The organism is Solibacillus sp. FSL K6-1523 (assembly GCF_038005225.1).
Lineage (GTDB): Bacteria > Bacillota > Bacilli > Bacillales_A > Planococcaceae > Solibacillus.
This window is the reverse complement of sequence record NZ_JBBOSU010000001.1, coordinates 1,724,805-1,955,490: the sequence shown is the minus strand read 5'-3', so window position 1 is coordinate 1,955,490 and position 230,686 is coordinate 1,724,805. Positions and strand designations below refer to the sequence as shown.

234 protein-coding genes, 1 tRNA gene, 4 pseudogenes, 1 riboswitch and 2 other annotated features (1 of these 242 running past the window's edge) are annotated in these 230,686 nt (G+C 36.6%); of the genes and pseudogenes, 54 read left to right on the top strand and 185 right to left on the bottom strand.

The window, feature by feature from the left end; genetic code table 11:
• Positions 1-85: 85 nt before the first annotated feature.
• The 3 genes from MHI10_RS09275 to MHI10_RS09265 form a co-directional block, all read right to left on the bottom strand.
• Positions 86-604 (bottom strand): hypothetical protein, encoded by a 519-nt coding sequence (locus MHI10_RS09275; RefSeq protein ID WP_340784862.1) that lies wholly within the window; start codon positions 602-604, stop codon positions 86-88.
• 241 nt (positions 605-845) lie between these two features.
• Positions 846-1,553, bottom strand: coding sequence for a purine-nucleoside phosphorylase (gene deoD, locus MHI10_RS09270; RefSeq protein ID WP_340784861.1), 708 nt, complete (start codon positions 1,551-1,553; stop codon positions 846-848).
• 157 nt (positions 1,554-1,710) lie between these two features.
• On the bottom strand, positions 1,711-1,935 hold the full coding sequence (locus MHI10_RS09265; RefSeq protein WP_340784859.1) for a YozE family protein: 225 nt from the start codon (positions 1,933-1,935) through the stop codon (positions 1,711-1,713).
• Between the two features lie 103 nt (positions 1,936-2,038).
• On the opposite strand from MHI10_RS09265, the gene MHI10_RS09260 reads away from it, so the two are divergent.
• Complete coding sequence (locus MHI10_RS09260) at positions 2,039-3,817, top strand: methyl-accepting chemotaxis protein (protein ID WP_340784858.1); 1,779 nt, start codon at positions 2,039-2,041, stop codon at positions 3,815-3,817.
• A 364-nt stretch (positions 3,818-4,181) separates the two neighbouring features.
• Here the strand turns inward: MHI10_RS09260 and msrB are convergent, their stop codons facing one another.
• The 7 genes from msrB to MHI10_RS09225 form a co-directional block, all read right to left on the bottom strand.
• Positions 4,182-4,610: a peptide-methionine (R)-S-oxide reductase MsrB gene (gene msrB, locus MHI10_RS09255; protein ID WP_340784856.1), complete on the bottom strand. Its 429-nt coding sequence runs from the start codon at positions 4,608-4,610 to the stop codon at positions 4,182-4,184.
• Positions 4,603-5,139: a peptide-methionine (S)-S-oxide reductase MsrA gene (gene msrA / locus MHI10_RS09250; protein ID WP_340784855.1), complete on the bottom strand. Its 537-nt coding sequence runs from the start codon at positions 5,137-5,139 to the stop codon at positions 4,603-4,605. Before msrA ends, msrB begins: the two co-directional genes overlap by 8 nt.
• A 15-nt stretch (positions 5,140-5,154) precedes the next feature.
• Positions 5,155-5,727: a YpmS family protein gene (locus tag MHI10_RS09245; protein WP_340784852.1), complete on the bottom strand. Its 573-nt coding sequence runs from the start codon at positions 5,725-5,727 to the stop codon at positions 5,155-5,157.
• On the bottom strand, positions 5,720-6,664 hold the full coding sequence (locus MHI10_RS09240; RefSeq protein ID WP_340784851.1) for a GDSL-type esterase/lipase family protein: 945 nt from the start codon (positions 6,662-6,664) through the stop codon (positions 5,720-5,722). Before MHI10_RS09240 ends, MHI10_RS09245 begins: the two co-directional genes overlap by 8 nt.
• A gap of 165 nt (positions 6,665-6,829) precedes the next feature.
• Positions 6,830-7,027: a hypothetical protein gene (locus MHI10_RS09235; RefSeq protein ID WP_340784613.1), complete on the bottom strand. Its 198-nt coding sequence runs from the start codon at positions 7,025-7,027 to the stop codon at positions 6,830-6,832.
• A 42-nt stretch (positions 7,028-7,069) separates the two neighbouring features.
• Positions 7,070-8,413 carry a transposase gene (locus MHI10_RS09230; RefSeq protein ID WP_340784849.1) on the bottom strand — a complete coding sequence of 448 codons (1,344 nt, stop codon included), beginning with the start codon at positions 8,411-8,413 and terminating at the stop codon, positions 7,070-7,072.
• Between the two features lie 265 nt (positions 8,414-8,678).
• Positions 8,679-9,524 (bottom strand): DegV family protein, encoded by an 846-nt coding sequence (locus tag MHI10_RS09225; RefSeq protein ID WP_340784848.1) that lies wholly within the window; start codon positions 9,522-9,524, stop codon positions 8,679-8,681.
• Between the two features lie 249 nt (positions 9,525-9,773).
• Between MHI10_RS09225 and trhA the strand changes: the two genes are divergently transcribed.
• Complete coding sequence (gene trhA / locus MHI10_RS09220) at positions 9,774-10,415, top strand: PAQR family membrane homeostasis protein TrhA (RefSeq protein WP_340784847.1); 642 nt, start codon at positions 9,774-9,776, stop codon at positions 10,413-10,415.
• A 322-nt stretch (positions 10,416-10,737) separates the two neighbouring features.
• Positions 10,738-11,703, top strand: coding sequence for an LCP family glycopolymer transferase (locus MHI10_RS09215; protein ID WP_340784845.1), 966 nt, complete (start codon positions 10,738-10,740; stop codon positions 11,701-11,703).
• Positions 11,704-11,769: 66 nt separating this feature from the next.
• Here MHI10_RS09215 and folA read toward each other — a convergent pair whose 3' ends face one another.
• The 11 genes from folA to MHI10_RS09160 all read right to left on the bottom strand — a co-directional run bounded on the left by folA (position 11,770) and on the right by MHI10_RS09160 (position 23,722).
• Positions 11,770-12,240 (bottom strand): type 3 dihydrofolate reductase, encoded by a 471-nt coding sequence (folA, locus tag MHI10_RS09210; protein WP_340784843.1) that lies wholly within the window; start codon positions 12,238-12,240, stop codon positions 11,770-11,772.
• A 97-nt stretch (positions 12,241-12,337) separates the two neighbouring features.
• Entirely contained in the window at positions 12,338-13,597 is a 1,260-nt protein-coding gene (locus tag MHI10_RS09205; protein WP_340784841.1) for a DUF4179 domain-containing protein, read from the bottom strand.
• On the bottom strand, positions 13,594-14,094 hold the full coding sequence (locus tag MHI10_RS09200; protein ID WP_340784839.1) for a sigma-70 family RNA polymerase sigma factor: 501 nt from the start codon (positions 14,092-14,094) through the stop codon (positions 13,594-13,596). Before MHI10_RS09200 ends, MHI10_RS09205 begins: the two co-directional genes overlap by 4 nt.
• 243 nt (positions 14,095-14,337) lie before the next feature.
• Positions 14,338-15,711 (bottom strand): argininosuccinate lyase, encoded by a 1,374-nt coding sequence (gene argH / locus MHI10_RS09195; protein WP_340784838.1) that lies wholly within the window; start codon positions 15,709-15,711, stop codon positions 14,338-14,340.
• Between the two features lie 242 nt (positions 15,712-15,953).
• Positions 15,954-17,150 (bottom strand): argininosuccinate synthase, encoded by a 1,197-nt coding sequence (locus tag MHI10_RS09190; RefSeq protein ID WP_340784837.1) that lies wholly within the window; start codon positions 17,148-17,150, stop codon positions 15,954-15,956.
• A gap of 214 nt (positions 17,151-17,364) precedes the next feature.
• Positions 17,365-18,027: an ABC transporter ATP-binding protein gene (locus tag MHI10_RS09185; protein ID WP_340789194.1), complete on the bottom strand. Its 663-nt coding sequence runs from the start codon at positions 18,025-18,027 to the stop codon at positions 17,365-17,367.
• 1 nt (position 18,028) lies between these two features.
• Entirely contained in the window at positions 18,029-19,153 is a 1,125-nt protein-coding gene (locus MHI10_RS09180; protein ID WP_340784835.1) for an ABC transporter permease, read from the bottom strand.
• On the bottom strand, positions 19,150-20,364 hold the full coding sequence (locus MHI10_RS09175; RefSeq protein ID WP_340784833.1) for an ABC transporter permease: 1,215 nt from the start codon (positions 20,362-20,364) through the stop codon (positions 19,150-19,152). The genes MHI10_RS09180 and MHI10_RS09175 overlap by 4 nt, the downstream gene beginning before the upstream one ends.
• A 269-nt stretch (positions 20,365-20,633) precedes the next feature.
• Positions 20,634-22,136, bottom strand: coding sequence for a DUF6583 family protein (locus tag MHI10_RS09170; RefSeq protein WP_340784831.1), 1,503 nt, complete (start codon positions 22,134-22,136; stop codon positions 20,634-20,636).
• Positions 22,137-22,317: 181 nt separating this feature from the next.
• Positions 22,318-23,064 carry an SDR family NAD(P)-dependent oxidoreductase gene (locus MHI10_RS09165; protein WP_340784829.1) on the bottom strand — a complete coding sequence of 249 codons (747 nt, stop codon included), beginning with the start codon at positions 23,062-23,064 and terminating at the stop codon, positions 22,318-22,320.
• Positions 23,065-23,278: 214 nt separating this feature from the next.
• The gene (locus tag MHI10_RS09160; RefSeq protein WP_340784825.1) at positions 23,279-23,722 is read right to left on the bottom strand and encodes an RrF2 family transcriptional regulator; all 444 of its coding nucleotides are present in this window, start codon (positions 23,720-23,722) and stop codon (positions 23,279-23,281) included.
• A 220-nt stretch (positions 23,723-23,942) separates the two neighbouring features.
• On the opposite strand from MHI10_RS09160, the gene hmpA reads away from it, so the two are divergent.
• Positions 23,943-25,103, top strand: a complete 1,161-nt coding sequence (gene hmpA / locus MHI10_RS09155) for an NO-inducible flavohemoprotein (RefSeq protein WP_340784822.1) — start codon at positions 23,943-23,945, stop codon at positions 25,101-25,103.
• Between the two features lie 63 nt (positions 25,104-25,166).
• On the opposite strand, the gene MHI10_RS09150 is transcribed toward hmpA, so the two are convergent.
• Together MHI10_RS09150 and MHI10_RS09145 are read right to left on the bottom strand one after the other, a co-directional pair.
• Positions 25,167-25,715, bottom strand: a complete 549-nt coding sequence (locus tag MHI10_RS09150) for a GNAT family N-acetyltransferase (RefSeq protein ID WP_340784820.1) — start codon at positions 25,713-25,715, stop codon at positions 25,167-25,169.
• 432 nt (positions 25,716-26,147) lie between these two features.
• Positions 26,148-26,468, bottom strand: a complete 321-nt coding sequence (locus MHI10_RS09145; RefSeq protein ID WP_340784819.1) for a winged helix-turn-helix transcriptional regulator — start codon at positions 26,466-26,468, stop codon at positions 26,148-26,150.
• Positions 26,469-26,930: 462 nt separating this feature from the next.
• Between MHI10_RS09145 and MHI10_RS09140 the strand changes: the two genes are divergently transcribed.
• The gene (locus tag MHI10_RS09140) at positions 26,931-28,196 is read left to right on the top strand and encodes an MFS transporter (RefSeq protein ID WP_340784817.1); all 1,266 of its coding nucleotides are present in this window, start codon (positions 26,931-26,933) and stop codon (positions 28,194-28,196) included.
• Positions 28,197-28,531: 335 nt separating this feature from the next.
• On the opposite strand, the gene MHI10_RS09135 is transcribed toward MHI10_RS09140, so the two are convergent.
• From MHI10_RS09135 to MHI10_RS09100, 8 genes and pseudogenes are all read right to left on the bottom strand, one after another.
• Positions 28,532-30,598 (bottom strand): catalase, encoded by a 2,067-nt coding sequence (locus tag MHI10_RS09135; RefSeq protein ID WP_340784815.1) that lies wholly within the window; start codon positions 30,596-30,598, stop codon positions 28,532-28,534.
• Positions 30,599-31,229: 631 nt separating this feature from the next.
• A complete protein-coding gene (locus tag MHI10_RS09130) occupies positions 31,230-32,438 on the bottom strand; it encodes an MFS transporter (RefSeq protein ID WP_340784814.1) in 1,209 nt (402 codons plus the stop codon).
• A 231-nt stretch (positions 32,439-32,669) separates the two neighbouring features.
• A complete protein-coding gene (locus MHI10_RS09125) occupies positions 32,670-33,104 on the bottom strand; it encodes a hypothetical protein (RefSeq protein ID WP_340784811.1) in 435 nt (144 codons plus the stop codon).
• A gap of 1 nt (position 33,105) precedes the next feature.
• Positions 33,106-34,740 carry a methionine--tRNA ligase gene (gene metG, locus MHI10_RS09120; protein WP_340784809.1) on the bottom strand — a complete coding sequence of 545 codons (1,635 nt, stop codon included), beginning with the start codon at positions 34,738-34,740 and terminating at the stop codon, positions 33,106-33,108.
• A 95-nt stretch (positions 34,741-34,835) separates the two neighbouring features.
• Positions 34,836-35,100: a binding site (T-box leader), on the bottom strand.
• Positions 35,101-35,313: 213 nt separating this feature from the next.
• Positions 35,314-35,793: a hypothetical protein gene (locus MHI10_RS09115; protein ID WP_340784807.1), complete on the bottom strand. Its 480-nt coding sequence runs from the start codon at positions 35,791-35,793 to the stop codon at positions 35,314-35,316.
• A 148-nt stretch (positions 35,794-35,941) separates the two neighbouring features.
• A complete protein-coding gene (locus MHI10_RS09110) occupies positions 35,942-36,223 on the bottom strand; it encodes a hypothetical protein (RefSeq protein ID WP_340784805.1) in 282 nt (93 codons plus the stop codon).
• Between the two features lie 301 nt (positions 36,224-36,524).
• A pseudogene (locus MHI10_RS09105) lies at positions 36,525-36,977 on the bottom strand (DNA/RNA non-specific endonuclease); the annotation flags it as partial.
• A 432-nt stretch (positions 36,978-37,409) separates the two neighbouring features.
• Complete coding sequence (locus MHI10_RS09100; RefSeq protein WP_340784803.1) at positions 37,410-38,276, bottom strand: LysR family transcriptional regulator; 867 nt, start codon at positions 38,274-38,276, stop codon at positions 37,410-37,412.
• Between the two features lie 100 nt (positions 38,277-38,376).
• Here MHI10_RS09100 and MHI10_RS09095 point away from each other — a divergent pair, with 100 nt between their 5' ends.
• Entirely contained in the window at positions 38,377-39,504 is a 1,128-nt protein-coding gene (locus MHI10_RS09095) for a YbfB/YjiJ family MFS transporter (RefSeq protein WP_340784801.1), read from the top strand.
• On the top strand, positions 39,497-40,510 hold the full coding sequence (locus MHI10_RS09090) for an NAD(P)H-dependent flavin oxidoreductase (RefSeq protein ID WP_340784800.1): 1,014 nt from the start codon (positions 39,497-39,499) through the stop codon (positions 40,508-40,510). Before MHI10_RS09095 ends, MHI10_RS09090 begins: the two co-directional genes overlap by 8 nt.
• Positions 40,511-41,190: 680 nt before the next feature.
• Here the strand turns inward: MHI10_RS09090 and MHI10_RS09085 are convergent.
• On the bottom strand, positions 41,191-42,102 hold the full coding sequence (locus MHI10_RS09085) for a DNA/RNA non-specific endonuclease (protein ID WP_340784798.1): 912 nt from the start codon (positions 42,100-42,102) through the stop codon (positions 41,191-41,193).
• A 272-nt stretch (positions 42,103-42,374) separates the two neighbouring features.
• Between MHI10_RS09085 and MHI10_RS09080 the strand changes: the two genes are divergently transcribed.
• Entirely contained in the window at positions 42,375-42,794 is a 420-nt protein-coding gene (locus tag MHI10_RS09080; protein WP_340784797.1) for a hypothetical protein, read from the top strand.
• A 162-nt stretch (positions 42,795-42,956) separates the two neighbouring features.
• On the opposite strand, the gene MHI10_RS09075 is transcribed toward MHI10_RS09080, so the two are convergent.
• From MHI10_RS09075 to MHI10_RS09065, 3 genes are all read right to left on the bottom strand, one after another.
• Positions 42,957-44,255, bottom strand: coding sequence for a transglutaminase domain-containing protein (locus MHI10_RS09075; RefSeq protein ID WP_340784796.1), 1,299 nt, complete (start codon positions 44,253-44,255; stop codon positions 42,957-42,959).
• A gap of 173 nt (positions 44,256-44,428) precedes the next feature.
• Positions 44,429-44,905 (bottom strand): Fe-S oxidoreductase, encoded by a 477-nt coding sequence (locus tag MHI10_RS09070; RefSeq protein WP_340784795.1) that lies wholly within the window; start codon positions 44,903-44,905, stop codon positions 44,429-44,431.
• A gap of 197 nt (positions 44,906-45,102) precedes the next feature.
• Positions 45,103-46,044 carry an MBL fold metallo-hydrolase gene (locus MHI10_RS09065; protein ID WP_445683215.1) on the bottom strand — a complete coding sequence of 314 codons (942 nt, stop codon included), beginning with the start codon at positions 46,042-46,044 and terminating at the stop codon, positions 45,103-45,105.
• 130 nt (positions 46,045-46,174) lie between these two features.
• Positions 46,175-46,388: a binding site (T-box leader), on the top strand.
• Positions 46,389-46,522: 134 nt separating this feature from the next.
• Between MHI10_RS09065 and proC the strand changes: the two genes are divergently transcribed.
• Positions 46,523-47,329, top strand: coding sequence for a pyrroline-5-carboxylate reductase (gene proC, locus MHI10_RS09060; protein ID WP_340784793.1), 807 nt, complete (start codon positions 46,523-46,525; stop codon positions 47,327-47,329).
• A 1,158-nt stretch (positions 47,330-48,487) separates the two neighbouring features.
• Here proC and MHI10_RS09055 read toward each other — a convergent pair.
• From MHI10_RS09055 to MHI10_RS09035, 5 genes and pseudogenes are all read right to left on the bottom strand, one after another.
• On the bottom strand, positions 48,488-49,132 hold the full coding sequence (locus MHI10_RS09055) for a hypothetical protein (RefSeq protein WP_340784791.1): 645 nt from the start codon (positions 49,130-49,132) through the stop codon (positions 48,488-48,490).
• 70 nt (positions 49,133-49,202) lie between these two features.
• A complete protein-coding gene (locus tag MHI10_RS09050) occupies positions 49,203-49,709 on the bottom strand; it encodes a PadR family transcriptional regulator (protein ID WP_340784789.1) in 507 nt (168 codons plus the stop codon).
• Positions 49,710-49,715: 6 nt separating this feature from the next.
• On the bottom strand, positions 49,716-52,181 hold the full coding sequence (locus MHI10_RS09045) for an ABC transporter permease (protein WP_340784788.1): 2,466 nt from the start codon (positions 52,179-52,181) through the stop codon (positions 49,716-49,718).
• Positions 52,150-52,869: an ABC transporter ATP-binding protein gene (locus tag MHI10_RS09040; RefSeq protein WP_340784787.1), complete on the bottom strand. Its 720-nt coding sequence runs from the start codon at positions 52,867-52,869 to the stop codon at positions 52,150-52,152. Before MHI10_RS09040 ends, MHI10_RS09045 begins: the two co-directional genes overlap by 32 nt.
• Positions 52,870-53,169: 300 nt before the next feature.
• Positions 53,170-53,563: pseudogene (locus tag MHI10_RS09035) on the bottom strand (DNA topoisomerase III); the annotation flags it as partial.
• 274 nt (positions 53,564-53,837) lie between these two features.
• Between MHI10_RS09035 and MHI10_RS09030 the strand changes: the two are divergent.
• Positions 53,838-55,055: pseudogene (locus MHI10_RS09030) on the top strand (IS110 family transposase).
• 399 nt (positions 55,056-55,454) lie between these two features.
• Here the strand turns inward: MHI10_RS09030 and MHI10_RS09025 are convergent.
• Together MHI10_RS09025 and MHI10_RS09020 are read right to left on the bottom strand one after the other, a co-directional pair.
• The gene (locus MHI10_RS09025; protein WP_340784786.1) at positions 55,455-56,135 is read right to left on the bottom strand and encodes a DUF3169 family protein; all 681 of its coding nucleotides are present in this window, start codon (positions 56,133-56,135) and stop codon (positions 55,455-55,457) included.
• Positions 56,132-56,338, bottom strand: a complete 207-nt coding sequence (locus MHI10_RS09020; RefSeq protein ID WP_340784785.1) for a helix-turn-helix transcriptional regulator — start codon at positions 56,336-56,338, stop codon at positions 56,132-56,134. The genes MHI10_RS09025 and MHI10_RS09020 overlap by 4 nt, the downstream gene beginning before the upstream one ends.
• Before the next feature lie 408 nt (positions 56,339-56,746).
• Here MHI10_RS09020 and MHI10_RS09015 point away from each other — a divergent pair, with 408 nt between their 5' ends.
• A complete protein-coding gene (locus tag MHI10_RS09015) occupies positions 56,747-57,517 on the top strand; it encodes a hypothetical protein (RefSeq protein ID WP_340784784.1) in 771 nt (256 codons plus the stop codon).
• Positions 57,518-57,942: 425 nt separating this feature from the next.
• On the opposite strand, the gene MHI10_RS09010 is transcribed toward MHI10_RS09015, so the two are convergent.
• The 11 genes from MHI10_RS09010 to MHI10_RS08960 form a co-directional block, all read right to left on the bottom strand.
• Positions 57,943-58,335 (bottom strand): DUF5412 domain-containing protein, encoded by a 393-nt coding sequence (locus MHI10_RS09010; protein WP_340784783.1) that lies wholly within the window; start codon positions 58,333-58,335, stop codon positions 57,943-57,945.
• Positions 58,336-58,729: 394 nt separating this feature from the next.
• The gene (locus MHI10_RS09005) at positions 58,730-59,089 is read right to left on the bottom strand and encodes a nuclear transport factor 2 family protein (RefSeq protein WP_340784780.1); all 360 of its coding nucleotides are present in this window, start codon (positions 59,087-59,089) and stop codon (positions 58,730-58,732) included.
• 192 nt (positions 59,090-59,281) lie between these two features.
• The gene (locus MHI10_RS09000; protein WP_340784779.1) at positions 59,282-59,665 is read right to left on the bottom strand and encodes an S-layer homology domain-containing protein; all 384 of its coding nucleotides are present in this window, start codon (positions 59,663-59,665) and stop codon (positions 59,282-59,284) included.
• A gap of 96 nt (positions 59,666-59,761) precedes the next feature.
• The gene (locus MHI10_RS08995; RefSeq protein WP_340784778.1) at positions 59,762-60,292 is read right to left on the bottom strand and encodes a GNAT family N-acetyltransferase; all 531 of its coding nucleotides are present in this window, start codon (positions 60,290-60,292) and stop codon (positions 59,762-59,764) included.
• Positions 60,293-60,327: 35 nt separating this feature from the next.
• The gene (locus MHI10_RS08990) at positions 60,328-61,794 is read right to left on the bottom strand and encodes an amidase family protein (protein ID WP_340784777.1); all 1,467 of its coding nucleotides are present in this window, start codon (positions 61,792-61,794) and stop codon (positions 60,328-60,330) included.
• A 90-nt stretch (positions 61,795-61,884) separates the two neighbouring features.
• Complete coding sequence (locus MHI10_RS08985) at positions 61,885-62,892, bottom strand: serine hydrolase domain-containing protein (protein ID WP_340784776.1); 1,008 nt, start codon at positions 62,890-62,892, stop codon at positions 61,885-61,887.
• 133 nt (positions 62,893-63,025) lie between these two features.
• Positions 63,026-63,523, bottom strand: a complete 498-nt coding sequence (locus tag MHI10_RS08980; RefSeq protein WP_340784775.1) for a kinase — start codon at positions 63,521-63,523, stop codon at positions 63,026-63,028.
• Positions 63,524-63,596: 73 nt separating this feature from the next.
• Positions 63,597-63,893 (bottom strand): hypothetical protein, encoded by a 297-nt coding sequence (locus MHI10_RS08975; RefSeq protein ID WP_340784774.1) that lies wholly within the window; start codon positions 63,891-63,893, stop codon positions 63,597-63,599.
• 86 nt (positions 63,894-63,979) lie between these two features.
• Positions 63,980-65,020, bottom strand: a complete 1,041-nt coding sequence (locus MHI10_RS08970; RefSeq protein ID WP_340784773.1) for a DUF1835 domain-containing protein — start codon at positions 65,018-65,020, stop codon at positions 63,980-63,982.
• Positions 65,021-65,171: 151 nt separating this feature from the next.
• Entirely contained in the window at positions 65,172-65,582 is a 411-nt protein-coding gene (locus MHI10_RS08965; RefSeq protein WP_340784771.1) for a VOC family protein, read from the bottom strand.
• 147 nt (positions 65,583-65,729) lie between these two features.
• Positions 65,730-66,998 carry a M48 family metallopeptidase gene (locus tag MHI10_RS08960; RefSeq protein WP_340789192.1) on the bottom strand — a complete coding sequence of 423 codons (1,269 nt, stop codon included), beginning with the start codon at positions 66,996-66,998 and terminating at the stop codon, positions 65,730-65,732.
• A gap of 172 nt (positions 66,999-67,170) precedes the next feature.
• Between MHI10_RS08960 and MHI10_RS08955 the strand changes: the two genes are divergently transcribed.
• From MHI10_RS08955 to MHI10_RS08945, 3 genes are all read left to right on the top strand, one after another.
• A complete protein-coding gene (locus MHI10_RS08955; RefSeq protein WP_340784770.1) occupies positions 67,171-67,389 on the top strand; it encodes a hypothetical protein in 219 nt (72 codons plus the stop codon).
• Positions 67,390-67,518: 129 nt separating this feature from the next.
• Positions 67,519-67,591 (top strand) — tRNA-Val (locus MHI10_RS08950).
• Positions 67,592-68,232: 641 nt separating this feature from the next.
• Positions 68,233-70,008, top strand: coding sequence for an LVIVD repeat-containing protein (locus MHI10_RS08945; protein ID WP_340784768.1), 1,776 nt, complete (start codon positions 68,233-68,235; stop codon positions 70,006-70,008).
• Positions 70,009-70,204: 196 nt separating this feature from the next.
• On the opposite strand, the gene MHI10_RS08940 is transcribed toward MHI10_RS08945, so the two are convergent.
• The 5 genes from MHI10_RS08940 to MHI10_RS08920 form a co-directional block, all read right to left on the bottom strand.
• On the bottom strand, positions 70,205-70,351 hold the full coding sequence (locus tag MHI10_RS08940; protein WP_340784767.1) for a transposase: 147 nt from the start codon (positions 70,349-70,351) through the stop codon (positions 70,205-70,207).
• A gap of 211 nt (positions 70,352-70,562) precedes the next feature.
• A complete protein-coding gene (locus tag MHI10_RS08935; RefSeq protein WP_340784766.1) occupies positions 70,563-71,516 on the bottom strand; it encodes a transposase in 954 nt (317 codons plus the stop codon).
• Positions 71,517-71,975: 459 nt separating this feature from the next.
• Entirely contained in the window at positions 71,976-74,204 is a 2,229-nt protein-coding gene (locus MHI10_RS08930) for a YcdB/YcdC domain-containing protein (RefSeq protein ID WP_340784765.1), read from the bottom strand.
• A gap of 314 nt (positions 74,205-74,518) precedes the next feature.
• Entirely contained in the window at positions 74,519-76,264 is a 1,746-nt protein-coding gene (locus MHI10_RS08925; RefSeq protein ID WP_340784764.1) for an amidohydrolase, read from the bottom strand.
• Between the two features lie 847 nt (positions 76,265-77,111).
• The gene (locus tag MHI10_RS08920; protein ID WP_340784762.1) at positions 77,112-78,005 is read right to left on the bottom strand and encodes an SDR family oxidoreductase; all 894 of its coding nucleotides are present in this window, start codon (positions 78,003-78,005) and stop codon (positions 77,112-77,114) included.
• A 301-nt stretch (positions 78,006-78,306) separates the two neighbouring features.
• Here MHI10_RS08920 and MHI10_RS08915 point away from each other — a divergent pair, with 301 nt between their 5' ends.
• Positions 78,307-79,551 (top strand): erythromycin esterase family protein, encoded by a 1,245-nt coding sequence (locus MHI10_RS08915; RefSeq protein WP_340784760.1) that lies wholly within the window; start codon positions 78,307-78,309, stop codon positions 79,549-79,551.
• A 118-nt stretch (positions 79,552-79,669) separates the two neighbouring features.
• Here the strand turns inward: MHI10_RS08915 and MHI10_RS08910 are convergent, their stop codons facing one another.
• From MHI10_RS08910 to MHI10_RS08890, 5 genes are all read right to left on the bottom strand, one after another.
• On the bottom strand, positions 79,670-80,203 hold the full coding sequence (locus tag MHI10_RS08910; RefSeq protein ID WP_340784759.1) for a hypothetical protein: 534 nt from the start codon (positions 80,201-80,203) through the stop codon (positions 79,670-79,672).
• A gap of 752 nt (positions 80,204-80,955) precedes the next feature.
• A complete protein-coding gene (locus MHI10_RS08905) occupies positions 80,956-81,387 on the bottom strand; it encodes a cytidine deaminase (protein WP_340784758.1) in 432 nt (143 codons plus the stop codon).
• A 157-nt stretch (positions 81,388-81,544) separates the two neighbouring features.
• On the bottom strand, positions 81,545-82,222 hold the full coding sequence (locus tag MHI10_RS08900; RefSeq protein ID WP_340784757.1) for a VOC family protein: 678 nt from the start codon (positions 82,220-82,222) through the stop codon (positions 81,545-81,547).
• 435 nt (positions 82,223-82,657) lie between these two features.
• The gene (locus MHI10_RS08895; RefSeq protein WP_340784756.1) at positions 82,658-83,044 is read right to left on the bottom strand and encodes a hypothetical protein; all 387 of its coding nucleotides are present in this window, start codon (positions 83,042-83,044) and stop codon (positions 82,658-82,660) included.
• A gap of 106 nt (positions 83,045-83,150) precedes the next feature.
• Positions 83,151-83,621, bottom strand: coding sequence for a DinB family protein (locus MHI10_RS08890; RefSeq protein ID WP_340784755.1), 471 nt, complete (start codon positions 83,619-83,621; stop codon positions 83,151-83,153).
• Between the two features lie 67 nt (positions 83,622-83,688).
• Here MHI10_RS08890 and MHI10_RS08885 point away from each other — a divergent pair, with 67 nt between their 5' ends.
• On the top strand, positions 83,689-84,462 hold the full coding sequence (locus tag MHI10_RS08885) for a Cof-type HAD-IIB family hydrolase (protein WP_340784754.1): 774 nt from the start codon (positions 83,689-83,691) through the stop codon (positions 84,460-84,462).
• A gap of 559 nt (positions 84,463-85,021) precedes the next feature.
• Here MHI10_RS08885 and MHI10_RS08880 read toward each other — a convergent pair.
• From MHI10_RS08880 to MHI10_RS08825, 12 genes are all read right to left on the bottom strand, one after another.
• Positions 85,022-85,252 (bottom strand): acyl-phosphate glycerol 3-phosphate acyltransferase, encoded by a 231-nt coding sequence (locus MHI10_RS08880; RefSeq protein WP_340784752.1) that lies wholly within the window; start codon positions 85,250-85,252, stop codon positions 85,022-85,024.
• A 102-nt stretch (positions 85,253-85,354) separates the two neighbouring features.
• Positions 85,355-86,296: a ribonuclease Z gene (gene rnz / locus MHI10_RS08875; protein WP_340784750.1), complete on the bottom strand. Its 942-nt coding sequence runs from the start codon at positions 86,294-86,296 to the stop codon at positions 85,355-85,357.
• A gap of 15 nt (positions 86,297-86,311) precedes the next feature.
• Positions 86,312-86,989, bottom strand: coding sequence for a hypothetical protein (locus tag MHI10_RS08870; RefSeq protein ID WP_340784749.1), 678 nt, complete (start codon positions 86,987-86,989; stop codon positions 86,312-86,314).
• Positions 86,990-87,306: 317 nt separating this feature from the next.
• A complete protein-coding gene (locus MHI10_RS08865) occupies positions 87,307-87,909 on the bottom strand; it encodes an alpha/beta hydrolase (protein ID WP_340784747.1) in 603 nt (200 codons plus the stop codon).
• A gap of 257 nt (positions 87,910-88,166) precedes the next feature.
• Complete coding sequence (locus MHI10_RS08860) at positions 88,167-88,703, bottom strand: NADPH-dependent FMN reductase (RefSeq protein WP_340784745.1); 537 nt, start codon at positions 88,701-88,703, stop codon at positions 88,167-88,169.
• Positions 88,704-88,791: 88 nt separating this feature from the next.
• Positions 88,792-89,775 (bottom strand): ring-cleaving dioxygenase, encoded by a 984-nt coding sequence (locus MHI10_RS08855; protein ID WP_340784743.1) that lies wholly within the window; start codon positions 89,773-89,775, stop codon positions 88,792-88,794.
• A gap of 158 nt (positions 89,776-89,933) precedes the next feature.
• A complete protein-coding gene (locus MHI10_RS08850) occupies positions 89,934-90,368 on the bottom strand; it encodes a MarR family winged helix-turn-helix transcriptional regulator (RefSeq protein WP_340784742.1) in 435 nt (144 codons plus the stop codon).
• 220 nt (positions 90,369-90,588) lie between these two features.
• Entirely contained in the window at positions 90,589-91,521 is a 933-nt protein-coding gene (locus MHI10_RS08845; protein WP_340784741.1) for a TRM11 family SAM-dependent methyltransferase, read from the bottom strand.
• Positions 91,522-91,523: 2 nt separating this feature from the next.
• Positions 91,524-91,970, bottom strand: coding sequence for a protoporphyrinogen oxidase (locus MHI10_RS08840; protein ID WP_340784739.1), 447 nt, complete (start codon positions 91,968-91,970; stop codon positions 91,524-91,526).
• An 86-nt stretch (positions 91,971-92,056) separates the two neighbouring features.
• Positions 92,057-93,532, bottom strand: a complete 1,476-nt coding sequence (locus MHI10_RS08835; protein ID WP_340784737.1) for an MFS transporter — start codon at positions 93,530-93,532, stop codon at positions 92,057-92,059.
• Positions 93,533-93,658: 126 nt separating this feature from the next.
• Positions 93,659-94,897, bottom strand: a complete 1,239-nt coding sequence (locus MHI10_RS08830; protein WP_340789189.1) for a DNA polymerase IV — start codon at positions 94,895-94,897, stop codon at positions 93,659-93,661.
• A gap of 90 nt (positions 94,898-94,987) precedes the next feature.
• Positions 94,988-96,325 (bottom strand): amino acid permease, encoded by a 1,338-nt coding sequence (locus MHI10_RS08825; protein ID WP_340784735.1) that lies wholly within the window; start codon positions 96,323-96,325, stop codon positions 94,988-94,990.
• Positions 96,326-96,509: 184 nt separating this feature from the next.
• Positions 96,510-96,588: riboswitch (glycine riboswitch) on the bottom strand.
• A 383-nt stretch (positions 96,589-96,971) separates the two neighbouring features.
• Here MHI10_RS08825 and MHI10_RS08820 point away from each other — a divergent pair.
• Complete coding sequence (locus MHI10_RS08820; protein WP_340784733.1) at positions 96,972-97,421, top strand: AraC family transcriptional regulator; 450 nt, start codon at positions 96,972-96,974, stop codon at positions 97,419-97,421.
• Between the two features lie 48 nt (positions 97,422-97,469).
• Here the strand turns inward: MHI10_RS08820 and MHI10_RS08815 are convergent, their stop codons facing one another.
• The 9 genes from MHI10_RS08815 to MHI10_RS08775 form a co-directional block, all read right to left on the bottom strand.
• Positions 97,470-98,039, bottom strand: a complete 570-nt coding sequence (locus MHI10_RS08815; protein ID WP_340784732.1) for a GNAT family N-acetyltransferase — start codon at positions 98,037-98,039, stop codon at positions 97,470-97,472.
• 42 nt (positions 98,040-98,081) lie between these two features.
• The gene (locus MHI10_RS08810; RefSeq protein ID WP_340784731.1) at positions 98,082-98,558 is read right to left on the bottom strand and encodes a nucleoside 2-deoxyribosyltransferase; all 477 of its coding nucleotides are present in this window, start codon (positions 98,556-98,558) and stop codon (positions 98,082-98,084) included.
• 19 nt (positions 98,559-98,577) lie between these two features.
• A complete protein-coding gene (locus MHI10_RS08805) occupies positions 98,578-99,078 on the bottom strand; it encodes a DUF1648 domain-containing protein (RefSeq protein WP_340784730.1) in 501 nt (166 codons plus the stop codon).
• A gap of 120 nt (positions 99,079-99,198) precedes the next feature.
• Positions 99,199-99,687 carry a chemotaxis protein CheW gene (locus MHI10_RS08800; protein WP_340784729.1) on the bottom strand — a complete coding sequence of 163 codons (489 nt, stop codon included), beginning with the start codon at positions 99,685-99,687 and terminating at the stop codon, positions 99,199-99,201.
• 11 nt (positions 99,688-99,698) lie between these two features.
• Entirely contained in the window at positions 99,699-100,811 is a 1,113-nt protein-coding gene (locus MHI10_RS08795) for a M20/M25/M40 family metallo-hydrolase (RefSeq protein ID WP_340784728.1), read from the bottom strand.
• Between the two features lie 49 nt (positions 100,812-100,860).
• A complete protein-coding gene (locus MHI10_RS08790) occupies positions 100,861-101,841 on the bottom strand; it encodes a hypothetical protein (protein ID WP_340784727.1) in 981 nt (326 codons plus the stop codon).
• 140 nt (positions 101,842-101,981) lie between these two features.
• Entirely contained in the window at positions 101,982-102,767 is a 786-nt protein-coding gene (locus MHI10_RS08785) for a class I SAM-dependent methyltransferase (protein WP_340784725.1), read from the bottom strand.
• Positions 102,755-103,189, bottom strand: coding sequence for a BrxA/BrxB family bacilliredoxin (locus MHI10_RS08780; protein ID WP_340784724.1), 435 nt, complete (start codon positions 103,187-103,189; stop codon positions 102,755-102,757). Before MHI10_RS08780 ends, MHI10_RS08785 begins: the two co-directional genes overlap by 13 nt.
• A 350-nt stretch (positions 103,190-103,539) precedes the next feature.
• Positions 103,540-104,118 (bottom strand): hypothetical protein, encoded by a 579-nt coding sequence (locus MHI10_RS08775; protein ID WP_340784723.1) that lies wholly within the window; start codon positions 104,116-104,118, stop codon positions 103,540-103,542.
• Between the two features lie 963 nt (positions 104,119-105,081).
• On the opposite strand from MHI10_RS08775, the gene MHI10_RS08770 reads away from it, so the two are divergent.
• The 6 genes from MHI10_RS08770 (at position 105,082) to MHI10_RS08745 (ending at position 109,243) form a co-directional block, all read left to right on the top strand.
• Entirely contained in the window at positions 105,082-106,137 is a 1,056-nt protein-coding gene (locus MHI10_RS08770; protein WP_340784722.1) for a DUF4236 domain-containing protein, read from the top strand.
• Positions 106,134-106,757 (top strand): excalibur calcium-binding domain-containing protein, encoded by a 624-nt coding sequence (locus tag MHI10_RS08765; RefSeq protein WP_340784721.1) that lies wholly within the window; start codon positions 106,134-106,136, stop codon positions 106,755-106,757. Before MHI10_RS08770 ends, MHI10_RS08765 begins: the two co-directional genes overlap by 4 nt.
• A 165-nt stretch (positions 106,758-106,922) precedes the next feature.
• Positions 106,923-107,804 (top strand): hypothetical protein, encoded by an 882-nt coding sequence (locus MHI10_RS08760; RefSeq protein ID WP_340784720.1) that lies wholly within the window; start codon positions 106,923-106,925, stop codon positions 107,802-107,804.
• A 3-nt stretch (positions 107,805-107,807) separates the two neighbouring features.
• Positions 107,808-108,344: a hypothetical protein gene (locus tag MHI10_RS08755; RefSeq protein WP_340784719.1), complete on the top strand. Its 537-nt coding sequence runs from the start codon at positions 107,808-107,810 to the stop codon at positions 108,342-108,344.
• Positions 108,345-108,417: 73 nt separating this feature from the next.
• Complete coding sequence (locus MHI10_RS08750) at positions 108,418-108,717, top strand: ImmA/IrrE family metallo-endopeptidase (protein WP_340784718.1); 300 nt, start codon at positions 108,418-108,420, stop codon at positions 108,715-108,717.
• 256 nt (positions 108,718-108,973) lie between these two features.
• Positions 108,974-109,243: an Arm DNA-binding domain-containing protein gene (locus MHI10_RS08745; protein WP_340784717.1), complete on the top strand. Its 270-nt coding sequence runs from the start codon at positions 108,974-108,976 to the stop codon at positions 109,241-109,243.
• A 312-nt stretch (positions 109,244-109,555) separates the two neighbouring features.
• On the opposite strand, the gene MHI10_RS08740 is transcribed toward MHI10_RS08745, so the two are convergent.
• Both MHI10_RS08740 and MHI10_RS08735 read right to left on the bottom strand, forming a co-directional pair.
• Entirely contained in the window at positions 109,556-109,786 is a 231-nt protein-coding gene (locus MHI10_RS08740; RefSeq protein WP_340784715.1) for a hypothetical protein, read from the bottom strand.
• Positions 109,787-109,989: 203 nt separating this feature from the next.
• Positions 109,990-110,352 carry a VOC family protein gene (locus MHI10_RS08735; protein ID WP_340784714.1) on the bottom strand — a complete coding sequence of 121 codons (363 nt, stop codon included), beginning with the start codon at positions 110,350-110,352 and terminating at the stop codon, positions 109,990-109,992.
• Between the two features lie 570 nt (positions 110,353-110,922).
• Between MHI10_RS08735 and MHI10_RS08730 the strand changes: the two genes are divergently transcribed.
• Positions 110,923-111,162 (top strand): hypothetical protein, encoded by a 240-nt coding sequence (locus MHI10_RS08730; protein ID WP_340784713.1) that lies wholly within the window; start codon positions 110,923-110,925, stop codon positions 111,160-111,162.
• Positions 111,163-111,215: 53 nt separating this feature from the next.
• Here MHI10_RS08730 and MHI10_RS08725 read toward each other — a convergent pair whose 3' ends face one another.
• The 9 genes from MHI10_RS08725 to MHI10_RS08685 form a co-directional block, all read right to left on the bottom strand.
• A complete protein-coding gene (locus MHI10_RS08725; protein WP_340784711.1) occupies positions 111,216-111,719 on the bottom strand; it encodes a hypothetical protein in 504 nt (167 codons plus the stop codon).
• A gap of 464 nt (positions 111,720-112,183) precedes the next feature.
• Positions 112,184-113,221, bottom strand: coding sequence for an NAD(P)/FAD-dependent oxidoreductase (locus MHI10_RS08720; protein ID WP_340784710.1), 1,038 nt, complete (start codon positions 113,219-113,221; stop codon positions 112,184-112,186).
• Complete coding sequence (locus tag MHI10_RS08715) at positions 113,218-114,009, bottom strand: ABC transporter ATP-binding protein (protein ID WP_340784708.1); 792 nt, start codon at positions 114,007-114,009, stop codon at positions 113,218-113,220. Before MHI10_RS08715 ends, MHI10_RS08720 begins: the two co-directional genes overlap by 4 nt.
• 23 nt (positions 114,010-114,032) lie before the next feature.
• Positions 114,033-114,827, bottom strand: coding sequence for an alpha/beta hydrolase (locus MHI10_RS08710; protein WP_340784706.1), 795 nt, complete (start codon positions 114,825-114,827; stop codon positions 114,033-114,035).
• Between the two features lie 19 nt (positions 114,828-114,846).
• Positions 114,847-115,881, bottom strand: coding sequence for a FecCD family ABC transporter permease (locus MHI10_RS08705; RefSeq protein WP_340784705.1), 1,035 nt, complete (start codon positions 115,879-115,881; stop codon positions 114,847-114,849).
• Positions 115,874-116,875 carry a FecCD family ABC transporter permease gene (locus MHI10_RS08700; protein WP_340789187.1) on the bottom strand — a complete coding sequence of 334 codons (1,002 nt, stop codon included), beginning with the start codon at positions 116,873-116,875 and terminating at the stop codon, positions 115,874-115,876. Before MHI10_RS08700 ends, MHI10_RS08705 begins: the two co-directional genes overlap by 8 nt.
• Before the next feature lie 17 nt (positions 116,876-116,892).
• Complete coding sequence (locus tag MHI10_RS08695; protein ID WP_340784704.1) at positions 116,893-117,885, bottom strand: ABC transporter substrate-binding protein; 993 nt, start codon at positions 117,883-117,885, stop codon at positions 116,893-116,895.
• A complete protein-coding gene (locus MHI10_RS08690) occupies positions 117,882-119,195 on the bottom strand; it encodes an NtaA/DmoA family FMN-dependent monooxygenase (protein WP_340784703.1) in 1,314 nt (437 codons plus the stop codon). The genes MHI10_RS08695 and MHI10_RS08690 overlap by 4 nt, the downstream gene beginning before the upstream one ends.
• 630 nt (positions 119,196-119,825) lie before the next feature.
• Positions 119,826-120,224 carry a hypothetical protein gene (locus MHI10_RS08685; RefSeq protein ID WP_340784701.1) on the bottom strand — a complete coding sequence of 133 codons (399 nt, stop codon included), beginning with the start codon at positions 120,222-120,224 and terminating at the stop codon, positions 119,826-119,828.
• Positions 120,225-120,371: 147 nt separating this feature from the next.
• Between MHI10_RS08685 and MHI10_RS08680 the strand changes: the two genes are divergently transcribed.
• A complete protein-coding gene (locus tag MHI10_RS08680; RefSeq protein ID WP_340784700.1) occupies positions 120,372-120,914 on the top strand; it encodes a DUF1572 family protein in 543 nt (180 codons plus the stop codon).
• A 108-nt stretch (positions 120,915-121,022) separates the two neighbouring features.
• A complete protein-coding gene (locus tag MHI10_RS08675) occupies positions 121,023-121,178 on the top strand; it encodes a uroporphyrinogen-III decarboxylase (RefSeq protein ID WP_340784699.1) in 156 nt (51 codons plus the stop codon).
• Between the two features lie 73 nt (positions 121,179-121,251).
• Here the strand turns inward: MHI10_RS08675 and MHI10_RS08670 are convergent, their stop codons facing one another.
• Positions 121,252-121,518 carry a translation initiation factor 2 gene (locus MHI10_RS08670; protein ID WP_340784698.1) on the bottom strand — a complete coding sequence of 89 codons (267 nt, stop codon included), beginning with the start codon at positions 121,516-121,518 and terminating at the stop codon, positions 121,252-121,254.
• 201 nt (positions 121,519-121,719) lie between these two features.
• Between MHI10_RS08670 and MHI10_RS08665 the strand changes: the two genes are divergently transcribed.
• Positions 121,720-121,944 carry a hypothetical protein gene (locus MHI10_RS08665; protein ID WP_340784697.1) on the top strand — a complete coding sequence of 75 codons (225 nt, stop codon included), beginning with the start codon at positions 121,720-121,722 and terminating at the stop codon, positions 121,942-121,944.
• 270 nt (positions 121,945-122,214) lie between these two features.
• Here MHI10_RS08665 and fba read toward each other — a convergent pair whose 3' ends face one another.
• From fba to MHI10_RS08630, 7 genes are read right to left on the bottom strand one after another with little or no spacing between them, the layout of a single operon-like run.
• A complete protein-coding gene (gene fba, locus MHI10_RS08660; RefSeq protein WP_340784696.1) occupies positions 122,215-123,078 on the bottom strand; it encodes a class II fructose-1,6-bisphosphate aldolase in 864 nt (287 codons plus the stop codon).
• 43 nt (positions 123,079-123,121) lie between these two features.
• The gene (locus tag MHI10_RS08655; protein WP_340784694.1) at positions 123,122-123,631 is read right to left on the bottom strand and encodes a type 1 glutamine amidotransferase domain-containing protein; all 510 of its coding nucleotides are present in this window, start codon (positions 123,629-123,631) and stop codon (positions 123,122-123,124) included.
• Positions 123,632-123,691: 60 nt separating this feature from the next.
• The gene (gene lsrF, locus MHI10_RS08650) at positions 123,692-124,585 is read right to left on the bottom strand and encodes a 3-hydroxy-5-phosphonooxypentane-2,4-dione thiolase (protein ID WP_340784692.1); all 894 of its coding nucleotides are present in this window, start codon (positions 124,583-124,585) and stop codon (positions 123,692-123,694) included.
• Positions 124,586-124,612: 27 nt separating this feature from the next.
• Entirely contained in the window at positions 124,613-125,692 is a 1,080-nt protein-coding gene (lsrB, locus tag MHI10_RS08645) for an autoinducer 2 ABC transporter substrate-binding protein LsrB (protein ID WP_340784691.1), read from the bottom strand.
• Complete coding sequence (locus MHI10_RS08640) at positions 125,692-126,699, bottom strand: ABC transporter permease (protein WP_340784690.1); 1,008 nt, start codon at positions 126,697-126,699, stop codon at positions 125,692-125,694. Before MHI10_RS08640 ends, lsrB begins: the two co-directional genes overlap by 1 nt.
• Positions 126,689-127,726, bottom strand: coding sequence for an ABC transporter permease (locus MHI10_RS08635; RefSeq protein WP_340784689.1), 1,038 nt, complete (start codon positions 127,724-127,726; stop codon positions 126,689-126,691). The genes MHI10_RS08640 and MHI10_RS08635 overlap by 11 nt, the downstream gene beginning before the upstream one ends.
• Positions 127,713-129,224 carry a sugar ABC transporter ATP-binding protein gene (locus MHI10_RS08630; RefSeq protein ID WP_340784687.1) on the bottom strand — a complete coding sequence of 504 codons (1,512 nt, stop codon included), beginning with the start codon at positions 129,222-129,224 and terminating at the stop codon, positions 127,713-127,715. The genes MHI10_RS08635 and MHI10_RS08630 overlap by 14 nt, the downstream gene beginning before the upstream one ends.
• Positions 129,225-129,558: 334 nt before the next feature.
• Here MHI10_RS08630 and MHI10_RS08625 point away from each other — a divergent pair, with 334 nt between their 5' ends.
• The 3 genes from MHI10_RS08625 to MHI10_RS08615 are packed head-to-tail and all read left to right on the top strand — an operon-like array spanning position 129,559 to position 132,440.
• Positions 129,559-130,479, top strand: coding sequence for a sugar-binding transcriptional regulator (locus tag MHI10_RS08625; RefSeq protein WP_340784686.1), 921 nt, complete (start codon positions 129,559-129,561; stop codon positions 130,477-130,479).
• 21 nt (positions 130,480-130,500) lie between these two features.
• A complete protein-coding gene (lsrK, locus tag MHI10_RS08620) occupies positions 130,501-132,090 on the top strand; it encodes an autoinducer-2 kinase (RefSeq protein ID WP_340784685.1) in 1,590 nt (529 codons plus the stop codon).
• On the top strand, positions 132,087-132,440 hold the full coding sequence (locus MHI10_RS08615) for a cupin domain-containing protein (RefSeq protein WP_340784684.1): 354 nt from the start codon (positions 132,087-132,089) through the stop codon (positions 132,438-132,440). Before lsrK ends, MHI10_RS08615 begins: the two co-directional genes overlap by 4 nt.
• Before the next feature lie 145 nt (positions 132,441-132,585).
• Here MHI10_RS08615 and MHI10_RS08610 read toward each other — a convergent pair whose 3' ends face one another.
• The 4 genes from MHI10_RS08610 to MHI10_RS08595 form a co-directional block, all read right to left on the bottom strand.
• The gene (locus MHI10_RS08610) at positions 132,586-133,233 is read right to left on the bottom strand and encodes an L-fuculose-phosphate aldolase (protein ID WP_340784682.1); all 648 of its coding nucleotides are present in this window, start codon (positions 133,231-133,233) and stop codon (positions 132,586-132,588) included.
• 83 nt (positions 133,234-133,316) lie between these two features.
• A complete protein-coding gene (locus MHI10_RS08605) occupies positions 133,317-133,940 on the bottom strand; it encodes a hypothetical protein (protein WP_340784680.1) in 624 nt (207 codons plus the stop codon).
• Between the two features lie 174 nt (positions 133,941-134,114).
• Positions 134,115-134,450, bottom strand: a complete 336-nt coding sequence (locus MHI10_RS08600; protein ID WP_340784679.1) for a hypothetical protein — start codon at positions 134,448-134,450, stop codon at positions 134,115-134,117.
• Positions 134,451-134,721: 271 nt separating this feature from the next.
• Positions 134,722-135,405, bottom strand: a complete 684-nt coding sequence (locus MHI10_RS08595) for a DUF421 domain-containing protein (RefSeq protein ID WP_340784678.1) — start codon at positions 135,403-135,405, stop codon at positions 134,722-134,724.
• A 261-nt stretch (positions 135,406-135,666) separates the two neighbouring features.
• On the opposite strand from MHI10_RS08595, the gene MHI10_RS08590 reads away from it, so the two are divergent.
• Both MHI10_RS08590 and MHI10_RS08585 read left to right on the top strand, forming a co-directional pair.
• Positions 135,667-136,170 (top strand): GyrI-like domain-containing protein, encoded by a 504-nt coding sequence (locus tag MHI10_RS08590; protein WP_340784676.1) that lies wholly within the window; start codon positions 135,667-135,669, stop codon positions 136,168-136,170.
• Positions 136,171-136,293: 123 nt separating this feature from the next.
• Complete coding sequence (locus tag MHI10_RS08585; RefSeq protein WP_340784675.1) at positions 136,294-136,581, top strand: transposase; 288 nt, start codon at positions 136,294-136,296, stop codon at positions 136,579-136,581.
• A 34-nt stretch (positions 136,582-136,615) separates the two neighbouring features.
• Here the strand turns inward: MHI10_RS08585 and MHI10_RS08580 are convergent, their stop codons facing one another.
• Entirely contained in the window at positions 136,616-136,786 is a 171-nt protein-coding gene (locus MHI10_RS08580) for a hypothetical protein (protein WP_340784674.1), read from the bottom strand.
• 703 nt (positions 136,787-137,489) lie between these two features.
• Between MHI10_RS08580 and MHI10_RS08575 the strand changes: the two genes are divergently transcribed.
• The 3 genes from MHI10_RS08575 (at position 137,490) to MHI10_RS08565 (ending at position 140,597) form a co-directional block, all read left to right on the top strand.
• Entirely contained in the window at positions 137,490-138,299 is an 810-nt protein-coding gene (locus MHI10_RS08575) for a hypothetical protein (RefSeq protein ID WP_340784673.1), read from the top strand.
• 53 nt (positions 138,300-138,352) lie between these two features.
• Positions 138,353-138,886 carry a hypothetical protein gene (locus MHI10_RS08570; RefSeq protein ID WP_340784671.1) on the top strand — a complete coding sequence of 178 codons (534 nt, stop codon included), beginning with the start codon at positions 138,353-138,355 and terminating at the stop codon, positions 138,884-138,886.
• A gap of 137 nt (positions 138,887-139,023) precedes the next feature.
• Positions 139,024-140,597, top strand: a protein-coding gene (locus MHI10_RS08565; protein WP_340784669.1) for an IS3 family transposase whose coding sequence is annotated in 2 segments (ribosomal slippage) — positions 139,024-139,663 and positions 139,663-140,597 — 1,575 coding nt in all. Because the reading frame shifts where the segments join, the coding sequence is not laid out codon by codon here.
• Positions 140,598-140,669: 72 nt separating this feature from the next.
• Here the strand turns inward: MHI10_RS08565 and MHI10_RS08560 are convergent.
• The 3 genes from MHI10_RS08560 to MHI10_RS08550 all read right to left on the bottom strand — a co-directional run bounded on the left by MHI10_RS08560 (position 140,670) and on the right by MHI10_RS08550 (position 142,208).
• Positions 140,670-141,416 (bottom strand): N-acetylmuramoyl-L-alanine amidase, encoded by a 747-nt coding sequence (locus MHI10_RS08560; protein ID WP_340784668.1) that lies wholly within the window; start codon positions 141,414-141,416, stop codon positions 140,670-140,672.
• A complete protein-coding gene (locus MHI10_RS08555) occupies positions 141,413-141,817 on the bottom strand; it encodes a phage holin family protein (RefSeq protein WP_340784666.1) in 405 nt (134 codons plus the stop codon). Before MHI10_RS08555 ends, MHI10_RS08560 begins: the two co-directional genes overlap by 4 nt.
• Positions 141,818-142,019: 202 nt before the next feature.
• Positions 142,020-142,208, bottom strand: a complete 189-nt coding sequence (locus tag MHI10_RS08550; RefSeq protein ID WP_340784665.1) for a hypothetical protein — start codon at positions 142,206-142,208, stop codon at positions 142,020-142,022.
• 245 nt (positions 142,209-142,453) lie between these two features.
• On the opposite strand from MHI10_RS08550, the gene MHI10_RS08545 reads away from it, so the two are divergent.
• The gene (locus MHI10_RS08545) at positions 142,454-143,461 is read left to right on the top strand and encodes an acyltransferase family protein (protein WP_340784663.1); all 1,008 of its coding nucleotides are present in this window, start codon (positions 142,454-142,456) and stop codon (positions 143,459-143,461) included.
• A gap of 58 nt (positions 143,462-143,519) precedes the next feature.
• Here MHI10_RS08545 and MHI10_RS08540 read toward each other — a convergent pair whose 3' ends face one another.
• The 35 genes from MHI10_RS08540 to MHI10_RS08370 all read right to left on the bottom strand — a co-directional run bounded on the left by MHI10_RS08540 (position 143,520) and on the right by MHI10_RS08370 (position 170,844).
• Positions 143,520-145,511, bottom strand: a complete 1,992-nt coding sequence (locus tag MHI10_RS08540) for a glycerophosphodiester phosphodiesterase family protein (protein ID WP_340784662.1) — start codon at positions 145,509-145,511, stop codon at positions 143,520-143,522.
• Between the two features lie 11 nt (positions 145,512-145,522).
• Positions 145,523-146,341 (bottom strand): distal tail protein Dit, encoded by an 819-nt coding sequence (locus tag MHI10_RS08535; RefSeq protein WP_340784661.1) that lies wholly within the window; start codon positions 146,339-146,341, stop codon positions 145,523-145,525.
• Positions 146,342-146,548: 207 nt separating this feature from the next.
• Positions 146,549-148,606, bottom strand: a complete 2,058-nt coding sequence (locus tag MHI10_RS08530; RefSeq protein ID WP_340784660.1) for a phage tail protein — start codon at positions 148,604-148,606, stop codon at positions 146,549-146,551.
• 1 nt (position 148,607) lies between these two features.
• Complete coding sequence (locus MHI10_RS08525) at positions 148,608-152,876, bottom strand: hypothetical protein (RefSeq protein WP_340784659.1); 4,269 nt, start codon at positions 152,874-152,876, stop codon at positions 148,608-148,610.
• A gap of 268 nt (positions 152,877-153,144) precedes the next feature.
• A complete protein-coding gene (locus MHI10_RS08520) occupies positions 153,145-153,498 on the bottom strand; it encodes a hypothetical protein (RefSeq protein ID WP_340784658.1) in 354 nt (117 codons plus the stop codon).
• An 80-nt stretch (positions 153,499-153,578) separates the two neighbouring features.
• Positions 153,579-154,154, bottom strand: coding sequence for a major tail protein (locus tag MHI10_RS08515; RefSeq protein ID WP_340784657.1), 576 nt, complete (start codon positions 154,152-154,154; stop codon positions 153,579-153,581).
• Between the two features lie 16 nt (positions 154,155-154,170).
• Positions 154,171-154,497, bottom strand: a complete 327-nt coding sequence (locus MHI10_RS08510; RefSeq protein ID WP_340784656.1) for a hypothetical protein — start codon at positions 154,495-154,497, stop codon at positions 154,171-154,173.
• Positions 154,494-154,859 carry an HK97 gp10 family phage protein gene (locus tag MHI10_RS08505; protein WP_340784655.1) on the bottom strand — a complete coding sequence of 122 codons (366 nt, stop codon included), beginning with the start codon at positions 154,857-154,859 and terminating at the stop codon, positions 154,494-154,496. The genes MHI10_RS08510 and MHI10_RS08505 overlap by 4 nt, the downstream gene beginning before the upstream one ends.
• The gene (locus MHI10_RS08500; RefSeq protein ID WP_340784653.1) at positions 154,849-155,193 is read right to left on the bottom strand and encodes a hypothetical protein; all 345 of its coding nucleotides are present in this window, start codon (positions 155,191-155,193) and stop codon (positions 154,849-154,851) included. Before MHI10_RS08500 ends, MHI10_RS08505 begins: the two co-directional genes overlap by 11 nt.
• Complete coding sequence (locus MHI10_RS08495) at positions 155,180-155,473, bottom strand: hypothetical protein (protein WP_340784652.1); 294 nt, start codon at positions 155,471-155,473, stop codon at positions 155,180-155,182. Before MHI10_RS08495 ends, MHI10_RS08500 begins: the two co-directional genes overlap by 14 nt.
• Complete coding sequence (locus tag MHI10_RS08490) at positions 155,473-155,646, bottom strand: hypothetical protein (RefSeq protein ID WP_340784650.1); 174 nt, start codon at positions 155,644-155,646, stop codon at positions 155,473-155,475. The genes MHI10_RS08495 and MHI10_RS08490 overlap by 1 nt, the downstream gene beginning before the upstream one ends.
• A gap of 22 nt (positions 155,647-155,668) precedes the next feature.
• Positions 155,669-156,946, bottom strand: a complete 1,278-nt coding sequence (locus MHI10_RS08485) for a phage major capsid protein (RefSeq protein ID WP_340784648.1) — start codon at positions 156,944-156,946, stop codon at positions 155,669-155,671.
• Positions 156,943-157,524 carry an HK97 family phage prohead protease gene (locus MHI10_RS08480; RefSeq protein ID WP_340784645.1) on the bottom strand — a complete coding sequence of 194 codons (582 nt, stop codon included), beginning with the start codon at positions 157,522-157,524 and terminating at the stop codon, positions 156,943-156,945. Before MHI10_RS08480 ends, MHI10_RS08485 begins: the two co-directional genes overlap by 4 nt.
• Complete coding sequence (locus MHI10_RS08475; RefSeq protein WP_340784644.1) at positions 157,517-158,716, bottom strand: phage portal protein; 1,200 nt, start codon at positions 158,714-158,716, stop codon at positions 157,517-157,519. Before MHI10_RS08475 ends, MHI10_RS08480 begins: the two co-directional genes overlap by 8 nt.
• A 4-nt stretch (positions 158,717-158,720) precedes the next feature.
• Positions 158,721-158,894: a hypothetical protein gene (locus tag MHI10_RS08470; RefSeq protein WP_340784643.1), complete on the bottom strand. Its 174-nt coding sequence runs from the start codon at positions 158,892-158,894 to the stop codon at positions 158,721-158,723.
• 5 nt (positions 158,895-158,899) lie between these two features.
• Positions 158,900-160,654, bottom strand: coding sequence for a terminase large subunit (locus MHI10_RS08465; protein WP_340784642.1), 1,755 nt, complete (start codon positions 160,652-160,654; stop codon positions 158,900-158,902).
• A 5-nt stretch (positions 160,655-160,659) separates the two neighbouring features.
• Positions 160,660-161,040 carry a P27 family phage terminase small subunit gene (locus MHI10_RS08460; protein ID WP_340784641.1) on the bottom strand — a complete coding sequence of 127 codons (381 nt, stop codon included), beginning with the start codon at positions 161,038-161,040 and terminating at the stop codon, positions 160,660-160,662.
• Positions 161,041-161,144: 104 nt separating this feature from the next.
• Positions 161,145-161,432 (bottom strand): HNH endonuclease, encoded by a 288-nt coding sequence (locus tag MHI10_RS08455; protein ID WP_340784640.1) that lies wholly within the window; start codon positions 161,430-161,432, stop codon positions 161,145-161,147.
• Positions 161,432-161,701 (bottom strand): hypothetical protein, encoded by a 270-nt coding sequence (locus MHI10_RS08450; RefSeq protein ID WP_340784637.1) that lies wholly within the window; start codon positions 161,699-161,701, stop codon positions 161,432-161,434. The genes MHI10_RS08455 and MHI10_RS08450 overlap by 1 nt, the downstream gene beginning before the upstream one ends.
• An 18-nt stretch (positions 161,702-161,719) precedes the next feature.
• Complete coding sequence (locus MHI10_RS08445) at positions 161,720-161,890, bottom strand: hypothetical protein (protein WP_340784636.1); 171 nt, start codon at positions 161,888-161,890, stop codon at positions 161,720-161,722.
• A gap of 222 nt (positions 161,891-162,112) precedes the next feature.
• Positions 162,113-162,397, bottom strand: a complete 285-nt coding sequence (locus MHI10_RS08440; RefSeq protein WP_340784635.1) for a hypothetical protein — start codon at positions 162,395-162,397, stop codon at positions 162,113-162,115.
• 93 nt (positions 162,398-162,490) lie between these two features.
• Positions 162,491-163,303, bottom strand: a complete 813-nt coding sequence (locus MHI10_RS08435; RefSeq protein WP_340784634.1) for a hypothetical protein — start codon at positions 163,301-163,303, stop codon at positions 162,491-162,493.
• Positions 163,304-163,682: 379 nt separating this feature from the next.
• Positions 163,683-163,949: a hypothetical protein gene (locus tag MHI10_RS08430; protein WP_340784633.1), complete on the bottom strand. Its 267-nt coding sequence runs from the start codon at positions 163,947-163,949 to the stop codon at positions 163,683-163,685.
• A gap of 210 nt (positions 163,950-164,159) precedes the next feature.
• Entirely contained in the window at positions 164,160-164,558 is a 399-nt protein-coding gene (locus tag MHI10_RS08425; RefSeq protein WP_340784632.1) for a hypothetical protein, read from the bottom strand.
• Between the two features lie 15 nt (positions 164,559-164,573).
• Positions 164,574-164,843, bottom strand: a complete 270-nt coding sequence (locus MHI10_RS08420; protein ID WP_340784631.1) for a hypothetical protein — start codon at positions 164,841-164,843, stop codon at positions 164,574-164,576.
• A 16-nt stretch (positions 164,844-164,859) separates the two neighbouring features.
• A complete protein-coding gene (locus tag MHI10_RS08415; protein ID WP_340784630.1) occupies positions 164,860-165,219 on the bottom strand; it encodes a hypothetical protein in 360 nt (119 codons plus the stop codon).
• 16 nt (positions 165,220-165,235) lie between these two features.
• Entirely contained in the window at positions 165,236-165,415 is a 180-nt protein-coding gene (locus tag MHI10_RS08410; protein ID WP_340784628.1) for a hypothetical protein, read from the bottom strand.
• A gap of 1 nt (position 165,416) precedes the next feature.
• Positions 165,417-165,944 carry a Holliday junction resolvase RecU gene (locus MHI10_RS08405; RefSeq protein ID WP_340784627.1) on the bottom strand — a complete coding sequence of 176 codons (528 nt, stop codon included), beginning with the start codon at positions 165,942-165,944 and terminating at the stop codon, positions 165,417-165,419.
• Positions 165,944-166,807, bottom strand: a complete 864-nt coding sequence (locus MHI10_RS08400; protein ID WP_340784626.1) for a DUF3102 domain-containing protein — start codon at positions 166,805-166,807, stop codon at positions 165,944-165,946. Before MHI10_RS08400 ends, MHI10_RS08405 begins: the two co-directional genes overlap by 1 nt.
• Positions 166,804-168,318, bottom strand: a complete 1,515-nt coding sequence (locus tag MHI10_RS08395; RefSeq protein ID WP_340789184.1) for a PcfJ domain-containing protein — start codon at positions 168,316-168,318, stop codon at positions 166,804-166,806. Before MHI10_RS08395 ends, MHI10_RS08400 begins: the two co-directional genes overlap by 4 nt.
• A 19-nt stretch (positions 168,319-168,337) precedes the next feature.
• Positions 168,338-168,916, bottom strand: a complete 579-nt coding sequence (locus tag MHI10_RS08390; RefSeq protein ID WP_340784625.1) for a Cas9 inhibitor AcrIIA9 family protein — start codon at positions 168,914-168,916, stop codon at positions 168,338-168,340.
• Positions 168,909-169,814: a rolling circle replication-associated protein gene (locus MHI10_RS08385; protein ID WP_340784624.1), complete on the bottom strand. Its 906-nt coding sequence runs from the start codon at positions 169,812-169,814 to the stop codon at positions 168,909-168,911. Before MHI10_RS08385 ends, MHI10_RS08390 begins: the two co-directional genes overlap by 8 nt.
• A 288-nt stretch (positions 169,815-170,102) precedes the next feature.
• A complete protein-coding gene (locus tag MHI10_RS08380; protein ID WP_340784623.1) occupies positions 170,103-170,360 on the bottom strand; it encodes an AbrB/MazE/SpoVT family DNA-binding domain-containing protein in 258 nt (85 codons plus the stop codon).
• Complete coding sequence (locus MHI10_RS08375; protein ID WP_340784622.1) at positions 170,361-170,567, bottom strand: hypothetical protein; 207 nt, start codon at positions 170,565-170,567, stop codon at positions 170,361-170,363.
• Between the two features lie 124 nt (positions 170,568-170,691).
• A complete protein-coding gene (locus MHI10_RS08370; RefSeq protein WP_340784621.1) occupies positions 170,692-170,844 on the bottom strand; it encodes a hypothetical protein in 153 nt (50 codons plus the stop codon).
• 81 nt (positions 170,845-170,925) lie between these two features.
• On the opposite strand from MHI10_RS08370, the gene MHI10_RS08365 reads away from it, so the two are divergent.
• Complete coding sequence (locus MHI10_RS08365) at positions 170,926-171,432, top strand: hypothetical protein (RefSeq protein WP_340784620.1); 507 nt, start codon at positions 170,926-170,928, stop codon at positions 171,430-171,432.
• Here MHI10_RS08365 and MHI10_RS08360 read toward each other — a convergent pair whose 3' ends face one another.
• Both MHI10_RS08360 and MHI10_RS08355 read right to left on the bottom strand, forming a co-directional pair.
• Positions 171,433-171,672 carry a hypothetical protein gene (locus MHI10_RS08360; RefSeq protein ID WP_340784619.1) on the bottom strand — a complete coding sequence of 80 codons (240 nt, stop codon included), beginning with the start codon at positions 171,670-171,672 and terminating at the stop codon, positions 171,433-171,435.
• 124 nt (positions 171,673-171,796) lie between these two features.
• Positions 171,797-171,967 carry a hypothetical protein gene (locus MHI10_RS08355; protein ID WP_340784617.1) on the bottom strand — a complete coding sequence of 57 codons (171 nt, stop codon included), beginning with the start codon at positions 171,965-171,967 and terminating at the stop codon, positions 171,797-171,799.
• 141 nt (positions 171,968-172,108) lie between these two features.
• Between MHI10_RS08355 and MHI10_RS08350 the strand changes: the two genes are divergently transcribed.
• Positions 172,109-172,591, top strand: a complete 483-nt coding sequence (locus MHI10_RS08350) for a helix-turn-helix domain-containing protein (RefSeq protein ID WP_340784616.1) — start codon at positions 172,109-172,111, stop codon at positions 172,589-172,591.
• A 128-nt stretch (positions 172,592-172,719) separates the two neighbouring features.
• Positions 172,720-174,141 carry a recombinase family protein gene (locus tag MHI10_RS08345; RefSeq protein ID WP_340784615.1) on the top strand — a complete coding sequence of 474 codons (1,422 nt, stop codon included), beginning with the start codon at positions 172,720-172,722 and terminating at the stop codon, positions 174,139-174,141.
• Positions 174,142-175,105: 964 nt separating this feature from the next.
• On the opposite strand, the gene MHI10_RS08340 is transcribed toward MHI10_RS08345, so the two are convergent.
• On the bottom strand, positions 175,106-175,303 hold the full coding sequence (locus tag MHI10_RS08340; RefSeq protein ID WP_340784613.1) for a hypothetical protein: 198 nt from the start codon (positions 175,301-175,303) through the stop codon (positions 175,106-175,108).
• A 42-nt stretch (positions 175,304-175,345) separates the two neighbouring features.
• Positions 175,346-176,689 (bottom strand): annotated as a pseudogene (locus MHI10_RS08335) (RNA-guided endonuclease InsQ/TnpB family protein).
• 726 nt (positions 176,690-177,415) lie between these two features.
• Between MHI10_RS08335 and MHI10_RS08330 the strand changes: the two are divergent.
• Positions 177,416-180,331, top strand: coding sequence for a hypothetical protein (locus tag MHI10_RS08330; RefSeq protein ID WP_340784610.1), 2,916 nt, complete (start codon positions 177,416-177,418; stop codon positions 180,329-180,331).
• A gap of 26 nt (positions 180,332-180,357) precedes the next feature.
• Positions 180,358-180,699: a hypothetical protein gene (locus MHI10_RS08325; protein WP_340784609.1), complete on the top strand. Its 342-nt coding sequence runs from the start codon at positions 180,358-180,360 to the stop codon at positions 180,697-180,699.
• A 235-nt stretch (positions 180,700-180,934) separates the two neighbouring features.
• Here the strand turns inward: MHI10_RS08325 and MHI10_RS08320 are convergent, their stop codons facing one another.
• The 21 genes from MHI10_RS08320 to MHI10_RS08220 all read right to left on the bottom strand — a co-directional run bounded on the left by MHI10_RS08320 (position 180,935) and on the right by MHI10_RS08220 (position 202,587).
• Entirely contained in the window at positions 180,935-183,346 is a 2,412-nt protein-coding gene (locus tag MHI10_RS08320) for a heavy metal translocating P-type ATPase (protein ID WP_340784608.1), read from the bottom strand.
• A 76-nt stretch (positions 183,347-183,422) separates the two neighbouring features.
• Positions 183,423-183,629: a copper chaperone CopZ gene (gene copZ / locus MHI10_RS08315; RefSeq protein WP_340784607.1), complete on the bottom strand. Its 207-nt coding sequence runs from the start codon at positions 183,627-183,629 to the stop codon at positions 183,423-183,425.
• A gap of 93 nt (positions 183,630-183,722) precedes the next feature.
• On the bottom strand, positions 183,723-184,055 hold the full coding sequence (locus MHI10_RS08310) for a metal-sensitive transcriptional regulator (RefSeq protein ID WP_340784604.1): 333 nt from the start codon (positions 184,053-184,055) through the stop codon (positions 183,723-183,725).
• Positions 184,056-184,186: 131 nt separating this feature from the next.
• Positions 184,187-184,504 (bottom strand): ArsR/SmtB family transcription factor, encoded by a 318-nt coding sequence (locus tag MHI10_RS08305; RefSeq protein ID WP_340784603.1) that lies wholly within the window; start codon positions 184,502-184,504, stop codon positions 184,187-184,189.
• 188 nt (positions 184,505-184,692) lie between these two features.
• Complete coding sequence (locus MHI10_RS08300) at positions 184,693-185,013, bottom strand: metal-sensitive transcriptional regulator (protein ID WP_340789183.1); 321 nt, start codon at positions 185,011-185,013, stop codon at positions 184,693-184,695.
• A 113-nt stretch (positions 185,014-185,126) separates the two neighbouring features.
• On the bottom strand, positions 185,127-186,083 hold the full coding sequence (locus MHI10_RS08295; protein WP_340784601.1) for a cation diffusion facilitator family transporter: 957 nt from the start codon (positions 186,081-186,083) through the stop codon (positions 185,127-185,129).
• Positions 186,084-186,545: 462 nt separating this feature from the next.
• Complete coding sequence (gene cobT / locus MHI10_RS08290) at positions 186,546-187,574, bottom strand: nicotinate-nucleotide--dimethylbenzimidazole phosphoribosyltransferase (protein WP_340784600.1); 1,029 nt, start codon at positions 187,572-187,574, stop codon at positions 186,546-186,548.
• A 538-nt stretch (positions 187,575-188,112) separates the two neighbouring features.
• Positions 188,113-188,847: a 3-oxoacyl-ACP reductase FabG gene (gene fabG / locus MHI10_RS08285; RefSeq protein WP_340784598.1), complete on the bottom strand. Its 735-nt coding sequence runs from the start codon at positions 188,845-188,847 to the stop codon at positions 188,113-188,115.
• A gap of 9 nt (positions 188,848-188,856) precedes the next feature.
• On the bottom strand, positions 188,857-190,455 hold the full coding sequence (locus MHI10_RS08280; RefSeq protein ID WP_340784597.1) for a long-chain-fatty-acid--CoA ligase: 1,599 nt from the start codon (positions 190,453-190,455) through the stop codon (positions 188,857-188,859).
• 60 nt (positions 190,456-190,515) lie between these two features.
• On the bottom strand, positions 190,516-192,057 hold the full coding sequence (locus MHI10_RS08275) for a sodium:solute symporter family protein (protein ID WP_340784596.1): 1,542 nt from the start codon (positions 192,055-192,057) through the stop codon (positions 190,516-190,518).
• The gene (locus MHI10_RS08270; RefSeq protein ID WP_340784595.1) at positions 192,054-192,230 is read right to left on the bottom strand and encodes a hypothetical protein; all 177 of its coding nucleotides are present in this window, start codon (positions 192,228-192,230) and stop codon (positions 192,054-192,056) included. Before MHI10_RS08270 ends, MHI10_RS08275 begins: the two co-directional genes overlap by 4 nt.
• A 29-nt stretch (positions 192,231-192,259) precedes the next feature.
• Complete coding sequence (locus MHI10_RS08265; RefSeq protein ID WP_340784592.1) at positions 192,260-193,027, bottom strand: SDR family NAD(P)-dependent oxidoreductase; 768 nt, start codon at positions 193,025-193,027, stop codon at positions 192,260-192,262.
• A gap of 12 nt (positions 193,028-193,039) precedes the next feature.
• Positions 193,040-194,173, bottom strand: a complete 1,134-nt coding sequence (locus MHI10_RS08260) for an acyl-CoA dehydrogenase family protein (RefSeq protein ID WP_340784590.1) — start codon at positions 194,171-194,173, stop codon at positions 193,040-193,042.
• Positions 194,173-195,033: a 3-hydroxyacyl-CoA dehydrogenase family protein gene (locus tag MHI10_RS08255; RefSeq protein WP_340784589.1), complete on the bottom strand. Its 861-nt coding sequence runs from the start codon at positions 195,031-195,033 to the stop codon at positions 194,173-194,175. The genes MHI10_RS08260 and MHI10_RS08255 overlap by 1 nt, the downstream gene beginning before the upstream one ends.
• The gene (locus MHI10_RS08250) at positions 195,005-196,180 is read right to left on the bottom strand and encodes a thiolase family protein (RefSeq protein ID WP_340784587.1); all 1,176 of its coding nucleotides are present in this window, start codon (positions 196,178-196,180) and stop codon (positions 195,005-195,007) included. The genes MHI10_RS08255 and MHI10_RS08250 overlap by 29 nt, the downstream gene beginning before the upstream one ends.
• Before the next feature lie 9 nt (positions 196,181-196,189).
• The gene (locus MHI10_RS08245) at positions 196,190-196,972 is read right to left on the bottom strand and encodes an enoyl-CoA hydratase/isomerase family protein (protein WP_340784585.1); all 783 of its coding nucleotides are present in this window, start codon (positions 196,970-196,972) and stop codon (positions 196,190-196,192) included.
• Positions 196,973-197,170: 198 nt separating this feature from the next.
• The gene (locus tag MHI10_RS08240; RefSeq protein WP_340784582.1) at positions 197,171-198,511 is read right to left on the bottom strand and encodes a sigma-54 interaction domain-containing protein; all 1,341 of its coding nucleotides are present in this window, start codon (positions 198,509-198,511) and stop codon (positions 197,171-197,173) included.
• Between the two features lie 330 nt (positions 198,512-198,841).
• A complete protein-coding gene (locus MHI10_RS08235; protein ID WP_340784580.1) occupies positions 198,842-199,849 on the bottom strand; it encodes a FecCD family ABC transporter permease in 1,008 nt (335 codons plus the stop codon).
• Complete coding sequence (locus MHI10_RS08230) at positions 199,842-200,843, bottom strand: FecCD family ABC transporter permease (protein WP_340784578.1); 1,002 nt, start codon at positions 200,841-200,843, stop codon at positions 199,842-199,844. Before MHI10_RS08230 ends, MHI10_RS08235 begins: the two co-directional genes overlap by 8 nt.
• A 23-nt stretch (positions 200,844-200,866) precedes the next feature.
• Positions 200,867-201,781 carry an iron-hydroxamate ABC transporter substrate-binding protein gene (locus tag MHI10_RS08225; RefSeq protein ID WP_340784576.1) on the bottom strand — a complete coding sequence of 305 codons (915 nt, stop codon included), beginning with the start codon at positions 201,779-201,781 and terminating at the stop codon, positions 200,867-200,869.
• A gap of 14 nt (positions 201,782-201,795) precedes the next feature.
• On the bottom strand, positions 201,796-202,587 hold the full coding sequence (locus MHI10_RS08220; RefSeq protein WP_340789180.1) for an ABC transporter ATP-binding protein: 792 nt from the start codon (positions 202,585-202,587) through the stop codon (positions 201,796-201,798).
• 145 nt (positions 202,588-202,732) lie between these two features.
• On the opposite strand from MHI10_RS08220, the gene MHI10_RS08215 reads away from it, so the two are divergent.
• On the top strand, positions 202,733-203,782 hold the full coding sequence (locus tag MHI10_RS08215; RefSeq protein WP_340784574.1) for an NAD(P)/FAD-dependent oxidoreductase: 1,050 nt from the start codon (positions 202,733-202,735) through the stop codon (positions 203,780-203,782).
• 247 nt (positions 203,783-204,029) lie between these two features.
• Positions 204,030-204,788 (top strand): methyltransferase domain-containing protein, encoded by a 759-nt coding sequence (locus tag MHI10_RS08210; protein WP_340784572.1) that lies wholly within the window; start codon positions 204,030-204,032, stop codon positions 204,786-204,788.
• Between the two features lie 55 nt (positions 204,789-204,843).
• Here MHI10_RS08210 and MHI10_RS08205 read toward each other — a convergent pair whose 3' ends face one another.
• The 3 genes from MHI10_RS08205 to MHI10_RS08195 are packed head-to-tail and all read right to left on the bottom strand — an operon-like array spanning position 204,844 to position 206,749.
• Positions 204,844-205,224 (bottom strand): hypothetical protein, encoded by a 381-nt coding sequence (locus MHI10_RS08205; protein WP_340784570.1) that lies wholly within the window; start codon positions 205,222-205,224, stop codon positions 204,844-204,846.
• 37 nt (positions 205,225-205,261) lie between these two features.
• Positions 205,262-205,870 (bottom strand): transglutaminase-like domain-containing protein, encoded by a 609-nt coding sequence (locus tag MHI10_RS08200; protein ID WP_340784568.1) that lies wholly within the window; start codon positions 205,868-205,870, stop codon positions 205,262-205,264.
• 21 nt (positions 205,871-205,891) lie between these two features.
• Positions 205,892-206,749: a LysR family transcriptional regulator gene (locus tag MHI10_RS08195; protein WP_340784567.1), complete on the bottom strand. Its 858-nt coding sequence runs from the start codon at positions 206,747-206,749 to the stop codon at positions 205,892-205,894.
• 299 nt (positions 206,750-207,048) lie between these two features.
• Between MHI10_RS08195 and MHI10_RS08190 the strand changes: the two genes are divergently transcribed.
• A complete protein-coding gene (locus MHI10_RS08190; protein WP_340784565.1) occupies positions 207,049-208,551 on the top strand; it encodes a glycosyl hydrolase family 18 protein in 1,503 nt (500 codons plus the stop codon).
• A 100-nt stretch (positions 208,552-208,651) separates the two neighbouring features.
• Here the strand turns inward: MHI10_RS08190 and MHI10_RS08185 are convergent, their stop codons facing one another.
• The 3 genes from MHI10_RS08185 to tnpB form a co-directional block, all read right to left on the bottom strand.
• Positions 208,652-209,674 (bottom strand): 5-methylcytosine restriction system specificity protein McrC, encoded by a 1,023-nt coding sequence (locus MHI10_RS08185; protein ID WP_340784564.1) that lies wholly within the window; start codon positions 209,672-209,674, stop codon positions 208,652-208,654.
• A 2-nt stretch (positions 209,675-209,676) separates the two neighbouring features.
• Positions 209,677-210,969: an AAA family ATPase gene (locus MHI10_RS08180; RefSeq protein ID WP_340784562.1), complete on the bottom strand. Its 1,293-nt coding sequence runs from the start codon at positions 210,967-210,969 to the stop codon at positions 209,677-209,679.
• Positions 210,970-211,644: 675 nt separating this feature from the next.
• On the bottom strand, positions 211,645-212,820 hold the full coding sequence (gene tnpB / locus MHI10_RS08175; RefSeq protein WP_340784560.1) for an IS200/IS605 family element RNA-guided endonuclease TnpB: 1,176 nt from the start codon (positions 212,818-212,820) through the stop codon (positions 211,645-211,647).
• Positions 212,821-212,988: 168 nt separating this feature from the next.
• On the opposite strand from tnpB, the gene MHI10_RS08170 reads away from it, so the two are divergent.
• The 4 genes from MHI10_RS08170 (at position 212,989) to MHI10_RS08155 (ending at position 216,459) form a co-directional block, all read left to right on the top strand.
• The gene (locus MHI10_RS08170; RefSeq protein WP_340784559.1) at positions 212,989-213,345 is read left to right on the top strand and encodes a glyoxalase superfamily protein; all 357 of its coding nucleotides are present in this window, start codon (positions 212,989-212,991) and stop codon (positions 213,343-213,345) included.
• A gap of 251 nt (positions 213,346-213,596) precedes the next feature.
• Positions 213,597-214,724, top strand: coding sequence for a DUF418 domain-containing protein (locus MHI10_RS08165; RefSeq protein ID WP_340789178.1), 1,128 nt, complete (start codon positions 213,597-213,599; stop codon positions 214,722-214,724).
• Between the two features lie 209 nt (positions 214,725-214,933).
• Positions 214,934-215,857 (top strand): sensor histidine kinase, encoded by a 924-nt coding sequence (locus tag MHI10_RS08160; protein ID WP_340784557.1) that lies wholly within the window; start codon positions 214,934-214,936, stop codon positions 215,855-215,857.
• On the top strand, positions 215,854-216,459 hold the full coding sequence (locus tag MHI10_RS08155; protein ID WP_340784556.1) for a response regulator transcription factor: 606 nt from the start codon (positions 215,854-215,856) through the stop codon (positions 216,457-216,459). Before MHI10_RS08160 ends, MHI10_RS08155 begins: the two co-directional genes overlap by 4 nt.
• Positions 216,460-216,517: 58 nt before the next feature.
• On the opposite strand, the gene MHI10_RS08150 is transcribed toward MHI10_RS08155, so the two are convergent.
• The 5 genes from MHI10_RS08150 to MHI10_RS08130 form a co-directional block, all read right to left on the bottom strand.
• Positions 216,518-218,212 carry a methyl-accepting chemotaxis protein gene (locus MHI10_RS08150; RefSeq protein ID WP_340784554.1) on the bottom strand — a complete coding sequence of 565 codons (1,695 nt, stop codon included), beginning with the start codon at positions 218,210-218,212 and terminating at the stop codon, positions 216,518-216,520.
• Positions 218,213-218,356: 144 nt separating this feature from the next.
• Positions 218,357-219,097 (bottom strand): methyl-accepting chemotaxis protein, encoded by a 741-nt coding sequence (locus tag MHI10_RS08145; RefSeq protein ID WP_340784553.1) that lies wholly within the window; start codon positions 219,095-219,097, stop codon positions 218,357-218,359.
• Between the two features lie 711 nt (positions 219,098-219,808).
• The gene (locus MHI10_RS08140; protein WP_340784550.1) at positions 219,809-221,503 is read right to left on the bottom strand and encodes a methyl-accepting chemotaxis protein; all 1,695 of its coding nucleotides are present in this window, start codon (positions 221,501-221,503) and stop codon (positions 219,809-219,811) included.
• A 367-nt stretch (positions 221,504-221,870) separates the two neighbouring features.
• Positions 221,871-222,107 (bottom strand): indolepyruvate ferredoxin oxidoreductase subunit alpha, encoded by a 237-nt coding sequence (locus MHI10_RS08135; protein WP_340784548.1) that lies wholly within the window; start codon positions 222,105-222,107, stop codon positions 221,871-221,873.
• Positions 222,107-222,628, bottom strand: coding sequence for a YwhD family protein (locus MHI10_RS08130; RefSeq protein WP_340784545.1), 522 nt, complete (start codon positions 222,626-222,628; stop codon positions 222,107-222,109). Before MHI10_RS08130 ends, MHI10_RS08135 begins: the two co-directional genes overlap by 1 nt.
• Before the next feature lie 638 nt (positions 222,629-223,266).
• Here MHI10_RS08130 and MHI10_RS08125 point away from each other — a divergent pair.
• A complete protein-coding gene (locus MHI10_RS08125; protein ID WP_340784542.1) occupies positions 223,267-223,776 on the top strand; it encodes a sigma-70 family RNA polymerase sigma factor in 510 nt (169 codons plus the stop codon).
• 2 nt (positions 223,777-223,778) lie between these two features.
• A complete protein-coding gene (locus tag MHI10_RS08120; RefSeq protein WP_340784540.1) occupies positions 223,779-224,762 on the top strand; it encodes a DUF4179 domain-containing protein in 984 nt (327 codons plus the stop codon).
• Between the two features lie 64 nt (positions 224,763-224,826).
• On the opposite strand, the gene MHI10_RS08115 is transcribed toward MHI10_RS08120, so the two are convergent.
• On the bottom strand, positions 224,827-226,266 hold the full coding sequence (locus MHI10_RS08115) for a GGDEF domain-containing protein (RefSeq protein ID WP_340784539.1): 1,440 nt from the start codon (positions 226,264-226,266) through the stop codon (positions 224,827-224,829).
• 797 nt (positions 226,267-227,063) lie between these two features.
• The gene (locus MHI10_RS08110; protein WP_340784538.1) at positions 227,064-227,216 is read right to left on the bottom strand and encodes a YpzG family protein; all 153 of its coding nucleotides are present in this window, start codon (positions 227,214-227,216) and stop codon (positions 227,064-227,066) included.
• 283 nt (positions 227,217-227,499) lie between these two features.
• On the opposite strand from MHI10_RS08110, the gene MHI10_RS08105 reads away from it, so the two are divergent.
• A complete protein-coding gene (locus MHI10_RS08105; RefSeq protein ID WP_340784537.1) occupies positions 227,500-227,805 on the top strand; it encodes a DUF3243 domain-containing protein in 306 nt (101 codons plus the stop codon).
• A gap of 644 nt (positions 227,806-228,449) precedes the next feature.
• On the opposite strand, the gene MHI10_RS08100 is transcribed toward MHI10_RS08105, so the two are convergent.
• Positions 228,450-228,842 (bottom strand): carboxymuconolactone decarboxylase family protein, encoded by a 393-nt coding sequence (locus MHI10_RS08100; RefSeq protein ID WP_340784535.1) that lies wholly within the window; start codon positions 228,840-228,842, stop codon positions 228,450-228,452.
• Between the two features lie 209 nt (positions 228,843-229,051).
• On the opposite strand from MHI10_RS08100, the gene MHI10_RS08095 reads away from it, so the two are divergent.
• The 3 genes in view from MHI10_RS08095 to MHI10_RS08085 are tightly spaced (each overlapping or abutting the next) and all read left to right on the top strand, a layout consistent with a single transcriptional unit that may run on beyond the window.
• Positions 229,052-229,372 (top strand): PadR family transcriptional regulator, encoded by a 321-nt coding sequence (locus MHI10_RS08095; protein WP_340784534.1) that lies wholly within the window; start codon positions 229,052-229,054, stop codon positions 229,370-229,372.
• Positions 229,365-229,967, top strand: coding sequence for a DUF1700 domain-containing protein (locus tag MHI10_RS08090; protein WP_340784532.1), 603 nt, complete (start codon positions 229,365-229,367; stop codon positions 229,965-229,967). Before MHI10_RS08095 ends, MHI10_RS08090 begins: the two co-directional genes overlap by 8 nt.
• Positions 229,964-230,686: the 5' portion of a DUF4097 family beta strand repeat-containing protein gene (locus MHI10_RS08085; protein ID WP_340784530.1), read on the top strand. 111 nt of this gene lie beyond the right edge of the window; the window shows 723 of its 834 coding nt (coding positions 1-723); it begins with the start codon at positions 229,964-229,966; its stop codon lies off the right edge, out of view. The genes MHI10_RS08090 and MHI10_RS08085 overlap by 4 nt, the downstream gene beginning before the upstream one ends.

Here is a 230,686-nt window from a genome sequence, read left to right as displayed (position 1 = left end):
TATATGTTAACACAATTCCAATATTTGAGATAGGGGGAGGTTCAATAAAAAAAACACACCACAAATTAGTGATGTGCTAAAATTCTTAAACAGGTAAGTTTTTTTCATTTCCTAATTCATTTATAATTTTATCCATAACTCGGTCTGCCCCACTAGCACTGCCCGCCGCAAGAGAATATAATTGCTGAAGCTCTTGCTCATACTTTTCTTCCAATGAGTTAAACAATAGCAAAGTAGATTCAAAATCAAAATCAATAGCTTCAATAATCGATTTATCTCTTACATCATATGGATAGATTCGTAATTCAAACATTTCTTCAACATCATATAAGATATGTTTATTATCATTAGATTTGTTCTTCTTTTTCTTTCGTTTTTTAGACTTTACATCGATACATAATAGTAAAAATAATAATCCTTCATATGCCACTTCGAATCCTGAATCAAAAGACATTTTAAATTTTCTATCATCATATTTAAATTTTCTATCATAACAAGCTTCAATATTGTCATAGTAACCATCTGAAAGGTATTCCCAAGTAATTTTATAATCCTTTGTTCCTTTAATAATCGCTTGTAAAGTAGACTTAAACTTTTCTTCCACCACTTACCCCTCCTAAACTTACAATATTATAACACTTTATCGTCTTCTTGGGGACGTAGGCTAAACATTAAAGCCATTCAAGAACAGCTTGGTCATGTTAACATTTGTGAAGCAATAAACACCTATTCAAACATTGATAGAGAGCAAAAAAGCGAGCGACCTTTTCGATAACCTGTGAAAAATCACTTTGGTCTCTTTTGGTCTCTCGCCAATATCTACAACTCATAAATCCTTGGTATTATTAGTCTTGAATAGCTGCTTCTAAAGCTACCACCATCATGTCATTGAAAGTCGTTTGACGTTCTTCTGAAGTTGTTACTTCACCTGTAAGGATGTGGTCTGATACAGTTAAAATTCCTAATGCTTGACGGCCGAATTTTGCAGCTAATGTGTAAAGTGCTGTAATTTCCATTTCAATAGCTAATACGCCATATTTTGCTAATTTCTCATTTTGTTCTTCATCTGAGTAGAACATGTCCGCTGTGAAAGTATTGCCGACTCTTAAGTTTAAGCCTGCATCTTTACCAGCGTTATAAGCTTTTAACAATAAGTCAAAGTCCGCTGTTGGTGCGAAGTCGATATTGCCGCCAAAAATAACACGGTTCATGTTTGAATCTGAAGAGGAGCTTTGCGAAATAATAACGTCACGTACTTTTACGTCTTTTTGGATGGCACCACAAGTACCTACACGAATTAGTTTTTTTACGCCATATTCTTGCATTAATTCTGTTGCATAGATTGAGAAAGATGGAACACCCATCCCAGTTCCTTGAACAGATACGCGTTTCCCTTTGTATGTACCTGTATAACCTAAAATATTTCGAACTTCATTATATTGAACAACATCCTCTAAAAATGTTTCTGCAATATATTTTGCGCGAAGTGGATCTCCTGGTAGTAAAACGATTTCTGCAATTTCACCTTGTTTTGCATTAATATGAATGCTCATTAACATTACCTCTTTTCTTTAGTTACTCATTATAAATTATACTTTTTTTCGCATAGGTATTCAATCGTTAGACGTCTTTCTTTACTAAATTATTTATCAAATCTACTCCTTCCCTCCCTTTATATACCCATCTCTTTTATTAACTATGCACAACTCGTTATACATCATACTTTTGCGCATATAAATCCCAGAGTTCATCGAATGCAGATATTGTCAAATACTCATTAGACTGCAATTCGATATAGGTCGAAAGTTCTTCAAAACTTTCAGAGTATTTCGGAAATCCAGGTTCAATGAACATCCCTTCCGAAAATCTAGTCTTTTCGTCAGACCATTCTCCCCCTCGAAACGTTAAAACATAGTGATAAAATGATTTACCCAATAATATTCCTCCAAGTTTACATTTATTACAATAAAACGTATTAATTGTGAAGCTTATATAGTAAGATAGTAAAATATTGATTTTTCAGAAAGTGGTGAGTTTTTTGCTTAAGAGAAGGAAAATTAAGCATCAAGGTGGAAAAAGCAAGAAAGCATCTAAAAAAACGAATGTAAAGTTTTTTTTCTTTCATTCCATTCGTGGTAGGATTATTTTAAGTTTCTCCACATTATTGGCAATCATTATCGCCATGCAAATTTTATCGTATATTAATATTACAAATTTGCAAAATAGTCTAAGGGATTTTGCCGATGAAAACTTAAAAGAACAAATGCAAATCAACAGTTTAGCTAGTGATATTGCAAAGCTTACCAGTCATGAACAAACATTTTTAATTACAGGTGACGAAAAATATTTACAAGCATTTGAAAATACAAAATCACTAATTGATACGAATTTAGAAGCAATTATTACTTCCCTTGAAAATCGAGAAGAGGAATCCAAGGCAGCAAGCGCAATTCAACAATTCTATGCGAACTATATTTCCTATTCTAATACGACGATTGAAGTGCGTCAAAAATATGGGTATGAAAATGCGGCAAGTATTTTTAAAAATAGCGGAAGTCAAAATTTCAAAAATTATATCGATGAAAATACAGAAAAGCTAATCCATTTATTACAGCAAAATAATGAGAAAACGATTTTAAATTTGGAAGCGTTTGCGCTTGCATCGAAAATATCATTTTTCATTTTATCCGCAATTGCCATGTTCATTACGATCTCATTAAGTATCGTTCTATCTAAATCGATTCGCCGGAATACATATGCCATCAATCATTCGATTTTAGATATTGCGCAAGCTGGTGGTGATTTAACACGCCGTGTACAAGTCAAAACAAAAGACGAATTTGCGCAAATAGCGGATTCAACAAATATTTTAATTGATTCGATTTCGACGTTAGTGAAACGTGTATCAAACTTAGCAGAAAATGTGTCGGGTAGTTCTCAGGAGCTGATGGCTTTAGCCGATGTAAACTCACACACAATTGATTCCATTGCCAATTCGACACAGGATATCGCCAATGATAGTACAGAGATTATGACGAGTATTGGTGTGGCAGCAAACGAAATGAACAAGCTCGAACATTCGATGCACGAGTTAACGAAAAAAGCACAAGAAGTACAGCAAGCATCGATTGAGATGAAAAATGCAGCATACATTGGCAGTCAATCCGTTACACAATCGTCCAATGTCATGCAAGATATAGAAGAAACAATGGCTACTACATCGGCTACTGTTGAAGCTTTAGGTCGCAAGTCAGCGGACATCACATCGATTATTGGTACAATAACAGCCATTGCAGAACAAACGAATTTACTAGCATTAAATGCAGCGATTGAGGCGGCAAGAGCTGGTGAGCATGGGCGTGGATTTGCAGTGGTAGCAGATGAGGTTCGGAAATTAGCCGAGCAATCGCAACTGGCTGCGAGCAAAGTTACAACGATTGTCGGCTCGATTCAAAGTGAAGTTAGTTCGATTATCGAGCAAAATGTTACTGGCGTGCAAACCGTTATTCGTGGTGTCGAGGTAACAAATGAAACGACAGATTCTCTTCAAAATATTTTGAAACAAACAGAAACAACATCGACGATTTTAAGCCATATGGTTCAGCAAATTGAGCATACCCTATTAAATAGTCATGATGTAACAGCTTCTTTCGTTCACGTTACAGCGATTGCAGAAAATACTGCGTCGAATACGGAAAGAAGTGCCTCTGCAGCGATACAAGGGTCTGCTTCTATGCAGCAAATTAACGCCTCAGCAGTGGAACTTGCATCACAGGCAGATGATTTAAGAAGTGTTGTGAATGAATTTAAAATCTAACTTAATTCAGCATTCATCCCCTACTTCTATAAGTGGGGATGAATGCCAAAAAGGCAAGTCTATTCAGCGGGGTTCAAACCCCGGCTGAATTAAGTGAAGCCCCGGCGGATGTCACAGATTTTTAAGGAGGCCTGCGTGATGCAGGTCAGTTAGCCGTTGTCGCATGGACGCGACGAACTTAGGCTAACATCCCTAGTGAGCGAGCTCGAAAAAATCTGGACGCAATTACGCCAAGGTGTAATTGATTGTATTCACTGGATAAATTCAATATGCTCTTCACATCAAAAAACTTACGAAATGGCGCCATTTCGTAAGTTTTTTTCTATTCCTCCGCAGTAAAATCCCCACAGATAGAAGTTTTATATTATTTAAAATAAGCTACATACTCCCCATAACCTTCAGCTTGCAATTTTGATACTGGAATAAAGCGTAAGGCTGCCGAGTTAATACAATAACGTAGGCCCCCATATTGTTGTGGTCCATCTGGGAAAACATGTCCTAAATGCGAATCAGCCGTTTTACTGCGCACTTCTACTCGGCGCATGCCATGTGAACTATCTACATGTTCCGATACTTCAGGTGCATCTAATGGCTTTGTGAAAGCGGGCCAACCGCAGCCTGCATCATACTTGTCCTTTGAGCTAAATAATGGCTTCCCGGATACGATGTCTACGTAAATGCCCTCTTCAAAATGCTGATCAAACTCATTTTGATAGGGTGGCTCTGTTCCTTGCTGCTGTGTTACATAATATTGCATTTGTGTTAATTCTTTTAAGCGTTGATCTTTATTCATGTTCATTTTGCCCCCAATGCTTTTCGATAAATGCTACGCGGCCTGAGCCGACTGAATATCGGTTGTAATGTGCTGGATTTTTCTTATAATAATGCTGATGGTATTCTTCCGCCTCATAAAATGTTTTTGCTGGAAGGATTTTCACAGCGATCGGTGCACGAAATTTCCCACTCGCTTCAAGACGAGCTTTTGACGCCTCTGCAATGTCCTTTTGCTGTTCATTTTCATAAAAAATCGCTGTGGAATACGATTGCCCGCGGTCAAAAAATTGTCCGCCTGCATCTGTTGGATCAATTAATGTCCAGTACAATTCTACGAGCTGCTCATATGGATAAATTTCCGGATCAAAAGCAATTTGCACTGCCTCTAAATGACCCGTTGTTTCGCTACAAACTTGCTCATATGTAGGGTTTACAACATGTCCCCCTGTATAACCAGATAATACGCTCTTAATGCCAGGCTGCTCATCAAAAGGCTTCACCATACACCAAAAACACCCTCCTGCAAATGTTGCTAACTGAGTTGTCATTGTTATACTTCCTCCCTACTTTTTATCATTCGGAATGATTACTTCTAATAAGATTTTATCATTCGCTAAATCAATTTCTTTTGCACGTACTCTTGAACCCGACGCAATATTAATCAGTGATAAATCCACATAAATTTGCTCATCATTTGGTTGAACCGTAATCCAAGGGGGGAATTCGACATTGTCTTTCATTAGCTTCAACACCGTTTTTGGCGAAATATTTGCTTTCCCTACATGGATAGCCGTCTGCTTTAAAACAATATTGCCGTTTTTCACTTCCGGATCATAATCCATTTGAATCGCCAAATCCACATTAAACACCTTCAATGTGCTATATAAATAAATTTTATCCTCAATCGCCATTTCCAATTGAATCGGCGTTTTTTTCAATTCTTCCCCTAAATACTTTTTAACAATCGATTCAAATTCGTTTACAGTCGTTTCAACTGTTAGCACATTGCCTTCTGGAAACACAGGATCCTTTATGATCGCCTGCTCAACGTCTGCCGTAGCATAATAAAAAAGTCCAGCTGCAGCGAAAATGATTGCTCCAGCTAGGATTAAAAATGCAATTTTCCACTTATTCATTCCCATTCTCCCACTCCTCAAAACCAAATAAACCATCCGACATTTCTTTAATATTACATTGTTGCATCGTTTCAATAATTCGTCTTGTCATTCGATCATATCCAGCACTGTTCGGATGAAAGAAATCTACATGATATACCATGTCCTCATTTGATGTAAATAAATCTTCAATCGAAACAAAACATGCATTTTCATCCTGTTGCGCCATTTTTTCAATTTCTATATTCCATTCATGGATAATTGGATCGAATGGTGTAGTTTCGTCAACAATGATAGAGAAGGGATTATAAAAACCAACTAAAATAATCGGGACTTCCGGATTTCTCATACGAATTTCTGACATAATTTCTTCATAATTGACCATAAATTTCGGTAACTGTTTATCAAACATTGATTTTTGCATTGAAAATAAATGCTTTTTTACTACTTTCATGACATCATTACCACCGAGTGTCAGCGTAATCAAGTCTGCCTCCGCTATTTCTTCATCATAATGCCCCTTTTGCAAGAGCCCTAATAATTGATCACTGCGTCGGCCATTTTTCCCACGATTATCGAGTTCAACTTGTTTAACAGCTGGCCATTTTTCCAGTTCCTTTTGAAGCCTGATTGTGTATCCGAATTCCTGCGTTTCATCCCCTACACCTCTCGTTAAGGAATCGCCCAACGCTAAATACCTTACATCTCTCGCCTCTATATCAACCCTAGTGGACCAGTCTATATTAAATACATTTTCAAGTAAATCAATAAATCCATTGGAATCCTGATTTTGTTCACTGTCTTGCTCAGCAACGGAGTCAGTCCCGTTCGTTTCGTCTTTTTGTTGCTGTTCTTGACTTAGCTCATCACTATTAGATTCACTATTTTTTGAATCAATCGTTACCGAGCATCCCGCAAGACTTAACACAAAGATGATGATGAAAAAAAATCGCCACATACTAACTTCCCCTTCAATTCTTTATAATTCAATTATAAGTTATTTTGCTGCGATTGGAACAACGAACTGCCTCAATTTCTTAATATTTCTTTTCGTTTAGCATAAGCCCCCCTCGGTCAACATACCCCCACTGAGATGAAGCTTTTCAGTGGGGGCTTGAGTTTATCACACAGGTCTTCCTTGCCCAATTTGACGTTCTGTGTGACAAGCATCCAAAAGACGCTCCCCAAATACTGTTTTTGGTTGGGCTTGGCGATGAATGATCGCTTGCCCACTTGCACCACCCTTCCGAAAAAGAGCAGTTCTTTCCTGCGAAAGAAGCCACCACTCAGCGTTGCTGGCGTGTGCTACAAGCCCCGACAAGTCGAGTACACAAGGATGGTTGACGCACCCACTAGACCGTGCCTAAGCAACGGTTTTACGTTTTTGAACTTCGAGTACGAACGGATTTCTGACTTCTAGATGCTCGTCCAGGTCCACGATGTCTGATTTCCTCAAAATATTGAATGCTGCGTTGATGTCGGCATGGATACATTCTCCTGATAGCGCTTGGTATTGCCCACGGTTCACTCGTTTTCCACTAAATACATACTTTCTCTTGTCGTCAGAGGACCAGACAGGCAGCTCATCCTTATCAAGGAAGCTTGACTTCGATGTGTAGCTTTCTTCCTGTTTGACAAAGCAGATGCCTTCTTTTAAGCACTTGTTTTCGATGGCGCTCATCAATTTGTTGAACGGTATTTGAACAAAGTGTTGGTTATTCTTTTTACCTAGATTGCTATTTTGCTTCCACCCTTCGTTATACCCGACAATAATCGTATCAACATTCAACTCTTTGACTTTCTTGAATAGTAAGCCAACAGCTTGGGAAATGTACCCGTTTATCTGATTGTTTCGCTTCATCCATAGTTTAGCTATTTGATTTGTGACAACCCGCTTAGAAATACCGTTTTCAATATTCCGCTGTTGAAGTTCACTAATCGCCTTGTTGAAGTATTGGTTAATGGATTTCAACTTCTTCCCATTAATTAGGAATGTATCGCCAGCATTCGTTACACAGCTTATCAATCGATTTACACCTAAATCGCAACTTAATGCATTTTTCGTTGTCGTAGGTTGCTTTTTCATTTGAGCTGCTTGCACTTCATACGTGTAATGCACCTCAAAGAACCGACCATTTTGCTTCGGTACGATTTCAATGTAAGAGACTTTTTTGTGTAACAAGTTTTTAGGCATTCGAATTTTCATCGAGCTAAAGCGTTTTCGAAATGCAACATTCATCGGAATCGACCAATAACCATCTTTGTCTATTTTCGGAACTTGGTAGATTTCAATGATTCGCTTTTCCGTAGATCTTGAATAGTTTGGGAACTGTGGTCGACCCGTAAACTTACTCGATTCTTTTTTCCATGCTTCGAGTGCTTTGAAAAAGCTTTTGGTTTCGCTTAGTAATGTCCTGCGAATCGCCTGCACAGAGTTCGATTGAATGCCCCAATAGTTGATGTCCTGTTTCATGGCAGCATCTATTTCCCTCGTAGTTGCCATCCGATTCTCATTTAAGTAGCTTTGCTTGATTGTATATAACCCAACATTTCTCAATGCTTTCGAGCTGTGCGTCATCCGCTGGAGCAAACGAAAATCTTTCGCTGTCAATTGAGACCTTCCGATGTTTTGTTTTTGCGTGAAACGTTGAATGTTGTCGAGTTTCTTCTTTTTGCGTAACACTTTAATGGCTTTCTTCTTTGACATATTGTTCACCTCCTCTTCTTTTATTTCACCAATCAGAATGTACGTTCGCAAGTTTGAGTGAGAAACTTAGGCTACCGCCAACCGACATTCATCTCCCACTTACTTATTGGGCTATGCCCTGCACATTCCTTGAAGTGGGAGTCTTCTGTCGGAAAACGATAAAAAAAAATGAACATGAATTTCACTTAAATTCCATTGATTCATTCGAATAAAAAATACTCTAACCCATTGATCGGATTAGAGTACTTTAAATCATGATGAATAATTATTCCGCGTAATACATAAAACCAATTGCGCCTTCACCTGTATGTGTACTAATGACAGGTGATGTATAAGCAATTTCAATTTCTTTATCATAGCCTGTCGCTTTAATTTGCTCGATTAATGGATTGACTAATGTTTCAATCGCATTGGCATGAGAAATTCCGATTGATTTGACCGTTTTTCCTGCCGTATCTTTTTCAAACTCACTCATTAAAAATTTGATTACTTGCTTATAGCTACGTGGTTTTGCGCAAATTGTTACTTCTCCCGTATCTAGGTGTGCAACAGGTTTAATATTTAATAACGAACTGACTGCTGCTTTCCCTTTCCCAATACGTCCGCCTTTTACCATGTTATCAAGTGTATTCAATACAACGAATAAACGAGAATTTTCACGTAACTGATTTATAGCTGCAACAATTTCTTCAACCGTTGCTCCTGCATCACGTAGACGAACCGCTTCACGTAATTGGAAGGCTAAAGCAAATGCGATATAACGCGAGTCAATAACGGTAACATCCGAATCAGACATTTCCGATGCTTGACGAGCTGATTGGACTGTTCCACTTAGTCCACCCGTCATATGTATCGAAATAATTTGATCGCCGTCTTTCCCTAACTCATCATAAATTTCTTTAAAAACACCTGGGGCTGGCTGCGAGCTTTTTGGTAGTTCGTCTGCATTTTTCATTAAATCTATAAATGTTTCTGGTTGTAAATCAATGCGGTCTTTATATGTTTCCCCATTAATTTGTACTGTTAATGGAACGATATGGATTCCATGTTGCTTAATTTCCTCATTCGTTAAATCACAAGTTGAATCCGTTACGAAATGAATTTGTCCCAATTTTTACACATCCTTTTTATTTCTTCACTTAATTATAATTAATAATCAATTATTTACCAATATGACATTTGTCACTCAATAAACCCATGATTTATCATAAGTTACGTCATGACATATTCTAGTATAACAATATGACAAATTACAATATTTACTCCCTGTTTATTATATTACAATAAAATCAACATGAGCAAACGGGGAATGCCTCCCGATTATGAATACTGATTGAATGAAAAGGGAGCGTGAAAGAAAATGCACTATGAAAATGCATTTGATTATAAAAATTTTAAAGAAGAGCTTTGGAATGCTATTACACATGGATTTGGGTTCATTTTAAGTATTCCGGCATGTGTTTTATTAATTATATATGCGGTCCAAAACGGCACAACTATGCATGTAGTTTCTTATTCTATTTTTGGTGCAACATTAATCATCCTATTTTTAATGTCTACCCTTTTACATAGTGCACCACAAAAGTACAAACGTTTTTTCTCAATATTGGATCATTCCTCTATTTATTTATTAATTGCGGGGACATATACACCCTTTTTATTAATTGCGATTGGCGGCACATTGGGCATCGTACTGCTTTGTATTATTTGGGGGCTCGCGATTTTTGGCGTTGTGTTTAAATGTTTATTTATCCATCGTTTTGAACGTGTCTCGCTGCTGTTGTATTTAGTAATGGGCTGGCTCATCATTTTTGCTGTAAAACCGATTTATGCCTATTTACAATGGGATGGCTTTTTAATGCTCCTTGCAGGCGGACTATTTTTTACATTCGGTGCTATTTTTTACGCATGGACGCGCTTGCCGTATAATCATGCAATTTGGCATCTATTCGTCATTATGGGCTGTGGTTGCATGGTCAGCTGTATTTATTTTTACTTGTAGAAAGCAACTATTTTCAAGTAAATTTCAATAAAATGCCCTGTATCAATGTGTATCACTTTCCAATTTAAATAATTTATCGGATAATCAATGCAACGGTGTCGTAAGTGGGCTGAAATAAGTATGCAACCGAAACCGAATAAATTTCGTCTTATACAGGATCAATAACGCCTCGGCGTTATTGCGTCCAGATTTTTTCGAGCTCGCTCGAAAAACTTCCCTTAAAAATCTGTGACATCCGCTGGGGCTTCACTTGATTCAGCCGGGGGACCCCCGACTGAATCAAGTGAAAATTTATTTCAACGTAGAAAGGTTTTGTCCGATAATGACTGAAAAGCAATTACGCAGTACAAAAAATAAAAAATCGACCATTAAAAAAGTGATTTTATGGACTTTGTTAATAATCGCGCTGTTACTAGGTGGCATCGGCTTTTATTATTACAATTCATTTCAAAAAGCGTTTTCAAAAATGAATAACACAGAGGAAAATGTACCTGATGCCATTCCAGACATCTTGCCACATATCGATCCATTCTCTGTTTTATTGCTTGGCATTGATGAACGTGAACATGACACAGGTCGAACAGATACAATGATTGTCGTAACGGTGAATCCTGATTTAGGTACGATGAAAATGCTGAGTATTCCTCGTGATTCTCGCGTGGAAATCGTTGGGAACGACACAACAGAAAAGATCAATCATGCCTATGCGCGTGGCGGTATTCCGATGTCCATTGCGACAGTAGAAGAAGCACTTGATGTTCCAATCGATTTTTATGTAGCGGTCAATATGGAAGGCTTCTTATCGCTCATCGACGTCCTTGGGAATATCGAGGTTAATAACGATATGGAATTAATCCGTAATGAATATACCTTCCCCAAAGGAAATATATCGCTTAACGGTGATGAAGCGTTAATTTTCTCTCGTATTCGCTACGAGGATCCGCGCGGTGATTTCGGTCGCCAGCTTCGTCAAAAGCAATTGTTGGAGGCACTTTTTGCAAAAGCGAAAAATCCATCTATTCTCTTGAAGCTTGACGATATATTCGAAGTAATGGGCGAAAATGTTACGATGAATTTCTCTCAAAAACAAATTTTAAATTTACAAAAGCTTTATGGCAAGCTTGATAAAAACATTGAGCAACTTCAATTCGAAAAAGGCGACGGCGTTCGAAAAAAAGATGGCTTATGGTACTATATTTTCGATGAGGAAGAACTGCACGATATTAGTACAAAATTAAATGACCATCTTGAAGGAAAGCCACCTGTGGAACCTTCACTGAATGAATAAAATATCCAAATGATTGATTTTCAAAAACAGCTGTTACTCTTATTAGGTCGAGTAACAGCTGTTTTATTATTTTTCAAAAATACAGTATTGGAATGTAAAACCTTCTTTTGCGGTAATCGGCTCCTGACAAGACGTACGGTGCCAAGCTTCATATTTTGGGAAATACGTATCCCCGTTAAATTCGTGATGAATTTCTGTAATGTATAATTTATCTGCGATTTCCATCGATTGCTCGAATATTTGCGCACCGCCAATAATCATAATTTCCTCTACATCTTTTACAAGTGCGAGTGCCGCATCTAAACTCCCTACTACTTCAATACCTTCTGCTGCGTACTGCGCATTGCGCGAAATAACGATATTGCGGCGACCTGGTAATGGACGACCGATCGATTCAAATGTCTTTCTTCCCATAATAATCGGCTTGCCCATCGTCATGTCCTTAAAATATTTCAAATCTCCTGGTAAGTGCCACGGCATCGCGTTTTCATAACCAATTACATAGTTTTTATCATGTGCTACAATTAATGAAATCATTATTTTCCTCATTTCCAATCAAGTATTACACTAACCTTAATGTGTTTTTTGGAATAGTTCAAGTGCGGGCATGTTTTTGAACCGGGAATTTGCATAACTATTCATCTAGTGGTATCGGAATTTCTATTAACTCTCCAATAATATTTGAGTAAAAATTAATATCAATCTTTGTTAATCCTTCTGCTTCTTCATACGTTACAAATAAATCAGATCCCTGATCCCCATATTCCCATTTTACTTTAGACGGTTCAATAACTTTTTCGTTACTTAACGCTTTATATAACAATATTCTCCCACGATCCGCCCATATATCGGTATGGATCGATACATCTTTCCCTTGAACATCGATTTGCCACTCTAAATAATCTGGCTTTGACACCACTTCCTGCTTCGAAAAATCAACTTCAATAAAATCTTGCCCTTTCGGAATGGCATATACAGAACTAATCTCAAGTGTTAACTGTTTCGGTCGTTCAAAATAATTACTTTGCAAATACAATGTAAAGTGACCATCTCGAATATCTCCTGAAGTACTAATTCCGTTTACAATCGCCCCCCATTTTTCTCCATTCTCATCGATTAATTTTAAATGCTCTAATTTTAATAACTGCATCGTGTTAGACGGATCAACGCTAATATCTAATGCGATGCGCAATGGAGAAGTCCGTACTTTTTCGATTGTAAATTTTTGTCCATTTACGTCTACTTCTTTATTGTAAGTAATAACCTTTTCAGACTGGATGTCATTTTTTAATGTAAACGGAATTTGAATTTTCGTATTCTTTTTATCATCAAAATGGAGAATAAGTTCGAATTCTTTAGATTCATAAGAAATACCTGAATTTTTCGCAAGCTCGATTACCCCTTCCACATGCTGTGTTGGTTCATCGTCAATATAACCAAAAGTCATGCTTGCCAATACATCCTCTCCGCCTTGTAAAAGCTGCACTTCATTGAATCTCAGCTTCGAAATATCAAACGGTGCATCTATTTCATAAGAAAAGACCATCCCTGACTGATCCGCAAAAACGTCTACAACTGTCACCGTTAAACCATTCGCACTGGCTATTGCCTGTACTTCTTCAAAATAGTCGTTATCTAGAATTGCCTTGACTCCTTTATCATATGAAACCATCTTCGTCACAATGGGGTCCAAACCTGGGATTTTCGCAACATAGCTCGCAATCGTTGGTGACATACGTATGCTTAACACGAAGCTAAACAACACAACAAATAACAAGGTAGATGACAGGAATCTTTGCCGACGCTTTTTCTCTTTTTTTACTTTTTGAAGCATTTCCTGTCTCATTTGATGAAGTTGCGCTTTCGGCACTTGAATATCATGCTGCTCACTCATAGCCAATCCTCCCTTTCTCCTGCGTGTTTGCGAAGTTTTAATAAAATATGGTGAATTTTCGATTTCACTGTACCTTCTGGAATTTGTTGAATTTCCGCAATTTCTTTATTTTTCCGTTGTTCATAATACTTTAAATACATAATTTGTTGCTCATTTAATGTTAAATTAGTAAGCATCCTTTCCACATCATAGTGCACAGCATTTTCAATAAGATGCTGTTCTTCTAACGGCATCGTTTGTGGTCGCTTCCTTAAAAAATCGATGCAACTATGTATTAACACGCGTACAAGCCATGTTCTTGCATAGTCTGGATTTTTGACGGTATGCATCTTTTTTAACACCTTATATGTGAAATCTTGCATCACATCAAGTGCATCGTGTTCATTTTTCACATACGTAAAAGCCATACGGTAGAAGATTTCTTCATCCTTTTCAATGAGCTGTAAAATCGCTTCTTGATTACCTCGTATGGCTCTTTTCACCAGATCCTGCTCCATATTTTCGCCCCCTTACTCATTAGACGTGGATTTTTTCCATTTCGTTCAAATAGATTTTAAACTTTTTTATATGCCTTATGTACGCGCACCGATTTTTCGGCTATCCGTCACATTTGTTGTTCTATCCAACACTTTCTCATTTCTATCCGTCACTTTTGCGTTTTTATCCACCACTTCCCCATTTCTATCCACCAAACAAAAAAAATCCCGCTCTGCTAACATTTACAGAACGGGATTTCATCATTAACCTAATAGGTCTGATGCTTTTTGTAATTGAATTTTCACTTGCGCAAAACCTGTACCGCCAAGTGAATTACGACGACTTACCGCTGCTACTGGTGCCAGCACATCGTAAATATCTGCCTCGATTAATGCCGACTCTTTTTGCATTTCCTCAAGCGGCAGATCCAGTAAATATATACCTTGCTGTATACATGTAAATACTAATTTCCCCGTTACTTCATGGGCTTCGCGGAATGGCATACCTTTTGTTGCTAAATAATCCGCAAGTTCTGTCGCATTGGAGAAGTCCGAATGTACCGCGCTATGTAAACGCGCCGTATTGACCGTCATCGTGCGCACCATACCTTCGAAAATCTTCAGTGAACCGAGCACCGTTTCCATCGTATCGAACATGCCCTCTTTGTCCTCTTGCATATCTTTGTTGTACGTAAGCGGTGTCCCTTTTAAAACCGTTAGTAAACCGACTAAATTACCAAATGCACGACCCGCTTTCCCACGAATTAACTCCGCCATATCCGGATTTTTCTTTTGTGGCATAATCGACGAACCGGTAGAAAAGGCATCATCTAATTCGATAAATTTAAATTCATCGGTAGACCAAATGATGATCTCTTCCGCAAAACGTGATAAATGCGTCATTAACAGCGCTGAATTCGATAAAAACTCTACGATAAAGTCACGATCACTTACCGCATCCATAGAATTCGCATACACTTCACTAAAGCCAAGTAATTCCGCAGATTTTAGGCGATCAATCGGGAATGTAGTGCCCGCCATTGCACCCGCACCTAATGGTAAAATATCAATACGCTTCATCGATTCACCAAAACGCTCTTTATCGCGCTGTAACTGCCAGAAGTACACCATTAAATGATGCGCAAATGAAATCGGCTGTGCACGTTGCAAGTGCGTATAGCCTGGTGCAATCGTTTCAACATGTTGTTGCGCTTGCTCAAGTATCGTTTTTTGAAAGTTTTCGATTAAACCAATCACTTCCGGTACGCGTTTCTTTAAGAATAAATGCATATCCGTTGCGACTTGGTCATTTCGAGAACGCCCTGTATGTAATTTGCCACCGACTGGACCAATCAGATCAATTAACATTTTTTCTAAGTTTAAATGGATATCTTCATTGGCAACAGAAAATTCAAGCTCCCCTGCTTCTGCCTTCACTTTTAATTGCGCTAATCCCGCTAAAATTTTCTCAACATCTTCTTGCGGTAAAATTTCCTGTGCACCAAGCATTGTTACGTGTGCAACAGAACCTTCAAGATCTTCCAGCACTAATTGTTGATCAAAGCCAATTGACGCTCCAAATTCATCTACCCAAGCTTCAGCCGATTTTTGGAAACGCCCGCCCCATAATTTTGCCATCTTCAACACTCCTATTTAAAAGTAAGAGCGACTCGACATGCGAATCGCTCACTCATTTAATCAATTACGCCTCGGCGTAATTGTGTCCAGATTTTTTTCGTGCTCGCTCGAAAAACTCCTTTAAAAATCTGTGACATCCGCCGGGGCATAATTTGATTCAGCTAGGGATGGAACCTCACTGATTTTAGGTCATTTTTGGTACACATCCCATCCTTATTCATAAGGATTTATGCTGAATCAAATTATTTATTTTTCGCTACTTCTGATGCGACAACTGTTGGCATACCCCATAATTCGATGAAGCCTACTGCTGATGCGTGATTGAACTTGTCATGTTTTGAGTATGTTGCTAATTCTTCAGAGTATAAAGAATTTGGTGATTTACGACCTTCAACAATCGCATGACCTTTGAATAATTTCACGCGCACTGTCCCATTTACATACTTTTGCGTTTCTTTTAGGAAAGCTTCTATAGCAGTACGGATTGGGTTGAACCATAAACCATTGTAAATGATTTCAGATAATTTATGCTCGATCATCGGCTTGAAGTGTGCAAGCTCTTTAACTAATGTAATATCTTCTAATTCTTTATGTGCCGTTAATAACACTTGTGCACCTGGAATTTCGTAAACTTCACGCGATTTAATACCAACTAAACGGTTTTCTACGTGATCAATACGTCCAATACCGTGCGCACCAGCTACTTCATTTAATTTTTCAATTAAATCTGCTAGTTTCATCGCTTCACCATTTAATGAAACTGGTTTACCTGCTACAAATTCGATTTCTACGATTTCCGCTTGATCAGGTGTGTTTTCAAGTGCAACCGTTAAGCCATACGCTTCTTCTGGTGGTGCTACCCATGGATCTTCCATTACGCCCGCTTCATTCGCACGGCCCCATAAGTTTTGGTCAATAGAGAATGGTGAGTCAAGCGTTGCAGGAATCGGAACACCATGCTTTTGTGCATATTCGATTTCTTCATCACGGCTCCAGCCCCACTCACGTACAGGTGCTAAAACTTCTAAGTCTGGGTTTAATGCTTTAATTGACACTTCAAAACGAACTTGGTCATTCCCTTTACCCGTACAACCATGTGCGACTGCATCTGCATTTACTTCCGTCGCAATTTCAACTAATTTTTTTGAAATTAATGGACGAGATAAAGCCGATACTAATGGATATTTTTGCTCGTACCATGTGTGACCTTGTAAAGAAATTAATGCGTAATCTTCTGCAAATTCATCTTTTGCGTCTACCATATATGATTCAACAGCACCTACTTGAAGCGCTTTGTTTTTAATGAATTCTAGGTCTTTCCCTTCACCAACGTCTAGACATACCGCGATAACGTCCCAACCTTGTTCTGTTAACCACGGAATTGCTACTGATGTATCAAGACCACCTGAATATGCTAAAACTACTTTTTTATTTGCCATGTTAATTGCCTCCACCTTTATGTATGTTTATACATTCTATTAATTGTTTATACACGAATAATAACATGGAATAAAAATAAACGCAACTGTATTTATATAAATTTTTTAACTCTTTCGCTATATCTGAAAACAATCATTCTAAGCGGTTTTCAGAATACTCGTTAAATCCGTTTATTCATGCTAAATACGTTTTGTCACAGAGGATGAAGATATTTCACATTTTTTCGATAGCAATTCCTTTTCCCTGTAAATAGTCATAATAAAATGGGTCCTCTCCTATTATATAAACGCGGTCACAGTATGTCGTAATTTCTTCCATATCATGAGACGTGTAAAGAATCATTTTTTGCTGTTCTTTTGCTTGCTGCGTGAGGAAGCGAGCAATTTCTGTTTTTGATTTTAAATCAATGCCAACTGTCGGCTCATCTAATAATAGAAGCTGCGGATCATCAATAAGGCTTAATGCGATATTAAGCTTGCGTTTCATGCCGCCTGATAGCTTACTAACTTGCTTATCCCATTCATGTAATTGCATATTTACACAAATTGCGCGACATTGTTCTTCAGATAATTTCCTCCAACTTAACTTTGAAAAGAACAGCATATTTTCTCGAACGGTTAATTGATCCCACAATGCAACCTCTTGAGGAACATAGCCAATTTGGCGGCGTATCGCTTTTAAATTGCCATTATAAGAAAGGCCGTCTAGCAGCAAATCACCTGAATTGGCACTCATCGCCGTTGCAACAATTTGCAAAAAGGTCGATTTCCCTACGCCATTTTGTCCAACAAGCCCGACCACTTCACCACGGGTAATATTCATCGAAACATTTTGCAAAATTTCATGATTGCGGTATTTTTTTGATATGTTTTTCACTTCAAGCAAATCGGCTCGACTCCTTTCGATACACATACATGCATATTAATACGATAAAAACAGTCCAAACAAGAGATATATCCCATTGTAATAATGCATAAATGGGACTCAGTTCACTCATTAAAGGCCATTTCGCAAAAAGTCTTTCCATTGGGATAAATGAGCCTCCAATTAGTGCGAGCAATAATGAAAAGATTAGTGTAATAAAGTAATAGCTCGTCGTTATTTTCATATGAACAGCAACGAATAGAGCGAGTGCAGCACAACACAATCGAAAAACGCCAATAGCTAAAACTTGCGACCATAAAAATTGCGTTTCAATTATTCGATACGTCAAAAAATCAACAAGGAGCATAACGAATAAATAAATCCCTAATGTACTGAAAAAATAGGCGGTGTACGAAACTTTACATTGCAACCAGCGCACAACAACTGGGTGATTCGATTCTTTAATAACCCAATCGAATAAATAAAAGGTTGAAATGAGCGTAAAAAATGCCCAAATGCCCCACGAAGCCAGTAAATTGGTTTTTTCGGTAGGGGTAGAAGATTCATTTTCATTAAAATAGGAAAATTCCACTGTCAATAATTCATAGCGTTCCTCGCGTTTTTGTCCTTGTGCCACGATTTCATCGAATGACCAGTGAATAGCACTGTCATATTTTTTTAATAAGCTCTTCACTTCATGTGCCGCTTTTGCTTGTATCGCCTTGCGCTGTGCAAGAGAACTAATATTTTCTTTGACCGCAAAATAAAAATACGAACGATTCGTCGAATATGCCTCAATCAACTGATCTCGTTTATTATTGCGCAATTGTTTTTCAAAATTGCGCTTTATAATAAATACGCTATCTAGCTGATTTTTCTCTAATGCATAGAGCGCTTTTTGCTTGCTCATCAACTGAATTGTTAAAAGATCGATTTGCTGTAATTCCTGAATGAATGCTTGGGATAGCTCACTATTATCTTCATCCACAATAGCGATTGGTATTTGTGCATCCTGGGCAGCGGCATTCCCCCAGTGTACAATCACAACCGTTAAAATGAGTGGCATGAATAGCCATAGTAAAATAGAAAGCGAATGCCTTTTCAACAGGAGCATTCTTGTAAAAAGGAATGTTTTCAACGTGCCAACCTCCCTTTTATATAAATAATGCTACTATACAAAGCGAATGCTAACAGGAGCAGCAATCCACTTTTTGTATAAGATGCATAATTACGCTCTTCAAAAATAAGATCCGTCAACCATTTCCAAATATCAAATGGATAAAAATACGGGAACAGTTGCTGCATACTATAAGGGAAATAGATTGTCGGGAAAATTGCCCCACTGACAGCTATAAGAAACACGCATAAAAGTAACGAAATGAGTAGTTTTATTTTACCCGAATGGAAAATAACATCGAAAATGGCACATAAAACGATTGTTAGCAGGATAAGCAAGCTGACAAATAGGAAAATCCTCATATAATCTAGCGCAAAATAATGGGCCTCCAATTGCGCAAGTCCGATAACGAAAAAGACATTCGAAAGGAGAAACACAGTCATAAACGTCGTGAAAATCCGCGCAACATGCTCCTGCCAAAATGCAACACCGGCCAATTTTAAGCGTACTTGTAAGCTTTTCGATGTTTGCTTCGATAGAAATACAAACAGTAAAATCGACCAAATGATTGTTAAACAAAATAAAATAGCAAAAGAGAAGTAATGCATTGGATTTTCAAATGGCTGCAAAACCCATTCATATTCACGTAAAATCTTGCTTTTCCCCATTGTATAAAATGTAAAATCCATTAAGAGCTCAAGCTTCAAATTTTCTAGCTCTTCGGGTGAAATCGATGTATCTTTCGCATAATGATACACCGTCAAAATATTTGCCTGTGCAGATGCAATATAGCGAGCAATCGTTTCTACAAGTTCATTGACGACCATACTTTGCGTTTTTTCTTCGGGGTTGCCGAGCACGTAAAGTTTTACGGAAGTGCCTTCATATAAATCCGTAGCAAAATTACTTGGAAAAATAATCGCAGCCGTACTGTCATTTTGTTTTATCCGCATTTCGGCTTCTTCCATTGAGAGAAGCTCTGCCTGTACATATGTATTTTCTTTCAAAATTGTCACAATCAATTGTGTTAAAAGCTGACTTTCACTCGCAGAATCTTCATTGACAATGGCAATCGATATTTTCTGCTGTTCATTTTGCAATAAGAACGGTGTTATTGCTAGGATGGAAAGTGCAATTATCATCAATGGAAACACGAAAAGAAGAAGCAGTTTCCACCACTTCTTCTTCATTTGTTTCAAGTATTGATGTGTGAAAAATACAAAGTTTTTCATCTTCATCACCTGATTTCTTTAACTTAATTCAGCGGACGTCCACTACTTCAATAAGTGGAGGATGAATGCCGAATATGCAAATTTATTAAGTGGGGTACAACCCCAGCTGAATAAAGGAACTTAGGCTAAGAACGCCACATCGTGTGGCAACGCCTAAGTGACCAACATCGTGTTGGCCCAAGCCCCAGCGGATGTCACAGATTTTTTAAGAGAAGTTTTTCGAGCAAGCTCGAAAAAATCTGGACGCAATTACGCCGAGGCGTAATTGATTAGAACAGATTTTCAAATTCAAGGAACTTAATCGCCATCCAATTTTCTGCCTGTTCGTATAAAGTTTCATTAAAATACTTATCGAATGCTTCTTGGTCCATTTCACCAATGTTGATTACGTTTTCGCCCGCATCAAATTTCACTTCTTTAATGACTTTTGCCGTTTGGTTTACATTGAGATCAAGTAAATCGCTGTCATCCATTGCAATGACAAACTGATGATCCACCTTCATTTGATCCTTTTCATGCTTTGCTTCTCCTGACCAATCCATCGCGAAGTTTGAATAGTCATCATCAAATGTAATCGTTCTTGTAAAAGTACGCGTATCCCCTTTTAATGATTCATCCCCGTCGTATTGTAGGACTCCAGCTTCTCCGTCCACTTTCACAGTAACGGTATCTAATGCTTTTTGGTCTTTCCAAGTTAAATCACCTGTAACAGTCACTTTATCCGTTCCATCACCAAGTGCATATTCAAAAATTTGTTGTGCATCTTCTATTGACTGTTTGCCATCAATGACAACTTTATCTTCTCCAAATGACATTTCAAAATGACGTTGAACAATTAAATCTTTTTGATGCCATATTTCTGAAGTTAAACCATTTGGCATGCTTGCATCTTTAATTCCTTGAATCATATCTTCAAACATTGTATCCATCTCTTTTGAGAAATCGATATCAAGTGTCGATACAGCCATACCAGAACTTTGCTCATACATTGTTTTTATTAAATCATCTAACTTATCATCTTTTTTCGCTTTTTCTAACACTTTCACAAATAGATCTTTCACTTGTTGCTCTGTTAATTTCATTGTAACCTTTTCACCCGTTAGCTTTTTATCGCCAACTGTTACTTCTTCGTTACTCCCAATTGTGAAGGCATCTTCAGGAAGTTCATTATAGAAATACATCAAATATTCCTTTTTCAAATGCTCTGACACTTCGTCTGAATATACAGGGTTTTGCCCCACCATTTGATCCAGCCCTATTGTTTCTTGACCCTCATAGCTTGGATCGATCATACGCATTACATTTCCAAAATCTTTGTCATTCAATTGAATTGTATCTTTTAAAAATGGAACTGAAACGAGTAATTTTTCAGTAGTAAAATACATAATAAAATCGTTAAATTCAATATCCATCACATTCGCATCGAGCTTTGCCAGGATTTCACCTTTTTTCATATCCGATTGCGTCGTCATTTTTATTGAAGAGTTTTCAATAATATCAACCATTTGTGGATCTAAAATACCGAATATATCTTCACCTGGATTTGCCGATAATTCCATCACATATTCCGTCATATCATTTTTCGATTTATCATACCATGCAAATTCATTGGCATACTTCTGTTGGAAAAGCTCAATTGATTTTTCCATCGTTTTTGTTTCTGCAAGGAAATATTGCTGCTTTGCCGATTTGTTAAACATGAAAAAGGCTGTTGCCCCTCCACCAAGTGCAAGCACTGCCACAATAATTCCAATCATAACGCTTTTTTTCATTTCTTCATTTACCTTCTCTCATTCAATTTATACGTTCTATACGTTTTCCTTATTCCCTAAATTCCAACATTCGTAAACTTGTAATAGTTGATTACAAGGGTCGTTACAAATAACTGATTTACTGCATTATGTATACTATGCATCTTTTAATGATTTGATTTTAAAAATAATGTACTTGTTATTATTTTTTATTAAAAAAACCACTACCTAAAAACTCCACCACTTTTGGGGCTACTGCATACATTTTACTCGTGACTCCGAGGATGCGCGGTAAATTTACTTCTCGCGGCCTCGTTTCGATTGCTTTGACAACTTCATTTGCTACTTTACTTGGCTGGATCAAAAATTTACTAATAGCATCGCGATAAGCATTGGTCGCATCCGCTTTTTGTAAAAATGGGGTATCAATTGGTCCAGGGTAGATACCAGTAACTACAATCTTGTATTCAGCAAGCTCCAAGCGTAACCCATTGACGAACCCCGTAATTGCATGCTTACTCGCTGCATAAACACTCGCTTTTTTTGTTGCCACTTTTCCCGCCTGTGAACCGACGAAAATAAAATGACCACTTTTTCGCTCTATCATTCGAGGTGCTAAACGCTTCGCTAAATAAATCGGCGCCTTTACGTTGAGTTCCAGCATTTGATCAACTTCTTCATCTCGCAAATCAAAAGCGTTCGCAAAATAGCCTAAACCGGCATTTAAAATGGCCACGTCAATCGCAGGTAGTAAGTTAACGATACGGTCAATATCAACCGAATTGCGTAGGTCTGCCTGAATAGCGACCGCACCTAAATGCTCCAATGAGTTTAATGCACTCTGATTTCGACCTGTTGCATAAACCGTATGCCCTTGTGCAATCAATTGCTTTGTCATTTCTAACCCAATTCCACTCGTCGCCCCTGTAATAAAGATTGCTTTCTTCATGTTTTCACCACCTTTTTCCATTACTTCTATTTTATCGAACTTCACTTTATGTTAACAGAGTAAATTTCTATTTAAATATAGAAATCCTTCATTTTTTTAGCAAATAGTCATGATTTAACAATAACATTTCCAGTCGATGTACCTACACACTATTTTAATAAGAAGTATCTCATTTCTTTTTCAATAAAAAAACTAGTAAACTATTATTCGTTTACTAGTTTCTCGTTATGCCAAATAATTCGGCTAACGCATCTTTTGTTGTGATGACATCCGCAAGTGTGTAAGAATCTAACACCGCAATATAAGCCTGTAATGCTTTATATAAAGCACCTTTTAGCTGACATTCTGCAGAAATTTTACATAAGTTACTTTCTGGATTAAAACATTCCACGATATGGAAGTCTTCTTCTGTTTTCCTTACGACCCCGCCAATATTTATTTCTTCAGGAGCCATTGCTAATCGAATTCCGCCACCGCGACCGCGAATCGTTTCAATATAACCATGCTGCCCTAAATCATACGTAACTTTCATTAAATGATTTTTTGAAATTTGATAGGCGTCTGCAATTTCTTGTATTGTTGCTAAATGCTCTTGGCCTCGAACACCTAAATACATGAGCGTACGTAAAGAATAATCCGTGTATACTGTTAAACGCACGTCTACCACCATCTTTCTATTTATTAGTATAACATTTTCTTTAAAAAGTTCGACTACAAGGGCTCATTTTCAAAGAAGTATTTTAAATACATCTATGTGTCGATTTTGTTAAAGATGTATTTTATATACCGGTTTGTGTCAAATTTGTTAAAGATACATTTTATATATTGCTTTAAAGATTCATCCGTCGTATATTGGTTTCGAAGGGACGTGTTCAAACATGTTAACAAAACAAACAATTGAAACGATTAAAGCTACTGTACCGGTATTGGAAGTACATGGAGTAGCCATTACTAAAACTTTTTACTCGAACTTATTTAATGATAATCCTCAATTATTAAACATTTTTAATCACACGAACCAAAAGAAAGATCGTCAACAAACTGCATTAGCAAATACTGTTTATGCAGCAGCTGTACACATTGAAAACTTAGAAGCAATCGTACCTGCTGTTGTGCAAATCGCGCATAAGCATGTTAGTTTAGGTATTTTACCGGAGCATTATCCGATTGTTGGAAAATATTTATTAGAAGCAATTAAAGAAGTTTTAGGCGACGCTGCGACAGATGAAATTATTGATGCATGGGGTCAAGCTTACGGCGTGATTGCGGATGTATTCATTTCTGTCGAAGAAGATTTATACAAAGCAACTGAAAATGTAGGCGGCTGGCGTTTATTTAAAGGATTTACAATCGCTAAAAAAGAAGTAGAAAGCGATGCGGTTACATCATTCTATTTACAGCCTGCAGATGGTGAGAAACTTCCTGCGTTCACAGCTGGTCAATACATTAGTATTCGCGTACAAGTACCAGGCGAAGAATATTTAATGAATCGCCAATACACAATTACAGAAGGTACAGATGAATATTTCCGTATTTCTGTAAAACGTGAAGATGATAATGATCCAAACGGTGTTGTTTCAAACTTCTTGCATGCATCTGAAGTTGGTACAGCGCTTGAAGTAAGTGCTCCAGCTGGTGTATTCACATTAGTAGATAATGACAATCCTGTATTATTCATTAGTGGTGGTGTAGGTGTTACACCATTACAAAGTATGTTAAAAACAATGGAAGGTCGCAAAGCTTCGTTCATTCAATGTGCACGTAACGAAAAAGTAGCGGCATTTAAAGAAACAATCGAAGAAAAAATCACACAATTAGATGGTACGTATAAAGCGCTTTATAGCGATACAGAAGGCTTTGTTACAAAAGCAATGATTGAACCACTTCTGACAACAGATTCAGAAGTATATGTGTGTGGTCCTGCGCCATTCATGGAAGCTGTTATCGAGCAATTAGTAGAGCTGGGTGTTGCTTCTGAAAAAATCCATTACGAATTTTTCGGACCAGCAATGGCATTACAAATTCCGACAAAAGCTTAATTTAAAATCTTTAAATAAAAAACGTATTCGACAAATTGCGAATACGTTTTTTTCATTTTGCGTTTATATTACTTCATTATAATTGTTTTTGAGAATTTTTGAGAACATCGTGACATCATGCGCCTTATTATTTTGATACATATAGTTTTTCAGTTGGCCTTCTTTTTCAAACCCTTGTTTCAACAATAACTGATTGGAAGCTTCATTTTCTAGAAAAACAACCGCGCCTATACGTGTCAACTTCATTTCCTGAAAGCCGTATTCAACGATTTTCGTTAACGCTTCTGATGTATAGCCGAATCTCCAAAAATCAGGATGAACTTCATAACCAACTTCTGCCCTTCTATGCGCGGGTGACCATAAATTAAAGCCAATTGTTCCGATTAAACCTGCTTTTCCTTTTAGTTCAATCCCCCAGCGAATCCCCCTTTTTTCTTGAAAGCTTGTTGCAAACGCCTCAATTACCTTTTCAGCTTGCTCCAACTTATTAAATGTCTTCAAACCGTAGTATTTTGTCACTTCATCATTTGAAAAAACTTGATAAATCTGTGTTGCATCTTGAAGTTTGATTTCCCTTAAAACTAACCGTTCTGTTTGTAATTTAGGAAACATGATCTGACCTCCCCCTTTGATTATCCTTTTTACCATTTTACACCATTCAATCTCATTTAAGTAATTTGTGTTTTCTTATTGCGATACTTGCAGTGGGATGCGGCTCATTCTTCAATAGATTTTCCCATTTCCGTGTAGTAAATAGCTAATTTTTTCCATAAACTAGCCAATTTTGAAGTGCTACTCGCCAAAATACATCGAAAACTAGCCGTAATAGTGCCGTAACTAGCCAATTTCTTTGACCATAAAAAAGGCGAAAACCTTATCAATTACAGGTTCTCGCCTTTTCTTCTTTATTAAAAAGACCGTTAACACAATTGTAAATATTGCTGCTGCGAGTTCAATTAAGCCCAACTTTTTCTCATACTAATCACCATTACTACCATTATGTATAAATCTACTCAGTTGCATATTTTCATAAAAACGATTCATTTACAACCATTTCTCCGCCCAGTTCTCCACCGTTCGAAGGGATAGACCTAAATCATGCCCCTTTCTCGTTAAGGAATACTCTGTACGTATAGGCCGCTCTGTTATGACGTTTCGCAGAACAACGCCAAATTCCTCCAACTCTTTCATTCTCTCTGTTAGCATACGTTTACTTAATTCTGGAATAATGGCGTTAATTTCACTAAATCTTTTCGGTTCTTCCATTAGTGAATGGATGATCAAACACATCCACTTCTTACCAATTAATTGATAGGCTGTTTCCACTTTGTCACAAACTTTAGATTCATTATATTGAGTAATCAATACTAACCTCTCCTTTTTAAGTACACTTATAGTAACCTAGGATTTATTTATCTCCCTATATATTATCATAAAATTCTTTAAATACGAATCTGCAATTAATTGATTAATCAATTAAAATACATATTATTGACACATTTAATTATTCGGGCTATTATAGTTACATAAAGTAACTCAAACTTTTATAGTTTAACGTTAAACAATTTAACAGGCTACAATATCTCGTATAGTAGTATTGCACTTCATTAACTTATAGCGTGATAGATGACAAAATTATAAAATGCATTGAGTTTACAAGAAATAACTCTAAAATTTATAACAATTTTAGATGTCAATATTTATATGCATACTAAGGAGGAATATAGGAATCATAACAACAAATAAGTGGTATTGATTAATAACTTAAATACCATTTAGCACTAACAAACGGAATTATATATTAATTAGGGAAAAGAGGATTTTATTATGAGTAAACAAAATAAAAAATTCCATTACGCTTGGTTACTATTAATCGCAGTATCGATTATTGTTGCAGTCGGTAAAAATGGTATTTCAACTGCAGGTGGACAATACTTAGCTCCTGTTACTCAAGACTTAGGTATTGGTATGGGTAGCTTAACACTTTACTTTAGTATCGCTTCAATCGTTACAATGATTTTCTTACCGATTGCAGGTAAATTAATGGCGAAATATGATATTCGATTAATTTTAATCGTTTCTGTTGCTTTAATGGCAGGTTCATTCGCAATGTTCGGATTCATGAACTCTGTATGGGGCTGGTACTTATTCAGTATTCCAATGGCAGTTGGTTCAATTTTCATTACACAAATGGCTGGTCCTGTTTTAATTAACAACTGGTTCAAAAAACATAATGGTTTAGCAATCGGTCTTATGGTTGCAATCGGTGGTGTATTTGGTGCAATTATTCAACCAGTCGTTGGTACTTTAATTGCCGATCAAGGATGGAGATTCTCTTATATCGTTTCAGGTATTGCCGTAGCAGCGATTATTATTCCACTGACACTATTATTTATTCGTATGTCACCAAAACAAAAAGGTTTACAACCACTTGGTATGGATGAAGTAGCAACAACGGATAAAACTGCTGCTCCTGAAGATGTAGCAAAAGGTGTAACAGCTGCAGTAGCTAAAAAATCAAGCGCATTCTTTGCTTTATTCGGATTCTTCTTCTTCATTACGTCGATTGCAAGTTTCAGTCAGCATTTAGCGCCATTCGCAATTGGTGCTGGTTACGATATTAAATTTGCTGGTACTGCTCTTGGTGTAATGCAAATCGGTATTTTAGTTGGTGCTTTATCATTTGGTGTATTAAGTGATAAAATTGGTGCAAAAAACACAGCAGTTTTCGCGATGTTAATCGGTTTAATTCCAGTAGGTATTTTCCTAACTGTTCCTGATAACAAAACACTATTTATGGTAGCGATCGTTATTTTTGGTTTCATCATTTCTTCACTAGGAACAATGGGACCTCTATTAACAACAGCGTTATTCGGAAACAAAGAATATAGTCAAATTTATTCTACAGCTGCAATCGGTTTAGCAGTTGCAGGTATCGTAGCATTACCAGGATACGGTTATGTTTTCGAATTCACTGGTAGCTATACATTTGTACTGTACGCAATTGGCTTTATGTTAATTTTAAATGCACTATTAGTATTTGTTGCATTCAATGGTAAAAAGAAATTAGAAAAAGCTGGTTTATGGAAATAATCCACTTCCTATAGTAGTACGCATATAAATGACAAAAATGTCCGCCTCTCCATTCATTGTGAGGGCGGGCATTTTTTTGCGTTGTGATTTATCAATTACGCCTTGGCGTAATTGCGTCCAGATTTTTTCGAGCTTGCTCGAAAAACTTCCTTTAAAAATCTGTGACATCCGCCAGGGCTTGGGCCAACACGATGTTGGTCACTCAGGCGTTGCCACACGATGTGGCGTTCTTAGCCTGGGTTCATCTCCTTCAGCCAGGGTTTGAATCCCACTGAATAAAATTGCATTTTTTGGCATTCATCCCTCACCTATAGAAGTGGAGGAATACGGCTGAATCAAGATGAATAAATATCTCGATCCCAAAAACGTTGCACCGCAATCGCATCAACAAATTGTTCGCCAAAATTAGCATTACCAGTAGCTACTACAATGCCTGGTCCAACTTTGGCATTCGATGCTTGTAAAAATGGTATTCCTGTTTGCGCAACGCCAATTGGTTTATAATGGCGAAATGCTTGGTTAATATTAATTAATAAATCTTGATTAAATTTCGCTTGATTGTCTGCCCTTACACCGACAATATATAAAGCATCAAACAAAACAGAGTCCGTTGTTAAATAAGTTTCAGTTGCCGTTAATTGGACGCCTTGGCTACTTTCAACTGCCCCTATCCGTTCCGCAATAATACTATATCTTACCCCATATTTTGTGAGCGTTTTTAACGTATTATGCACTTCTGCCGCATCGAACCCATTGCCAATAAGCACACCGACTTTAAGTGTTTGTGGTAGTTTTATCGTATTCGCTTGACTGAGTGCAGGCGAAGATGCTGTCACTTTTGATTGTTCACCAGTTGGTTTGTTCACGCCTACATTTTTCGCAAGTATCGTCGCCATTTCTTTATCTACATGGACAAACATATCCACGACTTGTTGCCGAACAGATTTACTAGCCACCTTCCCTACTTCGAAACTAAAGGCATTAATAATATGTTGCTTTTCAGGTGGGGACATACTATTCCAAAATAGCCTTGCTTGTGAGAAATGATCATCAAAGGATTTACTTCGTGCCCGTGTAATACGCCCTTCCACTTTTTCCTCATAATGCACAAACCCACCATCAGCTGCAGTTGATGTCGAAGGAGTATTATCCGCAAGTGAATTTTTATGATAACTTACGCGCCCTTTATTAATCGTTTGGCGACTAAAGCCATTGCGCTGATTATTGTGAATCGGACAAACAGGTCGGTTAATCGGAATTTCAGCAAAATTGGGACCACCTAAACGAATAAGCTGTGTATCGATATAAGAAAATAGACGGCCTTGTAATAGCGGATCATTCGTAAAGTCAATGCCTGGTACAACATTACCTGGATGGAAGGCCACTTGTTCAGTTTCCGCAAAAACATTGTCCACATTCCGATTCAATGTCATTTTTCCAATAATTTTTATTGGTACGATTTCCTCAGGCCAAAGTTTTGTAGGATCTAAAACATCAAAATCAAATTTAAATTCTTCTTCCTGGTCAATCATTTGTACACCAAACTCGTACTCTGGGAAATAACCGTTTTCAATCGATTCCCATAAATCGCGACGTTGAAAATCGATATCTTTTCCGCCAATAATTTGCGCTTCATCCCACACGAGTGAATGCACACCTAGTACTGGTTTCCAATGGAACTTTACAAATCTGGACTTCCCTTTATCATTGATAAAACGGAAAGTATGGACACCAAAACCTTCCATCATTCGATAATTTTTAGGAATCGCTCGATCCGACATTAACCACATAACCATTGCAGCACTTTCCTGATTGTTCGCAACAAAATCCCAAAAAGTATCATGTGCAGTAGCTGCTTGTGGCATTTCATTATTCGGCTCTGGCTTCGCGGCATGTATTAAATCTGGAAACTTCATCGCATCTTGTATAAAGAATATCGGGATATTGTTGCCAACTAAATCATAATTGCCCTCTTCTGTATAAAACTTGACAGCAAAACCACGGACATCTCGTGCAGTATCCATCGAACCAGAACTCCCAACAACATTTGAAAATCGTAAAAAGACAGGCGTTTTCGATCCTTTTTTTTGCAAAAAACCAGCTCTGGTATATTCTTTCATCGACTCATACAATTCAAATACCCCGTGTGCTGCGTAACCTCTTGCATGAACGACACGCTCTGGAATTCGCTCATGGTCAAAATGTGTCATCTTCTCCCGGAAATGAAAATCCTCCATTAATGTTGGACCCCGAACTCCTGCTTTTAACGAATCCTCATCATTTGAAACTTTTACACCTTGATTGGTCGTCATCTTTTTCCCGTCATTATTTACGATAAACTGTTCGAGCTGTTGTTCCTTCGCATCCTCATCTTTTCCCTTATTAAGCCAAGATTTGTCCACTAAATCCCCTTTCCTTACATAACGATTTTTACATCACATATGTTCCATATACACTATATGTTTTGCGGATGGAAACATACTTAGGAAATTTATCGGGGTCTTGTAAAATGGTGTGCGTATTCTAATAAAGTGTTAGCTAGTTTAGACTGGCTAAGCACATGAGGCGCACAGCTTTGTTCCACAAATCTGTACGACTCATCTTTGTGCTTTGTGCAAGGCCAGCCTATATAAAATCTTTGCCTTCTAAAAATTTCTGCATTTATTGCGCCGCTTGCCGTGGGAGGCGGCGTCATTCTTAATATGTTTTGTCCCATTGGGTAAGGACTATTAATGATCGACTCTTTAATTAATTGTATATAGTTACTGAAGCCCTTTGCAAAATTTTCCCCACCAAACCTTTCCTCGCTTCTAAATACACTTTATGATCTCAATCGTCACAAGCAAACTTTCCATTCCTGTTCTTTATCAATTACGCCTCGGTGTAATTGTGTCCAGATTTTTTTTCGAGCTCGCTCGAAAAACACCCCTTAAAAATCTGTGACATCCGCCAGGGCTATAACTTGATATTTTTGACTGCCTTCCTCGACAAAGAATGGACTTTTACAGCAAAAACATATGATTTCATACGTAATCATACAATATCCTCCTTCTGTATTTGTTCCATATTACGAATGACATGTTGATATAAATAAAGCGCCAATAGTAGTGCTACAAGCGCAAAGCCAACCGTCACAATTTGCAAAGAATACCACTCTGCAAACATGCCTAATAACAATGTGAAAAGTATTTGTGCAACACTTTGCAGTAAATTTAACGAACTACCAAAGCGTCCCATTAATGTTGGTGGAATTGTTTTTTGATAAATGGTCGCATAGCCTGAGTTGCTAAATGCCATGAAAAAGCCAAGCGCAATAAAGCTAATTATTGCGAAAGTCAATGTAAGTGAAGCATAGAAGAGCGCATAACTTAAAATTGTTAATAGAAAACCTAAACCGGTATATGCTTTAAGAGATAACTTATTTACGAGCATCGTTGCAGCGATCCCTCCTACTATGGCTCCCACACCCGCAACACTTACAACAATGCCGTACATTGTATCAGATGTGGCTAGTACATCTTTTAAAAAGGTCATTTCCTGTGAATCGAGCGCAAAGGCAATCATCAATGCGATTGTGTAGACAGCTATAAATTTAAATAGTGCCGGTCGCTTTTGAATAAATACCCAAACTTGTTGGAAATCGGCGCGTATCATCTGCAATGTAATCATTTGCCGCATCATTGCATCATCTTCCGCAATTGTAGGCAGAAAAGAAATAGCCCATGCACATGCGAAAAATGTAAAGCCGTTCACCCACATCGCAACGTTCGTATTACTTACCGCAATAATCGCCCCGGCAAGTGCAGGACCAATCATAAACGAGCCAGAACTAAGCGTACTATTTAGCGCATTAAATCGTTGCTTATCGTCATCTTTCACAAGCTTTGTAATGACATACGTACTACTTGGTCCAAAAAAGCTACCTGCGATATTCGCTAGAAATATGAGGACATATATAAGCCAAATGGATGTCATAAATGGCATCATACAAACGATGAGCCCTCGCACAATATCACTTATAATCATCAAGTTCTTTTTATTTTGCCGATCAATAATAGAACCTGCAAAAAAACTGCTTATAATGCGGGCAACAGGACCAACGATATAAATGCCCGCAACTGCTGCTGGAGAATGTGTTAAATGCCATACGGATAAATTTAACGCGATTAAGTAAATCCAATTTCCTAAAGTAGAAAATCCAAGTGCCCCTAGCAACACACCGTATTTTTTGAAAAAAGCCATACGTCCCCTCCTTAACATTTGCTACGATAATTCTTTCTTTATTTTACCAAAATGCAAAGGGTAGATATTGTGTATTTTTTTCTGAAAACTATAATGTTACTTCATTTATTCGCATGAAAAATACTAATCACTAGGGTGAACTTGATTTGAAGTGCAAAAAATAGAACTTCCATAAAAGCGAAAGTTCTATTTTTTATTATTTGCTAATCAAAATCTACGTTAATATCCGAACTAAAGATCTCCTCGCAGATTTATTTGTACTATCATTTCAATAATTGGTGGTGTAAAAGTTTTGGGAATCATTGGTGAGGGGAGTTCCCCTGTTCGATTTGCTAAACCAAAGGATGCTCCGTCAACTTTAATCCAGTCTAATTCATCTACATCCTGAATTTCTCCAATGAAATGATAATCTGCTACATAATAATACGTTCCATCGCCATTTTCACAAGCTTGCCAAACTTCTGCTTCTTTCCTTGGATCGATGCCAAACTTTTGGAAAAACTGCTGAATTTCAGGAGATGTGTGAGTGATTGCTTTTGTATAATAAACACATTCCGGACACCCACAATGTCCCTTATCAGAGATTAGTGGGAGTTCCTTATACAAGGCTTCTGTTTTCTGAACATCTACATTAATAATTTGTCCACTTATAATGAATTGTTCCATCTTACTTCTCATTTTCCTGCATTCTCAATAGTTCTTCATCAATTCGCTTCACATCAATGCGCTCATAAAGTGGCTGAATGTTGCTGATTGCTTGTGGTAATGTCGTTTTTATAGACCATGAATTCAGTGAAATACCCAACATCTTTTGAATTTCCTCGCAGGCAAATGGTAAAAATGGTTGCAATAATTGTGCTAAATTTTGAATGACAAAAACACATGTTGCAAGCGTTTCTGCACATTGAACAGGCTTTTCATTGACTGTTAGCCATGGCTTTTCCTCATCAAAATAACGATTAGAAGCGCGGATCAATTCAAAAATCGATTCTAACGCTGGCTTACTATTCCCTTGTTCAATGTATTCACCTACAAGCTCATATTGTTGCCTGACAAGCTTTTCCATTGTGGCATTTATCGTAACTTGAGGAACTTGACTTGCAAATGATTTTTCAATAAATTTCAAATTACGATTCACAAAATTCGCAAATGCCCCTAAAAGTTCGCCATTATGACTATAAATAAATTCTCTCCATGAAAAATCGGCATCTCGACTTTCTGGCGCATTTACTGTTAAAAAGTAGCGCAATGAATCCGGATGGTAATTTTCTAACATATACGGTGCCCAAACTGCCCAATTTAAACTAGTTGAAATTTTTCGCTTCTCAAGCGTTAAATATTCATTCGATACAATATTTGTCGGCAAGCCTTTGCTTTCGATGCCCATTAAAATAGCTGGCCAAATAACACTATGGAACGGGATATTATCTTTGCCATGTACATAATAGGCCTTCGTTTGCTCGTTCCACCATTTCGTAATGTCTTGTTGATGCAGCTTCCCCCACTCGATGCTCGCCGTATAATACCCAGCAACCGCTTCAATCCACACATAAATCTTCTTCCCTTCAAATCCAGGAACGGGTACATCAATGCCATTCGGTAAATCTCTCGTAACAGCGCGGTCAGGCAACCCTTCTTGTAAATAGCGTTGCGTTAAATGAATTGCATTTTCACGCCATCTTTTTCCTTGCACCGCTTGCTCAACGTATACTTCTAATTGTTTTTGAAATTGACTAAATGCAAAATAAAAATGTTCTGTTTCTTTTATTTCTGGTTCATTTCCACATATTTTGCAACGTTTATCTAGCAAGTCTAATGGATCTAAAATTTTCGAACATTGATCACATTGATCCCCGCGCGCTTTTGCCCCACAATTTGGACAAATTCCTTCAACAAAACGATCCGGTAAAAACTGCTGATCAATCGCACAATATGCTTGTTCGAGTTTCTTTTTATATAAGTGCCCGTTGTTTAATAGTTGTAGGAAAATACTTTTTACGGATCTATGGTGATGTTCTTCATCTGTCCGCGTATAAAAATCATATGTAAAACCAAGTCGGTGGAATGTTTCAACAAACTCTTTGTGGTAACGATTAGCAATCGCTGTTACCGTTGTATTTTCTTGATTTGCTCGAATGGAAATCGGCGTTCCATTACAATCACTACCGGAAACATATAACACCTCTTCCCCTTTCAAACGATAATATCTTGCTAAAATATCCCCTGGTAATAACGATGAAATATGCCCTAAATGTAACGAGCCATTTGCGTAAGGCCACGCGCCTCCGATTAATACTGCCATGATGCAATTCCTCCTGTGCGACTTGAACGTATCCATCCAATGTCGATTCATTTCTCTGTTTTTTTCCACAAAAAAAGCCCTAATCGCATTAATACGATTAGGACGAATTTACTCGTGGTACCACCTAAGTTTTTGCCAATAGTTCACACTATTAGCCTCCATCAGTACGTGTTCATACTGCTGCTGTTGTAACGAGTGCCATTCTCGTCGTAGCCTACATCAAATATACACCTCGGCGTAATTGCGATTTCGGTACGAAGCTCAAAGGTCATATTCTGTAAGTTTTGTTTGCTTCATTTCCACCATCAGAAGCTCTCTACATAACGCGGCTTACATACTCTTCCTTCTCAACGCTAACTATTTTCTTACTGCCCACAAACGCAGGTTAAAATACATTTTACCATTATTTATTAATTTTTCAATACTTCATTAAAGTAATTTTTTTATTCTAGTAACCGTTGGATGTTTCTTTTAAATTTCGTGTAATGACACAAAAATAAAAAAGTTTATCGGTGGATAATACAATATGCGCCAGATTATAACCATTCCCCCGAATAATTCCGACTTTTCACCTTAGTTTTTAATTGCACCTTCTACATAGGTTAAATAACTATTATAGTTAGATTTTCCATTAAAATATTGTTTAACTTCATAGATTGGGCAGATCACTTTGTCTAATTTTCGTGAGTAAAGAACAGCCTCGTCTTCTACACTCATTATGTAGTCATTTAAATGAACCGTATTTACTTTGATAGATGTAAAATCAAACCAACGATATTGTCCCGATGCATGATTTTTTATCACTTCTCCTAAATAGGCTCCGATCCGCATAGTAAAATTATCGGGATGTTCCTTTAAAAGTTGCTGGCCTAAGTCAGTCTTCATTAACCGATCAGCATATTCATTCACTAAACGGACACTATCAATTGAAAAATCTAAATGCTCTTTCGTCAAATTATCTTGATCCCATTTTTCGGGTGATACATCTTTAAACAACAATTTTGCACTAAACTTTTTATCATTTTTGATTAATTTACATCTTCTAAAAAACATTTGTTCACCTCCCTACTATTATTACAGAAATAATTACAATTCCCCTTAAAAACTTCAAAAATAATCCATTTTTCTAATAGGCACCGACTTTAATTGGGTTATTATGGAAGGAGGTGTTCTTTAACAATAAATTCATTGTGTCAATTTTTCACTTGAAATATGCTCTATAAGCTGTAATAAAAGCTTTTGGTGAAGATTGCACGATATACGGATATACACCTTGTAGCGTATGTAAATAGAGTATACCACCTTGATTTGCAATTTCTCGATAAGAAAAATCCATCACAATCTTAATCGGAAACTCTCTATACTGTGTAACGACCTTATTATTGTATAAGTAAATAATTCGGTCATGCTTAATTTCAAACTGTTCTAAACCTGTCACTATTCTTTCTATTTTTATATAAGGATGTTGCGCGATCAAGCTCATATAATCCTCCTAAAACAAAGACTTTTTATTATATTATCACAAACAGATTATATATTTGCCGAATCTCCGTTCATTAAGTGGATCTACTTCTTTTAATGAAAAATAATTATATTTTCACAGTACATATTTTATAGATAATAGTACCATTTACTTCAGTTGTTCCTTTACAGACACCCATTTGAAAATTGTAATAATTCATCCAACGAGGTAAACTTTCTTTCTTTCTTTCTTTCTTTCTTTCTTTCTTTCTTTCTTTCTTTCTTTCTTTCTTTCATTTATTTTGCCTCAAAGTTCTAGGAGCTTATTCACCTACCAAACCGTCGTTATCACGATCATCCATGAATTTATACAACCAGTGCTCACGCGTTATTGGCATGCTATAACCTGCTGCTTTTGCTTCTGCGATCGTCACTTGCCCATTTCCGTTTGTATCAACACTAGCAAGGTCACCTTCATTTGATGAAATAATTGTTGATTTGGACTCAGACTTATTATTTCCAGTTAGTCCAAGAGATTTGTTTACTTCATCAGGGTTCACATTTTCAAATGAATCCGTAATGACATTTCCTTTTATTGTATAGGTATACTGATAACTTGAAGGAATCTGGGTTTCCGTATTCGGATATTTGATAATTGCTTCAAAATTAGTAGCTCCACGTGCTTTACGGATCGCGTCTTCCATGTAGGCTTGATCACCATGTCGGTTAAGCCTACTATTTTGCGGGGTAATATTATAAGCATTCGATACCCCTCCAGTATAGGATATTCTTTTCAGGGATAAAACCATTTAGCTGTTGATACATCTCCATTTGAGCAATGAACAAAACTTAAAATTCCTACACTTTTATCGGAGGGTTAGTGTAAGAAAGATGCGTATTTACAACCTTAAAGAATATGCACGAATTTATGCAACGACATCAACGTTGGATTATCACTAGAAAACGCTCAAACGATTGCTGTAATTGGCTTTGTAGAGAAATGCATAAAATACCTTATAAATAATGTTCATATAAAAATCCTAGAAATACTATTAAATCAGGATTTCTAGGATTTTCGTTTGCGCCAAAAATTTAATTTTGGAACGTTATTTAGGTTTATTTTGTATACTTTATAAATTTTTACTCTTCAGCAATCGCGCCTGATTGTTGAAGATCGTTATTAACTAAAGACATTCCCAAATAAAAGTTTAGGGAGACACAAATTTTGCATTCATTACTGCTAGACTGTTTACAAAATAACGTAATGCAACAGATGGATTATCTTTTCTATAAATAAACTCTGTAGGAACTTTTTTATAATGTTCGGCAGTTTCTTTCAAGTCTAAATCAAAATAGCGTGAATATCGTTCAAAGACTGATTTTGGTAATAACGTTACCCCTAGCCCTGCTTGTACACAGCCTAGAATGGCTTCAAGCGATCCCATTTCCATCACTTGATACGTTTTAATATGGTGTTCACGGAAGTATTTCTCCATTTGAAATCGGTATGTACATCCAGAACGAAAAACTAAAATGGTTGTATTCTCTAACACAGGATCTTTCCCCCGTGCAAAAATGAAAACAAGTTCCTCATTCACAACCAATTGCTTACCAAGTAAACTATGCTCTAATGGTCCAGAAATAAAAGCTCCATCTAGTTGATACTGTAGCACTTGCTCTATTAACATAGCTGTTGGTTGTGTCCGTACATTTAATAACACGTTTGGATAATTATCATGATAATCCATTAAGACTTTAGGTAAATAGATCGCAGCTGTAGTTTCAATCGAACCGATTTGTAAGGTACCTTTTGGCGACTGATCGTCTTGCATTGCATTTTCTGCTTTTTCCATCATTATAAAGATTTGGAGTGCATGCTCGTATAAATCTTTTCCTTTTGCTGTTACTTCACAACCTCTATTATGACGATGTAATAATTTCGTCTGAAGCTGATCTTCGAGTTTTGCTAGTTTCGTTGTCACGTTTGATTGGGAATAATTTAGTTTCTCTGCTGCTTGTGAAATAGTCCCGAGTTCTACGATATAGCGGAATGCTTTTAATGCCTCAATATCCATTATGCCCTCCTTGGTATTGATTTTATTAATACCTATTATATATTATTTGAATTTTTATTTATAGCTAGATGTTGGTACGATAGTTTAAGGGGGGATTTACATGAAGGTTATTTTGGGAGGCGTACTTTTATTAGCGGTAGCAATGGGGATTGGGAGGTTTTCGTATACACCTCTCTTACCATTTATGCAAGCTGAATTACATTTATCGAATAGTACAGCAGGTTTTATAGCGTTAAGTAATTACTTAGGTTATTTTGTTGGCTCTCTACTTTGTACATTTGTTGTATTTAAAAATAAGCGATTCGCATTAATAGCGATGATTTTGATTAGTATGCTTTCACTATTAGTTTTAGGAATGATGGAAAATATATGGTTGATTTTTATAGCACGATTTGTATCTGGTATAACAAGTGCCGTTATCTTTATTTTCACAACACAAATGATATTAACTTACATACAAACGATTCAAAAAAATCATTTTACTGGTTATTTATATAGTGGGGTCGGTGTTGGTATTGTCGGGTCAAGTATATTAATCCTGTTATTTTCGTCACATTTACATACGGGAGGACTATGGGTCTTGCTTGCGGTTATGAGTTTCGTTATAGGGATCATTGGACTTTACCTGATTCGAGCCATTCCGATTATGCCAGTACAGCCAAGAACTAAAGGTAAAAATACAGTCATTCTGTATTGGCTCTATTTTGCTTATTTCCTAGAGGGGCTAGGCTATATTATTACAGGTACTTTTATTGTGAATGTTGCTAATAGTACACCAACTATACAATTCGATAGTTCGCTTATTTGGCTCATTGTAGGGGTTGCAGCCATTCCGTCCTGTATGCTATTCATTCAATTAGCTGAAAATTTTGGTTATGCAAGTATGTTAACTTTAGCCCTTGTATTACAAGCAATTGGAATTGCCTTGCCTGCCCTTAGTATAACGAATTGGAGTTTCTTTTTAAGCGCTTTTTTATTTGGCTTTACATTTATGGGTATTACGGCTTTGACCAATGCCATTGTCAAACAAATAAATGTATCCGCAATTGGCATATTAACTGCATTATATGCATTAGGACAAATTATAGGACCTGCGATTGCAGGCTTTCTATTAGATAGATTACATTTTAGTGCCGCTTTTATATTTGCGAGTGTTGCAGTGCTAATAGCGAGTCTATTGGTTGTTATCTATTCAATCTTTGAAAGGAAGTGGATTTTACATGCTTAACGAATTAAAATATCCGATCATTCAAGCGCCGATGGCAGGGGGAGTATCTACTGTTAAGTTAGCACTTGCAGTATCACATAATGGCGGACTAGGTTTTTTGGCAGCCGGCTATAAAACCCCAGAAGTAATCGAGCAAGAGATTTTAGAATGTGATGCAGCGGCTTTACCATTTGGTGTTAACTTGTTTGTACCGCAAAACGATACCATGAATGAGGCTTTATATTTATATCAACATCGCCTTGAAGAAGACTTTCAAAAAAAATTGACGATTCAAGAACCGCATGATGATTTTTGGGCGGAAAAGCTTGAGTTAGTAATGAAATATAAAGTACCTTATGTTTCTTTTACATTCGGTTGTCCATCGAAAGAAATAATTGAGCGATTAAAGAGGATTGGTAGTCACGTCATTGTTACAGTGACGAATTTGTCAGAGGCTAAAATTGCAGTAAATAATGGGGCCGATGCGATTTGTTTACAGGGTATGGAAGCTGGTGGACATCGTGCAACATTTCAAAATGCGGATGAAGCTTCTTATGTATCATTGCTTAATTTAATCTATACCATTCGTAAGGAAATCCGAATTCCTACTATAGCTGCTGGTGGAATGATGAATGGAAAGGATATTCATCTCGCGTTATGTGCGGGAGCTGACGCTGTACAACTTGGGACAGCTTTTCTCTGTACGGATGAAAGTGGAGCTAACCCAATCTATAAACAAGCCCTTCAATCGGATCAATTTTCCGAAACAGCCCTTACACGAGCATTTACAGGTCGACTTGCGCGTGGATTAAAAAATGATTTTATGTCTACGTATGAAAGTTCTGCACCAGCAATTTATCCTGCTGTCCATACATTAACGCAGCCCATTCGTGCAAAAGCATTAAAAGATCAAAATCCTCATGCCATGTCACTTTGGGCAAGTACACGCTTTAAAGAGATTAAACAAGGGACAGTAAAGGACGTATTCGAACAACTAACAAAGGAATTAATTTTATGTCAATCTTAATAGGATTTCTATAAAAGCATTTAGCTTTCTAGCTATAGAGGTACGTTGCTGTGCTATAAGAGTTAGTTGCATAAATAGAAATTAAAGTAACAACGTATAAAGCATTTATTAAATAACTTAGTTTCGTTATTTTTAGTGTAGTAACTATAAATTCAAATACAATACATTATCAATATTTGTTTACATTATTCCACAATCTGTCTCGATTGCGGAATAATGTAAATGCACCCAAAGCGTTTGGGAAAATTGTTAGGTTACTTGCACTAAAGCACCCTTTAGTTGAATAAGATCAGTAACCATAATTAGCAACCTTTTTAGTTTCCCCCTGCTGAAACTGTGCATTAATATTCTGAACTGTTTAGGTTATTTCCACAATTGTTGCATTATATTGATACAAAGATTTCGTCAGCATTTAAAATGCTTTAGTCATTAAAAACTTCTATATTCCCAGATTTTCCAGAAAAATTATATTCTAATTCTCTAATACAGCCGCATTTTAAACATTTAATGCTAAACATAGGATCATCCTTCTTTGCGTCTAAAAGCTCTATTGCAATTGTCTTTATAATTGGTATAACAAACTGCTTCAGCTCTTCACCCCTACGTCGCTTTTTTGATTCTACTATGTAATAAGAAAGTTACCAAAGCATTGTTTGGCAACTTGTTTTGCTAAACGGGGCTTATTCACCTACCATACCGTCGTTATCGCGATCATCCATGAATTTATACAACCAGTGTTCGCGCGTTATTGGCATGCTATAACCAGCTGCTTTTGCTTCTGCGATTGTCACTTGTCCATTTCCATTTGTATCAACACTAGAAAGGTCACCTTCATTTGTTGAAGAACTTGTTAATTTGGACTCAGACTTATTATTTCCAGTTAGTCCAAGAGATTTGTTTACTTCATCAGGGTTCACATTGTCAAATGAATCCGTAACGACTTTTCCCTTTATTGTATAAGTATACTGATAACTTGAAGGAATCTGGGTTTCCGTATTCGGATATTTGATAATTGCTTCAAAATTAGTAGCTCCACCTGCTTTACGGATCGCGTCTTCCATGTAGGCTTGATCACCATGTCGGTTAAGCGTACTATTTTGTGGGGTAATATTATAAGCATTCGATACCCCTCCAAGAGAATCAGCAATTACATGTCCTTCATCTAAAAATTCACTTTCGACGCCAGGTATCTTTGCCTCATCAGAATAGTATCTGCCAGTCGATAATACAGGTTCGTTACGGTCATCTTGTAGAATAATTTCGTCAGCAATGACACGTACTAGTTGCCCGTATTCATTCGTAAATGCCCAATATTCACGGTCTCCGTAACCAATGTCAACGACGACGTTAGATTCACGATATCCAGACAAATTACCACCATCAACTTCAATTATTTTGTATCCTGAGAACTTGTCATTTTTTGATTGGGTTGGTGTTTTCTCTACTACTGGCTCATCAACAACCGTAGCGATCGTTTCTACTTTTTGTGAATCTGTTTCTTTATCTGTAACGGTTGCATCTTCTACGTTAGTACAACCAACAATAAAGATTGTTGTTAATAGGAAGATTAAATAGTTTATTTTCTTTTTCATTTTAGGACTCCTCATAGCATTTTTTTACTGAACATTCTAGAGATCTTTGAAAAAAACATAAATTAACTTTGTTAACTTATTTATAATAGTATATTACAATATTAATATTATTAATGTAGATACTTAGTTCGAAATTTATATCTATGTATTAAGTTGGAAATTTATCTGTTCATGGTTCGCAAATAAATGTAATTAAACCAATAATAGAAAACACCTTTTTCTTCGTGGTTTTTGTGTAGCTGTGCTATATTCAAAATGTCAGGAGTGAGTTGATGAAAAAGTTTTTAACTATTACCACAATAATTCTTGTTTTACTCGGAGCGGCTGGCTATGCTGTGTGGCATTTCGGGACTAATATCGCTTCCGAAAAAATAATAGCAAAAGTGGAAGCTACTTTAGATGACAAAAATCTAGAAGAAGTAAAATCCTATATCGAGAACGATTCGAAGGTTCAAGAATTTATTAACGAGGCGGCAAATAAAAATCCGGAAACTCTCCCCTTCCAAACTAAGGAAGAAGCGACACGTGTATTAATAAAAAAAGTGGGCGTTAATCGTTTACTTGATATTCAGGAACAAGCACAAAACGGTTCAATTAATAAGGATGAAGTATTATTCGAAATTGAAGGTAAACTATCTGAAGATGAATTTTCTGCTATAAAATATGTTTTATATAAGGAATTGAATAAATAAAACAACTACTCAACAACCTCACAATGTGTCGAGTGTGTGTGGCAACACATCGGTGCAAGTGCGATAAATTATAAAGGCTCGATTCCACTAAATAGGAATCGAGCCCTTTTTTATCAGTCTTCTACTATTGCTTTATTATTAAAGCAATCTTCGCAAATTAGCTTAATAGTAATCCACATCTGCCGTCTTAGGATATTCGTCAAACGCCCACACATGGTCCCGTGCCAACGTTTCATCTGCAAGTAAAAAATAGTCATAACGAATATTTTTTCCTTGATCCGGTATTGGGTCATTCCATGTCGTATCCAAATGATACCATTCCCCGTCCACCTTTACTAAATTCCACGCATGTCCACCAACTGGAATCGCATCACCCGTAACATACTGTGCTTCCATACCCATTTCATCAAACAATAGAAGCACTGCTAATGCATAGCCTTGACAAACCCCTTCCCCGTTCATTAAAACAGAATAGGGTGTATACGGACTTGCTTTGCTATCTAGCTCATATACCGTTTGCGAAACGATATAATCATTTACATATTTCACCTTTTCAACATCGGATAAGTTTGGCGGCATCTCCTCAACAAGCTGCTTTACCTTGCCGTGCATTTGCGCATGCTGCTCGGCAGTTAAATCATAATTCATCGTAAAATGAACTTCGGCATAGCTTCCATAATCATAGTAAGTTGATTGAATTTCTGTCGTTGTGCGGTAAAGATACGGCTCATTTTTGTCCATCCACGTATAGGCTTCTTCCATTATTTTCTTCATATCATGCTGTCTTGTATCTACATTTACAGTAAATTCACTTTTAAAATTCCCCATATAAAAAGACATGGCTTGCCCTAATGTTTCAGCCGAATTTACGACTTCTGGCAATTGATACGTTGGATAAACTGGTTCGATTAAATCATTCGAATCGGCATAATTAAACGTTTGTAACCGCTTTGGGTTATCTGAAAAAACAGCCAATAGCTCATCGATACTTTTCCGTGGATCAATGTCCCGCGCAATCGTTAAATTCGGATCTAAAGTTGGTAAGCATAAATCTGCCGCCTGCCATTCATCTCGTACAATCGAGCCAAATAGCAAGCTCGCAACTACTAATACAAACGACAGAGCAAATTTAATTGTCACAAGCAGCCATGAAAAAAAGCGCGTCATTGCATTTTTTGTTTTACGATTTAATTCGCGATGTATTTGCCTATCTAGCTTGTACCGCGATCTAAAAACACGCAAATAGCCCGTTTTCGCCTTGGCGTAGTCTTCCACTTGATTATAAATTAGATGTTCACTTTCTGAATAACCACTCATTATTTGTAATGGTTGTTTATTTATTTTAAGCCCTTTGCCAATAGCTTTTCGAATGTGCCATTGCACAAAAAAAGCACGGAGACACAGTAATGTTAGTAAAAGTACAACTAGAAATATAATTGTAAAAAAAAGAAAGTCACTCAATTTTCGTGCTCCTTTGAAATAGATTGGATAATTCATGTTATACGTTACATCTTTTCAATGGAAGCGTCAAAATATTCCTCACTGAGTGCAAAATAGGAAAAACCTGCTCAGATGTAAAGTGAACAGGTTTCATTTATGACATTTTCTCGCATTGTTTGCGCACTTACTACTTACTAATTGATTACCTCAGTAGATGATTTAATAATATTGCCATTATACAATTGTACTTTTTCATATTCTCCCTTTGGTACTTGTAGCACAAATGTGTGTGGCATGCCTTCATTTTTACATTCTTTCCCCTGCACAGCCATAAGCTGAACGGCTAATTTTCCAGCATCATTGTAAACACCATCCGCCGCAATACCACAGCTATCCGAGTAAGTCACAAGAAATACCGCCATATAATTGTCCATATCCACATTTATATTCTCTAATTGAAAGCGCCCTTGTAACTCTTTTAACTGCCCTTCTGTTTCGGCATATGAAATATATGGGACAAGTGACTCATAAACTGGTGCAATTTTTGCTTCGTAATGAACAATTTCAAATGGCACCGCCTGCTGTTCTGTAAATTGCGTTGCCCCGTCGCTCTTACTACTACTGCAACCTGCTAACACGAATAAAAGAAGGAATATCCAATATTTCCTCATGTTCGATTTCCTCCAATTTCTCTATAAAAGTTCTAATCAATCCTTATATGATTTTAGTGAAGATTCATCCGTTTATCAAATTTTTGCTTTCATTCTATGAATTCAAAGTTAATATAGAACTTTTTGGAAAACTATGTTCCTGCTTTAGAAATAATAAAAAGTCATCACTAAAAAATGATGACTTTCTTCCGTTCATTCTATAATCTACTATAATAAATAACTCCGTCTCGCATATTCGCTTCAATCATTTCATTATCTATTAAATAATCAAGCTGTCCAAGCGTTTCAGATAGCGTTAAACCGAGCTGTTGATGATATAGTCGTTCAAATAGCTGTGCCGTTAGCTCAAAATTCGTTTGTGGCTTAACGAGTAAATCATATACTTTTAATGCACGTTGCTTTTGGCGTTCCAAGCGATCATCTACTAAATCCCCTATTTCAGTAATTTCCCCACCATGACCTGTATACAATTTCGAAACATTTAACGCCTTCAATCTTTGAAGTGAAGCATTATATTGTAATAACGATTTCGGTCGTTCCATTGATAAATCAACAGGCGGTTCAATTAACGGATTCGATGATGTACGTTCAAGTAATAAATCGCCACCGATACATTCTCTCGTTCCTTCCTCTAAAAAAATGAGGTGACTTTGCCCATGTCCAAGCGTTTCATAAACCATTAGCCCTTTGTGACCCGGTACTTCATCCCCTTCTTTTAAATACCCCGTTAAAGGAATGGAACCAAAAAGTTCAATTTCACCTTTTACTTTTAAAACTTTTTGAATATAGTTTTCTGGCACGCCGCCTTCTCTTAATTGTCTCGCATAAAATGTTTCATGATACTGAAGAAATTCAGGTGTTTTTTTCATCCAATGGTCAATATAGGCATGTCCTAGTATTTCAGCATGACTAAAAGCATCAACCCAGCCCGCATGATCAGGGTGATGATGGGTTAATACAACCTGCTCAATATCCTTCATATCATAACCCGCACTTCGAATTCCCCATTTCAGTGCTTCGTAAGCTTCCTCGGTTTTAGGACCAACATCAAATAACGTGAGTGCATCCCCTTTTACTAAAAAAGCATTCACATCCCCTACTGGAAATGGTGTTGGTATTACTATTTTAAAAATGTCCATTGTCTTTTCCCCTTTATGTCTGTCTAATTGTGAATGATTATTCATTTATTCTACCTCTTTTCCTTCGATTCGTCACGTCAAAGGTTGACAGTTTTACCATACACTTATATAATTCTTGATAATTCTAAATTTACAGGCGATGAAAAAGCAAAGTAAATTATTTTGATGGTTAAAGAGAGTGCCGTAATCGCTGAAATCGGCATAGCCCGCTCTAATAATTGAACCTACTTTGGAGCCGTTATGACAACATAACCGTATCCTTTGCGATAAAAAGGCGAATGAAGTTGCACATATGAATGTGAACATAAGGTGGTACCGCGGAAACAAGCGTTTTCGTCCTTGCGAATGCTAAGGATGAGAGCGCTTTTTATTTGTGTTCACTTGTGATAAACCGTGTAAATCGCAAAGCTTATCACAATTCAAAATTGGGGTGCGATTAGGCCGAGGCGAAATTGATAGAAAATTGGAGGAATAAACTATGCAAAAAATTATTTTTATTGGTGCAGGCTCAATGGCTGAAGCACTCATACAAGGTTGGGTTGAAAATAAAGTCGTCAATCCGGCCGCTATTTTTGTATCAAATCGCTCTAATAACGATCGACTACAGCAGCTCGTAACAGACTATGGTGTTAAGCAATTAACAGCGTATGACGAAATGGTAGATGCAGATTTAATTATTTTAGCGATGAAACCGAAAGACGCGAAAGAAGCCATGAACAAAATCCAACCTTTTATTAGTTCGAATACTGCCATTCTTTCCATATTAGCTGGAATTAGTATCGAAACGATTGAACAGCATCTTGGACAACGCGCCATTGCACGCGTCATGCCGAATACTTCTGCCACAATCGGGATGTCCGCATCAGGTATTGCATTCAATTCGCTCGTTTCAAATGTTCAGCGTGCTTTATACCGTCAATTGTTAGAAGCGGTTGGCATTGTAATTGAGGTTGAAGAAGATAAATTACATGCCGTTACCGCGCTTTCAGGAAGCGGGCCTGCCTATTTATACTATTTATTAGAAGCATTTGAACGGGTTGGTTCTGAGTTTGGACTTACAAAAGAAATTGTCCGCCAATTAATGGTGCAAACCATTGCCGGTTCCGCAGAAATGATGAAAACGGGCAAGGATGAACCCGAAGTTTTAAGACGCAAAGTAACAAGTCCAGGCGGTACAACTGAAGCCGGCATTCGCGCGTTGGAAGCAATGCAGTTTAACGAAGCCATTGCCAATTGTATACGCAGTGCAGAGACAAGGTCACGGGAGCTTGCGCGCGGGGAATGAATGATGCCCCAGTGCGCATATTATTTCAATGTTATGAAACCGATTTTTATGCATAATCTCAGGTAAAGAATGGGTATCAATGTAAGTAAAACGGACACTAGCCATTATATTAACTATATTTGAGGTTTCATATATAAAAAGTTGTATAAATAACCCTTCATACAAAGAGCCACGAATGCTGATTTTGAACAACATTCGTGGCTCTCAATTTTATTTTTAAAGTTGCATTTGAAAACGTTGATTAGGTTTATTTTGTAAACCGATAGTGAACAGCTACGTTCTGAAGCATGGTGTATCAAAAGGGATACAATATATTGACTTACACAAGTATTGCATTGGACTATATCAGAATCAAGAGATCCCTAAATTACCGTCAGAATCATTTTGGAAGAAAAAGAATCGGGCTGGTAGATAATTAATAGATGAGGTGAATTTAGCCCTATCTCACAAACTTCAAAGACATGAAAAGAATTATGAATTACAAAATTTATTAAACCTAATAGTGAATAAAATCACAAATAAGGAATTAAAAACAACTCTTTAAAATGAATTAAAATCTAAGCAACACAAAATAGAACAACTTGAAAAAGAGCATAATATAAAAGAAGAAAGTATATTATCGTTAAAGAAATCACATGAATATATACAACAATTGAATAAACTGCAACAAGATTTAATTTCACAATTTTTTCTCCTAGAATAGTTTTCTCAGGAAAATTTAGTTTTTTTGATTCCGCTTTAAAGAAAATATTTTCTAAACCATTAGATTACCTTACGTTATTAAGGGAGGAAAAGACTCAAAGTTAAATTAATATAGCCGACTTTTTTAAGAACATACTGAAAAATAATTAAAGTGGCCCTACCAACAAAATGCGCAAAACGTATGTTATCAAATTTCGTCATGGAAAAAGCCGATATTGCCTACACTAAGGAATCATCGGCTTGATTTTATTGAACAAGGGGTACCTAAATATTGTGTAATGATAATAAAGTCGTAACTTTATCAATACCTTTTTATAAAAGTAAAATTAAACAACACTGTTAATTGTGGACATATATTCAAAGAATAGAATAATATCTTGTTTCCACTAATTATTAAATGGCGATTATAACTTGTATATGTCGTGATTGCGCGAATTTTTTTAATTCAAACTTACCCTATTTTTTAGGAAACAATGTATATGACCAAGAATAAATAAAGTCAGCAATAAATACAATTCCCCAAATTACACCTATTGCAAACGCAGCATCATTTGGATAAGGTGATCCTTTAGCATTTTCATTTTCTAGCCACGAAAAATCACTTAAGTACATCTTTATTTCTGCGAAACTTTCTGTACCAATTACCCACAGAATAGCTTGAACTGTTATGAACAAAACTAAATGAATATAGGATGATACACGATATTTCTTTGCAATATATTTAGGATTATTATTTTTTTCAATTATCTCATAATCTTTATCAGTCAATAATTCAACGCCACGTAACTTTCCAATTTTTTTACGCATCCAACGATCCAATTTGATAAAATCGAGTATACCAAATGTAAAAGCATAAATGATAAAGATGATAAAGATGATAATAACGATTTGAAAAGTTGATATTTCTCCTGTTTGACGATAGACATACAGTCCGAGTAATCCCTCAATTATCAACAAAAACAGAAATAAAAAAATAAATATTAGGCTATATCGAGGTTTTTTAAAAAAATAGCGAAATATACCGAATAAGATTAGGAATCCCAATGACAATACCTCTATAGAGATAAACAATTCCCAATTGTAATCTAGGATAACATCCAAAAAATATTCACTCCCTTTCAAAAGATTAATAAAGGCAAAGGTTATTAAAAGTGGAAAACTTCACCTAGAATTATGGGCTATTTCGCTTTTCAATTTGATTTATCCAGTTTAAATCTGCTTCTAAATGCAAGAGGGTACCAGTGATTAATAAATACCTATTCTCGTCACCTTGAAGAAGAAATTCCATTTTAAATTTAGTCAATTCCATGACATCTTTCATTATCATCGCTTTTTGTTGATCAAGCATTTTCTTTTCTTGTTCGAAATCACTCTTACGAGCACAGCTCCATTTAAAATGAAAGTCTTCTTTAGTAGAATGATAGGGTACAGGTTCCAGTAACCAATTTTCCAACTCTTTTTTACCTTCCGTAGTGATTTTATAAAGTTTTCTTTCTTGGTCGTCAATTCCTACAGATAAGACCAGTTGATCACGTACTAGACGGTCCAGTGTCGTATAAATTTGACCAGGATTAACTCTCCCTTTAACCCCCAGAAGAGATTCTAGCTCTAGTTTTAATTCATACCCATGATTTTTTTCTATAAATAGCAGTGTTAATATTCCGTACTTAACCGACATAATTGCTTAACCTTCTTTAAGTGATGATATAATATTTATTTTACTAGCCGTAGTACTGGAAATCCAAGAAGCAAAGAGACTTAGAGAAACACCAGCAATCAGTGCCAGAATAATATTCCCTAAAGGTAATTGAAAAGATATAAAACCTCCCAATAGTTCGGATTGGCTAGTTGTATAAAGTAAAACTACACCTGAAATTATACCACCAATAACCCCCGACAATCCTATAAGTAAACCTTCACTAATAATCATCATTTTAACTTGCTGTTTCGTAAATCCAAGCGCTCGCATTGTCCCTATCTCGGTGGTGCGTTCCAACGTATTCATTAATAAAGTGTTTGCTGTACCGATACTAGCTAGTCCAATGATTAAAACTAACATGACTAAAATTAACTCATTCATACCTGTTAATGCTGAAGTAGTTGATTTAATTTCATCTTCTACCGTTTCTACTTTTGAGAGATGAGTGCTGAAATCCAACCATAACTCATTACGTAATTGTTCACCGGTATATCCGTCATTTAAAGTTAATAACATGTCGAAATGATTCGCCCAACCAAATTCATTATTTAAATGATTCTTATCCATAAATGCAACATAGCCAGAGTAATTCGATGTTTTCACTACCTCAAGGACTTCAAGTTGTTGTTTACCTGAAGGTGTATTAATGTAAATATATTCTCCTATATTTCCACCCCATTCATCAAAAGCTCTTTCGCCGAGAACAACAGAAGGCTCCTTTGCCAGTTCATAATATAAATTTCCCTTTTTAGAACTTTCAAACAATGCGGGTCCTTCTTCACCTACAGCAAAGATGGAAAACTGTCTCTTCTCCCCATCAGTGGTTGCCCATGTAATTGGCGTAGCTTCCGTTAAAGGATCAACATTTTCAACAGCATCATACGATAATAACTTTTCTCTATCTACATCAGACCATGGTGCTTCTGATGAAACTCTCAGGTCTCCTCCATACGTATTTCTGATTTCATTTTCATAACCTTCAGGTGCGGATTCAATAACAGCACTTAGTAATAATATCACTGCAATTCCCACAGCAAGAATAGCAGCAGTATTAGCATTTCGATTTAATTGTTTTGTAAGGCTTTGCGTTGCCAGACTACCAGAGTAACCGAAGAATAATTTTAAAACTGGTTTAAATACTCTGCTCATGCCAAGTAACAATAATGGAAACAACAAAATGATGCTTGCCAAAATCGCTAAATAAGAGATGGGATGATTGATAAATACAAGAGCAAGCAAGCCAACACCTAGGACTGTCCTAACTATGTATAGGATTCTCGATGATTGCGTTTGATTTGCCATTTTTAATGTCAATAACACAGAGGTTTTCCCCGCATTGTAAATAGGAAATAATGAAGATACGGCAGGAAATAAAATTCCAATAAGTACAGCTATTAATGCAGGTATTTTCCAATTTAATGTGTAAACCACGTCAAATTCAAATACGCTTAGTAAAGTTTGCATGAACATATCCCCAAGCCAAATTCCTATAGGCACCCCAACAGCTGTACCTATTAGCCCCAACAGTAGTACTTCAATTAGAATAAGTCTGGAAACAGAACTTTGTAGATATCCGAAACTTTTCATGATTGCAAATTCCTTTTTTCTCTCCATAACACTTGTATAAATCATATTAAAAACAATGAATCCGCTAATAAACATAGACAACCCAGCAATTAAGTAAAAGAACGTATATAGTCCCCCTATATCGTTACTTTGCCGATCATCCGCGACAACTGGTTGTACATATGCATTTGAATTACGAAATTCTTCCTGGAGAGATTGAAAAAGTTTCTCTCCTTCTTCATTTGTTTGAAATCTAACATAGGAAAGTTTATCCTCCATACCAGTCCATTCTTGTAGCAATTCTAGTGGAGCCATGATTCGGAAGCTGGTTGATTCAGCACGCTCCCAGTTATTCGGACTTGCAAGCAACTGCGTATATTCAACAATGGCGGAAACCTTAGCTTCTCCCAAATCGGTAAACCTAATTGTATCTCCTACGTTTTTATTTAACAGATTTGCAACAGCTTTTGGTATCACCAAACCTTCATTATCCAAACTCCCTTCGATAACAGGAAGTTTCAATAAAGAGCTGTTTTGATCATTCACGCCTGTAATTCGGACGGATCTTTGATTTAGAGATTGATCACCCTCCAGCTCAAAAAAAGCTTGTTTATCAAGTGCAAGCAAGGTTTCCGTCACAATTGGACTAGTTAAAACTGACGAAACCACATCCTCAGAGTAAGTATGTTCATCACTTAGAACCCAATAATCCGCATTTGCCACATACATTTCTTCATAATAATCAAAAACATCATTTGTTGTTTTGTCTGCAATAAGCATAGATGTTACAAAAGCTATACCTAAGATTATCCCAAGTAGGGAAATAAAAAACCTTTTTTTACTTTGTGTTATATTACGCCATGAAATTCGCCACATATTTAGCATAATCATTATCCTTTCTAGAAATCACTTGATCAATAACACCATCCTTAAATAGAATAATTCGATCAGCACATCCAGCTGCAAAAATATCATGCGTTACCATGATGATTGTTTGATTATTTTCTCGATTGAATCTTAACAATAATCCGAGTATTTCTTCGGCTTTACCTCTATCTAAATTTCCTGTTGGTTCATCGGCTAATAAAACAGAAGGGTTATTAACTAATGCCCTGGCTATAGCAACTCGTTGTTGTTGACCGCCACTCAGCAAATTAGCACGTTTCCGACCAAGTCCTTTCAATCCGACAGAATCAAGCAGTTCCATAATAATTTGGTTCTTCTTTTTAGTTAAACTGCCATCTGCATGAAGAGGAAAAGCTATATTTTCTTCTATACTTAATGTAGGGAGTAGCTGGTAGTTCTGAAAAATAAAACCGATATACTTTCTACGAAATATCGTCCTTTCTTTTTCCGTCATATTACTTAAATTACTTTGATTTATTACTATATCTCCTTCAGTAGGGACATCAAGCCCCCCTAAAAGTTGGAGTAATGTGCTCTTTCCAGAACCACTTGGACCCATTACAGCCACAAATTCGCCTTCTTCAACGTTCAAATCAAATCCCTTCAAGACTTCAGTTCTTTCTTGTCCCTGTATAAATTCCTTTTTCAAATTTCTAACCTTTATCATGTTTTAATTCCTCCTATCCTTTCGTATATTATATACTAAGTATATAATATACGAAAGTTAAATCGTTTAAATTTCATTGTAAAATGTGTTTTGTTTATAAAAAACCCCTAAACACAATATATACTTAGTATACATTATGTTTAGGGGTTTTTTGTTCTATCATACAGTTTGATTATTTCTAGTGTTGATATTAGTACAATGCCTGATAATATTCAATTCTTAAGTATCTGTTTAAATTTATCATCTATAGAAAAAAAGAATCTTTTGTAAGTTTTGATGAAAAGTGGTACAGTAACTATTTTATTTATCAAACTTCGTTGCTTTTAATAATTCTGCAAATGGATTATTAATTGGTTCAGCCTCTTTTTCTTGTTGTTTTAAATATTTCTGTACTCTAAGTTTATCCATTTTGCCACTTCCTTCTTTTTTGCGACTAACCGCATTTACATGCAAAAGTTTGTCCTTCTCCTTCACCACGTTGTTCATTTTTCTTTTTACTGAGGGCAGCGAGCGTTTGTTACATGTTCTTGCGGTGACCACATTCACGATCTTGACATACTAACATTTTGCCCTTTTTACCATTCACTTCAAGCGTTGGTTTTCCACAGTCTGGACAATGTTTGTGTGAGATATTGTCGTGTTTGTATTTTTTATCTCTTGATTTAATTTCAGCAACCATTTCTTTTGTGTGCTCTTCCATTGCTAGACTAAAACACCCGCTCGTATTATAAGGTCAGCCAGAGAAATCTGGTTGACTATTTTTTATTCAATTTATAGATTGATAGTAGCCGGGGTAGAACGGAAGCACCCGTGGGATTTAATCCCGACAACTAACATGTTCACCCTCTACTTGTTAACACATGATTAGGCTGGTTGGGACATTGTGATCCCGTATAACAAGCGAACATATGAATGACAAGGTAGTTAGAGGTTACCGGTCAATCCATTATCCTAGGAGGAGATAATTTATGAATCCAGTTGTTGGCCTGGATATCGCAAAAGGTGAAAGTCAAGTTCAAATGTTCTTGGATAAAAAAATGCCCTATAAAAGCAGTGTGAAGGTTGAACATACGGTGGAAGGACTTGAGGAGTTACACGCTTATTTACTAGATTTAGAGCGTCAAACAGGGATGAAACCACCTATTGTTTTAGAAGCGACAGGTCACTATCATGCCCCTGTTGTACAGTTTTTAGAGGCAAGAGAGTACATTGTCATCATCGTAAATCCACTGGTATCTTATCGAGCAAAAAGCTCTAATTTACGAAAAACGAAAACAGATGCAATTGATGCCTATCACTTAGGTGAACTGTATTACAAAGAGGATTTAGAGCCTCAGAAAAAGCGTGGTATTCAGCTTTTAAACCTTCGACATCTAACACGGCAACACGAAAATATGACAGGAATTATGGTTCAAACAAAGCTACAATTTCAAGCTGTATTAGATCAAGTTTTCCCTGAGTATAAAGGAGTTTTTGGTGATTTGTACGCTGAGATTTCATTAAGGACTTTACAGTCCTACCCTACATCTGAATCAGTACTAGGCGCAGGTGTAGAAGAGATTGCACGTTTTATTGATAAGCATTGTAAAGCACGTTCATTTAATTGGGCGCACGAAAGAGCTGAGGGATTAATCGCAGCTGCAGAACGCAACCCATTTCAGTCAACGCTTTATCAAAGCCTTCTCGTCAGTCTGAATATGTATATTGATTTACTTCAAGCGTACCGCCAACAACTTTCTACGTTAGAGCGTGAGATTGATCAATTGGCGGCACAACTCGAAGAATATGAATTAATCCAGACACTTCCCGGTGTAGGTGAAAAAATCGCTGCCACGATACTTTCAGAAATTGGGGAAATTGACCGGTTTAATCATCCAAAAAGTTAGTAGCTTTTGCGGGACTAGATCCCAGTGTGTTTGAATCTGGACGCTTTAAAGGCACGAACAATCACATTACCAAACGCGGATCAGCTAGACTTCGGCATATGCTTTACACAGCCGTTCGCTGTTCGATTCGAGATAGCCGTAAAAAGAAAACAACCGAAGAAACTATTGCACGGAACAAACGATTTAAAACGTGAAGAAGGTAAGCCATATAAAGTAGCCATTATCGCTTGTGCTAATAAGCTTTTACACTGGATTTATGCGATTTTAAAAACGAAAACGCCGTTCCAAGAAAATATATAATAGTAGCATTTTCATATAAAACAAAAACCTTCCAAAATAAATTCGGAGGGTTATTTGTGTTGCGCATTTTTAGTATAACATGAAGTGTTTTTCGATTTAAAATGTTTTCCTTGACATTCTATTAGCTGGTTAGTTAATAATAAACTTTAAATCCAATCCTTAATATATGCTAGTAAACCAATTATGGCACCAATACTAGCTCCTTAAAAAATGGACAAAGCTAACTTTCCATCCTTTTTCTCTTTTTTACTTATTTCTTTATACATGGCTATACCCCCTTTCAAATTTAGCGATTGACGGTTCTTTATTAAACCAACAAAATGATGTACTTAAATCTTTACGAATGCCTTAAGATTATAAATTTATATTTTTAACAGTATCCAAAATAGAGTTTAACTCCTAATTTTTATGCGACTTCTGCGGTTTTAAACTACTTGAGAAGATTAACAGACAAAGGAATAAAATGAACCCGATTCCAATAATACTTACAGTTTGGTTATTGCCGGAGAAGATAGAGTAGTACATAAGTGCGAAAATTAATAAGACGAGTAACGATATAATTAGAAAATATAATTTATACAATGATTTTAATAATACATATTTTTGTCCATCATCAAACATATCTAATGTATCTAGAACAGGCTCCTTTGAATTCGGTTTAGGTGGCGAATAATTTGGAAAAATAATAGATGTCATTTTAGAATCTGATATTGCAAAGAGAAATGAAATAGCGCCAATAATAATGGACACGAATACAATTTGAGGATGTTCATCTCGTAAAAAGATAAAGCCTATGACAGTTGCTAAAAAAGCTATAATCAATGCTGTTATAACTGCGTTCGAAATACGATAATGCCTTCGTTCAAGCGAGTGAAAAAAAGCGTCTTCATCATTAATCGATGGATGGTTCAATGCACGTGTTAGTTTTAAATTATAACCGGCTGCGAAGGCTACTAATAGGCTACTGCTTATATTGCAAATGAATAAAAGTAACTCTGTTGTAGTAATAGCGGTATACGATCCCCATAATTGTTGTGCGCTGTAAAAAGTAATCAATAATGCAATTGTTAACAAAATCATTCAAGTTCCTCCTTCTCAAACATAAAAATTTGTTCAATAGGTTCTTTAAATACATGGGCAATTTTTGTAGCAATTAACAAAGATGGCATATATTCATTTCTCTCGATTAGACTAATTGTCTGGCGAGAGATTTTTGCCTTTTTAGCTAAATCGGTTTGGTTCAGGCCATCTCTAGCTCGCAGCTCCTTTAATCTATTTTTCATTTCATCACCTCAAATTGATTGTAAACGATAGAAGTCAAAATGACAACGATGATAGTCAAAATAATTATTATCATTGTCATTTATATTTTAAATATATTGTTTGAGAATAAGGAATTGATATAACTATAGGCAGCTGGGACTACAAATATTTTATATTTTTGCTTAAAAGTGAGATTGCGTATTTGTAACAAAACATCCATGAAATTTTAACTCTCAACCTAGGAAAGAGAAACTTTCTTCACAAAAAAGTATGTAGTATTTATGTTCCTATGAGATAATAAACAGACAGACCAAATGTTTATTTATTCCAGTATTACTGCCTAAGAATATCACGTGGACAATAATTTCAAATTTTTGAAGTGATGTTAATACAAATTTCCGAAAAATGATTCTTGGGGGGACGATCCTTTGAAGCCGATGAAATTAAACGGATTAATCTTATTACTATCAACACTTTTTCTATTTGGTTGTACTGAAAACTTAGAACAAACCGAATTTATCGATGAAACAGAAAAAGAGATTGCAAATTCTAACCAACAATCTTCAATTGAAGAATCATTAACAAATGAACAGATGGAGATATTGTCTTATGAAGATATTAATTCTAGGGATGATTTAGAGATAGTAGAAAATGTAGCAGAGTGTGAAGAGGAAGCTATCTATTGTTTTAATTATACTTCTAATATGATTGTCAAGATGGAAATGGATGACGTTCAAAGGGAATTTTACGAATTAATGATGGACTACCAACTACCAGCAGGAGGAGTACTTGAAGATGAGGGTAGTTTATATGAAATTGTCATTTATGAAAACGGATATAAGTTCTTCACAAAAAATAAAATGCTACACCAAGCCCCTTATCACTCTACTGATATAGTTAAACCGACAGAAGAACAATATTTTGGAATTGTAATCATGTGGGTGGAGTTGTTTGGTGGTGGCACAGAAGGAATAGAAAATAAAGAACACGCACAAGAAAGACTAAATGGATTAAATGGGCTTAAAGAGTTTGCACAAGATGAAATAGTATTCACTTGGATTGAAGATTGTTCTACCATTCTTCAACAAATAATAGATGAAGAAAATCCAAAACAAGAATTGTATCTTACAGCATTGAAACAATTAAATTATCTTGGTTATGTAGTTGAAATTTATCGATATGAAAATGGGAATCTTTGATAAATAGGCAGACGTGTTAATTATGCATGAAAACACTGAATAAATTTAGTAAATTCCGTATTTTCCCTACATGGTTTCTTAAGAGTCAATCAATCCCATTTTTAAACTACTCGATTTTCAGCTATTATTGACGATTCGCATACTGCATTGCCCGTTCTAAAGCGGCTGCCGCATTGATGCGCGTTATTTCTGAATTGGGCTTGAAAGTGCTATCTAGAAAGCATAATGCGGTATTTGAAATGATAATTTGTGCGCATATATAATGATTTGAGTTAGCCTTCGAGGGATGTTGGAGATAAAGCTGTGAAAGCCACGAATGTTCGTGGCTTAATGGTCCATCCCTATACTTAAATTTTGTATCGTTCTCTAACCATTATTTAAAAATATCATTCGAACTGTAGCTAAACAAAACAAGGTAAGCCCAATTATTGTTTACGCCAATCATAATTTCCATTAGGTACTTCGAGCGTATGCCCATTAATTACTACTGTTTTATTATCTAACCACTCAATTTTGGCTGTTGATTCTCGATAATTCCAGTAGATATTTTTTGTTTTACCATTACGTTTATTAAATACTAATTCACCTCTTACAGCATCAGCGCTTAAGCTTGTACCCGATACATAAGTTTTTAAAGTATACGTACCATCAGGGGAGGTTGCTTCCGTAAGATATTCTCCCGTTGGCAGCCTGTTCATATCGAAAAATGCCCAATACACTCCATATCCAATAAACCCCGTAAATAAAAAACTAATAATCAGTATAACTTTTACTATCTTTTTTCGCTTTGTCCCTTTTGCATTTGATTCAACAGTCATAAACTACCCCCATTGTCACTTTTGATATAATGTTAAATAACCCCTTTTATTGTTGACTATTTTAATTTAATTTAGTTCCCAAACGTGATTTTAGGACAGTTAGAATGCTTGTTTTTAATTTAAGTGTTATATACAACCTATTGGATTTTTTCATTTCACAATGGAGCAATTATTATATATATCTTAGATGCTAAAATTACGGTTGGGAGGGGAGTAAATTTCTATTGCAATCAATCCGCCCAGGTAAAAAACCACGAGCATTGACTTAACAATATTCGTGGCTTAACGGTGTCCGCTAACTTGCAAATGGGACATTTATTCAGTTTTGTTTATTTTGTCCAATTTATCGACCCATGATTCATTAAAACAATCGTAAATTTTGCAATAATCACAGTTAAGAAGTTACCTTTGTCCCCTGATGAAAATGCATCTTCCAACGACCGTCAATTAACTTCCATATCGAACTGCGTAATGAATGTTGTTCAGTCATCGCGTTATAAATCCGGTAAGTTGTTAAAACTATTTCTTCAGACAATGGATGAATCTCAAAATCACTCATTTCCATTTGCACTATTCCAAGATTCATTTCCCCAACACTTTCATTTTTGTACAATACTTTACCCGAGCTTCCGAATTCAAAAAAACTGTCTGCTAGAAGATTCGTTAGCTCATCATTTGATATCCTAATTTCTGGTTTTAATAATTTTTCTTCCAGTTGAAATAACTGTTCTTTTAACGAAAATCTATATTCCATTATATCCTCACCTTTTCCTGTTCATTTTATCTGTTTCTTAAAGAGATTTATTAATTCCTATTTCTTAATTTGGTGAGCCTAACCCCTCTATCTCCATAAATTGTGCCAAATAATCAAATAAAGTTTGGTTTCCCTACATGTTTTCTTAAGTTTCAATCCAGCTCGTTTTTAAACTAACTCGATGTTCAGCTATTATTCACTATCCGCATACTGCATTGCCCGCGCTAAAACAGCTGCGGCGTATATACGTGTGACTTCGAGATTTGGCTTAAAAGTACCATCTGGAAGTTCAAATGCACGTGCGATCAAGATTGCCAACTGTCCACGTTTTAATTTTCCATTTGGCTCAAATTTTGTTGCTGTTACGCCATTTACAATGCCCGCATCAACTGCTGATTGGATAAAACCTGAATTATCATGCGATGTTGGTATATCATTAAATTTTGTTTCACTTGATGTACCACTTAAATTTCTCGCTTTCGCAATCATCACTACCATTTCTTCGCGAGTAATTACGTCATTAAAACGAAAGCTTCCCTCTGTCTCAATGACCAATTTTTTTTGTAAATAAAACACGTCCTCACGATTCGGATGCGATGTATTTGCGTTACATTAAAATAATTTCTCGCTATTAATAAAATTTATACACCTGATGCACAAACAATATTCTACTCAATGTTTTATTGCAGCTGTATTCCAATCTTCTTCTAAAATAGCGTAATAATATTCATCCCACCACTCATTTCCGTTTGGAATACATTTTTTGAAATACCCTTCCCTTTTCATCCCAATCTTCTCCATAACTCGATACGATGCGGTATTCTGAGGCTGACAAGTTGCTATAATCCTATGTAATTTCATTTTTTCAAAACCAAATTGTAAAATCGCTTTTGCTGCTTCAGAAGCATATCCTTTATTATAATATTTAGGATTGAATACCCATCCAATTTCGTATGTATGGTCACCAAAATATTTGTCAAAAAAGATATGTCCAATAAGAATGTTTTCATCTTTCAATATAACAGGGAACTTTCCTGCTTTATCCCCCATATTTTGATTTATAAATTCTTTCGTAGCTTCTTCAGTAAACACACCCTCAGGAATATATTTCATAACTTTTGTATCGGATGTATATTCATGTACACTTTGCCAATCGTCATACGTAAATTTGCGTATGATTAATCGATCCGTTGCTATATTCATTTCATCGTCCCCTTATAATATTCAAATAAAATCCCCTATAACTTTGGAGCAATACGATGCTTTGTTGCCTGTTCAAATGCAAAAGCGAATTTGATTAAATTCCCTTCGCTAAAAGCCGTGCCTGCAAACGTCATTCCGAATGGTCTGCCATTGTCCATATAGCCAGCTGGTACTGCTATAGATGGATAGCCCGCTTTCGCACTAATGGTTGAACCAATATAAGACGGAAAAACAATTGCATCGAGGTCATACTTCTTCAAAGCATAGTCAATTCCTTGTTCTTGAGAAAAATATAAGTCTTCTAATTTTGCATTTAAATATTCGGAGTCTCTTAGTGTATTGGAATAACTTTCTCTACGTTCTAATTTATCTTGCCCATATTTCAATGCTTTTTCGCCAATTTTTCGATTGAATTGAATCAATTCAGATATTGAATGAACCGGCATATGAGAAGGCAACTTAGAAAGGTAATTATCTAGGCTATGTTTCAATTCATATAAAGGTACGTCCCATTTCCAATCTCTATGAAAAGAAGGAATATTGATATTTTCAATTATCGTTGCGCCTTGTTCAGTTAAAACTTGAATCGCATTTTGAAATAATTGTACATCATATTCTCCAGAGTCATAATAGCCTTTCGGTGCATCATTAAATATTCCAATTCTAGCGTTGTTTAATCCTTTCGAATCTAAATCTTTTGTGTAATTTTGTTGTGAGTTCCCTTCACTTTTATTAGTAGCAATACCATGGTCATCTGTTCCCCCTAATGCACCTAATAAAATGGCTGCATCTTTAACAGTTCTCGCAAACGGTCCGGCAGTATCTTGAGAATATGTAAAAGGGATAATACCATTGCGGCTGATTAAACCAACAGTAGGCTTAATTCCCACTACCGAATTTTGAATAGCAGGACTAAGAATGGAGGCATCTGTTTCAGTCCCAACAGCTAGTACTGAAAAATTCGCAGCAACTACCACTGCGGGTCCAGAACTAGAACCACCAACAAAAAGTGTAGGGTCGCCGTATGGATTTAATGTTTGTCCTCCTCTAGCACTATAACCTGCCCACATTTCACTCGACATACCATTTGCTAATTCTGTCATATTGGCCTTTCCTAACATAACAGCACCTGCCTCACGCAGTTTTTTTACAAGAAAAGCATCTTGAAAGGCTAAGTGGTTTTCTAATGCGAGTGTTCCAGCACTTGTATGCATGGAATCCTTTGTTTCAATATTGTCTTTGAGTACAACCGGAATACCGTGTAAAGGACCTCTAGCACCTTTTAAATTTCTTTCATTATCTAGTGCTTCTGCTATAAATATCGCTTCAGCGTTTATTTCAAGCATGGAATTAATTTGTGGTCCAGTCTGGTCAAGGTTTGCAATTCGATTTAAATAATACATAACTAATTCTTTGGATGTTATTTCACCACGATCCATGGCTTCTTGAATTTGATCGATTGATAGTTCTTCTCTGAAAAAGTTTTTGAATTTTATTTCCATAATAAATTAACCAATCTTTCTGTTTTTCTTCTATAATTGTATAGAGAAAAGCTATTTTGATATCCATAGCACGTGATTTGTTTAAATCAATTATTTTAAATCCAACATAACAGCATCACCAAAAGCCCTAACATCCTTCAAGTAATCATACCCTCCAGGATTTCCATAGCTATTAAATGCTCTGACGGCTACGATATTCTCACTTGGAATGACTAAAAGTGTAACCGTCGTATAACCTAAAATTTGATAGGCACCATTTGGCACAAGCTCCCCTATCTCGGATTGATTAGCCTGCGTATCTTTCACAAACCAAAAAATCCCGTTCTCAGGTAAATCCGCATTCGAATAAGAAGGATTTTGTAAAGTCGTAGCCAATTTAAAAATGTTCGAATCAATCACTTGTTTTCCATTTAACGAACCATTATTTAAATGTAAAAGCCCCCATTTCGCTAGTTCACGTGCTGAGGTATATAAATTCTTTTTGCTACCATCAAGGTTTAGGGAAGCAGCCCAATGCCTATTATTTTCTTTTCCTATGACGTCAACGAATGTATCATCAAATGTGTTGTACCAATTTGTTTCAGTAAAATGTAAAGGTGTAAAAACTTCATCGGTTACTATTTCAGCAATCGTTTTTTTCGTTGCAAGTTGAATAATTTTAGCAATTAACTCAACATTAATATCACGATATGCCCAGCTCGTACCAGCAGTAAATTCCCTCACCACTTCTCCATTTCTTTCTATAAGACCATGTGAATGCGTAACAAGATGGCGAATTGTCGTTCCTTTATACAATTCATTCTGTTGCGATATTGGAAGGTAAGTTAAAATTTCATCGTCTAATGATTGAATGAATCCATGATGGAGCGCATACGCAACAGCAAATGCGACATAACTTTTGCGACAGGAAGCAATATGAAACTTTGTATCTGATTGTACAAAACGAGCATCTTCTTTGGCAGAATGTTTCCCCCAATATCGTTCGACCTGCAATTCGTTGTTTTGGTAAATTACAAGTGCTGCGCCTGTACAATCTAATGTTTGATATGTATTATCTACGGAATCTATTACATTTTTAAAAGTAGTAGATAGCTCCAAAATATATGGACACCCCTTTCATCGTTTTGCAATATTCAGTATATAATAAATGCAATTTTTAACAATTAAAAATTTGTCCTCTCCGGAGTTTAAAAAAGGTTTCATGGTACTGTTTTTTATAAGTCAAATCGAATTAGTTTTGTATTTGACTTATAATTAACTCAAATACATCGCTTTGTGACATCTTATCCGTCAATTTTACTTCTCCATCAACGCCAAGATAGTCGTTTGGTTTCCACCAAGCACGTAACGTTTCTTCTCCAAATTCGGACTTTTTCGAACGAGTATTATGACGTTTGACCGTTTCTTCAAAAGATAAATCATAATAATATGTATACGCTTTTTGACCATAGAACTGGATTAGATGATTCAACATTTCTCCATAACGATCTTTATTCAAGATTCCTTCTACAATGACAAATTCACATTTATCTTTACCGTATTCTGCTATTTGGCGAATTAAATCAATTGAAAGGTTGCCTTCTCTATCTTTAACCATTAACATATCGCGACGGACTGCATCCTGAGAAACCAACAACGTGCCCTGCCCTAAATGATTTTGAAGACTCTTCGCAGTAGTCGTTTTACCACTCCCAGCGTTTCCCCGTATAATAATCAGCTTAGATTCCATATTGTTTTCATACACCCCTAATTACTGATCATTTATTTAACTTCCACAATGAATTCACTGCTTTTCTGAAACCTTAAGCCTCACTAATACCCATCGCTAACAATAATAAGAAAGCCAAAAATAGAACGAAGATATTTGCGCTTAACCCTACCAATCCAAATAATAATTTTCTTATGAGTCTAGTTGAAATCGACATAAAAATAGAAAAAACAGCGAGTATAATACCAATAATTGATAAAACACCGAAAATATTAATGATTAAATAAGCATCCGCATTAGGACCTCTTAATGCAAAAAATACAGTACCACTTACAATCACCGGCAAGATTGATAAAGCACCTAAAATTGTACTCATTTTGCTTTTGTCCATAATCATCGCCCCTTCATTGCTAAGTTTTTTACTGCATAAATCCTCGCTTTAGCAAATATTGCAAAATAGACTAAGTAGTTCATGCCTTATCGCATTTTAATACTGTAATATCTCATTGCCCTTGGAACACCTTCCATGTCAAATATGCCATCCACAATTAAACGTCTAACACGATATTCGATAAATCCATCGCCAACATATTGGTCCAAATGACCGATTACTTCACCAATGATTCTCGCTGATTTTATAAAGTCATTGTTTTTTCGCTCACTATGAGATTTCTTAACTGTTTGAATGATGTATTCGTCGTAAAAAGTTTCAGGGACATTCATTATTTTATGATCTTGCCAAATCCTTAACACTTCTTTTTTCTCACATAGTTGTTTCCATTGCTGTTCAAGCGTTTTCCGTTCCGCTTGCGTTAGGACGTTCCGATTTTTCTCCTTTTCATAAATTTGTTTGATTTGCTCATGTGAGATTTCCCCCGTGCTTCGTGGCGTAAAATCAATTTCGGGTCGATCAAAATAAGCTTTGTATGCTTCGTTTACATTAATGATAATGATATCGTTTGTTTTCTCTTTTAATAAATTGAGTACAAATCTTAAACCCGTTTGCTCATGTGAATTTTCTCCAGCCCAAATAATAATTGGGTGATGGGTTGGGATTTGATCAATGTTTAAAATAGTTTGTTCAAAGTTATCTTGATAATTGGATAGCACCTCTTCATCAATATTTATATGCATCCTTAACCATTCATATCGATAATCCATCCCTTGTGCGTTATGTAATTGCCAAATCGGACCGATTGAAAACAAATCGGAAAAAGTAATAATTTTTTCTTTTTGGTATAGTCCTAACTCTTTTAATGCCACTCTTAAACTACCCATCGGAGAATACCCAAATACAATATGAGTAGCTTCATATTGCGCGTCTTGATCATCGCGCGCCTTATTTTTTCCGTATTCTAATAGGTCATTATATGATTTATTTATATCTAAATAGAATTGCTGCTCTGAATAACCATTCCCTTCCTCAACAGCTTGTGCGCGGCAATAGAATAGAAATAATGCGGACTTCAATTCTTTTTCATCCAACTGATTAATCATATTTTTCATTTCATCTAACATTTCTCCAACCTCCTTATAGTAAATTTTACCACAAAGTTCCATTCGAATTAAACAGAAGAAATAATAGACAGAGAAAAAGCCGTGAATGTTGATTTTCAACAACAATCGCGACCTTTAGGATCATTTTTTGAATTAGTATTTCTGATATCATTTAAATCCCCTCAGTATTCATCAATACAATACGCCAACCATCAGGGTCCGCAATGGTCACACCATTTTCTTCCCAGTATGGATTTTCTGGTGGGATTTCAGGATAGCCCATATTAGCGAGTCGAGATTGTACAGCTTGAATTTGTGAGTTATCTGGCATATAGAAAACGAGTAAATTATCATTAGTTGGTGCAAGGCACGGACTTCCATCAACATGCTCAGTAAATTCTAAATGATACGTCGAATCCGGTAACCCTATCATAATACCCGTGTATCCGCGATGTCCTTTGAACTCTCCAATTTTTGTAAGCCCTAGACCCTCGCAATAAAATTGTTCTATCTGATCTAATTTATCAGTCGGTCGCGCAATGCGAAATTGTGCGATATGTAATGTTTGTGTCCACCGTTTCATCATCATTCCCCCTCCTTTCATTTTAATTAAAATGGAAGGAAAATACTTTACAACTTATGATTGAAATTAAGATGTTTCTCAGATAAAATGGAAACGCATCAAATCTAGGGTATGAAAGGGTTTGATGCGTTTTCAATTGATTCAAACCTAGTTCAATTCCTTTTCAGCTTGATCGGATACATTATTGATCCTTTCTAACATTGGTGGATGGGAGTAGCGAAACCATTTGACAAGTACTGATGGATTTACTTCGCCCAGCCCGACTTTGGTCAACTGTTGAAACGTCGAGACCGCAGCTTCGGGATTTCCCATTAGTTCCATTGCATATTCATCAGCTCGGGCCTCTTGATAGCGTGAAACTGCATTGAACAGTGGGCTTGAAAAGAATACTAGAAAAGATGAAATCAATAAAAACAATGGCAATGAATGAATATTGCTCATTTGTTTAATTTTTAATATCGGTCCATAACGTCTAATCATCCAAGGCATGATTTTTGCAATACCCCCTAGACCAATGAGTGTCATCAACAAGTAGACAATGATGTTTAGGTAAATATCCTTTTTCACGTAATGGCCCATCTCATGTGCCATTATAAAGAGTATTTCTTCATCCGTTAATCGGTTTAATGTCGTATCCCACAACACAATCCTCGAATTTTCACCAATCCCTGTTACATACGCATTTAATGCATTCGTCTTCTCTGACATATTCACTTCATACACATGATTTGAAGGTATATCTGCTTGCGCTGCGAGTGACAAAATTTTCGTCTCTAATGCTTTATCTTTGAGTGGAGAAAAATCATTGTATATGGGGTCGATCACGACTGGCTGGATGAACATAAGGAAAATTGAAAATGGCACAGTTAATGCCCATGCAAATAACCACCATCTCTTCGGACTTTTTTTGATGAGCCAATAGAGAATCGTAACCACGATAACGGACATCGCAAAAGCCATCCAAAAATCAATCATATTATCCCTCATCCATGAGGAAAAAGGCTGCGTACTAATGCCATAGCTTTTACTCAGTACATACCGGTAATAATCTAGTGGAAATTGTAGAACAAACAATAGAAGCGATAGAAAAAATAAATACTGTGCATTTCCCCAAATGGCCCATTTATGTTGGCTGGGGCTCCTTCCTTCGAACAAACATGAAATACCCGCAATCAAAATAACAAAGTAAAGCAACCATTCAAACGGCGTTGCGATAAAAAATAGGAAATTTCTTATTTTTGATAAATCCTCACTTAACACCAATTCCCGCGCTGTTAGAAAAGTACTTGGATCTGCTGCCGTTCCTTTCAGAGCGGCTGGTATCTCACTATTTTGGCTATGGAAAAAATAGAAATACATCGCCACAACGTACAGACCAAATGTTAGTACAGCAAGTAAACCCCATTTTTTCTTAATTTCTTCTCCACCTCAATTCATTCGATTACCCTATCCTATTATTGAAAGTCGGAAACTATTTTTCATTTTTTATTAATCTCCTTTTCTGACAGTTCTATACGCCTCGGATTCATCATAAATTGGAAAAAAGTTCACTCAATGTTTTAGTTGAGTTTATAAGGAGTGTATCAAAATGTTTGCAATTCATTTTTATGAAAAAAACATATCCGTACTAAGTCAATGTTTAAGACGTATACCAGAAGTCGATGAAAGTATCAGAATTAAAGGGCGGAATGGCAAGGTTGTAGATGTCATCCAAATTGAAGAAAATAAATATCAAGTCCAAGTGGTATTAGAGAAATTAATAAAGAAGGAACTATTACTAAAAGACGATAAAAAGAAAAGACGTTAGTGCATGAGAGAAATGGGCGATCATTCTATTTCGAAAGTAACATAAAAAGTTAAATTAGTAATTTCCTATGTACCCCTTCCAATTAAAATGCTATGATGATAAATAAGAACACGCTTTTTATCTTATTACGGTCTTGTAGCTCAGTTGGGAGAGCACCACCTCGACAAGGTGGGGGTCGCTGGTTCGAGACCAGTCGGGACCATCACGCTGAAAACCTTTATTAATAAGGGTTTTCAGCTTTTTTTATTCCCTAAATAAAACCTAAAACTGAAGTATTTTTACTGTTGCGTGTCGGATATGTGACGAATTATTTTAAAGCTCATTTTTCATTTAAAATAACGTTCGGGCAAGCGCTTTACATAACTCAAATTTAACACTGCAATTACTATGTAGTTATATGAAAAACAATACAAGATTAAAAAACAGCCCTCCACAGTTAATTGATATGCTCCCCATTTGATAATCAGATTTTATTTTTATATGTCTACCTAATGGGGAGCATATCATTACATGTCGCATGCCCATTTTAGAGGTGTTTTATATTGTCATATGAAATTAGGTTAGTCAACAGGAGGTTTATCTTGATCTAGTTTTATAACTTGTTTGAGATCTAATTTTAGCGTATAGGTAGGATAGAAGACTCAAATCCCATAAAGTTTCAATGTTCAAAAAATAAAAGTTGACACCACGTCATATATATAATATGTAGTATTTATTTAGTTCCGGAACAACTAAATTTTACAATTTTTCAGCTTCAAATTATTTGTCGCCTATACAATCTATATGTCTTTAGTAAAATGCTCTTATGATTTAAAAAATTCATAGATTTCTAGGGGGATTGCGTTGATAAAAAAATTTAAGTTACATCCTTTTCTGAGTAATTTAGCTCTTACCTTTCTTATGATGGGCATTATAATCTTCTTGCCTTTAGGCACTGCCTTAGCGAACGATGAAGCTAAAAAAGAAGAAAAACAGGAAGCACCGCGCACAGGTCTGAACAAAAATGCAGCTGATGCACCGCTGCCAAAGAAAAAGGAAGGCCCAACAAGGCTTTTACCCGGTGAACCTAAAGAGCCCGCGCCTGGCAGCTGGGGCTATGATGCGAAGACAGGGATTTTCACTCACCCAGCCGCAACACCGGATAATGAAGGTCCACAACCATTTGAAGGGAGTTTGCCTTATCTAGATCAAAATCAATATACGAAAAATATGAATGTAGAAGCATTCTATCCATACGTTATTGGTTGGGGACATAGCTGGCAAGCTACATTCGATCTAGACGGTCGTCGCTACTTATACGATCTTGAAACAGATATGTACAATGTATTCGATATTACAGATCCTAAAAATGCCAAGCGTATCGCCAATAAATTAATTGACACAGATAAGGGAGACAAACGGTTCGGTCCAATGACAGTAAAATACAATAAAAAGTTGGACAAAACAATTGCCGTTCAATGTTACGAAGTACCGCGTTATGGTGTTCTATCGAATAAATATAAATACCCTGAGCAAATAAAGGCTATTAAAGACAAAGAAATGCTGCGTGGATTCCGCATTTTCGAAGTCACAAGCCCATTATTTTCAGATTGGAATCTGCTATCTGAAACACCTTTAGATGCGAAAGCAAATGCAAGTGACCTTGTACAAGAAGGATCTGGCTGTCAAGACATACCTGTCTATGATGGTGGAGATTATTTATTTGTTGCAGGTGCACCTGATGATTCCTTCATCAATACAGAGTATAAAAGCTATTTATACTCTGGAGCACAAATGGCCTTTGATATTTCAGACCCATCTAATCCGAAACCTCTTTCTACTTGGTGGGTGCCAGGTCAACGTGTAGGCGAAGAAGAAGCTTATAACAAAAACCCCCGCGCTGGCAACAAAACAACATGGATGGGCGCTCGCATGCCGCTATTCATTCCGACACCTGTAGAAAAGGGTGGCAAGTACGGTTATGCAGCAATGGGTGGCTTTGGGTTTTATATTGTTGACATATCCGATCCGGCAAATATGAAAACGGTTTCACATATTGAGATGCCAATGAGTATTAGCGGTACTGAAGGGGATAATATTGACGTTTCCAAAGTCGAAAGCACGGGCATTGTTTACTATAGCGGCTATCCACTTAGCGAAGATTGCCATGAGCCTTATAAGGAAATTTACGCAATCGACGTCAACGATCCGCTTCAGCCTAAAATCATTAGTACGTTAAAACGCCCGACACCACCAGAATCAGCATCATTCACAGACTTTTGCCAACGTCGCGGCAGCTTTGGACCGAAGCGTAGCGGTTATGCAACCATTAATCCGGGTGTTCCGAGCGACCAATATATCCCTTACGCCTTCTACAATGCAGGTGTCCAAATTTTTGACGTAACCAATCCTACAGAATCAACAATTGAAGCATACTTTGTGCCGAAGATGTCTGGAGAAATTCCAAATGAAGATGGTACAACTACGACAAGCGATCATTCTAATCCGGTACACGGCATTTTCGTCGAATGGGATCGAAATTTAATTTGGGCATTTTCAAACCATGGCATGTATGTCCTATCTACACCTTTACTCGGTGACCCGGTCATCGGTTTACCGAAGCCTGTAGAGGAGAAATAACAAACGCATAATAAGTAAATTTAAAAAACCGAACGACTATTGAAAAGTCGTTCGGTTTCACAGTGTTGAAAAACAAAACTGTCAATGAAATCCAGTTGAACTTTAAACGGGATTTTTTGAATTTTCATCAAAATTCTTCTATAACTTTATATGTGAGATGGATTCCAACTTGTTGTAGTGAACGGAGCTTGGTCCATTACTTCGAGTTTTGAATGATGGCTGTCATCAAAACTTGTGTTTCTACTTTTTGAAGACCGCGGTATCTGGCGTAACGGGGATGACCGTGGTTTTCTTTACTTTGGGCAAAACTTAGTTCAATGGTTTGTGGCCGTACAACACTCAAGTTTTCCCCCTCCATGAAAATCGCATTTCTCTTAAATGGTCATATGTCGGTTGATGAATCGAGATTCTTAAGATCCGATTGGTGTCTTCTCTGAGAGCGAAAGGACAGTTGAAACAACTTCTCTTAGGAGCCTTAAACTCATGATAGCCTTGACGCGTCGTCGTAGAGTATGTGAAAGGTACGCCATTCGGACAACAGTAAAGAGTTTCCGTCACCTGTTTAAATTGAACTCTTTTACATTGAGGATGTTCTTTTGACCGCGATCGTTTATAGGGTACCGAAAAAAATTTTTTTCGGCGAATAAAGCCTTCGCACATGTCGCATTGTAATACCCTGCATCTAATGTAATTTCCTTTGCATAAGCCCCAAACAGTTTATTTAATTGATCGACTTGTCCAGGTAAGATTTTATGACCCGGAATATTAGCGGCTGTGACGTCTATCGCAATAATAAAGCCATGAAGTGTATCGACAATTCGATGTTCAAAATACGCAAACTGCCGCCGTTCAACGTGTTTAACAGAAAGCCGAGCATTGGCATCAATCAGACTAAAATTCGTTGAAGCATATTCGATTTTAGGTTCAGCTGGCTGTAACGCCTTCTTTCCTTGACGTGTGCGAAAGTCATTGATAGTTTCGAGGTCTTCTGATTTCTCTAGAACCATTTTTGGGACAATGAGCTTTTGGCGAAAGCGTTTATTCGCATTCGCTTTTAATTCTGTTTCATCCGCTGCCCACGTTTCCTTCGCGATAAAACTCTCAGCTTGAAGTGTAAGGAGTTGTGTATGATGTAGTGCTCGCCAAAAAGAAGCACCTTGTAGGCGTCCCCATAAAAAACGTGAAACGGTACTATGATGCGGCACCTTTTGAAATGGAGAAATCCCTAAAAACCAACGATAGGTCGCATTGCACTGGATTTGTTTACAGGCAAAGCGAACCGAACGAAAACCTTCTAGTCCCTGAATCACAAGAATTTTAATTAGAAAAAGAGGGTCAACAGTAGGACGACCCGTTCTTGTAGAAGAATAATAAGGTAAGAGTTTTTGACAAATCCACTGCCAATCGATGAGTTTGTCTAGTTGAATTAATTGATGACTGGAATCGAACATACATATATAAAACTGGCGATTTTTTTCGATTTCTTGACGTGAATGCATAAAAAACATAAAAGTCCCTCCAATTCATAAAAATTATGATTTGAAGGGACTTTACCCGAATTTTCACAGAATATCTATTGACGATGGCGTTTATCAACAGAATGCCAGTAAACGTTGATTTATCAATGTTTACTGGTTTTTCTTTTTGGGTGAATTCCCATCTTATACCTCTATTTCAAGATTTTTTCGAATTATTTAGTGTTTTACTTTGGATAGTTCGGTGATTAATAACTGCAATGTCATTATCCATTATGACTCTTACTTTCTAAGTGATTGATTTGATTTTGTCATTTAAAGCACTAATTAGGGTCCCGCTAACGTTTCTGAAATTTTATATGTTAAGAAAGACTGGTAGTTTTTTGTACATTATGTGTTGTATTTGTCACTTACAAATGTAATAATCCCCTTGCTATTAATCGGCAAGGGGATTATTACATTTATTGGACGCGTTGTTCGCCCATATACTTATTAATAGTTGTCAATCTGATATTCGTTCATCTTATGAGCTAAACGAATTGTCACTTGTGCTAATTGTGCATATGTTACTTCACTTTTTGGCTTCAGCTGATTATTTTCCGCTTCAAGTAATCCAATTGCATGCGCTAATGCAACATGGCCACGTAGTTCCTTATCTACTTGTGCAGCATCACTGTAATTTAACTCATAAATATCGCTATGTTGCGCTACTTTATTTAGCTTCAGCGTACCAATTACCCATTTTGCTAATTCCTGATTTGAAAGGGATGAAGCTGCATTAAACGTGTTAGTAGACCCTTCAAGCATGCCCATTTTCAATGCACGAGTTACATATGGATATAAAGCATGATCTGGCGCAATATCTGTAAATGTTTGATTCGTCGTTTCAAAGTCATCATATCTAGAACTATAATACATATACGTTACAGATTTCATTAAAATTTTTAGCGCTTCCTCTTTTGTAACATGCGCATCTGGATGGAATTTTTCATCTACCTCTAAAATACCTGCATGAATTAAATAATTTAATTCCTCCGCAGCTGTTGGATGCTTGATTGTCGGCTTATCTGAAATAACCATACCTAAAGCATCTAACCATTCCCCTGTTTTGGCATCAATGAAAGTATACGTGCCTTCATTTAAGATCGGTTGATATGCTAAGCTATAATGTTGATCATTTTCCACTTTTGGATGGTTTACATATTGTAAATCCAACTTTAATTGATCTTTCAATAAATTCGATGCTTCTTGTTGTGTCAAAATATCTGTTGCAGCTGGCCACTGAATATCATCATACGCGTTCACTTGCAAACCTAATAAGTTACCTGTTTTGGCATCAACATTTACTGAGATTTGGTCTCCTTCTACCGTTAAACCATTTACAATCCGTGGGAACATAAAGAAATAACTGTCATTATAATCCTGGTATAAGGCCTCATCTACTGGTAATGCATACTTATGTGCATAAGATGGTACCCATTCTTTCACATAGGCAATCGCCTTTTCTCTTGCCTGTTGTCGTGTTAATTCTACTACTGTATTACTATCATCATCTTGTACTTCGAGGTGATTTTTAATATCATTATAATTAATAATCTCACCCGTTGCTTTATCAATTATTAATTCTGTACCTGTCCCACCATTTCTATAGTGATACATATATTGAATGTTAAATACTTCCTTACCAGTCTCCGTTGTTTTTTCGTCAATGGACTCAATCGTTAGTTTTACACCTGGCTGATCTGTTGCAAGCAACTTCTGCGCCATCGCTTGTGCCTGCTCTGATGTTAAGTTTGGCTGTTTTGCCGCTAGTGATTTCGTCACAATTGGTGTAATCTTTTGATTTGATAACGTTGAGGATAGTCCTTCTGTTGTTAGCCATTCCCCCGTAAGAGCATGTACACCTGATGTAACCTGGCTATTCGGTTTATAAACAAGCTTTACTGTGTTATCCCCTGTTGAATAATCTGTTTCAACCTTGTATGACAACTGCGCTTTTAATGCATCCCGTAAACGATCGGCAATAACTGATTCATTTTGTATCTTGGATAAATCATCATACGTAAAATTATCTGTTACATTTTTTGTTTTATAATAAGATGATACTGTACCATCCCCTAATACACCTATATTAATAGTTTGATCTGAAATTGGTACACCCGATTTTTTCTTCATATACGTAAATGAGTATTGAACGGGTTGCGTTAAAATAGATGATGAATAATAATTGAATTCATTTGGTACAAGCTCATACCCTTCACTTTTATCGAACTTTTCAATAAACTTATTCGCCACTTTTTGAGCTTCCCCTTTTGAATATTTTGCTGGGAACAATACATCCTTTGAATTTATTGGTTGATAATAAAATTGTTCTAACTCTAACGTTTCTCCAACGAATGTAAAGCTTCCATATTCATTTTGATTATCAATGTTCTTTGAGAAATTAAGTTCATAACGCACCGTTGAGTCTTTAGGATGTGAGTAGCCTGTCCCCATACGAAAATCATTTTCGGTTACATTTGGAAATTCACTTGGAAATAGCTCTCGAAAACGCTTCATTAAATCATTTTTTGTTACCGTTGTATTCGTTTGCGCGACTTGAATTGGCAATGTCTCCATACGCTCAAATCCTAACGTAGAGGCGCTTGCCATTGGTGCTAATAAGCCAACAGATAACGCTGTTGCAGATAACAATGCACCCGCCTTTTTAAATGTGACCATTTTTTATCCCCCTATCTCTTTTTCGTAAAACATATGTTTACACTTCCATTATACACAATTTGGTAATTGAATGTTTAGTAATTGCAATAATTATCCATAACTTTAACGACTACTTTATTACACTAAAAAAAGGATGATCATTATTCAGTCATCCTTCTCCATTTTCTATTTCGTATCATAATCGAAATTAAAACTCAACAGATGTACCAACAATTTAGTAAAGTGCTGCATTTGAAATTCACTGATTTTCCAGTAAAGCTACCTACTAGCTATCCATGAAGTACTGATTTTGCGTTCCATGGCTTGCAAACGAGTTATTTATTATTTTTATAAACACTTTTCCCGTTAATAATCGTCTCTAATATTTTTATATCTTTTATTTTAGCTTGGTCAATACTTAATGGATTTTTTTCTAAAATAACGAAATCCGCATATTTACCTTTTTCAATAGATCCCTTAATGTCCTCCTCGAAATTTTGCCATGCTGCATCAATTGTTACGGCACGTAAAGCTTGTATCGGTGTGATTCGTTGCTCAGCACCTACCACCTCATTACTTCTTGTCGTTCGATTGACAGCAGACCAAACTGCTTGTAGTGGGCTCATTGGCGTAACTGGCGTATCCAAATGAATACTGAATTTAATGCCCCTATCTTCAGCGGATTGAAGTGGACTCATACGCGCAGCTCTTTCAGGACCCATAAATGTTTCCCAATGTTGATCTCCCCAAAAGTACGTATGCGACACATAGAAGGAAGGCGTTATTTCGAGTTCCTTCATAGCATCTAGTTGATCTTCTCTAGCCATTTGTGCATGCTCAATCCGGTGACGAGCATCATTGCGTGGAAATGCTTCTTGCGCTTTGCGATAGGCATATAAAATATCATCAATAGCTGCATCACCATTAGCGTGAACAGCAATCTGATATCCTGCCTTGTGTAACTCGATAACTTGTTCTGTTAATGCTTCACGACTTTGAATGGGATGTCCGCGATATTCAGGATCATCACCTGGAGGCACATGATATGGTTTATCAAGGTATCCGGTATATCCTTGGATGGATCCATCTTGCCATAGTTTAATTGGTCCGACTTTCAACAAATCATTACCAAATCCAGTAACAATACCACCTAATTCTACTGAAGATTTAGAAGCATCACCTAACCCTCCAGAACCCATAGAAGTGATTCTAATAGGTAAAATCCCCATTTTCGAATATTTTTGCAAATCGATTAAACCTTCTTTAGTTCCATGGGCGATGATAGAAGTTGTCACGCCAGCTGCTGTATATTGTTCGACGGCCTCTTTCACACTTTCAACATTTTGCTCAAATGAAACAGGCGGGATATGTTTGTTAACTAATTGCATAGCGCTTTCTTCCAATAAACCAGTTGGCTCTCCCGTTTCAACATCTCTCCATATTTTCCCTCCACTAGGGTCTGGTGTTTCCTTTGTTATCCCTGCTAGTTTAAGCGCCGCGCTATTAGCTACGACTAAATGCCCCGAAGTATGTGTTATCACAATTGGATGTTTGACGGATACTTTATCTAAGTCCAAACGAGAAGGATGACGTTGTTCTTTTATTAACGTTTGGTCGTAACCTCTCCCAAGAATCCATTCCCCATCTGCTGTATCTTTCAAACTTAATTTCAACACCTCAACAATATTTTCAATTGTTTCAATCGTTCCAACGGGTGGACTGTTTAAATTAGCGTAAACTAAATCATCTAATCCAGAGGTTGGAAAATGACTATGAGCGTCGATTAATCCAGGAATCATTACTTTCCCTTCCAAATCAATTGTTTTTGTATTTTGTCCAGCTAATTTACGGATATCTTGGTCAGTTCCGACTGAGACAATTTTTCCATCTTTAATAGCGACTGCATTAGCAGAAGGAGAGTCTGAATTCATCGTAATAATCGTCCCATTCCAATAAATGGTATCTGGTGCAAGTAGGTTAAGCTCACTTGGTAAAGTTCCATTTGAAGAAAAACCCATACATATGGATATTGCTAAAGTAAGTAGAAGCATAATCCTTAATTTTACATGTAATTTTTTCATCGTAACTCTCCTTTTCTCATAGACCTAGCATTCTTTTACGATAAAACTAGTAAAACTCCCTCCTTCATTAAGTACAAGATACCTTGTAGAAACAATTTAGTTTTTCCCTCTATTCATCCTCTTCAATTAATGGACCATTTTCTCATTGCAAAATGATATGAAAAAATAGAATTAAATAGGGTAAATGATTAAGTATATTCAATTTCTAGTCTACTTATGTTAAAAAGTTATAATTGATCCACCTAGTTTTTCATCCTTTTTTATAACAACAATACAAAAAAGCTGATCTTTATTATTGATCAGCCATTTTTTATAGTATTACTTCCTTTAATCAAATAAATGAATAGGTGTATAGAACGCTGTTAGAAAAGTAAACAAGTGGTCTGATACTCAGTCTGACCACTCGCTCAAATTTTTAAAATGGCATTGAGTTATTAGTGATTACTTAACCGTAAAAAGAACTCATCTCTTAGCACTCTTTTACACCTTCCTATTTTTATTAGTAGGTAGTCTTGTCTATTCATGAGTTCAACACTTCACCCGAAAAATAAATACTCATTTTTCAACAAATTTACTTTTTACAATCTAACCTCTTTAATAAAAAAAACGCACTCCTTATTAAAGAAATGCGCTCGATTGTTGAAGACTGTTATTAAAGAAAAGTATTAAGATGTCTCCTACAATTGGATACAAAACACCAACTGTAGGAGGCACCTTATCATTTATTGCGTTTCACATTATCAATGCTGAAGCTGTTAGTCCACCTATTACGAGTTCCTGTACCGAAAAAAGATGGAGTGGAACATCGCTGAATTCGAGCGTGGTGTTTATTGACTCACCCTTTAAATTACAAGTCAATCTGCTCGCCACCTGTTACCCCGTAAATCTGACCAGTGATATAACTTCCTTCATCGGAGGCCAGAAGAACGTACACCGGTGCAAGCTCTACTGGCTGTCCAGCACGGCCAAGGGGTGTATTTTGGCCAAACTTAGGGATTTGTCCTTCCAATTGTCCGTGATCCAACTGCAACGGCGTCCAAATTGGTCCTGGCGCAACTCCATTAACACGCACCCCCTTAGATGCAAAGTACGAGGAAAGGTTTAATGTAAAGTTGCTTATCGCACTTTTTGTAGCGGCATAATCCATTAAAGCTTTGGACGGATTGAAAGATTGAACTGATGAGGTAGTAACAATCGCACTTCCTGGTTCCAAATACTCTTCGGCAGCTTTTACGGTCTCAAACATGCTGATGATATTTATTTTGAAGGTATCCTGCACTTGTTTGATTGCTAAATCACTTAAGGTTGGTTGTGCAATTTGTTGCGCAGCATTCAATACTAGCGTGTCCAATCCGCCAAAAGCTTCCACTGTTTTTGTAACAATTTCAGTCGCTGTGCCATCTTCCCGCAAGTCATATGGTAGCAGTAATGCTTTTCTGCCTGCTTTTTCAATTAACTCCTTGACTGCGTTCGCATCCACTTCTTCTCCAGGGAAAAATTGGATTGCTACATTTGCTCCTTCACGCGCATAGGCAATGGCAGTTGCACGGCCAATTCCTGAATCACCACCAGTAATTAAGGCATTGCGCCCTTCCAAGCGATTGTATCCTTTATATGATTCTTCTCCGCAGTCAGGTTTAGGTTTCATTTTATTTTGTAACGCTGGAGTGTTCTGCTCTTGATCCGGGAATTTTCCTGTATAAAATTTATTACGTGGATCGTTTAGATGTGGGTTTCCCATCGAAATTCTCTCCTACCTCGTTTAATTTTTATAGCCAAAGAATAAAAAGTTTAGAAAGGCTTTTAACGCACTTTGCAAGCTTTCACAAACGATTTCCTTTTACATTGCCCCTATGAACATTACTTTAAACAGCTTCAGAGTTATTCCCTTTTTAAACATACTAAAATGGAGTTAAAACTTCATTCTGATTACTTTCAAATAATTAGTAAAAAAAGCAAGATTGGTTTTTGTCATTTCATTTCATAGCTTTACATTAATTCGTTCATAATAAAGAAACATTCATTTTCAAAAGGAGTTTCTTATGACGAAAAAATTAATTCAGGCAATTTCTGAACATTCCCTGCCATTAAACGATGCAAGTTTAAATAAAATTGTGGAGGCAATTGGAGACGCGAAAATTGTGATGATTGGCGAAGCATCCCATGGAACATCTGAATTTTATACGATTCGTGCTGAGCTTTCAAAAAAGTTAATTGAACAAAAAGGTTTTCAACTCATTGCTGTAGAAGGAGATTGGCCATCCGCTCAAGCAGTGAACCGATATGTAAAGGGCTATAGTGTGGAAGGTGAAAACATAAAAGATATTTTAATGACAGCTTTCCATCGTTGGCCAACGTGGATGTGGGCAAATGAAGAAGTCGCAACCTTTGCGGAATGGCTAAAAGAGATCAATCGAAATCGCGAACAAAAAGTCGGCTTTTATGGGATCGATTTATATAGCTTATTTGAATCCATTGATGAAGTATTAAAGTTTTTATCGAATAATCCAAAGTACCAGGTTGATTTAGAGCATGCAAAAAAGGCTTTTACTTGCTTTGAACCGTACAATCGGATGCCAGAACATTACGCCCTTTCCACAGCTCAATTTTCTGATGCATGTATTAGCGAAGTTGCTACCTTATTACACGCATTACGAAATCATGAAGAACATTATTCGAGTAGGCAGGAAGAAGATTTAAATGTTGTGATGAACGCACTCGTAGCCAAAAATGCAGAGGCATACTACCGAGAGATGATGTCAGATGGGAAGTCGTGGAATACGCGCGATTATCATATGGTGGAAGCGATTCATGAATTACGCAACTATTACGGAGAAGAATCAAAAATCATCATTTGGGAACATAACACACATATTGGAGATGCTTCTGAAACATCCATGAAAAATGAGCAACTGATCAATGTCGGCCAAATTATTCGAGAGCAATATGGGAAGGAAAACACCTATGCCATTGGTTTTGGCACATATGAAGGCACTGTCATTGCTGCCGATAGTTGGGGGGATCCTTTAAAAATCATAAAGGTCCCACCTGCACCACTAAACAACTGGGAAGGTCAACTCCATGCAGCAAGTCCAGAAGATAAAGTATTATTATTTAATGATAAAAATAGAGCGTTATTTAATGAGTGGATTGGTCACCGCGCGATTGGCGTCGTGTATAATCCCGATTTTGAAGCTTACGGAAATTACGTCCCTTCCAAAGTTGGGAATAGGTACGATGCATTTATTTACATCGATCAAACGAAGGCTTTGAAACCTTTGCAATGATGACAATCAAGAAATAACACCTCAAAAGTACTGTTTACTTTTGGGGCTTTTCGCTGCGATGATCCAAGTGTCCAACTTTCACCTTTTTATAGAATTCTATATGACTTTGTATACTTTATTAATCCCAATAATTAAACACTAAATCCCCTACCGTGCGTGACCAAAAATGATTCATAAAACGAATTTCAACATCCTTAAGATCGTTTTCATTCAAAAGGATATTATCACTATCAAGAAGGTCAACATTATCAAGCGCATCCTCATAGAATAAAATTTTACCACTATCTTTAGCTTGACGTATTAAGGGCTCCTCTAATGCCCGAACTGTTAATACCTTGTAGCGATTTTCAAATAGTGTTTTCAATACAGGTTGGTCAATAAAATCTAAGTCCCCAATCGAACAGTTATTTGCAAAAGCTATATAATCATACATATCGTTATAGAAAATGTAAAAACATTCCCTATCAATTTTCACATGAGCATGAGTATAACGAACATCAACATCCGGCTCATGCCATTCTAAAACACTGCCTTTTAACTGTTGCACATACGAATAACAATGCTTTTTAAATTTGGCTCTACATGCATCCCAATCGCGTTCAAGTGTTAAATCATTTTCAGTAAAACCTGTTACTCCTCGTTTTAAAATCATGCCTATAAAATCCTCTTATACAATATAATTTCACCTATTATAATAACCTGCCAAACTGGTGTGTGGGTACATTTTGAAATATGGAAGCACATGTTAGTTTAATAGAAAGGTGAATAGATTCTATCTGTATCAGAATCAATTACGAAATCAACTTTCAAATTAATATTATATGGGATTTTTTTGAAATTATAAAGTTTACAAAATACATCGGGAATTTCTCTTGTATGTCTAGCTTGCTTTTTCGTTTGGCGATATTTTTGCTGTAGTTGTTGTTTAGTACATATTTCACCTATTAATAATACCTGTTGATAAAAGCCATCAATTTCAATAATCAAATTTATCACGACCGTTTGCTAATCAGTCATATAGCTTAGAATTTCTTATTATTTTAACATACATCGGCATTGTTCATCGGGCGCAAAAAAATAAAACTATGACTTTGCTAACTTAATGTCGGCAAATTTTATAATTCCAGACCAAATGATGAAAATTATGAAAGCGTTAATAGCTAATAACGAAAAGTCAAAAAACAAATTATTTTTTCCTAAATTAAATACTTGAAATATTGATATCATCTTTTCACCTTTATATTGAATCCAGCTAAATGGAAATCCAAATATGAATGCGATTACTAAGCAAACTAAAATCCTTTTATTTTTAGTCACTGTATTCTCTCCCTTTTCAGTCTGATTAAATGTGTCAGGTGCACGAAACAATAAAACCTTGCTTATGCTAAAGCCCTACTAATAAAGTCATTCAATATCACTTGTATATTTTTCAGGTAGTAATTGCATGACATTACACTTTACTAATTCACCTTTATAAGGGATAATCACATCCGTATCTTTCCCATAATCACTTATTAGCTCGCGGCACATCCCACACGGTGCAACTACCCAACATTTTTCTATATTCTCGTGTGGATGAGGGTGAGCCACTGCAACAATTGTTGCAAATTCATGATCTCCCTCAGATATGGACTTTCCCATAGCCATTGCTTCGCCACATACTGTAATTCTCCCTACGTTTGCTTCAACGTGTACGGCAGCGTAAATTTTACCCGATTTCGTCCTTACCGCTGAACCAATGTGATGTCGTTCGTATTTATAGTTTTTTTCAATTACTTTTTCTGCTTCCTTAATCAATTCATAATCTGTATTGTCTAATGGTCTTACTTTTAACATATTAATTCTCCTCTCACTACTTTTTACCTTTTAGAGTTGTTGCAAAATTATCTATATTTCAAGCTCACTCTACATCTGACCTTACTACAAATACTTCCGTAGCTATTTTTTCACTCACTTTATAAAGTGAACGGGCTCTTTCTAGAAGAACGCCCATTTAATTATTAATATAAAACTCACCTTTATCATTTACACCTAATACAGTGCCTGAATCTAACGTAATTTCTATCGGAAAAACTTTAGAAACCTTATTAGAAAACAACCACCTTCTATTAGGTCCGGCTAATAATAAATATACCTTTGTCTTTTTATCACTCATAAAAGACAGAGACGTGCTCATAATTTCTGAATCACCGCGCTCTACAATATGATTGTTTATCATTTGATTTGCAACAGCCATTTTATCCGGCACGATTAAACTCATTTCTGAAAGTTTTTGAATGCTGTCTATAGAAAATGGATGATTACTTGGCGGATTGTCTTCTAATCTCGCAATAAATTCAATAATATTACCTGAAGGATCTTCAAAATAAAATGATTTGGCAACGGAAAAAGCAAAATAAATTTCGTCTGTTCCATCTTCAGTTAAAAGATTCGTTTTATTTTTAATCCAATTTTTTGCCTCTTCAAATTGATTCGAAGGAATGTCGCATGCAAAATGGTAATAAGGCATTCCAATTACCTCTTGATCATTAAATTCAATTGAACTCTTACCTAACGTAATTCGAAAACTATTTGACGTTTCGTTCTCTATGGAAAAGCCTAAAATTTGTTCATAAAATTCCTTCATCTCTTTCAGTTTTTCTGTTTTCAACTTTGCATTGATGATATCCATCAGCTTTATCTCCCTTAGTCATTCTTTTAATAAAAAGTTACCGTATTATCTAAAAGGATAAAATTGGACTTTAGAATGAAGAACTTTTCTACAATTGGGCTGTTATTAAAGTGGAATTTAGAGTTTTGATTTATCCTAATAGTGGCCGGTTGGTTGTACAGAATGCACAAAAAATACAAACGAAGCTAAATGATAGATATTAAAGTTTTGTAGGGTTTAAAAAAATATATATTTTATAAGGCTTCCAATAATTATAAGGATTATGAGTATAAAAAATCCTTTAAAAGTAAATCCAGTTGCCATGTTCTTTTCCGGAATCCAAGGCAGATCTTTCTCTCTACCTCTCTCGTCTCTTTTAATAAAATTCACTTCCTTTACAATATTTAATCTATCTCGATAGTTTAATGAATTGAATATTAAATCCTTAACATAAAATTATCGGTCAACAACTAAAAATTTATTATCTTTTATGGTGTAAGTACCGTGTTTCCTTGAAAGTACAACGGTTTTGACTGCATGTTTTTTATTCGCAAATACCAATAAAAAACGGTCATCTAGCATATCAATTCCACCATTATTCCCTTTAAAGTTTATACCCATTGATTCTTCAATCACTTCGTCTGTTGTATAAGGCCCAAATAGACTGACCGCCTTCCATTTGAAATCAGTTACCTCTGTTAAATCAATTTGCGTTTCTCCTTGTTCTAAGAGGTTGTCAATTTCATTCGCTAAAACTGTATCTTGACTCGCTCGATTTCCTAATAAAACAGCAGCTATACCTATAACAGCAATAATACAAATTACAAAAATCACCTTTTTCATAAGACCTCCAACCACCTTATACAATTAATATTTTTTCGGGGACAAAAAGATAATCAATGTACCCGATGCATAAACAATATTAGCGCAAATCAAAATATCTACAGCACTAATCATAATTTCTTATAATCAAATCAGATGAAATAGGTTTAAGCTGTAACTCTCTAGCCCAAACAGATAATTGCCCAATGTGATGAATTTCATGTGTAATCATATGAGATAAGATCTTTTTTTGAGTAAAGTGTAAAAGAGTACCATCCCGACGTTTTACTTCAATAATTTTATTTGCATATCCTGAAGGAAATTGTTGAAGGAAACATTCAGTATGAGATTTAACAAAAGCAGCATATGCTTTTATATCATGTAAATTGTTAATTGTATTTCGATTTTCAAAAATTATCTTATTTTCAACTATTGAATTTAGCCACAGTAGCTCACAATCGATTATATGTATGAATGTTTCTCGAATACTTTTCATTCCACCTATACGTTCTTTGTGAAATTCTTCTTTAGATATTGTTTGACACCAATTCAGCCAATCTTCACGTACTTGCCAATTATAATAAAATAAAGATAACATTTTTCACCTCATTGGATTAGAATAATATGGAATATAAAGAAAAGTATAACTTATTAGGGGTGGTAAGGTGAAGTATAAAATCATATTTTTTGACGTAGATGGTACCATTACAAATTATAAAGACGGCACGATTCCACAAAGCACAAAAATAGCAATTAAAAAGCTGTTATACAATGGATTTAAAGTGGTAGCAGCAACGGGTAGACCTTTATCAATGTGTGAAGAAATTGCCGAACTGGGGGTAGAAACATTTATTACTGCTAATGGTGCCTATGTTACACATCAAGGAGTGTGCATACATAAAATTGTATTACCTTGCGAAACCGTTCATACGTTTAACAAATTTGCTGCCGAACAACAACATGCACTTACTTTTTATTCGGATACTTTACATATAAATGAGGTGCGAAATCCTAAAGTACAGCTGGCGCTTTATGAAACATTGAGGTTGGAGGAATTTCCACCTATTAATACGGAAGCACATCTGTCCGAGACGTATTTACTCTGTTTGTTTGTTGATGAAAAAGAAATTGAAAAGTACAAGAAAAAGTTCCCTGAAATCCAGTTCAAACGTTGGCATCCCTATATTGTGAATGTACTTGAAGAAGAGGTTTCAAAGTCTGTGGCAATCAAAAAAGTGCTAAATTATTTCGGAATGACTAAGGAAGAGGCAATCGCTTTTGGTGATGGAGAGAATGACATTGACATGTTAGAATTTGTAGACTTAAGTATTGCGATGGGAAATGCAAATAAACGATTAAAGTCCATTGCTAATTTTGTTACGAAAGATTCTAATGAAGACGGGATTGAGTGGGCTTTAAAGAAGTATAAATTGATTTGATTTTAAATCGATTATTAAAATGATTAATGGGGGAGTATATATAACTGCTATTGATTTATATCTATTCAGAAAAACGTTACCGAATTAGTGTTAAATAACAAAACTCGGTTCTCCAACTCTTTCGATTGTAAAGTAAGTAGTTAGAATAGTACACCCGATTAATAAGCACAATCAACACATAATTTTCTAACTATTAAGAAACCATTTGGATGATTTAGTCGTCGTTAATAACAAAGAATAGAAAGGGGCGATATTATTGGGTTTTTGGTACTTTCTACTATTATTTATAGGCCTCTTTTTAATAATTAGGGCACTTATAAAACGACCAATCAATATTTTCAAAAGATTAACGACTTTGTTATTAGGCGTTTGTATGATTGCTTTCTCATTGTTTATGTTCCAAGATGGCAGTGCAGAATTTGTAGATAACGTATTAAAGTCTCTTAATATTAATTTGTAGGAATGATAAAATTTAGTTATTTGAAAACAAAAGGAATCCTATGTATGAAAAAAATCTTACACGGGACCCCTTTATGCATTCGTTCCAAACGAATATGTATTATAATACGCCTGCTTTAATTCGTTTGGCGATGCTGAATGTTGTATAAATTGAAATCGGTCCAAGTATCGCAGCAATAATAAGCCACATTGTTAACGAGTCCGTTGCTTTTAACTCAGCTAAGTTCGTTCGAATGAATACGACAACACCGAATAGTAAAATATAGCTCATCACATTTGGAAAGATGACGAGTAAACGAAGAAATTTTGGTGAAATTGTTGGTTGTTGCATAACATACATCCCCCTTTTCTCTATTATAACGGAATTATGCTATCATTTACTATGTTTTTCTAAAGATTCTTGCAAAATAGAATCATCCACCATCTTCAATCGCTACTTTTTCACGATCACTTCATTTTGCTTCCAATCTACTTGCTGTTGGTCATGCGCGATGAACGTATTGGGGAATACATTCTGTGCTTCTTTTAAAAATCGAGCTAAATCCTTCTCTAAAAAGCGTGCACTAATATGGTTTAAAATAAGGGCTTGTGCATTCGCCTCTTTCGCGATTTGAGCAGCCTCAGTATTTGTCGAATGGCCATATTGTGCAGCTAAATGAATAGTTGCATGATCAAATGTCGCTTCATGAACGACAATATTCGCTTCATGAGCAAGAACTTTCGCATTTTCACAATACTTTGTATCCCCTAAAATTGCCACAGTAATACCATTTTGCGGCGATGACGTAACATCCGTGCTATGCACAACCGTCCCATTTTCCAACTCAACATCATTTCCCGCTTTTAATTGTCCAAGTAACGGTCCTTTTGGCACGCCTAATGCAATCGCTTTATCGATCAATAACTCACCAGCTAATGGCTTTTGCTCAATCCGATAACCGAAACATTCAATGACATGCTCCAGAGGCATCGCTTTTACGATAAATTGCGCATCTTCAAAAACAATGCCCTCTTCCACCTCTTCAATATGTAATTCATAAGTCAAATGTGTTTTTGTCAGCTTTAATGTTTGCTCGAGCCATTCCTTCAAGCCTTTAGGTCCATAAATCGTAAGTGGCTCTTCCCCACCTAAAAATGAACGTGAGCTAATAAAACCTGGTAAGCCAAATATATGATCCCCGTGCAAATGGGTAATAAATACTTTATCCACTTTTCGCGGCTTAATCGTCGTATGGAGTATTTGATGCTGTGTGGCCTCCCCGCAATCGAACAACCAAATCGAGCCGCGTTCCTCTAGTAATTTTAGGGCCATCGCACTCGTATTTCGATCCTTTGAGGGCATTCCTGCGCCCGTTCCTAAAAAATGCAGTTGCATTCTATTCACTCCAACCTATTGTTCATTTCGTAATAATTTCTCAATTGCATTAACAATCGCTTCATCTTTCATTTTAAAATAGCGAATTAAATCCTCGCTTTCAGGATCAATTTTCACTTGTGTAACCGGACCATTTTTATGCAATAAGTCTAGCCCTCTTTGTGCTTGAGCTAAACGCTTTTTGCCTTCAAATTTTGCGGGCATCGTTGCGATAACCTTTGTGTCTATATGAAGCTTATGCGCTAGATTTGCCACATACGGCGCAACTGCTGAACTAACCGCCCCACCTAAACAAGCAATGATGACAATGGATTTATAATTTTTTAAAATTTGTTTCATTTCTTGTTCATATAATTCCGCGCGCATTAATGTTTTTTCAAAATTACTATTGCCAAATTGTTCTTCCGCCGTTGTAAAGAACAGCATTTCCCCTTTTTCACCATGCATATAATCCGGGATGTTTTGGAAATAATTTGCTGTTAATTCGGCCGCACTTTCGATTACGTGCGTGCTCTTTTGTTCATTTTTCCAGTGTATTGCAGCCTCAATAATTTTTGCTCCACGCTCTGCTTGATAGTCCGTTTTATGTGTTTCAAAAAGAACGATTGGAATTGGCCGCGTAAATTGCTGTCGATAATATTCAGCAATGTTAATACCCGCTGAGCCAAATAGGATCAATGCCTGTTTTTCCATAAATTCGCCTCCCTTTTCCCTATTATAAATGTTTTTTTCAGAAAGACACAACTTGTACAAAATTATGATGGATTTATACACATTATGAAAGGATTAGATTAATCTAAATAAGTTATCGCAGTCTATCTGCTGAACTGGATGGCTCTATCCGTCACTTTTCGAGTTTTATCCAACACTTTTTAACTTTTATCCGTCACTTTCCGCTTTTTATCCGTTTCCAACCCGAAAAAGTCTTACGAAACGCAAAAAACTATTTTGATTGTTACACCAAAACAGTTTTAAGAAATCCATTATGAATCTATCATCCATACAAACTATTAATAATTTGCTTCATACCAAACCTTTGCTTTTTGCACTTCATTCATCGTTAATTGATGGCCATTTGTTTCCCACTCTAGTGTCACATCGGCACCCGCATCCGTTAAGAATTTTTCTAAATCCATTGCTTCTTCTTTTGTACAAAGTGGATCATTCACGCCAGCCGCAATAAACACTTTCGTACCTGTTTGACTTGGCAATTTCGCATCACGATTTGGAACCATAGGATGATGTAAAATCGCACCCTTTAACGTATTTTCATAGTTAAATAATAAATTCGCTGCAATATTCGCCCCGTTAGAATAACCAATCGCTACAACATTTTGACGATCAAAGCCGTATTGTATCGCTGCGTCATTCAGAAATTCATGGAGTTCTTTCGTACGGAAAGCTAAATCCTCCATATCAAAAACACCTTCAGTTAAACGACGGAAAAATCGTGGCATCCCATTTTCTAAAACATTACCGCGCACACTTAATACAGCCGCTTCAGCATCAACAATTTCCGCTAAAGCTAGCAAACTATTTTCATCTCCACCTGTTCCATGAAGTAAGAACAATACCGGTTTTTCTTTATTTCCCTCTTTATAAATATGTTGCATTTTACATAACCCCAATCATCTATTATGAGTAAGAAGCCATTTGATGATCAAATGGCTTCTTAACTTAATTCAGCAGAGGTCCCTCCTTCTATATGTGGAGGATGAATACCAAATATACAATTCTATTCAGTGGCGATTCAAACCCTAGCTGAATCAAGTTAAGCCCCGGCGGATGTCACAGATTTTTTAAAGGTGTTTTTCGAGCGAACTCGAAAAAATCTGGACACAATTACGCCAAGGCGTAATTGATTTTGTTATTAGCGAATTGTTTTTAAAGCTGTTGACCAAGGAATTACTTGATCTAACATTTGATTTACTGAATCTGCTTGCACTTCTTTTGGTTTGAAATCTGTTCCGTTTTCAAAGTCTGTAAATAATGATAATGCTGGGTGTACACGAACATCTGCCACTAATAATTCACCTAAAATACCGCGTAAATGTTCCGCTGCACGCGCACCACCTACTGAACCGTAAGAAACGATACCCGCTGCCTTATTATTCCACTCATCACGTAAATAATCCAATGCATTTTTTAATGCGCCTGTAATGGAGTGATTGTATTCTTGTACGATGAATACAAAACCGTCTTGTGCGCCAACTGCTTTTGACCATTCTGCTGCGCCTGGTGCATCTGCCGTACCTAAAAACGGTAAGTTATAATCTGCAATATCAATAATTGTATAGTTCGCATCGCCGCGCTTATCAGCAATTTCTTTTACCCAGTTTGCTACTTGTGGTGAAACACGTCCTTGTCGAGTTGATCCAATAATAATACCGATGTTTAATTTAGTCATTTGTTTTTCCTCCTGAATTTCCGTTGTTTTTTTATTGAATAAATTTTTGATAAATCCCACTGTTCAGTCTTCCTTACATTGTTTATTTTCATTCATACTCTTTTTCGAATTCTTTCGTTGAGCGCACTGTATCAATTGGGCGAACAACGCTCTCAATATAGTCACGTTTTGACTCTAGGAATGGTGGTAATGATAAAATTTCTCCTACTGTTTCATAAGGTTCATCCCCCATGAATCCTGGTCCTTCCGTTGCCCATTCAAATAAAATACCTTGTGCGACACGTGCGTATAATGACTCGAAGAAGAATCGATCTACATAACCAGATGTACCAAAACCAAAACTTTCTAAACGATTAATCCATTCATGTAATACAGCCGTATCTTCTAATCGGAATGCAGCGTGATGGACCGTACCGTAACCTTGACGACCTTGAGGCAATACCGTGTTATGCTCGACAATTACCGATGCACCATTTCCACCTTCTCCAACTTCAAATAAATGAAGTGAGCCTTCTTGAGCCGTTTCACGCATGATCATTACTTTTTCAAGTACCTCTTTGAAATGGTCAAATTGTGCAATACGGATGTGTACAGGTCCTAAGCCTGTAATCGCAAATTCAAGTGGAATCGGCCCCTTTTGCCATGGTGTACCCGATTCGATTCCTTTATTCAATTCATCCGAAATAAACATATATTGTTGGTCATCAAAGTCTACGAAAGATAATGATTGTTTGCCAAATTGTGTTTTAATTCCTGTATGCGCAACGCTTAAACGATCAAAGCGTTTTACCCAGTAGTCAAGTGCTACATCTGTAGGCACTCGGAATGCAGTTTTATATATTTCATTCGTACCATGTACCCCTTTAGGAATACCTGGAAAATCGAAAAATGTCATATCTGTACCAGCAGATCCTTTATCGTCTGCGAAAAATAAATGATACGTTTGAATGTCGTCTTGGTTCACTGTTTTTTTCACTAAACGCATACCTAAAACATTTGTGAAAAAATCATAGTTCTTTTCTGCACTGCTCGTAATGGCTGTTACATGGTGAATTCCTTTAATATGGTTCATTCTAACCCCTCCGTTACCTTGAATTCGAGATATAACCTCAAAAAAATCAATTTCGCCTTGGCGTAATTGCGTCCAGATTTTTTTCGAGTTCACTCGAAAATCTTCCTTTAAAAATCTGTGACATCCGCCGGGGCTTGACTTGATTCAGCTGAATCAAGTTAAAGACGTTCTGCATGAAGTCCGATTCGCTTTGTTAATATTGTAAACGTTTCAAGCTCTTCCTCCGTCAGTACGTCGAATACTTGTGCGACTTTTTTTTCATGTTTTGGAAAAATGCCTTCAATAAATGCTGTCCCCTCATCTGTGAGCGATGCAAAAGTTACCCGTCGATCACTAGGGCAAGCAAGTCTTTGGACAAATCCTCTTTTTTCGAGCTTATCTACGACATACGTAATGCTACTGCTAGCAATGAGTACTTTTTTACCAATTATTTGAATTGGTTGATCACCTTTATGATAAAGTAACTCCAATACGGCAAATTCCGTTAAATTCAAATCATTTGCTGTAATATCTTTTCGTGAAACTTCTTGCACAGTATTTGCTGCACGTAGCAATACGGTAAATGCTTTTAACTGCTTATGATAGTCACTCATCGGCAATCCTCCTTATCGTTACGAATTCATTTATCTTTAATTCGAGATAAATATACCATGTATAAAAAAGACTGTCAACACATTTGCCGAAAGTTATTTTGAATTTGAGATATTTATTTTCCTACTATTTATTTTAGCTCCTCTTCCACCCCATTAAACTAAAAAAGCAACCTACACATAATTTGTGTAAGTTGCTGTCTTCTTATTCATTACTATCAATTCATTCACATACAACGAGTTCGCGCTTAAAATTACCCTTTTGCACAATTGCACGGTCCATAATTGTTAAGCCGGCATTTGCTATTTTGTCGTCCATCGGTTCAATCGTCACGATGACTACTCTTTTAGCAATTCTTCTTGCATGCGTAATGATACTCTGTTGCAAATCACTTGATGCATGTGTAAATAAATTATACGGCATATCAATAATCGCCACATCATAACCATCTGATGCTTCTTCTATCGGACCAATTTGTACATTTGGTTCATAGCCAAAATGACGCAAATTAATCTCAGAGCCCCAAACAACGCGTTTATTAATATCTCGTCCTTCGATTGGAATACCCATGCTCATTGCTTCCACTAATACCGTTCCAATGCCGCAGCATGGATCGATAATACGAAGCCCTTCTGGAAACGGCGCCGCAATATTGACGAGTGCCCTTGCATCTCTTGTGCTCAGAGCAGTGGAATACATCTCTGGCTTTTGCATATGCTTTAGCCAAACCGATTCCCCGTGCACTAATTCACCGAAATAAAATGTATCTTCATATATAACAAGCCCAAATTCCACATCTGGCGCGTCTAAATTTGGTTCAGCCGAAATGGCTAACCCAATTTCTTTCATATATGCATTGCGGATTGGTCGTGCTATTTTTGGTTCAATCGCATCATCTTTATTATTTAAGCAACTGATTTTAAACGTCTTGTCCGTCAGTTCGATTGTCGATGCGAATGCAACTAACTCTTCAAGTGTTGTCGCCTCACACATAATATCCAAGCGCAAACGCATAAACGGACTGCGACTTGGCTCAATTTTTTGCTCACTTAAAAGGACATTGCCTTCCACATGGAAATTAAAAAATGTGCGCATTTCCAGTCGTGAAAGCTCGTACTCATCCTTTCGCCAAGCAAAACTATATAGATATTTCATACTTATAATTCAATCGTTTCTAATAATTGCGCAACAAATTGATAAAGCAGTTCATATACTTGTTGGATCGTTAATTGCTCATTGAATCCTTCTAAACAGTCCACCGCAACATTTAGCTCCCATAAACCTTCTTGCATAGAAAAAGAAGCACTGCTGCTGCCTAATGCAGATTTTACATTTTCTTTTAAGTAACGACGAATGGCATCACTATGTTTTTTTTGTACCTTTAAACCAAAAAGTGCCGTATATAAACGAAAGGCATCATCGAATTCAAGCGCCATTTCATCAATACGAATGTCTTGAAATTGCGTACTTTGCGCAAAAATAAACTCGCTTTGATTTTCTTTTAAATAGCTAATCGGTGTATTTATAAATGCTGCTTCTGCAACCGCAATTGTTTCTTCTGTTTCTTTACTACAACGTTCTACTACTTCTAAATTTAAAATCATCCTATTCTTCCTCTCTTACTTCCAATGGACACATGCGATTTGATGTATCTTACTATATAAATAAATCACTTTTTAAAAATTGCTCGTCAATCATTTACTTTTTTTCGCCAAGAAATAGAATCTTGCTTTGAGCGAATTGTAGAAACAATAATTACTGCACTAAATGAAAATAAAACGAGCCCTGTAAACAAAAATCCTGCTGTTCCGGTTAAATCTAGTGTTCCAAGCAAGAATGAACCTGCAACAACGCCCATGGAGAAAAAGGCATAAAAAAAGCCATATGCTTTCCCACGCGTTTCTTTTGTCGTAGATTCGACCAAAATGGAATTAATCGCTGGGAAGAAAAAGGCGAATCCCACTCCATAAAATGCAAGCGCGGCGTACAATGTTAAAGACGTTGTGGATTGCCCAATAATAACTTGGCTAGTTCCTAACACCGTCACACCAATGAGTAATGTATAGCTTGAGTTGAGATAATCAAAAATTCGGTTTGTTGGCAATAGGAACACTAATACCGCAACAATCCCAAAAACACTCAATAACGTACCGGACATACGCGAACTATATCCCAAATCTTCCACGTACATCGGCAATAAATAAGCTAAAACACCTTGTGAAAACATAAGGAAAAATGCGCCTCCATATGCTTTCATTAACCCATTATTCCATTGAAACTTGTCTTTTTTCTGTGAACTTGATTTTTTAGTGAGTGGCGTCTTCCGTAAAAATAAAAGCATCCCTATTAATGATAACAATCCATATAGGGCAACTAAACTTAACACATTTGGTACAGAAATTTTACTCGCTAAAATACCACTCGTAGCAGGACCAACAATTGCCGCGATTCCTACAAAGGAACCCGTAATCGCACTTCCGCTCCCCTGCTTTGAATTTGCCGTAGTGTTCGCTAATAACGTAAAAGCAGCTGGTGTTATAAAACCACTACTAAAGCCATGTATACAACGGACAATTAATAAAGTTGTCGTGTCATCAACAAATTGATACGCGAACAATGATAGAACAGACGCAATTAAGCCAAAAACAAGTATTTTAAAAGCCCCTATTTTGTCTGTAAAAACGCCAGAAAATATATTACCAAACGTATTCATAAAGGAATACATGCCTACAACAATTCCGGCGATAAATGTCGTCGCACCAATAGATAGCGCATATGTACTCATAACAGGTAGCTGTACAAATAGATCAAAAAATGAGAAGAAAATGATGACATACACAAGCCATTGCTTTGGAATTGGTTTAACTTGGAATTGTGGTTGCATTTTCTTTAATTTCAACTCATAAATGAAGTTACCAAACGGTATAAATGCAACAATAATGGCAGAAATGGACCAAATAATATTCCACCTAATGCGGATTTGAACAAGGGCGATTGCGATTATATATAAAACGAAAATCCCACCGTGTAAACTACCATTAATCGTGACGAAAATTGGCATATTTGCAAAATATTTAAGTGGCATGGCGATACATAATAGCGTAATAAGTGATACGCCATCTAATATTCCCATTATCCTTAAAAAACGTATCGGATGAATGTCCAACTCCTCCTCCATAGCAAAATCGTACATCTCATTATAGCATGGAGTAGGACAAGAAACCTATTTGAAACAATTATTCATCCGATAAATAGTCGATTCGTGTCTAAATATAGAAAAATTCAGTGCTCGTTATAAATCTTGCTTATGATCTTCCAAAAAGTCTTTACTGAAGCTTGTTTTAGAAGCATAACTTGATTTTTTTGCGCGTACTCCCCTTTGTAAACTCCCTTTCCCAAACTTCTTTTCGATTGACTGAACAAGTTCAACAATCGGTTCGTCTTTCGCATGCTGTTCAAAGTTAAATATATTCAATTGCTGCGTCGTTTCTGCTTGATCAACAACATTTGATACGGTAATCCCCACGAGCCTTACCGGAGTTTCATCCCAATTTTGGGTAAATAGTTTCCAAGCAATATCAAAAATCGCATCCGCATTTTGAAGCGCATTTCGAACCGATTTGCTCCGTGTTTGATTTTTCCATTCAAAATTACGAATTTGAATACTGACCGTTGTACCAACTAAATATTTCGCCTTTAAACGCTCTGCTACACTGCGACTTAATTTTTCAAACGTCTCTTTCAAAATGTAATATTCGGTTTCATCCCTTGGTAATGTCGTGGAATTGCCCACACTTTTCGTATCATAAATCGAATTGGGATCGACATTTCGCTCGTCTATCCCGTTCGCTCTATTTTTTAAGCGCACCCCATTCTTCCCTAATTTGTTTTGAAGCATCCGTTCATCCGCATTTGCCAAATCGCCTATTGTCAAAATCCCAAATGTTGCTAATTTTTTAGCAGTACTTTCCCCAATACCATGCATTTCAATCACTTTTTGCGGCCATAACAATTGTTGGATTTCACGCTTCCGCAGTACGGTAATTCCGAGTGGCTTTTTCATGTCCGATGCGGTTTTCGCTAAAAACTTATTCGGTGCAATGCCAATCGAACAAGGTAAATCTAGTTCAGTTATTATGCGTTGCTGGATTTCCTCAGCAATTTTCACAGGATGCTGTGTTTTCGAACGTTCGGTAACATCTAAGTAACCTTCATCAATCGAAACAGGTTCAACTAAATCTGTATAGCTTCGTAAAATCGTAAATATTGCCGCACTTGCGACCCGGTACTTAGCAAAATCGGGTGGTAATAATAGCAACTGTGGACATTTTCTCATTGCTTCTCCAACCGTCATTGTTGTATAAATCCCATGCGCCCTTGCCTCATATGAGCTCGTTACAATAATCCCTCGACGCTCTTTCACATTCCCTGCAATCGCAATCGGTTTTCCTTTTAAGCTCGGATCATGTGCTTGTTCAACAGACGCATAAAAACTATTCATATCCACATGAAAAATAACCCTTCCCGCCACTATTCCCACCGCCTTTTCCTCTATTTTAATATGAATTATAACTGGAATCAAAAAAATCCGAACTTCAGTCAGTGAAGTTCGGACTACTTGTTATTTTCTTTTCATTCGATAAAGCACGAATAGCAAAATAAACCAAAGCGGTGTGAGCATTAACGCTGTTCGAGTCGCTTCTGAAATCGCCATAATGACAAGTAAAAATGCGAAGAAAGCTAATACTAAATAGTTAATAAACGGTGTTAATGGTGCTTTAAAAGTAGAAGTTGCATGCAATTCTGGGTGACGTTTTTTATAAAGAATATGCGAAATTAAAATGATGCTCCATACCCAAATAAAACAAATCGCACTAATCGTCGTGACAATTCCAAAAGCATCCTCTGGCATGAAATAACTTAATAACGCTCCAATTGACACGACAACTGCTGAAAAAATTAAACCGTTTTGTGGCACACTTCTTTTATTTAAAGTACCGAATTTTTTTGAAGCTTGATTGTTCGAGCCAAGACTAAACAACATACGGCTCGTTGAAAATAAACCACTATTTCCGGCAGATGCTGCGGATGTTAATACAACAAAGTTAATTAATCCCGCTGCCACTGGAATGCCGACTAATGCAAACACTTGCACAAATGGCGAGCTTTCCGCACTTAATGTATTCCATGGATTGATCGTTAAAATGATGAATAACGCACCAACGTAAAATAATAAAATACGCAGTGGAATTTTATTAATCGCAGAAGGAATATTTTTTTGCGGATTCGCTGTTTCCGCTGCCGAAACACCGACTAATTCTACCCCAACGAAGGCAAATACGACCATTTGGAAGGCCATTAAGAAGCCAAATGCGCCATTCGGGAATAATCCACCATGTTCCCACAAATTCGATACGGCTACTTGACCTGTGTTTGTTTCAAATCCAATAATTAATAAAATAACGCCAATTACGATTAATGCTACAATCGTAATAATTTTAATGAGCGCAAACCAAAACTCTAACTCTCCGAAAAGTTTTACCGTTAATAAATTTAAACCTAGTAATACGACTAAACAAGCAATTGCTGGCACCCATTGCGGGATGTCAAACCAATACTGTGTGTACATGCCGACCGCAATAATGTCGGCCATTGCAGTCATGATCCAGCAAAACCAATACGTCCATCCTGTCACATAGCCTGCCCAATCCCCTATGTATTCTGTCGCAAATTCAGTGAAGGATTGATAGCCGCCTTTTGATAGTAATAATTCTCCTAATGCACGCATAACGAAAAATAGTGCAATGCCGACAATTAAATACGCCAAAATAATAGATGGCCCTGCTAATGCAATCGCTTTACCCGAGCCTAAAAATAACCCTGTCCCAATCGTTCCACCAATTGCGATCAATTGAACATGTCGATTTTTTAGTTCTCGTTTTAACTGTTGTTGTGCCAAGATGTTTTCCTCCGATATCATTATTTTGCTCCATATTTTTCGTATGGATCGAAATAATAGCGATGAGGTTCGCGGTGAATCATTTTTCCTGAAAAAAAGAGACTGATCCCTAAAATGGAATCAGTCTCTATAACTTAAGAATAAAAAATAACAACGTTTTTAAACACAAAAAAACGTCTACTATTATTACCCTTCTGTCCTTTTGCCTGAGATTGTGAACCCTTCGGCGACGCAATTGATGCGCTCTCTCCAGAAACTGCTCCCGTTTGTAGTTTTATCCACAACGATCTACGCAATGATACTTTATGCATTTGTATGCCTATTTGGTGTTGAAAATTTCCAACATCTAATAACTCGCGTCCAACACTATTATTGTACTATATCATATACTACCAACTAATTTATTGTATTACAATAGGAATTTTCAATAAGTACTAGTGATGGGTGTATTCAATAGCATATTTCTTACATTTTTATTAAATTCTATTCATAAGGAAGAGAATTATCGAATAAGAAATCCTTTCTAAATTTTATTATGCAGGGAAATAACCGGTAAATTATACCGGCACCTAATCCAATTTTTTAAAAAAGAGCTTGAAAAACATTTTATATCGTATTACCTTTTCTAGGAAGGGAGGAATAAAATATGCAATTAACTATTGAAGAATTACCTGAATCAAGGATTGCTTATTTCCGTAACGTTGGAGCGTACGGTGAAAAGCAAAATAAAGAATTAATGGAGTCATTTAAAAGATGGGCACAGTTGAATGGGTTATTTGAGAATTCTATAATTTTAGGTATCCCACAAGATAACCCAGAGGTGACCCCTAAAGCAGAATGTCGTTATGATGTTTGCGTTGTAATAGATAAAGTTTTTCAAGTGGAAGAACCTGCTCAAGTTGGTACTTTTGCTGGCGGGAAATATGCTATTTTCTTGCTTGACCATACAAAAGAGGCAGTTAGCGAATTTTGGGGCACTATCTTTTCTGAAATAGATAAAAATAATTTAGCCGTCAGAGAACAACCCATTATTGAAAGATATACTTCTACAATGATCGCTAACCATTTGTGTGAAATATTAGTCCCTGTACAGTAAAAAAATGGAAAAGGGCTGGTTGTACGCCCTTTTCCACTTTGATTTCCCTTATAAAAGCTCAGCCAAGAAACGTTTTTTCATTTCCGGCCATTCTTCAATTGTAATACTGTACATTACAGTATGGCGAATCGTGCCTTCTTTTCGAATCATATGGTTGCGTAAAATGCCCTCTTTTACGGCACCTAGACGCTCGATCGCTTTTTGCGAGCGGATATTTTCATGACCTGTTTTAATTTGAATGCGATTTAAACCAAGTTCTTCAAAACCATGTTGCAATAATAAAAATTTGCAGTTTGTATTTATGTTTGAACGCCAATATGCAGGTGTGAGCCAAGTAGAGCCGATTTCGAGGCATTTATGTGCCATTGAAATATCCATAAAAGTAGTCGAACCAATTACTTCATTTGTTTGTGCATCAATAATGACGAATTGAAAATCGGTTTTCGCTTCTCGCTTTTTTATACCGTCTTCTACATATTGAACAACACTTTCCAGGTCAAATAATGTTACCGACAAATGCTCCCAAATTTCAGGAAACTGCGCTGTTTTATATATTCCGTCAATATGCTCAGTGTTAATTGGTACTAATTTCACAACTTCATTTTCTAAGACTTTCATCTACTTTTCCCCACCTTTAACGTTTAGTTTTAAAACTCCCATTCAAACATGTAACTTTATTTCTTCCACTACTTCTTCCATTGTTGTAACAATTTTACCGTTTCGCTTAATGAGTCCCACAACGAATAAATTGCGGTAAATAAATTGATTTTCTGTGCCGTCTTCAATTAACGCTTCAATTTTTTTCGTATTTGTACGTCCCATTTGGCGCACATCTGAAAACAGCGCAATAATTGGTCGATTTAATGCAGAAAATGCACCGATTTCTGCTGCTACACCTGAGTCAATTTCAATGCCATCAATAACAGCAATTAATACATCACTTACTTGCAAGCTTGCTAAATCCGCCTCTGCAATCGCTAAACTATTGGCATAACTATTTTTATCATTAATCGCCGCATTTTCTTGTGGCACATACAATTCAATCGTTGGCACAGCTTCACGTATTTTCGCTGCCAACACCTCATTGACGTAACGATCTCCTATTGAAAATAAACCATTTGCTAAATATGCTTTCATTTTTATTACTCCATTTCAATTATTTAATTTTTGAACTAACAATTATTTTCCATATCATGACGGCAAACAACGCGACAAGTATGAGTGCAAATGAAATGCCTAGTGAAGTATCGTCACCTAAAGAAATGCTGATACTTTCATAAACAAGTAAGGCAAATAACAGATTTACAATGTTTTTCATATAGTTTAACATTTGCCGACTATTTAAGTAAAAGGCGTGGACATTCGCATCACATAGCCTTTCCGGGTAATTATGGACATGTGGATACCGTTCAATAAGCTCCATGAAAAACGTTACCACAATCGCGATAACTGGCAAAATGAGAAGTTCATATTTTGACCCCCAGCGATCCACTTCTCCAACTGCATTGAAATGTGCAGGTACTTCCGCTGGTAATGAAAACCATTTCAATAGCAAGTAAACAATCATTGCAACAAGTGATACGTACCCAATGACGTTCGCTGCACGTTCTGAAGTTGATTTCTCGATTTGTAAAACTGGTCGATAATATGTATTCATTAACACCATCCTTCCCAAATATACGAGTCGCGGTGCTATAAAGTTCCAATTATTTGGTTAACTATTCAACTTGAAAAAACGCACATCATTTTTCGATATGCGTTTTTTTGCCTAGCCCTTTTATATTGAAGTTTCTTCTGTTTCATTTTCAAGCATTTTGTGTAAGTATTGAACAATTTCACGAATACCTTCTAGTGAATTGACTAAAATATTGGGATCAATGCAAGAAATCATGCGGTCTTCTAAATTCGCAACCGCTGTAAAATATTTCGTTTTCTCATAATTCACCAATCCCATTTGCTTAATCAGTTCTGGCGCAATATTTAAAATTTCTCTCGCATCTGAAACATATAAACCATAATTCACAAGCTCGGTATTTAAAATGATGACACGGGCAATATCTCCCGACGTCGAACGATTGTATAAAATTCGTTGTAAATCAATTACTGGAATTAGCTCTCCGCGATTTCTCGAGAAGCCTAATAAATAGCTCGGTAAATGCGGAATCGGTGTAACACGCTCCAACTTTTCAATCGACACAACTTGCTCAATTGGCACTGCATATTCTTCGTTTCCACATGCAAACACGACCGCTTGTTCAAAATTCATGTTGCCACCTCCTACTTTGTTGTTTGTTTCACAACTTCCACTAATAAATCAGCTAATTTTTCTAACTCTTCAACTGGCATTCTTTCATTTGTCGTATGAATTTCCTCATAGCCTACTGATAAATTAACAGTTGGAATACCGAACCCCGCGATTACATTGGCATCGCTACCGCCACCAGAAATACCTAGTAATGGCGTACGGTCTACTGCTTCAACCGCAGCCATCGCAATTTGAACGACTTTATCTTGTTCCGTCACGCGGAAACCTGGGTACATTAATTTTACTTCAACCTCGGCACGACCGCCATTTTCCTGTGCAATTCGCTCAAATGTTTCTTTCATATGAGCCGTTTGCACGTTTAATTTGGCTTCGTCGATTGAACGCGCTTCAGCAAGGATATTCACTTCATCACAAACGATATTTGTCGCTTGTCCACCTTCAAAACGCCCAATATTTGCAGTCGTTTCTTCATCTAAACGCCCTAATTTCATTTGCGCAACTGCTTTGGCAGCAAGTGTAATCGCAGAAATCCCTTTTTCTGGTGCAACACCAGCGTGAGCCGTTTTACCGATTATTTTTGCCATTACTTTTGCTTGGAATGGTGCCGCTACAACGATACCGCCCACTTTTCCATCACTATCAACGGCGAAACCATATTTTGCATTAATCAGTGTTGGGTCCAATTCTTTTGCACCAACTAAGCCACTTTCTTCACCAGCAGTAATAATGAATTGAATCGTCCCATGTGCAATATTTTGTTCTTTTAAACGACGTGCCATTTCAAATAAAGCCGCCACCCCTGCTTTATCATCTGCACCTAAAATCGTCGTGCCATCCGAATAAATATAGCCATCTTCACGAATTTCAGGCTTAATCCCTTTGCCCGGCACGACCGTATCCATATGTACTGTAAAGTAAATCGGATCAATTGCCTGATCACCATGCAATGTTGCAATAATATTTCCTGCACCATGACCTGTGCGCGTATGTGAATCATCTTGGAAAACGTCAAAGCCCATTTCAGTCAGCTTTTCTACTAATACAGGTGCAATAATTTCCTCATGTTTTGTTTCAGAATCAATTTGTACTAATTCTAAAAATTCATTAACTAAACGACTATTCATCTCGAAACACTCCCCTTTATTAAAACTAGCTATCCCTTATTTTACGCCGCTATTTTTGAAAAAACAATGCTTGTTCATCGGATTCGTAAATGGCTTGCTTTTGTGTCAAAATTTCCTGTTGCTTCTCCAATGTAGTATCTAGCTTTATTTGAAGTTGCTGCAATGTATTATTAACATCGTCTTGCACGCGTGAGATTTGATTCATGGATGTAGAAATTTTCGAATGGATTGACCATGCCGAGAAAATATCATCAAAGAAATAGTCTGCAAATTTCACAAAACCATCCGTATCGATATTTAACGTATCATGTTTCATTTGCTGAACATCCAATAATTCATTATGGAAGCGCTGCAACGAAATTTGCGCTTTGTGAATCGCGCTATTAGATTCATCCAACTTGTCATGTTTCAAAGCGGTCGCAATAAACCCACCACCGAAAAATGTGTCCCAAGTTGAATAGGAACTTGCAGTTTTTAATGAATTTGCAGCATCGGCTAAAGCACGTAATGCATTTTTTCCCGCATCATTTGCTTCATGAATTTCAATTAATAATTGCTTTAATAGCAGTTCACTTTCGATTAGCTTCGTTAATTCTTTCGCAACATGTGAGGCATGCTGCATAAGCCAATATTCTCGCTTTCGTTCTAGTTTTTGAAGCTCTTGCGCGACGTAATCCTCATTGACCGCATTTATTTTATGCATAAGATCAACCAAATCATCTTGTAAATCCTCATGCGTTAACTGCGCTTCAATAAATTTCAACTCGCTGACTGCCACGACATCAAGGCGCTGTTCAATCAGCTCATCTTTTTTGCCAGACCATTCACGGAATAAATTAAGTATCGAAGTTTTTTCTAATTTTTGAAGCTCTTTCTTCGCCGCTATTAATTCCGTTTCATAATGCTTTATTTCGCGCTTTGTATTTTGAATTAATCGTTCAAGCGTCGTTTGTTGCTTCTTCCATTTATCGACGTTCAGTAATTGCAATCGGTAATTTTCAGCTTGCTGTTGTAATTGCTGCCATTCCATAAAAAACGCCCCCTTATAATACTAGTGTAATATGATTTGCTAGTGATTGTCTAAGGGGAACTTTGGGAAATTTTGATTCTTCAAACATAATCTGCATGTATAAAAAAATACTCGCTCCAACTACAAGAGCAAGTACCGTTTTATTTCTCCCAAACGCCGTAATGAAATTTAGCTGTTAACCGAATATCTCGTTCAAAATCGTATTGCTCAAAAAAGGCTGATTTATAATGGGCTTTTAATACAACACGTTTTTTCGCAACTCGTTTAGCCTCGCGAATCCACTGTGCATCGAGTGCGATATGGCTCCCCGCATGGCGCAAAGCTTCAAAATTTGTTGATTCTTCTATGATTTCCTCAAACATTGGATCCAAATAAACAACATCAAAGCTATCATCTGGCTGCTGTTGTAAAAAATCCACAGCTTTCGTATGAACAACTTCAATTTGACGCATGCATTCCGTTAATGGAAGCTCCGTTGTATCATACGTTTTCATGCCATTTTGAACAATGAATGCAATATTTTGATCCGCTTCAAGGCCAATTACTCGTCCCTTTGCCCCGACAGCAAAAGCCGCAACCATACTGTCCGAACCAATGCCAAGTGTACAATCTAAAAATGAATCGCCGCGCTGTAATTGACATGCTTTCAATAAAGGTTCTTCCTCACCGCGCGCCACCCGTTTCAAACGAAAAGCGGCAGAGTTCGGATGAAAAAAGAATGGCGAATCAGCACCATATGCATAATATTCATATCGATTTTTACCTGCGATTATTACATTAGCTGCATATTCATTCATCAGCTTAGAAACCGAACGCTTTTTCCGTGGAACAACTTGTGCATTTAAAGCTTTGCTTGCTGTATTGACAAGTTGTAAAGACAGTTCATCCGGTCTTCCAGCTGTTGTAACAATGGTTACTCCGCACATACTTGCTTTAAAACATCTGTTAAATGCTCACGAATTTGTTCCATTGGGAAACCTTCAATTTGTTCACGTGGAATGAAATAAGCTAATTGCCCGTCTTTCAAAATAGCCATTGAAGGTGAGCTTGCTGGCACTTCATCAAAATAACCACGCATCGCAACTGTTGCTTCTGGATCTTGACCTGCAAAAACCGTCACTAAATGATCCGGCTTAATTTCCGCAACTGCCTCACGCGCTGCCGGGCGAGCTAAGCCCGCTGCACATCCACATACCGAGTTGATGACAACTAAAGAAGTCCCCTTCGTCTCCGCCATAAATTCATGCACACTATCCGCAGTTGTTAATTGTGTAAATCCTGAGTTTTCTAGTTCATCGCGCATTGGCTGTGTTACTTGTCTCATATATTCATCATAAGCATTTGTCATTTTTCATAACCTCTTTCTTTTTCATATGTATTCACAAAGCCTAGTATAGCAGGGTATTTGGTGGTTGTACAAAGATTGGATTTTCGTAGGGTTTCGGATTGTTTCAGGATTTATGTTACCTTTGTGTTACCTTTTTGGTTTTTGGAAAAATGAGGTTTCCAAAAACGCAACGGGTGCGTTTTTCTACTTTTAAAATAAAAATAAACCCATCTCCATGAAGGAAACGGGCTTTGAATTTAATATTAATACTTAATTATCGATGAATGATATATAATTTCAATCATGCTTACAGTTAATGATTGCATTAAATGACAGACTACAATTGATAGTGCTTTTTAATCTATATTATTTTATTGATTTAAATCATCCGGATAAACAATAGTATCTATCGTTTCCCCTGATGTTTTATCTTTAATGATAATAGTAGCTTTTACTTTATCCTCTTTCACACCATTAAACGTCTGATAGTAAAGTCCAGATATGGCTAAACCCATGGCCGCAAAACCATCAAAACTATTTTCAAACTTCTCTTTGTCAACAACCATTGTAAACTCTGTAAAATCCTTGTTAGAAGTAACATCCTCAATTGAAGCAAAATCCTCGCTTGATTTAGTTTCTTCTATTCCTTCTAATACGCTAACTTTCATTTCTTCCAGCAATTCTTTATGTTTCGCCTTTGACATTTTAAAAGTAAATGAGCCATCGTCATTGCTAATTACCTCATTTACACCGTCTTCTTTGGCATCCGAGATAACTTCATCTGCATCTTGCCCTTCAAACATCGTAGCAGGTAATGTAATTTCTACGCTAAGCAAGCCTTTATCTACTTCTAGTTTATCGCCCTTCGTATCTTTTTCATCGTCATTCCCACATGCTGCAACAAATGTGCTTAACAACATAATAATTGTCACTAATAAATACCTTTTCAACTTATTTTCCCCCAATAATGAATATCAAATATGTTTGCGAGAATATTCTATCATATCAAGGAGGGCTTATCCATTTAATTTCCATCGATATGGAGCTTTTACATTACTGTCTATCTAATTTTAGAATTACAATTTAATATAGATACGCAATAAGCCAAATAGTTGCTATGAATGTCATGGCTGCGTTAACTGCCGCTAAACCCATCGTCACGTTTACACACCCTCTAAATTCTTGTCTTGTTCCTACTGTATACTCAAGATTAATTGCAGTTGCTTTATTCTTACCTTGTAAGTCTTTTAAATTACGGTGGATACTATCAATCGTTTCGTTAGCATCCTAGAAATTGAATGGTAATTCACCAGGGTTTTCTACATCATTGATGTATTGTTAAACGGAATTCGCCAAAATAGTTCCCCTACCTTTTCCTGATGAGATCTGTAAGTATTCATATTTTTTCCAAGTATTCGTATCCCAATTCCGGTTTGAGCAAGGTGCTTTCAACAATCTCAGCAACCTGTTTTACGTTAAATTATTACTTTTCCTAATATCCTTTAACCACCAACATCCAATTACCCCCAATATATATGACATATTTCGTGTATTTAAGAGCTTTTATTCACTACTCATTAAGTGTATAATTAACAATTATATAAGTATTTTGCGTAATATTGTCTTTTTACTAGTACTATACAATTTTTTCGCCTCATAATTTAATGAATAAAGGCAACCGATTTATACTCAAGGTGAAAATGATGAAAAAGTGTTTCTAGACTTCGCCAACAACACTCCCCTGCAAATTTGGTAGAAAAAGTTACCAAAATCGAAAGAGGGAGATTTTGAAAAGTAGTGAAAAGTAACTTAATGATGTGCAAGGTATGCATTGGCATGCCTTCTTTTCTATGTATAGATGTAAATTTTTTGTACTTTTAAGTGAAAATACAACTAATAATGAGGTGCGAACAATGGGCTTTCGATTTAGAAAAAGCGTTAAGCTTGCTCCAGGAGTAAAGGTTAACTTCGGTAAAAAAGGTGCTAGCGTTACGGTAGGCAATAAATATGCTAGAACAACAATCGGAAAAGGTAGAAGAACAAATTCTGTTTCACTTCCTGGCACCGGTATTTCTTATTCTACGCAAACAACAAAACGGAAAAAACGACCGCAAAGGGTTGCTTACGAATCTACGAATAATATAGATGCTAATATCTCACAAAATATACAAGAGGTCGAAAAACACAATGCTTACATCAATATGCTAACTTCTGTTCATTTGGAAGTAGAGGATAATGTTGATTGGCATGCAATTGCCGGTGAAGATCTATCATACTTGTTAAATGAAGGTCCTAATGTAAAATCAGTTTTGGACGAGGCTGCTAATTATAAACCCACTTGGCGTGACAAGCTATTTAATCGTGTTAATGCTAGGAAAATGATGATTGAAGAAAAGTTACCCGAGGCTAGAGAATTCGATATGGCTCTTCATCAGAAAAAAGGAAGATTAAAAGACATTGCTTCGGGCATTTTAAATGGTGACAGTAAAATGTGGACAAATGCTTTAATTGAATATGCACCATTTGAGGATATCGAAGATTTTGGATGTAAATTGAACTTTAATATTCAAAACAATGAACTGATTGTGAATTTTACAGTCGGAAATAAAGAAGTTGTTCCAATAGATACATTAAATCTTACAGCAACAAATAAAGTATCTAGGAAAAAAATGAGTGCAACTAATTATTTAGCACTTTATCAGGATTATGTTTGCAGCTGCGTCATTCGTATTGCTAGAGAAGTATTTGCCATCATACCTATTGATACTGTACTTATCCATGTTTACGATTTCAGCCAAGCCGAACCATTACCAAAAATGGGCTGTATACTTTCAACACGCGTAAATCGAATGGACATAGAGAATTTACAATTTGAAGATATAGATTGCTCTGATACGATCGAAACTTTCGAACATAATATGAAGTACCTTAAAACAAAAGGTTTCAAGCTTGTGGAGGAATTAAAATGAAGGGTTGTTTAACGGTAATTTTAGCTATAATTGCACTGGTAATAGTAATACAATACCCCTTAGTAATAATAGGAATTATTTTAATTGTATGGGGAATACGTGAGTACAAGATTAATAAACAACTTAAAGCAAAATCAAATTTGATACCAATTATCATCATATTTGGATGTGTTTTATCTATTTCCGGATGTACACTAGCTGTTAAAGAAGCAGAAGAACAAAAGCAGATAGAATTAAAAGAAAAGGAAGAAGCTAAACGCCAACTAGAATTGAAAAAGCAACAAGAAGAGTTAGAGCGTCAGAAAGAACTGGAAAGACAAGAAGAACTAGAACGTCAAAAAGAATTAGAAAAACAAGCAGAACTAGAACGCCAAAAGGAATTAGAGAAACAAGCAGAACTAGAGCGTCAAAAAGAATTAGAGAAACAAGCAGAACTAGAGCGCCAGAAAGAATTAGAAAGACAAGCCGAACAAAAGCGTCAAGAGCCTGTTGTTGAACGAGAATATTTCAGCAATTGCAAAGAAATGAACGCAGTATATCCAAAAGGTGTACCAGAAGGCCACCCTGCTTATGCTTCAGCACGTGACCGCGATAATGATGGATGGGCATGTGAGAGATAATAGCCTGTAATTAATTAGGGCATGCAATTATTGTATGTCCTAAAAAGTAGTTTCGTTGTGGTATTTATACTCAACTTTACGCAAAGTAATTTGTTAACTATGAAATAACATGATTTATTTAAATATATAAATGATATTAGATTAAATTTGTTGGGGGTTTGTAAGTTGCGTCAAAAAAAATATTATTTAGCAAAAATCAGTATTAGTGAAAATATTTTCTCGTCTGTAGAAGATAGATATAGCATTATAAATACATATATTCCAAATGCAATTCTAAACAAAGAATCCGTAATTGATTACGATAAATACGACTTTAGAATAACCGATACAAATAAATATTCACTGAGTGGTTCTAATTACATCTCAGGTAATCTTACTAGATCTACGAAAATGACTGCAACTATTTTAGAAGGAAATCAAACGCGTGAAAAGACTTTTGAAGATGTTAAAGCAATTCCAGTTGATTTTTTTTATAATATAGAAAAAGAGGTTGTTGCATATCGGACATGTACTGAAATAGATTCTGAAAAATTCATAGAAAACTTTAGAAAAATTATTGAAATTGATGCCAGAGTTGGTGATATAAAAGTTATCCCATATACTTCTGTTAATAGTATTCGTGATTTTTTCAAAGAATTGGATGTTGTTACAGATATAAACTTCAATCTAATTAAACCTAATAATCCCGGATCTAAAGAATATTATGATTTCGAAAGAATTATTAATGATAATAATTTGAAGCAATTGGACATTAATATGTCTAATGCAAAGGGCATAAAATATAAAAAAGAGGAAACAGGGGAGTTTACAGATTCTATTGAAAGTGGTATATCATTAACAGAAAGTGCTTATGGTACAGTTGAGGTAAAAGGTTACATCGAATCTGAAGTTCCAGGCAAACGGAAAAATAGGAATAAAAAGAAGAAAAAATATAAATCAGCTACTTCTGCAAAGTTTCCTCGGTTTTTAAAAACCAGAGATAGTGATAAAGTCAGTATACTGGGAAAAGTACATGAAGAAATCAAGAGAATTTTCGGGGAGGTGTAAACATTGAGAAAAGGAATGGAGTCAAAATATAAAGAAACTACATTTTTTGGTATGTTTAGAATTAGTGGGCCAAAATTAGTTTTTAACTTCACTCTTTTAAACTCTTTGTTATTAATTGGTTTCATTCATTATATTTTTAGCGGCTTTGAGCTAACTGATTTCAACGTCTACACACCTGAAATAGCAAAAGACTTGTATAATAGAATTTCTGGAATGAGTGCATCAATATTTGGGATAGTTATAGCTGCTTTAGCAGTATCAATGACTATTTTTAATCAAAAAGTATTAGAACCATTGGAGAAAACCAGGCTATTGCACAAGTTTTTATTCCCTTTTTGGTATTTAGTAGTATTATGGGGATGTGTAATTATAATCTCAACAGTTGCTCCCTATTTGTATGAATTAGGCAATATACAACCTATTTATTTAACTTATCTTTTTTTGTTTGAATTATGGTTATTCATTTATGCCATGTTTTTCGCTATCAAATTAACAGGATTACTCATTCGATTATTCTTACAAAATGCAAGAGTATTATAAACCCTACCTCTAAATAGTAGGGTTTTATTGTACACCAAAAAGAACATACATTCCTAACAAGGTGGTTATACTTATGAAGGTTAATAGTCATTTAGAAGATTTCATCCATAAACTCTATCAACTAATTGATATCCAAAAGCCCTTGCAGTTAAACATTAAGACCATTCCAAACGCTATGGACATAAAAGTATTCTACTGGGAACGAACCAGTGAAGCTATTTTATACAATAATATGACTGCTATTTTTATAGACAGTCACCTTAGCAATCAATTACAATGGCAAGATTTTTGCCATGAACTGTGTCATCCATTGCTGCATACTGGGGATCAATTTAACATGCCTCCCCTATTCCGTGAATATCAGGAGGTTTAAAGCCAATAATTTTATGTACCATGCCTGCATGCCTACATTTATGCTGAATCAATTGGAATTTATGGATTGTACTTCTCAAACGATTCATCGTGTACGGCAACTGTTCAATGTTGAGTATGAATTTGCTCACATTCGTTTAGAGAAATACATAAGCAATAAATACTACGTTCCATATTAGAACAGCTATTCGATTAAATATGTAATACATTATAAGGACATTTAGAAACAACTAGTGATATGCATGAGGTGATGTATTATGTTTTGCGAAAAAATCGAAAAAAATATGTGGCGATGTATTGGAGAGGGTCCTCGTAATCCAACTACTGGAAAGCGAAGACAAGTTACTAGAAGAGGTAAAACTAAAAAAGAAGCTGAAAGGAAGATTTTGGACCGTATCGCTGCCCTTCAGAAGCAGCACTCATTTTCAAGTGATGTATGTTTCGCTGAATTCGCTGGTAGCTGGCTGTCTTTATACGAATTAAAAGGCAATAAAGTATTAATAAACTTTTATAACTATAACCTTTAATTGAATCCTTGCAGCATTAATGACATTTAATCTTTCGCTCGTCGTATCTCGAAATACTCGTTGATTTGTAGATAGATTTTTAAAATTAGCCGACATTGCTCAGACACTCCCTCTAAAAAAATTCGTCACCCCTTCATTACAGAACAAACATTCCTATTTAAGCAATAAAGAAATCCCATCATTTTGTATAGAATCAGTGATTTTCTTTGAATAGTACCCAACCATTCTTTAAGGGGTGTACCACTAGTTGGCTTTCGATTAAGTTCACAGCATAATTAAAGCCCTCCACATTTTTCAGTGGAAGGCTTCATATTAAGATGGGCTTGCTGCTACTTTCGCTTTTTCTGTAACGATTAATTTATATCCGGCAACATATTTACTATCAAATTTAGTAATTTCCGTATCATTATTTGATTTCGTATAAATAAAAGCACTTTTTAATTGTAGTTCTGCATACGATACAGCCTCTTCGACAGAGTTCGAATTAAAATGGTGTTCGCCTATTTCATTTCCATTGCTACTTAGATATTTAATAATAATCAAATATTCACTTCCTTTTATTCACTAATTTCAAAAAGGATGGATTCACCTCTAATTAATTTTCTACCATAAAATTAACGACGGTCGAATAACAGCCTTTTGATACATTTTTGAAAATCAATTTCCGAATCACTTAGGCATTCCCAACGAATAAAGCCCACAAATCATTAACTAAACTAATTCACCTGGTACTTAAATAAAGAGTCTTAAATTTCTTTAATAAACTCCACTCTGTTACCAAAAGGATCTCTAAACTCAAAACGTTCAAAATTAGGAATTGGAACTGAATCCAATATTTTTATATTGTTTTCCACTAATACACTTTTCCAATAGGATACATCTTCAACCTGATATGCTAAGTGACCTTTTGTTGATAATCTATCAAAGCCATCTTCTGTTCCCACATGCACTTCTTTATCGCCAACTCGTAGCCAAAATCCCCCTCTACCTTGAAGTGATACTGGCTTTTCAATTTCTTCTAATCCTAATAAATTGCAATAAAAATTCTTACATTCCTCTTCAGCACCTTTTGGAATCGTTATCTGTGCGTGATGTAATCCAAGAATCATGTATATCCCCCCTAATTAGTAAATAAAATACATCCTTACAACTACTAATTCGTTGTTTGGACAACAATCCCTTCTTCATTAAGCCATCCCTTTATGAGTTGTTTGAGCAGTCACAAGTATTACTGCTGGTCCTGAAATTATAAAGAGAGGAATACTATTATAATGAAGGAACTCAAGGTAGCAATCGTAAATACTTTTCATCTTCTATTAGTATATTTTTTCACATTTCGAATGTTAGAAGTAAGTATTTAGGTTTTAGTTTGCATTAAGCTTAAACACATCAAATATTTTTCGCTTATTTCCCGCGCAATACCTTCAAAATATTCAGTCATTTTCGTTGTGATATTTAGTATTCAATTAACTTTTGGGACACTCAACACAAATCTCTATCGAAATAATCATTTGTTTATTGGAACTTTTATGTGATACTAACTTCATATAAACAATGAAAGGAATTATGCTATGAATCGATTAATTCCGTATATCAGCTCGATACCAAGCTTGTAGGGAGTGCTATAACATCCCTTGACATTCCTTGCAAGCTTGGGTTTCTCAAGGGAGCTGATGTACATGAAAAACCGTTCAAAATCTTACACTCGTCATCATCGGGAGCGAATCATCCGAAAAAAATGGGCCATATTAAAAAATGTTTTCAAAATGGAAGACGAGTTTTTACCCGTCCGTGGATCATTAAGTAAAGGAAAGGTTCACTGTTCTTGTAGGACGTGCCGCTATGAGCAATACCACGGTATTCCTAAAGCAAAATATAAAGTGAGTTGGCGGATAGTGCAGGAGGAAATGGACGATTAAGTCTATTTCCTTTTTTACTGTTCAAGTCCACAGTCCATCAACTTTAATACCCCCTATTCAACAATATAAACCTGTTCTGTAAAAGCGATATCCATTGGAAAACCTTCTTCTTCAACTAAATAAGAAATTATGTATGACCCTTCTGGCAAGTCATAAAATACTCGCTCAAAACTTTCTTTTCCCTTTAAAATTCCATAATCAAGCCTCTTATCATCGTCTACATTTTGAATTCTATATATAAAGCTTTCAGTACCGGTATTCAATATGTATACTTTAACTGCCATATCGCCATATACGTTAAATGGTGTTTCGCTTTGACCAATGGGCGACACAACTTGTTGATCAATCATTTTGCCGTGAATCACTTCAATATGCCCTTCCTGTTTCTTCTGATTCGTTACATCCGTTGCCACTTGGTCTTTTTTTACAATAGGCTCATATGTTATTTGAGCGGATTCTTCGTCAATAACTGGTTCTTTTTCCTGTGAATTAGATGTACTGCATCCTACTAAAAAAATGCACATTAAAAGTATCGATATTATATTAGAAATCTTCATTTTATTCTCCCGTTCAATATTGTTTTTTCAGGTTAATTATACTAATTATTATTTAAAAATCAATTATACCTCGGCTAACTGGGCACATTGTTTATATTGCACAACAAACTAAAAGGAATAATTCGGAAACCCTAAGTATTCCAATAGGCAATTCAGAATTCTGTTTGCAGCAAATGCTCAAATAACATCAGCAATGAATATCCATACAAAACTAGACAAAATTATTTAATCTGTGCTTGAATTCTACTCATAATAAATAGCCTATTATTTCTTAAATATGAGTGTTATTGTATGAGAGGTAATTTCTAAAGTTGGAGTCACAGAAGTTATTTTGTGACAGTCGATAATAGGGGTATGGTACTTAGTATCACTATGCCAAATATAGATGAAGCGCAGGAATCAATGTATTTAAAAACAACAGCGATTCCTGCCATTTCATTCATTTTTTATGAAGCATTAAAAATCTATTGTTTCGATAATTGCTCAAATAAAGGCTTATTTTTCTCTTTTAATAGTGCATTATGAGAAGATACCATCGCCACTTTATCTGCATCTGGTTCAACCCATTGTTTCGCACGATTAACAGCATTCGCAGCATCTTGGAAAGCCCCTGCTATTAGATGGAGTTTACCATTGTAGTTCAAACTATCTCCCGCCGCAAAAATACCAGGCACAGAAATATCTCCATAAGCCGAACCCGCCAATCCGTGTTGCTCATGCATCATAAATTCTAAAGGAGATTGCTCATATAAATCATTATCTCGATCATAACCATGGTTAATAATTACTTCATCCACCTCGAGATGAAAACGCTCATCTGTCTCGACTTGATGTATGATGGCACGTTCAATATAATCGTCTCCTTCCACATCTTTAATTTCCGTATGGTATATAATCTCTGCAGAGCTATTAATCAAACGTTGAATTTCTGCCTCGTGACCTGTTAATTCACCTTTCCGATATGTCATGATGACCTTTTTTGCGATTGGCTCTAATGTATTCGCCCAGTCGACTGCAGATTTTCCTCCTCCTGAAATGAGGACCGTTTTGTCTCTGAAATTAGCAAGTTTATCTACGGTATAGTGAAGGTTTGTTTTTTCGAAATGCTCCTCTTTAGAAAAACCAATTTTCTTCGGTGATAAAATTCCTCCACCTACCGCTAAAATAACCGTTTTTGATAAGTGAATTTCACCTGCGTTCGTCGTAATCTTAAATGTTTGATTTTCAGACTGTTCAATTTTCGTAACCGTTTTTTCTAAAATAATCGTCGGGTCAAATGTTTGCGCTTGCTCGGTTAATTGAAGCATTAAATCTTCACCTAGAATCGGTGTAATCCCGCCTACATCCCAAATCATCTTTTCAGGATAGACGTGCAATTTCCCTCCCAACGTACTGTGATTATCGATAATTTTTGTTTTCATTTGACGTAATCCTGCATAAAAAGCTGAGAATAAGCCTGCTGGTCCTGCGCCAATAATCGTCACATCATAACAATCATTCATGATACATTCCCCTCTATTTTTCCATAAGATAAACAAATCGGATTTTGGCTGAATGGACAAGTCGTTAATATTGCTTGAATTTGAAAGATACCTTGTAAATGATCGCCAGTCATTACACGGTTAGGTGTACCCTCTGTTATCAGAGCGCCATCTCGCATTGCGATTAAATAGTGCGAAAAACGAGATGCATGATTTAAATCGTGTAAAACCATAACAATGGTCTTTCCTTGCTCCTTATTGAGTCTTTCTAACAATTGTAAAATATCGAGTTGGTGTGCCATGTCTAGATAAGTCGTCGGCTCATCTAAAATTAAAATATCTGTATCTTGTGCCAGAGCCATTGCAATCCAAACGCGTTGCCGCTGCCCACCAGACAACGCTTCGATTGGTCGCTGTTGAAATTCAGTTAAGTTTGTCGCCTCTAACGCCCAATCAATCGCTTTTACATCTTCTTCTTTTAAACGGCCGAAGCTAGTTTGATGTGGAAATCGACCGTATGTAATTAATTCACGCACCGTCAAACCTGCTGGTGCTTCAGCTGTTTGAGGTAAAATTGCCATCTTCTTCGCGATTTCCTTAGAACTTGTCTCGTGAATCGCTTGTTGATTGATAAAAACAGCGCCATGACTTGCTTTAAGAATCCGTGCAATTGTTTTGAGTAAAGTAGATTTACCACATCCATTGGGTCCAATAATAGTGGAAATTTGACCTTTTGGTATAGTGATACTTAATTCTTCTATAATAATTGTCGTTCCATAACCGACCGTAATCTGTTCAACAGCTATCATTTCTTTCACCTCATCTTCTCAAGTTATTCTTTTATTTTCTGTTGATCTGGCGAGAAAGACTTTGTATTCATTAAAAATCGTAATGCTTGACTGATACTCGTTGGAACGATTGACATATGATTTTCATCTGGTGGTGCATGAAATTTCACCGATTGTAAACGTAATGCTTCTAAATGACGAAATAAAGAGCACGCATTTTCATACATTTTATGTTTTGATTCTCGCTCCACTGCTATGAAAATCCTACATTCTAAAGTTGGTATTTGAAGAGCCTCTTGTAATACTTGCTCTTGATTCCACCAAAGTGACGGACTGCAAATAAAATAATGTGAAAATAACTTTGTCTCTCGAACGAGCATATGAACGAGAAATAGGCCTCCTAAAGAATGTCCGAAAATAAGTTGTTTTTCTTCATCTACCTTAATTAGTTGTCGAACAATTTCTTTCACTTCTTTTAATATTTCTAAAAAATTCTCTGCTCCTCCAGAAATAGGCCAAGGTTTTCCAGAAGGATGTTCCGGTAAATTGACTACTTCACTTTGCGGTGTGAAGTCATAAACTCGCAGTGAATTAAATACTTCTTCCTTCTCATATCCAATCGATACAATTACCGACAAAGGCACACCTGTTTTTTCAGTACGTCGCGACTGCAATGTCACAATATTTTCAAATAGACCTCCATAAGCATTGCCATCCAAAACATAAAGAACTGGATACCCTTCTCTCGGTGCTGGTTCTTTTGGTATTGCGATTGTCATTCGGTAGGCAGTTTGCAACAAAGGATGACGCATTGTTTTTACTACATGTGTATAACTCATAACTTACCTCAATTCTATATCATGTTACTTTGCGACTTTTTCGGATTAATAAATAAATGAAATACGGCACTCCAATAATAGAAATGACAATCCCGACTGGTAATTCTGCAGGTGCAAATATCGTTTTCCCAATCCAATCGCCTGTTAAAACAAGGATTACACCGACAATCCCACTAATCGGAATGATATGTTGATGATGAATCCCTACTAACCTTCTCGAAATATGTGGAGCCAGTAATCCGACAAATGAAATACTTCCAGAAACGACAACACTTGCACTAATTAAGCCAACCGATCCTACTAATAAAATGATACGTTCTCGGTTTGCTCGAACCCCTAATCCAATAATCGCTACTTCATGGAGTTGTAAAATATTGAGAATTGGTGCTTTCCAAATTATTAATGGAATAATAATGATTACCCATGGCAACATAGAAATGACTTGTTGCCATGAGGCGCTATAAATACTTCCCGATAACCATACTGTCGCCATCTCAAAATCTTGAGGGTTCATCTTCAGCGAAATGAAAAGAGTAAAAGCACCAAAGCCAGCATTTAACGCTATTCCTACTAAAATTAAACGTTTTGGATCAAGCTCTCCCCTATATCTTGAAAGCACAAAGAGTAACAACGCTGCAATCATGCCACCAATCCAACCCCATACAGACATCCCGACAATACCGAGACTCGACATTTCTTTAATATTACCTTGGGCGATGAACATATAAAGTACTACAGCGAGCCCTACAGCAGACTGGATACCTAAAATTCCCGGATCGGCTAAATCATTTTTAGTTATACCTTGTAAAATGGCTCCAACTATTCCAAGTGCTAAACCAATTAACACACCAATTACAATTCTAGGCATCCGGAAACCGAAGATAACAAGTTCATGATCCGAGATATGATCTATACCAAACAACGTTCGAAACGTTTCGGGTGTGGTCAAAGGATACGCACCACTTGTTAAACTGAAATAGAAAATCAATAACGCAAAAGCAATTCCGATACTACCTACTATAAAAAAAAGGATATTTGGTTTGCGGTTAGGCATACTGCTTTCCCCCCCTTATCCGAATGAGATAAAGGAAATAAGGGACACCTACAAGTGCGGTAATGACGCCGACTGGTGTTTCGAAAGGTGGATTAACTGCACGACTTAATATATCTGCCCATGCAAAAAACAGTGCTCCGAACAAACCCGCATATGGAATAATCCTCCTATAATCTTCCCCAATCAAAAAGCGAGTAATGTGTGGAATTACTAAACCAATGAATGTTACTTTCCCTACTAAAGCTACAGATATTCCTGTCAACAATGCAACACTCACCAACGTCAATACTTTCATCACTACTATGTTAATTCCTAAACCTTGTGCAACTTCATCTCCTAGTGAAATCGCAGTCACAGACTTTGCAACGTATAGTGCAATCACAAATCCGATTATTGCTAAAGGCATAGCCCATTGAATCATGATCAAGTCGATTTGATGAAGTCTCGTATTATACCAAAAGCTAATGTTTTGAGAGACTTGAAAATAAGTAGCTAAAGCTTGAGAAACACCGCTTAAAAACATCCCTAAAATCGTTCCAATAATCACGAGCGATATGGGAGTCAGCCCACCCGGAATGATTTTTGCGATACCAAAAACGAACGCTACTCCTAAAATTGAACCTACAAAAGAAAAGAAAATTAGAGTAAGTGGTTGAAGATTTGGTAAAAATATCATAGATATTGTAATGATAAAGACTGAACCATCTGTTACCCCCATAATGTCGGGTGAAGCTAAATAGTTCCTCGTCATTCCTTGCATAAGTGCCCCTGATATCGCAACGAATGCCCCGACTAATAAAGCACCTAGCACTCGAGGAATCCTTGATGATCGTATTATTAAATGTTCCATGTTTGTCGAATCAAAATGAACAAATGCTTTCCAAATAGTAGAAACAGAATAATTGGTAGCACCATACATTGTTGAACAAGCAATTGTAATTATAAATAAACTCAATAAAAAGAGAGCTATCAAAATCTTATTCTGCCGAATCATAGTCATTTAGCTTCCCTCTATTTCTTTAATACATCATGTTGTAACGCTTTCAAAAATTCAATTTTACTAAATACTGTACCTCCTTCTAACAATGAATCTACAATATTGATATAGACATGTTCATTTTTGAAAGCTGTGATATTTTGAATAATTGGATTCTTTTTCAGTGTTTCATAAGCTTGTTCATTTTCTTGGTTTCCACTTTGTTGAACTTGTATGAAGAGAACATCTGGATTGACTTGTGCTAATTGCTCAATCGAAATCGCTTCTTGTGTTTTTGCTTTTTGGACTACTTCTGGAACTTCTAGTCCAAGCTCATTGTATAAAGAAGGATTGAAGAATACATCTTCTGGATAAACATACATTTGACCACCACGAATGCGAAGTGTCATCACTGTGTCATTTTCAAATTCTTCTTTTAATGTAGTCTTAGCAGATTGGAGATCTTTGCCGTATAGAGCTAAAAGTGCTTTCGCTTCCTCTTCTTTATCTCCTAATTGCGCCATTAGCATAAGGTTATCTTGCCAATTCGATGAAATGTGAGACACTAAAATCGTAGTTGAGATTTCTTCTAATTTTTGCACCACTTCATCTGGGAATTTAGTTGTCCCTAAAATAACATCAGGTTGTAATTCTAAGATTTTTTCAAAATTCGGTTGTTGCTTTTCACCGATAGACTCTGCTTTTCCCATTGCTGACTTAAAGATTTCTGGAAACTCTCCTGCAACAGTGATAGCCCCAACTGGCTCTATGTTTAAAGCTGTTGCATCTTCCATCGCTTCCATCGTACCTGCAATCACGATACGCTCTACTTTTTCTGGCACTGAGTATGTATTACCTAAATAAGTAATTTCTTTCATGCCATTCTGTATTGGACTTTCTTTTGCAACATTCGTCTCCTTTTCATCCCCCTGTGGTATTTTTTCTACTTCCATTGTATCTGTACATGCAACAAGAACTAAAATTGCCATTAATGCAAATAGTAATAAACTCAGTTGTTTTTTCATCATTTATCTTCTCCTTTGTATTGTGTATCCATTCCTAAATGTTCTCTTAACGTTGAACCAGTGTATTCATTACGAAATAAACCTTGCTCTGCTAGTTTTGGTATAACCTGCTCTAAAAATAATGTTAATGAAATATCTGATCCGCCAGGGACTGCAATTATTCCATCTATTGCATCCGCTTCGTACCAACGTATGATTTCTTTTGCTACTTCTTCTGCAGTTCCGACGACCACCCAGTGAGCAGAGTGCATCACTTCTGTTCGACTTAAAATTTCTTCAACAGTCGGATGATTTTTTTCGATGTATAGGTATAATAATTCACTATGTGTGCGACTACGAATAGTTGAATCTAGTGGAGGTAAAGTCTCTTCAGTAATCACATCTGTTAATGCAAATTCTCGTAAAGAAACACGTAGTAATTCCTCAGCCGCATTATATTTTTGTTCCATCGTGATGTGGGCATGAGCTTGACGATGCATTTCTTCAGCTTCTTCCTTTGTATTACCAACAAAGAAATAGCAACCAGGTAAAAGACGTATTTCATCTACATGACGCCCTATTACGACTGCACGGCTCCTCAAGTCTGCTCTTAGTTCAATAGCTACCGATAATTCAGGTGTGGCTGCAAAAATGGCATCTGCATTCGCTGCTGCGAAAGCTCTTCCTTCATCAGAAGCACCCGCTTGAAATAAAGGCGGCGTTCCTTTCGGATGAGAAATGACGTTTAAGGGACCCTTTACGGCGAAGTGAGAACCTTTATGATTCAAAACTTCTATCGAGCTTTCTGAATACTCCCCCGTAATTACTTTGTGGGGATAACTCGTCCATAATTGCTTGACAACACGCGTGCACTCCACAGCTTTTTCATAACGTATTTTCGAAGTTGGCCGTTCCTCATAGCTAAAATTCTCAAAACCTTCTATTGAGGTCACGACATTCCATCCTGCCCTTCCACCACTTAACCATTGTAATGACTGTAATTGTCTTGCTAATAAATATGGTGGAACAAATGAGGTAGAGGCTGTTGTAACAAGTCCAATTTTCTCTGTATATTGACTAATAATGCTGAATAATAAAGTAGGATCGGTAGCAATGCCTTTACTTTTTTTCATAAAAGTAGGATGAGCCACGACATAATCCGCCTTAAATAAAAAATCTAATTTTGCACGTTCTGCTTGTTGAGCAATTTCAATTTGTTCTTTAATACTGCTTGCATACTCTTCTTCCAACGTTATTTGTCGGTCTTTAACAGAGACTCTAGGTTGACGCCTTCCCAATGTGAGACCAATTAACAGTTGTTTTCTCGTATTCATTTTTACATTCCTTTCCTTACTACTGTAATTTATTTTTAAATTATTTATTTGAGATAAATGGTCAACCTACGACTTGTAATATGTAACTAGAATTTAAGGAACTGACTATAAAATATAAAAGTGACCCCATCTTATCCGAAATAACTTAATTAATTTTTTAAATACCTCTAATTAATAGTTAGAACTTTCCGATAGTTTACAAATTAATTTTCCGTTCCTATCACCTTAGTAAATATATAATCTGCACTAAATAGTATTTATACATTCCGCACTATTCCAACATATCCCAACCGAATTATATCGAGAATGATTATCATTGTCAATTGGTTTTAATAATGGCGGGTGTGAATTTATTTTCCAATTCAAATAATTGTTTCGATTTCAGTAACTATTCCCTTTGTACATCCCCTCTAGAACACACTGAGTCAAATAACTTAAAAAAAGATGTCAGACCCTCAAACAAAAACAAAGTTCATGTATTATTGACCAACTTTCTCAACTTCAACTAGGTACAGTCCCCCCCAAAAAACACCATTTTTCTCGATGAGAAAAATGGTGTTTTTACGTTTTGTTCAAGTCTTTTTGTTAATAAATAAATTAATTATTGGATCAATGTTCTTGTATCTTTAATTAACTATTTGGATTGCGGTCGATAAACCATTTGATTTCATCTGCTAACAAATAAACAAGCTGGAAATAATCCTTTTCGCTTAAAGCACCTTTTGTTCGCCATTTTTGCATCTCATCATAATGGAAAGTATAGAAATATCCCTCAGTATCCCTTCTTAAAATCCCTTGTTTCTCCGCCATGTCAGAAATCGAAAGCCCTTCTTTCCAGTATTGATCATATTCAGCACGACTAATTCCTAAAAAAGTAGTGATGGCATCATAATCGTATTGGACATGGTAAACTACAGTTCCTTCGTCGTCTTTCCCTTTTTCAAATTCATTTTTTTCTGCATGGGCAACCGCTGAAAAGATGAATGTAAATGTAAGGCAAAGAAGGAATCCTTTCAATACCGATTTCAATTTATAGCCTCCTTTTTCTTTTATTTTGTGAAGTTTCAGTTTTGTTATGTGTAGCATCTTAAGTTTTATAAATATATGGTAAAATAAGGTTGAAGAACTAAGCATTTTAGTCTAATCACAAAATTTCATTTGGGAGGTATTCAATAAATGAGCATCGAAACAGAATATTTGAGGGTGGTAAAAGAAAGATTTAATGATATTAAGAACCTTGGAGATAAGGTCATTGAACAACTAGCAGAAGAGGATATTCATTGGGCACTGAATGAAGCATCCAATAGTGTCGCCGTTATCGTGACGCATTTAAGTGGGAATATGGTATCAAGATGGACAGATTTCCTAATTTCCGATGGGGAGAAGCCTTATCGAAATCGCGATTTGGAATTTGTTGACAACATTCCATCAAAAGCCGGATTGATTACTACTTTAGATGAAGGTTGGGGTACTCTTTTTGAAACCTTAAATAATCTTGGTGAAGAAGACTTATTAAAGAATGTAACTATTCGCGGGGAAGGTCATTCGGTCATCGAAGCAATTGAAAGACAATTAGCACATTATGCTTATCATATTGGGCAAATTGTTTACATTGGGAAACAAATTAAAAGTGAGAATTGGGAAAGTTTAAGTATCCCAATAGGCCAGTCAGATTCCTATTTGCAGCAGATGCTAAAAAAACATCAGCCTGAGCGCTAAAGTATGCAATGATTTTAATGACTTTCTCAAACGCATTAATAGCATAATTTCGCTCAAGAATAAACATGGAATAATTCCACATACTATTGTTTATAACGGTATAAGGAAGTGATTGATTTGGAAAACAACAAAATTGCCAATCTAGGACCTGAGCAGCTTAAAGAACTTAAGTCACTCGAAGAAAAATTAGATGTAACCTTGATTGCCTATGATCCCCCTTCATCTGGAAATCATACTGGACAAGACACAATTAACCCATCTTAATCCCCCTGCCTCAGTGTTTAGATTCGTCCAAATCTAAACACTGATTTTTTTATTCAGCCATTTTTCGCACAACTCATTTCAAAAGTTTTTTCATTTGTTTTAATTCAGCTATTATATAATCAATCTGCTCTTGCATGCTTTCGGTTTTTTGAGATTGATCGGTTGGACTTTCAGAGCTTTGATTGTTTTCTTTTTTTAACGCATCCAATGCAAGTGCAGCGGCTATCGTTTGTATTCCATCCCCTAACGTAGAGATTGCCGCACCGATATAAGTAAGTTGCGCAATGAAAAGTTCCTGAGATTCAGTAGATTGATTGGCGTTCTTTTTATTGTTATCCATGGTCATCTCCCCCATTTTTTGATGAAAAGTTAAAAACCTCCCTATCATCATATGCATTTTATAATGGAAAGCAGAATAACGTTGATTTTTTCCTCATCGCGAACAATGCTTATTTTTAACAAATCAATTTCATACATTTTTCCCAGGACAGGCACTTGCTAAATAAAACATTAATATGATGAATTTAGAGGAGTGATCACATTGAATTGGCTTCATAAAGTCGGTCATTTAACTGGGCAACCTATTGGAATTTCGTTAACAAATGGTCAAGGAACTTCAGGTGTTTTATGCGGTACATCTAATGGTAAACTACTTGTAATTGAATACTTATATCAGGCACAATTCGCATTAAAACAATATGATTTTTATTTGATCCAAGATATTCATGGTTTCCCACCTTGTCAGAATCAAGGTCCGCTATATTAGACCATATGTCCCTCTATTGTAGAGGGACGTTTTTGATTATGACTTCTTTAATCATTGCAATTGCATCAGCGCGTCCAATATTTAGCAGTCTTTCTATAGCTATTAGTTATTTCTGATTCTATTAATTGCCTTTGAATATGATGGAAAGAAACAAAAAACCTCGAATAGAGTCACTTTTTAGTGTCTCATATTCGAGGTTCCGTTCATTCAGCATATATTTTGTACTTCATATCAGTTAATTTGTAGTTACTTTCATTCTATCATTTAATTTCATTCAGTTGCCTTTCCAGCAGATCCAAATAAATTAATCTTTTCAATAATCATTGCTTTTACAGCTTTACGACCTTCCCCAATATAATTTACAGCATTATATGCATTTTGATTATTATCTAAAATTTGTCTTATCGCTTTGGTGAAGGCTAGATGATTATCTGCATTGACATTAATTTTTGCTGTTCCTAATGAAATTGCCTCTTTAATTTGTTCTGGGTAAAGACCTGAGGCACCGTGTAAAACTAAAGGTATTTTAACTGCTTGACTAATTTCATTCATTTTCTCAAAATCTAATTTAGGCTCACCCTTATATGGTCCATGTGCTGACCCAAGTGAAGGCGCTAAACAATCTATGCTACATAATTCAACTATCTTCTTACATTCATCCAAATTGGCGTAAACCGGATTATTTGATACCATATTTCCTTCTTCACCACCAATACTACCTATCTCTGCTTCTACAGTAATTCCCCGGGGATGTGCATATTCAACAACTTCTTTTGTCATTCTTACATTCTCTTCAAATGGAAAATGCGAGCCATCTATCATAACAGACGTAAAACCAGCATCAATAGCTAAAATACAGTTCTCTACACTAGAACCATGATCTAAATGTAACGCTACCGGAACAGTTATCCCCATTTCTTCAATTAATGCTATTGTCATCTCTTTTACAACCTTAAAACCTCCAAAATACTCAATAGCCTCTTCCGTAGTCCCTAAAATAACAGGAGATTGCAACTCTTCAGCCGCCGATAAAACCGCCTGTGTCCACTCCAAATTGTGTACATCAAAATGACCAACAGCATAGTTACCTTTTAAAGCTTTATCTAACATATCTTTCACATTAACTAGTGCCATAACGTTCCACCTCATATGATATTTTTAACTTAGCTAATTTAAATTATTGAAAATGAGATAAAATCGCTTGAATAAAAGCAGGTTCATCATCTGGTGTTCTTGAAGTAATAATATTGCTACTAACTACGACTTCTTCGTCCACGTATATTGCTCCTGCATTTATAACATCATCTCGAATACCTTTATAACAAGTAAGAGTCTTTTCTTTTATAATATTTGCACTTATCATGACTTGAGGTCCATGACAAATACCAGCAATTATTTTTGATTTGCTGTCTAGATCCTTGATGAAATTTATTGTATCTTCATTAACTCGTAAAGCTTCTGGTGCGTTTCCACCTGGTATAATTACAGCATCAAAATCTTGCTCTAATGCTTCTAAACTTGATATTTCTGTATAATATGATACTGAATTCTTTTTGCCTTCACATAAATAATTCCTTTCATTTCCAACTATAACGACTTCATGGCCTGCCTTCTTTAATTCTTCATACGGGTTTTTCATTTCTGAATCCTCAAAATCAGAATCCAGCAAAAATGCTACCTTCGCCATTTCATGCACCTCCATATAATTTAACAAAGCTCCTACGTGCAAAGTAGAAGCTTTTTAGATTTAATTACTTATTTTTTCATTGGCTAAATCAAGGAAGAATTCATAAGCTTCTTTATCAGTAAATCCATGGTGAACAACTTTATTTACCGCCTGAATCATTTCTTCAGGTTTCTCAGATTGGAAGATATTTCTACCCATATCAACGCCAGCTGCTCCTCCTTGAATTGATTTGTATGCCAATGTAAGTGCATCTTGTTCTGGAATCTTTTTACCTCCCGCAACTACTAACGGTACAGGACAAGCTGCTGCAACTTTCTCAAAATCGTCACAGTAATAAGTTTTAACAATTTGGACCCCGAATTCTGCTAACATTCTAGTTGCTAAGGTAAAGTATCGACTTGTACGTTCCATATCTTTTCCGACCGCCACAACTCCCAGTGTAGGAATTGAGTATCTTGACCCTAAATTTACTGCTCTATTCAATTCTTCAATCGTCTCTTTTTGACCCTCTGCACCAATAAAGGTTTGTACAGCAATAGCACTTGCATTCATTTTAATTGCTTCTTCAATGCTTACAACCATTGACTCACGACTTAAATCATCTTGTAAAATACTTGAACCCGATGAAACTCTGAGTGCAATTGATTTATTATAGTTCGCCGGGACGCTTGTTCTAATCGCCCCTCTAGTACCCATTAAACAATCTGCATGTTCAGCTAATCTAGGTATTAATAGATCAAGTCTCTCCAATCCAGCTGTTGCTCCCATAAAATATCCGTGGTCAAATGCTAACATGACAGTTTTTCCAGTTATAGGGTTAAAAATTCTTGATAATCGATCCTTCATACCCCAATCTAAATTATTAGCACCTTTCACGTGAAAATTCCCCGTATTTGCAAATGCTACATCTTCTGCAAACTGCTTTGCATTTTTAATTCCATCAATGTCTGCCATTTTATAATCCCCTTTATAATTTATATTTTAGAAATCATAATCGCTCGTATTTTCTTTTGTGAATACGATTCTTTCAGGCAACACTATAATTCCTGAGTCATCTGCTTCAAAATCATATCCTTGAACCGTATTCGATTCGACCTTAATTTCCCCTATATTTGGTACATCAAGAGTACCTCCTACCTTTAACTCATTACCTTGCGCTAAATAATAAGCAATATATACAGCAAGCGCTCCTTGATCTTGAACATCCCACAGACCATGATTATTAATCGTCCCATTCTCAATGAAACCTCTCATTGAATTTGGTGATGCAAAACCAGTAATAATAAGGTCCTCTGCAGTTAAACCTTTGTTCTCAGCTGCTTGAGCCATTGCTGGAAGTGCTGTAGAATCAGGTGCAATAACTGCGGCTAAGTCCGGGTAAGAATCAATAATACTTTCACCAATTTGTAATGATTTTTGTTCATTCCCTTCACCATATTGCTTCGTCACAATTTCCCATTTAGGGTACTTTTCTTTGATGTATTTTTCTGCATAATCTACCCAAGCATTTTGATCAGGAACGGTTGGACTTGAATAAAACCAAGCAACTTGATTAACACCATTAGGATCTGCCATTTGTTCTGCAGCCATATCCACTAACATGGCACCAAGAATTTCTGGAGTACCTTGATTGACATAAAAAGATCTATATTCTGGATCAACATCTGAATCCCAAGTAACGACCTTGACGCCAGCATCTAACGCTTTTTTCAAGGCTTGGTTTAAACCATCAAAAGATACAGAAGAAATTGCAATTGCATCAGCACCACTATTAACGGCACTATTTATAATTTGTACTTGATTGGCTACAGTTCCTTCAGGTGTACCATCATACTTTACTTTAAAACCTATTTCTTTCCCCATTTGTTGGGCACCGGTATTGCCAGATTCAAAGAATGCGTTACCAGTCATCTTTGGTATAAATACTACCTCAATGTCTTTCGCATCCTTCTCACCACCATTTTCATTAGAAACCTCTCCATTTTCATCATTACAAGCTGTCATTATAGATAAAACTAGTAGCATTCCTATTAATACTAAGTACGGTTTAAACTTACTCATTATACTTCCCCCTCTTTAATGTTGCTTTTAATCATTAATAGTTTTTTTATGCTATTCTTAGAACCAGCTGAAACGCTTAACAGAGCAACAGATAGGATAAGTAACAATCCAGTTGCCAATCCAATATATTGAGTTGAAATCCCTCCCATTTGCAACCCTACTTGAAGAAATCCTACGATTATGCTGGCTAACGCAGTGCCTACAACACCCCCTTTACCTCCAGTAATTAATGTCCCTCCTAGAACGACTATTGTTAATATTGACATTAGGTATTCAGATCCAAAGTCTGCCCTAGCACTCCCTAAATAAGAAGTCAGCATAACTCCTGCTACTCCAGCACTTAAACCAGATAAAACATACGTGCTTGCGATTATTTTTTTAGTATCTATCCCTGAATAATCTGCAGCATTCTGGTTAATTCCAGTTAAAAATACATACCTACCGTACTTCGTTAAATGTAATAATACATAAGCAATCAAAAACATACCGATAAATAAAATAACTGAGTTTGGTATACCTAATACGGTCCCATAAGCGAGACTACTAAATTCTTCTGAAAAACCTGAAATACCTTCATACGAACTTGCTCCAGAAACACCTACTAATACAATTGCTATTCCGCTATATAATAGAAGTCCTCCTAAAGTAATAACCATTGCTTGCACTCGACCATAAGCGATTAATATACCGTTAATTAATCCGCATAGCCCCCCTACTGTTATGGCGATAATTACCGCTATCCAAATATTTAGACCGACCAGTTGTGATAAAATTCCGGTCACTACTGATGTTAAACCAATAATAGATCCACCAGATATATCAATTCCACCAGTTATTATGACGAAGGTTACAAAAAAACCGATAATAGCTATTGCGACAAAGTCATTAAAACTATTTAAGAGTATTGAAATGTTCCAAAATCTCGGATTAATTAAACCGAATACTATAATTTCCGAAATTAAAACTAAAACTAGAACGAGATTCCACTTAGGTATTTTATTTACCATAAACTATCGAAACCTCCTCTTTAGGAACTTTAGGTTCCGATTTCTGAAGAACTCTCGCTCTCATCCTTTCCTTCTCAGTACGTTTTTCATTTCTTCTATTTAATTGTGCATCAATTACAACAATAATAATTAATAAAGCACCCGAAATTACAGCGTTCCAAAAGGCCGGTATTTTCATATATACAAGAGCAGAATTTATCGAAATCATTATAATAGCGCCTAGTGATGCACCTATAACCGACCCAACTCCCCCACTCAATGACACACCACCAAGAACAGCAGCAGCAATTACAGTCATTTCCACTCCCAACCCTGCATTAGTTGAAATAAAGCCTACTTGGCTGGCGAATACTAATCCAGCTAACGCCGAGCAAACCCCTGAAATTACAAAGGAGTATGTTACATACCTTTTGACTGGGACTCCTAACAAAACCGCTCCATCCATATTATCTCCGATGGCAGAAAAGTATCTCCCTTTATTACTTTTAGTTAAGTATAGATGAACTAAAATCACACCTATCAATATCATGAGTATCATTACATTTACCCCACCAACTTGTACTTGGGATAACTTTTTAAATGCCACTGGTAAATTTTCAACCCATTTACCATCTGTATAAATAACTTGAACAACCCTCGTTATTTCAAGCATTCCCAAAGTCATAATAAATGATGAAATCTTCAATTTAGTTACTCCAAATCCATTGATTAAACCTACAACAGCACCAATTAATACTGCAACTGCTATAGCAAAAATTATACTGCCCCCATTTTTCATTATGAGGCCACTTACAGCAGCACTTAGACCTAACGTCCCCCCCACGGATATATCAATATTTCCTGTTAAAAGGACAAATGTTAGTCCCACTGCAAGAACAATATAAAGCAGACTACTTTTTAAAGAGTTTTGGATATTTCCGATACTTAGAAACTCAGAATTCACAAAGCCCACTACAATAAACAGTAATACTAAAAACAGGAGTGTTCTAACTTCCCTTTTTTTTGTAATAGCTTCAATTATTGACATATGGTTCACTTCCTTCATAAGTTCCAAAAGCTACTTTCATCACATTGGCTGCGTTAATATCATTAAATTCAAGGCAGGCATTACACGTTCCTCGGTAAATACCATATATCCTGTCACTGACCCTTTCTAGTTCTTCTAAATCAGATGAAATTAATAGAACTGAATAACCCAATTTTTTAAAATCGGAAATGATTGAATAAATATCACTTCTTGCTGCTGCATCAATCCCTCTCGTAGGTTCGTCCATAATAATTAACCTTGGATTAGTAGAAAGAATTCTTGAAATCACTACTTTTTGTTGATTACCGCCTGATAAGGATTTAATTTCTTGATGACAATCTGTAATTTTAATACTCAATCTTTCAACAAATCTATTTGTAATTTCTTTTTCAATTTTGCTATTAGTAAAGAATTTCCTTTCCCTTATAACTTGTGCAGTCAGGTTATCACTTATCGAACCGATTGCAAAAATTCCGTGTAAAAAACGATCTTCTGGTATATAAGCAATTCCATGATTTATGGCTTCTTTAATTCCAAGATGAGTAATGTCTTTTCCATCTAAATAAATTTTTCCACTATGACATTTGGAAATCCCATATATTACTTCAGCAATCTCTGTTCTCCCAGCACCGACAAGACCCGCGAGCCCAACAACTTCACCCTGATAAACCTCTAAACATATGTCCCTAAACCCATCTCCACTAATGTTTTCAAGTTTTAGCACAGGATTTTCTTTTTCTCTATCTAAATATTCTTTTTCAAAAGTAGATTTATGCTTCAATTCACTTCCAGTAGGTAACAGTCCTTCAATCAACATATCTTTAGTAAAATCATTGATATTCCCTTTTAGAGTAATTTTCCCATCACGTAAAATTACTACATGAGTAGACACTTCAAAAACTTCATCTAATCGGTGTGTAATATAAAAAATGCCAACACCTGCAGCTTTTAATTTTTCGATGACCCTAAACAATGATTTAGTTTCAGAAAAAGTCAGGGCTGAAGTCGGTTCGTCTAATATAAGAACTTTAGTTTTTCGGAGAAGACCCTTTAAAATTTCAACTTGTTGTTGCTCTGCTATCGTTAAGGTCATGGCTAGACGGTTAAGATCTATATCCCAACCTAACTCTATTAATAGTTTCTTTGCTTCATCTCTAATTTCATGTTTTGGTTTATTGAAACCAAAATTAATATTTTTCTCTACTGTCATATTCGGAAATAGTAAAGGTTCTTGTGGAACTAAGTAGATTCCTTTTTCGTGAGCTAGAGATGGATTTAAATTTTCCACGTCGTTTCCATCAACTGTAATTTTTCCTTGGTCGACTTTGTGTACCCCAGTCATTACTTTCATTAATGTACTTTTCCCAGCGCCATTCCCTCCAATTATCGAGATGACTTCGTGGGCGTTTAAATCTAATGAAACATCCTTTAATACAGCATTTTGATTAAAACCTTTATAAATACCTTCTAATTTTATTAAATTCTTCTCTATATTCATTTTTCTCCCCCTTCTCCTTATGCTAAATTTATTGAATTTTGAATTTCAAACCGTTTCTTGGGAGCGCTTTCTATATTCTAAATATTATAATAACTTATAACAATTTATTAATCAATAATAAATTGTTCGTTTAAAATACAATTTATACCCGGTGCGGAATACAAAAAAAACTTAAAAATACCCTCAAATCAATCTTTATGGTTGAAAGTAACTTTATATTACTAATTTATATACATTAAATCTAAATTAAAACATTTGTTTAACGTTAAATACTTTGTTACAATCTTTATACAGTTTATTAACACAAAGTTTTTTATTGAGGAGATTGATTAATATGTCTTACGAAAAAGATGTGGCCATAAAAGTGGCTTGGAAATATTACAACGAAGGATTAACTCAAACGGAGATTGCTGAAGCGCTTAACCTTTCCAGAATGAAAGTAATTAAGTATTTAGAAATAGCGAAGAACAACAATATAATTCAATTTAAAATAAATATCGATCAGGTTTCCGACCCGAATTTACAAAGTAAGTTACTCGAAAAATATAATTTAGATGACGTATACATCGTTCCTTCTTCTATTGAAGATAACATAGATAGTGTAACCATTGCGGCAGCACAATATATAGAAGATAGAGTTACTAATGATACGATGATCAGTATTGGCTATGGAGAGGCGGTGTCAAAAACACTTGGACATTTAAGTATTTCTGCTAAATATAAAGTGGCTTTCGTGTCATTAACTGGCGGTGTTAAATTTTATATGCCAACTGCTATTGATCAGTCATCCGATTACTATACAAACCCTAATTACAGTCATTACATCATCCCTTCACCATTAATTGTAAATTCTGAAGGTCTTGCTACTAATTTAAGAAACGAGAAATCAATTAAAAGTATATTAGAGATGGTACCTTACTCTAACCTTACTGTAATAGGAATTGGGGCTTTGAATAACAGAGCAACTTTGGTTAAAGAAGGACTTCTAAGTATAAAAGATATAGAAATTTTCAAATCACAAGGCGCCGTTGGGGATTTATTAAATCATTTTTACGATATTAATGGAAATACTTTAGATTTAGGTTTACATGATCGATTAATAAGCACGGATATCAAATTATTAAAATCGTTGAATCATGTAGTTGCAGTAGCAGGTGGTCTTGAGAAAAAAGAAGCCATTATCGGTGCTTTAAAAGGGGGGTATATAAATGTCTTAATCACTGATGAAAATATTGCTTATAGTTTACTTGAATAAAAAGTAGAACGGGGGAATATTATGCAAAAATATTTAATGGCTATTGATGCAGGAACTGGAAGTGTAAGAGTTATATTGTTTAATACTGATGGTAAAGATATTTGTGTTTCTCAATCTGAATGGGTTCATAAAGAGGATATTAGATTTCAAGGATCTATGGACTTTGACATTGAGACGAATTTTAAAATTATCAAAAATCTAATTAAAGAAACTCTCATGAAAAGTAAGGTTAATCCAAAAGATATTGTTGCTATTTCCACTACTAGTATGAGAGAAGCTATTGTGCTATACGATGAAAATGGAAAAGAATTATGGGCATGTGCCAATGTAGATTCACGATCTGATAACGAGGTTGCAAGTCTTTACAAATTTCACCCGAATTTAGAAGAAGAAGCCTACCAAATATCAGGCCAGACTTTTTCTCTAGGTTCCATCCCAAGAATTCTCTGGGTAAAAAATAATCTGCCTGATGTATACCAAAAAGTTAAGTATGTTACTATGCTTAACGATTGGATTACTTATCGTTTAACTGATGTGATTTCTGTTGAACCTTCAAACGGGTGTACAACCGGATTATTCAATATTAAAAATCGGTACTGGGATAATGTTCTCGCTAAAAAAGCAGAACTTAAAGACGGTATTTATCCACCTGTATTTGAAAGCGGGACTATCATCGGTCCGATTACTAAAAAAATATCAGAATTAACTGGATTAAGTACAGAAACAAAAGTTGTTGCCGGGGGTGGTGACGCTCAGCTCGGATGTATTGGAATGGGCGTAGTTAAGGAGGGTGATGCAGCCGTTTTAGGAGGTAGCTTTTGGCAATTTGAATACAATACAAAAAACGTAACGATGGATGAACATTCAAGAGTACGAGTTAATTGTCATGCGGTACCTAATACTTGGCAATATGAAGCAATTGCGTTTTACCCTGGTTTAGTAATGAGATGGTTTAGAGATAGTTTTTGTGACTTAGAAAAACATATACAAGATGAAACTGGTGAAAGTATTTACAGTCAAATGGAAAGTAAAGCAGCAAGCGTCCCGGTCGGAAGTTACGGTATGACTTCTACATTTTCCGATAAGATGAACTATATTTCTTGGAAACATGCTGCTCCAAGTTTCTTAAATTTCAAGTTAGACTCCGAGAAATTCAATAAAGCCACATTTTACAGATCTATAATGGAAAATGCCGCATTCATTACTAAAGGGAATATTGATTTAGTTCAGGAAATTTCCAACACTTCGCTAGACTTTATTATTTTTGGTGGTGGTGCTTCGAAAAGTGAACTATGGTGCCAAATCGTTTCAGATGTATTAAATATACCCGTAAAAGTTCCGGTAGTGAAAGAATCCTCTGCTTTAGGGGCAGCAATATGCGCTGGAATTGGCGCTAATATTTATAAAGATTTCGATGATGCAATATCCAAAGTCGTTAAATATGAAAAAGAGTATACTCCTATTACAGAAAATAATTTGATTTACGATCGTATGTATGCAAAATGGGAAGAGATTTATAAGCAACAACTTGAACTAGCCGATAAAGGGCTTACAGAACATATGTGGAGTGCGCCAGGACTAGAAAATAAAAAAAGAGGTGTTTATAAATGACGGTGATTAATGAAAATGAAGTGGAATACAGATTCAAAGACAGTGGACCTAAATATTTACAAAAAGGACCTAGAATGAATTTTGGTATTGTCGTATTAAAAGCAGGCCAAGATTTTAATGCACATTACCATAATATAATGGAGGAAAACTTTTTTGTATTAGAAGGAGAAATTGAAATTCATATTGATAATGAAATCTTCCATTGTAAAAAAGGTGACTTTATTCATGTAGAACCAAAGAAAGTTCATTATTTAATTAATAAAGGAGACACAGTTTTCAAAGGTGCATTTATGCTATCACCTTACCAAGAAAGCGATAAGGTAGAAGTAGATTATAAACCTTATAAATAATCTGAAAATTAAAACAACTATAGTTGCCTTATTCACCATATATCAGGATACAATCCCACTGAAAAGTCATCAATTAGACTTGCAGTGGGATTTTGTTTTAGATGCGAACAATTTAGATAGACTTTCAGCATTTTTTATTACTTTTTTAAACTTTAGGCATACCATATGTTTTAAAACCTTCCACCATATTTCCCATTTCTACATTATCCAAAATAACAGGTTGTCCAATTCCTCTCCCCCGAACATAAACCTCAGCACAAAGTTCAATTTCTTCTGCGATATTAAACGCCTCTTCTATACTTTGTCCTACTGCTAAAAGCCCATGATTTGCTAGAAGCACAGCTTTCGAATCCTCCATAGCTACTAATGCATTATTAGCAAGTTCATGCGTTCCAAAACTCGCATATTCAGCACATTTAACCATTTTCCCTGCAACAGCTACTAAATACGAAATTGCTGGTAAATCTTCTCTTAAACATGCTAATGTTTTCGCAAAAATAGAATGCGTATGAACTACAGCTAATAATTCAGGGCGTTTCTTATAAACAGCTGTATGCATCGGCCATTCACTTGAAGGTTTACAGTTCCCTTCAATTAGATTATCGTCTAAATCAATCAATACGATATCTTGTGCAGTTAATGCTTCATACGCCATTCCACTAGGGCTAATTGCTACACAGTTTTCTTTCGGTACATAAATACTAATATTTCCACCCGTTCCTTTTGTAAGTCCTGATTTTAATAAAAGTTGACAATAATGTACAATCTTTTTACGTTCTTTTTGTAATTTCAATTAGCACACACCTCTTATTTTTTTGAAATCATCTATTATGACTTTTTAATTGGATATTGAGTTAGCGCTATCTGTTACAGTTATTAAAACAACACGAATGTCTGCTGCTGTTCTTCTGGAATAGTAATATTAGTGTCTTCCCCAGGATATAGATTCACATAAAAAATACAATCTTTCATGCTGGATGATTCATCTCTGATTAAATTTCCTATTTCCACACGTTTCATCAAGGCGACTAAAACATCACAATAAATGCGAGGTCTATTCATAATGCTCACGGACATGCGTTTATCAAAACCAAATTCTTCAATCAAGTTAAAACTAATCGCCACTGCGCTATGTTGTCCATTCAAGACAAGTGCATAAACTATATCCTCAAAAGTCGCACTATGGTCTAGTATTGCCTTCGTCGCTACAACTATTGCGGCATTCTTCTCTATTCTTTCCCGCTCTAAACTTTCTTTGCGATTCCCTTCCTGTTGTTTTCGCATGACTTCGGATTTAAGTATGGCTGTTCTTTTTGCTTCCAACTCATCTAAAATTTCTTTCTTGTCTTTCAACAAGGCTTCCATTCTTTTGTTATCTTCGCGATTTTTTTCTAATTCGATTTCACGTTGACTCTTCCTCTGTTCTTCAATCAACTCTTCTATTTGTTTTTCAAATAGCTTATTTAATCGATTAATTTGTTTATCTAATAACGGCCTCAATATGTTTTGTTATATCCTTAGGTATTACTGTTTTATCAGGGATTCTCTCATAGTATTCGTGATAATACTGATCATCCTTTACTTTCCATAATAGTTCATCAAGTTCATGGTCAATATCATTTAATTCATTAATAAATCCATCAATATCTTTCACTTCGATATTTAAAAATGTACTTAAATGCACTTTCCCGTATTGAATTTTTTTCCTGTTATTTGATTTTCAACTGTAAACATACATCGTAAACGTTGCTTACAGACACATCGTCCATGGCGGTTACCTGGACCGAAATCAACATACTCAGATATCTGCCAGTCTACAACATTCATTTCGTCTTCTTCTAGCTGTATTTCATCTGCTAACTTGATAGCTGTGATTTTTTCGTCTCTCATGAAATTTTCAAATACTGTCTTTCTACCACGTTTTAGTTCATGCTCTAAAAAATCACATTGTTTTGGGGTAAGTACTGAAAACAGTTGTTCTCGTTCATCTGTAGAAAGCCTTTCATACATATGGATCCCTCAACCCTCTTTGAATATTTTCTATAAAACACAAAACAACTAAAATTATAAATATCCCCATTATCATACCATTTTTTTCAACTTAAAAACAAAATGGGCGACCCACTTTGTATAAATTAGCAGAGCAAAAAGGAATGAACCTTTTATCATTCACTCCTTGTTAATTTTTCATAAAACCCAAAAATGCAATCCGAAGGCTAGGAGTAGTAAACAAACATACCCCTCTATTGTAGAGGGATATTTTTGTTTACATCTCACTTCACTAAACTTCATCAAATGTTTGGACAAACATGCCATCATTTTCTAACCACTCCGCGATGAATACATTACGGACATCTGTTACGTTATGGATTTTTAGTTGAACCATCAACCATTCCTCTTCCCTGCCAATATCACCTAATTCATCACTTAATAATTCACCATCTCGAATAATTGTGACTGGTATATGCACTTGTTTTGGGGATTTATGAAAATCTTCTTGGGTCGTTTTTTGATAAGGTGATTTTTTCATGATACTAATGGCTCCATTTGCTTCTAAATAACAATAGGCTACTTCGCGGATAGAAAAAGTTTCTGATTGTCTCAATAGACTTTGGAGTTGATTAATATTCATCCGATTTTTCTTCAATTGTTCCCTATTTACAATTCCATTTCGAATTAACACGGATGGCTTCCCTTCAAACAGCAAACGTAATTTGAGCGATTTCTGTCCCAAATATTCAGCAATTAACAATAATAGAGACCACAACACCATAGAGTAAATGAGATAAAATATACCTGCCTTTTTATCATAAAGTGTATTGCCTAGTAGCTCCCCAAGTACGATCGCAGCTATGAACGTAAAAGGCGTTATTTGATTTATTATTTTCTTTCCTAATATTTTTACAAGAATAAATAACAAGAAGAAGGCAATTATCAGTTCCATCGTTAAATAAAATATATTCAATCATTTAAACCCCTTCCCAAATGAACTATTGTCATTATTATCTTTTTGGGAAGGATTAAACCATTTTCAGCTAAAAGTCCAATTTCTCATGTACTCATCTGCGCATTTTCCATCCTGAGAAATTTAACCCATTCGGAATAGCGCTATTCTGATTATTTGCTATACTTAATTTATTGGATAGCAGGGGGATTTTGGCTTTTCATCAGAAACATATCGCCTAGCCTCCCCCTTACAAACAAATACTTGATTGGAGGAATTATTATGGAACCAAAATTCGTTACACTCCCAGCTATAAAACTTGTTGGTTTTGCTATCAAGACTACTTCAACTGATGGTGAAAATTCAAAGGCAATCCCCGCTTTTTGGGACGACTATATGACTGGTGGAAAGATGGAAAAACTTCACGCCGAAAACTTCATTAAAAAGCATGATGAGTATGGGGTATGCTTTCAAGTAGATATGGAAACGGGCGAATTTGAGTATGTAATTGGGGTTGAACCAATTGAAGGGGCAGAAATTTCAAATGATTACCATGTTTGTGAAGTGCCACCCGCAACTTATGCCGTCTTTTCAACATCGCCCTGCTCTGCAGCAGACTTTGCCCAAAATATTCAAGGCACATGGCATGATATTTTCAATGAATGGTTTCCGAAGTCTGGGTACGAGTATGCACCAAATTGTGTAGACTTTGAATTATACGATGATCGGTGCATGAGTGATGAGGGGAAGATTTGCGACATTTATATTCCGGTAATTAAAAAGTAAAGGTAAATTAGGTGCTCCCTTCCATTAAGCAAAAAAAGCCGCAGCGCTTGTATTCGCTGTGGCTTTTTGTTTATCTACAGTTGATTCTGGGCATAATAGGAATCAAATAAAAGGAGGGATTGTTTGAAATTTTTATTAGTTATCTCAAGCATCGTTGTACCAATTGTTATGCTTTATTTAAAACATAAAAGCCATTCATTTAGAACATTTTTTAACATTGTAGCGATTATTTCAATTATCATTTTTGATAGCATTGCATCAACGTCCATTTACCAAATCATTATTGATGGAGAAGTATTTATGACGACAATCCATAGCCTTTTTTTAAATCCCGTTTTCTTAGTAACTGGTGCTTATCTTGGGACTTTTATTGTTTACAGATTAATGATGCTGACATTGGAAGAAAAGTAGCGCTTCTCTACTTCTTTTAACTCCATTTCCAACTCTAATTTCGCTGAATGTATACGACACTTCCCAATGGCGCGCTAAAAATCAAGTCCTCGTCTGAATCGAAAAAGAAATATGCACCATCTTCTACCGTAATCTCATCGACATCATTTACATCGTTTGTAATTAAACCTTCACTTCCATGCGCAACTACAACTTCATAATCCAATAATATGCCTCCTTTATAAATGGTAATTTAAAGTAAATGATATCATCTAATATAGCACTTATATTGGTTGACTATTCTGAAAATAATGCTGACAGTAATTTAGATTTACTATACAATTCAATTAGATGAACATCATTTATTCGTGCTATTTTTTGTATTTTACTTCTGGTAAAACTATATGCGATATCATCCATATATAGTATGTCTCTGACTTGAAGTTTCTTTTCGCAGATTCATATTCTTTTATGTATAATCAGAAAAACATGATTCGTTTTTATTTGAGAAGAGAGTAAATAGCTGATACATCTACGTTCGGTTTGGAGGTTCAGCCTGTTCTTATAAGGTGCGAATCGTAAGTGCACATGAAATTCCCGGGGGATTCGCACCGAAATTGACCTCATTAATTCACTGTTTTGCGAGGAGGAATAGGTCTAAATTAGTTAGATATTTTTAAAAAAATAATGTTTTTCAGTGAAAACGGGTATTTTCACGCCCTTTTTCACAGTCACTTCCTTGAATGAGTTTTTTTACAACACGTTTTTAAAAATAGAAGATACGAGATATATCTAAGGTATTTGGCGACTTTATCAAGTAAACTTTGTAAATTTAAAATAGCCTTCCGCGAATTTTGTGGAAGGCTATTATTTTTGTTATGTACATTTCCAATTAATTTACCTAAAATGTAATTATTAGGAGGGGTACAATGGATACATTATTTTTTATACTATGGGGTTTGAGTTTAATTGCAATTGTGATATTCATGGCAATGGCAGCATTTCAATTTATCAAAAAAGACAAGGTTGCAGGTAAGAAACAATTGCGAAATCTGGGTATATCCGCTGTTGTTATGATTGCTTCTTTCGCTATGTTTATTACGAATATAGAATCATCAGAAACAGAAGGTGAAAAGGGTTTAAATGATGAAATTGTTGCGACTACTGCAAAGGTCGATGCTCGAGAAAAAGCAGCACTGGAAGAACCAAAAGAAACGTCAGAAGAACGAGATGCTCGATATAAAAAGGAAATAGAAGATAAATTAATTGCTGAACAAAAGGCAAAGGAAGAAGTGGAAACTAGAGAGAAAATTAAACAAGAAGAAAAAGCACGTCAAGAAAACTTAGCAAATGAAGTTACGACTTGGCAAAATAAAGTGAAAGAAATTGCTTCAATTGATGGTACTACGACTAACAAGTATGATGCGATTATGCTCTATGCGAAAGAGTACCCAGCAACAGAATTGGAAATTAAAGAGTTTGAAAAATATATCATCACTGAATATCAAAATAAAAAATATATTTCTGATATCAATAACGCCGAATACATGATAAGTAATATTTTTAGAGCAAATGTTATTAATCGGTACTACGGAAAAGTGAAGTCCCCTATAAATGACTTTGCTTTTGATTTCTACCAAAATACTAAATATACATACCGCGGTGTAGATGCAATTGATAGTGACGCAGTAAGGTCGAATGAAAGACAAATGGATAAAGTTCTAAATAAAATGGAGTAAATTACCGAGTCACTCATTGGAGTGGCTTTTTATATGACTTTGGAGGTTTTTTAATGAATCAATATTTTATGTTAGGATTGACAGCGGGTACATTCATCATTATTGAAATCTATCTTATAATTCTTTTCTTTAAAGGTATTTTAAATAGTTCCAATAATTCCAACAATAAATTTCGAGGGTGTATGGAGAAGGTAAGTTCGTATCTATTAATATTACTGTCATCAGCTACTTTTATAGGAATATATTTGGGGTTAATGTTTATCTCCCCCACTAATGATAGCCCAGATACAAAAGGGTTTTATATTTATTCAGCAAGTACTATAGAAAAAAATATAACAGTAACAGTAATCTTTCTTTTCGAGGCTCTTGTAATTTATTGGTTTACGAAAGCTTTTAAAATAAATCCCTCTATTTTTTTAAAAGCAATGATTTATTTTGTTTTGACGGGTTTATTTTTAAGTTACAATATCTTTTTGATGTTTAGTGACTTAAGTAATACTTCAGGATATTCCAGTCTTGCATTAGGGTCTGTCAGTATTTTTTTAACGCTATTTATAGGATTTTTAACATTTAAAGATGATAAATAACTAAGTAGAACTTTAAAATCATCGTATTCAAATCTATTAAGCTGATAAAAGCCCGACACTCCTTCATCTGATATGCTCCCCATTAGGTAGACAGATTAAAAAATAAAATCTGTTTATCTAAATGGGGAGTTTTTTTCATGCCAAAAAAGGTATTTTCACTAGATGTTAAAATCTTAGCACTTCAATATTTAGAAGAAGGACGTCATACCCAACTTGAAATTTGTAAGATGTTTTCGGTCAATCGACAAACTCTTCAAGAATGGCGCGCTCTTTTTAAATTTGGAGGAATAGAGGCGTTAACACGATCTAAGAAAAATAAGGTGTACTCAAAAGAATTAAAACAAAGTGCCGTCGAGGATTATTTATCAGAACGCTATTCTATGCTTGATATCCTTGCTAAATACGGGATTAGTAGTTTAACAGTGTTCAAAAAGTGGGTGAAAATTTATACTGGTCATAGTGAATTAAAAGATTCGGGTAGAGGAATGAGCCAAACTATGACTAAAGGAAGAAAAACAACTGTAGAAGAGCGTATTGAAATTGCAAAGGCATGCCTAGCGAAGGGGAAGAATTATCAAGAAACAGCAGCACAATATGATGTGTCCTACCAACAAGTTTATCAATGGGTAAAAAAGTTTGAAGAGAGTGGCGATCACGCTTTAGAGGATCGTCGTGGCAAAACAAAACCTACAGAAGAGCGTACACCAGAAGATGGATTGCGTTTAAAAATTCAACAGATGGAGCGTGAAAACGAACGGTTACGTGCAGAAAATCTATTATTAAAAAAGTTAGAGGAAATCGAAAGGAGGCGTCGTTAAGTAGAGTTCGTATTCAGAGCCGTTACATCGCGATTCAAGAGTTGGCGGAGAATGAAAACTTATCGATTGTTTTATTGTGTGAAATCGCTGAGGTTTCACGTGCAGCTTATTATAAATGGATGAAACGTCAGCCATCTGTACGAGAAAGAGAAAACGAACAGCTAGTAGAATCGATTCAACATCTTTATTCGCAAGTAAATGGTATTTATGGCTACCGCCGCATTACAATGACAATTAATCGCCAAAGAACAAAAATGGGCCTAGCTAAAGTTAATAAGAAGCGTATTTACCGCCTGATGCAGATTTGTGGTCTGGAAGCGGTTATTCGACGTAAGCCAAAACGATACCGTAAATCAAAGCCGGATTATGTGGCTGAAAATATTTTAGCACGTGATTTTACTGCGGAAAAACCGAATCAGAAATGGTGTACCGATGTGACAGAATTTAAATACGGCAAAGGTAGAAAAGCTTATTTAAGCGCGATTATTGATTTACACGACAATTCAATTGTCAGTTATGTATTAGGACATTCGAATAACAATAAATTAGTTTTTGACACCATGATTCCTGCAATACAGGAGCTAAAAGAAGGTGAGCAACCGCTTATTCATAGTGATCGAGGTTATCAATATACATCAAAATTCTTCAAACGCATGACAGAAGAAGCGAATATGATTCACAGTATGTCGAGGGTCGGTCGTTGTATCGATAACGGACCAATCGAGGCTTTTTGGGGTACTCTGAAAGTCGAAAAGTATTATTTAAACAAATATGATACATACGAGGCGTTAGAAGAAGCAATCAATACATATATTACGTTCTATCATAACAAACGTTACCAAGAAAGATTAAACGGCTTGAGCCCTCTAGAATACAGGACGCAAGCCGCTTAAAGCATTTTTATTATTTCCACTGTCTACTTGACAGGGAGCAGTTCAATCTTTAGGTATGTCGGGCTTTTATATTTAATTAAATGTACGATTAATCACAGCAGCTTGATAGCTAAGTAGTTCGATATCATTATATTTAGCAATTTTTTCGTCAGTATGAAACGCTGCATCAATAACCTTTGCTCTACGTGCTTTTTTTAGCATTTCACGTATTTCATTTCGACCTGTTGCATTTAATAATTGTTGTACCATCGATGTTTCCTCCTTTGAATGTGGTTTGATAGTGTGACCAATAGCTACCGCTAAAACTTCTGCAATCGCTTGGCAAAGAACCTCGAAATGTTTGTCCATCAAATCAACATCTTTACGGCTATTAACAAATCCAAATTCAATCAGAATGCTCGGTTCATATGTTCTCGTCAATACACCAATGTTATCCCGGTATTTTGCACCGCGATTTGCCAATCCAGAAACGTCACTCATTACTTTTGCTATCTTAATCGCTAAATCTTTTTGAGTACTGTACAGCACTTCCACTCCAATTGGCCGATCAGTTAAAGGACTAGTTGAATTTAAGTGCCCGCTCACAATAAGACCGTTACGATCCTTGTTATGGTGAGCGATTAAATTATTAATATTTTGAGTCTGATTTTTTGAAGTTTTATCCTCGTAATACGTCGCAGGCACTTTATTAGCCACCAAAATATCATAAATCCTCTTGATAAATTTACGGGCATATTTAACTTCATCAACAATTCCATGCGCACCTGTGCCATCACCGTAATGACCTACATGTAATTCGATTTCTGTTGGTTTTGTCATTTTGTACTTCCTTCCCCTGCTTTATCTTTTACAATAGATAAAATATTTTTTATAAAATTCGGTGTAGGTAAGCCCATCTTTGTACCGTTTTCAGTAATACTAATAAATTCAAGCACACAAAATGCAATGGCAGCACCATCACCTGCATACTCAATCCCAGGTACAACCAACGCTAGCAAATATACTGATCCAACTAACATCAAATAATAAATCTTGCGTATGATACCGTTGAAACCGATACGACTATTTAAGTTTTGATTGATTACGCCACTCATAATACCCGTTGCATAATCAATAGCCATGAATCCAATGAGTACAGTCACTGCCATTCCTAAGCCATCCACAGAATAAGATACGATTGTGCCAATCATTCCACTTACTGCAGCAATCCATTTTTCCATTACAACACTTCCTTTTTCATAATAAAAAGGACACGCCATATTGACGCATCCTTCGAATTCCCAAACGCTTGGGATTATCGTTTCATTTAAAAATTACTGCGCTGTGAGACGCGTCGAGAAACTACTTTGTGGGTAATTGCCCGTCTCGATTGCGTACACAATGCATATAAAAAACACTCTCAATTGAGAGTGTTTAATACTATTAACTATTTTTATCTTTGTAATTAAAAAAATCAGATTTCGCTTGAATAAATAGCTCTTCAATTTCGGTGTTATTATAGCCTTCTTTCTCGTAAAAATTAATTAAAGCCAACGTTAAAATGACATTCTTTTCTTCTAAATCGAACCCATTGAAATAACTTTCTAATAGCTCTACACTTCTTATTTTCATGTGAATACCCCTCCTTCCTGTCTCCTCTAATTCGATTGTATAGCAATTAGAAAATACAGGACTGACAGCTTTTTTGCCATGAAAAATAATGCTAGTCATTTGACTGCGTTTTAATACATTTTCGTTATTTTACTTTCATGCGAGTTACTACTCATTTTGGGACTTACATTCAATATTTAAATATCCGTTCCATTTCATTTACATATCCTTTAAAATGAACAACATAATCAAATGGAGGTTATTAAATGAACAAAGAAAGAAATTACAAACTAGATAACACCAAAGCATTATTAATATTTTTAGTAGTTCTTGGACATATGGCTGATTATTACGTCAGTATCTCGGATGATATGAAATTTTTATTTTTCTTTATTTACATATTCCATATGCCATTATTTATATTTTTATCTGGTCTATTTATCAAATCAACTATTGATGGAGCCAGATTAAAAATAGAAAAAGTATTTTCTTATTTAATAATGTTTTTCCTATTAAAGATTTCGCTATTTTTAATAGATAAGTATCTTTTCCTAAAAGATATTAATTTTAATACCTTTAACGAAGGGAACGTACCTTGGTATATGTTTGCTATGGCAGCTTGGATATGCCTAACTTATTTATTAAAAAATATTAAACCATTGTACTTACTTTCATTTTCAATTTTGCTAGGCTTAATTATTGGTTATGATTCGTATGCAATTGACTATCTTGTAATATCCCGAATTATTGTTTATTTTCCTTTCTTTTTACTAGGATACTATTTCACTAGTATTGACTTAATGAAAATAATTAACAGGAAATCAGTTCAATATTTTTCAATTGTTTTCTTGTTATCTCTAATCTCTTTTATATTCATAAACATTCAAGAAATTTATCAGTTCAGAGGTTTCCTAACAGGTCGAAATTCATATGAAGTAATGAATCAATCTGTATTTGGTGGGTTTTACAGGTCCTTCTTTTATATTTTAGCCGCTATTTTAGCATTAGCAATAATGTCTATTATGCCAAATAAAAAATTTGGGTTCACCGTTATCGGTGAGCGCACATTACAAATATTCTTTTTACATATGATTTGCATCTCCCTTCTCCATTATTTCAATGTAGAAGAAACGTTGAAATCTGTATCAAATGGACATTGGCTAAAACTATATATCCTTCTATCAGTACCGCTAACTCTTATGCTGGCATTAAAACCGCTAGAATGGCCGTTCAAGAAAATTATGAGCTTTAAATACACAAAAATATTTAAATAATATCAAGAAATAAAATACACGTTGCTAACCTTAAATCAAGGTTGGACAACGTATATTTTTAAGCAGTTATAGTTATATCTGTAACTGCTGCACCTACTAATTCTGTGTCTCCACCTGCTGACCATAAATAAATATGATCACCTCGATAAGTGCTGTCAACAGCTACAATATTTTGACCAGTGTCTTCTCTTGTCATTGTAATTGTAGTAGGTGTAACATTTATCATTACTGTATATTCGACGCCTGCTGAAACAGGTTGGTCGGTTGTTGTCTGTCCCAGCAAAATACCACTTCCAAATGATCCATTAGACTTCCAAAGATTCATTTGCCCATTTCCTCGAATATTACATACATAACCGTCAGTGTCAGCATCCCATCCATTACCGTCAGCAATTAAACAACAAACCCTTAAGCGCATGCCAGAAGCTTTACCTATCATAGTTTGAGGCAATACAACCTTAAATAAGATAGTATAAGTGGCTTCCCTAGCACCAGATAAGTCACCAAAATATACACATTGATGTTCTGACGTTGTTAAATCGCCCCGACCATGGTTTACGATTTTTTGGTTTTCAACTTTCCAAATACCTCTTGTTCTCCAACCAACACCGACTTTATTTGCTTTTAAGGAAGGTACAATCGACTTAACTAAAGGGGCATCTCCTGTTTTTCTATTAGTCATACCAATCGCGTCTGTAACGTGTCCCATAATGCCATTTGTCATACCATCTACCTGCGATCTAAACCAAACGGGACCCGCGATAATTCGTTTGATAGACGAATTTAATGCTGCATTTACAATTTCAGTTGATGCATTATGAGGAACCTCAATTAACCATGCACTAGCTGTTGCTGCATCATTAACTTTTTGTACAGTATCACACCCCCATACATGAGCAATACACCCTTGAGCTACAATTTCAGTTGCAACGGCGGGTAAATGTGTATTAATGAATACTGAATCTATAAGCTTATATTTTTTTATTAAGCTTGCTAACGGCTCAACAGAAGGTACTCCCTCTTTAGCTTCAATAGTGATAATTACTCTACCACCATAGCGAATTAAAATTTCTTCAATTGTTGGTATCGGTTCATCAGCCCACCCCATTCCGCAATATCGTGAGGTTTCAATATTAGGTAATGCACTAGATAAATGGTCAGAAACTAACCCTGCACCATTCGTAGTGCGATCCACTGTTGTATCATGCATAGCAATCATTACGCCATCTGCTGTTGTACGATAATCGACATCAATTATATGCGCTCCTAGCCTTATCGCCATATCGTAGCCACTAAATCCTCCATCTGCTGCAACAGGAGAATACGGATAGCCAGTAGCCCCTCCGCCTCGATGTGCAGATACGATACCTGACATCGGTAAATCGTCAACCGTCACTTTTTGCACAACATCTTCCAAATGCGTAGTAACTGCTTCTTCGAGTGAGGTCAAATCTGTACTACTTGCCGCGCCAATATCATTTGGAGTTAAGGTAATTTCTCCTTCACCATTCGGTTCTTTTCCATTAACTTTTGATACTGCGCCGGAACCACTCGTTCCTTTAGCAGCCGTCATATGCCAATACCCATTGGATACTATAGGATAATTTGGTGGTGGATTCCCCTTATTAGGTGTGTCATTTGTATAAATGTATGAACTACCTTCGTGAAGAACACTATTATTTTTGTAGTATACAGTTTCGTTATCGTATGTTCCTTTAGTTTGAAAATTATCTAACATATTTTGAATATCGTTGATTGCAGCCAAAGCATTTTGAGCAGCGTTGTTTGCATCGGTAGTCGCATTTTGTGCATCATCAATAACTGTCGTAGCATCATTTAATGCAGCTTCTAAATCAGCAATTATAGTATTCCCTTGATTAAATATCTCATTTAATTGATCAATAAGCGCTTTTATATCTATTTCACCAGTTAGATAATTTATCTGACCTTGTAAATTGGATAGATATATTTCTATAATCGTCCAGTTATCATTTAACTTTTCCCGTTCAACTCGGGACCAATTTGATGCGATCTGATTTAAAATTGTCATCTTCTCACCTCTTATTTATATAGAAATCTAAAATCAAAATTCATACTTTCTACTGTTCCGCCTTCCACGGTTATACGGTTATCTCCTGGGGCCAATGTTAATATATTGTGATTCGTATCCCTAAAACGACTTAAACTATTTTTTAACGTCCGTATACCTGTCAGTCGTAATGTATCTGTAGAGGTCAAATTACCATTAAACCTGTATACATCTCCAGTGGTATGGTTAGTTATTTGCACATAATTACTAAACCTCCCCTTAAGAATTATGTCAAAATCAGATTGTCGAGGATTAATTGTTTGATTGCCAATGTTTTTCACTATGAAGTCATTTTTATTGAACGTATATTGATATTTTGTATCATAATCAATACCTGCACCAAACCCCCATAAATCCGAATCCCAGTTATCTTTATTCTGTAAATCTAAAGACGTACCAATAGATTCCCCGAACAAGTTTTCTGTTCTAAACAAAACATCAAAACTTTCAGCTTTGTTATTCGGTTCCATTTCAAGTTGTTGCGCTAAACGTACTTTATAACGCTTCCAGTGCTCCCGTTTAAAAATAATATAAAATGGTTCGTTTCGTACCAAGAGAGCATTCAATTCGTCTCGTAGAAGGTCATAGCTACATATATCGTTAACGAAATATAATAGCGTTACCGTAATATTGCGTTGATTAAACTCAGTCCCTATAATCAAATCCCCTCTAGCCTCTACCGCCTCGGTTAGATGTTCGACCGTTAAAGAGGGAATTCGGTGAAACAATCGCTTTAACCCATATTTTTCTTCCACATCTATCCGGATGCCATTTAAAAGTTCGATAATCATGATAATAACTCTTTTCTAGCGATCTTCATTCTACGCAATTCACTTGCTACTCTTTGCCGTGTACGGAGTGCTTTCTTTGTATTATCAGGCAAATGAATAAGAGCGTTCAATCGCCTTTCTTTTTTCCTCTCACTATCTAATAGTTGTTTCGTTTGTAAATTAGCGTAAAAAACTTCGATGTTTCCATCTTTATCCTTTCGAATCATCTTATACAAAATCATTCACCTCACTTTTATTACTTAACTCTAAGCGCACTGTTTCATATCCATTCCTCTTCGCTTTGATTTCATAAGCAAATAGAATATCGTCTCCTTTTACGATAAATCGGTCATTCAACATTTCGTCAACGAAAATAATCCCACGCCCGTAAGGAGTGAGAAAAACTTCATAATCAATATTCGTATTGACTGTTTCTTTAAACAATGACTCGATTTCAATCGTGCACTTGCCCTCCACAATTTCACCCCGACCAATATCGCCAAAGTAATATTCTGCCGTTTCATATGCACTTACATTTACGTTACCTATGGATGTAGGTACAGATGCATTTTTAGCGCCAATTACATTTAAATCTCCCGCTACTTCAGTTTCATTAATGCCAGCTAGAATCAACTTATCTGCAGCTATCCTAAAGGTGTCGTCACTTTGATACATTTCGGATAATGCATGTTCGTCTCCATCAATGAAGTGCATTATCGGTCCACCCTGACCGCCACTTGTGCCATCACCAGCTTTAATCCTGATTACCCTATCACCGTTACCGATTGTAATTTCATCTTTTGTTAATTCTACATGAGGGACATCTGTAGTCACGCTTGTACGTATCGTAAAGCCCACTAACAAACCAGCTAATAATTTATTTGTTGTAATGGAATTAGTGTGTATTTCACCACCATTTATCATTGTCGTTCCAGGATACTTCCACATTTCTAATTGATCGCTAGAATCTTTCGGGTTATAGCCCATTTCAAAATTACTGCCAGCTCCAACGGTGATATTATTAGCGTTTAATTGGCCAATTGCCCCTGCCGATAAAACAAATCCATCTGCTGTTATAGCTTCGCTGAAACTCGCTCCACCATCCCTACTAATCCCAATACCATTACTGTTAAACAATACAAGATGTTTGGGATTACTCGGGTTCACCGCGATAATTCCGTTCTCAAAAATTAGTTGTGTTTCCGCAGACTGCAAAGACTCTGTCGCTTTCTTTACTGCGTTAGGCAAGACATTATACGGCAATCTTTCAGTTCCATCGAAAATACCGTCAATGCGATCTTTAGTTTTTTGGAAATCAGCAACTTCTCGTATAAAGCTATTTTGGAAATTTCCAAATGTATATTGAGCAGGTGTAGAAGACTTAGGGTAGTCTACTATTTCTAATACTCGGGCATCTAAATCTACCGCTAAAGGTTCATAGATAACGAATACTCTATCACCTTCGTTTAATTGTTCGGTTAATACACCTATTTCTTTTAACTCTAACGCATCTACTTTAAAAGCGATTTGTGGTTCGTCAATTAACTCGGATTTAATTCTCTCTAGTAATTCTGACTGTATGGTGTAACGTTCGTCATAGATGGGGGGAGCATCTCGTAGTCCGTAAATAGCAGCGTTTGGTGAAATATATTCTGCTGTAGTTACATACGAACCGTCATCGTTTTGTTTTCCGTACCCTTTTATTCTAGTGGATAAATTATTTGTATTAACGTTTTTCTCTAACCATTTAATGTTATAGCCGTAGCGAATTTGCACCTCGGTATCTATACCGATTTGACGATAAAAGCTAAGGTGTTTATTATCCAATTTAATTTCGGCACCGAATGTGTTTAGAACGGTTTGCACAAGAGACAAGGAATTATCTTCCCCAAATTTTTCGAATGATACATTACCGAATGAATCGATTACATCAAAGGTATAACCCGTACCTTCTAATGCAAATAGTAAACACGTTTGAATGGTTTGGGTGTTTATAAGAAAACCATATTTGTGCGTATCAACTAAATCAAAAAAGATGTGATAGGCTTGTACTGTTTTTACAGGGGTGTCACCCAGCAGTATTTCCGTCACATCTTTTATTCGATATTCTTGTCCGTCATATTCAATTATGCTTTCGTCCTCCACAAGATTGTAGGAGTGCTTATTCTTATCTGTTTTAATAAGAACAAACGATATCGAATAGTCCCCATTCACTTTCCTTACACGTTTCAAATTATTAAAATCAACCAATAATTCTGATTCTCCCATTAAATTTGTAACTATCATGTTATCCCCCCTTACTCCCCTGTAATCGTAGTTGATTGTTGAATCGATTTGTTAATTCACGTTCTATAATGTCAACCATGGCCATTACATCCTGCATTGGAGACGACCCTGAATAGTTCAGTTCAACTGTAACAGGCATTGAATTACTAGTTGTTTTTGTGACTGCAGCTGTTTGTTTTTGAAGATTAACATTTTGGGACTTTTCAGCACTACTAGATAACGAGCCGTACACACTATCCATAGCATTTTGCAACTTGTTTTGAGACTGCTCAATACCTTTTATTAAACCTTCATTGACATTGACACCAAACCCCATTGTAACGCGACTAGGAGATTTAATTTTCAATGCGTCTGCAATAGTATTACTCACTGACTCTGCAATTTCTAGCGCTTTCTTTTGAATAGAATCCGCCGTGGAAGATAAACCTTGTAGTAAACCATTCCCTGCATCTCTACCTATTTTTTCCAAACTCGATAGTTCTGTATCTGTTGATTCAGTTAATGATTTAATCTTTGTATTCCATTCCATTTGCAAGCCATCTAATTGCTTATTAGCTGTATCGCGCAAACCTTTTATCTGCTTATCGGTATCTTCGTTCATACCTATCAATTCTTTTTCTGCTTGTTCTCTGGCTAATCTTGATTTTTTTGCATAAAGATCACTGTATTCCGTTAGTTGACTATCTGTCATACTATTAAGCGCAATCAATTGTGGAAGCGCATTAGGACCCATTTCTTTTAATTCTGCTAGCAACCCTTCATTAATTGCTTTGTCTGTTAACATATCAATTTGACGTTGCCATTCCTCAAAAGCGTTGACTTGTGAGCGTAGGTTTGTCATTAATTCTTCGCCTGTTTTATCCATTTCAAATCTAAACTCATCAAATGTGCCTTTAAAATTAACAAGTGAACTTTGTCTTTTGGTAACTGCATCTTCATATGCTTTGTTTAACGCTTCTTCACTTTTAATTAAATCTTCATTAATTTTTTGTACTTGCCCTGAATATTCAGCATTGATAGTTGTAATCTCTTTGTTAACAGCTCCTACAGCCTTTTTATATTCCTGCTGGGCTTTGATACGTTCATTCGTTCCTTCTGCAAATAATTCAAGTGACTGTTCCCAAATAGCTGCTTCGTCTAGCAATGATAATTGTTCTAACGACTTTTTATCGTCTACATGTTTTTTTATTACTTCAAGATATTCCTTTTCGGATTTTTCAACCAAAGCTTGATATTTTTTGTTAAAGTCGGCTTCTGATTTATATTTAGAATCCTTATAGGAAGCTTCTAACAAAGCAATTTCTTGTAATTCATACTTTGTCAATTTACGTTTCTTTTTTGCTGCGTTGTTTTGTATTTTATATATTTTTTCTAACGTTTTATCATTCTTATCTTCATTTTTTTTGTTAAATTCATCGATTAAATTTGAGTATTCCTTTTGATACGAGTCTGATACAGCTAAAATGCCATCGCCGATATTTTCCATCGCTTGATTTACTTTATCGCTCGAACCATCGATACCGATAGCCATACCCTCACCGGTCCACAAACCTATTTGCTTAAATACTTTTGACGGCGATGCAATCCCTAGCATTTTTTTAGCTTTATTCAATACTCCATCAACAACACCTGTAATCGATTCAATTGCAGCTTTTGTCATTGAAGTAATCCCTTTAATTAATCCGTTAATCACATCTTTACCGATTTGTACTAAATCAATTTCTTTTACCTTATTTACAATTCCATCTTTAACTTCGGTCATCTTGTTAACGACGTTTTTTTTCATAGAAGAAATTGTATTCACGAAATTTGTCGCTAAATTTTTTACAAATGAAACTACTGAGGTAGCCATATTTTTGACTGCGTTAACAGAATTGGTACCTCCACTTTTAAATAATCCAACAACAGATGTCCATTTGGTTTTTATAGCTGTTAGAACTGTTTTTGATAAGTTTGTGATAAGTGTGCGAATACCACCTACAAATGTTAGTGACATCCAACCAATTATTACATCAATTGCGCCCTTAAATAATTGTTTTACACCTTCCCACATTTTGCCGAAGTCACCTGTAAACAATCCACTAAATATTTTAACTGCACCCATTATGACATCGAGTGCGCCTGTGATAATGTTTTTAATCGCACCCCACACAACATCGATTAGTAATTGAATAGCCGGCATGCAAAATTCAACTACCGCTAAAATTCCATTGAATAAATTTTGTGCAGCTCGTAAAATTTGCGCTCCATTTTCATTCCAAAATTGTTGTATTTGCGCCATCTTTTCGCCGATAAATGATGCTAGTGTTTCAAAGACCGTTACTGCAACAGCTTTTATGGATTCGAAAATTGACGTTAAATTATCCCTGAACGTCTCACTGTTTCGCCATAATGCAACGAATGCCGCTCCTAATCCAACAATTGCAGCTACCGCAATTGCTATCGGTGCAGAAATAGCACCAAACCCTGCCAATAATACGGGCCATGCGGTTATGAGTGCGCCTATGGCTGGCATAAGTGCGGCAAACGCGCCTACTAAAACCCCTACAACCGTACCAATAGCAACAATGGCGGAAATTAACGTTACGTTTTCTGTTGCCCACGTAGCTATTTTTGCTATCAATTCCCCTAGACTCGCTAACATCGGGGCTAAAGCTTCCTTGATGCTACCTATCGCAACGGAAAGTTTATAGGCTGGGTCTGAATCTAAAGCTGACATATCACTATTTAATTCAGTAGTATTTTGTGCCGCAGTTCGTATATGTTCATTCATACCTTGAATAGTTTGAGATATTTTACCGCCTTGTTCTTCCCAAAGCGTGCCGTACATTTTTACACCAATTTCATTTCTCTTTGTATCATCGTCAATCAATGACAATGCTTGGTTCATTTCTTGCATCGCTTTTACGCCATCTTGACCACCTGAAGCAACTGCGTTACCCCATTTTTCTAATTTATCCGCGCTGATTGTTGTACCTTTGATAGCCTCTTTCATTGCATCGTCGACACCTTGACCAAATTCAGCAGCAACGATACGTCCTTCCTTCAATCCGTCCATTAATATGTCAATATTCCAAGTTCCAGTGTCGACCCCTGCTGCCAAGATTCCCTGAATTTGTTCAGCGTTGTATCCTGCCATTTTTAGTTGACTTCCATACTCGGCGATTATGTCCAGTTGTTCAGGTGGAAATCCAACATCAAGCAATCCATTAACTAAACCTAGCGCTACCTGTTGAGAAATGCCTAACTCTTTTCCGATTTCGTGCGATTCCTGAATCAGTTCCTTGAAATCGATTTCTTTGTATGCGTACGCAATAGTGGAGGCACCTTTGATAATTTCGGCATTTACTTCTGCTGAAGTATCCTTATTCAAAGTCATTTGTCGGCGTACACCTTCGTAGGCAGCTTCTTCGTCACCAATAGCAGCTGTAGTTTCCATAATTGACTTTCGGACTGTTGCTGTATCAGCTTCATTTAGATTCATGGATATTTCAATTTGAGTATTTAAACTTGAAACATCTAATGCTGCCGCGAACGTCCCTGCTATACCACCACCAGCTGCTAAACCACCCAATGCACTTCCTAATCCACTAATATCCTTTTCTGCTTCATCAGCTGCTTGACCAATTTGCATTAAATCATGTCGGACGCCACTTAAATCTGCGTTATCTCCAACGCTCGATAATATGCGTTGGAACTCTTGCATATCATCACCTGTGTGACCCGCTTGCCGTCCAATTCGGTTTATCGCCATTTCCAACTGATCTGCAGAAGCTGAACCATTCTTAATCGCACTTGCTAAACGCGTACCAATTACAGACGATAAATCGTCAGCGGATTTACCAGTTGCATTCATATACGCTTGCATTTTCTGTTGAGCTTGAGTGAAGTTGTTTTGCTGACTGTCCATCGATGATAATTGACTTTCGTAACCACGCAATGCAGCTTCTGTATTTGTTAATTCGCGTTGGAATGCACGATACTGTTCAGCGCCAATATCGCCACGGTCAAACTGAGCTTGTACTTGTGATTGTGCTGTTTTTAAAGTATCTAATTTATCAGATGTTTGTTGAATTGATTGCGTTAATAATTCTTGCTTTTGTCGGATTAATTCGACATTACCTGGATCGAATTTTAGTGCTTTTTCAACTTCCTTTAATTCGCTTTGGGTTTTTTTGCTTTCAGCATTAACATCTTTTAAAGCTTCCGTTAATCCTTTCGTGTCACCGCCAATATCAATCGTAATCCCTTTGATATTTCCACTTGCCATTTATTTCACCACCTATTTTCATCAAATGAAAAAGCCCACGATATACGTGAGCTTTCATAAAATCAGAAGTTGTCAAAATCAGCCTGGCTAGCTTGACGAGTATTCGACTTTTTCTTATTCGGATTTTTCATTTCGTAATATTCATCGATATAATCAAGAGCCATACCAAAGGTCATCGTTTCTAAATCGTCGTGCGATAATCCCGCTTCTCTACATAAAACTAAAAATTGTTCAGTTGAAATGCCATCGCCTTTAGTAGCTGGCGTTGTTACTTTTTTTTAGTGCCCATTGTTTTAAATAGTAATTCTTGTAACGGTTCAACGATCTCCATAATCGGAAATTCATCGAATGTTTCCAGCCAAGAAATTGGTTCCGAAATTGTTGGATTTGCCGTTTTAGCGTATACCCACGCAATGTCATAAAACATATCAAAGTTGATATTGTCGCGAATCCATTTGATTTGCTCGGATTCCGTCGCTTCTTTAAAATCGATATCAACAACGCCCATCCCTAAAATGTCTTTTAACAAATCACGTTGGAACTGCATCATATAACGTTTTGCAACCGCTCCGTTTGATTTAAAGGGTATGTTTTTACCGTCGATTGGGATAGTGATTTCCATTTTTTCGCCCTCCATATTTAAGTCTTTTTATAAAAATAGCCTCACATTATATCTTTGTGAAAGGCTAACTTGATATTTTATTATGGTGTTGGGATAGTTGTTGTCATAGCCTCATATTGAACTTCTTCAAACCAATTATTATAAATTTCTTCTGGTGTTACGCCGCTTGTCGAAATTTTAGTAAGTTCATTTAATGGTGCAGCGATATATGATAATTCCTTTGTATTTGGTTCGATAGAGGATTCTTTTGTTTTAGAGCCGAATCCTGGACGGTTGAATGTTACGTTTAGCAATGCATGACGTGTCGCTTTAACATCACCATCAAACTCAAATAATAATGCTACTGGTTTGATTTTTGCTGAAGTTTTCTCTACCAATAAACCATTGATTAATGTTTCACCTAGTACCTTAATTCGGAAATCCTCTGGCGTTTCAGCTGCAGTATACGCTCCTTCATACCCTTGGTTTGAAACTGTCACGAAATAAGTTGTATCATCCGCAAAGAACTCTGTCGCGTCACCTTTTGCATCATTCGTGATTTCTACTGCCCCTGGGTATTTCATTGGTTTTTCAAACACTGGAATACCATCTGCTCCGATTTCAAAAGGTGCGTAGTGCACATTTTTTAAACCGTAAGTTAATCTATTTTCTTTCATGGTAATCGACCTCCATCTAATTTATTTTTTGTATTAATTCCACTGAAAATATACATTGAAAAAGCCCTTCCGATTCAATAAAAATCGTAGGGCTTTGACTGTATGGTAATTCATTTGCATTAAGAAAAGATTTAATTTTACGTTCAGCAATTAAATCCTTTGTTTTGGTATATAGCTCAATATCAATGTATACACCTTCAACAATTATTTTATTGTCGGCGCTTATGTTGTCGTAATCCGTATCGATATAGCAAATAAATGGTGGCTCCTGTTTAGAGGTGAAATGTGAAAAACGCGTCGGATAAAATTTATTTAACGCCTGAGCTAATTCTGTCATGATCATCGACTTAACCCACCTCGCAATTCTTCCTCAAAGTTATTAATCATTTTCGTTTCCACAGGCTTAATATGAACGCGAGCCGGCACACGACCACCACCAACTTTTGCATGACCCTTTTCTAGTAAATGCGTTAATCGGTAATGTTTTTTATTATGGACGACCAACTTTTTCCCGACTTTTTTCTTATCCCAACTTTTAGCGTAATCACCGCCACCTGGTGATTTAGGTGAATTAGCTTTCAACAATTCAACGCCATCAGATGCCACTTTTTCAGCGGTCATTTCAACCGTTTCCTCCGTTTGACGCGCATATAAGCTTAGTTGTCGATTGATTTCTGCAGCTAAATCATTAACGTTAATTGCCACCAACACGCACCTCGCAATACAGCTCGATGTTTCCGTCATCTCGGACAAATGTACGATAAATAGAATACGTTTTACGATTGTATTCAAGTTCCTTCTCACCGTCATATTCGTCGTGATTCATAATTATTGTCATTTCAGCTTTAAGACCAGCCTTCATAGTTGCTGTAAATTCCTTTTGACCAATACTTGAGCGACTACAATAAACCAACTCTGGTAAAAACGTTTCGATTTCCTGTAACAATTCGTCCAAAATAATTGTGGAAGACATCAAAAAACACACATCATCTAGTGATACGTGCTTATTGCTCCCTTTCGATTGTTTAAGGCTTGGCATTTGTTCCACCTACCTTTTGTATTACTCGATTGTTTATTCGGAATTTTATGTTACGTGGTAGCCCTACATCCTCCTGGCGCTTACGATATTGCCATGCAGCATAATCAACAATCAATTGAATGTCTTCTACATCACCTTTCGAAAGATCCACACCCATTTTTGAAAGTTCCATGAGGGCTGTTTTTAAAATGTTATTAAAATAGGCATCACGCAAATTATGTGTGATACCTAAATCTAATTTTAATAGTTGCAAGCAATTATCCAGTAATGCAACGTCCATTACCCCTCACCTACTTCTTTAATAAAAGGCTCCCCACATTTATTATTTTCAGTTAAAAGCGATAAAGCTCGTTCTTTATTCACTCGACCTTTACGTGGATATTTATCACCAATTTCATAAATATGATCGTCGTCATGAGTATCTTTGAACCTTTTAATAACTTGATATTTCATAGTTTCTCACCCTTTCATTTTATTAAGGTGTTGGTGCATCTTTGATTGTTACCAATACGAATGCATCAATATTTGTTGGCTTACCATCAAAGCGTCCTTTTCCACGGAAAGCAGTTTGATCCTCAACAAACTTCACGTGCTCTGAATTGTCAATAGTAATGGATTCACGTTCAATTAGGGTATATTTATCAAATTCACCAAACAGTACTTCATCCACAGCCAAGCTATTGTTAAATACAACTGGCAAGCCTAATAAGTCAGGCTGTTTTAAATTTGGTAATTTACCAACTACATTCCCTTCCGCATTCACTTGAATCGAAAATTCAAGGAAACGATTATAATAAGTAGATCGTTTCATTACAGCAACAATTTCCCCTACTGTATCTTCACCAGCATCAATTAGTCCGATATGTTTAACGGTATTTTTAATTAAATTTTCATTTGCCTCTGCATCTACTTTATGTTCTGTTTTTAGTGACGGTACGATGCCTGTTGGTTGTTTACTTGATGGACCCTCTCCATTTACAATTGCGATATCTAGCGCCTTCGCGATGGCACGAGCGATTTTCTTAGTTACATAGTCATCTAAATTGATAATCGAATCATTAAGTAAATAATTATCAACAAACGTCACTTTACCAACTTTGAAACCATCAAAGTCAATTGCAGTAATTGTTCCAACATCTCCAACTGGGATTGCCGCCTTTTGCTCAATCCACGTAGCTGCTGTTGTATCTGTATCTACTAAAATACGAGTAGTGCCTTTTACAGTAATTTTGTCTACCAATGGATACAGCGTTGTGAAATCTCCCATAATATCCATGATTCGATTAACTACCACTTCTGGAATAGTTAACTCTCCCCCTGTTACAGCACGGAGATTTTTGAACTGATCATAAAAATCCTTTACTTCACTACGCTCATAATACTCTCCTGTTTTTAATAATTCACGTACTTGTAAACGATTCATACCCTCTTCACCTCTTGTTTGATTTGGTAAATTTTTAGAACGTTGTTGATTGTTAGGAGCATTTGCATTTAATGCTTCAAGCTCTTTTTCTAATGTTTCAATCTCACCTTCTAAAGTTGATTTTTTTTCACCTACATCGGTCTTATCTTTATCCAGTTCATCGATCGCGCTTTCTACAACAGTAATTTCTTCTTCGGTTTTAGCTTCTTCTAAAGAAGTTTCTAAATCCTTACTGCGCTTTTCAAAGTCTTCTTCGCGTAGCATTAAATCTACTAAAGAAGATTGGCGTTGTTCGATTTTTTTACTAATCATTAATTGTTTTAATGTCATTTGTTCAAACGTCCTTTCACTTCTAATTTTCGTTGTTCTAGCCTACGTTCTTGCATTTCTTCATACTGTGCGTGACGCGCTTGCACTCCGGTATTCTCATAGGCTGGAAATGTCACTACTGAAACTTCGTGTAAATCGGCTTTATTGATGGTCCATTTAACAGTTCCATCTTCTCGGAATTCCGTTGATTCGTCGATAATATTAAAGCCAAAACTGCACTGATCCACATCGCCACGTTTAACGCGTTCATAAAGATTCATTGCATCTGTATCTTTTGCATTTAAACGAATCTTTCCCCACAAGCCTCTTGAATCGGTTTTAAGTTCCAACGTTCCAGATTTATTGCGACCAAGAACTAAGGTTTGATCATGATTGATAAGAGCTCGAATATCATTGCTCAATGTATCATTAAAAGCACTTGGCGCAATGACTTCAAAAGCACCTCTCCACAGTTCCGCTTCTTGATTAAATACGGAGAAATAACCTTCAATAATAAATTCATCATCATTTTCATTACGCGTTTGTAAATCACTAGTAGCACTTCTAATTTGAACTAAACTACCGCGCTCTTTACTCATCTTTCTCACCACCTTGTATTAATTTTTTTTGAAGTCCAATTGTATCCGCAGGTATATAGTTTTCTAACATTACCAATTGATTTAATCCTGGTAACGGTGACATTCCCACTTTGTCACGCACTTCATTACCTGGAGCCAAGCCCTTTACATATAAATCAGAAAATACTGCGGAAACTTCCGTAATGGAATAGGCATACAAACTATGTGGATTCAACTTGAAATACCAATTTTGTTGGTAGATCAGTCCCTTTGTTAAAACTTGCTCAATACCTTTAGCCATTGGCAAAATTGTTGTATTAATAAAGTTGTTATATTCATCTTTGCTATAGTTACCAATCCCCAAGAAAAAAGCCGGCACTCCTAAGAGCCCAGCGACAGTTTTCTTATCTAATTCAACTGCATCATTGATAGCAAGATCATTTAATGTAAGGGGTTTAACTTGTTCAACTTTTACTAAGTCCGCCGGTATTACCCAAGGCATCCCTGTGTCCGTATCAGAAATATATTTACCAAGAATTTTCTCGCGCCCTTCATCACTGGCCAACTCTTCAGTTAACGCATCGACCGCAATAATTAAAGGCGGTTTCCATTTATCACTCATGAAATTCTTTTTCGTGTGTGCAGCTTGTTTCAAATTGTGAACTAAATCCTTTAAAGTAACCTGCAAACCTTTTCCACGCCATGGTTTTTCAGGGTCTGGATTATGCACGAAATGTAAAATTTCGTCATGGTAATAAACTCTTGAACCATATCGGACCGCATAACCATTATCCGTAGAAAAAAACGATACCTTCGATGGTTCTAACGGAATTAAATCTGTAATTAATCCTTCTTCTACTTTAGGATAAACGACACTATTCCCTCGTCCGTCGATTAGCATCGTATAAACAATGTTATATAACCATGTTTTACGTGTCATTAATGAATATGGATTAATGTCGATTTTCCGCGATAATGCATTTTTAACACGTACATCGCCATCATCTGTGTTTTCCATTAAATGAATAGTCATTGATGAAATAAGGTCTGAAATTTTATGGACGGCCGTTTGCACTTCTGGATTATCGGAAAGCCTTGTATAACCATTTACCAACAAAGATGTTTCATCACCATTAAGAAAAAATCCCATATTGGATAGCATCGTATCAGCTCTCGTTTTCCGTTCGCTACGACGGTTAAATAATATTCCCACTTATTTAGTCACCCCCTCCCTGTTGCTCCTTGTTCAAATAAATTGTAAGCACAATAATTATTAAACCTGTCACAATGAATCCAATTTGAACCGAAAACATAAAAAAACCTATCGAAAATAAAACAAGTCCGATAAGCAGCAACAACTCAAAAATATTCTCTTTTAAAAGTTTCGACATTGCACTTAACCTCCTAACCAGCTCGTTGCATTTTGTGCATTCGTCATATCTTCGAGCATTTGAACAGCTCCAAATACACCAGCATCAAATAAGTCGATACGCTGCGTACCACCATCACCATCGATTTTTTCATATTGGATCATATCGTCCGTTTTCTCGATAGCACGAACGTTTTGCACACAATATTCAAATGCCTGATTGTGAACGTAATAAAGACACTCATTTTTCGCTTTTACTTCAATACGTCTGAACCCTTCTGACTTTTTATAGAAATATTGTGGCTGGTCTACAATTTTAAATCCGGCTTTTTTCATTCCTAAGAAGAATTCACGACCAAATTTCTTGTCGAATCCAACCTTTTTAATGTTGAATCCTTTTTGTTTCATCTTCTTAAACCAATTAATAATATCATCATAGTGAACAGTGGCTGTATTACTCATAGTTAAAACGCCATCATCTTGCCAACCGAAAAGAGGGATTCCGTCTTCTTCCGCTTTTTTATAAGCTGAAACAATCGGGAAAAATGCATGTGTAATAACAATATCAATTTCTTTTCCTTCGAAATTGTAACGACCATATAAAGCAGCAGCCGTTAAATCATGAAGTTTCGATAAATCCGCGCCACCGTACCAAGAGATTTTTAGTTTCGCCAATTCTTCTATCGTCCATTTATATTTCTTATCCGAATTTTTAAATTCATTAATATCGAAATATGCTTTTAAAGACGATGTAAAAATGTTCAACGTTTTATTTAAAAATTCGCCCCTAGTCTGGGGATCATTCATCGCTAATTCTGCATCACGAATTAAATCATCAATTGAAACAGAAACACCACATGATGGATTGGCCATTTCTAAAATAGCTGGGTCCGTATAATTTGTTACTTGTCCTTTTTCGTTCTGATCAGCTTTACAAATGAATATGAAATACTCATCATCAACAACGGTTCCATTCAATACTTTTTTACAATATTCTAAACGCATTGCTAGGAATCCGTTCGGAATATCTCCAGCAGTTGAAATCGCTATTAATAATTTGTTTCGATATGCCTTTTGAGAGTTTTTCATTAAAATGTATTGCTTTGCTGATTGCCACGTATGAACTTCATCAAGAATTAATAAGTTACTATTCAAAGAATCCAAGCGCTTCGGATCATTTGCGAGCGCTTGAATAAAAATAGAGCCCCCATCACTAAAGTTTTTAGTGATAGAATGCTCCTGATTATTGTCGCGAACTCGAACTGTTTTATCTTCTAATCGCGCCGCATTATAAGTAAGGAAACTAAATGATTCCATTGTTTGTTTTAAACTATTCGCCAAAATATATAATTTAGAGCCACTTTTTCGGTCTAAAATCGATAACGCCCACCCAAGCGCTGAAGCAAATGCAGTTTTACCGTTTTTACGCGCAATCATTAATAATGATTCGTGAAAACGTCGAACGTTACTATTTTTATTAAAAAATCCAAGTAGATTTACAATGACAAATATCTGCCATGGCTGTAAATAAAGTGGAGTATTTTTTAACGGCGTTCCCTCTAAATTTTCACCTTGTTGATGTGCAATGGTCCCCTCGATTAATCCAATAACAAAATCAAATTGTTCCTGACGAAAATCTAAATCGTCACGTTCTAAATCATTAAGAAATCGTTGTGCTGCAAAGCGATTTTCCTCACATGCAATTTTACGACCTTCAACAATCGATAATGCGTATTCGTATGCCACATCGAAATTCTTTGAATCAATATGCGATAAGTCCATTTACATCACTGCTTCTGACTAGCAAGAAATTGATCTAATGCAGAACCAGTATTCATTTGTTTATTTTTATCCATTGGATCTGGTGCAATTAAAGTTTTTGGATTCATGCATAAACGATCAGAATACGAAACAATATCTTTTCTTAATGATTCCATTGCCGTCAAAAGAGGTACTTTTCTTTGGTTTGTTGCACCTGCTTTGTTTGTATAGTCTTCAGTTATTTGATAACCGGACTCTTCAAATTGAAATTCGAATAGATGATATTGATGTAACATTCCGGCATAAATATCTATCAAATTATTGTACTCTTTCTTATACACACCAAGGCTTTTCATCTCTCGCGTAACCGCTAATTTGAATTGCTTTTTCGTCTTTACATTAGTCAATTTCTCACCTCATTCCTACCAACAATTTTCGTTCACACCCCTTTTTCTCTGAAATTGCTCTGTGGAGGGAAGACTTTCCCCTTCTCGGTCCCCGAGTGTTCGTTTCAGCTTGTCATAGGGTGGGGGGTTACTTTATTTCTCCAATAGATTCCAAGTTCAGTTAATTCATCACCAGCTCGCGTATGCATTTGTTCGTGGCACTTATTACATAAAGAAATTAAATTCCAATTCGTTAACCGCAAATCAGGTCGAACATTTAAAGGATGGCAATGGTGTATCGTTGTGGCAGTTCGATTCTTACCGTACCGCTTGCACTCCTTGCATTCATAACTATCACGTCTTAAAATAATTAGACGCTTACGCTTCCATTGTTTTGATTTATAGAAGTTCATTAATCGCTACCTTCTATTCGCGTTGGCAATTGTTCTTCAGTAACTAATGCGCCACACGAATCACACTGTGTCCTTGTCGGTAAATGACTGTAATTACAAGTTACCTTGACATCATGCCCGCACACTTCGCAAGTCCATGCGTTATCAATTCCATCTAATTCATCCGCTAATGCTTCAGTGTATTTAGCGATTGCTCGTAGCTTCAATTCAAACCGTTTAGTATCTAGGTCTATGCCCATTGATGCTAAAATCTTTTTCGCTTCTGCCATTGTTCATCCCTCCACTTATTAGTTGATTAGTTCAATTGAATGCACTTCTGCAACTGGAATAGAAAAGAATAAAATATCTTCTACGTTGTAGAAATGATAAGCACCTTCATTGATTTGAACTTCGTAAACACCATCTACGGTCTTCGGGTTGTTAACAGCTACCTTTGTTCTGATTTCGTATTGAAACATCATTTCCCCTCCACAATTCATAGTAGATGCTCATTAGCTTTTATAGTCTGTTTAGCTTTCGACTTTATATATTCAACACTGCACACCAAACTCGGCCCTGGTATGGTTTTATTTAAGTCACTCCGACTAGTGTCCGTATACTCCTAAGTGGCTGTTTGATATGCAGTGTTCAAGGCATAAGAAAAAGCCGCAACTCGTAGTGAGTGCGACTTCTTAAATATTTTATTCTTCCCTCATATTCATTCGAATTAAATGTTTACATTTAGGACAATTACTAGATAATGTATATGTTTTCTTTTTCGGAACATACTCATCAACAATAGTATTAACTATTCCTGGGAAAGATAAAATTACAGCTGTTAATGAAACAAATGTTATTGGATCTAAACTTCCTTTTGAACCTTCAATTATAAGTGTAAAAATAGCAAAGATGAAAAAGAAAATTAATATAATTGCAAGTACTATTACACTTAAACGTTTATAAAACTTTTTTAATGTTTGCCGCATATATATTCCCCCTTAATTAACATACGAGTATGTATGGAGAAAGTTTCAAACTAAAAAGCCACACCTTGTTGGAGGTAATACTTTAAAATATTTTTATTCTTCTATATCAAAAATATCTTTTAAATCCCTTATAATATAACCGATTTGATCCATATTATTTGCTACAATACTCTTAATTTCTTCAAACACCACTTCATTGTAACTTATGAATTCTGACACTCGAGCTTGTTCATCGATTTGTTTGTAATCAAATACATTAAAAGAAGAAAATAATCTCATTTGTCCATTAATTAAACCTAAATATTCTTTAACTCTATTTTCCTCCCTAGTAATTTCCAAGATCCATCCTTCAGTTTTTTCAATACTATAATCTAAATCGTTTTCATATAAAAAATACGAATATAATAATGTTAAACCTTCAAGATTAAGACCTATAACTATGTTATTGTTTAAATATCGTCTCCAACCCTCATCGCTAAGAATTTGTAAATTTTTATCTAAAAAAGGTTGGCTATTTCTGAAATATTCCAAATCCTTTAAAGGTGCAAATTTGGTGTTGATATTTTCATCGATTCCCTGATGCATTTCTTTTAGGAGATCAGTCAATCGATTTTCTAAATCCGTAATAAGAGTATCAACATTATTATTTTCAAGTCCTTTTGTAGCTATCTCTACTCTTTTTGCAGATTCTTCAAGTTTTTTAGTTGAAGCAACTGTAGTAGAACTTTGGTCGAATGTATATAAGATAGCGATAACCGCTAAAATTATTGAAACAACCGTTCCTGCAAATGCCCAATTATCTAACACTAAACGCTCGAATTGCCCTATATCAGACGACAGGAAGCTAATCAGCATTACAAAGATAAGCCAATACACTAAATCTTTCTTATCTACCCATTTAAACAAATTAATCCCACTTTCCCAATATTATTTTCCTATTCTCTTGTAAGGATAAAACAATAAATTAAGAAAGTCACTAAAATTATAGAGAGCTTATACATAACTATTAGCCACTTTACACTTGTTTATTAAATGCGCATACAAGCGAACGAACTATTATTGTATGACAATTTGTTTCATAACAAAAAGCCGCAAACAATCGCTCACGACTTTGATATACGGTTTCTGTGGCATCTCGTTTATGCCCGGTATTGCTGTGTCCTCAGCACTTTACCATATGAACGCCATTGGATACGCCACCTACCTCATTCGCTTTTATAGTCTGTTTAGGCTTTCGACTTTATATCTTCAATACATAAATACAAAGCATCTAATTTTAAGGCACTTAGTCGAAATCTGGATCATACGAATCAAAAAAGTCTGGATCATCAGTCTCTGGACCGGAAAAATATTCTTGTACACAGTCTTTACATATTCGAGAATCATAATCGTATCCATCAATTACACTCACATAATCTTCATGTTTTTCACAGAACGCATAATTTGAATTGCAATCAAGACATAATCCTTCCTCAGACGATTCAATACCATAAGTATAATCGGTATTTATTTCCTGTGAACATTCCAAGCATACCAATTCTTCATTTCCCATGTTTCTCCCCCTTCTATCTCAAACATAGTACAAAATGAACTAATTCACAATACTAAAAAAAGACCACACTCAATTAAGAATGCAGTCCCGTTTTGAAGGGAGGAGATGTTAAATGTTCCGTAATAGTCATATGCAAAACTATCACGTTATCATCATATATCGTATTTACAATAGGTTCACTAATTTCATTTTGATTTAATTGAAGTGAAATTAAAATACATTTGTTAGGTACTTTACGACTTTCATTAATGCGGCATGCTTGTTGTAAATTGTTCCTTTTGCATAACCCGTTTCATCTGCTATCTCATCAAATGTTTTTTGTTCGATATATCGCAAATATAAAATCTGATTATCCAGGCCTTTAAATTTACTCACAGAACTTTTGAAATCATACAGATCATTGAACTTATATGCAAGCTCATGTTCTAAATCAAAAATAATTTCTTCTAATTTAGCACCTCGACTTTCAGGTGTTAAAGAATATTTGCCTAAGTCATTTACATTAAGCCATCGATTCAGTTCTTTTTTACTTCTTCCTAGCTCTAATTCGATTGTATCGATTTCTTGCTCTAATTCACAATAATCATCTAACCATCTAAATTTACTCAAGCTTTTTCACCTCAATTAATAAGGACATGTTGCCCCTTCCGCGCTATCTGCATAATTATTGTTTCTTATTTTATTTACTGCACCTTTGCTAAAGTTTTCATTAAACAGTTTTTGCTTCATAATTAAAATATGACATTGGACATGTAAATGGAATTGGATATATTGTTCATCTTCTTTACCGCGCACATTAACAGCTGCCGCGCCTTTATCAATAATTTTGCAACAGCCATAACATTCATGAGCCTTGCGTGTTTTTACTATATTCTTCTTAGTTACTTCAAGCATCAAAATCACTCCTCTTCTATATCTTCTGAAAGTGTCTTGAAAGTGCCTGTTCGTCCACTTCCAGCCATGTAATCTTTTCGTCAACTCTCCCTGAAAGGTTTTCTAAATGGAATTTATTAAGACCGCGCGCCAGGCTTCCATCTATGCGCCACTTGCTGCCTTCAACGACTATTTCAGTTGCGCCTGTTTCTGTACCATTAGAGAACCGAATCGGAAATGGAGAGATGCACATATACATATGCACCCCTGTTTCCGCTGATTTTGCTTCTATTTCCGCTTTTTGTTCGCATTCATCGCTACAAAATTTAAAATTGAAGAATGAACCAGAATCCTGTGGGTTATAACTATTTGCGCAAACTAAACATTTTTTATTCAATTACCTCACCTCATCATTAATAACCTTCATCTGTCATAATGTGATCCAGCAACCTTTTGTCAACTTGCATCGAATGGTCATCTGATAAACGTTGTAGTGTCACGGTCTTTTCGGTAAGTGCACCTAATTTAAAACCATTTTTGGATGCCCATTTTTCGGCGCGCTTGCTGTACTCATTATCCTGCTGTTGCATCATTTCACCCTCCTAACTGGTGCAAACCTAATGCGAGTAAATAATGCAATGTAAATCCGTTACGGCACTCTATACGCATGCAGTGGTCACGGAAATATTTAATCGGTATAGATTTCGAGCCACCCGAATCTTTAAACTCCCAAAACTTTGCTAGTTGCTTATAAGCTAAATAGTAAATTTCCGGCTCGTTTTTACCCTTGAGCCAAAATGCCACAATCAAAAAAGTTACTCCGCCATGTCTGTTCCATAATTTCATAGTTTCATATTGATGATTTGCTAGGTTGGCTAGCGGGAACCGTTCAACTGTCGTTTCCTTTGCGTCAAAATTCAACGAATAGCCTTTATAAACGCCTGTGTAATCTAACCAAGCCGCCTTATCTAAATAAGCATCAACATTTTTACCAACAACTTTCCCAATTTTTAACGGTGGTGGGACTTTATCAACAACTGCAACCCCTCCATTGCGGTATTCGTTATTAGTCATGTCGATTAACATTTCTAATCTGGATCCTTTCTTTGCAAGCCTGGCCATTATTCATCCCCCTCTTCCAAGGAAATGCGCATGCGGTCCAATAGCTTGTGCACCATTTGTTTAAATTGTTTACGTTTCTCTGTGTTTGTCACTAATTCAGCGGCTTCAAGCGTTGAGCCAAACTGATTAATAAGCGTTTCAAACTTCACTTTAAAGGCAACTTCTAAAGGATCTGCACCTTGTTCTGCTGCTTGCTTACGTAATTGCTCCAATTCTTTTTGAACGCTTTCGGGTACTATCTCAACTGCTTTTGCTTCAATTGGCTTTGCTTTTAAATCTGCCTGTAGTCTCTCGGCTGTTGATTCTGCTACGGCTAATTCTTGCGTTAAGCGGTTGATTTCCTTTTTAGAATCTTCATCGCTAGAAACTTGCTGCTGAACCTCCTCCAGTTGTAATTGCATCTGTTCAAGGTCCTCTTCAAGCGCTGCCTTTTCTTTGGCCATTTGTGCCTCAAGCTCTTGTTTTTCTTTCTCAATTGCCTGTTTTTCTTTAATTAACTTTTGTAGCTCCCGAGTTGAAATTTCTTCAGCATTTACCTCTTTCGCAAACTCTTCCCGCTCACCCGGATCAATGCCTAAAAGTGCTACGGCTTTGGTATACGTCAAATCTCCAAACGCTTGGGAATTTGCTTTATATTCGTGATGGATTTGCATTAAGTTATTTGCAGTTGATTGGCTGTATTCGACGTTATCTTTTAGCCATTGCCCCCATTCACCATGCGGAAGCTGTTCTTTAACCTCTATTAACCTCTTACCAATTTCGCTCGATGCCTGGAGAACCATTGTTTGCGTTTGTACTTTTATAGCGTTTATTTCTCCTGCAATAACTTCTTTTGGTCGTCCTAGCTCAAATTGCAACGTCATGCCGATTTCCTCGCTTTCTGTTGTTTTAATTTTTTCACTTTAAAAATATCTATGAATTTTTGAACCTCTTCCGTAGTAGGTTGATTCTTATGCCCCCTAACTTGGACAATGACTTCCTTTGAATTCATTTCGATGGTGTAAAACGGCTTGTCTGGTTCCAGCACATCTCGTAAAAATAAAATTGTTATTTTACCTTCCATGTGTCGTATTGCGTAACTACCGACACAATGAGAAAGCTTGCTCCCCTCATCAATAATTTCCTTTGCTGTTTTAGGAATCTGAATAAAGAAGCCGCCATACTGAAATTCGTACTTCTGCAATTGTTCCTTACGCTTCATAATTTTTTCTCTCATCAATTCATCTTCGTAATGCTTTACTCGCTTCATCGTTTCTTGATGTGCTTTTTCTACGTTACGCGGATACAAGATTTGTTCATCGGTTAAATCCATTTTCAACTTAATGCAATCCTCTATATAATCTCTCCATGTAGTAAGTACTTGGCCGCGCGTAATATAATGCTTTTTATTTTGTATGAATTGCTTTTCAGCGTAATTAAATATTCTGTGTATTGTTGAATACTTCCGTAAATATTTGAATATATCCATACGAATATCTAAGGTATATTGACTAGCTTGCATAATTAAATCCTTCATTGACATTTTGGATTTTTCCTTACGTGCCTGCTGCCATAACCAGTAATCCAACAAATCCGCCTTCAAATCTACTAATTGCGTGAAATCCTGCTTAGAAACTTTAAAAATATTATGAAGTTTCGTAGCACGCCAGTTTACCGCGCTATATGTTCGATTACCATATAATTTACTTTTTACAACGCCTGTCTCTCCTGCTTTACTAAGGGTTTCAATGCTTGGATATTTAAGAACTAAAGCAAAATATTTCCCTATGTCTTCTAACGCATATTTATCCCAATTGCTATATGCTAACTTAGTGCCTGCTGCGGCTACTTCGATGCTTTGTTTCGCGACTTTCCGAGTGATTCCACTATTTCGTAAAACAGATGGGGTTGTGATACTATCATTAATCGTCCAATCCCTATTCCAACTCCATCTCTCTAACATTTGACCTGTATTGTTTTCACAATCGAATACCAAATTTGCTACTGCAGTTAACTCAATTGATGTTCCGACAAAATTACCTCTCAAATCATGACTGGCGTAATACCATGTAGCCGTCACAACTTGCGGATTTTTTATCGACTTTTTGAAATACAAAAAGTAAGCTGCATCAAAAGCTGTATTCCTGCTACGCCACGCATACTTGTAAATGCAAGTCGATTTACAGTTCGGACAAATTCCTTGCGTTCCCGTTTTGATTGTCCCTTCTTCGTAGTACCAGTACCGACAGTGTGTGCAATACGTTTCAGGATCTTTACCTTTACTAACAAATAGATAACGGCTATGCGTCAATACATCATCTCTTGCATAACTTCGTATCTCTTCTGTTATTTCACTTTCAAAATGCTCCAATAATTGATTTGTTATATTCTTCATCTCAGTCAAAGCACTCACCTCACAGGAACTCTTCGAACGATGCCTTAAAGCGCGGCTTAGTCTTAGGTATGTTATCTACTGTTTGTGGCGTATCGTTTGTTTTAATAGTTATAGGAACTGACGCTTGTACTGGTTGCTGTATAATTGCTGTTTCAGCATCTAGCCCCATGTATTTCAGCACAATTGCAAAGCCTTCTTGATCTGTAAGGACCGCGCAATTATTTTGCTTTTTCTTTTCCGCCTCTTTACGCATAGCATCTAAACTACCTACGATTGTTTTCTTTTCGTCCATAACTTTTTCTGCTGATGAAGGATTATTTTGAACGTAATTAATTAGGTACTCACCAATCACCTGTACGTATGCGTTGTTTTTGCTGTTGGCCATTTCATTTTTTATCTTTGCCAATACTTGCTCTATCATTTTTAGATTCTCCTCCTTTTTTGTTTGGGGAACTGCTTCAAAAATAGTAATTTGACCTTCGCGTAACATTTCTACATGATGCTGTTTAGCCGCGCTTTCTTTTTCACGTTCAACTGCTGCGTGGAAAAGGCCAAATGGTACTCGTTCACCCGAATTTAGACCATGATTTTTATTCATCTTGTTTCGTTCCCCTTCTTTGTTTTATAGGTTCGATATGTTTCATGCGTACATAGATGTATGCACCAGCAACATAATTGCTGTACTTTACTTCCATGTCTTTGAAACTATAACCGGCATAAAGCTTTTCAAAGATTTCTTGCGCCATGTTTTCTTCTGTTGCAATTTTCTCCGCGCGTCTACGGGTTACTTTGCTATCTGCTATCGTAATTTTCGGCTGTTGCAAATTACGACTAGGTGTATAGCGCTTTATTGTTGATTCGCTTTTTTCTTTTGCTATATAACGAGCTAACCCCTCTAACCCAAAATCATCTGGCTGAAGTCTACGAGTTTGTGTTCTACCTCCTCCATTCCATAGTTCTTCTGCTATATCTCTATCAGCAAAATTACAAATCATGTGATGGTGAACACGCTTTTCCTTCTTGTTATCTGCATCTTGATACTCCGTAACATATACATATTTGAGCTCAGGCAAATCATATTTTTTGATGTGTCTCTTTAAACGACGAATGTAATTTTGCATATCCTTCTTTGCTTGCTCTAAGTCCGCTGGTAAACGTCCATCTTTATAAGTGAGCGTGATCCAAATATCTCGCTTGGTGAAATTCGTATTCACTAACCTGATTAACTGCTTTTTTGCATTTTTATCATTTAGATTGGATTGAGCTTGTCTGATAACTTTTTTCTTTTGGGATCGTTTCCCTCCTGGCGAACAAATCTGTATTGGATAAATCTCACATTCTAGCATTGGTCCACTTCGAATTGTTTTCACCCTATATTTGCTTACCTGCTTATCTCTTAATTTCTCGATTCGTTCCTCAACACTATCTGTAAAATTACTCTCATCGATCACAAAATAATCTTCATAATTTTCTACGTTATATTTTGGCAATTTCATAATAGTAACTCCTTGCTATTACTGTACTTTTAACGTCGTTGTGGTCATAAACTTAATACTCTATTACAAGGACGATAATTGACTCATTGCCATTTTTCACGTAAAATGAAGATAGATTATTTGGCAATAGTCAAATGGCCGAACTACTTTTTTCCGAGTAGCAAATCGGCGTTTTTTAAAGCCTCCACGATTGCAGTCGTAAAGGCTTTGGGTATTTTATTTCTTTTGCTTAGACTGGCTATTCGCTAGTCTCTTTTTTTGTCCAAAAACTGATAGATTTGCATTTCGCTACTTAATTAGGCTAATCGCACGTTGGATGGTTTCTTTTGCAAATCCACTCATTGCATCTTCCATTAAGAGTTCTAAATTTCGGCGAACGTTTTCTTTTTCTTCGTTCGGAATGTATTTTTGCATAACGATTTTATCGCCATCCACAAAAATTTCTACCGGATCTTTTTCATCTATTCCTAAACTTCGACGTAACTCTATTGGCAGCACAATGCGCCCTAGCTCGTCCACTTTGCGTACAATACCTGTTGACTTCATTTAATTGCTCCTATCTTGTTTTGATATTTTTATAGCTCCACCCATATGCGCGATATGTTTTAAATAGCGTAGTTGTTGCGCCGCACAATACGGACAATCACACCTTACTAATCTTTCATTCACATCACGCAATGCGTCCACATGAAAAGCGTATTCACCGACTAATTGAATGATTTCTTCCGACACTTTATTAATGTCTAAAACCATCGCCATACCCCCGTTTTATTAATTGCGTTACTAATTACAAACAATCGTTGCTCCAAAGGTAATTTAGTCCACTTTCGAATATTGACTGGCTCCATCGATTTCCCTCCTTTTAAGGTGTTGCGATTTAACTGCTAAACCTTACTTCTGTGATTGACAAGTCAGGATTCAAAATTTTAAAAATGCTAATTTCCAAATCCTGCGGAAGCGTCACTTCAGATAAATCTTCAATGATTCTGCCATCTTTATCTCTATTGATAATTTTTTTAGATTCATCCACTTTGTTCATCCCTTTCTACAATTCTGAATAAATTAATTTGAATAATTTGGTATAATCACCTTTAGAAAGGTGGTGATTAACATGTATACAGCCCATCAACTACAGGCAGCAGATTATTTATTAAAAAAACTAGGTGGAATGCCTAATTTTCCATTTGCTAATGAGAATTTAAAATTGGTTATCGAATTTAATAGCATTCTTTGGTACGGTGATTTTATTCCATTCGAAAATCGTACTATTAAGCAGTTTTTCATCGATACCGATGGATCAATTGACTATCAATACTTCTACTCTGAAGGGAACAATGCAACGCCAATCCTTGAAAAAGCCAATTCTGCATATTTGGAATCACTTCCTAAAGGAAATTGGGTAATGAATCCGTATAAGCACATCGATAATTTAGAATTGTTATTCCATGCCGTAATGAACATTATCGATAATATAGATATTCAACCAGACGATTCTCCAATCTATCCATACCTACTAAACGCAAAATCATTAGACGGTAAATTGGAGCTTTCTTTCCTTAATATCGCTGACGAAAAAATTAAAGTTGTTTCACTTATCCAGGTACCAAAAGAAAACTAACTATAAATTAACCCGTTCTGAACGATAAGAAAGATCCATATGAATGAAACCCAATATGGCGTATGCATCTGTATACGTCATATCCTCTTCTTTAAACATCGCAATTATTTTATCTGAAAGTTCTTGCGCTTTATCTATATCTACATGATCACTAAGACCACTGGATTCATACGCAACCTCCAAACTTTTTACTGTTGGAGGAAACTTTCGCAATAAATATTCTTTTACAGACTTCTCCACTTTGCCACCCCTCCCGCGCATTACTAACGTCGCCACCGTCACGTTTTAGCTATAAGTCCGAATGGTACCGTCTTGGCTCGGTACAACAGCGCATCGATTAATAATATTTCAGTTCAATCAACCGTTAAGCGATTTGTTCACCTTCGCGTTCTTTTTTCATTAAACGCATCGTAATTTGAGCACCTTGAATTATGTTAAGAAATTCGCGTTGTTGCTCTACCGTCAACGTATTTAAAAACGCATGAACTTGTTCAACTGCTGGTTTGTCCTGAATCTCGCAAATTACTTCGTTCATATATCTCACCCCTTTGATTTCATTTGTGATAACTCTTAATCACACATTATCACAAACGGAATGATTGTCAATGATTTACTAAAATAAAAATTGATTAATAGTTTCATTTGTGATAATTTAAGTCTATAAGGAGGTGTGACAATGATAGAAAGATTAAAAGAAATAAGAGAATACCATAAATTAAATCAATCAGATTTCGCAAAATCACTAGGTATGGGTCAATCTACTTTAGCTATGTTAGAAGTTGGTAAACGAGAATTATTGGATAGGCACATAAAGACTGTTTGCTCTATTTACAACGTCAACGAAACATGGCTTCGCACCGGTATAGGTGAGATGTTCATTCAACCAGATACGTTCTCACTGGATGAATACGCAAAAAAAAGCAACCTCTCAGATTTAGAGATTGCTATTATGAAAGGTTATATGGACCTTGATCGCAATGTACGCGAAACGTTACTTAACCATGTAGAGGTATTATTTAAGAGTCGTGCTGAAACAGCCGTCACTATTGTAGAAGATCCAATTGAAGCGGAATTGAATCGCTATCGACAAGAACTTGAAGCAGAACAAAAAGGGGTAACGTTATCAGTTTCAGGCGTGCAAAAAAAGAACTCTATTTAAGTAAAAAGAGATTCCAAGGGACATAATCCCAAACGCTTGGGATTATTAATTAACTAGCGCTAATTAATTAAAAAAAGAGTAGCTCATTTGCTACTCTTTTCTCTAAAACTAAATAAGGAAGGGTTTGTATGGACGATAAAAGAAATTTGCGTGTATTTATCTATATAAGGGTATCCACACGAGAGCAAGCAACTGAAGGTTACTCCATCGGGGAACAAGAAGAACGGCTACGTGCATATGCAAAAGCAAAAGGATACACAATCATAAAAGTTTATATAGACCCTGCTTATTCGGGTGCCAACATGGATCGCCCTGCATTACAGGAAATGATAAACCAAATCGAGCAAAACACAGCCGATTTAGTGCTAGTCTATAAACTTAACCGTTTGAGCAGATCACAAAAAGATACTTTATATTTAATAGAGGAAGTATTCTTAAAAAACAATGTAGATTTTGTGAGTTTGAATGAATCATTCGATACTACAACACCGTTCGGACGTGCGATGATTGGCGTTTTATCTGTTTTTGCCCAATTAGAGCGAGAACAAACGAGAGAACTCACAATGATGGGAAAAGAAGGACGTGCCAAAAAAGGTAAATGGAATGGTGGTGGCAATAAGAAACAACACCCTACTGGCTACGACTATATAAACGGTTCTTTGCATGTTAATGAATATGAGGCTCAATGTGTTAGGGATATTTACGCTCTGTATATGCAAGGCAAAGGACTTCACACTATTTTAAAGACTTCGGAAAAGAAGTATCCTGATGTTGTAAGATTTGAATCAACGATAAAAAAGATTTTAACTAATCCGCTCTATATAGGCAATATTCGTCATAAAGATGCTATCTATGACGGCGAACATCAAGCAATTATTGATGAATCCACTTTTGATACCGTACAAGAACTGTTAAAAAAGCGAGCAGTAAAATCGAAGGCTTCCCCTTATTTTTTGAGTGGAGTTATATACTGTGAATATTGTGGTGCGCGAATGTTTGGTAGAACAGGTGGAAAGTTAAAAGATGGAGAAAGCATGAGGTATTACAATTGCTATTCACGGACCAATCACCGCAAACATATGACGAAAGATCCGAACTGTATAAAAGATGGAGAACGAAAAGAAACTTTAGAACAATATGTAATCAAAGAAATAAAAAAACTCAATACAGCATTTATCGAAGGGTATCATACAAAGAAAAATGACAAAGCAAAGTTAGAAACGTTGCAAAATGAACTAAATAATATTAAGCAACAGATGTCTAATCTCATCGACCTATACAGTTTAAATAGTATGCCAATCGAAATTATTAACGGGAAAGTAGAAAAACTGAAAACGCATCATGATCAATTACAGCAGCACATAAAAGAATTAAGTAAACCTCATGAAAATGACAATAACTTAGAGGATATAAAAAAAACTATCTCCCAATTACCCGATTTTGATTGGAGTAATGAGGAGACAGACGACCAGAAACGATTGATAGTCGCCAAACTAATCAATAAAATAATCGTTTCTAACGATAATATTAACATAGAATGGGCATTTTAACCGCCCCCTTCTTTTCTGTGTTGTAAAAAAACTCTACCTACATTGGAAGTGTGGATTGAAATTCCGGAATCTAAAGGTATAGCTTCGATGACTTTGTCACTTCCTACATTGGAAGTGTGGATTGAAATAAAAAATTCTTGTCTAAGGAAACGAGCTAAAATTGTCACTTCCTACATTGGAAGTGTGGATTGAAATTGCTAAGACCGATAACAGTATTCGGCATATCGAGTCACTTCCTACATTGGAAGTGTGGATTGAAATTAACAGTTTATACGGTAAATCGGAAATCGAGACGGTCACTTCCTACATTGGAAGTGTGGATTGAAATAACGCAACGTATGCGCGGGTTGCGACAGCATCGTTGTCACTTCCTACATTGGAAGTGTGGATTGAAATAGGCCAAGGATAATCCTTACAAAAAGTGACTCGGTCACTTCCCACATTGGAAGTGTGGATTGAAATAAAGCTAATGTGTCAATAAACCCTTGGTAAACAGTCACTTCCTACATTGGAAGTGTGGATTGAAATTGCTAAATCTACGGCAACTTTACCATCAATTACTGTCACTTCCTACATTGGAAGTGTGGATTAAATCCAGAAGCAAATAACGTATTCCAAGCACAGCCGTCGTCACGTCCTTCTTTGGAAACGTAGATTGAAATCTATTTTTACTACAGACAGACGCATTCCATAGAAAAAACCGATTTGTCACTAATCGTGAGACAAATCGGCTTTTTTAATTATTTCATGAAAGGGCTAAAATGCACTTGTTCCCCGTTCAATGAATCCCCTTTTTCAAATCATTCCGTCACTTCAAACGCCAAACGAATCGCTGGCATTGAAGAACCTGGATGATCCGTTGAATACGTTAATTGTGGGATTAATGTCATATCCGTAGATAATTCTTGTTGTTTGTCAACATACCCCCACTGAGATGAAGCTTTTCAGTGGGGGCTTGAGTTTATCACACAGGTCTTCCTTGCCCAATTTGACGTTCTGTGTGACAAGCATCCAAAAGACGCTCCCCAAATACTGTTTTTGGTTGGGCTTGGCGATGAATGATCGCTTGCCCACTTGCACCACCCTTCCGAAAAAGAGCAGTTCTTTCCTGCGAAAGAAGCCACCACTCAGCGTTGCTGGCGTGTGCTACAAGCCCCGACAAGTCGAGTACACAAGGATGGTTGACGCACCCACTAGACCGTGCCTAAGCAACGGTTTTACGTTTTTGAACTTCGAGTACGAACGGATTTCTGACTTCTAGATGCTCGTCCAGGTCCATGATGTCTGATTTCCTCAAAATATTGAATAGCTGCGTTGATGTCGGCATGGATACATTCTCCTGATAGCGCTTGGTATTGCCCACGGTTCACTCGTTTTCCACTAAATACATACTTTCTCTTGTCGTCAGAGGACCAGACAGGCAGCTCATCCTTATCAAGGAAGCTGACTTCGATGTGTAGCTTTCTTCCTGTTTGACAAAGCGGATGCCCTCCTTTAAACACTTGTTTTCGATGGCGCTCATCAATTTGTTGAACGGTATTTGAACAAAGTGTTGGTTATTCTTTTTACCTAGATTGCTATTTTGCTTCCACCCTTCGTTATACCCGACAATAATCGTATCAACATTCAACTCTTTGACTTTCTTGAAGAGTAAGCCAACAGCTTGGGAAATGTACCCGTTTATCTGATTGTTTCGCTTCATCCATAGTTTAGCTATTTGATTTGTGACAACCCGCTTAGAAATACCGTTTTCAATATTCTGCTGTTGAAGTTCACTAATCGCCTTGTTAAAGTATTGGTTAATGGATTTCAACTTCTTCCCATTAATTAAGAATGTATCGCCAACATTCGTTGCACAACTTATCAATCGATCTACACCTAAATCGCAACTTAACGCATTTTTCGTTGTCGTAGGTTGCTGTTTCATTTGAGTTGCTTGCACTTCATACGTGTAATGCACCTCAAAGAACCGACCATTTTGCTTCGGTACGATTTCAATGTAAGAGATTTTCCTGTGCAATAAGTTTTTAGGCATTCGAATCTTAATCGAGCCAAAACGCTTTCGAAACTCAACACTCATCGGAATCAACCAATACCCATCTTTGTCTATTTTCGGAACTTGGTAGATTTCAATGATCCGTTTTTCCATTGACCTTGAATAATTCGGAAACTGTGGCCGACCCGTAAACTTGCTCGGTTCTTTTTTCCACGTTTCGAGCGCTTTGAAAAAGCTTTTGGCCTCGCTTAGTAATGTTCTGCGAATCGCCTGTACAGAGTTCGATTGGATGCCCCAATAGTTGATGTCCTGTTTCTTCGCAACGTCTATTTCCTTCGTAGTTGCCATTCGATTTTCATTTAAGAAGCTTTGCTTGATTGTATATAACCCAACATTTCTCAATGCTTTAGAGCTGTGCGTCATTCGTTTGAGCAAACGAAACTCTTTCGCTGTCAATTGAGACCTTCCGATGTTTTGTTTTTGCGTGAAACGTTGAATGTTGTCGATTTTCTTCTTTTTGCGTAACACTTTAACGGCTTTCTTCTTTGACATATTGTTCACCTCCTCTTCTTTTATTTTACCGATTAGAATGTACGTTCGCAAGTTTAAGTGAGAAACTTAGGCTACCGCCAACCGACATTCATCTCCCACTTACTTATTGGGCTATGCCCTGCACATACCTTGAAGTGGAGTCTTCTGTCGGAAAATGATAAAACTTTATTTTAAAATTCTTGAAGAAACTCGAGAGTATTAATAACACCTAGTACATACCTTTATGTTCTTATTGGCTCCCTATTTTCAACTTCCTTATATTTTAGAAATTTTTACATCAATTCAATTTGCAAAGTTAGATTAATATACTTTGATAATTTACAAACAAAATATACTACTTAATAGGATAAGTAACACCTCTCTAATACATAACTATTCATAGTATAGATTGTAGAAAGGAGGTTCTATCACAGTTAACCAAGGTATTTAGGTAATTATAGTAATTTCTGTAGAGGAGAAGACTATGGCAATTGTAAGATCGATATCTTTTAGAGCGAATCTTATTACTTATTCAACTAACTGACAGGTTAATTGAATAGGCATGACTTTTAACCATACGTCACCACTACAGTTTCAAAGGTGGTGGTAATAGATTTTTAAACTCTAAACGAATAATTTATTAGTATAGTCAAATCAACTAGAACAATAATTTAGAAAGTCATACTCTATACAGTCAAGTAATTTTATATTTGCTTGAAAATTATTTTAGAAAGGAGAAACTACTAGATGGAAAGTAAGAAATGTAAACATTGTAATTACGAGTGTAATGAAAATAGTAGAAGTTGCAAGCGATGTAACGCTTGGAACCCCTGGGGAAATGAGGAAGATTTAAACCGGGGCTTATCATCTGACGCTACTGCGGATGCGGACGCTACTGCCGATGCCGATGCTACTGCTGACTCTAACTCTACTGCGGACGCTGACTCTACTGCTGATGCCGACTCTACTGCTGACGCGGATTCTACTGCGGACTCTAACTCTACTGCCGACGTTGACTCTAACGTAGACGCGGATGCTACTGCTGACTCTAACTCTACTGCTGATGCGGACGCTAATGCCGACGCCGACTCTACTGCCGATGCGGATTCTACTGCGGACGCTGACTCTACTGCTGATGCGGACGCTAATGCCGACGCTGATTCTACTGCGGACTCTAACTCTACTGCCGATGCCGATGCTACTGCTGACGCGGATTCTACTGCCGATGCGGACGCTAATGCCGACGCCGACTCTACTGCGGACGCGGATTCTACTGCCGATGCCGATGCTACTGCTGACTCTAACTCTACTGCTGACGCGGACTCTACTGCCGATGCCGATGCTACTGCTGACGCCGATGCTACTGCCGACGCGGATTCTACTGCCGATGCCGATGCTACTGCTGACGCGGACGCTACTGCCGATGCCGATGCTACTGCCGACGCCGACTCTACTGCTGATGCCGATGCTACTGCTGACGCGGACTCTACTGCCGACGCCGACTCTACTGCCGACGCGGACTCTACTGCCGATGCCGATGCTACTGCCGACGCGGATTCTACTGCCGATGCCGATGCTACTGCTGACGCGGACTCTACTGCCGACGCCGACTCTACTGCTGATGCCGATGCTACTGCTGACGCGGACTCTACTGCTGATGCGGACGCTAATGCCGACGCGGACTCTACTGCTGACGCAGATGCTACTGCTGACGCGGACTCTACTGCTGACGCTGATTCTACTGCTGACGCAGATTCTACTGCCGACGCTGATTCTACTGCTGACGCTGATTCTACTGCTGACGCTGATGCTACTGCTAATGCGGACTCTACTGCTGACGCTGATTCTACTGCTGACGCTGATTCTACTGCCGATGCCGATGCTACTGCCGATGCGGACTCTACTGCCGATGCGGACTCTGCCGATGCGGACTCTACTGCTGACGCTGATTCTACTGCTGACGCAGATGCTACTGCTGACGCAGATTCTACTGCTGACGCTGATTCTACTGCCGATGCCGATGCTACTGCGGACTCTAACTCTACTGCTGACGCGGACGCTAATGCCGATGCGGATTCTACTGCTGACGCGGACTCTACTGCCGATGCGGACGCTAATGCCGACTCTAACTCTACCGCCGACGTTGACTCTAACGTAGACGCGGATGCTACTGCGGACTCTAACTCTACTGCTGACGCGGACGCTAATGCCGATGCTGATTCTACTGCGGACTGCCGATCTAACTCTACTGCCGACGTGCGGGACGCTAATGCCGACTCTACCGCTGACTCTACTCCTGCCGACGTTGACTCTAACGTAGACGCGGATGCTACTGCGGACTCTAACTCTACTGCCGACGCTGACGCTAATGCCGATGCGGATTCTACCGCTGACGCTGACTCTAACTCTACTGCCGACGTTGACTCTAACGTAGACGCGGATGCTACTGCGGACTCTAACTCTACTGCCGACGCGGATTCTACTGCTGATGCCGATGCTACTGCGGACGCTGACGCTACTGCGGACGCTGATTCTACTGCCGACGCTGATGCTACTGCTGATGCCGATTCTACTGCTGATGCTGATTCTACTGCTGACGCGGACGCTACTGCTGATGCGGACTCTAACTCTACTGCTGACGCGGATTCTACTGCTGATGCCGATTCTACTGCTGACGCGGACTCTACTGCCGATTCCAACTCTACTGCTGACGTTGACTCTAACGTAGACGCAGATGCTACCGCTACTGCTGATGCGGACTCTACTGCTGACGCAGATGCTACTGCTGACGCTGACTCTACTGCTGACGCTGATTCTACTGCCGATGCCGATTCTACTGCTGACGCAGATTCTACTGCTGATGCCGATTCTACTGCTGATGCTGATTCTACTGCTGACGCGGACGCTACTGCCGACGCAGATGCTACTGCTGATGCGGACTCTAACTCTACTGCTGACGCGGATTCTACTGCTGATGCCGATTCTACTGCTGACGCTAATGCCGATGCGGATTCTACTGCTGACGCGGACTCTACTGCCGATTCCAACTCTACTGCTGACGTTGACTCTAACGTAGACGCAGATGCTACCGCTACTGCTGATGCGGACTCTAACTCTACTGCCGATGCTGATTCTACTGCTGATGCGGACTCTACTGCTGACGCAGATGCTACTGCTGACGCTGATTCTACTGCTGATGCCGATTCTACTGCTGACGCAGATTCTACTGCTGACGCAGATGCTACTGCTGACGCTGACTCTACTGCTGACGCGAATTCTACTGCTGACGCTGACTCTACTGCTGACGCTGACTCTACTGCTGATGCCGATTCTACTGCTGACGCGGACTCTAACTCTACTGCTGATGCAGATGCTAATGCTGACGTCGATTCCACTGCCGATGCTAATGCTACCGCTGACGCTGGACACAATACCTTCACTAACGGAAACAATACCGTTATTAACGTAACCGATAATAGTGCAGGGTATATGGCTATGACACTATCTACACTTATTATGATGGAGAGCTTAATGAGTAAGAATACAGATAATAAAGAAGAACTACTTTCAAAATTCACTATTATGTTGAATGATTTGTTACAAGGAGAAAATAGTAATCGCAAAGCTATACTTGATGCTATTAAATCTCTTAAAAAAGATTAAAAACTAGAAGGATTGGAGGAGGCTTCATGTCAAACACAACTGTCTCACGCTGTACAATTCCTACAGAGGAAGATAGCAATAGCCTATATGTGAAGGTTAAAAATATGAACCAAAAACTTAGTCGTCAAATTACCATAAATGCATATAGTAAAAATTCACCAACAAAAGAATTATTGCCTGTTTATGTAGATGACCAACCTACACTTATAGATTCACTTGAGCCTGAATCAGAGCAGATCTATAGAATTGACGTGTCAAATGTAAAGGGTTCTGTAGTTTTTGAGATTACTCAAAAAATGGGCAGCTCAGGTATTAAAATTTCTAAAAACAGCAAAAATCCCTCTATGGTAGAATTACACATTAAGTAAATGCTATAAAACCCGGAGCTGATGCTAAAAGATTCCTTTATGAGTCTTTTACGTCAGCTTCATTTGCTTTTAAGATTAAGGTACATAAGATAATTTAAAGTTTATCACGTACAGTCATAACTATTGAGTATGATATTATGCATTCTACATTTAGATACAATTTTCCCTTTATCCACAAATTAAATATGCTGCGCTAAAATGAAATCATTTCGGCACAGCAGTAATTTTCAATATATTATTTTAATTTCACACGTTGTAATCGAAGCGCATTTAATACGACCGATACAGAACTGAATGCCATTGCAGCACCCGCTACCCATGGAGCCAATAAACCTACAGCTGCAATTGGAATACCCATTGTATTATAAGCAAATGCCCAAAATAGGTTTTGTTTAATGTTACGCATCGTTTTGCGGCTCATTAAAATAGCATCAGCAATACTGTTAAGATCACCACGAATTAACGTAATGTCCGCGGCTTCCATCGCAATATCTGTTCCTGTCCCTATCGCCATCCCGATATTGGCTGTTGCGAGTGCCGGTGCATCATTTATTCCATCACCAACCATCGCCACTTTTTTCCCTTGTGCTTGCAGTTTTTTCACTTCTTCTGCCTTGCCCTCTGGTAAAACCTCCGCAATCACTGCATCTACACCGACTTGTTCCCCGATGTATTGTGCTGTACGTTCGTTATCACCTGTCATCATTATTACGTGGATTCCCATCTCTTGTAGACGACTGATTGCTTCTCTCGATGTTTCCTTCACTGTATCGGCAACTGCGACTAAACCTGCATACTGCCCATTAATTGCGGCAAGCATCGCTGTTTTTCCGTTGCGTTCTAATTCTTCCATTTGTGGCAGGACGGTTGTTATATCAATATTATATTGGGCCATTAATTTTCGTGTACCAACGACTACGCCTTGGCCTGAAACGGTTGCCTGTATACCATATCCAGGTATTGCCTCAAAAAATTGAACGTCGCCAAGTTCGATACCACGGTCTACAATTCCTGCCACAATTGCCTCTGCTAATGGGTGCTCGGATTGTTTCTCTGCTGCACCAATAAGTGATAAGAATTTTTCCTCTTCACCATTTACAACAACAACATCTGTTAATACTGGTTTACCATGTGTGACTGTACCTGTTTTATCCACAACAACTGTATCAATACTTTGTGTTTGTTCTAAATGCTCTCCGCCTTTGAAAAGAATGCCAAATTCAGCGGCGCGACCAGAACCTGCCATAATCGATGTGGGAGTAGCAAGACCAAGTGCACATGGACATGCAATAACTAACACCGCAATAAACACTTCAAGCGCCTTTGTAAAATCACCTGGTGTTACCCATAAAATCCATACTAAAAACGTAATCGCCGCGATGCCGACAACAATCGGCACGAAAACGCCTGAAATTTGGTCTGCTAAACGCTGGATTGGCGCTTTAGAACCTTGTGCATCTTCCACAACTTTAATAATTTGAGCTAACGCCGTATCACGACCTACTTTCGTTGCCGTCATTTTAATAAAGCCATTTTTATTAATTGTTGAACCATATAAAACGTCACCTGAAATTTTATCAACTGGTAAACTTTCACCTGTCAGCATCGATTCATCCACAGCTGTTGTTCCTTCTAATACTTCACCATCAACCGGGATTTTTTCACCTGGTTTTACTAAAATCATATCTCCAATGACAACTTCTTCTAATGGAATTTCTTTTTCGATACCATCACGCACGACAATGGCTGTTTTCGCTTGAAGTCCCATTAATTTTTTAATTGCTTCTGAAGAACGACCTTTAGCCTTTGCTTCAAATAATTTACCTAGTAAGATTAATGTAATTAGTACCGCACTTGTTTCAAAATAAAGGTGAGCTTCATGATGAGCACCCACCGTTATAATCGCTTGATACACACTGTAAAAATAAGCAGCGGATGTTCCCATGACAACTAAAACGTCCATATTCGCACTGCCATTGCGAAGTGCTTTATATGCACTCACGTAAAACTGTTTCCCAATAATAAATTGCACAGGGGTTGCGAGTATCATTTGTACCCACGGATTCATTAAAAACTCTGGCATATATATGAATGATGTGAATGAGAAATGCCCTACCATCGTCCAAAGTAATGGTAATGAAAGTATCGCTGATAAAATAAATTTATTTTGCTGTTTTTTAATCGCTTGCTCACGATGGTCCACGGTTTCTTTTTCATCTTGCTGTTGGTGTGCTCCAAAACCCAATTTCTCTACTTTCGCGATAATGTCCGCAATCGCTACTTCTGAAGGATTAAATTCTATTGTTGCTTTTTCGAGTGCTAAATTGACATTCGCATTCGCAACACCCGCCATTTTATTTAACCCTTTTTCAATACGTGCCGAACAGGATGCACAAGTCATCCCCGTAATATCGAATTCCGCCTTCTGTTTCACAATACCATAGCCTAGTGCTTCAATTTTTTTCTCAAAATCCGCTTCACTTAGTTTAGACGAGTCGTATTTAATTGAGGATTTTTCCAGTGCTAAGTTGACACTCGCTAACTCGACACCATCCATTTTATTTAAACCCTTTTCAATACGCGTTGCACAAGCCGCACATGTCATTCCTGTAATTTGTAAATTTACTTCTTTTTGATTTAAACTCATGTTATCCACCTCTCTTTATACCTTATAGGGGTATATATTTTTGAAAAGAATAGAGTGCTACAAGAGCACCCTTAAATTATTTTACGTCAAAACCTTGTTCATCAATTGTTTCTTTAATTTGATCAAGTGATACTTGTGCTTCATTAAAAGCAACTTCCACTAAACCTTCTGCTAAGTTTACTTTGACTTCGTTAACGCCTGCTAGTGCACCAACACTACCTTCTACTGATTTCACGCAATGCCCACAAGACATGCCTTCTACATTTAATGTTACGTTTTGCATATTTCTTCTCTCCCTTTTTTTGTTTTTAATTTGTTCTTACTATAATAAAGGTAGTTACAATTTATAAATACCTCTATGCTCGAAATTTACTTACTATTTCTTCATCAATTTCTGAATAGTCACGAGTAATTCATCTAACACGACCTCGTCGCCTTCTGACAAACGATCGACAACACAGCCCTTTAAGTGCCCTTCTAGTAAAATCTTCGCTACACTATTTAAAGCAGATTGAGTAGCAGATAATTGTGTAATGACATCATCACAATAAACATCCTTTTCAATCATGCCTTTAATGCCTCGAATTTGACCTTCAATGCGATTTAACCGATTAGATAAATCTTTTTTCACTTTTTCAGGGTGATGACTTTTTCGGCATGAAGCATCTTCTTCAGTCTGACAAGTAACAGCTTCTAATGTATTTTTCATTTACTCGCCTCCTAACCTTGAATTTATAATACCATACCTATGCAGGGTATGTAAAGTGGGGTGATTTATTTATTTTAAATTTTTTTAATGTACTATCTCAGCCTTGATCTAACTGACTTTAGCTCTGACCATCATTCATGTTTTGCATGGTCAATCGCTTGATGCAATAAGTTCATTACATGAGTATCATCACTTGAATAGTACAAGGTCGTTCCATCACGACGGAATTTTACTAATCGTAAGTTTTTTAAAAATCGTAGTTGATGGGATACGGTAGACTGTCCTAAATTCAGTACTTCCGAAATGTCATTTACTGAATGTTCTGCGCAGCATAGTAAATTTAATATACGAATTCGCGTTGGATCACCTAACGCTTTAAATGTTTGCGATACAACAAAAAGTGTTTCCTCGTCTAATTCATGTGGGTTAGTTTGTGCTTCTTCCTTCATTCTATACGATGCCTCCTACAATAAATCAATTTTACATGAGCATATGTTCATGTAACAATTCATATAGAAACTTTACCATAGAAAGTCAAAAGGAACTACTTTTAGAAGACAATTTTAAAACAGGAGAAAAAACATCATTGTTTTCTCTCCTGTTTAGGATGTACTTCTTTTTAAATTGCATATAGGCTTCACTTTTTCATTAACTTTTGAACGGTAACGAGTAATTCATCTAATACTTCTCCGTCCCCTTCAGCTAAACGATCGACCACACAACCTTTTAAGTGACCTTCTAGTAAAATTTTCGCTACACTATTTAATGCCGACTGGGTTGCCGAAATTTGTGTAATAATATCATCGCAATACACATCTTTCTCGACCATCCCTTTAATACCACGAATTTGGCCTTCAATACGATTTAAACGCACCGTTAAATTTTTCTTCACGTGCTCTGGGTGATGACTTTTTCGACATGCCACAGATTCTTCTGCCGATACATTCATTTGTTCCATATTATTTTCCAAAACAAAGCCCCCTCACTAACTACTAACCTTATTATACACGATTCTAATGGGCAAAATAGTCACAGGCTTAAAGCTATTTTAGGAAAGTAAACTCTCCTTATTTAATGATGATGGTGTGCATGTGCATCAGGTGGATCGGCTTTCGCGGTACATAAAATCGAATGATCATGTTGATGGGCTGCTGTTTCTAGTTGAATCGTCACATGCTGAACATTTTGATGCAGTAAATCATGTTCAATTTTATGAAGTAGTTTTTCGCCTTCTGCAATCGTCATTTGGTCATCTACTACCACATGGCAAGAAAGTGCATTCAGACCACTTGTAATAGACCAAATATGCAAATCATGCAACCCTTTAATTCCATTCGTCTGTTCAATTATTTTTACAACGTCTTCTACATTTACATTTTGAGGTGTGCCTTCCATCAAAACGTGTAACGAAGCTTTTGATACATAATAACCACTTCGTAAAACAAGCACCGCCACAATAACACTCGCCAACGGATCCGCCCAGCCCCATCCAAAGAACAGGATGAGTAAGCCTGCAATGATAGCACCAACAGAGCCCAGCATATCACTAATAACGTGAAGGTATGCTCCGCGCATATTTAAATTTTCTTCCGTATCCCCACCGCGCGTCATAATCCAAGCAACAATCATATTCACTACTAAGCCAATACTACTAATAACAAGCATACCAGTCGTCGCAACTTCTGGTGGATTTGCAAAACGTTCAATTGCTTCAACGAAAATGAACAGTGCGACAAGTATAAGCGTCACACCGTTAAAAACCGCTGCCAATACTTCAAAACGTTTATAGCCATACGTTTTACTAGCATTCGCAGCCTTTGCCCCTAACGTGAAAGCAAGTAAGGCAATCCCAAGTGAAATAGAATCACTAAGCATATGACCCGCATCAGAAAGCAGGGCCAAACTGTTCGTCACATACCCCCCTACCGCTTCTACAACCATATAACTCGTAATGATTAAAAAGGAAATGAATAATACTTTCTTATTTGTACTATGTGCGTGATTATGATCATGGTGATGCTCCGACATAACGATCCCTCCAACTAATTTATTTTTATATACAACCAATATATGATTATATGCTCATATATAGTTTATTGAGTTTTTAATTTTTTGTCAATACTTAAAATTAAATGCGTTTTAACTTGAACATATTTTATTTAATTAGATATTGTTCCCATTAAGAATGTTATTTGTCATATTTCAACAGCCTAAACAACAACAGTAGAAACAAAACAACGCTCCTTTCAGAGTTGGATAAACCAACGATAAAGGAGCGCTTAATTTTCTGAAATAAATTATTTATAGTGGCTTTAGAATCACGAGGTTTTCATCCATTTATTCTAGAAAAATTAGTTCTCTTGAAACAAGTTTAATTCTAACTAAACTTTCAACCAGCATTGTGTTGAGGTGGGTTTTTATACACATACCGAGCGCACTAAAAAAAGGAGCCGTTTCAAAATTATGAAACAACACCTTTTATAGTTAAATTTAAAGAGTTACTTTAGCACTCTCAAAAGTAGCCATGTTTTTTACCATAACATTTGCGGCCTGAACAATCGGATAAGCGATCGCAGCCCCAGTCCCTTCACCTAAACGTAAATCCAAGCTAATTAAGGCCTTCTTTCCAAGGAATTCAGAAGCAGCGATATGCCCTGGTTCAACAGATTGATGCGATACAAGCATATACTGCTCACTACCTGGTGCTAGTAATTTAGCAAGACAAGCCGATACTGTACAAATAAAGCCGTCTAATAAAATTGGCACACGTAATTCTGCCGCCGCAAGCATTGCACCTGTCATTGCGGCAATTTCCAGTCCACCTATTTTCGATAAAATATCAATGGCATCGTTTTTATTTGGTTGATGATACGCAATGGATTCACGGCACACTTCAATTTTATTTTGTAATTGTTCATCATTAATACCCGCGCCCCGACCAACAACAGATAGCGGATCTCTTTCTAGCAATACAGATAAAATAGCACTACTCGGTGTTGTATTACCAATACCTAACTCGCCTACGATTAAGCAACGAACACCACGAGCAATCGTTTGTTTTGCTGCCTCATAACCAACTTCAATTGCCTTCCATGCTTCCTCCGCTGTCATGGCACATTCTTTGGTAATATTCCCTGTTCCAATTCGGACCTTTTTCTTAATGACCTTTTCTGATGGGACATCTTGCATTATACCTACATCATAAACATCTACTGTCGCGCCAATCATTTGTCCGAAAATACTAATACCCGCTCCACCTTCTACCATGTTGATGGCCATTTGATGTGTCACAGATTGCGGTGCGGCGGATACATTTTCTACTACAACGCCATGATCTGCAGCAAATACTAAAATACCTGGCGTAATATCAGGCTTTACCTGACTTGTCATCCCTGCAAGTTGAATGGCAATTTCCTCTAAGCGCCCTAAACTACCAGGTGGCTTTGTAAGTGAGTCAATATATTGTCTAGCCTCTTCCATAACAGCGTCATCTAAACTTTGAATGGCAAATGATAACATAATATGTACACTCCTTAAAAACTAATTTTTCTATGAACATAGAATATTATAACATTTACGTACACCCATTTCTTCCATAAATCCACCTTTTACGGAACGAATTTACATAGTATGTTAATCTTCCTCATTTTCAAAAACTCGTGCCCATTTTGCATACTCCAAATTGCTAGACATATATTGAAGTGCCTAGTATTACCAGTAAATAAAAGGGAGGCCAAAAAAATGCACGCTCGACAATTTAAACTGGGGTATATGATTATTGCTGCTGTTATCTTCGGTTTATCAATTCTCACTGGCTATGCAATTTATGTATATTTTATTCAAGTACTCTAGATTACGAACTTTATAATTAGATAAAAGACGAAAGATACTGTTTCCTTTAAGATTGCGTCAAACTAAAAATCTCGAGGTAATGGTATTAAGGTATGAAAATCTAATTATTATATGTATATTTCAAGATTTATCCGCTCTTCAACAAAAAAGACTGAATGAAAATTCCATTCAGTCTTTTTTGCGTAGTAAATATAAAAAGATATCATTACATCATAATAGCACCATCTACATGTAATACATGTCCATGTACATAGGATGCTTCATCAGATGCAAGGAATAAATAGGCATTGGCAATATCCTCAGGTTTTCCAAGACGTTGTAGCGGAATCATATCTACCATTTTATCAATAACGTGCTGTGGCATTTTCTCCACCATAGATGTCATTGTAAAGCCTGGTGCAACTGCATTTACATTGATGCCTTTTCTCCCTAGCTCTTTTGCCCATGATTTCGTCATTCCAATAACCGCTGCCTTTGCTGCTGCATAGTTTGTTTGACCAATATTACCGTATACGCCACTTACTGATGTTGTATTTATAACTTTACCTGATTGTTGTTTAATAAAGTAAGGTATGACTTCTTGGGTACAATTAAATACGCCCGTTAAATTAATATTGATTACTTGCTGGAAGTCTTCATCAGTCATTTTGTACAACATCGCATCACGAGTAATACCTGCATTATTGATCAAAATATCAATTTGTCCAAATTGCTCAATTGTCTGATTCACTAGTTCCTTTACACTTTCACGGTTACTAACATCAGTCATAATATACTTAACTTGCTCATGCTGGAATTGCTCTGCTACTTCTTTTCCTGCCTCTTCATTGAAATCCGCGATCACCACCCTTGCACCTTCTTCTACGAAGCGTTTTACAGCAGCAAATCCTATGCCACTTGCTGCCCCTGTAACTATTGCCACCTTATCCAGTAAACGCATTCCATCCACCTACTTTATGAATATTTTCCTTTGCTCTTCTTCTACTAACGTTCTTCTTAAAATTTTCCCTACCGCCGTTTTAGGAAGTTCATCTCTAAATTCAACCTGCGTCGGTAGCTTATATTTTGCAAGTTTTCCATGGCAATATGAAATAATTTCTTCTTCAGTAGAGGATTTCCCTTCTACGAGCACTACAAATATTTTCACAGTTTCCCCTCGGTACGCATGGGGTATACCTATTGCTATGACTTCTTTGACAGCGGGATGATTAAATACAACTTCTTCTACCTCACGTGGATAAATATTAAATCCTCCAGAAATAATGACATCCTTTTTACGGCTTACTAAAAAGAAATATCCCTGCTCATCCATATAGGCTAAATCTCCAGTATAAAGCCAACCATCTCTTAAAACATTTGTAGTCTCTTCTGGCATTTCCCAATACCCTTTCATTACTTGTGGACCTTTAATCACAAGTTCTCCAGTTTCATTTAGCCCACATTCAGTTACACCATCTACAATAGAAACAATTTTACAGTTTGTATTTGGGATAGGCTGACCGATGCTTCCAGGTTTTCGTTCTCCATTTACAGGATTACTATGTGCTACTGGCGACGCTTCACTTAATCCATATGCATCGACTACCTTTGCACCAGTAATTTGTTCAAATTGATTTTTTACTTCAATAGGTAAAGGTGAAGATCCACTTATACATGTATGAATTGATGTAAGATCATATTTTTTTATTTCTGGGTGATGATTGACACCTACATAAATTGTTGGTGTTCCTGGAAACATCGAAATACGTTTGTTATGAATAATATCTAGTGTTTCAGTACTCGAAAATTTTCGCATAATTACCATTGTTGAATGAAGATAAATCATATAGTTCATTGAAACTGTCATACCATACACATGGAACAGCGGTAGCACATTCAAGAGTTTTTCTTTGTTTTTTTGCATATTGATGCCTAAATACCTATGTGTTTGTACCACGTTGGAAAAAATATTAAAGTGTGTCAGCATTACCCCCTTGGAAACCCCTGTTGTACCGCCAGTAAATTGAATTACTGCTACATCCTCTTTAGGATTAAGTATTGCACGTTCAATAGATGGGATCCCATGTTTTAAAATATAACCTAAACTATATGGCACTGATTCATCTGCCATATGAACATAAACCTTTTTGACAGTAGTTTCATTATGAAGGTCTTTAAATTCGCTAAGTAGGGATTCATCAATGATTAAAGTGCTCGTAGCTGTATTATTAAGCTGGTAATATAACTCACGTTTTGAATATTGCGTATTATTTTGAACAATTATTGCACCGATAATCAACGCTGCATAGAAGCTAATTACATACTCAATGCTATTATTCATCATTAATCCGACGCGATCGCCCTTTTTAATTCCATCCTTTTGCAGCTGATTTGCAAGTTTAAAGACGTCCTTCCCAAATTGTTCATACGTAATGGAGTGCTGATTTTGTATAAGTGCAATCTGTGATGGGCTTGATCCAAGAGCTTCATAGAAAATATCTACCATTGTTTTTTCTGGAATATCAATTTCCCAATCAACTTGAGGTGGATAATTTTTTTTCCATTGCATAGTAATATCCCTCCCTGAATAACATGCATAGGCAGATTTGTTACAACTTTCATTCTTTACTTATCCATTTTTCATAGCTAGATCAACTAGTTCTTTAGTTTCTTTAGAAATATGCTCCTCGAAGTATGGTTCCCATGCAACACGAGGCGCTGGTGGGTAAATAAGTGTACAAATTAACATACCTGTACAAGATAATCCCATTCCAATTGCAACTGGTGGAATAATAAATGTATAAACACCTTGATTTTGCAAAATTATTAGTAAAATATAAGTAACGGCACCAACAATTGTACCTACGTAAGCTGCTTGCTTATTTGCACGCTTCCAATACAATCCGAAGAAGATTGGCCCAATAAATGCGCAACCAAAGAATCCAAATACATATGCAGCAACCATCGCTATAAAGGCTGGAGGATTAATTGAGAACACAAATGAAATAATTGAAATGATAATTAATAAAACTTGTGTAATACGAATTAATGCCCTATCCTCTACCTTTTTCTTGCTAAGATTTCGGTATAAGTCGTATGATGTGGCGATTGACGCTTGTAAAATCATCCCATTTGCAGTAGAAAGTGCTGCTGCAAAAATTGCTGCAATCAATATACCTGCTACAAGTGGATTCATATGTTGGCTTATAAGTAATGGTACAATCTGATCTGTCGTCATTCCACTTGGCATTGTTGGTATCAGTACACGCCCACCAATTCCAAGTACTAGTAAACATGAAAATACTAATGTCAATAACCCAGTAGAAAGTAATGGGGTAAATACAGCTGTTTTCACATTTTTTGCTGATAACAGACGTGTTGGCCAATGTGGCGATACCGCCGCACCCAAAGAGTTAGATAAGAAAATCCCAATCATTGCTGCCATTGAGAATGTTCCTAGCGGGCTAAACAGTCCTCCTTTTGGAATTGCTGTTCCACCTTCAGTTGCCGCTGTATTAATAAGGGCCGCCTGTGCAAATAACTCACTTATGCCCCCAGTCTTCATTAAAATAAGGCTCGCAGCAAAAATAAGCCCAACGATAATCACAATCGTATTAAGTACATCCGTCAATGCAACCGACCATACCCCACCTAATACAGTAATTAAAATGAAGATGAGGAAGATAAAGATGGAAACGATATAACTTAACCCTGTGACTTGTGATAAAAGATAACCAATCCCTGTAATTTGAATTGTTACATAGCTGATATAACCGAAAATAATCATGACTGATGACCAACTCTGTAGGAAGCTCTTCTTTGCATAAGGCTCGAAACGCAATCTCATATACTCTGGAATTGTCCGCACTGGAAACATCGGACGACGAATTTTATATGCAATTAACGGTAGGATCGCTGTTGCAAAAAACCAACCAGCAAACCAACCTGTAATCCCAGCAAAGCCATTTGCGTATAGAATTCCTGGTACACCTAAAACTGATGCTGCACTTACCCATGTTGCTGTGAAGTAGAAAATACTAATGCCAAGGCTCATACTCCAGCCACCTACAGTAAAATCATCTATATTTGAACTTTTTTTATTTCCTTTAATAATGAAGTAGAACAGAACAATAACATATACAACTGCAATGATTGCTGTTGCAATATTCATACTTTCACCTCACTATTCACTTGTGTCACGTTCTCAGCTTTTTTTGCACCCCAACGCTCCACTCCAGAATCATTAATTTTCTTAATTAAAAACGCCGAATAAACCCATGGAATAATAATGACTGTAAACCAAATACTAAGTGCGATCCATCCCTCACCTGGAATATTAAACATATAACACACTCCTTATCATATTATTGATTTTATAGCCCAAAAGTACGCCATCCGCCATCCAAAAAGATTGTTTCACCTGTAATGTATGTCGACGCTTCACTTGCTAGAAAAATACATGCACCAACCATTTCTTGAGGTTTAGCCATTCTTCCGAGCGGTGTACGATTGTTAACCAACTCCTCAAATCCCTCACGTGAATTTTTTACTGCCTCAACCAAAGGAGTTTCTACGTAAGCTGGTGCAATTGCGTTGACACGCACACCAAGCTTCGCCCATTCTAATGCCAGCGTTTTTGTAAGCATCGTTACTCCCCCCTTACTTGCTGCATAAGCCACTGAACCAGTTATTCCTTGCTCTGAAGCAACTGAAGATACATTGATGATTGAACCAAACCCCTGTTCAATCATTACACGCCCTGCAAGCTGTGCGAATAAAAATACTCCTGTTAAATTCACACTGATAATTTTTTCGAAATCTTCTAGTGCCAAATCTTTTGCTGCCACTTTTTTTGTAATGCCTGCATTATTAATTAAAATATCAATAGTTCCGTACTTTTCCTTCGTGAAATTGATTACATGTTGAACTTGCTCTGTTTTTTCGACATCACAAGTCACTATCGCACATTCTCCTCCTATCGCATTAATCTCTTGCTGAAGTGTTACTAATTCTGATTCCGTTCGACTGCACACAATAACCTTTGCACCAGCCTCTGCTAACCCAATAGCGACACTACGGCCAATCCCACGACCAGCACCTGTAACAATTGCCACTTTATTTTCAAGACTAAACATTTCCATGAATTTCTCCCCCTAAACTAATAATTCATTAGCAATAATTAAACGTTGTATTTGATTAGTACCTTCATAGATTTGTGTAATTTTTGCATCACGCATATATCGTTCTACTGGGTAATCTCGAATATAGCCATTTCCACCCAATAGCTGAACTGCATCTATTGTCACACTCATTGCGATATCCGATGCGTAGCACTTCGCCATTGAAGAGTACAGCGGAATTTGGCTATCATTCTCTTGAATTCTTCTACCAGCTTCATAGATTAAAAGACGAGCAGTTTCCAATTGTATAAACATATCTGCAATTTTGGCGCGAGAAATCTGAAACTGGTCTAATGTACGACCAAATTGCGAACGTTGCTGAATGTAGTCTTTGGCGTATTCGAAAGCAGCAGTCGCAATGCCTAATGCTTGTGCACCCACAACTGGTCGCGTTTCATTGAAAACTTCCATCAAAATTTTAAATCCTTCTCCTTCTGTACCAATCATATTTTCCTTTGGTACACGGACATTCTCCAGGAATATTTCACGAGTGACTGAGCCTCGAATACCCATCTTTTCTTCTTTTTTACCGAAGCTTAAACCAGGTGTTCCTTTTTCAACGATGAAGAGGGATATCCCTTTTGTACGATGCTGACCCGTTCGTGTAACAAATACATAAATTTCAGCTTCTCCCGCATTTGTGATGAAAATTTTATGACCATTAATAATATAATCATTGCCATCTTTTACTGCCGTCGTCTTGACCCCGGATACATCAGACCCTGCTTGCGGTTCAGTAATTCCAAATGAACCAAGGACTTCACCACTTGCTAATCGTGGCAAATACTTCAATTTCTGCTCATGTGATGCACTAACCAAAAACGGTGCCATAGCTAATGCTTGTGTTGATAATGCCACACTTGTTGAAGCACAACCTTTCGCAATCTCTTCTGTTACCACTAATTGCGAATAATAGTCTGCGCCTCCTCCCCCGTACTCATCTGGTATATGAACACCAAACAAGCCGTTCTCCGCTAAGACACGAATATTTTCCCATGGCATTTCTCCCTTGGCATCCACTTCGTACGCATTCGGAATAAGGTAATCCTGCGCAATTTTTTTTGCTAATTCACGAATCATTTGACGTTCTTCAAGTAATTTTGTCATCATTTTTCTCCCCCATAATCGTAAAAACCTTTTCCTGTTTTTTTACCTAAATATCCTGCTTCCACCATACGTTTCAGCAAAGGACATGGACGATATTTTGAATCATTAAAGCCTTCAAATAAGCTCATACATGTGTCGTAAAGCACGTCTATCCCTACCGAATCCGCTAGTCTTAGTGGCCCAATAGGATGATTAGTTCCAAGTATCATGCCACGATCTATTTCTTCAGGATCATTGCCCTCCATAACTAAAAATGCAGCCTCGTTCAACATCGGCACAAGCACTCGGTTTACTGTAAAACCAGGAAAATCATTAGCAACAATAATCTTCTTGCCAATTTTTTCTCCAAATGCTCGAATTTTTTCAATTGTTTCATCCGAAGTATTCATGCCTTTAACGATCTCGACAAGCTTCATAATTGGTACCGGGCTAAAGAAATGCATTCCAACAACGTTTTCTGGACGCTTTGTAACATTACTCATCGCTGCAATTGAAAGTGAGGACGTATTACTTGCTAGTACCGCGTTAGGAGGGAGAATTTCATCCAGCTTTCTAAATACTTCTAATTTTAATTCCATTTTTTCAGGCACTGCTTCAATAGCTAAATCGCAATCATACCCATCCTGATAGTTTGTTGAAAAAGTGATATTATCGAACACCCACTCTACTGATTCCTCACTATTGAAACGGGTTATCATTTTCTTTATTCTTATTTTTGAACGATCTAATTCTTCCTTGGTCCGTTCGATAATTACAACATGTATTCCTTGTTGTGCAATGACTTGTGCGATTCCACCTCCCATTAATCCTCCACCAACGACTAAAACTTTTTTAAACGAGTTCAATAATTGTTGCTGCACCTAATCCACCTCCCACACATAATGAAGCAATTCCTTTTGATAAAGACTGCCTTTGTAATTCATGTAATAGTGTTACAATTACGCGTATCCCTGAAGCTCCAACCGGATGACCAAGTGCAATAGCACCGCCGTTTACATTTAACTTCTCATTCGGAATGTTAAGCTCTGTATTTACCGCTAACACTTGTGCTGCGAAAGCTTCATTTATTTCAACTAAGTCCATTTCATCCATTGATAAATCTACCTTATCGAGTGCTTTGAGCATTGCTGGCACTGGACCGATACCCATGATGGAAGGTTGAACACCATGTGAGGCAGTCGAAACTACCTTTGCTAACGGCTTTAATCCTAATCGTTGTACCGCCTGCTCAGATGCAAGCAGTATTGCAGCCGCACCATCATTTAATCCAGAAGCATTTCCTGCCGTAACTGTACCACCTTCCGCAAATGCAGGAGATAACTTAGCTAAATGTTCAAGTGAGGTATCTTTAGGATGCTCATCCTGATTAAAGATAACTTCCTTTCCTCGTAATTTCATCGCTACTGGCACGATTTCTCGTGTAAAACGATTTTCTTGAATAGCCATAAGCGCTCGTTGTTGACTTTGCAATGCGTATTCATCCTGAGTCTCTCTAGTTAATCCGTATTTTTGTACAAGATTTTCCGCTGTGATGCCCATATGATAATCTTCAATAGCACATATAAGTCCATCGTGCATAAGTGCATCAACTATTTTTGGATTGCCAATCCGTTTTCCCCAACGTGCATCCATCATCAGGTGCGGAACGTTTGTCATCGATTCAATTCCACCTACTACAACTAAATCTGCTTCACCTAGCTGAATTCGGTTCGCTCCTTGAATAAAAGCTGCCATTCCTGACGCACATTGCATATCAAGCGTCATCGCCACCGTTGAAATGGGAAGTTCCGTACGTATTGCGAGTTGCCTTGCCGGATTACCTTTTATTCCACTTTTAAACACATTACCAATATAAATCTCCGTAACTTCTTGCTTTAAAGCCGTATTTTCATTGAATAAAGAGTTGATAGCAATTTCACCTAAATCTACTGCCGATAGTGATTGTAGGGCTTTTCCAAATGAGCCAATCGGTGTTCTTTTTGCTTGTATAATATAAACAGTTTCCATAATTTCCACCTACTTAACATAATTTGGTCTTCTCTTTTCAACAAACGCTAGCAGACCCTCTCTAGCTTCGCCAATCGTAAATAATGATTGGAACATTTGCCGCTCTAGTTGGAGCCCCACCGTAAGTTCTTGATTTTCAATTCCCGTAATAAGTTCTTTAATAGCTTTTAGAGCATGACCATTGTGTTGTGCAATTTTCTTCCCCATTTCGAGAGCTTCTTTATCTACCTCTGAAACGATTTCACTAATTATTTTCATGTCATACGCTTTTTGCGCCGTAAATAGTTCGCCCGATAATATATAATGACTGGCGAAAGAGCTACCAGTAAGAGTCAATAACCGCTGCGTTCCCCCTCCTCCAGGTAAAATACCGAGTTTCACTTCTGGGAAACCAAATATTGCCGTTTCACTTGCTATCTTGATATCTGTGGAAAGAGCAAGTTCTAAACCACCACCAAGGCAATGCCCTTCAATTGCTGAAATAAAAATAATCGGGCTCACTTTCATAGCATATTGAATTTCAGCAACACGATTTGTAAATTCTTGAATCTCTTTGAGTGAAGCATCTAGCATTTCTTTAATATCAGCGCCAGCAGCAAAGTTTCCTTCACAACCTTTAATTATGACGACTTTTACATCTTGTTTTTGCAAATTGTAAATTGCTTCATTTAGTTCAATAATGAGCTGTGTATTAAGAGCATTTTTCGACTCTGGTCTGTTAAGTTTGATTTCAACTACTTTATTTTCACTATTTAGTGAACTGAGTTGAATCATTTTAAAAGATTGATTCATCGCCAACCCCTCCTTACATTATCTATAGCAATTTACATGCCAACCAAAATAATCAATATAAATCCTTATTTATAAGGCTTCTTACTTTCAGCTCAATAAAAATGGTTCAAAAACAAACCATAACCGGTTTGTTTTTGAACCATTTGTTATATTTCCGTTATTTCCGGTTCATATTTGAACCATACGAACAAAATCACCCTAAATTTTATAACGATTTATTTTGCGTAATAACGTAGCATGGCTAATGCCGAGCGCTTTTGCAGCTTTACGGATGGATGAATTTTCTCCAAGTGCTTTTCCAATGACGGCTCTTTCTGCCTCCTCAACCACTTCAATTAACGTTTTTGCTTCCTTATTATTTTGATATGCTGGTTGCTTGTTGATTTCTAACGGTAGATTTTTTTCACAAATTAAAGTATTTTCTACAAGTATTGCTAATTGCTCAACAACATTTTCAAGTTGGCGCACATTACCAGGCCACGTGTATTCCTTTAATAATTTTAAGGCACCAGAAGAAACTTGCAGATTTTTATTATATTTACGATTAAACTTTTCAAGAAAATGTTGGAAAAGCAAGGGAATATCTTCTTTTCGTTCTCGTAAAGGTGGTACTATTATTTGCACTACGTTGAGGCGGTAATACAGATCTTCTCGAAACTTACCTTCTTTTACTAACTGCTTCAAATCTTTATTCGTAGCAGCAATGTATCTCACATTTAATTGTTTCGTAGATGTTCCACCGACACGAGTAATTTCATTTGTTTGAATTGAGCGTAATAATTTCACTTGTAAATGAAGTGGCATCTCACCAATTTCATCGAGTAAGACGGTACCGTTATTTGCAACTTCTAGTAACCCAGCCTTACTTGTAGAAGCACCAGTAAATGCACCTTTCTCATATCCAAATAGTTCGGACTCTATTAAATTTTCTGGGATAGCCCCACAATTAATTTGAATATAGGCACTACTCTTCCTCTCACTAATTGTATGAATATTTTTTGCTACAACCTCTTTCCCTGTCCCAGATTCTCCTTGAATGAGTACTGTCGCATCCGTTTTCGCAATTTTCTCGATCATTTGCTTTACAGATTCCATATTAGGCGAACTACTTATTAATCCTTCTGTTTGCGTTAAATTCTTTCTTAAACGTTCGAGCTCAAGATAATTTAATGATATATACGCTAAATGTTCTTCAAACATGTTATTTAAAGATGTTAAATTTCTATAATTCGCTATATAACAGATAATCTCTCCGTCATCACCATACACTGGACTACTCGTAATAAATACATCTTTCTCATTACTTATTTTTTGATAAATTGTTAACGGATTTTTTTTTAATACATGACTCGTTGATTCCTTCAGTAGTCCACCATCAAGCATATTTTTTATCGTGTGATTAACTATGCTAGATAAAGGCTCTCCAGAAATTTTTTCAACTGCAGCGTTCGCGTAGAAAATACGTCCATCTAAATCCGTCAGTAAAATCCCTTCATAACTTTGTTCGATTGCTTGAATTAATATTTCATTGACCCCCACTAAAAACCACCTCTTTATTTGGTAATTCCCACTCGCGATATAGCATTTATTATACACAAGGTATCAAATAGATATATTAAAAATTAAATTATTTCATTTTTTCAGAATGATTAAACCCGCCGTTGGAGATTAGAAAAATGATATATATTAAGGGGGTTTATGTAATTTTGAGAGTACGGTGTTAGAAAGGCATATTTATGAAAAATCAAATGAAAATCCATTGTTAACTGTCATTGAAACAAATATGAATCATGTAAAGGATATTATAGATCTTGCTACAATGTCTCAAAGCGTTACCAACAGCAAAAAACAGCTGAACGAAAATTCCATTCAGCCGTTTTTGCGTAATAAATATAAAAAGTATGGTGCGCCGATGCACGCTACGACGATTCCAGCTGGTACCGTCGCCGTAGAAATGACGACTCTACCAATCGTATCAGCGAGCATTAATAAACTTGCTCCGATAAATAGTGTTAAAGGTAAAAAGAATTGATAGCGCGGTCCCACTAATTGTTTTGCTATATGTGGTGCCATTAAACCGATAAAGGCTATTCCTCCTGTTACAGATACCGCCGCCGCTGCAAGTGCCACAGCTACGACTAATAATTGGAGGCGTTCCCGTTGAATATTCATCCCCAAACCAATTGCCGTTTGTTCGGACATAGCCAACACATTTAAAACATTCGCCTTATAGAAAACAAATGGTATTCCCACTACAAGCCATGGCAACAACGCCCATAAGAACGGCCAATCCGTGCCCCATACACTTCCGGCAAGCCATTGTGCAATAAACTGCACATCACTACGCTCAGCAGAAGAAATTAAGATCATCATCACACCCGATAATGCGGAAGCTACCCCCACACCAATCAAAATTAATTGTACAGGTTGTACGCCATGATTTTTCTTATAGGAAAAAAAATAAATACATAATGCCGTGAACATCGCGCTGACAAAGCCGACGATAGGTAAAACATATGCAAAATGCGGTAAATCCCCTTTTACAAATAAGTAAAACAGTGTAATTCCGACACCTGCACCCGCATTTATTCCAATAATTCCTGGATCCGCTAAGTCATTACGTGTTACACCTTGTAGTACAGCTCCAGCTAGCGCTAATGCCATTCCAGCCGCTGCTAACACAAATAATCGAGGTAAACGTATCGAAAACAACACGAAGTCTTCTTTAAAACTACCATCTCCAAGTAAGATTGGAACGATACGGTCAATTGAGACGGATGCGGCACCTAATGAAATACCAATCACGAAAACAGCTACTGTTATCAATATCCAAAAAGCGAGCCATTTCCGTTGTTTGTTTCGTTGCCCTTTAAGCAATTTGACGACCTCCCTTACGAACTAATAGTAAGAAGAATGGAAGTCCAATAATCGAAATAATGGCTACAACAGGCGTTTCGAACGGTGCATGTATCATACGCCCTACAAAGTCAGCCATCACCATAAACCAACCGCCCACTAGAGCACTCATTGGTAATACGTAACGATAGTCTGTTCCAACAAAAGCACGAACAATATGCGGTACCATTAAGCCGACAAATGCTAAATTCCCTACTAGTGCGACAGCCGCTCCTGCCAACACAACAACTACGCCCATCATTATCATTTTAATAATCGTCGTATTTTGACCTAAGCCTACTGCTACTTCTTCATTTAAACTTAAAATTGTTAACTGGCGGCTAAAAATAAATGCCACAATTAATCCTACTATAATAATTGGTACGATAATAAGCGCATACCATGTTGTTCCAATTAAGCCGCCACTAGTCCACATTGAAACATCTTTTGAAATATTGAATAAAATCCCCGTACCATCGGCAATTGCTTGTAACAAAGCTGAAACGGCTGCCCCCGCTAAAACGAGTTTTAACGGAGAAAAACCACTCTTTGTCGAAGCTCCAATGCCAAAAACTATCATCATCCCTATTCCAGCACCAATGAAGCATGCAAAAATAAGCAGAATATATGAAGTATTTGGCACAAAGGCAAGCGTAAGGGCAAGTGCCGCATTCGCACCTGCTGTAAGCCCAAGAAGTCCCGGATCAGCTAATGGATTTCTTGTGACCCCTTGCATAATAGCCCCCGCTACTGCTAATGCACTTCCGACAAAAACTGCCGCAATGATACGTGGAAATCGAATTTCACGTAATATAGAATAATGCTTTCCACCACTTTGTCCAAATGTTGCTTCATAGACATCTTTTAGAGACGTGTTTGCTGCACCAAAGCATAGCGAAACACTAGCAGTACCAACTAATAAGACGAATACTAATAACACTTGAAGCCAAAATGGGAGACATCTAAATTTTGCCATTGCTTTTGCTTCCTTTTACTCGCTTATTTTAAAAACTTTTCTTCAAAAAAATCTAATTGATAATCTAAAGTCATTGCATCATTGAAATAAAATTCTTTTGAATCCACTTCGAATAATTGACCATTTTTTACCGCTTCTATTTCGTTATACCAATCAGTATTTAAGAAAGCAGAATCTTGTTCTTTCGATAAACTTAAAATAACGAAGTCACCTGTATATTCACCTATTACTTCTTGAGAAATGGCAAAGTAACCTGGCTCTAAAGCAACCTCTGTCACTTTTTCCGGCATTTTTAAGCCCATTTCTTGATATAAAATTTCTGTTCCTCGACCCCAGTTATCGCCAAATAAATAAAATTGTTTTTCATAGTTTTCTACAACAGTAACCGTAGCATCTTCACCGATTTTCTCTTTAATTTTTGTACCTAATTCAGCAGCACGTACTTTGAAATCTTTTACCCAGCCAATTGCTTCTGCTTCTTTATTCACTACTTTACCAATCTCGATATGTTGTTGTAAGTAATCATTTTTGCCATATGTAAATAATACAGTTGGCGCGATTTCCGATAGTTTATCTGCATTTTCAATATTGTTTAAACCAATGATTAAATCTGGATTCAACTCTAAAATCTTTTCGATATCTGTATTAGCCACGATTTCAGCATCTTTAATACCTTCTGCAAAATTCGAGTTATTGGCAGACCAAGAATCAACTCCAACCATGTTCACACCAAGGTTTATTAAATCTCCTGCATATGAAGACAGGACAACTACACGTTGCGGATTTGCAGGTACTTCAATTGGACCTGTTTCAGATTGGTATGTAATCGTTTCTGCTGAAGTTTCCTTTCCTGTATTTTCTTCACTTTCCTCGTTATTGCCGCATGCTGCAAGTACAATTGCGACCATCATAAACATTGGTAAAAGCCATTTTTTCATTTTAACTATCCCCTTTAAGTTGTTTGTAATAAGTTATATGTAATACACATTGGCTTATTTGTTCGTGGATCCTTACCGATTACAGCATCAATATGAAAAACTTCTTGTAACACTTCTGGTACAATCACTTCCTCTGCCATACCAAATTTCACAAGATGCCCTTTGGAAAGTGCCACAATGTAATCTGAAAAACGAGCTGCTTGATTTAAATCATGAAGCACCATAACAATTGTGCGTCCTTCCTTCTCATTGAGCTCACGCAGTAATTCCAAAACTTCTAATTGATGCGCCATATCTAAATAGGTCGTTGGCTCATCTAAAAAGATAATGTCCGTTTCTTGCGCTAATGCCATTGCAATCCATACGCGTTGACGCTGACCACCCGATAAGGCATCTACTGTTTGCGCCCGATACTCATCTGTTTTTGTTACATGCAAAGCCCAGTTAATGACGTCCTTATCCTTTTGCGATAAATTACCAAAGCCCTTTTGATATGGAAATCGACCATAAGATACGAGTTCTTCAACAGTTAAACCGTGTGCACTTTCCGGAGTTTGTGGCAAAATTGCAAGTTTTTTTGCTAATTCCTTAGTTTTTAACTCTGAAATATTTTGACCATCCAAAATAACCTGCCCGCGCTCATGCTTCAAAATTCTCGTAATCGCTTTTAACAATGTAGATTTTCCACAGCCATTCGAACCTATAATTGTTGTGATTTTCCCGTCTGGAATTTGTAGCGATAAATCGTGCACAATGGTTTTATTTTCGTAACCAACACGAATCGATTCTATTTGTAAACGCAAAATATATCCTCACTTTCTTTTTATATGTATAAATGATATGATAACTCCACCAAACGATATTGATAATCATTATCACTAACGTTAGTCTAGTTATCAATTAATTATTTGTCAATATTTTTTTATTATTTTTAAAGGATGTGGATAAAACATGCAAAATGTTTATGATGTAACAATTATTGGTGGTGGGCCTGCCGGACTATACAGCGCTTTTTATAGTGGTTTACGCGGCTTAAAAACGAAGCTAATCGAGAGTCAAGATTCACTTGGTGGGAAGGTTTTACTTTATCCTGAAAAATTAATTTGGGATATTGGTGGCCATCCCCCGATATTGGGCGAGCAATTTGTTAAACAATTAATATCTCAAGCGAAAACATTTGATCCTACCATTTTAACGGGAACAAAAGTAGATTTTATCGAACGCAAAAATGAAGTTTTTGCTTTACATACAGCACAAGGAGATATTCATTATTCTAAAACAATTTTATTAGCAGTTGGCGGTGGGATTATTAACCCTCAGAAGCTTACATTAGAAGGTGCAGAGAAGTACGAAATGACGAATCTGCATTATACTGTGCAGTCCTTCAAGCGATTTTCAGGCAAAAATGTCATCATTTCTGGCGGCGGGAATGCGGCACTCGACTGGGCAGTGGAGCTATCCTCAATTGCTCAAAGCGTAACGGTTGTCTATCGCAACGAAAACCTTTCTGCTCATGAAGCAACGATAAAAGAGGCGGTGGATGCTGGCGTAACAATCAAATGTCATACATCTATTACGAAGCTGCTGGCAAATGCAGATAAAACAGCGATTCAATATGTAACATGCGAAAATGCGATAACAAAAGAATCCTATACACGCCCTATCGACGAAGTTATCGTCAGTCACGGTTATAACTGTGAAGCTTCATTACAATTTGAACCATCTATTACGATTCCCAAAAAAGACGATTACTATTTTGAAGGGAAAGCAACTGGAGAAACGGCACAACCCGGTATTTTTGCAGCAGGTGATATTTTATCTTTTGAAGGTAAAATTAATCTTCTCTTAGGGACTTTCCAAGATGCCGCAAATGCCGTCAATTCGGTTAAAACTTACTTAGAACCAACAGCATCTCGTAGTGCTATGGTTTCTTCACATAACGAAGCGTTCAAAGAAAAGAACCGTGCTATTCATGAGAAAGAAATTCATTCATCTATTTAATAGGCGCTAAGGAAAACCGGTGAAGAGTACTTCTACACCGGTTTTCATCATTGAATAACAGTACTATCCGTCACTTTTGGGGTTTTATCCAACACATTTTGATTTTTATCCAACAGTTTTTCGATTCTATCCAACACATTTCAATTTCTATCCACCATATTCCAATTCGGAATCAAAACACTCGCTTTTCGGAATTTTCGCCAACACCCACCCTTTGTTATGCTTTAAAAAAGGAGATGACGATGAGATGAAAACAAAATGGAACGCTCATTTATATGATCAAAAGCATGATTTCGTATCAAAGTTTGGGGAAAGTTTAGTGGAAGTCCTTGCCCCGCAGGAAAATGAATGGATTTTAGATGTTGGCTGTGGTACAGGAGATTTAGCACAGGAAATCGCTTCCCATGGCGCATTTGTGCAAGGAACTGATGCCTCACAGGATATGATTCGAGCTGCACAGCAAAAGTATCCAACGATTGAATTCAGCACAATAGAAGCCGCAGCAATGCACTTTACAAATCAATTTGATGCCGTTTTTTCAAATGCAGCCCTACACTGGATGAAGCAGCAAAATAAGGTCATCCAAAATATTTATAATGCATTAAAACCAAATGGTCGATTTGTCGCAGAAATGGGAGGTCACGGCAATATTGCTTCCATTGTAGGCGCGATAAAGGAAAGTATGTCGACATTAAATTATGCGTACAATGAAGATTATTTTCCGTGGTATTTTCCAACTATTGAAGAATACGAAACAATTTTAGAAACAGTTGGCTTTACGATAGAAACGATTACCTTATACGAACGTCCAACAACGCTTTCAGGTGAAGATGGTTTACGAAATTGGCTAAAAATGTTTAGTCACAACATACTGCAAGATTTAATAGATTTTGAAAAAGAGCAAGTGTATACGAAATGTGAGGAAATATTAAAGCCCGCCTATTATCAAAATGACGAATGGATTGCTGATTACTGCCGATTACGTTTTGTTGCAACGAAAATTTGATATCATTTCAACAAAAATAGAGTTGCACCGATTAAGGTCAACTCTGTTTTTTCGTTTAAATTGCAGCAACTGTATCAAACGGAATGGACTCGTCGTTTTTAAACAACTCAATCATTTCATAATCTCGATCTCTTGTTAATTTAAATACACGCTGCTTCTTATCTTCATTTTCAGTTTCTACTTCGTCAATGTAAATTAATATAGAATCTCCCTTACTTTCGACACGAACTGTAACTTTGCCCTCCGTATTAATTACGATATAGGAAATATCTTTTTTACTATCGTTAATCATTTGAACATAATCATCCGAATCAAGAACCCCAAGTATTTCATTTACGCTTTTTGGCACGGTGTCTTGTTCTGTAATAGCCAATTCTGAATTACAAGCCGTCAATATAAAAACCGTCATTATTAAGAAACTCATTAACTTTTTCAAGCATTCACCCTCTTTCCCCTCAATTAGTTTTTGCACCCTATAACGTATCCGGTAATGAATATTTATACATCCTTATTGCATTTCGGTTTCTTCTCAACGTTTCCATTGTCTTTTCATTAGGTTTCATAAAGATGGTTAGATAATCTTGTTCATTCATTTCCACATTTACATGGAATGCCAATTGCTCTTTCCCCAAAGAAAACTCTGCATGCACACCCGGTTTATTTCCTCTTGCATCGATGCGAATCCATTTTTGTAAATCCTCAATATATGCAGCATTAAAAGCATGTAAGCAGTAACCTTTTTCAGGTGTATCAAAAATCATTAACCTTTGATAACAAAAGCCACATGGAATTCCTATCCCTCTAAGCAGTGCGGCTAATAGATTGGACTTCGCATAACAAATCCCTGTCTGTTTCTCTAACACTTCTGACGCGGTTCTTGTTACAATATCACTTTGTATATCCCATGAATGCGGAATTTGATCACGGACAAACTTAAAAGCAATTTCTATCTTTTGGCTTTCGGTAAAATCTGGTTGAAACAGTTCTGATATTTTATGTTGAATCATTGGATGTGTATAATTTACTTCCTCTGTTTCTAGAAGATATTCATTTAAATCGTTTGATTCCAAGACAAATGTCATTTGATTCACCCTCATCTAAATTCATTTTTCATAAGCAGTCCGACATACCGCTAAAAAAGCCTCAACATCAGCCGTCCTATATTTCGTCAAAAAATAGGTCATAGATACGATATGCTGAAATTCCTTTACGGAGTAACCGTGAAGCATTTGTTGCTGATCAGACTCACCAATCACACTCTTTGGCAAAAATGCGATGCCTAACCCTTGTTTCACAAAGTTTTTAATCAATTCTGTTTGATTGAGATGCATACTTTTATAGCTTGGAAGTTGCTGCAGAACTTGTTGCACATCCTGCCAATATGGCGCAAATTCATGTGTTAAAATCGTCTCTTGTTGCAATAATGTCATAGCATCGGTATTCTCTTTAGATTTTGGGACAATTAGTTGAAGTGGTTCTTGTGCTAAGATATCTGTTTGTAAATCACGCGTTGATGTTAATTTCGATAATCCGATATCTACTTGTCCCGCATAAACCGCCTCCCCGATTTCATTGGATTTTAGGAGTTCGATTGACAGTTGAATGGATGGGTTTTGTCGTTGAAACTTCTCAATTATTGCTGGCAATGTGGAATTCGCAATTTGTGGAGCTACGCCGATTGTTAATTGCGAAGTAAATCCATTAACAAAGGATGTCGTACTGTTAAATGCTTCATCAATCGTTGCCACAATCTTTTCTGCCTGTTGTAAAAAATGTGCACCGACATGATTTAACTTTACATGTTTATGATTGCGATCAAAAAGCGATACTTGTAACTCTTTTTCAAGGTGCTGAATATGCTTCGTCACGGTAGATTGCATTATAAAACATTTTTCTGCCGTTTCACGAAAATTCTCTGTTTTTGCTGCCACGATGAAAGTCCTTAACCATTCTGTTTCCATACGCATGCCTCTTCCAGTTTACACCTATTATAGTAAACTAGGTATTTTATGTAAACTGAACATTCTAACAATTAATCCCCTACTAGGAAATTGGCTTTCCTTACAATATAACGTAACGAATCCATATTTTCATAATTGAAATGATTGACTTGAGTAGTAGATAATAGAGTAGATAAAATCTATCATAAGGAAAGAAGACTATAATGAAAAACTTTAAAATATATTTGCTCATTCCCATCCTTTTCACTACTTTTCTCGTCGCTCCATTTCGCGCTAATGCCTCATTTGGTGACGTTCATATGTCTTATTTATATGGCGCCAATTCGAATACTTCTTTAAAGAACATTGATCAAACATTCGGTGCAATCAATACCGTTATACCAGGATTTTTTGAGTTACACGCTGACGGCAGTTTAAAATCTTCCATTGATAAGAGTTTCGTAGATCAATTACACAAAAGAGGATTAAAAGTAGTGCCTTTCATTTCTAACCATTGGGACCGCGGTTTAGCTCAAATGGCCATGTATAATAGAGAGGAATTAACGACTCAAATTGCCGATTCTATTATTAAAAATAATTTAGATGGCATCGATATAGACATTGAGAATTTAAATTATACAGATAAAGATGCATTTACAGATTTCATTCGCTTATTACGTGAAAAATTGCCGAAAGATAAAATCATCTCGATTGCGGTTGCTGCCAATCCGAATAACTGGACAACAGGATGGCACGGCTCTTACGATTATGCAAAATTAAGTGAGTATAGCGATTACTTAATGGTCATGTCCTATGATGAAAGCTATAACGGTGGTCCAGTAGGTCCTGTTGCGAGTTTATTATTTGTTGAAAGGTCGATACAATCTTTATTAAACAAAGGTGTGGATTCCAAAAAAATTGTTATGGGACTCCCTTTCTACGGTCGAATTTGGAATGATGCCGAGAGAATTGGTGGAGATGGCGTTGCGAATAAAGCGATACCAGGCATTGTGAATAAACATAAAGGTAAATTTTATTTTGACAATGCTTCAAAATCAGCATTTGCCAAATTCACAGTGAAAAGCAGTGATTCACCTACTACGATTAATGGGAAAAAACTAGCACCTGGGAATTATACAATTTGGTATGATAATAATTTATCGTTAAAATATAAATTAAGATTAATAGATAAATACAATTTAAGAGGCTCTGGTAGCTGGGACTTAAATCAAGCAAACAGCAACATTTGGAAATTCTATTCCGCTTGGGCAAATGGCGAACATCATTTTATTGATTCAGAAAACCATTGGGCTGAAAAAGATATTATTTCCCTTTTCAATAAAGGCTGGATTAGTGGTAAAAATGAATATAATTTTGACCCAAATGGTGATTTAACAAGAGCAGAGGCGGTGACGATCCTTATAAACGCGATTGGGTTAAATGCGAAAAATGAAACAGTACCTAATTATTTTATCGATGTCCCTGCTAACCATTGGGCAAAACGGTCTATTGAACTTGCCAATAAATATAATATTGTGAGCGGAACAAACCCATATCTATTTGAACCCGACGCTCGCATTACAAGAGCAGAATTAGCTGCTATTTTATCGAGAGTGGTAGATTATCCATCTAGCAATACGAGTAAATCCCCTTTTTATGATGTACCAAAAGGGCATTGGGCGTATGCAGATATTTTAAAATTAAGCAGTCATGGAATTATTACCGGGAAAGAAAAAGGTAAATTCGCTCCTGATGATTATGTACTGCGCGCACAAATTGCTGCAATGGTGAATCGTGCGAGTGAGGATTTTAAACACTATTAACTAAGATATAAAATGAAAACAGGGCTTGTTCTACGAAACGTGTAGAATGAGCCCTGTTTTTTCTAATTACATTTATTTCCATACGTTAAAATTACTTTGTTTATTGTATGAGCGCTAATAAATCTTTTTTAATTTTTTTCCAATCCTGGTTTAAATTAATCGTACAAACTTTCATTGTAAAGCCATTCATTTCAAATGCTAGGTTAACATATTGATCAGTTTCAGGGTACAGTAAGATCCCCTCCATATACTCCCGCGGTTCAGCATTTGATAAATAACTAAACAATTGATAAAGATTTTCCGAATTAACTTTTGGTTCCATTTGAAAATTCATTTTCAATGCTTGTTTATAATATTTTGTATCTATGATGATTTTCTTAAAATTATTCACTAAGCATATATCTGTCTGCATCTTAGGAATCAAGCTGGCATCCCCTGTATGTATAGCTCCAACTTTCCACTGCATAGTCTCGCGATATACGCGATACTCTGGTTGCTCTAGCTTATAAAATTCCCGAACAAATTGCTCAAATAATTCATTCATTTTATTAGTTTGATCAAAATGAATAAAATCAAAAACACCCTCATTTTCATCAATCAAATTTGAAAAATAAATAAGTTTGCACATTGAAAGTAAGATTTTATAGTGCCGATTATTTCGATGCAACAAAATTTGATCAAAATATTGCGGTTTGAGATTGATTAACTCGATTTCATGAAAATAGGGATATAGTTTTTTTAGTTGATCTTTCGTATCTTTTTTAACACTAGGATGTTTGATCAATTGATGAATCGTCGCTTTCAACAGCTGATTCGGTAAAATATTGACTGTGAATTCATCGAATTGACAAGCAAGTTGAGCTTTTAAGAAGGTTTGCTGCGCAATGCTTTCTTTAAAAAGTATTTTTCCCTTTGGTGTTGATCTTGCTTCTTGCATAATCAAATATTCTTTGTAAAACCCTTTTTTTACGAGTGATTTCACTTTATGTAAAAAGGTTTGGGCAAACATCTCTAACAATTCGGTATTATCAATGGCACTAACGGCTCGTTCATCCTTTTCTGGTAATAAACCTGCGCTATAACAAAGCATATAATAAATGTTCTGAATCGGTATTGGTGCCACAATTACGACTCCTTATAATACATTTTTTTCGTTTCTTCCTGTGCTAAAGTTAAATCGTCATACCAATATTCTTCAAGCATTGGCGCAATCTCATTATCAATGATGTCATTATACCAATCGATTTCATTTTCAAACGAAATGGCAGAGGTAAAATAACTATGTCCAATCATAAATCCTTTTCCTAGATGGAGATCTTGTTCAATGACCGAATTTAATTGTGAAACCTTGTTCGCGATAAATTGTGCTAATGAGTCAGATATATTGTTATTCTTTAGAAAATCAATAAATTTCTCATCTAAATTTGGATACATATCTAAAAATGCAAATCGTCTACGTAATGCATAATCCACAACCGCAAGTGAGCGGTCAGCAGTGTTCATAAGACCGATGATATACAAATTTTCTGGTATATAAAAAGTCTCACCTTCTTCTGAATAAGTTAGCGGCATTGCATATTCTGAACCACGTTTATCCGCTTCCATTAACATTAACAGCTCCCCAAAAATCTTGCTCAAATTCCCCCGATTGATCTCATCGATGATAAAAAAGTAATCATGCGTTGGATCTGCTTCTGCTGTTTTACAGAACTGATAGAACACACCGTTTTTCAATGCAAAACCGCCATTACTCTGAGGTTTGTATCCTTGAATAAAATCCTCATAAGAATAAGATTGATGGAATTGTACCATTCTCACAAATTGAGTTTCCTTATAAATCATATGTAAATCCACTAATTTTCTTGCAATATATGTTTTCCCAACCCCTGGAGGTCCCTGCAGGATAATATTTTTTTTACGTTTTAATACTGATATCATTTTTTCGACTTGTACTTTTGGAACAAATAAGTCATCTAATATTTTTTCTCGATTTATCTTTTTATCCCAACTCATAAAACTATACGCAAGACCTTGTTTTTTTAGAAAGTCATCGTATTCTTTTTCGTCAAACTCGAATACAGGTAGGCTAATATTAACCTCAAGTGGTTTCATAAATTTTTCAATCGCGGGATGTGTTAATTGAAAGTTCTTCTCTTCCCAATATAATTTTTCTTCATCTTTTATATATATCCGATTTACTTGTGATGTATATGAAAATTTTTCGTTGCTATAATAGACAAAACATTTTTGTTGCTCTAATTGATTATTAATATAGTTGTTAATTTCTAACATATCCTGGTCCTCAGAATACCATGACTTATCGAAATGGTCGCTCTTCTTAACTTCTTCTAACTCTAACTTTTTTAAATCTAACTCTTCTAAAGTTATAGACTTATCGTACAATACTATTATTGACATATTTATCCTCCTTTTGCTAACTTCCTTATACTAACGCTCATCATTGCTCTATTGCAATATAAAATTATATAAAGTAATTTTTAGAAGCGACTATTGCGATAAGGATGGTTCCTAATGATTTAATCATCGTAAAAACTCGAAAATCCCCCATTTATTTCCGTTCCCATATGCACCATAATGGCAATAAAAAAATCTAAAATATGGATACAGTAAATTGTTATTTTACAAATAATTACAATCAAACCAATTTATAGCGGTGTCTAAAATAACAAAGCAAAACGATAGGATAAAAGTTCAAATTAGAATTTGTACATTTGAGCTTAATGATTATGTTCATTGGTCTGACAACATTCGAATACACGGGATACTTGGCTATTTAACGCCTGTATAATTCAAGCTTCAGACCTTATATTTATTGTCTAGTTTAGTGTTGTCATTCCATAATAAAGCTTTGAATTTGCAGGTTCAATCATGGTGGGAAAAGCGCAATATCATACAAGAAAAGCTTTGTCATAGTTCATATCAGCTTAACACCTTTCTTTTGGCTATAAGTTGGGATGGTCCACTGAATCGTAGAACTCAATATATGTTATAATTATACAATTGAACTACTCCCACCTACGCTATCGCTTAGAGGGGGAGATTCTTGGCTGAAATCTCTATTAGATGGAGAATTCACCGAGCTAGCCCCGTAGTCCCTACGGTTTGAAGCCTTAATGCTTCTTGGAGAATATTGATGCTTGCGTTGAGATCTCGGTCATGTTCTGTAAGACAGTTTGGACACGTCCATGTGCGGATGGCGAGATTCTTCACGTCTTTATGTTGATAGCCGCAATGTGAACAAAGCTGGCTGGAGGCAAATGTTTTACCTACTCGAATCACCTGTTTGCCGTGCCATTGTGCTTTGTACTCGAGCATATGCGCGAATTCTGACCAGCTCACCTCACTAATGGCTTTGGCAAGTTGGGGATTTTTTTGCATCTTACTGACACACAAATCTTCAATTCCAATGATGTCGTGGTTTTTGACAATTTCAGTGGATATTTTGTGTAAGTAATCATGCCGTGCATTGCGGATTTTCTCATGAATTTTTGCTACTTTTATGCGCTGTTTTTGATAGTTTTTCGCTTCATCTAATGGACAGTTTCGTTTGATGGCCCCCTCTTTTTTACAGGCTAAAATACGTTGTTCTTCTGCTAATCTTGTCTCTAGCTTACGGAAAAACTGTGGGTTGGCGTAGGTTGTACCATCAGATAATTTCGCGAATTCTTTGAGACCAACATCAATGCCTACATTTTTCATTGTTTTTGGGTAGGCTTGGATGTCCGTTTCAGCTAAAACTGCGATGAAATACTTACCTGTGGGGCTTCTTCTAATGGTTACGCTCATGATTTTTCCTGTAATTTCTTTGGATTTTGCGAATTTCACATGACCTAGTTTCGGGAGTTGGATGCGGTTTTTGACTATTTTGATATTATCATTCGTCATTTTTGTCGTATAGCTTTGTGTGGGGTTTTTCTTTGATTTAAAACGCGGTGCTTCGTTTTGTTGTTTGAAAAAACGGTCATAGCTATCCGCTAAATGTCGTACCGTTGTTTGAAGGGCGATGCTATCTACTTCTTTTAGCCAGCTTGTTTTTTCTTGTTTTTTTAATGTTGGCAGCATCGCGGAGCATTTTCCATACGACAAGCCTTTACCTGTTTCCTTGTATGTGGCTTGCCACTCAGCGAGACAATGGTTGAAAATATAGCGACAACAGCCAATTGTTTTATTGATCAATGTCGTCTGTTCCTTTGTTGGATAGAGACGGAATTTATACGCTTTATACGTCAACAATCGGTTCACCTCCATTTCTTACATTCTATCAAACAGAATGTACGTTCGCAAGTGTAAGAAAAAACTTTAGGCTACCGCCTACTGACATTCATCTCCCACTTACTTATTGGGCTATGCCCTACACATTCCTTGAAGTGGAAGTCTTCTGTCAGATAATGATAAAAACGGAAGGAGTGCGTCAATATGCAAACCGTGATTCCTGCATTTCGGATTACTGACTATTCAAGAAGTAAGGTATTTTACATAGAAGGATTGGGTTTTCAAATCGACTGGGAGCATCGGTTTGAACCTCATTTCCCTGTTTTTGTTCAGATTTCCAAAGATGATATGACAATTTACTTAACTGAACATACCGAAGACTGTCAAATCGGCGGATTAATTCACTTTTTTGTTCCTAATGTTGAAAACTGGTATAACGAATTAAAGGGTAACAAAGATATCAATATTATGGAGCCTCCTAACGAAAGTCTTGAAGGGCTTCGCATGATGACACTCGTAGATCCTGATGGAAATCAATTACGTATATGTACGCATTTATAAACAATTCAGTTGAACTAACAGAGCTTCTAACAAAAGTTAGTTTTCAAAAATCGGGTGAAAAGTTTATTTATATAGCCTTTTCACCCTACACTATATTTCCTCGAAAATAACCTCTTCTCCCCACTTACTCAACAAATCACTCACAGTATGACACCTGTCACAAAGTACTTTTGACGGGTGTGAATGGGATTCGTGTCTGCTTCTCTGTATCATTTTAGTTATAAGAAAATAGGAAAAGAGTGATACGGATGATGAACAGTACACAAAGATTGCCTTTAGTTGATATTTTACGTGGATTTGCAGTATTAGGGACACTCGGCACAAACATTTGGATTTTTGCTTATTTTGGGGACTTATCTTATATTACGGCCAGTGCTTATACGGGTTGGTGGGCATTGAATGATTTTATTCGCATGCTTGTGCTATTTTTCGTCAATGGCAAGCTGCTTGGCCTATTAACGATTATGTTTGGTGTTGGTTTAGAGCTAAAATATCAACAAACGATGCGCAAAGGAAATGCTTGGCCGGGCGTATACATTTGGACTGTTTTATTTTTATTTGTAGAGGGCTTGATCCATTTCACACTTGTAATGGAATATGATATTTTGATGAGTTACGCGGTGACCGCAATGATTGTTGCCTTTATTATAAAGACTGGGGATAAGGCTATTAACCGTACTTTATATTTGGTTGGCGGATTTCATGCACTCATTATATTACTTGTTTTAATAACTGCCTTATCAGGTGCTAATATGACCTTACCAAGTAGCGATGCGATTGTAAGTATTTATCAAAATGGTACTTGGTTTGAACAAATTGATAATCGGTTAACGAATTTTTGGTTTTTTAGAACAGAAGCCATCTTTATTATTCCAATGAATATCTTCTTATTTTTACTAGGCGTCAAGTTCATGCGTAACGGCGTATTTTCTCAAGATGAAAATGGGCGTCAGGCGCGTACAAGGTTACTTACTATTGGACTGTATGTTGGTGTCCCCTTAAATCTCCTTATCTTTATTCCTGGAGGCGCTTTTGATTTACCTGTCCGCTATTTATTTGCACCGATAATGGCACTTGGTTATATTGGAATTATTGGTAAAATGGTAGAATATACAAAGGGATATTGGCTGTGGAAAAGGTTAGGGCAAGTTGGCAAAATGTCTTTAAGTATTTACGTGCTTCAAAATATAATGGCATCATTTATTTTTTATGGGTGGGGCTTAGGATTAGGTGGAAAGCTCAATAGCATTGAAATTATTACTATTTGGGTGACCCTTTCTATTCTCCAACTTTTCATTGCACAGTATTGGATTAACTATTTTCATGTTGGGCCTATGGAATGGATACGAAAACATGCCGTGCAAGGCCATTTCAAATAAATAATAAAAGGTTGGTGTAACGTATAAAAATTTATCCAAAAGATCAAGCAATACAATACTTAATAATTGACGTCGTATCGATTGTTTTTCTAATCTCGATTGTATTAAGTTCGGACTCGGATTTATCGTTACCCGCCAAATTTATAATCCTTAGTTTATTATTAGTGGCGTTTTATTTTGCATTATGGTATCGAGATTGGCGTCTTCATTTGGCAACATTAGCTGGCCTCTTCCTTATTGCAGTGATTGCCGTGTACGAAGGTTCTGTCATGTTGACTTTTGGATTTATGTTCGCCGATTTGATTGGAAGAGCACGCGTCAAATGGCATATTGCGTCGGCTATGGTTGCAATTGCGCTCATGTTTATCATTGTTTTATGGATTGAGAGTGGCGAGCTTTTTAAAATAGAAGAACCAATGATTATTCCGATTATGATGCTTCAATTAGCATTCCCGTTACTCATTTACTTTGTAGAAAAAACGAAAAACTTAAAAGTCGAGTTAGCAACGGTGAATACACAGCTCGTACAACAGGAGGAAAGGCAGCGTATTGCAAGGGACCTCCATGATACGATTGGTCATACTTTAACGATGATTAAAATAAAAACCGAGTTGACAACTAAATTGATGGACAGAGATTCAAATAGAGCGAAAGATGAATTAAACGATATATTATCCACGACACGCACAGCACTAAAACAAGTAAGAGAAATCGTGTCCGATATGAATTTTATCTCGTTAGAAAGTGAGCTTCTACATTGTAAAAACGCATTACACACAGCCCATATTTCTTTCAAGTTGAATCATCAATGTTCCAATATCCTCCTAGCAAGTGTAGAAGAAACAATGCTTGCCTTATGTGTGAGAGAAGCTACAACGAATCTAATCAAACATAGTCAGGCTAAAAATTGTCGTGTTGAAATTGATTGTGTTGACCACATCTATTGTTTAAAAATAGTTGATGATGGTGTAGGTCTCGAAAATCAAAGTTTGGGCAATGGAATTTCTTCTATGAAGGAACGAATGAATGCCCTACAAGGAACAGCATCCATTAATAATGCACCTACTCGTGGAACTTTAGTTACGTTTAAATTTCCTATTCAACATTCTAAACAGAAGGAGCCGATTTTATGATACGTGTCATATTAGCTGAGGATCAACAAATGTTACGTGGTGCCTTATCGTCATTACTATCGTTTGAACCCGATATTCGAGTGATTGCAGAAGTTTCAGATGGTCAGAAAGCTTGGGATGTTATTCAAAATGATGTACCCGATATTTGCATATTAGATATTGAGATGCCCTTCCTTACCGGACTTGAAATTGCAGAAAAAATTAAACATGCTCATTTACCGTGTAAAGTCATGATTGTGACTACTTTTGCCCGCCCTGGCTATTTACAAAAGGCGATGGATTGTGATGTCCATGGGTACTTGTTAAAAGATGAACCGATTGATTATTTGATAGAAGCGATTCGAAAAATAAACAATGGAGAAAAGGTAGTTAGTAGAGATTTGGCTGCCACATTATTTAAGAAAGAACTTAACCCTCTCAATGAGCGTGAAATTGCTGTACTTCAACTCGTCAAAGAAGGATGTACAACAAATGAAATCAGCAAAAAATTATTTTTAACAAAAGGTACGATTCGAAACTATTTATCAACATCTATTCAAAAACTTCATGTAGAATCTAGGCAACAAGCTGTTAATAGTGCCAGTGACAAAGGCTGGATATAATTGAATTAAAAAAGTCTTCATAGATGCAATTGCACATCCTATGAAGACTTCCCTATTTCTACAGTTTAAACTGCTGTATTTGACTATTTAAATCTTCAGCTGCTATCGCTAATTGCTCCGAACTAGCAGCGATTTCTTCCATTGTACCGACTGTTTCCTGAATTGTTGCGGACGTTTGTTCGACACCCGCTGCGGATTCCTCCGTGATTGCTGCAATTTCGTCAATAGAATGATTAATATGCTCCGTTGTCGTGGCAATGCTTTGTAAATTTTCCGTGATGCCTTGAATATTCGTTGACATATGAGTCACAGCTGTCGCGATATTTTCAAATGTTTCACCTGTATTTGTAATTTGCGCTGTTCCTTTTTTGACTTCATCATAACCTGTTTGCAATGATGTTGTGACGTTCATTGTTTCGCTTTGAATGCGTGTCACAATCGATGAAATATCTGTAACAGAAATGGAAACTTGCTCAGCCAGCTTGCGTACTTCATCTGCAACAACCGCAAAGCCTTTTCCTTGTTCACCCGCTCTTGCTGCTTCAATCGCTGCATTTAATGCGAGTAAGTTCGTTTGGTTGGCAATGCCGTCAATTACAACGACTAGTTTTGAAATTTCCTGCGATTGACTATTTAATCCTTCAACCTTGACCACAGCTTCTTGTACAATTCGGTCAATTGTAACCATTTGCTGCGTGGATGCATTCATCATTTTTTGACCTGTTTCCGTTAATTGTAAAACTTCCTCTGAATGATGCGCCATTGTCGTGCCTTCATCCGTTGCTTGTTGTACATTTCCTTTGAAGCTTTCCATCATTCGTGCTAAATCACCGGCTCTACTTGCATGCGATTCAGTACCATCTGCTAAGTCTGTCATCGTCATCGCGATTTGTTCCGAACCAACCTTCACGCCAAGAGCCGATTGTGCGAGCTCCTCACTACTTGACGCAACGTTACCAGAAACTTCATGAATCGAGCTCAAAACGTTATGTAACATGCTATTTACAGTATTCGTTGAGTGTGTAAGCAATCCAATTTCATCTTGTGTTTTTTGTTCTAATGGCGGCTGTCTTAGATCCCCTTGTGCGATGCCTTTAAGTTTTTGTATAGAAGCTTTAATCGGATCCGCAATGATACGAGCCATCGTAAAAGCAGTAATAATTACAAGTAGTATTACAACCATACTCGCAACTAAGCTTATTATCATTGTTCGTTTCGATTTTGCAATCATTTCATTACCTAGTTGATTCATAGACTCTTCTCGTGCTAGTGTAATTCCCCCGTATCCCTCCATTACTTCTTCTACCAAAATATCTGATGCATTCATATTTTGAATAGCAAGTTCTTGATTCCCCTTGTCATATTCAGCAAATACTTTCGTCTGCACAATCCTTTGCCATTCTTTCGCTTTTTCAACAAGTTCCGATAAATTTTCATCTGTCCCTAGTTCAAGTAAGACAGCACTGTTTACTTCTGCAATATCCATGTTTTGTTGATATGTATCTTTATGTATTCCATCCCCTGTTAATATATACCTTTTTTCAGCCAATGCTGCACTTTTGACCGAAGATACCAACTCTTCACTCGTTGTTAGCAATTGTAATTCCTTTTGTACAATATTTTCACCGGTAGTAATAATACGCTCATTTGCAAAATAATTATATACACTAAAACAAGCGAAATAAAAAGCTACAACAAAGAAACTAGATAATACTCTTTTCCGAATGGATGTTACTTTCGCATTTTTTACCATAATTTTGTAGTCCCCTCTCTTTTTGTACTTATATTAATCATAAGGTAAAATATGATTCATTTTATCACTTTTGAATATTGCGATAAATGAAGATAAAGACCTTCATAGTTGCAAATGCATAAACCTATGAAGACCTTTCCATTTTTACAACTTAAATTGTTGAATTTGGAAATTTAAATCTTCAGCTACCGTAGCCAATTGTTCCGAGTTCGTAGCGATTTCTTCCATTGTTCCTACTGTCTCTTCAATCGTTGCTGTCGTTTGTTCGACACCAGCTGCAGATTCCTCTGTAATCGCTGCTATTTCGTCTATCGAACGATTAATTTGATCTGTTGTTGTAGCAATACCTAGTAAATTTTCCGTGATGCCTTGAATATTCATCGACATGCGCGAGACAGCCGTTGCGATATTATCAAACGTTTCACTCGTATCCGTGATTTGTGCTGTTCCCTTTTTCACTTCGTCATAACCGGTTTGCAATGAGGTAGTGACATTCGTAGTTTCGCCTTGAATACGAGTTACGATTGATGAAATATCCGTGACAGAAAGTGAAACTTGCTCGGCCAATTTACGTACTTCATTCGCTACAACTGCGAAACCTTTTCCATGTTCGCCCGCTCGTGCCGCTTCAATTGCTGCATTTAATGCGAGTAAATTTGTTTGGTTGGCAATGCCATCAATTACGACGATTAGTTTTGAAATTTCCTGCGACTGACTATTTAATCCTTCAACTTTCGACACGGCTTCTTGTACAATTTGATCAATTGTAATCATTTGCTGCGTGGATGCATCCATTAACCCTTGACCCGTTTCTGTTAATTGTAAAACTTCTTGGGAATGCGTCGCCATTGTCGTACCTTCATCTGATGCTTGCTGAACATTCATTTTAAAGTTTTCCATAGTTTCAGCTAAACTTTCATCTGACCCTAACTCAGTTAAGAAGGCACTATTCTCCTCTGCAATTTCAATATAACGGTTAAACTCCTCTTTATAAGCCTTATTTCCCGTTAAAATATAACTTTTGACAGCAATGTTCGAATGCTAATCGACGATGTTAATTGTTCACTTGCCGTTAGCATTTGTAATTCATTTTGTACGATATTTTCCGCGGAAGATATGACGCGCTCATTTGCAAAATAATTATATATACTAAAACCAACAAAATAAAAGGTTAAAAGTATAAATGCAGTAAATAGCCTTGCGCGAATTGATTTGAATTGAAGATTTTGAACATCATTATGTATTCCTCTCTTTTTCCATATACCTATTACATTATATTTACCAGTTTCAAATATAGCATAGTCCTTCAATACTGCCCATTGCTAAATTGCATATTGATTGTGTAAATGTTATTAGGACCTGACAATCATACCATGACTTTTCTAGCTACAATGAGGATATTTTCTACTATTCAGCAAATTAGTATCTTTATTCAGTGTATTTATCGGATGCATAAAGCTATGTTATATAAATATAGTAAATCATTTATCTTTCTTGTTGAAATAAATAATTAGGATTACAATTGAATCTCCCTACAAAGCAGAAAAAAGTCTTCATAGTGTGCAAATGCACATATCTATAAAGACTTTCTAATTTCTACAGCTTAAATTGCTGTACTTGGGTATTTAAATTTTCCGCTACTGTCGCTAATTGCTCTGTGCTGTTTGCGATTTCTTCCATTGTTCCTGCTGTTTCTTCAATCGTTGCGGTCGTTTGTTCAATACCGGCCGCAGATTCCTGCGTGATTGCTGCAATTTCATCAATTGAACGATTAATTTGATCCGTTGTCGTAGCAATACCTTGGAGATTTTCCGTAATGCCTTGAATATTCGTTGACATATGCGTTACGGCCGTTGCGATATTGTCAAAAGTTTCGCCTGTATTTGTAATTTGTGCTGTGCCTTTTTTGACTTCATCATAGCCTATTTGCAGTGATGTTGTGACATTTGTTGTTTCGCTTTGAATTCGTGTCACAATTGAAGAAATATCCGTGACAGAAAGGGAAACTTGTTCAGCTAGCTTGCGTACTTCATCTGCCACTACCGCAAAGCCTTTCCCTTGTTCACCAGCTCTTGCCGCTTCAATTGCTGCATTTAATGCGAGTAAATTTGTTTGGTTGGCAACGCCATCAATGACATCAACTAATTTTGAAATTTCTTGCGATTGATTATTCAATCCCTCTATCTTGACTACAGCTTCTTGTACAATTCGGTCAATTGTAAACATTTGCTGCGTGGATGCATTCATCAATCCTTGACCTGTTTCCGTTAATTGTAGAACTTCCTCTGAATGATGCGCCATTGTCGTACCTTCATCCGTAGCTTGCTGAACATTCAATTTAAAGTTTTCCATCATATGTGCTAAATCCCCAGCGCTACTTGCTTGTGATTCAGAACCTTCTGCTAGGTCCGTCATCGTCATTGCAATTTGTTCAGCGCCGTCTTTCACCCCAATAGCCGACTGTGCGAGCTCCTCACTACTTGCCGCAACATTTTCAGAAACTTCATGAATCGAGCTTAGCACACCATGTAACTTTGTATTCATCGTATTTGCCGAGTGTACAAGTACCCCAATTTCATCTCTCGTTTTTTGTACTAGTGGAGGTTGGCTCATATCTCCATCCGCCATCGCTGTAATTTTTTGTACGACTTCTTTAATTGGATTGGTAATGATACGTGCTGTAATAAAGGCGACAGCAATTGCAATGATTGTAATTAGCATACCAATAATTGCCCCTAAGTACATTGTCACTTTCGATTGTGCAATCATTTCATTGCCAAGTTCGTTAATCGCCTCTTCACGGGCTAATGCAATTTCCTCGTAGCCTTTCATTACTTCCCCTGCCAAAACATCCGTCGATCTCATATATTGAATGGCAAGCTCTTTATTCCCTTTATCATATTCATCAAATACTTTTGTCTGTATCTCTTCTCGCCATTTTCTAGCCATTTCAACAAGTCTTGCTAAGTTTTCATCTGTCCCTGATTCACTCAAAATAGCACTGTTTACTTCCGCAATTTCAATATATTGTTGAAACGATTCTTTAAAGGCCACATTCCCTGTTAAAACATAGCTTTTCGCAGCAGATGTTCGAATACTAATTGAAGACGCTAATTTCTCACTTGCTGTTAATAGTTGTAATTCCTTTTCTACAATATTTTCTGCCGCAGTTATAATGCGCTGATTTGAAAAATAACTATAAGTACTAAAACCGAAGATAAAAATGACAATTATAAAAAAGGCACTTAATATCTTAGCTCTTATTGTTTTAAAACTGAATATTTTATCCATAAATATGTACCCCTTTTCTTATCCACACACCCATATGATTTAAAAGTATTTTATACAAATATAGCATATCCCTCCATGCGTTGTCATCGCTCTAATTGCATATTTCTGGCATAAAGACTCACATTAAAGGAGATATTCCCTATACCCCCTTATACCTACAACCAAGTAAATATTCCTTTTATTAAACATCTTTAGAGTATTTAGACTTATCCATCAAATGCAGAGTAATAAGTTTTCTTATAAATGGCGTTCTGTTTATTACAATCTTCCTCAAAAAAACTCCATCCGTCACCTGCAAATAATGAGGTTTAGATGGAGGGGGTACTAACTATACATATATGAATGAAGTTAAATTGCAACTGCTTTTTTAGCTTCCATAATAGTTGGTTGCGATTAAAATAGCTGATTCATGTTCAGCAGGTAAATCTTCTTCATGGAAAATCGCTTCTACTGGACAAACTAACTCGCAAGCGCCGCAGTCAATGCATAAGCTTGGATTGATTACATATTGTGTGTCCGTTAAATCGATGCAATCTACTGGGCAAACATCTAAACAGATTGCTGCCTTTTCATCTTTACATAAATTAGTAATTACATAAGCCATTATACACCCTCCGTAATCGTTAGTTGTTGTTTTAACTCTTCAGGGGAATGTTCCCAATATGCTTCGTTAAAATCGGATAAAAACTGGTAAAGTAGTTTTTTCGAATTTGAGTCGATATGATCTAAAATAAACTTCCTTTTAAGCGCCTTATCCAAATAATTCACTTGTTCTGGCAAGGATTTATAGCCGAGTTTAATACGACGTTCTTCTTTTGATACACGCACCTCACTTGCCGTACAACCCGCATAATAAGGACCATTTTGACCGATTTGAGTAGCTACCCAAACGATCCAATAGCGATAATAATCATCACTTGCATGAGCTAAATCAGGGGCAAAACGAACTTTCTTTTCGATTTTACTTCGCCCATGTAAAGCTTCTACATCGATATATACATGCTCATTTTCACAATCAATAATTACCGGTGTTACATTATTTAAATCAATAGAACCTACCCCGTAACCGCCATCTCCATCGGTAGAATCGTTGCTTATAATCGTAAAATGCATTTTTTCACTCATCTGAAATTACCTCCATATCGATTGGGATTCCGCTTTTTTAGATAGCTCGTCATCATTATTGATTGATTTTATTGCTATATAGGTTGAACAAAAGAATCTATCCTTATCATGTAAGTGTTCTCATAAAACTTCTAATAAAGTATTAGCTAGTTTAGGCTGTCTAAGCACATGAGTCGCACAGGTTTGTTGCACAAATCTGTACGACTCATCTTTGTGCTTTGTGAAAGGCCAGCCTCCATTTAAAAGTTGGCAATCTGAAACTTACTGCACATGGTGCGTCGCTGCCGTGGGAGGCGACGTTTGCTTAATTAGATTTTCATTCTAATTGGATGATTGTTTCATAAATGCAACTTATATATGTAGAGTTTTCCCCTGTGCCTTTTAACTAAAGTATCTAATTTTTAATATACAATGGATTTTTACTTCCATCCATCATACGTAGGTCTGAATTGGTAGCAATATGGTGAAATCGCTATGATAAGATTTCTTCCTTCAAAATTTCCTTACCCAAACCCCCTTTTCTACTAATTTTTAAAAATTTTTTTCGCACGTTATGATAGGTTTTAATAAATAGAACGAATAGAACAGTGAACGGGTATTTCGCGAAATAACGTTTAGAACTAAATACGAGGTGTGCTATGGACAAAAAAATAATTCGAGCAATTCAGCAGCAGCGAGAAAACGGCGTGACGATGCTACTCGAACAATATGGTGGATTGCTCAGGTCGATTGTTTGTAAATATATTGCAGGCAGGTCACAAGAAATTGAGGAGTGTATGGCAGATATCGTGGTATCGATTTGGTATCACATTGATGATTATGACGACACCAAAAATACATTTAAAAACTGGATTGCGGTCATTGCGAAATTTAAAGCAATTGATGCACTTCGAAAATTGCAGCGTCAGCATTCCACAGTTGAATTACCAGAACAACTTGCAGAAGAAGCGACGCATACACTCGACTGGGAAGCCCTACTCAATCAGCTCCCATTGCAAGAGCAACATATTTTCAAACAATACTATTTTGAAGGTGCTAAAACAAAAACAATCGCCGCACAATATGAGGCAAAAGAGTCTTGGGTGCATAATAAATTATCTCGCAGTCGGAAAAAAATACGCACACTATTTTTAAAGGATGAGGTGTAAATATGAGCATTTATAAAGATTTTAATGAGATTGAAATGGATTTAACGGAATGCAAAGATATACCGTTAACAAAAAACGAGGTTCAAAAAATTCGAAATCGTGCCTTAAAGCAACTGCCAAAAAAGCGTCGGAACATCGGACGTTCAGTAGCTGCGGTAGCGATTTTAGCGATTGGCTTAATTACGTTTAATCACCAATCTATTGCCAATATGCCATTGATTGCCGGGCTTTTAGAAAGTTGGAATCACCCGAATGAAGTGGACTGGGAACCGTATAAAAATCCAATTGGGCAAACAATGACCACCGAATTTGGGGATTTAACATTGAATGAAATTATTGTTGATTATGATAAAGTTTTAATTAGCTCTACACTAGAACTTGCGAAGGGCTCTACTTTTTCATACCGTCATCAATTATCGCCAACGATTAAAATTAACGGTCAAACGGTTGAGGTAAGAGGAGGTAACGCACAGTCCATTAAACAAAATAATGGTATGTATCTCATATACAACGAAGTAAGGCTTGCTAGTCCAGTTGAGGGTGATATTATGGCAATCCAGCTTTCTTACGACCGAATGTTTACACCAAGTGGAGAGCACCCTCTTGGTAAACTTGTTTCTGAACCTTGGAATTTTGAGGTGACTGCCTCTCAATTAGCCGTTCAGCAACAAACCATTATAAAAGAACTCGGGCAACATGTGGCGTTTCCAAACGGGCAAAGTATTGTGATTGATCGCATCGTAACAACACCGATTTCTACTACTGTTTATTTTAGTAGTTCTACGCCAGATGAGTTTGTAAATATTGCACTTGTAAATGAAGATGGTACCGTTTTCACTTTGCAATCAGGACAAATGGATGATAACGGAAAAGGTATAATAAATTTCTCTGGCACATCCTTCGTCGATCAGTCTGTTTATATTCAGTTGTATGATTATGATCAGCCTATTAGCGAACGTATTTTTATAACGGATATGCAGCAATAATGTAAAAAGACCTGTATTCAGTATAAAAACTGAATACAGGCCTTTCCATTTATAGAGTGAGCATTTATTTTAAATACGTTACCTCTGGCAATTGATTGTAAAAAGCATAATGACCACGTCCGTTGTTCTTTATATAATAGAGCGCTTCATCGGCTTGTTTGAGCACATCGTTTAATTGAGCCGGCTCCTTCACAATCGTCACACCGACGCTAAAACCTAGAGCCAACAGTTGTTCATCCGCCTCTACTGTTAAAGCACTTAAGCCACTATGAATGGCCTGCGCAAAGCGTTCGAGCAATTTCTGATCGCTATTCGTACAAATAAGTAAAAATTCATCGCCACCATAACGTGCAACGAGCGCTTGTTGTTGAAGGGCAAATGTTTTCAAGCCTGATCCAACCGTAGCCAAAGCCTCATCCCCAACTAAATGACCGTGTTGATCGTTAATTTGCTTGAAAAAATCTAAATCAATCATAGCAAGCAATGCATAGGTTGAGCCGTCAAGCTGCGATAAAAGCTTTTGCGCCTCGGCATCGAAATAAGCTCGATTATAAACATCCGTCAGTACATCTGTGGACGCTTTCTTTAAAAATTGAGTTTGCTGAATTTTCGTCTCCACTTCAAGTGCATACTCAGTTTCTCGCTCATCCAATAAATCATTTAACACTTTCACTTGGATTTTCAGCATTTCCACTAAATCTGGATGAGCAATGTTTTCCATGCATTCACACATATACTGGTAAGCAATGGCCTTTAAGGACGTATCTTTAAATTCATCTGTATACGCCGCCAGTTTTTGAAACTCCTCGATTGCCTTATCGTCCTGACCTTGTTGCATTAATAAAAAACCATAATTTTGGATAATTACCCCTTTTTGACGCCCGCTTAATAAATCTATTTTATTGTATACAAATGCATTGACGCTCTTTGCAATATCATAGCGCTTTAACATCGTATTCAAATAGATTAAATCAATAACGGTACTATAAATAAGTGACTCTTTTTGCGGCTCCTGCTCTGCCACAAGCTGCGCATAAAAAAATGCCAGCTCCAAATAATCACAAGCGCGTTCATATTCACCGATATTCATTAAATACGTGGCTGTCGTTCCGTAAACACGACGCTTTAAATTAGGATCTGCTGTTTGAGCGCCGTATGCTAACGCTTTTTTTACATGACGTTCGACGATGCCATCCACTGCTGATGAGCCATTCGCCCATAAATTCGCGGCGCATAAATGAAACCATATCGCCCCTTCCACCGTTTCATATTGCTCGATAAACGTATGAAACTCTGTTAACGTATCATGCCCACGCGCGGGAAGGTCTATGAACATATAACTATTTATTTTCAAATCAAATAATTTTGCAACTGCAAATCGCTCATTTTCTAATATTCCAAGTTCGATTGCGCCTTCCATATGCTCTAATACATCCGCAAACCGAGCTTCATCAAAGGCTTGCTCTATAGTATTAAATGCTTGATTAAAATCCTGCATTGTCATTACATCACCTGCTTATATCATTGTCTATCATCGATTCTTTATCATTTTTGAAATCTCAGATAATTATAGCATTTTTATCTTTCTCCGACAGAAGACTCCACCTGATTCGTGTTACGGATAAAGCCCAACGATTCAGGTGGAGATGAATGTCGGGTGGCGTTAGCCGAAACATTTGTTCTGTGTTAAAATAATCCTATACGTTGTTCCTTGATAACTGGATAGAGGGGGTTGTGACAAGAAAAGCTTTGTCACCTAAAATATCCAAGCATCAGTGCAAAACACGTAAAACCGTTGCTTAGGCACGGTCTAGTGGGTGCGTCAACCATCCTTGTGTACTCGACTTGTCGGGGCTTGTACAGCTCTTCTTAGGGTGGTGCAAGTGGTACATTAAGTGCCGACCAAAAACAGTGATTTGACAATCGTCACTCGTCTCTCAGACGGAAAGACCTGAACTGGCGTTTTCAAGCCCCTACTGAATTGCTTTACCTCAGTGGGGGTTCGTTGACATGTACAATATGGTTGTTTACCTAGAATTCTCAAATTACCAATTAGAAATACAAAGTTCCTCAATTATAATCCACTCCCCTAACTTACGCTAATTTTTGAGGTTATCCATTTGCCTGTTAATTTTTCTGCTATTTTATCCAGATCCTAATGGCGAATTTCAATCTCTCAATAGCTCGTTTTTAAAAAGCTTGTAATGGACTTTCATCATCGAGTCGTTATGTATGCTAGGCATACGCAAAAAAGCCCAGAAATAATTTCTGGGCTCGATGACACCTAGTACTTCTAGCTGACTAAAACTGTCGGGCTTTCGCTTCGCTTCTCAAAATACGGTTATGCAGAGTAATCTCTGTTTCACCATTTACTTGAGATTTTGCATGCTTAATCCTCGTCCAGTTACGGTGGATTTTTCGAGATTTTGGGTCTAACTCATTAGGCCTACTCATGTCGCATCCTCCTCATCAAATTAGATTTCTTAAGTGAAATCCATATTAATATGGCTCTTTTTCGAAATTGTTATGCATGCATTTTGAAAATTCCTACATAAGCTTATATGCTTTTGATCCTGAACGAAATTGGAAAATTAGGTTTCAACTTCATGCAATTTACTTTTTTCTCCTTTCAAAATCCAAATACATAAACCATTTTTTAATATAATTTTACCAGGTTTATTTTAATCATAATAAGCTCATTCTAAATATGTTTAACAACAAAGGAGTGTGATTTTCAATGGAAATGAAAGATCAAGTACAAAAGGAACTATCGAAAATTGATGTGGAAGAGAAAAATCAAATTTTGGAGAATTTCAATCGATTCAAACAGTACCTAGCTAAAAAAGTAGAGCTAGGAGAAAATTTGGGATTAAGTGAAGAAAAGCTAGCGAAAACGACCGAGCTAGTTGCGAATTATCTTGCCAAGCACGAAGAACCTCGTAACCGAGAGGAAAACCTTTTAATGGAGCTTTGGAAATCAGGTACTAAAGAACAGCAACATACGCTCTCACATATGCTTTTAGAAATGGTGAGGAAAGCGTAATTTAATTAAACCATCGTTTTTTTACGCATACTAAATAATTTGCACCCCCAATTGTTAAATAAATATTAACAATTGGGGGTGCTTTTTGTTTTTTTACTGATGTACAATTGATGCATCCGACCAATATTGAAAAAAAAAAATAGACCCAGATTAAATCTGGGTCCGAGTACACTTATTGCCTACAACTGGTATGTTTCAGCTTCAATTATCAAGCAATAACTAGTCAGAGTAAACTCCGCTTAACCATGCCTGTATTATAAATGAAGCTTACTTGATGCGCAGTTGAGGCGGACTGTCCTGAGATTCCTGTTCTTTCGGCATAGAATTACTCATGATACATCCTCCTCATCAAATTAGATGAATAAGTGTTACTAAAATAAGTATGAGCATCTTTCAAAGTATTTATACAATGATTTTAAAATTTTTTATAAAGTTGTAATTGTTATTTGAGCACGGTTATTCATTCCTCAAATTTTTCGGCTCTTCACCGAAAATTTCCTAGTTGTAACTAGCCAAAACTTTCCGTTAACTAGCCACTTTTCAAGCATTACTCGTCAAAACACCTTGAAAACTAGCCGAATTAGTGCAGTAACTAGCCAAACCACATTTTACTCGCCAAATTTCTTCATCTACTAGCCGATTATTTATTTAGTAACGATTAATCCCTTTTCTTGAAACACTTGTTGTGCAATCATTAACGCATTTTGCACACGCGGAAAACCTATGTATGGTACTAATTGTAATAGTGCCTCGACGATTTCATTCGGCGTTAAACTTGCATGCAAACCGCGCGTAATATGAGTTTTCGTCTGAGGTTCTGCTGATTGCGTGACAACTGCTGTAATCACAACGAGCGCACGGCTTTTAGCATCTAACCCAGGTCGCGAATACACTTCCCCATAAGCAAACTCTACAATCATTTTTCGTAAGTCCGGCGCAATATCAGCCAAAGCATCGTGTTCCACCATACGTGCCGCCTCTTCATCTGTCACATATTGCTTCATCATTTCAAAACCCTTCATAAAACGCTCATTCATTTTAAAAATCCCCCTTTAATGTTTTCAAAATTGCTCCCGCTAAACTTACCATTCGCGGTCACACAACCAATTCCCTTTATTCATCGCCTTGCCTTAAATTTATTCAAGAAATAATTGACAATACAATAATATACGCCATATAATACCCATATACTATATGACGTATAATATAGAGCCTTATATAGGGATAGGAATGTGAGGTGGATAAGATGACGTTTCAATTAGGTTCAGCTCTACTGGATGCCTGTGTACTTTCCATTTTAGAAAAGGAAGATGCTTACGGATATTCTCTGACGCAGGAAGTAAGGTCCGTTATGGATATTTCGGAGTCGACACTTTATCCTGTATTGCGACGCTTGCAAAAAGCTGATTTTTTAATTACGTATGATCAGCCGTTTCAAGGGAGAAACAGACGCTACTATCAAATTACGGGACTCGGGCGCCTACGCTTACTGGAACTTCTGACCGAATGGAAAAGTTATAAAGAAAAAGTAGACAGTGTACTATTAGGAGGGAAATTAGATGGATAAAGCAGGCTATTTAAAAAGTCTACGCAGTAAATTACACCGACTGCCCGCGCATGAAATTGATGCGGCACTTATTTATTATGAAGAATATTTTGATGAAGCAGGAGAAGAAAATGAGCAGCAAGTCATGGAACAACTTGGTCCGCCTTCGCAAGTGGCTGCTCAAATAGTAGCCGATTTTGCGATGAAAGATTTAGACGTGACACCAACTTCTACGAAAAAGAATATGTCGACAATATGGTTGATCATTCTTGCCATACTTTCTGCACCACTGTCATTACCACTTCTCGCTGTCGCAATAGCGCTCATTATTTCAGCTGGTGCAATTGTTTTTAGCTTTGTGATTACCATTTTAGCCATTGTAGGTGGGATCTTATTTGGTGGGGTTGCTTCACTTATTTCAGGTTTTTTCATCCTTACAAATCATTGGCCGACCGCACTGCTATTTATTGGTTTTGGACTAATTGTGACTGGCATTGGAATTTTAATATCCCCTGCCACAGCCCGTCTCATTAAAAATACGGGTGTTGTATGCGTCAAAGGTTTAGTTTCATTGTTTCAAAAGATCACACCAAAACGAAAAGAGGAATTAAAATGACATCCCGTTATAAAATGATTGCTGCGAGTATGATTGCAATCGGTGTTGTATTTGCCATCCTTGGTTTTTCTTCTGGTGGTAAATGGTATATTTTAAAAGACCGTTCTGGTTTTTATGTGCCAAATGAGCAAACCCTTGCGCCCCAATTATACAAACTTGATTCATTTAAAAATATTAACATTTCAAATGGGCATGCAGATATTGAAATACTGCCATCAGATCGCTACGCATTAGAAGTCATTGCATTTGAAACGACAGATGTTACTTATGTTGTGAAAGACAATACATTAACAGTAAAATCTAACAACATAAAAGATAAAGCAATGACAATCGGATTCGGACCATTCAGGTCGCCATCGATTAAAATTTATGTTCCACAAGATGCATCGCTGTCACACATTACAATTGACTCTAGCTTCGGGGATATCGATTTGCAAAGCATTAAATATGAACAATTCAATTTGGATATGAGTTACGGAGATATTTCATTCAAACACATTGATTCAGGTCATACAGAAATTACGAACGCTTTTGGAGATATGTCGTTCCAACAATTTACAAGCGGACGTTTATTCGTTAATAGCGAGTATGGCGATATTGACATTGCAGGTGAATTAAACGGAAAAACGACAATTAATTCTAGCTTTGGGGATGTGGAGCTTCAATTACGAAACAATCAAAGTGACTTTGGACTTGACTTGAGCACTAGTTTTGGTGAC

What these genes read in the sequence shown, in the direction of transcription:
- deoD (WP_340784861.1), bottom strand. Translation starts at nt 1,553, where the DNA reads ATGAGCATTCATATTAATGCAAAACAAGGTGAAATTGCAGAAATCGTT.
- msrB (WP_340784856.1), bottom strand. Translation starts at nt 4,610, where the DNA reads ATGAATAAAGATCAACGCTTAAAAGAATTAACACAAATGCAATATTAT.
- msrA (WP_340784855.1), bottom strand. Translation starts at nt 5,139, where the DNA reads ATGACAACTCAGTTAGCAACATTTGCAGGAGGGTGTTTTTGGTGTATG.
- MHI10_RS09245 (WP_340784852.1), bottom strand. Translation starts at nt 5,727, where the DNA reads ATGAATAAGTGGAAAATTGCATTTTTAATCCTAGCTGGAGCAATCATT.
- MHI10_RS09240 (WP_340784851.1), bottom strand. Translation starts at nt 6,664, where the DNA reads ATGTGGCGATTTTTTTTCATCATCATCTTTGTGTTAAGTCTTGCGGGA.
- MHI10_RS09230 (WP_340784849.1), bottom strand. Translation starts at nt 8,413, where the DNA reads ATGTCAAAGAAGAAAGCCATTAAAGTGTTACGCAAAAAGAAGAAACTC.
- trhA (WP_340784847.1), top strand. Translation starts at nt 9,774, where the DNA reads ATGCACTATGAAAATGCATTTGATTATAAAAATTTTAAAGAAGAGCTT.
- MHI10_RS09215 (WP_340784845.1), top strand. Translation starts at nt 10,738, where the DNA reads ATGACTGAAAAGCAATTACGCAGTACAAAAAATAAAAAATCGACCATT.
- folA (WP_340784843.1), bottom strand. Translation starts at nt 12,240, where the DNA reads ATGATTTCATTAATTGTAGCACATGATAAAAACTATGTAATTGGTTAT.
- MHI10_RS09205 (WP_340784841.1), bottom strand. Translation starts at nt 13,597, where the DNA reads ATGAGTGAGCAGCATGATATTCAAGTGCCGAAAGCGCAACTTCATCAA.
- MHI10_RS09200 (WP_340784839.1), bottom strand. Translation starts at nt 14,094, where the DNA reads ATGGAGCAGGATCTGGTGAAAAGAGCCATACGAGGTAATCAAGAAGCG.
- argH (WP_340784838.1), bottom strand. Translation starts at nt 15,711, where the DNA reads ATGGCAAAATTATGGGGCGGGCGTTTCCAAAAATCGGCTGAAGCTTGG.
- MHI10_RS09190 (WP_340784837.1), bottom strand. Translation starts at nt 17,150, where the DNA reads ATGGCAAATAAAAAAGTAGTTTTAGCATATTCAGGTGGTCTTGATACA.
- MHI10_RS09175 (WP_340784833.1), bottom strand. Translation starts at nt 20,364, where the DNA reads ATGAAAAACTTTGTATTTTTCACACATCAATACTTGAAACAAATGAAG.
- MHI10_RS09170 (WP_340784831.1), bottom strand. Translation starts at nt 22,136, where the DNA reads ATGAAAAAAAGCGTTATGATTGGAATTATTGTGGCAGTGCTTGCACTT.
- MHI10_RS09165 (WP_340784829.1), bottom strand. Translation starts at nt 23,064, where the DNA reads ATGAAGAAAGCAATCTTTATTACAGGGGCGACGAGTGGAATTGGGTTA.
- hmpA (WP_340784822.1), top strand. Translation starts at nt 23,943, where the DNA reads ATGTTAACAAAACAAACAATTGAAACGATTAAAGCTACTGTACCGGTA.
- MHI10_RS09150 (WP_340784820.1), bottom strand. Translation starts at nt 25,715, where the DNA reads ATGTTTCCTAAATTACAAACAGAACGGTTAGTTTTAAGGGAAATCAAA.
- MHI10_RS09140 (WP_340784817.1), top strand. Translation starts at nt 26,931, where the DNA reads ATGAGTAAACAAAATAAAAAATTCCATTACGCTTGGTTACTATTAATC.
- MHI10_RS09130 (WP_340784814.1), bottom strand. Translation starts at nt 32,438, where the DNA reads ATGGCTTTTTTCAAAAAATACGGTGTGTTGCTAGGGGCACTTGGATTT.
- MHI10_RS09125 (WP_340784811.1), bottom strand. Translation starts at nt 33,104, where the DNA reads ATGGAACAATTCATTATAAGTGGACAAATTATTAATGTAGATGTTCAG.
- metG (WP_340784809.1), bottom strand. Translation starts at nt 34,740, where the DNA reads ATGGCAGTATTAATCGGAGGCGCGTGGCCTTACGCAAATGGCTCGTTA.
- MHI10_RS09115 (WP_340784807.1), bottom strand. Translation starts at nt 35,793, where the DNA reads ATGTTTTTTAGAAGATGTAAATTAATCAAAAATGATAAAAAGTTTAGT.
- MHI10_RS09110 (WP_340784805.1), bottom strand. Translation starts at nt 36,223, where the DNA reads ATGAGCTTGATCGCGCAACATCCTTATATAAAAATAGAAAGAATAGTG.
- MHI10_RS09100 (WP_340784803.1), bottom strand. Translation starts at nt 38,276, where the DNA reads ATGGATATTGAGGCATTAAAAGCATTCCGCTATATCGTAGAACTCGGG.
- MHI10_RS09095 (WP_340784801.1), top strand. Translation starts at nt 38,377, where the DNA reads ATGAAGGTTATTTTGGGAGGCGTACTTTTATTAGCGGTAGCAATGGGG.
- MHI10_RS09090 (WP_340784800.1), top strand. Translation starts at nt 39,497, where the DNA reads ATGCTTAACGAATTAAAATATCCGATCATTCAAGCGCCGATGGCAGGG.
- MHI10_RS09085 (WP_340784798.1), bottom strand. Translation starts at nt 42,102, where the DNA reads ATGAAAAAGAAAATAAACTATTTAATCTTCCTATTAACAACAATCTTT.
- MHI10_RS09080 (WP_340784797.1), top strand. Translation starts at nt 42,375, where the DNA reads ATGAAAAAGTTTTTAACTATTACCACAATAATTCTTGTTTTACTCGGA.
- MHI10_RS09070 (WP_340784795.1), bottom strand. Translation starts at nt 44,905, where the DNA reads ATGAGGAAATATTGGATATTCCTTCTTTTATTCGTGTTAGCAGGTTGC.
- MHI10_RS09065 (WP_445683215.1), bottom strand. Translation starts at nt 46,044, where the DNA reads ATGGACATTTTTAAAATAGTAATACCAACACCATTTCCAGTAGGGGAT.
- proC (WP_340784793.1), top strand. Translation starts at nt 46,523, where the DNA reads ATGCAAAAAATTATTTTTATTGGTGCAGGCTCAATGGCTGAAGCACTC.
- MHI10_RS09050 (WP_340784789.1), bottom strand. Translation starts at nt 49,709, where the DNA reads ATGTCGGTTAAGTACGGAATATTAACACTGCTATTTATAGAAAAAAAT.
- MHI10_RS09045 (WP_340784788.1), bottom strand. Translation starts at nt 52,181, where the DNA reads ATGCTAAATATGTGGCGAATTTCATGGCGTAATATAACACAAAGTAAA.
- MHI10_RS09040 (WP_340784787.1), bottom strand. Translation starts at nt 52,869, where the DNA reads ATGATAAAGGTTAGAAATTTGAAAAAGGAATTTATACAGGGACAAGAA.
- MHI10_RS09025 (WP_340784786.1), bottom strand. Translation starts at nt 56,135, where the DNA reads ATGATTTTGTTAACAATTGCATTATTGATTACTTTTTACAGCGCACAA.
- MHI10_RS09020 (WP_340784785.1), bottom strand. Translation starts at nt 56,338, where the DNA reads ATGAAAAATAGATTAAAGGAGCTGCGAGCTAGAGATGGCCTGAACCAA.
- MHI10_RS09010 (WP_340784783.1), bottom strand. Translation starts at nt 58,335, where the DNA reads ATGACTGTTGAATCAAATGCAAAAGGGACAAAGCGAAAAAAGATAGTA.
- MHI10_RS09005 (WP_340784780.1), bottom strand. Translation starts at nt 59,089, where the DNA reads ATGGAATATAGATTTTCGTTAAAAGAACAGTTATTTCAACTGGAAGAA.
- MHI10_RS08995 (WP_340784778.1), bottom strand. Translation starts at nt 60,292, where the DNA reads ATGAATATAGCAACGGATCGATTAATCATACGCAAATTTACGTATGAC.
- MHI10_RS08990 (WP_340784777.1), bottom strand. Translation starts at nt 61,794, where the DNA reads ATGGAAATAAAATTCAAAAACTTTTTCAGAGAAGAACTATCAATCGAT.
- MHI10_RS08980 (WP_340784775.1), bottom strand. Translation starts at nt 63,523, where the DNA reads ATGGAATCTAAGCTGATTATTATACGGGGAAACGCTGGGAGTGGTAAA.
- MHI10_RS08975 (WP_340784774.1), bottom strand. Translation starts at nt 63,893, where the DNA reads ATGGACAAAAGCAAAATGAGTACAATTTTAGGTGCTTTATCAATCTTG.
- MHI10_RS08970 (WP_340784773.1), bottom strand. Translation starts at nt 65,020, where the DNA reads ATGTTAGATGAAATGAAAAATATGATTAATCAGTTGGATGAAAAAGAA.
- MHI10_RS08965 (WP_340784771.1), bottom strand. Translation starts at nt 65,582, where the DNA reads ATGAAACGGTGGACACAAACATTACATATCGCACAATTTCGCATTGCG.
- MHI10_RS08955 (WP_340784770.1), top strand. Translation starts at nt 67,171, where the DNA reads ATGTTTGCAATTCATTTTTATGAAAAAAACATATCCGTACTAAGTCAA.
- MHI10_RS08935 (WP_340784766.1), bottom strand. Translation starts at nt 71,516, where the DNA reads ATGTTTTTTATGCATTCACGTCAAGAAATCGAAAAAAATCGCCAGTTT.
- MHI10_RS08930 (WP_340784765.1), bottom strand. Translation starts at nt 74,204, where the DNA reads ATGGTCACATTTAAAAAGGCGGGTGCATTGTTATCTGCAACAGCGTTA.
- MHI10_RS08925 (WP_340784764.1), bottom strand. Translation starts at nt 76,264, where the DNA reads ATGAAAAAATTACATGTAAAATTAAGGATTATGCTTCTACTTACTTTA.
- MHI10_RS08920 (WP_340784762.1), bottom strand. Translation starts at nt 78,005, where the DNA reads ATGGGAAACCCACATCTAAACGATCCACGTAATAAATTTTATACAGGA.
- MHI10_RS08915 (WP_340784760.1), top strand. Translation starts at nt 78,307, where the DNA reads ATGACGAAAAAATTAATTCAGGCAATTTCTGAACATTCCCTGCCATTA.
- MHI10_RS08910 (WP_340784759.1), bottom strand. Translation starts at nt 80,203, where the DNA reads ATGATTTTAAAACGAGGAGTAACAGGTTTTACTGAAAATGATTTAACA.
- MHI10_RS08905 (WP_340784758.1), bottom strand. Translation starts at nt 81,387, where the DNA reads ATGTTAAAAGTAAGACCATTAGACAATACAGATTATGAATTGATTAAG.
- MHI10_RS08900 (WP_340784757.1), bottom strand. Translation starts at nt 82,222, where the DNA reads ATGGATATCATCAATGCAAAGTTGAAAACAGAAAAACTGAAAGAGATG.
- MHI10_RS08895 (WP_340784756.1), bottom strand. Translation starts at nt 83,044, where the DNA reads ATGAAAAAGGTGATTTTTGTAATTTGTATTATTGCTGTTATAGGTATA.
- MHI10_RS08890 (WP_340784755.1), bottom strand. Translation starts at nt 83,621, where the DNA reads ATGTTATCTTTATTTTATTATAATTGGCAAGTACGTGAAGATTGGCTG.
- MHI10_RS08880 (WP_340784752.1), bottom strand. Translation starts at nt 85,252, where the DNA reads ATGCAACAACCAACAATTTCACCAAAATTTCTTCGTTTACTCGTCATC.
- rnz (WP_340784750.1), bottom strand. Translation starts at nt 86,296, where the DNA reads ATGCAACTGCATTTTTTAGGAACGGGCGCAGGAATGCCCTCAAAGGAT.
- MHI10_RS08870 (WP_340784749.1), bottom strand. Translation starts at nt 86,989, where the DNA reads ATGGAAAAACAGGCATTGATCCTATTTGGCTCAGCGGGTATTAACATT.
- MHI10_RS08865 (WP_340784747.1), bottom strand. Translation starts at nt 87,909, where the DNA reads ATGCAACATATTTATAAAGAGGGAAATAAAGAAAAACCGGTATTGTTC.
- MHI10_RS08860 (WP_340784745.1), bottom strand. Translation starts at nt 88,703, where the DNA reads ATGACTAAATTAAACATCGGTATTATTATTGGATCAACTCGACAAGGA.
- MHI10_RS08855 (WP_340784743.1), bottom strand. Translation starts at nt 89,775, where the DNA reads ATGAACCATATTAAAGGAATTCACCATGTAACAGCCATTACGAGCAGT.
- MHI10_RS08850 (WP_340784742.1), bottom strand. Translation starts at nt 90,368, where the DNA reads ATGAGTGACTATCATAAGCAGTTAAAAGCATTTACCGTATTGCTACGT.
- MHI10_RS08845 (WP_340784741.1), bottom strand. Translation starts at nt 91,521, where the DNA reads ATGAAATATCTATATAGTTTTGCTTGGCGAAAGGATGAGTACGAGCTT.
- MHI10_RS08840 (WP_340784739.1), bottom strand. Translation starts at nt 91,970, where the DNA reads ATGATTTTAAATTTAGAAGTAGTAGAACGTTGTAGTAAAGAAACAGAA.
- MHI10_RS08820 (WP_340784733.1), top strand. Translation starts at nt 96,972, where the DNA reads ATGCAATTAACTATTGAAGAATTACCTGAATCAAGGATTGCTTATTTC.
- MHI10_RS08815 (WP_340784732.1), bottom strand. Translation starts at nt 98,039, where the DNA reads ATGAAAGTCTTAGAAAATGAAGTTGTGAAATTAGTACCAATTAACACT.
- MHI10_RS08810 (WP_340784731.1), bottom strand. Translation starts at nt 98,558, where the DNA reads ATGAAAGCATATTTAGCAAATGGTTTATTTTCAATAGGAGATCGTTAC.
- MHI10_RS08805 (WP_340784730.1), bottom strand. Translation starts at nt 99,078, where the DNA reads ATGAATACATATTATCGACCAGTTTTACAAATCGAGAAATCAACTTCA.
- MHI10_RS08800 (WP_340784729.1), bottom strand. Translation starts at nt 99,687, where the DNA reads ATGAATTTTGAACAAGCGGTCGTGTTTGCATGTGGAAACGAAGAATAT.
- MHI10_RS08795 (WP_340784728.1), bottom strand. Translation starts at nt 100,811, where the DNA reads ATGAATAGTCGTTTAGTTAATGAATTTTTAGAATTAGTACAAATTGAT.
- MHI10_RS08790 (WP_340784727.1), bottom strand. Translation starts at nt 101,841, where the DNA reads ATGGAATGGCAGCAATTACAACAGCAAGCTGAAAATTACCGATTGCAA.
- MHI10_RS08785 (WP_340784725.1), bottom strand. Translation starts at nt 102,767, where the DNA reads ATGTGCGGAGTAACCATTGTTACAACAGCTGGAAGACCGGATGAACTG.
- MHI10_RS08780 (WP_340784724.1), bottom strand. Translation starts at nt 103,189, where the DNA reads ATGACAAATGCTTATGATGAATATATGAGACAAGTAACACAGCCAATG.
- MHI10_RS08770 (WP_340784722.1), top strand. Translation starts at nt 105,082, where the DNA reads ATGGGCTTTCGATTTAGAAAAAGCGTTAAGCTTGCTCCAGGAGTAAAG.
- MHI10_RS08765 (WP_340784721.1), top strand. Translation starts at nt 106,134, where the DNA reads ATGAAGGGTTGTTTAACGGTAATTTTAGCTATAATTGCACTGGTAATA.
- MHI10_RS08750 (WP_340784718.1), top strand. Translation starts at nt 108,418, where the DNA reads ATGAAGGTTAATAGTCATTTAGAAGATTTCATCCATAAACTCTATCAA.
- MHI10_RS08745 (WP_340784717.1), top strand. Translation starts at nt 108,974, where the DNA reads ATGTTTTGCGAAAAAATCGAAAAAAATATGTGGCGATGTATTGGAGAG.
- MHI10_RS08735 (WP_340784714.1), bottom strand. Translation starts at nt 110,352, where the DNA reads ATGATTCTTGGATTACATCACGCACAGATAACGATTCCAAAAGGTGCT.
- MHI10_RS08730 (WP_340784713.1), top strand. Translation starts at nt 110,923, where the DNA reads ATGAAAAACCGTTCAAAATCTTACACTCGTCATCATCGGGAGCGAATC.
- MHI10_RS08725 (WP_340784711.1), bottom strand. Translation starts at nt 111,719, where the DNA reads ATGAAGATTTCTAATATAATATCGATACTTTTAATGTGCATTTTTTTA.
- MHI10_RS08720 (WP_340784710.1), bottom strand. Translation starts at nt 113,221, where the DNA reads ATGAATGATTGTTATGATGTGACGATTATTGGCGCAGGACCAGCAGGC.
- MHI10_RS08715 (WP_340784708.1), bottom strand. Translation starts at nt 114,009, where the DNA reads ATGATAGCTGTTGAACAGATTACGGTCGGTTATGGAACGACAATTATT.
- MHI10_RS08710 (WP_340784706.1), bottom strand. Translation starts at nt 114,827, where the DNA reads ATGAGTTATACACATGTAGTAAAAACAATGCGTCATCCTTTGTTGCAA.
- MHI10_RS08705 (WP_340784705.1), bottom strand. Translation starts at nt 115,881, where the DNA reads ATGCCTAACCGCAAACCAAATATCCTTTTTTTTATAGTAGGTAGTATC.
- MHI10_RS08700 (WP_340789187.1), bottom strand. Translation starts at nt 116,875, where the DNA reads ATGATTCGGCAGAATAAGATTTTGATAGCTCTCTTTTTATTGAGTTTA.
- MHI10_RS08695 (WP_340784704.1), bottom strand. Translation starts at nt 117,885, where the DNA reads ATGATGAAAAAACAACTGAGTTTATTACTATTTGCATTAATGGCAATT.
- MHI10_RS08690 (WP_340784703.1), bottom strand. Translation starts at nt 119,195, where the DNA reads ATGAATACGAGAAAACAACTGTTAATTGGTCTCACATTGGGAAGGCGT.
- MHI10_RS08680 (WP_340784700.1), top strand. Translation starts at nt 120,372, where the DNA reads ATGAGCATCGAAACAGAATATTTGAGGGTGGTAAAAGAAAGATTTAAT.
- MHI10_RS08670 (WP_340784698.1), bottom strand. Translation starts at nt 121,518, where the DNA reads ATGGATAACAATAAAAAGAACGCCAATCAATCTACTGAATCTCAGGAA.
- fba (WP_340784696.1), bottom strand. Translation starts at nt 123,078, where the DNA reads ATGGCACTAGTTAATGTGAAAGATATGTTAGATAAAGCTTTAAAAGGT.
- MHI10_RS08655 (WP_340784694.1), bottom strand. Translation starts at nt 123,631, where the DNA reads ATGGCGAAGGTAGCATTTTTGCTGGATTCTGATTTTGAGGATTCAGAA.
- lsrF (WP_340784692.1), bottom strand. Translation starts at nt 124,585, where the DNA reads ATGGCAGACATTGATGGAATTAAAAATGCAAAGCAGTTTGCAGAAGAT.
- lsrB (WP_340784691.1), bottom strand. Translation starts at nt 125,692, where the DNA reads ATGAGTAAGTTTAAACCGTACTTAGTATTAATAGGAATGCTACTAGTT.
- MHI10_RS08640 (WP_340784690.1), bottom strand. Translation starts at nt 126,699, where the DNA reads ATGGTAAATAAAATACCTAAGTGGAATCTCGTTCTAGTTTTAGTTTTA.
- MHI10_RS08635 (WP_340784689.1), bottom strand. Translation starts at nt 127,726, where the DNA reads ATGTCAATAATTGAAGCTATTACAAAAAAAAGGGAAGTTAGAACACTC.
- MHI10_RS08630 (WP_340784687.1), bottom strand. Translation starts at nt 129,224, where the DNA reads ATGAATATAGAGAAGAATTTAATAAAATTAGAAGGTATTTATAAAGGT.
- MHI10_RS08625 (WP_340784686.1), top strand. Translation starts at nt 129,559, where the DNA reads ATGTCTTACGAAAAAGATGTGGCCATAAAAGTGGCTTGGAAATATTAC.
- lsrK (WP_340784685.1), top strand. Translation starts at nt 130,501, where the DNA reads ATGCAAAAATATTTAATGGCTATTGATGCAGGAACTGGAAGTGTAAGA.
- MHI10_RS08615 (WP_340784684.1), top strand. Translation starts at nt 132,087, where the DNA reads ATGACGGTGATTAATGAAAATGAAGTGGAATACAGATTCAAAGACAGT.
- MHI10_RS08600 (WP_340784679.1), bottom strand. Translation starts at nt 134,450, where the DNA reads ATGTATGAAAGGCTTTCTACAGATGAACGAGAACAACTGTTTTCAGTA.
- MHI10_RS08590 (WP_340784676.1), top strand. Translation starts at nt 135,667, where the DNA reads ATGGAACCAAAATTCGTTACACTCCCAGCTATAAAACTTGTTGGTTTT.
- MHI10_RS08575 (WP_340784673.1), top strand. Translation starts at nt 137,490, where the DNA reads ATGGATACATTATTTTTTATACTATGGGGTTTGAGTTTAATTGCAATT.
- MHI10_RS08570 (WP_340784671.1), top strand. Translation starts at nt 138,353, where the DNA reads ATGAATCAATATTTTATGTTAGGATTGACAGCGGGTACATTCATCATT.
- MHI10_RS08560 (WP_340784668.1), bottom strand. Translation starts at nt 141,416, where the DNA reads ATGACAAAACCAACAGAAATCGAATTACATGTAGGTCATTACGGTGAT.
- MHI10_RS08555 (WP_340784666.1), bottom strand. Translation starts at nt 141,817, where the DNA reads ATGGAAAAATGGATTGCTGCAGTAAGTGGAATGATTGGCACAATCGTA.
- MHI10_RS08550 (WP_340784665.1), bottom strand. Translation starts at nt 142,208, where the DNA reads ATGAAAATAAGAAGTGTAGAGCTATTAGAAAGTTATTTCAATGGGTTC.
- MHI10_RS08545 (WP_340784663.1), top strand. Translation starts at nt 142,454, where the DNA reads ATGAACAAAGAAAGAAATTACAAACTAGATAACACCAAAGCATTATTA.
- MHI10_RS08540 (WP_340784662.1), bottom strand. Translation starts at nt 145,511, where the DNA reads ATGACAATTTTAAATCAGATCGCATCAAATTGGTCCCGAGTTGAACGG.
- MHI10_RS08535 (WP_340784661.1), bottom strand. Translation starts at nt 146,341, where the DNA reads ATGATTATCGAACTTTTAAATGGCATCCGGATAGATGTGGAAGAAAAA.
- MHI10_RS08530 (WP_340784660.1), bottom strand. Translation starts at nt 148,606, where the DNA reads ATGATAGTTACAAATTTAATGGGAGAATCAGAATTATTGGTTGATTTT.
- MHI10_RS08525 (WP_340784659.1), bottom strand. Translation starts at nt 152,876, where the DNA reads ATGGCAAGTGGAAATATCAAAGGGATTACGATTGATATTGGCGGTGAC.
- MHI10_RS08520 (WP_340784658.1), bottom strand. Translation starts at nt 153,498, where the DNA reads ATGGAAATCACTATCCCAATCGACGGTAAAAACATACCCTTTAAATCA.
- MHI10_RS08515 (WP_340784657.1), bottom strand. Translation starts at nt 154,154, where the DNA reads ATGAAAGAAAATAGATTAACTTACGGTTTAAAAAATGTGCACTACGCA.
- MHI10_RS08510 (WP_340784656.1), bottom strand. Translation starts at nt 154,497, where the DNA reads ATGATCATGACAGAATTAGCTCAGGCGTTAAATAAATTTTATCCGACG.
- MHI10_RS08500 (WP_340784653.1), bottom strand. Translation starts at nt 155,193, where the DNA reads ATGCCAAGCCTTAAACAATCGAAAGGGAGCAATAAGCACGTATCACTA.
- MHI10_RS08495 (WP_340784652.1), bottom strand. Translation starts at nt 155,473, where the DNA reads ATGGACGTTGCATTACTGGATAATTGCTTGCAACTATTAAAATTAGAT.
- MHI10_RS08490 (WP_340784650.1), bottom strand. Translation starts at nt 155,646, where the DNA reads ATGAAATATCAAGTTATTAAAAGGTTCAAAGATACTCATGACGACGAT.
- MHI10_RS08485 (WP_340784648.1), bottom strand. Translation starts at nt 156,946, where the DNA reads ATGACATTAAAACAATTAATGATTAGTAAAAAAATCGAACAACGCCAA.
- MHI10_RS08480 (WP_340784645.1), bottom strand. Translation starts at nt 157,524, where the DNA reads ATGAGTAAAGAGCGCGGTAGTTTAGTTCAAATTAGAAGTGCTACTAGT.
- MHI10_RS08470 (WP_340784643.1), bottom strand. Translation starts at nt 158,894, where the DNA reads ATGTCGAAACTTTTAAAAGAGAATATTTTTGAGTTGTTGCTGCTTATC.
- MHI10_RS08465 (WP_340784642.1), bottom strand. Translation starts at nt 160,654, where the DNA reads ATGGACTTATCGCATATTGATTCAAAGAATTTCGATGTGGCATACGAA.
- MHI10_RS08455 (WP_340784640.1), bottom strand. Translation starts at nt 161,432, where the DNA reads ATGAACTTCTATAAATCAAAACAATGGAAGCGTAAGCGTCTAATTATT.
- MHI10_RS08450 (WP_340784637.1), bottom strand. Translation starts at nt 161,701, where the DNA reads ATGGCAGAAGCGAAAAAGATTTTAGCATCAATGGGCATAGACCTAGAT.
- MHI10_RS08445 (WP_340784636.1), bottom strand. Translation starts at nt 161,890, where the DNA reads ATGTTTCAATACGAAATCAGAACAAAGGTAGCTGTTAACAACCCGAAG.
- MHI10_RS08440 (WP_340784635.1), bottom strand. Translation starts at nt 162,397, where the DNA reads ATGCGGCAAACATTAAAAAAGTTTTATAAACGTTTAAGTGTAATAGTA.
- MHI10_RS08430 (WP_340784633.1), bottom strand. Translation starts at nt 163,949, where the DNA reads ATGGGAAATGAAGAATTGGTATGCTTGGAATGTTCACAGGAAATAAAT.
- MHI10_RS08420 (WP_340784631.1), bottom strand. Translation starts at nt 164,843, where the DNA reads ATGCTTGAAGTAACTAAGAAGAATATAGTAAAAACACGCAAGGCTCAT.
- MHI10_RS08410 (WP_340784628.1), bottom strand. Translation starts at nt 165,415, where the DNA reads ATGATGCAACAGCAGGATAATGAGTACAGCAAGCGCGCCGAAAAATGG.
- MHI10_RS08405 (WP_340784627.1), bottom strand. Translation starts at nt 165,944, where the DNA reads ATGGCCAGGCTTGCAAAGAAAGGATCCAGATTAGAAATGTTAATCGAC.
- MHI10_RS08400 (WP_340784626.1), bottom strand. Translation starts at nt 166,807, where the DNA reads ATGACGTTGCAATTTGAGCTAGGACGACCAAAAGAAGTTATTGCAGGA.
- MHI10_RS08395 (WP_340789184.1), bottom strand. Translation starts at nt 168,318, where the DNA reads ATGAAGAATATAACAAATCAATTATTGGAGCATTTTGAAAGTGAAATA.
- MHI10_RS08390 (WP_340784625.1), bottom strand. Translation starts at nt 168,916, where the DNA reads ATGAATAAAAATCATGGTCTAAATTCGGGTGAACGAGTACCATTTGGC.
- MHI10_RS08385 (WP_340784624.1), bottom strand. Translation starts at nt 169,814, where the DNA reads ATGAAATTGCCAAAATATAACGTAGAAAATTATGAAGATTATTTTGTG.
- MHI10_RS08380 (WP_340784623.1), bottom strand. Translation starts at nt 170,360, where the DNA reads ATGAAGTCAACAGGTATTGTACGCAAAGTGGACGAGCTAGGGCGCATT.
- MHI10_RS08375 (WP_340784622.1), bottom strand. Translation starts at nt 170,567, where the DNA reads ATGGTTTTAGACATTAATAAAGTGTCGGAAGAAATCATTCAATTAGTC.
- MHI10_RS08365 (WP_340784620.1), top strand. Translation starts at nt 170,926, where the DNA reads ATGTATACAGCCCATCAACTACAGGCAGCAGATTATTTATTAAAAAAA.
- MHI10_RS08355 (WP_340784617.1), bottom strand. Translation starts at nt 171,967, where the DNA reads ATGAACGAAGTAATTTGCGAGATTCAGGACAAACCAGCAGTTGAACAA.
- MHI10_RS08350 (WP_340784616.1), top strand. Translation starts at nt 172,109, where the DNA reads ATGATAGAAAGATTAAAAGAAATAAGAGAATACCATAAATTAAATCAA.
- MHI10_RS08345 (WP_340784615.1), top strand. Translation starts at nt 172,720, where the DNA reads ATGGACGATAAAAGAAATTTGCGTGTATTTATCTATATAAGGGTATCC.
- MHI10_RS08330 (WP_340784610.1), top strand. Translation starts at nt 177,416, where the DNA reads ATGGAAAGTAAGAAATGTAAACATTGTAATTACGAGTGTAATGAAAAT.
- MHI10_RS08325 (WP_340784609.1), top strand. Translation starts at nt 180,358, where the DNA reads ATGTCAAACACAACTGTCTCACGCTGTACAATTCCTACAGAGGAAGAT.
- MHI10_RS08320 (WP_340784608.1), bottom strand. Translation starts at nt 183,346, where the DNA reads ATGAGTTTAAATCAAAAAGAAGTAAATTTACAAATTACAGGAATGACA.
- copZ (WP_340784607.1), bottom strand. Translation starts at nt 183,629, where the DNA reads ATGCAAAACGTAACATTAAATGTAGAAGGCATGTCTTGTGGGCATTGC.
- MHI10_RS08310 (WP_340784604.1), bottom strand. Translation starts at nt 184,055, where the DNA reads ATGAAAAATACATTAGAAGCTGTTACTTGTCAGACTGAAGAAGATGCT.
- MHI10_RS08305 (WP_340784603.1), bottom strand. Translation starts at nt 184,504, where the DNA reads ATGAAGGAAGAAGCACAAACTAACCCACATGAATTAGACGAGGAAACA.
- MHI10_RS08300 (WP_340789183.1), bottom strand. Translation starts at nt 185,013, where the DNA reads ATGGAACAAATGAATGTATCGGCAGAAGAATCTGTGGCATGTCGAAAA.
- MHI10_RS08295 (WP_340784601.1), bottom strand. Translation starts at nt 186,083, where the DNA reads ATGTCGGAGCATCACCATGATCATAATCACGCACATAGTACAAATAAG.
- cobT (WP_340784600.1), bottom strand. Translation starts at nt 187,574, where the DNA reads ATGTTATCATTTGCCATTCAAAGTTTAGATGACGCTGTTATGGAAGAG.
- fabG (WP_340784598.1), bottom strand. Translation starts at nt 188,847, where the DNA reads ATGCGTTTACTGGATAAGGTGGCAATAGTTACAGGGGCAGCAAGTGGC.
- MHI10_RS08280 (WP_340784597.1), bottom strand. Translation starts at nt 190,455, where the DNA reads ATGCAATGGAAAAAAAATTATCCACCTCAAGTTGATTGGGAAATTGAT.
- MHI10_RS08275 (WP_340784596.1), bottom strand. Translation starts at nt 192,057, where the DNA reads ATGAATATTGCAACAGCAATCATTGCAGTTGTATATGTTATTGTTCTG.
- MHI10_RS08270 (WP_340784595.1), bottom strand. Translation starts at nt 192,230, where the DNA reads ATGTTTAATATTCCAGGTGAGGGATGGATCGCACTTAGTATTTGGTTT.
- MHI10_RS08265 (WP_340784592.1), bottom strand. Translation starts at nt 193,027, where the DNA reads ATGGAAATGTTTAGTCTTGAAAATAAAGTGGCAATTGTTACAGGTGCT.
- MHI10_RS08260 (WP_340784590.1), bottom strand. Translation starts at nt 194,173, where the DNA reads ATGACAAAATTACTTGAAGAACGTCAAATGATTCGTGAATTAGCAAAA.
- MHI10_RS08250 (WP_340784587.1), bottom strand. Translation starts at nt 196,180, where the DNA reads ATGGAAACTGTTTATATTATACAAGCAAAAAGAACACCGATTGGCTCA.
- MHI10_RS08245 (WP_340784585.1), bottom strand. Translation starts at nt 196,972, where the DNA reads ATGAATCAATCTTTTAAAATGATTCAACTCAGTTCACTAAATAGTGAA.
- MHI10_RS08230 (WP_340784578.1), bottom strand. Translation starts at nt 200,843, where the DNA reads ATGGCAAAATTTAGATGTCTCCCATTTTGGCTTCAAGTGTTATTAGTA.
- MHI10_RS08225 (WP_340784576.1), bottom strand. Translation starts at nt 201,781, where the DNA reads ATGAAAAAATGGCTTTTACCAATGTTTATGATGGTCGCAATTGTACTT.
- MHI10_RS08215 (WP_340784574.1), top strand. Translation starts at nt 202,733, where the DNA reads ATGCAAAATGTTTATGATGTAACAATTATTGGTGGTGGGCCTGCCGGA.
- MHI10_RS08210 (WP_340784572.1), top strand. Translation starts at nt 204,030, where the DNA reads ATGAAAACAAAATGGAACGCTCATTTATATGATCAAAAGCATGATTTC.
- MHI10_RS08200 (WP_340784568.1), bottom strand. Translation starts at nt 205,870, where the DNA reads ATGACATTTGTCTTGGAATCAAACGATTTAAATGAATATCTTCTAGAA.
- MHI10_RS08195 (WP_340784567.1), bottom strand. Translation starts at nt 206,749, where the DNA reads ATGGAAACAGAATGGTTAAGGACTTTCATCGTGGCAGCAAAAACAGAG.
- MHI10_RS08190 (WP_340784565.1), top strand. Translation starts at nt 207,049, where the DNA reads ATGTCTTATTTATATGGCGCCAATTCGAATACTTCTTTAAAGAACATT.
- MHI10_RS08180 (WP_340784562.1), bottom strand. Translation starts at nt 210,969, where the DNA reads ATGTCAATAATAGTATTGTACGATAAGTCTATAACTTTAGAAGAGTTA.
- tnpB (WP_340784560.1), bottom strand. Translation starts at nt 212,820, where the DNA reads ATGGAGGTGAACCGATTGTTGACGTATAAAGCGTATAAATTCCGTCTC.
- MHI10_RS08170 (WP_340784559.1), top strand. Translation starts at nt 212,989, where the DNA reads ATGCAAACCGTGATTCCTGCATTTCGGATTACTGACTATTCAAGAAGT.
- MHI10_RS08165 (WP_340789178.1), top strand. Translation starts at nt 213,597, where the DNA reads ATGAACAGTACACAAAGATTGCCTTTAGTTGATATTTTACGTGGATTT.
- MHI10_RS08155 (WP_340784556.1), top strand. Translation starts at nt 215,854, where the DNA reads ATGATACGTGTCATATTAGCTGAGGATCAACAAATGTTACGTGGTGCC.
- MHI10_RS08150 (WP_340784554.1), bottom strand. Translation starts at nt 218,212, where the DNA reads ATGGTAAAAAATGCGAAAGTAACATCCATTCGGAAAAGAGTATTATCT.
- MHI10_RS08145 (WP_340784553.1), bottom strand. Translation starts at nt 219,097, where the DNA reads ATGAATGTTCAGCAAGCATCAGATGAAGGTACGACAATGGCGACGCAT.
- MHI10_RS08140 (WP_340784550.1), bottom strand. Translation starts at nt 221,503, where the DNA reads ATGGATAAAATATTCAGTTTTAAAACAATAAGAGCTAAGATATTAAGT.
- MHI10_RS08135 (WP_340784548.1), bottom strand. Translation starts at nt 222,107, where the DNA reads ATGGCTTATGTAATTACTAATTTATGTAAAGATGAAAAGGCAGCAATC.
- MHI10_RS08130 (WP_340784545.1), bottom strand. Translation starts at nt 222,628, where the DNA reads ATGAGTGAAAAAATGCATTTTACGATTATAAGCAACGATTCTACCGAT.
- MHI10_RS08125 (WP_340784542.1), top strand. Translation starts at nt 223,267, where the DNA reads ATGGACAAAAAAATAATTCGAGCAATTCAGCAGCAGCGAGAAAACGGC.
- MHI10_RS08120 (WP_340784540.1), top strand. Translation starts at nt 223,779, where the DNA reads ATGAGCATTTATAAAGATTTTAATGAGATTGAAATGGATTTAACGGAA.
- MHI10_RS08115 (WP_340784539.1), bottom strand. Translation starts at nt 226,266, where the DNA reads ATGACAATGCAGGATTTTAATCAAGCATTTAATACTATAGAGCAAGCC.
- MHI10_RS08110 (WP_340784538.1), bottom strand. Translation starts at nt 227,216, where the DNA reads ATGAGTAGGCCTAATGAGTTAGACCCAAAATCTCGAAAAATCCACCGT.
- MHI10_RS08105 (WP_340784537.1), top strand. Translation starts at nt 227,500, where the DNA reads ATGGAAATGAAAGATCAAGTACAAAAGGAACTATCGAAAATTGATGTG.
- MHI10_RS08100 (WP_340784535.1), bottom strand. Translation starts at nt 228,842, where the DNA reads ATGAATGAGCGTTTTATGAAGGGTTTTGAAATGATGAAGCAATATGTG.
- MHI10_RS08095 (WP_340784534.1), top strand. Translation starts at nt 229,052, where the DNA reads ATGACGTTTCAATTAGGTTCAGCTCTACTGGATGCCTGTGTACTTTCC.
- MHI10_RS08090 (WP_340784532.1), top strand. Translation starts at nt 229,365, where the DNA reads ATGGATAAAGCAGGCTATTTAAAAAGTCTACGCAGTAAATTACACCGA.